The sequence below is a fragment of the Maribacter thermophilus genome (assembly GCF_001020565.1).
GTDB lineage: Bacteria > Bacteroidota > Bacteroidia > Flavobacteriales > Flavobacteriaceae > Maribacter > Maribacter thermophilus.
The window spans coordinates 2,301,206-2,531,891 of record NZ_LDAS01000001.1 but is presented as its reverse complement, the minus strand read 5'-3'; the positions used below and the strand labels follow the sequence as shown (position 1 = coordinate 2,531,891).

Genomic DNA, 230,686 nt, shown 5'->3' with positions numbered 1-230,686 from the left:
TTGCAGATGCCCTGATAAAAGCGAATAAAGATTTTGAACTGGTTACCGTACCGGGAATGTCGCATTCCTCGGGAGGCGAATATGGAGAGCGTAAAAGAAAAGATTTTTTCGTAAAACACTTGCTGAACGTAACTCCCCCTTCATGGGATAAAATTTATAAATAAAAGAACCACCAAATAAGAGATAAGAATTTAATTATGAGAGTATATAAGTTGTTTGTTTATGGTTTGCTATTTTTTTGTGCCATAGGAACTTTTACGTCAAGGGCACAAAGTGGCAATCAAATATTGGATGGTATAGGTGAGACAGGGCTGATAGCAAGATATGTTTTTGATGGGGACTTAAAAGATTGGTCCCGTAACAACCTACATGGAAAAATGGTAGGTTCTAAGGTAGATTTTATAAAGGATGACCAGTTTGGCAACGTGCTTTCATTGCCTATCGATAGTAAATCGTTTATTTCGATTCCAGCGGAGTCCATGATAGGGGAAGAGTCGATAAGTATCACGGGATGGGTCTACCTGTATTCTGAACAACCTGGTCAAATACTTTTTGATTTCGGAAAAAAAGAGAGTTCACATTTTTTTGTGACTCCCGTCGGAACTAAGACCGGAGAAGGTTATTTTGCAGGGGTTTCTTTAGAAAAAGAAGAACACAATAGCACGGTTTCGCCGGCCATAGAAATTGGCGGTTGGAATCATTTGGCCATAGTGTTGAACGCTCCTTCCAGATCTATTAGCACCTATCTTAACGGAAAAATGGTAGGTGAGACAAAGAACGTAGCGCTGGTTTTGTCAAAATTGTTTGATGCCGGTGCGGTTAAGAACAATATCTTCTCTATTGGCCGACCACTGTCAGAAACAGGTGTATATCTGAATGCAAAGTTGTACGATTTTAGAATTTATAGAATACCATTGGCTGAAAAGCAGGTTGCAAGAATTTATAATAATGCCCTTAAAGGAGGTGAAACCTCGGAATCGGAAAAAAAACCTAAAGTTGATGATCTACCCAAATTTGAAAGTGGAACCCCGCAACTGTATAACGAATATCTGGTTGAGGTACCCGACATTGAGGTAGAGACCATTGTCGGAAATCTTCCTCGTTTGCCCCGTTATGTAGATGGGGCCTATAAAGAAGGAATACAAGGCCCCAAGGTACGGGTGCTCTGGCCTGCTCCTAAAGACAATGCTGCCGTATTAACAACGGGAAGATATATCATAGAAGGTAGTATCGCAGGAACCGACATAAAGCCGAAGGCCATTGTAATAGTAAAAGAAACCCAAAATGTTTCAGCACCAATAAGAAAGTTGGAAACATTTAGCCTAGATGAGGTTTTTTTAAAAACCGATGTTCAGGGTTATAATACAAAATTCATAGAAAATAGGGATAAGTTTATAACAACACTGGCAGAAACCAATCCCGATTCTTTTCTATATATGTTTCGAAATGCCTTTGGTCAACAACAACCCAAGGGAGCGGAACCATTAGGGGTTTGGGACAGTCAAGAGACCAAATTGCGCGGGCATGCCACGGGCCACTACCTTACGGCCATCGTACAGGCCTATGCAAGTACCGGTTATGATAAAGAGTTACAGGCCAATTTTGCCCAGAAGATGGAGTATATGGTCAATACCCTTTATGACTTGTCACAAATGTCGGGTAGACCCAAAGAAGCCGGGGGAACCTTTGTCTCCGATCCAACGAAAGTGCCACCAGGACCGGGCAAATCGGAATACGATTCACAACTGAGTGCAGACAGTATAAGAACCGATTATTGGAATTGGGGCAAAGGGTTCATAAGTGCTTATCCTCCTGATCAGTTTATTATGTTGGAAAATGGAGCTACCTATGGTACTAAGAAAAGCCAAATATGGGCTCCTTACTATACTTTACATAAGATTCTTGCCGGTTTAATGGATGTGTATGAGATCAGTGGTAATGAAAAAGCGCTTCATATAACCAAAGGGATGGGAGACTGGGTGTATGCACGTTTACGAGAGTTGCCAAAAGACAACCTTATCAGTATGTGGAATAGGTATATTGCGGGCGAATATGGTGGTATGAACGAAGCTATGGCCCGCCTATATCGGCTGACGAACGAGGATAAATACCTAGAAACGGCAAAATTATTCGACAATATCGAGGTATTTTATGGAGACGCGGATCACTCACATGGTTTGGCCAAGAATGTAGATACCTTTCGTGGGTTGCACGCTAACCAACATATACCCCAAATAATGGGGGCGTTAGAAATGTACCGTGGTTCTAATACTCCTGAATACTATCATGTGGCCGATAATTTTTGGTATAAGGCCACCAATGATTACATGTATAGCATTGGAGGTGTTGCCGGAGCCCGTAACCCTACCAATGCAGAATGTTTTATAGGGCAACCGGCCACTCTCTACGAAAATGGTTTGTCATCGGGCGGGCAAAATGAGACCTGTGCTACCTATAACATGCTTAAGCTATCTAGAAATATTTTTCTTTATGATCAACGAGCCGAATTAATGGACTACTACGAGCGTAGTCTTTATAACCATATTTTGGCATCTGTAGCAGAGGATAGCCCCGCCAATACATATCATGTACCCTTACGACCTGGTTCTGTAAAGCATTTTGGAAATCCGCACATGAAGGGTTTTACCTGTTGTAACGGTACGGCGATTGAGAGTAGTACCAAACTTCAGAATACCATTTATTTTAAAAGTGTTGATAACCAAGCGTTGTACGTAAATCTTTATGTGCCTTCTACATTAAACTGGACGGAAAAGAATGTTGTCATAGAACAGAATACTGCTTTTCCTAAGGATGATCATACCAAGTTGACGATCAAGGGCAAGGGTAAGTTTGATTTAAATGTTCGTGTCCCCCATTGGGCGTCCAAAGGATTTTTTGTAAAAATAAACGGTAAGGAAAAAAAGGTAGATGCAACACCCGGAAGTTACCTTACCATAAGTAGAAAATGGAAAAATGGCGATACCATTGAGCTATATATGCCATTTCAGTTTCATTTAGAACCGATCATGGACCAGCAAAATATTGCCAGCTTGTTTTATGGCCCTATTTTATTGGCGGCCCAAGAAACAGCACCTAGAACAGAATGGCGTAAGGTAACTTTAGATAAAGATGATTTGGGTAGAACGATCAAGGGGAATCCTGGAGCACTCGAATTTATGATAGACGGAATAGTCTTTAAACCTTTTTATGAAACCTATAATCGCCATTCGGTGTATTTGGATGTTACCTTAAAGTAGGCCTAAAAAGTCGGACAAAAACACAATAGGATATCCTAAACACCAAAATAAATTCACAGGTTGAAATAGTCGGCTTGTATGGTCTTATATAAAAATAATAGAGTTAAGAATAATATGAAGAAAACGAATATAAAGTATTGGGTAATGTTTGCCGTAGCTATAACTGCCATGTCCGAGCTAACGGCACAAAGAAGTTATTGGGACAAAATAGAGAATAGGGAATCTACGTTGGGCGTTGCAGAGGTATACCAAAAAATAACCACTCCAGATTTTCAGTTAAAACTCGTTAAGGCCTCCCAAACGGTAGCCGCATTAAGGCCGAACAACGAATTAGGTTTCGATTATACCCCAGGGGAACGATTGGAAATAAGGGATAAGGACAGTCTTTATCACTTGGGGGACATTAATCTGAGAATAAAGGGTGCTTCGGGAGAATGGAAAAATTATTCCACGGCAAGTAACCGTGCACCGGTTACGCCCCTTTCAATTCGTGATAGCATATTGGCAGCGGCAGACTTGGCCAATACATTGCCTAAAGATATACCTGTAACCATAAAGCGGTTTTATGAAATAGACAATGGCCAACTCGTAATGCGTTTTGAAATTACCAATAAGCAAAATACTCCTGTAGAAATAGGGGCTTTGGGGGTGCCTATGATCTTCAATAATATATTGGAAGGCAAGTCATTGACAGAGACGCATAAGCACAATGTGTTTTTTGACCCCTATATAGGAAAAGATGCAGGGTATTTAGAGGTTAAACGTCTAAGTGGCAAGGGACCCGCTTTGTTGGTCTTGCCAAAAGAAAATATGTCGTTCGAGGCCTATCGGCCATTATTGGAGGATCCTACACCGAAGAGTATCGTGTTTGAGGGTTTTCATGAATGGATGGTGTATAGTAAGGCCTATGCGGAAAATGAATGGAAAGGTGTAGAGCAATGGAACCAACCTACTTCATATGTTCTTAGTCCCAATGAAACTAAAAATTACGCTCTAAGATTTGTGCTTTCAGAAGGGGTGAAGAACATTCAAGAAACATTGGTGAAAGAAGACCATCCCTTGGTAATAGGTGTGCCCGGTTATGTAGTTCCGCAAGATGTAAAGGCGGGGCTGTTCGTAAATTATAAAAGTGAGGTAAGTTCAATAGAGGTATATCCAAAAGGGGCTTTACAGGTGAAAGAAAACGGAACGACACCATCTGGTCTACAGAAATACATGGTACAGGGAAAAAAATGGGGAAGAGCAAGGCTTACCATTATTTACGGCGATGGTGTGGAGCAGACCGTTAATTATAAGGTCATTAAACCCGAGGCGGAAGTTATAAAGGATTTTGGACATTTTTTAACGACGGAACAATGGTACGAAAACCCGAATGATCCTTTTGGAAGAAGTCCCTCTCCCATTAGTTATGATTATGAAAAAAAGGAACAGGTAACCCAAGACAGTAGGGTATGGATCAGTGGTTTGAGCGATGAAGGTGGTGCAGGTAGTTGGTTGGGCGCTATCATGAAACAACTTGTGCAGCCTGATAGGGGAGAAATAAAAAAACTACAACAATTCATAGATGAAACACTATGGGGAAATATACAGCATAGCGAAGGCGAAAAAAAATACGGTGTTAAAAAAAGTGTTTTTTATTACGAACCCGATTCTTTGCCCAAAGGCACCTATGATGAAAATATAAACTATACGACCTGGGCCGCATGGGACCATAAGCACGCCAATGATACTGGTAGGTCTTTTAATTATCCACATGTGGCCGCTGCCTATTGGGTTATGTACCGTTTGGCGAGGTATCATAATGGTTTGGTCGATAATAGGGAATGGGACTGGTATTTAAAAAATGCTTACCACACTATTATTGCAATGATGGACCAAGCACCATATTATGCCGAGTTTGGTCAAATGGAAGGTTCTGTGTTCTTATTTATTTTAAAGGACCTCAAGAATGAAAATTATAGTGAAATGGCTTCGGTCTTAGAGGAAAGAATGAAACAACGTGCGGATCATTGGAAAGCGTTGGACTATCCTTTTGGTAGTGAAATGCCATGGGATTCTACGGGGCAAGAAGAAGTATATACCTGGACAGACTATTTTGGGTACGAGTATAAGGCCAATATTACATTGAACGCTATATTGGCCTACATGCCAACTATGCCACATTGGGCCTATAACGGAAACGCCAGAAGGTATTGGGATTTTTTATATGGAGGTAAAGCAGGGGAAACATCAAGGGTAGAGCGCCAGATACACCATTATGGTTCCGGTATCAATGCAATACCTGTGCTTAAACAGTATAGAAAAACACCAGACCTATATTTGCTTAAAGTTGGTTATGGGGGGCTTTTGGGCAGTATTTCCAATATTACCCAAGATGGCTTCGGCCCTGCAGCCTTTCATTCATATCCCTCATCATTAAAAATAGATGGTATCTCTGGCGATTATGGTTCCGGTTTTTATGGCTATGCCGTAAATTCTGCAACCTACATTACACAAGATGAAGAATTGGGTTGGTTGGCGTTTGGGGGCAATCTTACCCAAAAAGGCGATGTGGTTGAAGTAGAGATTACAACGGCCGCAAAATCAAAAGTGTACGTCGGGCCTAAAAAACTTTGGTTGACACTAGATGCCGGTTCGTTTAAAAAAGTGGCATACAATACCCATACAAAAGAAGTGACCGTTACCTTGAACGGCAAAACGACGTATACGCCCAATGCATATTTGAGAACGGAAAATACCATCGATTTGCCTTATAAAAAGGTCAGGGGTGCCAATGAAATACCCTTGCAAAATAAACCTTTACAAATAAGTATAAAATAGGATATACTGACTATTTTTAGGTAATTAAAGACTATGTAAAAAGGAATCACCATTAATGATTAGTGTTTTTTTAACCCCGGGAGAAATTATACTCTTGGGGTTTTGTGCACAAAAAAAGCAAATGTAATGACTACAGAAATTTCATATATACCAGATTGTTTTATTGATGAGAATTACAATTTTAAGTCTCTCATTGCTGTACTTAAAGAGGCTTTTTCCAATCCAAGTATACAAGTGCCAATGCGTCATCACCACGATTTCACCAACCCCAAAGAGAACATAGATTCTACTTTATTGCTCATGCCCGCTTTTAATCCGGGGAAAGAGCTTGGGGTAAAAATAGCAACTGTAAGTCCTAATAATGGCAAATATGATCTACCTGCTATACAAGGCATGTATGTTTACATAGATGGTCATAAGGGTTCTATAAAGGCCATTTTGGAAGCAAAATCTTTAACGGCCAAAAGAACGGCGGCGGCATCTGCATTGGCTAGTAGTTTTCTTTCTAGAACAGATGCATCTTCCATGTTAATGTTGGGCACTGGAGCCTTATCTATAAATTTGATCAAAGCCCATAGTAGTGTTAGGCCTATAAAGAAGGTTTATGTGTGGGGACGTAATTTTGAAAAGGCCCAGAAAATATGTAATACCCTTATAGATGAGGCATTTGCTTGCGAAGCGATTAAAAATATAGAAGATATAATATCGGAAGTGGATATTGTTTCATCCGCAACTTTGTCTCCGGTACCGTTGGTCTATGGTAAATGGTTAAAGAAAGGGCAACATGTAGATTTGGTAGGGGCATATAAAAAAGATACCCGTGAAGCGGATGATGAGGCCATAAAAAGGTCGAGTGTTTTTCTGGACACTTATCAGGGTGGGTTAAAAGAAAGCGGCGATATTGTAATTCCGTTGGCAAAGGGCATTCTTTCTAAAGGGGATATCAAAGCCGATTTGTTCGAATTGTGCAATAAAACGAAAGCGGGTAGGGTTGCCAATAATGAGATTACACTGTTTAAATCTGTGGGCCATGCTTTGGAAGATTTGGCGGCCGCCTCCTATTTTTATGAATTATATCGAAACCAAGAGCATTAGTGTTCATGTTCTAAATTATATAAGAACCCCAGGAGCTTCTGTTTATCGAAGGTTTTTATGACCTATAGGTTTATTGCAAAAACGAATCTTTCTGATACCTATGAATAGGAACGTATTTCTGAATAATATGTGGGGTTATTTTTCGTAATGTTTCGCCGGTAACAGGGTGTAGTCCCGGGGCCGTAAAATATTCGATCGCGCCATCCTTGTTCTTTGCATACCAAACCAATGGTTTGCCATCTTCCGAAAAAAACCGATATGCCTGGGTAACCTTTACCTTTTTTAAATTCTTGAACCTAACCTCGTCCATTGGCTCTATTTGAGTGCCATAATCGGAATATGGGGCAATATTGCACGAAATTTTAATGTAGGTCGAATCTGCCCAGGTCATACAGGTTTGAAGGTTGTCGTTAAAAGAAATACGGTCTTTAAAAAACAAGGAGGCCCAGATCAATGCGATAAGGCCCATGCCTGTAAAGATCAAGATGATTCTTTTGCGCTTGCCATTTGCTTTTTTATCTAAAGTGGTATTGTCTGGTACAGAGTCATTTTCTAGCGCTTTGGGCGAAATAATTTCAGGGTTCTTTCGTATAAAATCGGCATAATCTTTATATCCCAAATATTGACATAGACAAGAAATGAGTTTTGGCTTTAGGTCTTCTTTTGGGCTTACGTCATTTTTATAATTGGTGTAGTAATCCCGTAAGGTACGCTCACTGATCTGATATTTATAGTCCTCTAGCAAAACATCTGAAAGATGCTGTGAAAGATGCGTTTTGGTGGTAGATCCAATCTCTTCTTTAGCCTTTTCGAATGCAAGCATTAAAATTTTGACTGACATATAACAGGTTGATTTTTAAGCTTAAAGCTACTATTAAAATGGAAATTCAATGGAATTTTTTTTCTGGAAATTCTTTTCCGCCCTTTCTCCATAAGGTGTGGTTTTATCTGTATTACTTTGATCACAAGAATGATGGTCACTATGCGTAGCTAACATAGTGTTTCTAGAACATCATTTTTACGGAAATCTATAATGCGGCCTGTATTCGGCCAAATGGAAAGTAGCCGAACGCTACCGCATTTGATTTCCACTTTCCACAAAAATAAGGGGTACTCCAAACTCTTTAGGGATTGGTAAAAATGAATCCGAGAGAATCTCGGACGGCCATCCCTGTATCAATTTTTAAGATAAAAATCATGAAAAAGGTAATATGGGCCGTAATGGCAATTGTTTTTAATTCTTTGTTGTTTTCTTGTTCTACAGATCCGATAGCCGCAACCGATAGTTTATATAATGTTAGGGCTACAGAAGGTGATGATCATGATCCACCAATACCACCACCAGAAGATATACCCGATGCATAGGGGTATTAATCATTAATTATTCATTAATTTGAGCCATACTATTAAGTATGGCTCATTTTTGGTTTTGGTTTAAATTTTGTGCTTTGAAAAATATTTTTGTTTTACTTTTTTTACTCTCGTTAACCGCATGTCATTTAAATAAAAAAAATAAAGAACCTAACAGTGCGGTGCAAGACAGCCTGCTGTTTCATTATAAAAATTCATTGTCGCGAGATTTGGAGCTTTCCAAAAGAAAACAGGAAATAGACAAAGCCTTTGTTTTGGTAAAAAAAATACCTGCAGATAGTCTATATGCCCAAATTCTATATAGAAAAAGTAACATTCACTTTGCTTTGGGGCAGTACGATAGTCTTCGTTTCTATAACAAGCTTTCTTTGGAACATTCATTAAGTACCAACAATTATAGAACGCTGTCGTATCAGTATTATCTAATGGGGTATTACTATTCCGAGGTTCTTCATATGAGCGACAGTGCCTTTTGTAATTATAACCTCTCCAAGAATTATTTTCTTAAAGTACAGGACAGTAGTAGGGTAGGTAAAAACCTTGTTATTCTCGGAACCATTCAAAAAAATCAGAACGACTATTTTGGCAGTAAGGAAACATTGACCGAGGCACTTCAATATTTAAACCCAGAAAACGACCAAGAGTTTATTGCCCGTTGTTATAATACCTTGGCCACAGATCATCGAAAGTTGTTTAATTACGAAGATGCGATCTCTTATTATACAAAGGCCATAGAAAATAGTGGCTCTAGCAATAATAAGTTTGCCTTTCAGAATAATTTGGCCACGGCGTATATGGATAACAGAGAATATGAAAAGGCCATTTCATTATTGGGTAAAATATCATCAGATTCTTTATTGGTAAAAGACCAAAAACTATATGCTAGGGTTTTAGATAACCTGGCTTATGCCAAATGGTTGTCGGGCGGTAGTATTACAGAGAGGGTGTTTGAAAAGCCTTTAAGAATACGGTCCGAAAACAAGGACAGTAGGGGTTTAATTGCCAGCTACACCCATTTAATGGAATACTATGGAGAAGGAAACCCCCAAAAATCAAAAGCCTATTACGACTCTGTGGTACGTTTGTCAAAAAAACTAAAAATACCAAGGGCCGAAAGAGATGTTTTAAAACATCTAATGGCTTTGGAACCGAACAATGTAAAGGTGCGCGACCGTTACGTGTTTTTACAAGACAGTCTTTACGAGCAAGAGTTACGGGTAAAGACACAATTTGCAAAGTATAAGTATGATGATAAGCTTAACCAAGAAGCAATACTGCGGTTGGAAAAAGAGAACACCGAAAGAAAATTGGAAGTTGCCCAGCAACGCAACCAAAAACTACTCTCTTATGGGGTGGCCGGTTTTTTAACAATGATATCCGGGTTTGGGATCTACTATTTTGTACAGCGATCCAGGCGGTTTAAACAGCAAAGCAAAACAGCAAAGTTAGAGGCCACTTATGAGACGGAGGCGGAACTGTCCAGAAAATTACACGACGATTTTGGCGGAAAACTCAACCATGCAATGTTGTTGCTACAGAATGGCGGAGCTACGGAGGAGGTGTTGAATTTGATGGATGTACTCTACAACCAAAGCCGTAATTTCTCTAGAAAGATCAACGATGTGGATACCGGCGCAAACTATAAACAAGTATTGTTGGGCATGATGGGTAACTACTGTAGCAATACAAAGTTGATCGTAACCGGAAGTACAGAGGTAGATTGGGCAAAAATATCGGCCTTAACAAAGAAAACATTGTACCGGGTGCTTCAAGAGTTAATGATCAATATGCAAAAACATAGTGGGGCAACTTTGGTCTCTATTTCTTTTGAGCAGGGGGCAAAAACATTAAAAGTAGACTATATGGATAACGGTGTAGGTGCTACAAAAGAAGAACTAAATGTAAAAAATGGTCTATGGAATACAGAAAAGCGTATTCTTGCCATTGGAGGAACTGTTATTTTTGATTCGAAGAAGGGCCATGGCTTTGAAGCCCAGATTGAAATATCGAATTAAATACTATCCATTATGTTCAAAAAAGTACTCATAGCCGAAGATTTTCAAGATACGAACAAAGGCATTGTAGATGCCTTGGAAACAAGGCTGCAAATTGAAACCATACAAGAAGAGCTTTATTGCGATACGGCCTTTAATAGGTTTAAATTGGCCTACGATAAAGGCGAACCGTTCGAGTTGTTGATTACCGATCTTTCTTTCAAGGAAACACATGTAAAAAGAAGGCTTACCTCTGGTAAAGAATTAATAGATGCCGTTAGGGGCGTAGATGAAAACTGTAAGGTGATCGTAAATTCTATGATAGATGACCCAGGTGAAATTAACCCGCTTTTTACCGACCAAAAAATAAACGGTTATGTGTGTAAGGGGCGCTACAGTCTAAACGAGCTGGTGAACGCCATTCATGAAGTATATCAAAATAGAACCTACGTGTCTCCTAATTTAAATTTAAACGCGGCCAATGCGGTACATGAAATGGACAAGTACGATCTTATGATTCTAAAAGATCTGGCCGAAGGGTATACAAAAAAGGAAATATCCGCAAGACTCAAAAAACAGAACATTTCGCCCAATAGCGAGAGTACCATAGATAAAAAAGTGAGTCGGTTGTTCGATGAATTTGGTGCCAAAAATACCCACCACCTTATCGCAAAACTTATTAAGCAGGGGAAACTATAGGTCGGTACCCCATCAGATTTATTTTACGATATATAAATTTCAATCCCTTACGGAAATCTGTAAGGGATTGTCGGTTAATGCCTTTAGGTTTGTGTAATAGTCAACATTAAAATTAACAATATGGCAGTTGAGCATTTACCGACAAAAGAAGTTCATTTGGGCATTAAGGGTGGCAACACGGGATGCGGTTTCGACACCACAAAAAATGCCGACCACTGGACCAACACGAATAGCCGGGTTACCTGTAAAAAGAATGGGTGTAGGAATTGATAGTTAACAATAAAAATAGATGTGTATGCAACTCCAGAGTCAATTAAAAGTTCTTGCGGAAAAAATTGAAAAGCTAAAAGAGAAAATAGATACGGAAGAATCAACTAAACATGCTTTTGTACTACCCTTTATAAATATATTGGGGTATGATACATTTGACCCTACAGAAGTGGTGCCAGAGTTTACGGCGGATCTTGGTTTAAAAAAAGGGGAAAAGGTAGATTATGCAATTTTTCAAAACGAGCAGCCGATTATTATTATCGAATGTAAAAACTGGAAAGAGAAACTAAATGCGCATAACTCACAATTGTTCCGTTATTTTCACACGACCAAAACCCGATTTGCTTTATTGACCAATGGAATAGAATATCGTTTTTATACAGATTTGGAAGCGACCAATAAAATGGATGAAAAACCTTTTCTGGAATTTGATATAACACAATTAAAAGAAAGTACAGTACATGAAATAGCTAAGTTTCATAAATCAAATTTTGATGTAAATAAAATAGTGAACACGGCTAGTTCATTAAAGTATACCAAAGAGATCAAAAAATTGATAGCTGAAGAATTGCAATCACCCTCTCATAATTTTGTAAAACTATTTGCCAATGAGGTTTATACGGGGCGTCTTACAGAAAAAGTAATGGCGGAATTTACAGATCTTGTTGGCAAGGCTTTTAACCAAACAATTAGCGAAAAGGTAAATGACCGTTTAAATGCGGCATTGAACAAAGAGTCCGAAAATCAGCAGGAAGAACTCCAAGAACCGGAGGAAATAAGCAAAATACAAACAACGGAAGAAGAGATGGAGGGTTTTCGGATTGTAGTTGCCATTTTAAGGCGGAAGTTGCCGGTAGAAAGAATCGCACATAGAGATACTCAATCCTATTTCGGAATTTTATTGGACGATAACAACAGAAAGCCTTTGTGCAGACTTCACTTTAATGGAGGGACTAAATATTTAGGATTGATAAAAGAAGATAAAACAGAGGACAGGAGACCCCTAAAAGTTCTGGAAGATTTGTATCAATTTGAGAAGGAGTTATTGAAAACTGTGGATTACTATGAAAAATAGTAGATAATAAATGGTTTTTTACAGGAGTAATTGTCGTTTGAATTCGGAATGATTTTGAATCGTTTAATTTATTCAAATAGAGTTTTTTAAGTATTATCAATTTTTTTATTTTGACATTACGGATATCTGTAAGGAATTGTTTTTTGTTCATTTTAATTTTGGAACAAATTACAGTAAAGCACTATATAACCATTAATTGTATTAGTTCTTAGGGCCAACTTATTGAAGAGGTGTTCGGGGGAAGGCTAATTTGATAAGCTTGGCCCATTTTTTATGACTTCGCGATTCAGATAATCCTAATCTTATAATAAATGAAACAATTAAAACTTTTTGTACTTGTATTAATCTTATTCTTTCCTAAGAAAAATAATGCTCAAGATAATGGAGCCGCAGTTGCCGGGGCCGTGGGTGCTTTGGTAGGTGTTGGAGCGGGTATTGCAGCGGTGGAGCAAATGAAAGAACGAGCAGAATTAACAGCCACAGAATGGTTATTGGCAAATAACCCTGAGATGACCAGTTTTTCATTAAAAACCTTAGATTTTGATGGTAAAAAGCTAAAGGATATGTCGTCCACTTCTGTAATAACGTTTAAGATACAAGAGTTTGTGCCTATGGACAATCCGATCTTGGATGGTAAAAAACAGGTGTTACTCGGTTTTACCAGTTATGGGTGGATCAATGAATATGGTATTGATTTTTCTAAAATAAAATGGTTTTTGGTAGATCAACAAGAATGGACCAAAATGATGGTTGCTTATGTTGGTGCCGCTTCGGGAAAAGAAGATAGATCTACTGTGCAGGCCACTCTTGAAAAAGGAAAAATAGTAAACAAAGGAGTGAAGGTTAAAAGTAAAATGACAATACCATTTTACAAGCTTTCCGGAGATATGTATGTAGTAAAGGACTACTCTGACGAAATGAAATTTATATATAACGAAAGGTCTTTGGGGATTTTCTTAAAAGAAACCAATGATTTGGTCCAGATAAAACGTGGTAGCTTAATTGATATACACGAGTTCTTCTTTGAAGATTAGACGGTGTATGAAGTAAATAGGGATGCAGTTTAAATCTATATCGGTTATAAACGGTTCATTGTAAATAATCTTAGGTTTTTATTGCACCTTTATTTACTTCCACCCAAAATTTAGATATACCGGTAAATGATCCGATAGGTCTCTCGCCATTTGCAGGTTGCCACAGTCTCTAATAAAATCGATGACATTGCTTTCTTTTTTTAAGATCTCTTTAGGGTAAAAAATATTATCAATGGCATGGTTGCGATAATCTTGTCCGTCGCAAGATTTTTTTAAAGTCGTTTTTTGATCGGCAATGGCAGCAGTGTATCCATTTTTCTTAAAAGTGTCGAATATGGGGTCGGCCTCGTTTACATTAAAATCACCGGCCAGTATCATCGGGGTTGTACTATTGGTTATCAGATAATCGGTTAGGGCTGTAATTTCTGGCCTAGGTTCTTTGCTATGTGGTCTTGAGTGAAAATTGACTATGGTAAATCTTTTGTTTTCAACAAAAAAGTCCAGTAAAAAAGGTTCCCTGTCTATTACCGTTTTTAGTTCCGATAGCAATCGCCCCCTGTTCTTTATTTTTATATGTTTGGTTTTCCAGATAAACGCATAACGTTCGGTAGCATATTTAGGACTTTCGGTGGGGTCGCTGATCACATAATCCCATTTGGCTCCCTTTCTGTTCAATAGATCCGATAACTTGGCAACGGCCTGTGCGCCCCCATAACCGGCTACCACTTCTTGTATGGCCACAATATCGGCATCCCTTACCAGTTCGGCAATTTGCTCTAACTCTGCGTTATTTTTTGTCTTTCCAAAATCTTGAATGTTCCATGATATAAGACGAATGTCTTTTTGCTGTGAATAAGAGCTAAAGGAGAATAGCAGAAGTATTAATAAAACTACTTTTTTAAGCATGTGGTTGTTTTTGGTAAAATGCAAATCTATATAAAGTTGTGCGTACGGTCTTACGTAAAACCGTAAGGTCAAATAGGCTATGGGTATATTAAGAGGTTCGGCCCATTAAGCTTTCCATGACTTTCATTACCAATAACCCTTCTTCGGCCGAACAGGGGTTTTCGGCCTTTCCCACAAAGTAATCTACGGTGGCCCGTATCATGGGTTCTTGTATATGTTTCGGATTTTTGAACGAGAATGTTTCGTTGCCTTTTTGGCTAGTAAGATGTACCTGGTCCCCAAAAAAGGAAAAAGCAATAGAGCCCTTGGTACCGTAAATGGTACATTGTTCTGTATTGTTAAAGGGTGGTGAGTTAAAATTCCAGAGTCCCCTAAACTGTACCCCATTCTTAAATTGCACAATACCGTTTACGATATCCTCTACCTTTGTATGGTGTCCGGAGGGTTGCGAAAACCCAACACTTTCTTGTACAGGACCAAAATAGTGGTACATCAGGTCTATTTGATGCGGGGCCAAGTCATAAAAATAGCCGCCTCCGGAAATTTCCGGGTTCAAGCGCCAATTAGCTTCAGATGCTGCGACAATGTCCGTTTTTCTTGATTGTAACAGCTGTATGTCCACATGGGTGACGGTACCTATTTTCTTTTGTTCTAAAAGGGTCTTTACTTTTAGAAAGGCCGGTAATTTTCTTCGGTAATGGGCTACTGTGAGCTTTCCCTTGTTTGCCGCCACGGCATTACGGATTTTTTTGGCCTGCATGGCATCCAAGGCCATGGGTTTTTCTAAATACACATGTTTCCCTTGGTTCAAGGCCCGTAATGCATAGTCTAAGTGGGTAGATGGCGGGGTAGCGATATAAACAGCATTGATGTCCTCGTTTAGCAATATATCATCGGCATTGTCCGTCCAATGGGGTACGTTGTGGCGTTGGGCAAAATCCCTTGCTTTTTCGCCGTTCCGTCTCATGACCGATTGTAGGGAGGAATGCTCTATACGCTGAAAAGCCGGGCCACTTTTTATTTCGGCCACATCACCACAACCAATAATACCCCAGTTGATTTTGTCCATAACCTTTGTTGAAATAGGGAATATTGGAATTAGCTATTCTTTATTCGCTTTCCTTTTTTCTATAATGGATTCGAGCTTTTTCTTGTTGACGCCAAAAATGCCATTTTTCTCTACATCGTCCATAAACGTGTTAATGTATTTTTGGTCGAGCGCATCGCTATCCCCATATTTTTTTCTCATGGCCTCCAACTCTTTGTGCAATTTTTCCCGAACGTCGGCATATGCGGGATCGTCATACACGTTCTTAAGTTCTTTGGGGTCTTTTTTGCGGTCGATCAACTCCCAATAATCTTGGTCAAAATAGTAATGGATCAGTTTGTATTCTTTGCTTAGGATCGCGTAGTGCCTGTTGACCATATGCTCTGCAGGATATTCGTAGTAGTGGTAGTACACCGCCTCACGGTTCCAATCTTCCATTTTTCCCGTTAAAATGGGAAGCAGGCTTTCTCCTTGCATATCGGCGGGTTGCTCTACACCGGCCGCTTCCAAAAATGTTTGGGCAAAATCTAAATTTTGCACCATCTCATCGGAGGTTGATCCGGGAGCGACTTTTTGGGGCCATGCCACCAATAGAGGAGTCTTAAAAGATTCGTCGTATACAAAGCGTTTGTCGAACCACCCATGCTCGCCTAAATAAAAACCTTGGTCAGAGGTATATACGATAATAGTGTTTTCCATTAAATCGTTTTCCTCTAAATAATCTAGTACCCTACCCACATTTTCATCTACAGATTTAATGGTGCCCAAATAATCTTGCATGTAACGTTGATAACGCCACCGCATCTTGTCCTCTTCACTTAAAGAAGGGTAGTTGTTTTTAAAATCCGCATTGACTTTATCGTAAGACGATTTAAAATTGGCAAACTGCACGGAATCCATCCTCCCTACTGAATATTCAAAACGTAATTTATCGATACCTATTTCCGGTTCGTTCATGGCATCTATCGTTTCGGGGTAGATCTTGTTATCGCCTGTCCAGCTGAGGTGTTTTAAAATGCTCATTTCGGCTTCTTCCGCAGCCGGTCTGGTGGCATAATCGTCAAAAAGTGTGGCGGGTTCGCGAAAGGTTCTGTTGGTAAACTCTTCCATATGGCGTTCTGCCATCAACCAAGATCGGTGCGGCGCTTTGTGCAGGTACATTAACAGAAAGGGATCTTCGGGGTTTCGTTCTTTCTCTAACCAATCCAAGGTCATATCGGTAATGATATCGGTTACGTATCCCTTAACGTTTATTTTGCCTTCGTTCTTGGTAATAAAGTCCGGATTGTAATAAGCGCCCTGTCCGGGTAAGATCTTGAACTGGTCAAATCCTTTGGGGTTGTTTCCAAAATGCAGTTTTCCGAACATGGCCGTTTGGTAGCCTGCTTTTTTAAGTATTTGGGGGAAGGTAACATTGGTCGTATCAAAGGGGAAATGGTTGTCTATTTTTCCGTTGATATGGGAGTGTTTTCCAGTGAGGATCACCGCTCTGGATGGTGCGCAGATCGAGTTGGTAACACTGGCATTGGTGAAGAGCATCCCCATTTTTGCGATTCGGTCAATATTGGGAGTTTCTATCAAACTGGTATCATATGCCGAAATAGCTTGGTACGCATGGTCGTCCGACATAATAAAGACAATATTGGGTCTTTTTGAGGCGACTGCTTCTTTTTCTTTTTTAGGGTTGCAGCTAACTAGAAGACAAGCGGTTATTGCTAAAACACAGATGATGTTTTTCATAAATGGTAAAAGGTTGGTTATTTAAGTGAATCAAGATACATAAAATAGGGCAATTTTGCCAAGTAGGGTAGAGATCAATACTAATAGATCGGTGTGTTTTGGTCTCCTCTATTTTTACACAATATTTTTGATGCGGATTCTTCTTTATAAAGGGAAACCATCTCTTAAAAGTGCAATTATCTGAGGGTCGATATTTCTATTTTGTGTCTATAAATGGAATGAGATTTGGTATTTATGTTCATGGAATTCGAAAATATGGATATCTTAAATTATTTTTGATCAAAAATTATACGGATGGCTTCAGGATTTTTTGCAATTCTAGACGATATAGCAACACTGTTGGACGATGTTGCGACCATGAGTAAAGTAGCGACCAAAAAAACAGCGGGCATCCTGGGGGATGATTTGGCCGTTAACGCAGAAAAGGCATCCGGTTTTGTATCGCAACGAGAGCTACCCGTATTGTGGGCGATCACCAAAGGGTCTCTTTTGAATAAATTGATAATTCTTCCCATCGCTTTTTTGCTAAGTGCCTTTTTGCCTTGGGCGGTGACCGTAATATTGGTTCTTGGGGGGCTCTATCTTGCTTTTGAAGGGGCAGAAAAAATATATGAGTTCTTTGTGCCGCACGAGCATGCGCATACAATCTCTGCGGAAAAACCGATGACCAAGGCCGAGATTTTAGAAATGGAAAAGGTAAAAGTGAAATCGGCCATCGTTACCGATTTTATTTTGTCTATAGAAATTGTGATTATAGCCTTGGGCACTGTGCTAGAGCAACCATTGGTTAATCAGATCATAGTGGTAAGTATAATAGCTCTATTGGCAACAGTGGGGGTATATGGTATTGTGGCACTAATTGTACGGATGGATGAATTTGGACTTCGGTTGATCAATCTTAACGACGAGGACGACAGCATCTCCGATAAAATCGGAAAGTTCTTTGTAAGCGCCCTGCCAAAGGTAATAAAGGCACTGTCGGTTATTGGAACCATAGCCTTGTTATTGGTCTCTGGCGGAATTTTTGTCCATAACATCCATTTTATACATGATCTGTTTCCCCAGGTACCAAGTATATTATTGGAGTTTGGGGTAGGTTTGATCGTAGGTTTCTTGGTGCTTTTGGTATACAAGGGAATTAAAAAATTGTTTTAGTTCCGGTAGTCATCCTTTAATAGCACTATGTTTCTATAAAATGATAGGAAAGGAGTTTGCCATCCCACAACTTTGACAGTGTAGGTCTGACCAATATTTAATTTGTCTTGATATTCGGCACTGTTGAATTTGAGATACAATAAACTATTTCTGTTTTCTAAAATTTCTTCTTCTGAATAAACCAAAAACTTACTATTTATATTATCTCCGTCACCTTTAATGACTCTTTCTTTGTCTAGAATAGTTATTTCAATGGTTTCTTCACTCATTTTGTAGACTACTATATTAATTGTAGTAAGTAATAAAAGAATGATTAGAAAAGATTTATAAGGATTTCTCCTTTTTGTAAATAATTGTCTCATTGAGTATAATGTTTAAATTCTATGGGACAATTTAAAATGGACAATTGTGATTTAATTACAGAATTCTGTAACGGTCATATTTAAAAATTAAAATTCAACTTTATTAAGTTTTTGTAAATAACTTATGATATTGTTGAGTTTTTTATACTTTGATTTGGAAAAATAGTGAATCACATGAAGAACTTTTGGGACAAAAGATACGGATCGGAATCATATGCCTATGGGTTGCTCCCCAATGCCTTTTTTAAGTCGGAATTGGATAAGCTACCAGGCGATGCGGTATTGTTTGCGGCAGAAGGGGAAGGTAGAAATGCCGTTTATGCCCTGCAACAGGGCTGGCATGTAGAAGCTTTTGATTATAGTGTTTCGGCAAAGAATAAAGCCGAGAAGTATGCTCAAAGCCTAGGGTTCGATATTAATTTTAAGGTCGCCGATGTTTTGGAGTTTCATACAGAAACAAAATTTGATGTCCTAGTCTTGTGTTATGCCCATTTTCCGATAGAAATCAGGGAAAGGGCACATCGGCATTTACTTACCTTTTTAAAGCCCAATGGCACCGTAATTTTCGAGGCCTTCTCAAAGGCGCAGCTCGGTAGGTCGTCTGGCGGACCAAAGAGCGAAGAAATGCTTTTTTCGATATCTGAAGTACGTAGCGAGTTTAAAGGCCTGCGATTTGATTTTTTGGAAGAGACCGAAATCCATTTGGAAGAAGGTGAGTTTCATCAGGGGGAAGCTTCCGTAATTCGGTTCGTGGGTACAAAGGCTTCGATTACCGGTTAGTATGTGCTTTATGGATACTGGCGGTAGATTACCGTAGGTAATCTGCAGGCCAACGCCTTTCATTTCTCATCGATGGCGCTATTTGTAGGGCCTACAACTTTGGGTGTGTTCGTACCTCTTTTCATTGTAAATACCAATTTCAAAAAATAACATCTTTGTCGTTGTCCCATACGAAAAGAGAGGATAGTGCATATGGGTTTATTGTAAAGTTCAATACCTTTATAAGGTGTGGTAAAGGGGGTAAATAATTGAAAAACATGACCTTTATCACATACCTTGTTTTTTTTGAAATATTTCCTCGGTATGTAACCTGGGTTACTTTTAAGAAGTATCTGATGCCTACTTTTGTAGACATAATTGAACATTGAAAAGAATTTAGATTATGGAAGACATGCTTTTCTACGACCGAATGCAGTTTGCGTTCACCATAACGTTCCATTATTTGTTTCCCCAGTTGACGATGGGGCTTTCGTTAATGATCGTCTATTTTAAATGGAAGTTTCTTCGAACCCAGGTAGAAAGTTACAATAATGCGGCAAAGTTTTGGATGAAGATATTTGCCTTAAACTTTGCTATGGGCGTGGTAACGGGTATTCCCATGGAATTTCAGTTTGGGACCAACTGGGCCAAATTTTCAGAATTAACAGGGGGTATCATTGGTCAGACCCTCGCCATGGAAGGTATGTTTTCGTTCTTTTTAGAGTCCTCGTTTTTAGGACTCTTTCTTTTTGGTGAAAAATTGATGGGTCAAAAACTCCATTTTCTAACAGGCTTTTTGGTCTTTTTAGGTTCGTGGGCCAGTGGTTTCTTGATCATTGCTACACACTCGTGGATGCAAAACCCCGTTGGTTATGAAATACTGGAAAACGGAAAGTTCGTACTCAATAATTTTTCGGCCCTTTTTGGTAACCCATGGTTATGGCCTTCATACCTGCACAACCAATTGGCCTCTGTAGTCACCTCCTCGTTTGTGGTTGCCGGTATCGGGGCTTTTTATCTTTTGAACAATAAGCATAGCGAATACGGAAAGCTCTTTGTAAAAACGGGTGTTGTTTTTGGGTTGGTATCGTCGGTTCTGGTCGCTTTCCCAACAGGGGACTGGACCGCCAAGAACGTTGTAAAACACCAACCGGTCACATTTGCGGCCATGGAAGGTATTTTTGAAACAGAGGACGGTGGATCTGAAATTGTATTGATCGGTCAGCCCGATATGGAAAATAAAAAACTGGACAACAAAATAGCGGTGCCCAATATTCTTAGCTTTTTAACCTATCAAAAATGGGATGCACAGATAAAAGGCCTTAACGAGTTCGATGAAGAGAATTACCCTACCAATATACCCGGCCTATATTATGGGTATCATATTATGGTAGGGCTCGGTACTATTTTTATAGCCCTAATGATATTGGCGGGCGTTCTGTTATGGCGTAAAAAATTATATAAGACCAAATGGGTGCTGTGGGCCATTATGTTTATGTTGCCCTTTCCGTATATCGCCAATACCACGGGCTGGTACACGGCAGAGCTGGGGCGCCAACCTTGGTTGGTCTATAACCTATTGAGAACATCGGAAGGGGCATCCCCGACCGTTTCTTCCGGTAATACCCTGTTTACCCTGTTAGGTTTTGTGGGGCTGTATCTTTTGCTGGGGATGCTGTTTTTAATATTGGTAGGAAAAATTATCAAAAAAGGACCTGAAATAGTAAAACTATAAATTATGGAGTTGTTCTGGTACGTAGTATTAATGGGAATGTTGGCCATGTATGTTATTTTAGATGGCTATGACTTTGGTGCAGGTATTATACATTTGTTTTTTGCGAAGTCTGAGAAGGACAAAAAAGCGATTACCAATGCCATTGGTCCTTTTTGGGACGCCAATGAGGTGTGGCTAATTGCCGCAGGGGGAGTGTTGTTTTTTGCTTTCCCCACCTTGTATGCCTCCTCTTTTAGCGGTTTTTACCTGCCGTTGATCATGATATTGTGGCTTTTGATATTCAGGGCCATTGGCCTAGAGCTAAGGGGTCAGTACCACAATGCCATGTGGCAATCTATATGGGACAAGGCCTTTGGCATCGCCAGCCTACTTTTGGCACTGTTCTTTGGTGTGGCCCTGGGTAACGTAGTACGCGGTGTAAATTTAGGAATGGTAGAAAATGGAGTGTCGGCACACGAGGCCCACTATTTCTTCTTGCCCTTATGGAACCCTACTTTTAGTCCCACGGCAGAGCACTTGGGTATTATAGATTGGTTTACGTTGTTATTGGGGATAATAAGCGTATTGGCATTGATTATTCATGGAGCCAACTGGATTATCTACAAAACAAATTCCGGTCTAAACCAAAAGCTGAAAGACGTTATTTTTAAATTGAACTTTGCGCTGTTGGCCCTTGTGATAATATCACTTTTGGTGTGGCATGTTATTGAGCCCAAACCGTTTCATAATTTTATAGAAACACCTTGGTTATGGATATTTCCGGTAATAACCTTTACAGGGCTGTTTGGATTGTTCAATGTAAAAAGATGGAAAAAGGACGGATACGGATTTTTGTTTTCTTCCCTCTTTTTGGCAGGAGGCTTTGCCTCAACGGCGGCATCTATATTTCCGAACGTATTGCCTTCTACGAACAATGTAAATCCGTCTTTAACGATCTATAATGTAGCTGCGCACGAGTATGGCCTTTCGGTGGGGATGAACTGGTTTTTTATCGCCCTGTTCTTGGTCGCCGTGTATATGGTGGTACAGTACAGAATATTCAAAGGAAAAATGGACGATGTTGGCTACGGTGAACATTAAAAAATTAAAAGCCCCCATAGCAGTACTGCTATAGGGGCTTTGGCTAGAGTTGATATCGCCTTTTAAAATCTATATCCTACACCGAATCCGATCAGTAAAGGATTTATATCTACATCGGCACCCACGGTTGCACCCAAGGCAGAGGTAGCATCTACGGTAGCATCGGTACTCAAGAAAATTTTCTTAAGGTCTACGTTCAAGAACCATTTGTCGTTTAGGTTGTAATCCAATCCGGCCTGTAACGCAAAACCTACGCTGTTATCGTAATCCACGTCATCGGCAACGGGGCCTTCTTTGGCACTGTAAAAAATAGTGTAGTTGACACCGGCACCTACATAAGGCTTAAAGTCGCCACCGGTAAAATGGTATTGTAAGGTTAGGGTAGGAGGCAATAGCCATACAGAACCCAGGTCTATATCACCGGCCGCGGTATCGGTCGCCTCTACATCGTGTTTGGTAGTACCTAAAATTAACTCTGCGGCAATGTTTTTGGTAAAGAAATAGGTGATATCCAGCTCAGGGATTACAGAGGTAGAAATATCCACGTCTCCACCAATTGCTTCGATCGTTGCACTCTCGTCAGGTGCCACCACAACCCCTCTTAATCTAACCTGCCACTTGCTATAGCTGTCATAGTCCATTTTTTGGTCGTCTTGCGCATTCATGCAAAAAGGAACGGCTAGGGCCACAAGAAAGCCCGCTACTATTTTTTTCATTGTAATCATGTTTAAGTATAATAATGCTCAAAAGTATTTCTTAGGGGGAAGCATTTTTATGAAATAAATCATGTTTTATGGGTTAATTTTTTGGTTATAAGAGAAATGAAAGTACAAGGTGTTTTATGGGAAAGAAAGGGGGAATTAACTGTCCCCCTGAGGACGCCATAGCGTAAGCTATGGGTGAGATGGCGCGCTGGCAAAGCACCTCAAGAGGTGCTTTTCAGGGGTGTTTTTTAAGGGAAGAATGAAAGGCTTGTGAGAGTGGGATAGCCAGTTATTTCTTTTTATCTTCTAATGTATTCATTTTTGAATCTGTACTGTATGGAACTTTTCCGGACGGAACAACTTTTCTGGTTGCATCCAAATGTGTTTCTTGATCATCAAAGAAGATATGTGCGCCAAATGCTTTTAGAATTTTGTCTTTAGAAAGCCCCCCTAAAAAATGAGCTTCATCAACATAAACTCCCCATTTTCTCAAAGTTTTTATAACTCTCATATGGGACGGTGCATTTCTAGCAGTCACAATAGATAATCTCAAAGGTGTAAGTTCAATTGTTGTTGGTAAATGCTCTTGGATTTTTGAAAGTTTTATTAACAATTTAGCGAACGGACCCTCTTTTAATGGTTCGTCTTCGTGTTCAGATTCGTATTTATGAAAGGCTTCCATACCTTCTGTCTTGTATCTATATTCAGAATCTTCGGAAAATAAAACGGCATCTGCATCAAAAGCTATTTTTACTCTGTTATCATTTGGGTCAAATTCAGTTGGAGGATCATAAATTGTAGCTGCAGCTGACGCTCTTGAATCGATAACTGTTTGTACATCTGTATCGTCTTTTGAAAGAAACAAATCTATGTCATAAGCTTCAATATATGGGGCAAGAGGTTCACCTCCAGATAAAGCAACTCTAGTAATGTCTAAACTATGTTTATTAATCGAGTTCAACATTCTAACTCCGGTTTCGGGGCTATTTCTAGACATTACGACAACTTCTACAATTCTTTTGTCCGCTTGATTGTTTAATTCAAGTAAACTTTTTACTAATACGAAAGCAGTTCCAGGCTTGAGAGGTTCGTTCTCTCTTTCTTGTTGGTATTTTCTATATCCTTTGATTCCTTCTTTTTCGAATACAGCATTTTCGTCTTCTAAGTCAAAAAGTGCTCTTGAGGAAACTCCTATCACCAATATATTTGAAAAATCTACAGGCATTTCGTTTGGTTTAAATTATTTAAAAGCATTAATGTTATTAACAGTAGAAACATGCCGTTGTTTGTTTAAAACTTATACACAACCAATCTTATATAATCTATTATGGAACATGTTTTAGGGCTTTTTGATCGACTCTAAAGATTACTTAATGCGCCGATTTCAGTTTTAAAAATCCATCTCAATGAATTGTAACCTTTGTTACCATAATATGTTTTAGTTTTAGAATTACCAGGCGTAAATCACAAGTAAAATTACTGACACAAAAAAGGATAATAAGCAAGTTATAAAAGTCGATAAGATAAGTACATAATAAATTTTGCCGGTATGGAATTCATCCTGTCCTTTGTCTAATTTTTTCTTGCCTTTTGCTTTGTTTTGAATTTTCTTTCCAAGAATGTAATAGTCAATTGTCAATAAGGAAATGCAAATTACTCCACTTAAAATAGATAATAATAAAATACAAAGGAGGGTGCGGTATAGGCAAATATTGTAGGGTTGTGGGTCGGATAAGGTTGCAAGAACCATAATAAAAGAAGAACCTAGTAGAATAATATGATTTATAGTCTGGGGTAAGGTTCTATTTGTTACCTCGTTTTGAATTCTAAATCCTTTTTTGAGAAGCTCTCTTCGTCTTTTTTTACTCATAATATGATCAATAAGATGCAGGTGTTTTAAATATATATGACAACAATCCCATGACTCTATAAACTCTTTCGCTTCTTTATATTTAGGTTTAAAAAGCTTTAGCTGCAAAAAGCCACTTACAATATAAAAGTTCTCATCCATATTTTCTTATGGAAAGACGTAAACGGAACCTAGTTTAAGGCACGAGCGTGACGCTCGCCTAGAGGGGAGATATTTTATTCGACATATTGATTGTATCTTTCTGCAAATTCCTCAGAGTACTTTTCATTACTGGATAAAAAAACTTCAAAAACTCCAGAGTTGCTTTTGAAGGTCAATTCTCCATAGCGTGCTATTGGAATTTTGTAATTGTTTTTAAACCTTCTATCCGGTGTTCCGTCTTTATTTACTTTTGCCCAAGTTTCTCCAACGATTTTACTGTCATTTGGTATTTTCTCAGTTTCTAGAAAGTTCATTGGGCCATAAGTTATATCCAATTCATCAAGTTCAATGAGTCCAAAATTATCCTTGTTGTCAAATAGTGCGGCAAAACCGGGATAAATATAAATATTACTTCCATTTTGATTTTGAAAACACATTGCCTCGTAAACAGAATTTAGAAAAGGTATTTTCTGGTAGCTAATTTTTGTTGGCTTACGTTCTATACTTCTATTGGCTGAAGACCTATTGTCCTCGTTTGGGACCGCGCTAGTCATATCCCAAATGATTGATGACTTTAATAAATTATCAAATGCAAGTTTTAGTTTTAGATACTTTTCGTCGAGAACTCTATCCATGTGAATTTCTATATCGATATGGCATTCTGCAACTTGCTTTTTTAAATTAGCTAGGTATTCCTTTTTCTCTGAATAGTCGTTGTCGAACCATTTTATTAAAAACCCAATTAAAAATACTTTTGAGAATATTCTTAAAATATTTGAATTTTGAACTTTTTTTTCAAGTTGTGAAATTTCTTTTTTAATTGCAGCCATTTCTTTGTTTGCAGCAACCAATGTTTCTTTTAACTCTACTAAACCTTGCGTAGTAACTTCTGAAGCATTTTTGCTTTTAATTTCACCTCTTAAGTTTTCGGGTAGAAAATAATTTTCATTTTTGAAGGATTCATTAAAGGATTTTTCAGGAGTTGATTTGTTTGAGTTCCAATCGGATATTTTTTTTCTGTCATAAATTCCTGTTCCAGGTATTCCTGTGTTTAAATATGCGCCATCTTTATTTATGTTAACGTTAAACCCTTTAATTCCCATTGTTGTGCTTATTCCTTTGGCGCTAAAGTTCACATAGAACCCAGGAAATATTTTTTGTCTTCGTCTAAATTTTAATCCCATAATTTCTATCATTTTTAATGATAATTATCTATAGGTATATAAATGCCTATATCTCTTTAGTCGGTTGTAAAACAATAGTTTAGGCTACCCAAATACTCCCCCAAGATAAAAATCCCTGCCATTATTTTCTTACAGAAAAGCGTAATACAGATAAAAGAATTTATGTTAAGTACCTGTTTTTAGGTCTTGTGTAGGTTGCCATGTATAAGCCCCTGCCTTATGTAACAAAAGTTGCTGTACGGGTGGGCTAGAATAATGAATTTTACAGTATTAGAACAGGTGTCTCTAAATGGCAAACACTGTTGTAGAGGTGCTGTTGTCACAAACAAACTCCAATCAAAATGACAAAAATAGTTATACTCGGTGCAGGGATCGCTGGTCACGTAGCGGCTGCACATTTACGAAGAAAATTACCGAAAAAACATGAGGTCTTGGTGGTTTCCCCCAATAGCAACTACCAATGGATTCCATCTAATATTTGGGTGGGGATCGGAAGAATGAAATCTGAACAGATCTTGTTTCCCTTGCCCCCGCTCTATAAAAAGAAGGGCATTGGTTATAAACAGGCCAAGGTGACTACCTTTCACCCCGAGGGCGATGCCGAAACCCCAAAACCCTACGTAAACGTGGAGTATGTGGTGGGCGAGCATAAGGGCCAAACCGAAAAGGTGACCTACGACTACCTTATAAATGCCACCGGACCCAAACTGGCCTTTGATATGACCGAGGGGTTGAACCCCGGCACCAACAAAGCCTATTCGGTCTGTACCTATACCCATGCCGAGCATGCATGGCACGCCCTTAACACCTTGATCCAAGAAATGAAACAGGGCAAAAAAGCCAAAATATTAATAGGCACGGGCCACGCAAAATCTACCTGCCAAGGTGCCGCCTTCGAATATATCTTAAATGTAGAGAAAGAGCTTCGCAGACATGGGGTACGCGATATGGCCGAGGTTACGTGGATCGCCAACGAACACCAATTGGGCGATTTTGGTATGGATGGTATGCTCATGAGCTACGGCAACAACATCATGAAATCTAGCGAGATGGTAGAGATGGTGTTCGAAGACCGCGGCATTAAATGGATTTTAGGTGCCGGGGTGAACAAGATAGAGGACGGCGTGGCACATTACGAGACCCTTGATGGCGAGTTCCATACCAAGACCTACGATTTTGCCATGTTGATTCCCGCTTTCTCTGGGCATGGCTTTAAGGCGTATGACAAGGACAATAACGATATTACCAAAAAACTGTTTAAGGGCTTTATGATCGTAGATGCCGATTACACCCCCAAACCCTATGAGGAATGGAGCGTGCAAGATTGGCCAGAAACCTATCAGAACCCTACGTACGAGAATATATTTGCGCCGGGTATTGCCTTTGCACCCCCACATGCGATTTCTAAACCCCGGACCAGCAAAAACGGAACGCCCATATCACCGACACCGCCACGTACGGGAATGCCCTCGGGTATTACCGCCAAATTGGTGGCCGATAATATCATAGATATGATCAATGGCAAAAAAGACCTGCACCACAAAGGCTCTATGGGGAATATGGGCGCTGCCTGTATTGCCTCTGCCGGTTATGGTATGACCCAAGGCAGCGGGGTGAGCATTACCACCTTTCCCATTGTGCCCGACTACAACAAGTATCCCGATACCCAAGGCCGAAAATTGGGCAAGACCTTTGGTTCTATTGGTTTGGCAGGCCACTGGTTAAAACTGGCCCTGCACTACGCCTTTATTTACAAAGCGAAGATGAAACCCTTCTGGTGGTTGATACCGGAATAATTAGGACTACAGTATAGGAGCGAAAGGATAAACCCAAAAATCTAAAGAAATGACACGTAGAATATCAAAAACAAAGCGGTTTTTTATGCAGAACCCCATCATACAATTTTTTAAGTTCATTTGGTTGAGCATTAAAATTTTGGTAATCGTGGCCGGTGGCCATGGGGGCACCAGAAACGTAAACGGACAATGACGGTAAAAACAATAGTGATCATAGTGATCGGTGTGCTGCTCGGTGGGGCGGTAGGCTATCTATACTATGCTGAAATAGGTTGTTTGAGCGGTACCTGCCCCATTACATCCAAACCTCTTAACAGTACATTGTACGGTGGGGTCGTAGGTGGATTGCTGTTTCATACGTTCGTGAAACAAAAGAAAAAATAAACGCTTTGTAGTTCCATTTTAATAGTTGGTTTGTGAAAGGCACTTCTGTGATGGGAAGTGCCTTTTTTGTGCTTTGTTTCTCTGTAACATTGGTTACTGTGTAGGCCGTTTTATGAATCTAACTTTGTGGCAAATAAATGAATGCGATGAAGTATAAGTTAATAGGTCTATTGTTTTTCATCTTTTATGCGGGATTCGCCCAAGTGGTGAAACCGATCAGTAAAGAAGAAGTGTTGTCTAAAGTGACAGAAAACAACAATACGCTAAAAATTGCCCAACAAGAGGTGTTGGCGGCAAAAGGCGATTATAACCAGACGAATGCGGTGCTATTGCCCAATATTAGTGTTTCACATACGGGTATCGCCACGACCAACCCCCTAATGGCCTTTGGTTCTAAATTGAACCAAGAAATTTTAACGGCGGCCGATTTTAACCCCGACCTGTTGAACGATCCCCGTCAGATCGAGGATTATGCCACCCGTGTAGAGGTGCAACAACCCTTATTGAATTTTGACGGTATTTTTCAGCGTAAGGCGGCCAAGGCCAAATGGACGGCCACCGAGCTACAGTCCGAACGGATGCAAGAGTACCTGGTCTTGGAGGTAGAGAAAGCCTACATGCAATTGCAGCTCGCCTATAAAACGGTAGAGGTGTTGGAGAAGGCCCTGGAAACCGCCCAGGAGAACAAACGTATTGCCGATAACAGCTTTGCACAGGGCTACCTGCAAAAATCGGACGTGTTGGCGGTGCAGGTACGGGTTACCGAGATAGAGAACCAATTGCAATATGCCAAAAGTAATGTGTTGAACGCCAGTAATTACTTGTCGGTATTGATGAACGACGATACCGATGGGGTGTTGCAACCTACCGATTCCCTGGTTGTTTTTCAGGAAGCCATACAGCAAACGGACCTATCGGAAAACAGAAAGGATATTAGGGCGATGAACGCCGCTACCGAAGCCTACCGGCAAATGCACAAAGCGGACCAAATGGCTTTTTTGCCTAGGTTGAATGCCTTTGGTACCTACGAACTTCACGACGATGAGGTTTTTCAGGGCGATGCCAACGGATACCTCTTTGGTGCGGAACTTAAATGGAACCTTTTTGAGGGTAGCAAGCGTTTTGGAAAATCGCAAAAGAGCAAGGCGGAATACAACAAGTCGAAACTGGAACTGGAACAATACAAATCGGAAAGCGAGCTGGAGCTGAACAAAGCGAAGCGGGGCTTGCAAGATGCGAAGAACAAACTGGAACTTACCAAATTGGCCTTGGAGCAATCGGAGGAGTCGTTGCGCATACGCACCAACAGGTTTGAACAAGGTTTGGAGAAAACGACCGACCTGTTGATGGCCGAGACACAGTTTTCACAAAAACAACTGGAATATTACGCCACAATTTTTCAGTACAACTACGCCCTGGCCTATGTTCAATTTTTAACGAAAGAATAAAGGGTTAAGGCAACAGAAAAAAGGTTCAATTAAACATAACAATCAGCTTTTCGTACGAACGGAAGGGACAAATAAAAAACGTTACACATGAAAAACAGAAAATACATACTCGCGGCGACCCTTGGGGCAACCTTGTTATTGGCCAGTTGTGGTAGTGAAGATAAAAAACCGATGGCCGACAATTCACCGGCCGTGAAGGTGGTGGTGCAAACCGTTTCGGAGGACAATGACAATGGATTCTTAACGGCCAGCGGAAAGGTAGAGGCGGCCAAGAGTGCCAATATTAGTACCCGTATGATGGGGTATGTGGACAAGATCTATGTAAATGTGGGCGATAAGGTCCGCAAGGGGCAGTTGTTGCTCAGCGTGAATAACGCCGATGTATCGGCAAAACTGGGGCAGGTAAATGCAGGTATCGCAGAAGCGGAGGCCGCCTTTGCCAATGCCGAGAAAGACTACAACCGGTTTACGGCCCTGTTTAATGAAAACAGTGCCTCGCAAAAAGAGCTGGACGATATTACGGCCAATTACAACATGGCCAAGGCACGATTGGAAAGTGCCAAGCAAATGAAGAACGAGGTAAACGCCCAAATGGGCTACGCCAATATGCGCGCTCCCTTTAACGGGGTGGTGACCAATAAATTTATAAGTGCCGGTGATATGGCCAACCCGGGCATGCCCCTATTGGAAGTGGAATCGCCGGGACAATACCAAGTACTGGCCATGGTGCCCGAATCGGAGATCATGCAGATCAAGCCAAATACAGAGGTAAGCGTGCAGATAAAGGCCTTGGACAGGCAAGTAAAGGGTACCGTTACGGAGGTAAGTACTTCTTCTAAAAATACGGGAGGACAGTACTTGGCGAAAGTGGTCTTGAACAAGACCGATGCCCCCATATTGTCAGGTATGTATGCCACGGTGCAGTTTCCCGTTGCGCCACAGCCCCAAAGTGCCGCGGTAATGATACCGGTAGAGGCCGTTGTGCACAATGGGCAGCTGACCGGGGTTTATACGGTAAGCCAAAACAATACGGCCCTATTGCGCTGGTTGCGTTTGGGGAGAACCATCGGTGATAAGGTAGAGGTATTGTCGGGACTTTCGGCAGATGAGCAATATATCGTCTCTGCCGAGGGGAAATTGTTCAACGGAGTAAAAATAGCGAACCAATAAACAAGTTGCGTTAGGGATTGCAACGGATACCCCACAGTGTTTTTGATTGCATTTAAGATCAAAGAACACGAGGAGTAGCAGTGAAAAGCCCGCCCGAACGCCCAAACAAAATACTAGAAAGAATGAAGGAAGGTTTAGCTGGCAAGATTGCCAAAATGTTTATAGGGAGCAAGTTGACGGTGCTGCTGATGATCGTATTTATGGTCATTGGGGTGTACAGCTCGTTTTTGATCCCGAGGGAGGAAGAGCCCCAGATAGACGTGCCGATGGCCGATATTTTTGTGGGCTACCCAGGTGCGAGTCCCACCGAGGTGGAGTCGCGGGTGATCAAACCCTTGGAGAAACTGATATCGAACATCAAAGGGGTGGAGTACGTGTATTCGACCTCGATGAAAGAACAGGGTATGGTGATCGTACAGTTTTACGTGGGCGAGGATATTGAGCGCTCGTTCGTAAAACTCTACAACGAGATCAACAAGCATATGGATATTATGCCCCAGGGCGTAACCTTCCCCTTGGTAAAAACGCGTGCCATTGACGATGTGCCCATGTTGGGGCTTACCCTGTGGAGCGAAAATTACGACGGCTACCAGTTGTGCCAAATGGCGCAGGAACTGGAGAGCGAGATCAAGAAGGTGAACGATGTGGCCATTACCCATAAGATCGGAAACCAAGACCGACAGTTGCGGGTGGTTTTGGACAAGGATAAACTGGCGGCCAGTGGATTGGATTTTTTAACGGTCTCTGAAATGATCAAGGCGAACAACGCCCAGTTGAGCTCCGGTAGTTTTGATAAGAACGATACCGAGTTTTTGGTGAATACCGGTAATTTTTTGGCATCGGTGGACGATGTGGAAAACTTGGTGGTGGGCGTGCAACAGAACCGCCCCATTTACCTAAAACAGATTGCCAGCATTATTGACGGGCCAGAGGTGCCACAGAGTTACGTGTCCCTCGGTTTTGGACAGGGGAGCGAAAAAGTGTCCGACTATAGGTCGGAATACCCCGCGGTAACGATTTCGGTGGCGAAAAGGAAGGGTGCCGATGCGATGAAGATCGCCGATATCGTAATCGATAAGGTAGACCATTTACGCACTACCTTGATTCCCGATGACGTACATGTGGAAATTACCAGAAACTACGGGGAAACGGCTTCCCATAAGGTGTCGGAACTGTTGTTGCACCTTATAGGTTCTATCATTGCCGTTACCATTGTGGTAATGCTCGCCATGGGCTGGCGCGGTGGTCTGGTCGTGTTTTTATCGGTTCCGATAACCTTTGCCCTGACGCTGTTGAGCTATTACATGCTGGACTATACCCTGAACCGGATCACCCTTTTTGCCCTGGTCTTTGTTACGGGTATCGTGGTGGACGATTCCATCATCATCGCCGAGAACATGCACCGGCATTTTAAGATGAAGCGCCTGCCCTTTAAACAGGCGGCACTATACGCCATTAACGAAGTGGGGAACCCCACCATTTTGGCAACCTTTACCGTAATAGCCTCCGTATTGCCCATGGCCTTCGTGTCGGGATTAATGGGGCCTTATATGGCACCGATGCCCATTGGGGCTTCCATTGCCATGATTCTATCGTTGTTCGTGGCCTTGACCATTACCCCCTACTTGGGCTATGTGTTCTTACGTGAAAAGGACAAGAAAAAAGGCGTGGAAGAGAAAAAGGAGAAGCCCTTGGAGGATACGGTCATATACAGGGTGTACCAAAAATTTGAACGCCCCTTGATCGAGAGCAAGGCAAAACGTTGGTTGTTCTTGGGCTTGACCTTCTTATTGCTCATGGGATCCATGGTCTTGTTCTTTACCAAATCGGTAGCCGTAAAAATGTTACCCTTTGATAACAAGAACGAATTTCAGGTAGTGATCGACATGCCCGAGGGTACCACCCTGGAGCGTACGGGAGTGGTGGCACGTGAGATCGGGCAGTACCTGGCCACCCGCCCCGAAGTGGTGAGCTACCAGAATTATATAGGTACCTCGGCACCGATAACCTTTAACGGCCTGGTTCGCCATTACGACCTTCGCGGAGGTAGCAATATGGCCGATATTCAGGTGAACCTGATCGACAAGGGCGAACGTTCGGCACAGAGTCACGATATTGCCAAACTGCTCCGCCCCGATATTCAAAAGATAGCGGCCAAGTACAATGCGAACGTAAAATTGGTGGAAGTACCACCCGGACCTCCAGTGCTTTCTACGATCGTGGCCGAGGTCTACGGACCCGATTACGAGGAGCAGATGCGGATCGCCAACAACGTACAGGATATCTTGAAAAATACACAGGATGTGGTGGATGTGGATTGGATGGTAGAAGCGGACCAGACCGAATACCGATTTAATATCGATAAGGAAAAAGCGATGCTCTACGGCGTGGCACCGCAACAGATCGCCTATACCATGAACATGGCATTGTCGAACAGGGCCATTACGAATTTGTACGACGAGGATGCCAGCGATCAGGTTGGCGTGGTCTTGGCCTTGGACGAAAAGGAAAAATCGACCATTACCGATATCGCGCAATTAAAGATTGCCTCCAAACACGGGAACATGGTGCCTATTGCCGATTTGGTGGATATTGAGAAAACGACCAGTGATAAGAGCATCTACCGTAAGAACCAGAAACGCGTGGTGTACGTGATGGCCGACATGGCCGGGGAATTGGAGAGTCCTGCCTACGCGATTCTGGGGATGGAGGAAAAGCTGAAGGAAATTCCCTTACCACAGGGATACTCGATTAGCGAGACCTATTTGAACCAGCCCGAATTTGAGGACGACTACACCGTGAAGTGGGACGGCGAATGGCAAATTACCTTGGAGGTGTTCCGCGATTTGGGAATCGCCTTTATGGGCGCCATTATCTTGATCTACATTTTGATCGTAGGATGGTTCCAGAACTTTAAGGCCCCCGTGGTCATGATGGTGGCCATACCGCTGTCGTTGATCGGTATTGTATTGGGGCACTGGATCATGGGTGCATTCTTTACCGCTACCTCCTTTATAGGTATGATCGCCTTGGCGGGTATTATGGTACGGAACTCGGTATTGCTTATCGACTTTATCAACCTGCGTTTGGCGGAGGGCATTCCCTTAAAGCAAGCGGCCATTGAGGCCGGTGCCGTACGTACCACCCCCATTTTGTTGACCGCCGGAACGGTGGTGATCGGTGCCTTCGTGATCTTGTTCGACCCCATTTTTCAGGGGCTGGCCATCTCCTTGATGGGCGGTACCATCGTATCCACCGTACTCACCTTGTTGGTGGTGCCCTTGGTGTACTTTATGATAGAGCGCAAGAACTATCCCGAAAAGGGAAGTGAAGAAACAGTAAGTAAGATCGAAGACTAAAAAAGAAAAAAATGAAACTACTGATAGTAACCGTCGTAGAGGAATACGAAAAGGAGATCCTACGGCTCTTTAAAAAGGCTGATATCAAGAACTATAGCGGCTCCGATATCGATGGGTATAAAAATGGGGCCTCCATGTTGCGTACCGCAAGCTGGTTCCCCAGTGAAAAAGGGGGCGTGGAGTCGAGCATGTTCTTCTCCTTTACCGAGGAGGACAAGATCGATGCCCTGTTCGAACTGATCAAGAAATTTAACGAAGAACTGGAAACCAACAACCCCATAAAGGCGGTGGTGGTGCCTATAGAAAAATCGATTTAATCATAAAAAAAAGAATCAAATGCTAAACACATATTTTAGAGTAATCGTAGGTACATTCATCTTGTTGAGTGTGGTATTGGCCGTATACGTAAACATCAACTGGCTATGGTTTACCGTTTTTATAGGGGTGAACATGATACAATCGGCCTTTACGAAATGGTGCCTGTTAGAGGTTATACTCATGAAATTGGGAATCAAAAAAGAAGGAAAGGGTTGTTCGTTATAACCATATAAGAAAACCCGATACATTACACAAAGGCCTCATGTATGAGGCCTTTTGTTTTATATTTGAGTCATTTTAAAAACATTCGTAGAATTGTTGTTCGCGTAAGGTTTCTACTGTTTTCGATACATGGATCACTCCAGTTTTACGACCCAGTAATCCCACTGGCCTTTACCCGATCCACTAATATCCCCACCAGGACCTGAAACATAACCCGATACGATGTATCCGTCATTCGTTTGCTGAATAGTGGTCGCATAATCGTTTTCCGGACCTCCCATACTTATTTCCCAAGACAGTACCCCCTCTGGAGTCAATTTAACGACCCAATAATCGAGAAACCCTCCGTTAACAGAACCGCTTACATCAAAATCGGTTTCTCCCGCATTTCCTGCAACAATATACCCTCCGTCTGTTGTTTGTTGAATAGAACGCGCACCGTCTACCGATGAACTGCCAAGGTTGACTTCCCAAGTAATCGCTCCGGTCGTATTCAGTTTAACGACCCAATAATCCCTATTCCCGTAATTGTCACTTACATCAAAATCTGAAGATTCTGAATACCCAGCCACAATATACCCTAAGTCCGAGGTTTGGTGAATGTCATAGGCGTAGTCATCCAATGAACCTCCAAGATGGGTTTCCCATGCTAAATTTCCTGTGGCATCTAACTTTACCGCCCAATAGTCCCTCTCGCCATAATTACCTCCCACATCACCATCGGGAGATTCTGAATATCCTGCAGCAATATAGCCTCCGTCCGATGTTTGCTCTATCGATTTTGCAATGTCGAACCCGCTGCCTCCGAGGGTTGTTTCCCACACCAAGGTTCCGTTAGCGTCCAGCTTAAGTATCCAATAATCCAATCCCCCATTATTATCTTCTACATCACCATCTGAAGAGCCTGTGAAACCGGCAACGATGTATCCGCCATCTACAGTTTGCTCAACGGCATTGGCTTCGTCACCGGATCCGCCACCGTAATTGGTTTCCCAAACCAAATTTCCAGATCCATCAAGTTTAACGATCCAAACATCGGCAGAAGAGGTGTCTCCACTAATATCCTGATCATTGGAATCGGTCATTCCTACTACGATATATCCGCCATCTGCGGTTTGTTGTATGTCATTTCCGGCCTCGTCACTCGAGCCCCCTAGGTTGTTTTCCCACATTAAATCTCCTGAATGGTTCAATTTAATGATCCAAAAATCACCTCCTAGATATCCTTCAGCGTCATTGTTGCCGCCTACATCGCCATCATCGGAGTCGGAAGTGCCTGCTATGATATACCCGCCATCGACCGTTAGTTGTAGGGAATTGGCGATGTCAATTTTAGAACCCCCGAAGGATTTTTCCCAGGCTATGGAGACGCCATCGGTAATCTCTTCTTCATCTTCTTCCGTTGTAAAATCAAATGTGCTCGTAGAGGTATTCCCATTACCGTCGGAAGCTGTTACCGTACCGTTATAATCGGTTTGGGCGGTTAGGTTTTCCAAAAGAAATTCGGTGGTCTCCAGATTTACCTGCATTTCGTTGTCTCCCAGAAATACGGTATAGGTTACTTTGTCCTTGTCTGGGTCTACGGCTGCATTCCAGGTCAGTACTGCACTATTAGCGGTAATTTGAGTGACTTGCACCGTGAAATTCCCGGGCTTTTCATTTTTTGGTTCTGTAGTTCTATTGTCATCATCATTGTTACACCCAATAACGAGAATGCCAATAAGGGTTAAAGCGGATAAAAAAAGTGTCTTTTTCATAGTCGATATTTTTTACCCGCAGGTATTTGTTCGGGGTGTTATAAAAATAGAAGTGGGGAATCGTTTTAGTGTCCTGAAAGTTTGGGTTTCAAAGAATCTGGACTTGCTTGGGCGGTTTTCTTTAGAGCTTTATTTCCGGTATGTAAGGTGTCAAAATTTAGTCTTGGTGAACAATGGTTGATGCCGTGGCATAATCTATTGTTGTATGAGAACATTAAGTTCAAATGTAACGGTTAGGAATTCGGCAGAATATTGTCCTGTGAGTTTTCCTTGTTGGTCTAGGTCCGCGTCAAAAGGGGTGGTAGATTCACCATCCTCGTATTCGAACGTGCCCTCCATTTTAGTTTCCAAAAGCACATAATTGCCACTAAAATAATTAGGTCCCAATAGGGTGCCATCGTCCAATTCTGATTGGGTATAGCCGCTTAAGGTACCATCAATATTAAAATTTATTTCCATAGTTCTATTAAGTACATTGATAATAGAAACACTTGGTGAATAAGTGCCCTTGAAAGTTCCTTGAAATGGGTTGTTGATGGTGAGCGATGCCAAATCTTTACCAGCCTCGTTATATGCAAATAATATTACGGTATGTACACCAATGGGCAATGAAGTGTCCCACAATAATTGTCCGGTTTCTGAATCAATTGAAAGTCCTTGGATTGTATTTTCCAATCCAAACTTGCCCCGATCACCATTCCATTGTACTTCTGGTAAAGGGCTTTCGCCTTGTTGGAAATAACTGGCAGTGAGATTTGGTGTAACACTAAGTACGGGCGCTTCAACAACGGGGGCATCATCTTTGTTACAAGATTGTAGCGAAGCTATAAGGATAAAAAAAACAAAATAGGCCTTTGGTATGTGGTGGGTTTTTATCGTTTTCATTTGAGTTATGTAATAACGTTTGTATTTACTCTTTAAAAGGGGTGTTTGCTCAATATTCCTTGTAGCTAATGGTATAGCTGATGGTGCCAGCCAGAGGGTCGTCGGGAATCATTTTGAAAGCGATCAGGTTTCCGTCGCCATCACGTACCTTCTCCCTATAATCGTAATAGAAGTCGATGGCCTCAAAACGGTCCAGGTCTTTTTGGTGGAAAAAATAAAGCTCATAGGGGGCCAAATAGAAAAGCAATCCATGCCATATCGTCAATGCCGGTTGTGGGTCTAGATTATGGAAAACGCCTTTTTCGTTTCCTGAAGAGGTCAATTGGAAATAATTGTCACTGATAACCATTTCCGTTAGATTGTTGTTGGGGTCAAACCCCCAACCCATTGGAAAGTTACCTAAATCCCCATCAAGTTTATAAATATGGTTGTCGGGGTCAAATTCGTACATGGTGGGTTGTACATCTCCATTTATCATGAATACTATATCGGAGATATCATTATTTGGATCGTAATCAAAAGTGGTTGCAAAATTTAAATCGTTGCTTACATCCGCTACATCTATTGTTGTAATCAAGCCTGTTTCGTTATAGCGTATTTCCGTTTCCAAAATATTTTCCCCATCATCCGTTTTATATGACATGTCCATTGTTGTTAATTGAAGCGAATCATTGTAATCCATTGTATAGACTACTGTGCGACCATCACTATAGACTAATGAAATAACCTCGGGTAGTGGGGTTGTGTCCGCTACCATAGGCTCCGGACTGTCTTTGTCCTTAGAGCAGGCCGCTAGCAATATAGCTGCCAGTAGTATGGTAATGATATGTTTTGACTTCTTTTTCATATGATTTCCTTTACTGGATTTCATAGGTGACTTCCATGTCATAATAAAATTCGCCCGGTGGTCTGTCGTAGTATAGACTCACCTCATAAGGTTTATTAAAAAGGGCGCCATTCTCTTTTAATGCTATAATGCCTCCCAATTTCTTTTTTGCATTTTTTGCCAGTAACGTAGCTTGTTTAAAAGATTTGTCCAGCGCCATTTGAGTAATTATTTCCACTTCTTTATCATCGATTACGATGGCCGAACTCATATCTAAAACTTGAAGAATAGGCAGTTTAATGTTAAGGAACTGTTTCATCTCTTCTACAGATTTTGTTTCGTATAGGTACAGGGCTCCCTCTTTGTTATACCTCATGGTTTCATAGCCAAAAGTGAAGGGGTGTTCCTTTATACTGCTCCATGAAAGACCACTTTCCTCCACTCTTTTTTTAAAACGCTCCTTTAATTCGGCAAGACTCACGTAGTCATAATCATAACTTGAGGGATTGCTTAAAGAAATGGTTGCTTTGTATGTAGGATCGGGGTCTATATAAATTATCCTAGCGGTTACCTTGATCGTATTGGCCAATTGTTGTGCAAATAAAGACGAGCAGACGAATAGGCAGGTACATAAAAGGAGTGCTGTTATCGTTGATGTTTTCATGTTTTTTTATTTTTTCCGTAACCAGTTTTGGTACGGGGATTTAAGATCTGGTTTAATGTTTTTGGTGATTGTTACTTGCGGTATTGTTTAGTATTCAAAAGACCAAACATCGTTATGTTGAGAGCCATTGATCACCCATAGTTTATTTTCAAAGAATACCGATGAATGTTGGGAACGTTTGGGGAATTCTTGCGAAGTTTTTACCTCGAACCAATCTATACCGTTGGTGCTTCGCCAAATATCATTTTGAAGTCCAAAGTAATTTTCATCACCGTATTCTGCTAGGTGTCCTGCGGTGAGCCACATCTGCTCACCATCTGTGGTCAGTCCGTGCAATCCCCTTGTGGAAAAGGGGGCTTCATCTGTTGCCAGTATCCATTGATAACCGTTATGGCTGTACCATACATCACTGTTATAGCTGTTGTCTCCACCTGCTAGGAGCCATATTCTATTGTCATAGACGATGGTGGCATGCCACTTTCGCTTTCCAAAAGGCGCATTGGCTGTTACTAGTGTCCAATTAAGTCCATCGGAACTCCTCCAAATATCGGAGTATGTTTCAAACGTATCCGTTTTTGCATTATGGCCCAATCCTCCGATCAGCCATAAAGAGCCATTGAATGCGGTAAGAGTATGGTCCGCTCTTTTGGCGAATTGCGCCTTTGGCGTAACCAAGTTCCATTCAATACCATCTTCAGATGACCAAACATCGTTTTTTATACTGTTGCTAAACTCCGACCCTTTGACCAATCCGCCTGCAATCCACATTTTATTTTGAAAGACGGTAGCTCCAAAAAGGGTGCGTTGCGGAAAGTTTGCTTTTTCGTTCAGGTTGTTCCATTGCGCTCCATTGGTGCTAAAGAGGACATCATCGCTTATATTGGAAGCATCTTTGATATTTCCGCCCAATATCCACATTTTGTCATCAAAGACCAGCGAGCTATGGTTGTATCTAGGTAGTAAAATGGGGGATGGGTCGTACTTGTATGCTTTTAAGGTCTTTGCCTCTGTGGTAAAGCCCATTTTTAAATCGGTAGACCCAGTGTTTTCCAAGATATCAAAATATTCTTTTTGGCAAGAAGCCAAAGCAAAAAGTAATACACCGAAAAAGGCCAGTACTACACTATTCTTTATTGTCTTCATATGGAATGTTTTATATGTGATCCGTTTTGTTTTTTTAGGTAAAAAGGATTTTTAAAGACACGGAATGTGCTATTTGTAGGTTACCATATTGCTGTGCCTTTTTAGAGCACGTGTTATATGGGTATCCTTTTTCGGTGTATCGGTGCATTTTAATAAGCAGCCGTGAGCTTTGCTGTTTTCTTATTCGGGAATATTAAACTGTGCCACTATTTCTTCGTAGCTCATATTTGAATAGTCCGTTGAGGATTTTCCTGTAATACCTCCGATTCCATTACTAGCTTCAACACCACCAGGAATTAGAATGTACCTGTAATCGGAAAATAGGGTGCTTCCAATTAAACTTGAGTCATCCGTAACAACTCGTATCTGTATTTGTCCCACCCCTTCAAGACGGTGGTAATAACTTTCATGGGTGGTAGGAATGTATATTGGCAGGGGTAGTACATCTGAATCAATACCGGTTGTTCGGCCATATACCAGAACAGCTCCCTCGTCTATGATCTCTTGTGTCAACGAAGGGGCTTCAATATCAAAAGTTGCCGAATCGTCAAGTATATTCGCTTCGAAACCACTGGTTATCCATCCGGAATAAATAACATTGGCGGTACCTGTATCTCCTTTTTCCCCTTGTTCTCCGTCTGCCCCGTCTGCCCCGTCTTCACCGGGAATTCCTTGTTCCCCTTGTGGTCCTTGGGGCCCTATGGCACCGTCTTCACCGTCTTCTTTAGAACAAGCAATGAGCATGCTCGATATGAACAGTAGGCTAAGTAATTGTTTTGTGAATTTAAAAGTTTTCATAATTGTTTATTTGTAAATTATTGGAACAAACCTAACAGATTGGTAAAGTGTCGAAGTCCTAGATGTTTTGATTTTAAAGAATTAGGACAAAGAACAGGGCGAGTAGCCTTGTGTGGTTTTATGGTAATTAAGACATCATGTACAAACTGTTCTTGTACTGTACCGGAGTTAGCCCCGTATGTTTTTTAAAAGCGGAGTAGAAGGCCGATTTAGAATTAAAGCCTGCTTCTAAGCCCAATGAAACTATGGTATAATGGGCAAATGCATTGGAAGTGAGATTTTGTTTCACGTCCGCTACCCTATATTCATTGATAAAATCGATAAAGCTTTTGTTTAAAAGACGGTTGATCATACTAGACAGGTAACAGGCAGAAATGCCCAAAACTTCTGCGACCGATGACAGGCTAAGGCAAGGATTTCTATATAGTTTTTTAAAGCGCATCAGCTCTTCCAGTTTCTTAAAATATTTATGGGCCGTGCTGAACTGTGTTTTCGACTTTGTATGAAGTTCTTTGATCCGTTGGGCGCAAAGCGATGCAATAATGTTCAACAAACACAGGTGTTTCTCGGTAAAAAAGCCCGCTTCGGGGTGCTCGGAGTCGATAATGCCAAAAAGATTGCCGTTGATAACAATAGGTATACATATTTCTGAGAGGCGGGGCTCGTCATCCACAATGTACCTAGGATCTTTGGAAGTGTCGTTAATGATTTCCGCACATTTTGTGATGGCGACACTACCCACGATGCCCTCTCCTAGGTCCAGTCTTATTTGATTATAAATGCGCTCATCGGTCGGGTTTTTGCTGCCGTAGGCCGCATGTTGGCTCAGTTCTAATGTAGTATGGTTGTAGGTGTATATGACACAGTCGACGAACCCTAAACGATGGATTACGTTTTTGGTGATGTCCCAAAGTATCTCGTCAATGGATTCTTTGGTGCTTAACGAAGTAGAAAAAAAACTAACCGCCCTAATTTCCTCTAGGGTGCTTAATGTGTTTAGATCTTGCATAGCCAAAAATTGTATTTATGGGTTTATAAATGAACATTGTTAGGTAAAATGTTAGTTTGGTCTATAGCATATGAATGGTGTTTGCAGTTCGATTATTTTTCTCGGGTATTAAAAATAGGATCGTCCCTTTGTCCTGTATTTCTTAATGGTGATGCGCAGCGAAAAATATTGTGCTGACTGCGGAGATTAATGTATATGTGGGTTGATTCTGTTTTTTTTACCGTAAAAGCCTTCCATACAGTTATAGTACCATCTGTACAGCCATACCTACAATCTATCATGTTGTATAGCCGATATAGCTACAGAAGGCAATAACTTGAAGAATAAAACAGGACACAGGGCATGAGAACAATAATAGTCGATGACGAGCCTGCCGCTATCAAAAATTTAGCTTGGGAACTTCAGAAATTTTCGGACGATATTAAGGTTATAGATACGTTTACCTCTGCAAACGATGCTCTTTCGGGTATAAATTATTTGAAACCCGATTGTGTTTTTTTAGATATAGAAATGCCCGAGATGAACGGCTTTTCGTTGCTGCGGCAATTACAGTTCCGCGACTTTGCCGTGATCATTACCACCGCTTATAGCCAATATGCCATACAGGCCATTAAGGAAAGTGCGCTGGACTATCTTTTAAAACCTATAGATTCGGATGAGATCGGTACGGTGGTGCAAAAACTAAAAAATCTTAGGACCCCAGAGCATCTTCAAGACCAATTTCTTCAGACATTGGCGGCACTTTCAAGAGCCGGTTCCCCTAAGATGATTCAGATTCCCGTAAACGGAAAAGTACTTTTTATTAGGGTAGAGGATATCGTTTATTGCGAATCTGATGGTAATTACTCAAAGGTATTTCTTGAATCGAACAAAGAGCTCTATACATCAAAAAAGTTGAAAGATCTAGGGTTGATCTTACCGAAAGATTATTTTTTTCGCATTCATAATTCCTATATCGTACACACGATTAAAGTGGTCGAATATTTGCGAACAGAAGGGTATGTAGTGCTTTGCAATAATAAAAAGATTCCGGTGTCGAGAAATAAAAAAGAAGAGTTCTTGATCAAAATGTCATATTGAGCGGATGAAGGCAGCTACCATTAGGTCTTTTTTTGAGAATAGCAACCAGAACGGATTTGGTTTTTTAACGGTAGTAGTGCTGTTCTATCTCTTTGTTTTCTTTTTCATTCAATTTTTTCAGCACAAAAAGAGGTATTATTTGCTGTACAGCCTTTATGCTCTTGTAAATGCGGCCAGTCTGTTAAAATATATAGACGGTGTGTTTTTTTCTGATTTTTTCGATACCTCTTTGGGGAGGGTGTACGATCGGGCCATTCATTATCCGTCGCAATTGTTCGGCTCGCTTTTTTTTAGCTATTTTATTATAGAGATCATGCAATTGCGGAAGACCTTTCCGAAGTCAATCAAGGTAATCGATGTTGCATACCTCGTTTCCTCTATCATTTTTTTAGTCTTATGGGGTGTGTACATGAACGATTACTCTTCGTACCTTATAGATTATTTTCATGCCTATGTGTTTTTGATTTTAAGTTATATCGTCTTTTTTGCGGCTTTTTATATGGTGGCGAAAGGCAATATGGCCATTAAAGGGTATATTCTTTCCGGTATGTCGGTTTTGGTCATTTCCTATTTTGCCATCTCGGTAATGTCTATGCGTGCCATGACCGCCAATAGAGAAACATTGTATATCTATTACATAGGCATATTAATAGAGAGTTTGCTTTTTGCCTTGGCCATTGGGCTAGAGCAAAAAATGGTATATAGGGAAAAGGCATTGGTACAGAAAAAGTACATTCAACAATTGGAAGAGAACCAGACTATGAAGGAGAGTATTAATAGAACGCTGTCCGAAGAACTCTTACAGACCAAAACCGAGATCGAGGATCTTTCTGCCGAGGCGCAACGCGAACGTACCGAAAAACTGACCATGAAATTCGAGAACAAGTTTGCTCAATTACGGCTTAATGCCCTGCGGAGCCAAATGAGTCCCCATTTTATCTTTAATGCATTAAATTCCATCAAGTCTTATTTTATAGACAACGATCAAGAAAAGGCCATTTTTTACCTGTCCAAGTTTTCTAAACTGATCCGGTGTATACTGGAGAGTTCGCGAGCAGAGGAAATTTCCTTAAAAGAGGAACTGGATATTCTGGAAATGTATATAGCCATAGAGAACGATCGCTTTAAGAACGATATTCAGTTTAAAATAGCTTCGGATGAAGGTATAGAGCTAGAGAATATTATGATTCCGGCCCTTATTTTACAGCCTTTTATAGAGAATGCCATTTGGCATGGCCTATCGACCAAGAAAGGCGAAAAACTTTTGAATCTGTCTGTCGGATATTCCAAATTACCCAATACCATAGAAATAAGTATCGCCGACAATGGGGTAGGTAGGCGTGTTTCTGAAGATAGAAACCTGACAAACCCGTTAAAGAAAGAATCATTGGGACTTACATTGACCAGGGACAGGCTGGATCTTTTTTCCAAAAAATTTCAAAAACACTATAGCTATCGTATAGAGGATATTATAGATGAGACCATTGGCGATGCTCTGGGCACAAGGGTCGTTGTTCAAATACCCAATGCATAGAGCACCCCTTTTGGTCTTTGGTTCTAGCTCCCGTTTTCTATATAATAACGGGTATCTGGGGAATTCTGTTCAAATTTCTGCTTTGGCAGATAGTTTTTAAACATGAACCAAAATGTACCCTCTTCTGGTTTTTCTGTAGTGATTGCCGTTCCAGAAATAATAACGTTTGCCTTTAACAATGACAACTTTATGATTTCTAGGAGCTTTTTTAACAATGGTGACCTGAGCAGGTTCTGTTGCTACGTGTGTTGCACACGATGACAGGTTGAATAAAAAGAATGCCGAAATTAAAATAACAAAATGCCTCATAGTTATAATAGTTTGGGTTACACGTGTTAGTAAGACTTTTGAAAAAGAAAAAGGTTTAAAAAACAGGTAGGTGGTAGTCTCAATTTTATATGGGTAGGATTATTATATCTCTTGCAGTCGCCGTTTATAGTCTGCGGAGTGCCCTTTGTAAAAGACATCGTGTGAGGCGGAATAAATGATATATACGTAGAAATTTTCCATAAACTAAAAAAGCCTCCGATTTCTCGAAGGCTTCTTGCGGTCTGGACGGGACTCGAACCCGCGACCCCCTGCGTGACAGGCAGGTATTCTAACCAACTGAACTACCAGACCGTGGCGTTTAGCGAGTGCAAATATACATCGCTTATTCAATTGCGCAAACATTTTCTTTTAATTTTTTTTTCAATTATAGAAAATTGTTCCGTTCCACCAGAAAAGTATTCAATACGGTAGAAAAGTCGCTTTTTACATCAATATCAATATATTTTATTCGGTATTGGGCGCATTTTAGCTTTATATCATTGAAATATTGGGTAATACGCTGCTCATAGGCTTCTTTAATGTTGTCGGCGTATAAATCTAAATGTTCGCCTGTTTCAACATCTAAAAAGCGTTTTGGGGTATTGTCAAAATTAAAATGTAGCTCGTGTTCCTTATCCATTAAGTGGAACAGCACTACCTCGTGCTTGTTATATTTTAAATGTCTAAGGGCTTCAAATAGTTCGGTATCCTCCTTTTCTGTTTGAAACATGTCCGTAAACAAAAAGATAAGGCTTCTTCTTTTTATTTTTTCCGCTATCTGGTGTAGATAGGTATAGGTCTTGGTTTCTTTAGCGGCTTCTTTTGAGGTTCCTATTTTACTAAGTTGTGCCAAGAGCATTTGAAAATGGCGTTCACTGCCTTTTTCGGGCGCATAGAAATTATAATGGTCCGAGTATACGCTTAGGCCAACGGCATCGCGCTGTTTTTTGAGTACGTTCATTAAGGCGGCAATGGCCAAGATGCCGAAACCTATTTTGTTGAGGTTACCAATTTCTAGCTGTTTTACCTTGGGGTAATACATAGAGGCAGAGTTGTCCAAGATCATATGGCACCTTAAATTGGTCTCTTCTTCGTACCTTTTGGTGTATAGCTTATCGGTCTTGGCAAAAAGCTTCCAGTCTATATGCTTGGTACTCTCTCCATTGTTGTAAATCTTATGTTCGGCAAATTCCGCAGAAAATCCATGAAACGGACTCTTGTGAATACCGCTGATAAAACCTTCTACCACCTGGTTGGCCAAAAGTTCCAGATTGGGAAAGAGAGCTGCCTTATTTAATTCTGATTGTAGGTTCACAGCAATAAAGATAAAATAAAAAAGGTCTGACTTCTGCCAGACCTTTCTAATAAAATATTAAATTTTAACCTTATAGAAGTGCATCTATAGCGTCTGTGTAAACTTTCTTGGGAGAAACACCTACTTGTCTGCTGGCTATTTCACCATCTTTAAATACCAATACGGTAGGTATGTTTCTTACTCCGTATTTAGCGGCAAACTCTTGATTGGCATCTACATCCACTTTACCTACAACGGCTTTGCCCTCATATTCGTTACTGACTTCGTCAATGATCGGACCCACCATTCTACAAGGTCCGCACCAAGCGGCCCAAAAATCTACTACTACAGGTTTATCACTTTTTAAAACTACTTCATCAAAAGTAGCATCTGTTATTTCTAATGCCATGATTATTGCTTTTAAAGATTATGCAAATTTAGTCAAATATTATACAGTTTCCTTACAGGGTAAGTATTCGTTTTCGTTATTGCCCGATTGTTTTATTCTATTCCTTATTTTTTGGGGGTTCGCTCCCTTTGTCATAAATGGCTATATAGTGTGTTCGTACGCCAACGGGCACCGTGTTTTCTTCTTTATTTAGCTGTACCTGCATAGCCTGTGAGGGTATCACGGGCATGTGGCATTGTATGCAATTATTGTTTTTTTGCCCCATATTATTTTCCGGTATGCTGCATTCTACAGTGGCTTTGCTATGGCATTGCATGCATTTGGCGTTAAAATAGGAGTGGTCGCCGCGTTGGTTTTTATGTGGGTCATGGCAGGTTATGCAATCCATTGAGGTAGACTCGGTAAAGCATTTGCTACTGGTAAGTAGGCCGTATTGGTTTCCATGGACATCTAGCTTGCTGTTAGGCCGGAGCGAATGGTAATTTTTCGAGAAATTTGAAAGGGTGTCTCCGGGCAAGAACTTAAAAGGGTTCTTGATCTGGTTGTTTCTAAGGCCCGAATGGCAAGATGCACAGAGGTCTAACCTTTGCTGCCTGGATAGGGAAGCCATTTGTACCATAGAGGTATCGCGAGATTGTGGGTGGTTTCTTTTGTTTACAACATGCTGTTGGCCTGGCCCATGACACCTTTCGCAGTCTATGCCCATGACCATTTTTGTGATGTCGTACTTGTTGGATACGTCTGTGGGGCCCAAATTTTTGGCAAAGGTGACATGGCATTTGAGGCACTGGTCGTTAACCGCACGTAAAGGGTTTAACCTATTGGTGTAGTTGGGGCTATTTATCCAAGAGTTGGAAGGCACGTAGTACGATGCTTGTAATTGGTACAGTCCTTCTGGTTGCTGGCTCAGGTATGATTGCCCTTTAGACCCCGAGCCTATGATGATATCCATACTCCAATCAAACTCCCTGTGGTCGCCATATTTTAATTTCGCATGTTGAAAAGGGGTGCCGTTCTTGGTGGTCATTAGAAAATTGGCATCCAAAAGCGATAAGGTGTTTTTGCCTTCTTCAAAACTTGCCTTTACCTTATCTAACGTAGCATAGGCAGAGGTGTTGAAATGTGGGGTGAGAATGTGTGATTCATATACTTCTTGATGACATTCCATACAGGTGGTGGAACCTACAAAACCATTGCCATTGAAATGATAGGCGATTACTTTGGGGTCTAGATAATTTTCCTCTGGTCCCGAAAAATGGCGGTACAGTTTTAAGGTCACAAAAGCCGCTATCAGTAACGCGGATAGTACATAGATCGATTTTCTTTTCAATTTCTGTGATTCATTGGCGGCCGTAGTGTTTTCTAGTTCAATTTATAATGAATTTGTTCTTTTTCCAATTTTTTTAGCAGTTCGCTTGAAATTTGGACTTTTTGTTTTCTGCTAGATAGTCGAACTTTTATCTGTTCTTGCATTTCATACACGACAAAGTTAAGCTGGTGATCGCCCTTGTGGGTGACCAAGGTGTCCTTTAATTGCAGCACGTCCTCTTCTTTTAATTCGTCGATGTTTAAGTTTATGGTTAGTTTTTTGGCATAGGTTTCCATCACATCCTGTAGTAACATAAAACTGTTGAACTGCATACGGGGGTCTCCTTTTTTGCCCGTGTCTTTGTTTGTCCACCCTTCTCGAACATATAGTTTTACGTACACAAAAGAGTTTGGCATTAAAAAATGCCTGAATTTGAGGTATTCTTCACCAAAGATCCTAAACTCAAAGGAGTCTGTATAATCTTCCATGGTGAAAGCGGCCCATCCCTTTCCGTTTTTTGATATTCTGTGTTGCACATCGGTAATGACCCCGGCGAAAGTTAGTTCTCGGTTTACGTAACTTGGTAAATCGCTGCAGCAAGAAAGATTGGCATTGCAGAAGGCATTGATCTCAGTTTTAAAATCATCTAAGGGGTGTCCGGAAATATAGATGCCCACCACTTCTTTTTCTCTACGCAGCTTTTCCATGGTTCCCCATTCTTCACAGGGCGGAACGATAGGTTCGGGGATGGTGACTTCACTGGCTTCACCAAAGAGGCTTACCTGAGCGGAATTTTCGTTCTCTTGAAATTTAGCACCGTATTTGATTACTTTTTCCAAAAAGGTGATTCCATCTCCTTCATTATGAAAATATTGGGCCCTATGGGTGTCTCCCAAAGAATCGAATCCACCGGCAAGCGCCAAGTTTTCAAAAGCCTTTTTGTTGGCGGCCCGCAAATCGATGCGCTTGGCCATGTCAAAGACAGATTTAAAGGGGCCGTTTTCTTTTCTTTCCTCTACAATAGTATCAACAGCACCTTTTCCGACACCTTTAATAGCTCCCATTCCGAAACGTACGGCACCGGCATCGTTTACCGCAAACTTGTAGTACGATTCGTTTACATCCGGACCTAAAACATCGAGCCCCATTCGCTTACATTCTTCCATAAAGAAGGTGACCTGTTTTATGTCGTTCATGTTGTTCGACAGCACGGCAGCCATGTATTCGGCAGGGTAGTGGGCCTTACAATAGGCCGTTTGGTAGGCGATCCACGCGTAACAGGTAGAGTGCGACTTGTTAAAGGCGTAGGCGGCAAATGCTTCCCAGTCTTTCCATATTTTCTCCAGCTTATCTACAGGATGTCCTTTTGCGGATGCCTGTTCAATGAACTTGGGCTTCATTTTGTCCAGTACGTGCTTTTGCTTTTTACCCATGGCCTTACGCAAGACGTCGGCTTCACCCTTGGTGAAATCGGCCAGTTTTTGCGAAAGGAGCATCACCTGCTCTTGGTATACCGTAATGCCGTAGGTTTCGGCAAGGTATTCTTCGCAGGCCTCGAGGTCGTACACAATTTCTTCGGTACCGTGTTTACGTGCGATAAAACTGGGTATGTATTCCATCGGTCCCGGACGGTACAGGGCGTTCATGGCAATCAAATCCGCAAAGACCGTGGGCTTTAACGCACGCATGTGCTTTTGCATACCGGGCGATTCGTATTGGAACACCCCAATCGTCTCACCCCGTTGGAAAAGCTCGTATGTTTTTTCGTCGTCCAGCGGAAAATTTTCGGGATCCAGCTCTATACCGTGTTTCGCTTTCACGATCTTTACGGTATCCTTGATCAGGGTCAGGGTCTTTAATCCCAAGAAATCCATTTTTAACAGTCCCGCACTTTCTACCACCGAGTTGTCGAACTGGGTACAGTACATGTCGGAATCCTTGGCCAATGCCACGGGAACGAACTTGGTGATATCGTCCGGGGTAATGATCACCCCACAGGCATGGATACCCGTATTACGAACAGACCCCTCTAAAACGTAAGCTTGGTTCAGGGTTTCCGATTCCAGGCCATCGCCCTCGGAAATGTTCAGGAGTTCGTTTATTTTTTCGAGTTCCTCGCTGTTGAACTTACTACGAAGTACCTTTTCGTCTACCCCGATGATCTTTTTTAGTTTGGACATGTTGGGGATGAGCTTCGCCATACGGTCGGCATCGCTCAGTGGCAGGTCCAGTACACGGGCCGTATCGCGGATAGATGATTTGGCGGCCATGGTACCATAGGTAATGATCTGTGCTACTTGGTTGGCCCCGTATTTCTCGATCACATAGTCCATTACACGGCTACGCCCCTCATCATCAAAATCGATATCGATATCGGGCATACTCACACGATCCGGATTTAGGAAACGCTCAAAAAGGAGGTCGTACTTAATAGGGTCCAAATTGGTGATCCCCAAACAGTAGGCCACGGCAGATCCTGCTGCGGATCCACGGCCGGGTCCCACGGAAACCCCCATGTTTCTGGCTGCCCTGATAAAATCTTCCACGATCAAGAAATAACCCGGATATCCCGTTTTTTCGATCACCTTAAGCTCAAAATCGAGTCGCTCGTCTATTTCGGGCGTAATTTCGCCGTATCTCTTTTTTGCGCCCTCATAGGTAATATGGCGCAAGTATTTGTTTTCTCCACGCTTGCCCCCGTCCAATTTGTCTTCCTCGAACTGAAATTCTTCGGGGATGTCAAAAGCGGGCAAGAGCACGTCGCGGGCCAAGGTAAAGGTCTCTACCTTGTCGATAATTTCCTGTATGTTGATGATGGCCTCCGGTATGTCCTTAAAGAGTTCCTTCATTTCGTCAGAGGACTTAAAGTAGTACTCTTGGTTCGGAAGGCCATAGCGGTAACCGCGACCACGGCCTATGGGGGTCGACTGCTTTTCGCCGTCCTTTACGCACAAAAGGATGTCGTGCGCATGGGCATTTTCTTTGTTGACATAATAGGTGTTGTTGGTGGCTACCAGTTTTATATTGTATTTTTTGGCGAATTGGATCAACACTTGGTTAACGCGGTTTTCGTCTTCCTGTCCGTGGCGCATGATCTCTATATACAGGTCGTCGCCAAACATCTCTTTCCACCAGATAAGGGCTTCCTCGGCCTGTTTCTCTCCTACGTTCAGTATTTTACTGGGCACCTCACCGTACAGGTTTCCGGTAAGTACAATGATGTCTTCCTTATACTGTTCAATAATTTTTTTGTCGATACGGGGCACGTAGTACTTCCCTTCCACAAAGGCGATGGAAGACATTTTGGCCAGGTTAAGGTACCCTTGCTTGTTTTTGGCAAGCATCACGATCTGATAACCATTGTCTTTTTGCGATTTGTTGGAGTGGTCTTCGCACACGTGAAATTCGCAACCTATAATAGGTGTAATCTCGGGAATGGGTTCAGGTAGTTCGTGAAGGGGTTCCTCTCCTTCTTGGAGGGTTCCGTTTTGCGTGGCTTCGTACCTTTTTTTGTTTTCCTCATTTTTGGCGGCCACTCCCTTGTTGTGGTTAATAACCCCGTTCACAAAGTGAAAGGCCCCCATCATATTGGCATGGTCCGTCATGGCCACAGCGGGCATTCTGGCCTCCGCCGTTGCCTTGATCAGGTCGGGGATGCTTATGGTGGACTGTAATATGGAAAACTGGGTATGATTGTGCAGATGGGCAAAACTGGCCGACTCCAAGGTGGCCAGGTTTTCCTGTATCTCTTCTTGCGAAACGCCACCGGTATCCTTTTCCCATAGGGCGTCCGCTATTTTTTTGGAGGCCTGTTTTAAGTTGATGTGCTTAAGACCGATGAGCTCTATCTCTTGCGGGTTGGCCTCCGAGAAATTCTCAAAGTAATCGGGCTGTACATCCAGTTGCTCGGCCGTGTACTGTCTTTTTCTTATCAGCTCTAAAAAACAACGGGTAGTGGCCTCAACATCTGCCGTAGCGTTGTGGGCCTCGGCGAAAGGTTCGCCGAACAAGAACTCGTGAAGCTCGGTCAGGGTAGGAAGCTTGAATTTACCTCCACGCCCACCGGGTATTTGACATAACTGTGCCGTATGTTCCGTACAGGTATCCAAAACGGGGAGTTCCTGTAAAGGGTTTTCAACACCCATTCTATGGAATTCAGCCCCCATGATGTTCACGTCAAAACCCACATTTTGCCCCACGATAAACTTCGTTTTGGCCATGGCGGCATTGAACTTCTCCAAGACCTCTGCCAAGGGAATACCATCCTTTTCGGCCAGCTCGGTAGATATACCATGGATCTTTTCCGCATCGTAGGGAATATTGAACCCTTCGGGCTTTACCAAGTAGTCTTGGTGCTCTATAAGTCTACCCATGTCGTCGTGCAACTGCCATGCTATCTGTATACAGCGGGGCCAGTTGTCCGTGTCGGTAATGGGGGCGTCCCAACGTTTTGGTAATCCGGTGGTTTCAGTATCAAAAATGAGGTACATACTACGTGTGTTTTTATGCTGTTTTCCGAAAAAAATGGAAAATATATAATTCGGGAACTAGTTTTGTAAGGAACAGATAAAATTACAGAAAACCTATGGGTTGGTAAAACCGATTTGCTACGAGTTATTAACGGTTTTTATTTTTAGGGATAGCTTTTATGGATCTGATTAAATTTGATTTTTTTTATGGGCATAGATTAAACAGATTATATAAAGGTATTATTGAGAAAAGAGAAGAGGTTATTGTGTTCTATTACAATTTTTAAAAGATAATAAAGTTTTGTTGCTGATTGTTATGAATGTTTTCAATACTCGGTTTAAACAGCAAAGTTCTTTCTCCGATTTCTTGATCAGTGATCGGCGAACGTTCATATTGCCTAGAATAGCAATGCTCAAGGTTTCTTATAAACTGTAAAAAAGATATTGTGTATTCGTGAAATTCAATTATATTTGCACCCGCTTTCAGCTGGGCCCAGCTCTCTGACGGCGAAAGAGTTAAAAAACTAGAATTAATAACCGAGGGTCGGGCACCCTACATAATTAATGTGATATGCCAGTTAAAATTAGATTACAGAGACACGGTAAAAAAGGAAAACCATTTTACTGGGTCGTTGCCGCAGATGCAAGAGCAAAGAGAGATGGTAAATTTTTGGAAAAATTAGGAATCTACAATCCTAATACCAACCCAGCTACTATTGAGCTAGATGTTGACAGTTCCGTGAAGTGGTTACAGAACGGTGCACAACCAACAGATACTGCCAGAGCAATACTATCTTACAGAGGAGTTTTATTAAAACATCACTTATTGGGCGGTGTTGCCAAAGGAGCTTTGACAGAAGAGCAAGCGGAAGAAAAATTCAATGCTTGGGTTGCTGAAAAAGAAGCTGCTATCGATGCCAAAAAAGGCGGATTGAACAAAGCCAAGGAAGAAGCGAAAGCACAAGCATTGGCCGCTGAAAAAGTAATAAACGAAAAGAGAGCTGCCGAAGCCGCTGCTGCCGAACTTCCAGAAACTCCAGAAGGTGAGAGTGCCGAAGCAGAAGTAGAAGCTGTTGCCGAAGCTGCCGCTGAAGCACCTGCAGAAGAAGCACCTGCTGCAGAAGCAAAGGAAGAAGAAGCTCCTAAAGAAGGGGAATAATTGTAACGATGCGAAAGGAAGATTGTTTCTACCTAGGCAAAATCGTTTCAAAATATAGTTTTAAGGGAGAAGTTCTTGTCAAACTAGATACGGACGACCCCGAGATATACGAAAATATGGAATCAGTATTTGTTTCTTTGGGAAACAATCTGGTTCCATTTTTTATTGATAAATGCCGCCTTCATAAATCGAACCTGCTCCGCATAGATTTTGAAGAGGTGAAGTCAGAGGCCGATGCGGATAGGATCATGCGTTCAGACTTGTATTTGCCGTTGACCATGTTGCCCAAGCTTACGGGTAACAAATTTTACTACCACGAGGTGATCGGTTTTGCCGTCATGGACGATGTTCATGGTAATATAGGTACTATTCAAAGTGTGAACGATAGCACGGCACAGGCATTGTTCGAGGTTCAAAAAGAGGACAAACAACTTTTGATACCTATTAATGATGAAATCATTAAAAAGGTAGATCGCCAAAACAGTACCATAGAGGTTACTACGCCCGAAGGTTTGGTGGCCCTATACTTGGACCTCTAAAATTAGAGCGTCACAATTTTGGTAATTTAAGTTTTTCCATAGAATTACTTCCTATCTTTCTTGTACGTCTATAAGGGCTGCGGCCTTGCTAAATCATGAAATAGAAATAATGAAACCTTTTGTTTTTAAACAGTTTAACGTAGCACAAGACCGTTGTGCCATGAAAATAGGCACCGATGGTGTTCTCTTGGGGGCTTGGGCGCCTGTAAACAATGAGCCTGTCACTATTCTAGATATTGGTTCCGGTACCGGTGTTATAGCTTTAATGCTGGCGCAACGCAGTAATGCCGAGATTATAGATGCTATTGAGGTAGATGGGGACGCCTATGAGCAGAGCGTAGAGAATTTTGAGGCTTCACCATGGGGAGACCGTCTTTATTGCTATCATGCCGGTTTGGATGAGTTTGTAGACGAGATAGATGATCGTTATGAGCTAATAGTGAGTAATCCTCCTTTTTATGTTGAAAATGTGGCCAGTGGTGATGTGTCGCGTGATTTGGCAAGGCAAAATAGCTCATTGCCCTTTGATGAATTATTGGAGGGAGTGGCTAAATTATTGTCGGACGAAGGTCGTTTTGCAACGATCGTTCCCTATAAAGAGGAAGCGCAATTTGTAAATATGGCCTCCGATTTGGGCTTGTACGCAAATAGGATTACAAGGGTGAGGGGAAATGAAGAGGCACCTATAAAAAGAAGCTTATTGGAATTTTCCAGGGAATCGGCGGAGTTGTTGTACGATGAATTGACCATAGAAAAAGCCAGACATGTATATACTGCCGAATATGTACATTTGACAAAGGATTTTTATTTAAAAATGTAACTTTTTATCTGTATAATGTTATATTTTTACTTTGGATACATTAAATATATATTGCTATGAAGCCCGATTTATTTGAAGCGCCCGATTATTATCATTTAGACGATTTATTTTCAGAAGAACATTTGCTGGTAAGGGATGCCGCAAGGCAATGGGTAAAGAGAGATATTTCTCCTATCATTGAAACCTATGCCCAAAACGCGGAATTTCCAAAACAAATAATAGGGGGGTTGGCAGAAATAGGAGCTTTTGGCCCCTATATTCCCGAAGAATATGGAGGTGCTGGCTTGGATCAGATAAGCTACGGACTCATTATGCAAGAGATAGAAAGGGGAGACAGTGGTGTGCGTTCTACAGCTTCGGTACAGTCTTCTTTGGTGATGTATCCGATTTATACCTATGGTACCGAAGAACAGCGAAAAAAATACCTTCCTAAATTGGCAACAGGGGAGCTAATGGGATGTTTTGGTTTAACAGAGCCGAATCATGGGTCCAATCCGAGCGGTATGGAAACAAAGTACAGGGATATGGGAGACCATTACCTTTTGAACGGAGCCAAATTATGGATTTCTAACGCCCCTTTTGCAGATATAGCCGTTGTGTGGGCCAAGAACGAAGAAGGTAGAATACACGGTTTGATCGTAGAGCGCGGTATGGAAGGATTTACCACTCCCGAAACGCATAACAAATGGTCGCTAAGGGCATCGGCCACCGGAGAACTTATTTTTGATAATGTAAAAGTGCCCAAAGAAAATCTTTTGCCTAAAAAAAGTGGATTGGGAGCACCTTTAGGATGTTTAGATTCTGCTAGGTACGGTATTTCATGGGGTGCCATTGGGGCCGCCATGGATTGTTACGATACGGCATTGCGCTATGCCAAAGAACGTATTCAGTTCGGTAAACCGATCGCCGCCACCCAATTGCAACAAAAGAAATTGGCCGAGATGATCACGGAAATAACCAAGGCCCAGTTGCTTGCATTTAGATTGGGGCAACTTAAGAACGAAGGCAAAGCCACGACGGCACAAATTTCGATGGCCAAAAGAAATAATGTGGAAATGGCGATTAACATAGCTCGGGAGGCCAGACAGGTTTTAGGGGGAATGGGCATTACGGGAGAATACAGTATTATGCGCCATATGATGAATTTGGAAAGTGTTATTACCTATGAAGGTACCCACGATATTCACTTACTGATTACTGGCGCGGATATAACCGGATACCAAGCTTTTAAATAAAATAACTTATACTTAACATTGTCCGAAAAAAGACATAGTACCTTTGCAGAGCGCATTTTGTTATGCATGTTTAGTTTGAGTTAGTTAGCATAAGCCGATGGGAGCATCGGCTTTTTTTGTGCCCCAAGATCATCGCATAAAGCTTAGGTCTTGGCCAAGAATTTTTTATACCACTTGCCCGAGTGTTTGACCGTGCGTTTTTGTGTTTCAAAATCTACATGTACCAGGCCAAAACTGGGTTGGTAACCTTCTGCCCACTCAAAATTGTCGGTAAAGGTCCAAACAAAGTAACCATGAATGTTCTTGCCCTCTTTTTTTGCCTTAAGAATTTGTTCTATATGGGTAATCAGGTATTTTTTTCTTTTTTTATCCTTTACTTTTCCTGATTTAAACTTGTCTTTAAAAGCGGCACCGTTTTCTGTAACGATCAACTTTGGTATGTTTTCGTAGTTGTTGTACTTGCCGATCATTTCGTAAATACTGGGTGGGTATACTTCCCAATCCATTAAAGTGGTAGTTACATTTCTTTTGGGCGCTTTTACAATTTTCACCTGAAGATAGGGCACAAAATAACTGTGTTGTACTACCTCTCGGGTATAGTTTTGAATGCCGATAAAATCAAATTGAAACTTACTGTTCTCCATATCGCCCGGTAAAATGTATTTATCCAACCGCTTTAGCATTGGTAAGTCTTTTTTGGGGTACCCTAGACCCAAGACGGGTTCTATAAACAGTCGGTTCAGCAGTGCGTCCGCCTTTTGTGCTGCCTTTATATTTCTTGGTTTGTGGTTTTTGGGCACGATATAGGAACATGAATAGGTTGTGCCTATTTCACTATCTGGAAGTAGCTTTCTTAATATTCGGCCACCGGTAGCCTGGGCCAATTGTGCATGGTGAAGTGCCGGAAGAAAATTTTTTAATCTCTTTTTTCCAGGGGCATGCACTCCTAAAAAATAGCCTCCTCCGGTAAATACCATAGGTTCGTTCAAAACCATCCAACGTTTTACCCGATCGCCAAAACAAGTAGCGCTCAGGGTAACGAACTCACTGAACCATTTAAGTACTTCCCTATTGGTCCATCCTCCTTTTAGTTCTAGGGCATGGGGTAGATCCCAGTGGTAAAGGGTGATCCAAGGTTCAATATTGCATGCTAGACAAAAGTCGATGACCTTGTTGTAGAAATCAATGCCTTTTTGGTTTATTTTTCCCGTTCCGTCAGGGAGTATTCGGCTCCATGAAATAGAAAACCTAAAGTTTTTGATGTTCATGGATTTCATTAAAAGAATGTCCTCTTTGTATCTGTGGTAGAAATCGCAAGATACTTTGGCGGTCTGGTTTTTGCGTATGTTTCCTTTTGTTAAAGAAAATACGTCCCAAATAGAAAGTCCTTTTCCATCTTTGTTATAAGCACCTTCTGTCTGAAAGGCGGCTGTAGAAACACCCCAAACAAAATTTTCTCCAAACTCTTTAGAATGAATTTCTTTTTTCATTTCAAGGAAAATATAGGTTGTTTCAGGATTGCAGTGCGATACTTTTGCTCAATAGACTTTGTACTATTATAGAAGTAATATCCGGATAATCTACTGCGACAATTTTATCCGAATCTATCCAATGGCTTATTTTTTCCAAGTGTTTTTCCTTTAGTGATTTTATGACGGGCACGTTCATGGCTTTTAGGGCGGCCGCATTGCACTGCTGTTCGTACTGGCCTTTCATGGGTATTACCATTAATTTTTTTCTCATGAACAATGCTTCTGCAGGTGTTTCAAAACCGGCCCCACAGAAAACACCTTTACTGCTCGCCATACTTTGAACAAAAGCTTCGTTGGTAATGGGGCGTATGCTCAGATTTTTGGTAACTACCTCTTTGGTATTGTGTTTTGAGAATACATCCCATTTCACGTGGGGCAATTGCGATAAAAAATGAATTATTTTTCCATCGCTATAAGAAGGTAGGTATACGGTAATATGGTCGCCTAAAGATGTGGCGATATTGCGTATGTCGTTTCTAATGATAGGGGTGAATATACCTGGTTCGTAGGGTTTAAAATGTAGTCCGAATTGATGGCTGCAGGGAGCATATTTTTGTAAAATCCACCTGCCGAATGCATCGGTTTTTTTTGGTTTTGGCGCTTTTTTCGATAAAACGGCCGCTTGGTGGCTAAAGCTAAAGCATGGTTTGTTCTGTAATTTACAGGCCCATGCGGTTATAGGTTCAAAATCGTTTATGACCAGGTCGTAATCTTGGACCGGTACGCTTTTAATTTCTTTTTGCAGCCTTAAGGTGTTCGATTTTATGTAGGTTTTCCACATATCTACACCACCCTTTTTTCCGAATATGAAACTAAGCCCCTTGAATCTATATTTTACGGGGTATGGTATCTGAATATCTGCCTGGGTACCACTTATGAGGAGATCTAAGGTAACGCCCTCTTTTAGTAACGCGGGTATAACGTCCCTTGCCCTACTTAAATGGCCGTTTCCCGTACCCTGAATTGCATACAGTACTTTCATGGTGTGGGTTAAGGTTATTTGACTTTTAAAAGGCCACTGGTCTGAAATTCGTCCATGAGGCTTTGAAACAATTCTTCTTTTTCTAAAACAGGAAGCTCATCATGGGAGTCCTCTAATTGGTTTACGGTATTAAAATCCTCGTAGTAGCTGTATAGTTGCCACTCCCCATTATTGTACTCCAAAGCGGTTAGGTTTTCTATCCAATCCCCGGAGTTAAGATAGGTAACCTGCCCTTTGTCCGTTTTAATTTGCCTTATTTCAGGTTGGTGAATGTGGCCGCAAACCACATAGTCGTATTGGTTTTCTATGGCGATGTCGGCAGCGGTACGTTCAAAATTGTTAATGAACTTGACAGCTGATTTTACGCCGTTCTTTATTTTTTTTGACATGGAAATAGGGCCTTTGCCAAGTTTTTTGCTGATAAAGTTAATGGCCCTGTTCAATAAGATTAAAAGGTCGTACCCCTTGGCGCCCAATTTGGCTACCCATTTAGAATGTTGCATGGTAACATCAAAGACATCTCCATGAAAAAACCATGCTTTTTTACCGTTTAAAGGAAGCACTACTTTGTTTACAATATGTAGTGACCCCATTTGAAAACCGGTAAATTTTCTCATCATTTCATCATGGTTGCCAGTAACATAATAGACTTTTACACCTTTGGCGATCCAATCCATGAACAATTTGATCACCTTCATATGTGATTTTGGCCAATACCTCTTGTTAAACTGCCATATATCTATAATATCGCCATTAAGTATTACTTGTTTTGGAGCAATGCTCTTTAGGTATTTTAAAAGTTCTTTGGAGTGACATCCATAAGTGCCCAAATGCACGTCGGATACAACTAGAATATCTACAGGACGCTTTTTCATTTTTGATGAAGAATTATTGTTTGGTCGGTTCGTAACGTAGTTGGGTAGAAAGGTAGGCTTACGGTAAAACCGGTTGTTTGTTTCGAAAAGCCCTTCAGTTTAATTTTCATGTATGGAAAACCTCTGATTGCAAAAGTGGTCAATTTATAGAACGGGGCGGTTACGGCTAACTTATGTTTTGGTTAGCGGATCGTTAAGGTTTTTGCGAATGGGGACAAAAGACAAGGGTTTAACAGGGGCTTACAATAGGTCAACAACAAAAAGAGTATGTTTCACCACATTATAGTCTTGTCTTACAACAATAAGTTCGCGCTCTGTAGATTAGAAAGTACATTTACCATGTAATAAAAAAGAAAAATAATTTTTCATTTTCATATAGTGTTCTCGTAAAAGAGTCCGATTTGTTTAAATCGGACTCTTTTTGGTTTTAATAGGTTTTGCATAAAAAAAGTAAGGCCTATAATTTAGGCCTTACTTTATAAATGGTAACGGTTTTCTACCATAGTGGTGTAGGGTAGAAGCCTTCTTCGGTTTTGTTTTTTAGGCTTGCTACGGCCTTTTCTTTGTCGCTTGCATAGGTGACCCCGAACCATTCCCCTCCAGAAGGAATACATTTTACCTTGACTTCATTGGCCTGTAACATTTCTTGGATCATAAAAGGCAGATATAGCTCGCTATTGGCTATTTTGTCCTGGTCTTTTATGAATACCTTTAATTCGTTGGTTATCTTATCAAAGATACTTGGTCTGCATACCCAAAAATTCATACTTGCCTGTTCTTCACCGGTAAACTCCAGCCCTGTATCCTCGTCTACAATCTTATCGCCTTTTTGTACAAGCTTCAATCTTTCGTTAACGGAAACCAAATCGTCTTGGTCTACCTTGCATATTCCTCTAGAAACAGAACCGTGTTCAGATAGTGTATCTTTTAAAGTGTAGCCCATTAATGCATAGGCTTCGTTGTTGGATTGTATAAAATCGGCCGCTTTTTTGTAAACAGATTGCCCATAGTAATCATCGGCATTGATAACTACAAAAGGTCCGTTGATGACATTTCTTGCGGTCCATACGGCGTGGGCGGTTCCCCATGGTTTCTTACGTTCTCCCTCAAAGGCAGTGCCTTCTGGAAGATCGGTAAGTTCTTGTGCAAGAACATTTAATGTTATGTTTTTTGGCAAACGCTCTTTTAGGTGCTCTTCTAAAAAAGACACGTTCTCTTTTTTTGTGATGACAACAATTTGGTCAAAGTTGTTTTGAATGGCATCATATATGGCAAATTCCATAAGAAACTCGCCTTTGGGGCCTAAATCGTCAAATTGTTTAAGTTTTCCATATCTGCTGCCACTGCCGGCAGCCATTAATAATAATGTCATTGTTTTTATTTTATGGATCAAAAATAAGGATTGTCTATAAAAGAGTTGTACTTAAAAGGGTGTTAGGTAGGCATATTCGCCAAACTTAACAATTAAATGATATTCTGTGGATTGCACTTTGCTACTGTAGCAAGAGATCGTTCGAAACTGACAATTATCATATTTTTTGCGATCGGTTGGTGTTAGGTTTGTTTGCATTTAAACTATACTATGTGCAGTCTAATAGACAAATATAACATTCCGGGTCCCAGATATACCAGTTACCCTACCGTCCCTTTTTGGGATACCGCTTCTTTTTCAGGTAAAAAGTGGCAGGTAACCGTAGAGAAAAGCTTTTCCGAATCAAATGAAAGAGAGGGTATAAGTCTTTATATACACCTTCCATTTTGTGAAAACATGTGCACTTTTTGCGGCTGCCACAAACGCATTACCAAAAGACACGATGTAGAGGTACCGTATATTGAATCTGTTTTAAAAGAATGGTCTTTGTACTTGGACCTTTTTGATGAAAGGCCCGTTGTAAAAGAGTTGCATTTGGGAGGGGGAACCCCCACCTTCTTTAGTCCCGAAAATCTAAAAATGCTGATTAACGGTATTTTTAGAAAAGCAGATAGGGCAGAGAATTATGAATTTAGCTTCGAAGGCCATCCTAACAATACAACAAAAGAGCATTTACAGGCTTTGTACGATGTAGGATTCAGAAGAGTGAGTTTTGGGGTGCAGGACTATAATGAAACAGTGCAAAGAGCTATCAACAGGATCCAGCCGTTTGAAAATGTAAAGAACGTTACGCAATGGGCCAGGGAGATAGGATATACCTCTATAGGGCATGATATTATTTTCGGGTTGCCGCATCAAACCTTGGCGCATGTACTGGAAACGATTTCAAAAACAAAGTCTTTGGAACCTGATCGCCTGGCTTTTTATAGTTACGCACACGTACCTTGGTTAAAGGGCAATGGGCAAAGGGGGTACAAAGATGAGGATCTGCCCTCTGCAGAAGAGAAACGGTTGCAATACGAAACAGGCAAAATAGAGCTAGGTAAAGTAGGGTATGAGGAAATAGGAATGGATCATTTTGCCTTAAAGTCAGATAGCCTATATGAATCGATGGCGGAAGGTAAACTGCATCGAAATTTTATGGGTTATACAGCCTCAAAAACTCAGCTGATGGTTGGTTTGGGGGCTTCCAGTATAAGTGATAGTTGGTATGGTTTTGCCCAGAACGTAAAGAGTTTGGAAGAGTACCAGCATTTGGTAGATAACAACATTATTCCAATTTTCAGGGGGCATATTCTAAGCGAAGAAGATACCGTTGTCAGAAAACATATTCTTAATTTAATGTGCCAAATGGAGACTTCTTGGTTTAATGATGCCATGCAGTTTGAGGCATTGCCGGCCGTAATGGAAAGACTCAAGGAGATGAAGGAGGATGGTTTGCTGGAAATGAATACGTATCAATTAAGGATTACCGAAAAAGGAAGGCCGTTCGTTCGAAATATATGCATGGCATTTGACTTAAAATTGCATGAGAAAACACCCGAGACCCGATTGTTTTCAATGACTATTTAATTGTTTAACCTAAATCTTGTTTACTATGAAAAACATTATTGTTCCTATAGATTTTTCTAACACATCTGCCTATGCATTAGAGGTTGCGGCCTCTATAGCCAAAGAGAAAAGCGCTACCCTGTATGTATTGCATATGTTAGAGTTGAATAGAGCTATGTTGACCTCTACAGAAGGTTTTCACCCAGAACAGACCGTTTTTCTGATCAAACTTGCGGAGAAGCATTTAAAGGAGTTTTTGGATAAGCCTTATTTGAAGGATGTAAAGGTGGTTCCCATTATTAAACATTATAAGGTTTTTGCCGAAATAGCAAATGTGGCCAAAGAGAAAGATGCCGATTTGATCGTAATGGGCAGTGAAGGTGCCGACGGGTTAAAGGAGATGTTTGTAGGGTCCAATACCGAAAAAGTAGTGCGCAATTCAGATATTCCTGTGTTGGTGATCAAATCTAGAATTTCTGATTTTAGTCCGAAAGAGATTGTTTTTGCCTGTGATCTGAAAAATGAAAATATACATGCATTTCAAAGAGCAAAGTCCATAGCCGATACTTTTTCTGCAGAACTTAAATTGGTGTATGTGAATACTCCCGGGGATGATTTTTTAAGTACCGCCGAGATTCAGGAAAAAATAAAGTCTTTTAGTGAGTTGGTAGGCTTTGATCTGCTCATTGCCATTTACAACGATTATAATGTAGAGAGGGGCGTTTTAAATTTTGGGATGGAAACAGGTGCCGATATGATCGGTGTTCCTACGCACGGCCGAAAAGGCCTTTCACATTTCTTTATGGGAAGTATAGGGGAAGATATAGCGAATCATGCTTCTATGCCGGTGGTTACGTTTAAAATTTAGTTTGGAGTAGTAAATTTCCAGATTTTTTTAGTTGGTTAAAAGAGGGTGTTTTACACCCTCTTTTTGTGTTTATACCAATTTCATTTTGGTCGGGTCCCAGTCAACGGGTTGCTTTTTAAAATAGCTTTCATTGGCCAAAAGTGCAGCGCCCGCGGCCCTTAGTCCAAAAGTGGGGTCTTGCACCACGTTTCCGTTCTCCCTAATGGCCGTAAAAAAGTTGTTGAAATGATCGTAATGTCCGCCTTTATAATCTCTAGGAGCTTCCCAAGTGGTTTTTCCGGTGTTTAAGGAAGATGCTCTGGTCTCTAGGTTCTTTTCAGCATAACCGGCCCTTATTTTTTCTTGCATGGCTTCTGTAAACGAAACCATGGAATATCCTTGAGGTATCATACTTAATTTGGATCTGGTAAGTGTTACCGAGTTTTGCCCCACTTCCATTTCCCCTTCCGTTCCTATGAGTTTAAAACCTCCTCCACCGCCACTTCCGGCAATAAAATTAATACGGAATGCGGCGTTAAATGCGGCGTGGGTCTCTGTTTTAGGGTAGTCGTAAAGGGTAATGGAAACATCGGGTACGTCACGGCCATCTTTCCAATAGCGCAATCCGCCAGTAGCTAGGGCCCTATTTGGACCGTGAGAACTGATTACATGGTTTAGGGTAGAGAAGGCGTGTACAAAAAGATCCCCTGCAACACCGGTACCATAGTCTTGATAATTTCTCCATCTAAAAAAACGTTTCGGCTCAAAGGGTACTTTGGGGGCTTTGCCCAAAAAGGTGTCAAAGTCGACTGTTTTTGGGTCGGCATCGGGTGGTATGGGATATTGCCAAGCGCCTTCGGCGGAGTACCTATCGTTATACATGTCTAACATAACAATGTCTCCGATCGCACCTTCCTCATAAAGCTGCTTTGCCTTTTCATTGCCAAGGGACGACATTCCCTGACTGCCTATCTGGCAAATTTTTCCACTTTCTTTTTGTGCTTTTATAATGGCTTGGCCCTCTTCGTATTTTTGAACCATTGGTTTTTCACAGTACACGTGTTTTCCCGCTTTTAGGGCATCTATGGCAATCTTTTGGTGCCAATGGTCGGGGGTGGCAATAATTACGGCGTCAACGTCTTTTCTCTCCAGTATTTTTCGGTAATCGCGCGTAGTGAAAATAGAGGCGCCCCATAGTTCTTTTGCGCGATCAAGGCGTCCGGTGTATAGGTCACAAGCGGCCACTAATTTTACGCCATCGACCTTTAGGGCGGATTGGGTGTCGTAAATACCTTGTATACCGGTACCTATAAGCGCTAAGTTAATGTGGTCGTTTGCACTAAAATTGATTGTTGTGTACGCTCTAGATAGAAGTAACTTCTCCTCAAAGCCCGAAGCCCATATAAAAGGAGATGAAGTTAAGGCAGCTGAGGTCAAGGTCGCTTTTTTTAGAAACGACCTTCTTGCGTTTTTTTTGTTCATGAAGAAATTAAGTTGGTTTTGGTATATTTTCTAAGCTATTAAAAATAGGAAATTTTACTTAGATGACCTGTGTTCATATATTTTCATGTACAGCATGGTATTCATTTTTCGGGCCCTATTTTTCGCTATCCAAGCGGTATCTCCGGTAAAAAGCTCGTCAATAGTTGCAAACCAGTGGTTGAGCCAAATACCAAAATGCTCCATGGTAATGGTGTTGTTCATGATGTCATCTGTTTTTTGATGGGCTTTTATAGGGTCACCGGTATACTTTCTTTTTAAGAACAATTGGGTTTCCCAAAAATCGGTCAAAAGTTCTAGGTGGGTTTCCCAGTCTGTTACTATCTTATTAAAGATGGGGCCTAGGGTAACATCTTGCCTGATTTTGGCATAAAATGAGCGTACCAATAAAGATACATCTTCCCTGTTTTCTATGGTTTGTCTGTTTTCCATGGTTATAGCAAATAAATTGTTCTAGGGTCTATTTTTCTGGAGATAGTATTTCCATCATAAAACCATATAATTCACTTATTTGTGGTTTTCCTTTTTTTTTGCCTATCCTGCCAAAAATATATAGCGAAATCCAAACGATTACCAATAAAACCATGAATGCGATCTGCAGCCCATATGGTTTGTTCAAGGAGTTGTTTACATAGGCCCATATGCCAAAAATAATGAACAGGGTGGCTACTATTAAATGTAAGAACATGAATAGTGTCCACAGTGTGGGGTTTGGACCAAAAAAACCATAGATTTTTACGCTGTTGGTGCCCGTTTCGTCAATTTCTAGATGTAATTGTGGAGACCAAAAGTGCGTTTTTTCCTTTTTGTATTTGATGAATACGTGATTATCAAGGCAATTAATGATAAAAGGTTCTTTGGTAGAAGTTAAAAACCTTTTCAATAATACTGTTTTCTTCTCCAAGATTTCTAGTTGAAACCTTGGTCTAAGAACAATATCATTGGGTAGTTTTTTCATGGTAGTTTCATGGGTGGCATTCTATTTCGGAAGAAATGACTTCTGTTACCGGCCTGGGCGATACATAGGGTATTCCAAGGCCAAGGCCCCTTAAAATAAACAAAAATCCCATAAGGAACACGAAAACAGGTATTAAACGTTGTATGCGTTGTTTTATGTTTGCCTTTAACAGACCACTAAAATATACGGCTGAGGTCATTAAGGGGATGGTTCCCAATCCAAATAAAACCATGTAGAGACTGCCTTGGGCTACGTTGCCCATGGCAATGGCTCCAAATAGAGCCATATATACCAGGCCACATGGTAGAAAACCATTTAAAAAGCCAATGGTTAAAAAGGTGTCCGCCGATTTTTTTTTGAATTCTTTGCCAAGTCTGGTCTTTACTTTAGAAATGAGTTTATATACCGGTTTGGAAATATGATACTTGTTGAGGGTCTTTGCGGGAATCAGTACCAAGAGAATCATAATGGCCCCAATGGCAATGGACAATTTTTGCTGCATGCCAAAAACATACAGGCCTTTGCCCAATAAACCAAAGACAAGGCCTATAAGGCCATATGCCAATAACCTTCCTATATGATAAAGGGTTATCTGTCCAAATTTCTTAAAGTTGTTCTTTCTGTCTACCGGGAGCATAAAGGCAATGGGGCCACACATGCCAATGCAGTGAAGGCTACCCATAAAACCTAATATGAGGGCAGAAAGAACCATAATCTAATAGGTAATGTTTTCTTTGTGTAAATAATCTTTGTCTTGGTAGGTCCAAGCAATTTTAATGTCCCAGCGACCATCCAACAAACGTTTGTCAGGTATGAGCAAATGGTTATCGGACAAACTTATAGGTAAGTTAAAATCCAACTGCTTATTAGATGGTCTGTATAGGGACACTGTTCCTTTTATTTTTTCGGGGGACAGGTTTTCTGGGAATTCGATTCGTAGCCCGTCCGATTGTTTTTTTACCTGTAATTGGGCAACATCCTTGGTAGAATTGTTTTGGGCATCTATTTCTTTTTGGTACTCTAGTTCTGCCTTGTAGTAATCTTCTGTGACCAAATCGTGGTTTGCACGATTATCGGTACTCATTCTTACGATAAAGAAAAGAATAAACCCTATAAATCCTATAAAGGCCAATACAATTGCTGTTCCCCAATTTATTTTCATAATATGATATTTTTACTATTTGTAGCTTCTTGGAGCCATAAAAGAGCATGTAGTGGTTTCAATTAGTTCATCTCCACTATATATGCCGACCTTCAGTTTTTCCTTATCGCTTTTAACTGCTGCATTGTTTATCTCTATAAACAAAGTACCTTCTGCCAAATCTTGGGCCGGAACTACGAAATTTTCATTCCTTACCAGCTTCACGGTGCCTTTGTGAGATAGTAGTTTAAAGTGTACGTCCGGCACGTCTTTGGTTGTTTTGTTTACGAGTTTATACGTATAGACATTACTGATGATATTGTTCTCTTTGTGCTCGTACAACTGGCCTGGCAACCTTAATATGTTGGCTTCAAGTTCATTTCGTAAAAACAACATGCCAACCAATACACCTATAAGAATAACAAGTACGGCGGTGTAGCCTTTTAGACGTGGTGTAAATTTGAATTTTTCCTTTTTTGTGATCTCGTCCTCACTGGCATATCTGATCAGGCCTTTTGGAAGGTTCACTTTTTCCATAATGGTATCGCACTCATCAATGCAGGCGGTACAGTTTACACATTCCAACTGAGTTCCATTTCTAATGTCGATACCTGTTGGGCAAACGTTTACACACTGTTTGCAATCAATACAGTCGCCATAGCCCAATTCTTTTCTGTCTTCGTTCTTACGCCATTTTTTTCTTCCTTTTTCACCCTCGCCACGTTTATGGTCATAGGCAACAACAATAGACTTATTGTCTAACAATACCCCTTGCATTCTTCCGTAAGGGCAGGCGATGATACATACTTGTTCGCGAAACCAGGCAAAGATAAAATAGAAGACTGCGGTGAACACTAGAAGAGAGATCAGGGTGCTTAAATGTTCCCCGGGCCCATCGGTGATGTAACGAATAAGTCTATCGCTTCCGATAAGATAAGCCAAAAAGATATTTGCTATTAAAAACGAAATGATAAAAAAGATACTCCATTTAAGGGCTCTTTTTCTTATTTTTTCGGCATTCCAAGGTTGTCTGTCCAGTTTTATCTGAGCTCCACGATCGCCATCTATCCAGTACTCTATCCTACGGAAAACCATTTCCATGAATATCGTCTGTGGACACATCCACCCGCAAAAAATACGTCCGAAGGCAACAGTGAAGAGTGCTATAAAAATAACACCGATAATCATTGATATAACGAACAAATGAAAATCTTGGGGCCAAAATGGAAATCCGAAGATATTGAACCTGCGTTCAAGTACATTGAACATCAAGAACTGGTTGCCATTAATTTTGACAAACGGGGCAGCAAAAAGAAAGGTAAGTAGCAGATAACTTACGTATTTACGATACTTATAGTATTTTCCACTCGGTTTTTTAGGAAAGACCCATGCACGTTTGCCTTCCTCGTTAATAGTTCCTATGGAATCCCTAAAATTTTCTTGGTCCTGTGACATTACTTTTTCTTTTTGCTGGTGTCGACCATTTGTTCGGCAATCAGTTAACTAATGTTTTAAATGTTTATCTTAATTAATAGCAACTTCGTCTTCTGCTACCGTAGCCGTAGAATCTATGGCTTGTTCTATTTTTTCATCAGATTGTGGAGCATCGGGATCCACCCAAATGTCACCTTCCGGATCTTTTGGATTGGCCGGTGTACTTCCATTAATCTCTGTTAGTATATAGCTGGCTACTTGGGCTATTTGTGCAGGTTTTAAGGTAGATTTCCATGAAATCATACCTTTACCATCTCTACCACCTTCAGATATGGTGTTGAAAACATTTTTAATGCCCCCGCCAAGAATCCAATATTGATCTGTTAGGTTTGGACCAATACCACCGCCACCATCGGCCATGTGACAAGCTACACAATTGGACTCGAAAATTGTTTTACCGGCAGAAATATCGGAGGCTTCCGTTAGCAAGGTAACGCTGTTGGCGTCTACCAAATCTTTGGCTGTTTTTTTATAGGCTTCTATTTCTATTTGAGCTTGGGCAACCTCTTGCTCGTACTCCAATTCTTGGTCGTATGCATTAAACACATGAAAACGAACCAAATAGATAATACAGAAAAGAATAGTGGCATAGAACATATATACCCACCATGGCGGTAGCTTGTTGTCCAGCTCGCGAATACCATCGTAATTGTGGTCCAGTATAATTTCTTCCTCGGCTTCTATAGGTTTTGATCCAAGGAGTTTTTTGTACATCTTTTTGCCCCAACTCCATTCAAATCCTTTGTTTTTGGAGGCTAGGTAACGTTCTTTGGCCTCTTCTGACAATGTTTGGAACATGACATTTTCAATGGCCGCCAAGATCAGTTCTATACCTATAAGTAATAGCAGTATAAAAACTAAAAACATTAATGCCATTGGGTACGCTATAAATGCAGGCTGATCACCGGAGTCTATGAAATACTCCATCAGGCCAAAAGAGATAAAAAAGAGTAGTGGCAGTCTAATCCACCAAGGTCCTAAGTTTTTCATAATTCATTATTTTGTTGGTTAGTGTTTTCTAAAGGAATCTCGCTAACCTCTTTGATGTATGATTTTGATGCGGTAAATACCCACCAGAACAATACGACAAAGAAGACGAAGAAAATTAATAGTGATATCATTGGATAGGTGGCTACACCTTCAATGTTTTCCATATATCCTTTTACGAATTTTAACATGGCTTCTTAGTTTTTAGAGGTTGTTACGTTTGTTTCCTTTATTTTGATATCTGTTCCGAGACGTTGTAAATAGGCTATCAGGGCCACGATTTCGCGATCTCGCATTTCTACGAAATCTTCACCGTTTTCTGCCGCGTATTTTTTGTCGGCCTCATAGGTAGATGCAAAATCTGGGTCACTGTACAGGTTCTTCTCTATTTTTATGGCTTGTTCCGTCATACTGGCTTCGGCATTCTCGATATCCTCTTCGGTATAAGGAACCCCCAACTTGGCCAAACCTCTCATTTTTGCCTTTATATCGCTACGGTCATGCTTGTTTCTGACCAGCCATGAGTACGATGGCATTATAGAACCGGAAGAAGTGGTTTGTGGGTCGTACATATGGTTCAAATGCCAGTTATCTGTATATTTTCCACCTACCCTTAACAAGTCTGGCCCGGTTCTTTTACTTCCCCATAAGAACGGACGGTCATACACAAACTCACCTGCTTTTGCATATTCGCCATAACGTTCTACCTCACTTCTAAAAGGTCTTATCATTTGCGAGTGGCAGCCAACACAGCCTTCTCGTATATACAGGTCTCTACCTTCCAATTCTAAGGGAGTGTAAGGGGTTACACTTGTAATGGTAGGTATGTTCGATTTTACCAGAAGAGTAGGTATAATCTGTACCATACCGCCAATTAGGATGGCAACGGTAGCCAAAATGGTCAATTGTATAGGTTTACGCTCTAACCAAGTATGGAAAGTTTCTCCAGAGGTTCTGCTTTTTGATACTCTGGTAAGTGCAGGCGCTTCGGCCAATTCGTCTTCTACCTTCTGTCCGGACCTGATAGTTACAATAACATTGTAAACCATTGTAAGAGCACCGATAATATATAAACTACCACCTATGGCACGCATCCAGTACATGGGCATTATCTCGTGTACGGTTTCTAAGAAGTTACCGTATACCAATGTTCCATCGGGGTTAAAATCTTTCCACATCAGGGCTTGTGTAAACCCGGCAACATACATGGGTAATGTATAGAGTATAATTCCTAAGGTTCCTATCCAGAAGTGGAAATTGGCCAAACCAACGGAAGCTAACCTGGTCTTGAACATTTTTGGAACCAACCAATAGATCATACCAAAGGTCAAGAATCCGTTCCATGCAAGTGCGCCTACGTGAACGTGGGCAATGATCCAGTCGCTAAAGTGCGCAATGGCATTTACGTTTTTTAATGATAGCATAGGGCCTTCGAACGTTGCCATACCATAACCTGTAATGGCCACTACCATAAATTTTAAGGTTGGGTCGGTACGTACTTTGTCCCAAGCGCCCCTTAAAGTCAATAATCCATTGATCATACCTCCCCATGAAGGAGCTATCAACATTACAGAAAAGGCAACACCCAAATTCTGTGCCCAATCAGGTAGGGCCGAATATAATAAGTGGTGAGGACCTGCCCAGATGTAAATAAATATCAATGACCAGAAGTGAACTATGGAAAGTTTATAGGAGTATACAGGTCTGTTGGCCGCTTTAGGCACAAAATAGTACATAAGGCCCAAGAACGGAGTGGTCAAGAAGAAAGCCACCGCATTATGACCGTACCACCATTGTACCAAGGCATCTTGTACACCGGCATATACAGAATAACTTTTCATGGCCGTAACGGGCAATGCCAAACTATTGAATATATGAAGTACCGCAACCGTTACGAACGTGGCCAAATAAAACCAAATGGCAACATATAAATGTCGTTGTCTTCTTTTTATCATGGTGCCGATAAGGTTGGCGCCAAAGGCTACCCAAACAATGGCGATGCCTATATCTATGGGCCACTCTAACTCCGCATATTCTTTAGAAGTACTAAAACCTAAAGGGAGCGAAATTGCCGCGGCGACAATAACCAATTGCCAGCCCCAAAAATTAATGTTGCTTAAAATGTCGCTGAACATTCTGGCCTTTAAAAGGCGTTGGGTAGAATAATAGACCCCTGCGAAAATGGCATTACCGACAAAGGCAAAAATTACCGCATTGGTGTGTAAAGGCCTAAGACGACCAAAACTTAACCAGGATATACCATCCGTTAGGTTAGGGAACATAAACATATAAGCGAGCAAAAGACCAACTGACATGCCTACTATACCCCAGAACATTGTAGCGTAGATAAACTTTTTTACGATTTTATTATCGTAATAGAACTGCTGTACTTCCATAGTTGATTAGTTATTGATTTCTATTGATGTATCTATTTTGGTTTTCTTTGAATTCTTTTTTTTCTTGACAAGTTCGTCTTCAAAAAGTATCCTTACCGATGGAGTATAGGAATCATCGTATTGTCCGTTTTTTACCGATATAATAAAGGCGACAAAAAAAATGATGGCAACAGTTATACTGATGGCCAATAGAATATAAATGACACTCATACCTTTTTGAATTATGGGGTAAAATTACCGTTGACGATTAGTTTTAAATATGATATTTATCAGGTTTGTGATAAAATAACGCACCTATAAATTCGTGGGTTTTGCTATTTTGTAAAAAGGGATTGTTTAGTATATTGAACATAATTTTTTAATGCTTTAGTTAAGTTTTCTTCCAATAAGATTGGTCATGATTGTTGTGAAACCTACTACGCTAATGGAGCTTAGTGGCATTAGTATGGCGGCGATTACGGGTTCTAGTTGTCCTGTAACGGCGAAGTAGAGTCCAATTACATTATACAACAGTGACAATATGAAGCTTAATTTTATAATCTTCATGGCCTTTTTAGAAGCCATAATGTAGTTGTACAGTTGTTTAAGTTTGGAGGCATCCATGATCCCATCGCACGCGGGGGAGAAAACATTGATGTTCTCCGAGACGGCGATGCCTACCTCTGCCTGTGCCAAGGCTCCTGCATCGTTGAGGCCGTCACCTACCATTAATACTTTTTTATGCTGCTTTTGAAGTGATTTTATGAACTCTAATTTGTCTTCCGGTTTTTGATTGAAAAAGAGGGGGGTTAGTTTAGGTAACAATTTTTCCAGATTGGCTTTTTCTCCTTCATTGTCACCAGATAAAATGGCTATTTGAAAGGTTTCGGACATATTTTTAAAAAGCTCTGAAACCCCTTCTCTATATTCGTTATGGAATATATATTTTCCTTTGTAAAGGTCATTACTTGCAATATGCACAGCCGTATTTGCACTGTCACCGGCCTGGTGGTTTCCCACAAAATTAGAGGATCCTATCTTTATATGTTCATTGCCTTTACTGCCTTCCACGCCTTTTCCCAAATGTTCTTCGTACTCATCTAGGGTCACAATGTTCTGCTCTTCCAAGAGGTCGTATAAAGCCCTGCTGAGCGGGTGGTTAGAGGCACGTAACGTATTTTTTAAAAGCGATTCCTCTTTTGGGGTCAAAGGCATGCCCTCGTATGTGGCAGTGCTTTTCCGGGTGGTGGTAATAGTTCCTGTTTTGTCGAATATGGCCGTATCTACTTGGGCTAATTGTTCAATGGTAGCCGTATCTCTGAGATAGAATTTTTTCTGTCCAAAGATCCGTAACATGTTGCCCAAGGTAAAAGGGGATGCCAAGGCAATAGCACATGGGCATGCTATGATCAAGACCGCCGTAAATACGTTCATGGCCTTGCTTGGATCATGATAAAGCCAGAAAGCGGTGGCCAAAAAGGCGATGGAAAGTACACCGATGGTGAATCTTTTTCCAATACTATCCGTAAGCGTTTGAAACCTTGTAGATTTATCGGTCTTGAATACCGAGTTGCTCCATAATTGGGTGAGGTAACTTTGAGAAACGGATTTTAAGGCCTCCATTTCTATCGGGCCATTCATTTGCCTTCCTCCCGCAAATACTTTATCTCCAAATTCCCTCTCCACGGGTACTGATTCACCAGTGACAAAACTGTAATCTATTTTTGCCTTTCCCTTTAATAAAATACCGTCTACGGGAATCAATTCTTCGTTTCTAATTAATAGCCTGTCCCCTTGTTTTATTTCATGTACTTGGGTGCTTTCTTCTTTTCCGTTTTCAAAAATCTTGGTTACCGCAATAGGGAAATAAGATTTGTAATCCCGTTCGAAAGACAAAAACGAATATGTTTTTTGTTGAAAGAACTTGCCTAGCAGCAAAAAGAAAACCAAGCCTGTAAGCGAGTCAAAAAAACCACTTCCCCAATCAAATATAATTTCAAGGGTACTTCGTAAGAACAATACCAAAATACCTAAGGAAATAGGTACATCTATGTTCAATATTTTACTGCGCAATCCTTTGTAAGCGGATATAAAATAATCTGCTCCGGCATAAAAGACCACGGGCAACGAAAATGCGAACATCAACCATCTGAACACATCTTCGTATTGGTTCAGCCAATACTCTCCACCAGATGCCTCGCTGGTACTAAGGTCAAAATATTCAGGGAACGATAAAAACATGACATTGCCAAAGGCAAAGCCGGCAACCCCTAATTTATAGATAAGACTTCTGTCGGTACTTTTTTTCTTGTTGTCAAAATCATCTAAAGAGATATATGGCTCGTATCCTATTTTTGTTAATAATACGGCCAGTTGCTTCAATGATATTCCTTTACTATTATAGGTGATTCGAACGGTCTTTTTGGGAAAATCTACTTGAGATTGGGTAATGAACGGATTTAATTTGTTCATGTTTTCCAGTACCCAAATACAAGAACTGCAATGTATAAGGGGAATATACAGGTTTACTATTTGTAGACTACCATCATTGAATTCGGTTAGCCGGTCAACGATGGTTTCGTTGTCCAAAAAATCGTACTTGCCTTCTATGGCCGTTGGAGTGCTACCCGCACCAGACTGAAGATCGTAATAATAAGAGAGGTCGTTTTCTGAAAAAATTTCATAAACCGTTTTGCATCCATTACAACAAAAATACTTTTCGTCATATTCGATTACATTTGAACCACACTCGTCACCACAGTGATAACAATTTTGTTTGTCCATAATCCATTTGCTAATACCCTTTTGCAAAGATGCTGTTTGAGAGTACTAAAAAACATGATATTTATCAATTTTTAATTTTCCCGAAATAATTACTTTCACCGCTTATAATTTTTTTCAAATGGAAAGCAGGTGTGAAAGTTGCATAATTCGCCAATTCAATTCTTTACGTGCAATGAGTAAAGAGGAGTTAAAGAAGGTGTCCGATTCAAAAGTTACCAAATGCATTAAAAAAGGTGAACCCATTTTCGAGGAGGGTGAAAAACTAGATGGTGTTTACTGTATAAGGAACGGTATATCCAAACTTTCAAAATTAAGTGCCAATGGTAAGGATCAGATCGTAAAATTGGCCAGTAAAGGAGAGGTAATTGGGCAACGATCCGTAGTTGCGGAAGAAAATGTAAACCTAAGTGCAGTAGCCGTTAGCGATATGGAGGTGTGCTTCATACCAAAAGAACATATTGTTTCTACCCTACGTACCAATCCTAATTTTACTTTAGAGGTTTTGCGCCATATGGCCCATGATTTAAAGGAAGCCGACGACGTTTTGGTAAACATGAGCCAAAAAAGTGTTAAGCAACGTGTTGCAGAGGCTTTTCTTTATCTGAAAAATAACTATGGTGAGGATGAAGATGGCTTTTTGAACCTTACTCTTTCTCGTGAAGATATTTCCAATGTTGTAGGTACGGCTGTTGAGTCGTGTATCCGAATTATATCCGAATTTAAAAAGAAAGGATTTCTTAAGACTTCAGGAAAAAAAATATGCATCGCAGATGAACGTGCGCTAAAGGAATTGGCCGAAGGGTTTTGATATACAGGTACAGTATGTTTAGGGTTACCGGGTGCTTATGAAAACCTGATAGATGTCATAGTTTTACTTTTTTTGAAGAGATACTTTTACCCATGTTTATATGTAATATGGTATCTATGAAGCATGTATTGATTCCTACTGATTTTTCTGAATGTGCATGGAACGCTGTGAAGTATGCTTTAACAATGTTCCGTAACCAAGAGTGTACTTTTTATTTGTTGAATACGTACACGCCTGCCATATCTAGCAGTAGGTTTATGGCTACATCTTTAGAAGAGGGGCGTATGAGCAATAGTGCCGAGGAATACTCAAAAATGGGCCTTGCCAAGGTGTTGGAAAGAATTCGAAACGAATACGGTAATAAAAAACACCAGTTTAAAACAATATCATCTTTTAGCTTGTTGGTGGATGAAATTGTCGAGACTGTCGCCTTGTATAAAATAGAAATGGTAATTATGGGCACCAAAGGTGCCAGTAGCATCGAGGATGTGTTTATGGGCAGCAATACGGTCGGGGTCATAAAAACAATAAAAGACTGCCCGGTATTGGCCATACCGTACAACCACGATTTTAAAAGACCTTCAGAAATAGCCTTTGCTACGGATTTTACGCGTTTTTATACAAAGTCGGAGTTAAGGCCGCTGATAGAGTTGGCCAATTTTTTTGAGGCTACCATAAGAGTGGTACATGTGCAATATGAGATTAAAAATTTAACAGAGCTGCAACAGTTTAACCTAGAGATGTTACGTAAATATTTGGGTGATGTTGAGCACTACATACATACAATTTCCGAATTAAATTCTGTTTCAAAAACACTGGAGGTTTTTTCAAGGGAAATGGGCATTCATTTATTGGCCATGTTAAATTATCAGCATAGCTATATGGAACAGTTGACCAGGGAGCCGATCGTAAAAAGGGTTGCGTTTCATACGCAAATACCCCTGTTCGTTATACCCGAGCTTGGTATGACCTCGAACGCCAGGGTCAAAAACCATGATGAGATGTCGCTTTCTAAATAACTCTTTCATCAATGGGAGCATCTTCGTAAAAATCATCGAAGATTTTATGGGTGCTATAGTTTTCGGTAAGTACTTTGTATACCATCCATATAACCAATGCCTGCCCTAGTACGGTGCAATAAAAAATCCAGTTGAACGGAAAGTCCATGACTGACATAATCGTAACGGTGACCAAGGCCATTGTGGCCATTAGTACCCAAACATGAGATGAGGCTTTCATTTTTTATTATAAGTTAGGCTTTATTCCGCAAAAAGGGGGTTAATTTTTTTTTAAAATTTGATAAAGTTTGTTGATCTCCAGTGCTATATGTGTTGGTGTGCCATGTGGGTATGGTTGAACCGGTATCTTTCAAAAGGTATTTTAGGTATGTATATTTCGCAACTATTTGCCAAAAGTTGAAAACCTTTGTTATCTTTGTCTTGTTGTGTTGTGCCTCAAGCAACATTTGAGGCAGTTATGGTTATCGATTTTATAAATCGGTAGTAACCAATGAAAGGCTTTCCATTAAAGGGAGGCTTTTTTTGTTTATGACAGTTCCTTTCTAATGGGCATGTATAATACCATGTATTAACGAAGCGGCCAGCCTTGCCGTTTGATGGTCTACGTCGTAAGTAGGATTCATTTCGGCAATATCCACAGCTGCCAACTTACCCGAAAGCGTAATGGTCTTTAAACTTTCCAAGACCACATCTGGGGTAAAACCCATAGGTGACGGGGCACTTACCCCTGGGGCGTATGCAGAGGAAAAACCATCTAGATCTATGGTAACATAAACGAGATCCACATTTTTAATGAAAGCATTTATCCAAGCATTTATCTCATTGTGGAACTCTATTCTAAAAGTATCGCGCTGTATATAGATCACATCTAGTTCCTTGGCGGTCTTAAATAGGGAAGCGTCGTTCGCATCTTGTCTAATCCCCATACATAGGTAATGAAAGGGAAGGTTTTTTGCCTGACAATCTTTTGCTATTTGGAAAAAGGGAGTGCCGGAATTGGAACCGGTTTTATCGGATCGTAAATCAAAATGGGCATCAAAATTTATAATGCCGATAGTGGCATCGTCCTTGGCTATTTTAATTCCGTTATACGTGCCATAGGCCATATCATGACCACCTCCCAGGATAATGGGGAAAGCTCCAGCTTTTAATAGATCGCTTACTTTTTTAGAAAGTAAGGCTTGGGTATCCTTAAGTTCACCATCGCCGTGCCTTACATTGCCTACGTCATAAAAAGATGTTTTCTTGTTAAGATGGTTGGGCAGCTTTGCCAATTGTTTTCTAATGGCATCGGGTCCGTTTACGGCCCCTGTGCGACCTTGGTTCAATTTAACGCCTTCATCACATTCATAGCCCAAAAGTGCTATGGTCTTGTTGGTATTGCTTTTTAGTTCGGAAATATCGGTACATAAGATCTTCTCATGTAAATACAATTCTTGGTCGGAGGTTCTTCCGGTATATATATTAGCTTTAGTAGGTTTGTATTTTGGCATAAATTATTCGTTTAAAACAAATCTTGTAATAGGTGATCGTCGACTAAGTTAGGTAAAGTTACCTTGAGTTTGGGTGTGCGTTCCATTTCTCTTTTTATGGCAAACATGGCTTCTTTGTTCCGTGCCCAGCTTCTACGTGAAATGCCGTTGTTTACGTCATAAAAAAGCATGTTTTTTAATTTTTCGGAAGCTTCTTTGGATCCATCCAAAACCATTCCGAAACCTCCGTTGATGACTTCTCCCCATCCAACGCCGCCACCGTTATGTATAGACACCCACGTAGCCCCCCTAAAACTATCGCCAATAACGTTGTGGATGGCCATATCTGCCGTAAATTTACTGCCATCATAAATATTACTGGTCTCTCGGTACGGAGAATCTGTTCCGCTAACATCGTGATGGTCTCTACCTAAAACCACGGGTGCAGAAATTTCACCTGATGCAACGGCATGGTTAAAAGCTTCGGCAATTTTTGCCCTTCCTTCTGCATCGGTATATAAAATTCTGGCCTGGGATCCCACGACCAGCTGGTTCTTTTCCGCTTCGGCTATCCATTTAATATTGTCTTGCATCTGTTGCTGGATCTCTTTTGGGGCACTTAGTTTTATCTGTTCCATTATTTTCAGTGCGATGGCATCGGTGATTTTTAAATCTTTTGGGTCACCAGAGGTACACACCCAACGAAAAGGGCCAAAGCCATAATCGAAACACATGGGTCCCAAAATATCTTGAACATAAGAGGGGTATTTAAAATCAATGTTGTTTTCTGCCATTACATCGGCACCTGCCCGGGAGGCTTCTAACAAAAAGGCGTTTCCGTAGTCGAAAAAATAAGTGCCTTTTTTGGTGTGTTCGTTAATGGCGGCAGCGTGTCTTCGTAAAGATGCTCTTACTTTCTCCTGAAATAGCGAAGGTTCTGAACTCAAAAGCTGATTGGCTTCTTCAAAGCTTAGGTCTACGGGGTAATATCCTCCTGCCCACGGGTTATGTAATGATGTTTGGTCCGATCCCAGATGCACAAATATTTTTTCTTTGTAAAAACGCTCCCAGACAATAACGACGTTCCCTATAAACGCAAGGGACACCGTCTCTTTCTTTACAATGGCCTTTTTGGTTCTATCCACCAAAATATCTATATCCTCTATTAATTCATCTACCCAACCTTGTCGATATCTTTTTTTGGCGGCTTCGGGGTTTACCTCGGCACATACCGTAATGCATTCGGCAATATTTCCGGCCTTGGGCTGGGCCCCGCTCATACCACCAAGTCCGGCCGTTAAAAACACCTTTCCTTTCGTGCTTTCGGTAGGTTTTAAAACTTTTCTAAAGGCATTCATAATGGTAATGGTAGTGCCGTGCACAATGCCTTGAGGTCCAATGTACATATAAGACCCGGCTGTCATTTGACCGTATTGCGTTACGCCAAGGGCATTGTATTTTTCCCAATCATCGGGGCTCGAGTAGTTAGGGATCATCATACCATTGGTAACGATGACCCTTGGTGCATTTTTAGAGGAAGGGAAAAGTCCCATGGGATGCCCAGAGTAGATATGTAGTGTTTGTTCATCTGTTATTGTCGCCAAATACTGCATGGTCAATAGGTATTGAGCCCAGTTCTGAAACACGGCTCCGTTGCCGCCATAGGTAATCAACTCTTCGGGGTGCTGTGCAACGGCAGGATTCAAATTGTTCTGTATCATGAGCATTATGGCCGCAGCATGGGGTGTTTTCGAAGGGTATTCTGAAATGGGCCTGGCGTACATTTCATAATCGGGCATAAAACGATACATATAAATGCGCCCATAATTTTTTAGTTCTTGGGCAAATTCTTTGGAAAGTTCCCCATGCCATTCTTCCGGAAAATAACGCAGGGCGTTTCTGATCGCCAGTTTTTTTTCTTCAACAGAAAGTATATCCTTTCTTGCAGGGGCATGACTGACCTTGTTCGAACGATGTTTTTTTGGGGGCAATTCAGAAGGAATTCCCTGTAGTATTTGAGATTTAAAATCCATGATCAAGCTTTGTGTTTATTAAAGACCAATTCACCTTTTTTCCATACCATACAAGGTTTTAGGTTGCCTTGGTTGTATAATATTTCTTGGTAATTATCGGTATGAAATAAATTAAAGTCAGCTAACTGACCTTCGGTCAATTTTCCTCTGTCGTTAAGGTTAAGGGCGGCGGCGGCACGAACGGTTATACCGGCCAATACCTCGGCATTGGTCAATTTTTCAAAGGTGCCAAGAATCGTAGCTTGGGTAAGCAGGTCTCCCATTGGTGCAGAACCGGGGTTGTGGTCACTGGCAATGGCAAGGGTGGCACCGGCATCTAAAAGTTTACGGGCGGGGGTAAAATTGCAGCCCAGGCCAATAGATGCCCCTGGCAAGGCCGTAGCTATGGTGTTACTCTTGGCCAAGAGCTCAATTTCCTTTTCGGTACTGGCCTCTAGATGATCGGCACTGATCGCGTTAAAATCTACGGCCACTTGGCTTCCCCCGGTCGTAAATTGATCGGCGTGTACGGTAATGTTAAAACCCATTTCTTTTGCTTTTGAGAAATATGGGGTTATCTGTGCTACGGAGAATGCGCTTTCTTCTACAAAAGCATCTATTCTGTTGGTTAATTGTTGCTCTTTTAACTTAGGGAACAACAAAGTGCTTATTTCCTCTAAATAGGCAACTTCGTTACCATCATAATCCTTGGGGAGCATATGGGCCGCAAGGCATGTTGGTACCAAATCTGTTTTAAGTAATGCATTGGCATCTTGTATGGCCTGTAGCATTTTTAGTTCTTCGGCAACGGTTAATCCATAACCACTTTTAACCTCTAAAGTGGTAGTTCCGTTTTTAAGATGGCGATTGGCCAATTTTATAGTGCTTATAGTTAGTTGCTCTTTGGAGGCCAATCTAGTTTGGGTCACCGTATCCCAGATACCGCCTCCGGCTTTGGCAATCTCTAAATAACTTTTACCCGAATTTCGCAAGGCATAATCGTTGGCTCTAGAACCTCCAAAACATATATGTGTATGGGCATCTATGAAACCCGGAAGGCAGACATGATCGCCCTTTAATTCGAACATTTCTGCTTTGGGATGGTCTTTTTTTAAAGATTCGTACAGGCCGGTAGCTACAATCTTTTCTTCGGAAACCAGTAGCCCCCCGTTTTCTATGATCTGTAATTGACTATCCGATAGAGCGCCTTTTAAGGGCAACACGTTCATTGTCAACAGTTGCTTAAATGGGCCTATTAGTTTTTGTTTGTTCATGAAGCTATTTTAATAGTTTTCAAATTCTTCCGAATACTTGGTTTTTAGCGAGATGCCTTTTTCTTTTTCTATTGTTCCAATAAGGGATATAATGGTCTTGTCCTGTATCATTTTAATTCCCTTTTCAATATCATGGGCAAAAACGCGGTCCTTGTCAGCAAAAGGCACTTGTTTTCTAACCTCCTTGTGTACTTCCTCTAAAAAGATACCGGACTTTAAAGGTTTTCTGTATTCAAAGGCCTGTGCGGCCGTCAGTAATTCTATGGCCAATATTTTTTCGACGTTTTCAATGACTTGTAAAGCCTTTCGACCTCCGATAGACCCCATACTTACATGATCTTCCTGCCCTAAAGATGTGGGTATGCTATCTGCACTGGACGGAAAACACAATCCTTTGTTTTCGCTCGCCAAGGCGGCAGAGGTATATTGTAGGATCATGTAACCAGAATTGATACCAGTGTCTTTCATTAATAATTTAGGAACACCCGGACTGTTGCCCTCCAGTGCCAAATAAATGCGACGGTCGGAGATGTTTCCGATTTCCGAAGCGGCCAAACAGGCGTAATCCAGTGCCATGGCTAAGGGTTGCCCATGAAAGTTACCTCCGCTAATGGTAAGGTCTTCATTGATAATGACGGGGTTGTCGGTAACCGAATTTAATTCTACTTCCAATAGTTCTTTTAAATGAAGCCATGCATTTCTAGATGCCCCATGTACTTGAGGTATACAACGAAGGGAGTATGGGTCTTGAACACGGTCACAATCTACATGGTCTTCCATAATTTCAGAACCTTTGAGCAAACGTTTTACCCTTCTGGCCACATGAATGTTTCCTTTAAAAGGACGTAGGTCGTGCAGTTCTTTATAGAAGGGTTTTACAGAACCCTGTAGACCTTCTATCATCATGGCCCCAATAATATCTGCTTGGGACAAAACGGCATGTAGTCTATCTACCACTTTTACGGCATGGGCCGCAATGAATTGTGTGCCGTTTATAAGGGCCAGGCCTTCTTTAGGCCCTAGGTCCAATGGTTTTAGTCCTGTTTTATCGAATAAATCAGATGTGGAAATTTCATGTCCTTCATAATGTACCTTGCCCAAACCTATTAATGGTAGAAATAAATGGGATAGTGGTGCCAGGTCTCCCGATGCCCCTACAGAACCCTGAGAGGGAACAACCGGAATGGCATTATTTTCTATATGCCATATAATACGTTCCAATGTATCTATGGATATGCCGGAATAACCTTTTGCCAATGAATGGGCTTTTAATACCAACATTATCTTGGCAATTTCACTTCCAATGGGCTTGCCAACACCAACGCTATGGCTTTTTAAGATGTTGGTTTGTAATATATCGGTTTCTGTCTTGGATATTTTAGTGGTGCACAAGGGACCGAAACCTGTATTTATTCCATATACAGGATGTCCTTTTTCGACTATTTTCTGGACAATATTCCAGCTCTTTTCAATCTTTTTTCGAGTTGCTTCCGATAATACAATAGAGGTGGTTCCGTTGCAGATGTTCAATGCGATCCCTGCAGTTAGCCAGTCTTCGCCGAGTTTAAAGGTTTTTGGTGCCACTGTGTTACTTTTTATTTTTCCACATAAATATATTTGTTAAGTTTGATAATTACCAATACTATTTTAGTGAACAATCAATAACTATGGGTTCTCAAATTGAATTAAGGCATCTTACTTATTTTTTGGCCGTGGCAGAAGAGTTGCACTTTAGAAAAGCTGCGGAAAAACTCTTTATCTCGCAACCCGGCCTTAGTCGGCAGATCAAACAGATGGAAACCATTTTACAGGCGAAACTTTTTGAGAGAAACAAGAAAAAGGTATCGCTTACCCCTGCAGGACATTATTTAAAAGAACAGGCCGAAGATATTTTTAAACAGTTAAAGGAAACCCGTAGGCAATTGCAGTTGATCGGGGAAGGGGATACAGGTGAGGTGCGAATCGGCTTTTTGGGTTCTGCGATGCAAAATGTAATACCTGAACTTTTGGTGAAGCTAAGGGATAAGTTTCCGAAAATTAAGACATCGTTGGAGGAACGTTCTAATCTGGAACAAGTAGAAGCAGTATTGAAAGATGAATTGGATTTGGGGTTTGTAAGATTGTCCAGGGTACCTGCGGAACTACATATGCAAACGGTATTTAAGGATACGTTCTCTTTGGTACTACCAGAAAGTTACCCTATGTTGACACGGGAGTATAACGGAATGGAGCGGTTTGCCAACGATAATTTTATCATGTTCGGGCAAGAGGACAGTCCTTTCTATTATGAAACCATAATGAGTATTTGTTCAGATGCGGGCTTTATACCCAAGGTATCCCATAAATCGGTGCACGCACAGACGATTTTTAAATTGGTAGAGAACAATCTAGGTATAGCGATAGTACCTACTGCTTTGCAAAACGGTTTTCAAATGGGGATTAAATTTATAGAGTTGAAGAATGTGAGTCAAAGAGCTTTGCTATCCGTTATATGGAAAAAAGAAAATAGCAATCCGGTATTAAAAAACTGTATAGATCTTTTGTTGAAATAAGGCAGAACGGTTTAAGACTTAAAATTATGTTAGATAAATTTTTCTAAAAAGACTTTCTGCTATTTTTACCTTAATTAAAAAGTGAGATATGATTTTTGATTTGATACAAAAAAGGCGTTCGATTTTTCCTGCACAGTACAACACTGATCCTATAGATAAGCAGGATATAGAAAAGATTTTGGAGGCTGCCAATTGGGCGCCTAGCCACAAGAAGACAGAGCCTTGGCGGTTTAAGGTGGTACAAGGGGAGGCTAAAGACCGTTTGGGAGAATTTCTTTCTGCCAAGTATCAAGAATTGGACCCGAACCCAAAACAGGTAAAAATTAAAAAACTGATGGAGAATCCGAAGAAGTCGGGTGCGGTTATAGCCATTTGTATGCAGCGCGACCCTAATGAAAGTGTGCCGGAGTGGGAAGAGATCTCGGCAGTGGCTATGGCTGTTCAGAATATGTGGCTATGCTGTACCGAAATGGGCATTGGGGCTTATTGGAGTTCTCCGGGTCTAATAAAACATATGGGCGAATTCTTTGAGATGGCCGAAGGTGAAAAATGCCTAGGTTTCTTTTATATGGGGCATTTTGATGGAGAGTGGCCCGAGCAGCCCCGTGGTCCTATTTCCGATAAAACCGTTTGGTTGGACTAATTAAAATAGGGAAAAAGTGCCGATTTGTACTCCCATGCCGTTGCTATAAACAATCCTAAGTAGATAATAGCGACCATAAACTTTAAAAAAGTTCCCGTTAAAAATCCAAGAAAAGATCCAAAAGCAGCCTTTGTGGCTGTTTTTTTATCGGCTTTATTTAATAGCTCTCCGACCAAGGCACCTACAAATGGCCATACAATAATGCCAAAAGGTCCTAGAACCGGAAAAACCAGGGCTACAAGTAAGCCAATGGTCGTGCCTATTACCCCTGCTTTTGTGCCGCCGAACTTTTTAGTGCCCATGGCGGGTATTACATAGTCCAATGCAAAAACGATCAATGCTATGGCAAAGGTAACACCTAATACCCACCAGTTGTTCGGAATAGCTTTGGTAAGATATAATAGAAGCAAACCAAGCCAACTGATCGGAGGGCCGGGTAATACCGGTAAGAAACTGCCCAATATCCCTATTAACATACAAATAAAACCCAGAAGTAATAATACAATATCCATAGTACAAATGTTAGACAAAAATAGATCGGATTTGTTACAATCGTTGAAAAAAATGTACAGTTTCTATTTATTTTTGCGAATCATAAAAAAATAAACAATTAAAATTTAGCAATTTATGAAAAGGGCATTGTTTGCTTTTAGTTTACTATTGTCAATAGCCGCACAAGGCCAAAATTTAGAAGGTGTAATCAACGATAGCGAAGGCAATGCTTTGCAAGATGTTGGCGTTTTTAATAAGAATAGCGGACAGCACAGCCATTCTGATGTTTCGGGTAATTTTTTATTGCTGAATACCAGCGTTAACGATTCTATTTATTTCTCAAGTTTAGGGTATGCAACCAAATTATGGGTGGTAAAAAAAGAAGATATGGCGAAGCCTATTTCCATTGTTATGGAAAGTGCTTCCATTTCTTTGGATCAGGTGGTATTGACATCAAAGGTAGATGTATTGAGCCAGTTGGTAGATATAGACGTTGAGGCGAGTCCGGTGAAGTCTTCCCAAGAAATTTTAAGAAAGGTGCCGGGCCTTATTATCGGTCAGCATGCCGGCGGAGGAAAAGCGGAGCAAATTTTCTTGCGCGGTTTCGATATTGATCATGGTACCGATATTTCAATTAGTGTCGATGGTTTGCCGGTAAATATGGTTTCCCATGCGCATGGGCAAGGCTATGCGGATCTACATTTTGTAATACCGGAGACCATTGAGAACATCAATTTTGGTAAGGGCCCTTTTTATGCGGAACAAGGGAATTTTAACACGGCCGGTTATGTAGATCTACACCTTCGAAAAAGTATCGATAATAATATGGCCTCTGTAGAGATCGGACAGTTCAACACCCAAAGGTTTTTGGGTATGTTCAATGTAATGGATACAGGTAATAGCGATGCCTATATTGCTTCTGAACTTTATTTGACGGATGGCCCGGTAGAATCGCCACAAAATTTTAACCGAGTAAACATTATGGGTAGGTATAGGTATAAGCTGCCCGGGCATCAAGAATTATTGTTGACTGCGTCTCACTTTACAAGCAAGTGGGATGCAAGCGGACAAATACCACAGCGTGCCGTGGATCAGGGATTGATCAGTAGATTTGGGTCTATAGATGATACCGATGGGGGAGAGACCTCCAGAACCAATATTTTGTTAAATCACCATAAAACATTACAGGATGGAGGGGCTATTCGTTCAAAGGCCTACGTTTCTCAGTATGATTTTGAACTGTATTCGAACTTTACTTTTTTTTTGGACGACCCCATAAATGGAGATCAGATAAAGCAAAAAGAAAGTAGGATGACCGTAGGTGCCGAAACCATTTATGAAAATTACAAGAAGAACTGGGGAAGTGAAGGTTTGGCCTATAGGGGAGGAATCGGTTTTAGATACGATAATAGTGATGATAACGAATTGTCACATACCTTGAACAGGCAGACGGTACTGAACAGCATTTCTTATGGGGATATCGATGAGGTAAATACCTATGGTTTTTTTGATGCCAAATTAAAATGGGGCGATTTTATGTTTAATCCATCGGTACGATTAGATTATTTCAAGTTCGATTATGTGAACAAGCTAAGTGAGCTTTACGATAATCAAAGTCAAGATAAACTAGCGTTCAGCCCTAAATTCAATACCACCTTTACCCCTAATTTAAACACCCAGTTTTTTCTAAAGGCGGGTATGGGGTTCCATTCCAACGACACTAGGGTGGTGGTCGCAAACAATGGGGAAGACGTATTGCCGGCCGCATATGGAATAGATTTAGGGACCATTGTTAAACCTGCAGATAAGTTGGTGCTCAATGCTACTTTGTGGAGTTTGTTCATGGATCAAGAGTTTGTGTATGTCGGTGATGCCGGTATTGTGGAGCCAAGTGGAAAAACCAGAAGGTTGGGATTAGAGGTAGGGGCCAGGTACCAAGCTGCTGACTGGCTGTACCTTTATGTAGATGGTAACTATACCCATGCAAGAAGTACCGATGAGCCCGATGGGGAAGATTATATTCCGTTGGCACCCGATTTTACGACATCAGGCGGTTTTACGGTCGATGCTCCCAATGGTATTTCTGGCGGAATTAATTATAGATATGTGGATGATCGTGCGGCGAACGAAGACAACTCCATCGTTGCGGACGGCTATTTTGTAACAGATGCCAATATTAATTATAGTCTTAAAAATTGGACTTTTGGTATCATTGTAGAAAACCTCTTCGATACCGATTGGAACGAAACCCAATTTGCTACAGAAAGCCGCCTTTTTAACGAAGCCGATCCTGTTGAAGAAATTCACTTTACACCCGGAACCCCTTTCTATTTAAGAGGAAAGGTATCCGTAACTTTTTAAGTAGATACTATTTATTTACTTGAAACCTAAGTAATAACCGTTGCTTAGGTTTTTTTATAAAGTTTTTAACTAAAATTTTAGTTTGAACTAATTTTTTAGTTATATTTGATTCGAACTAAAGAATTAGTTGAAAAGAAATGAAGCAATTAACAAAAGCGGAAGAGGAGGTAATGCAAGTGTTGTGGCAGTTAGAAAAATCTAATGTTGCCGGTATAATAGAAAAATTTCCAGAGCCGAAACCTGCATATAATACGGTTTCTACCATAGTGAGGATATTGGAAAGCAAAGGTTTTGTGAATCACGAACAAGAGGGAAAAGGGTATTTATATTACCCTTTGGTGAAAAAGTCGGACTACAGCAATCAGAGTATTAACAAGTTGGTAGACGGTTATTTTCAAGGCTCGTTTAAAAGTATGGTTTCTTTTTTTATGAAAAAGAACGATATGAGTCTTTCTGAATTGGAATCCATTTTAAAGGACATTAAAAAAGAGGAATCATGATACAGTATGTTCTAGAATGCATGGCATTTCAACTTTTGTTCTTGGTCATTTATGATTTCTTTCTAAAAAAGGAAACATTCTTTCAATGGAACAGGGCATATTTAATAGTTACCTATACATTGTCGTTGTTGCTTCCATGGGTGAAAATAGAGGCGTTTAGTACAGAGTTGCCTGCCACCTTTCAAGGCTACTCAGATTTCTTGTGGGGTTTAGAACAATCTCCAGTTGCCGTAGGTACGACTATGGATAGCGACTTGCATGTTTCTTGGCAACAAGTGTTTTTTTTAACGGGAATAGTAATAGCTACTCTCTGGTTTTTACTAAAACTATGGCGTCTATATCAATTAAGAAGAAAGGGAGAGGTCACGCATTTTAAACATTTTACCCAAGTTGTATTGCCCCATAGTAATGAAGCTTTCTCTTTTTTTAGGTCTATTTTCTTGGGCGATGAGGTATTAAAAAAGGAATATAACGTAATTGTTTCCCACGAGTTGGTGCATATAAGACAACGGCATTCGTTAGATCTGTTGTTCTTCGAATTAATGCGCATTGTAGGCTGGTTTAATCCGTTGGTCTACATATATCAACACAGAATAACCGAGTTGCATGAGTTTATTGCAGATGCCCATGTGCCAAAAACCGAACGTAAGGCGCATTATAATTTGTTATTGTCACAAGTATTCGAATCCGGAAACATCTCCTTTGTCAATCATTTTTTTAAAAAATCATTAATCAAAAAACGAATAGTCATGTTACAAAAATCAAAATCAAAAAAAGTATGGCAGTTAAAGTACTTACTTCTTGTGCCGTTGGTATTGGGTATGTTATTTTATACTTCATGTGAACAAAATGAAAAGGAAGGTCTTGGGGGTGTAGAAGAGACCACGGCATTAAAAACAGTAATGAACGCGGTATCTTTTGCCGAAATAGACGAAGCACCTGTTTTTCCCAATTGTGAGGATGCCGATGATAAAAAGGCCTGTTTCTCCACCATGTTACACCAACATATTTCTAAAAATTTCAAATATCCCGAGGATGCACAAGAATTAGGACTGCAAGGAAGGGTACATATTATGTTTACCATAGATGAGAATGGATCGGTAGGCGATATTAAAAAAAGAGGGCCACATTTTTTGTTGGAAGATGAGGCAGAGCGCATTATTGGTAAATTGCCTCAGATGCAACCGGGCATAAACGATGGAGCGCCCGTGAAAACGGTTTATTCTATCCCTATTTCCTTTAGGTTGGGGGATGGCGTAGCTTCAGAGGTTGGCAAGAAAAATTATTGGATAGACAAGGAAGAGGTGCCTTTTTCGTATGTAGAAAATGTACCTGTCTTCCCCGGTTGTGAAGATAACAGCAACGCTAGGGCGTGTTTTAATATGATGATGCAAAGGCATATCAGTAAAAATTTCAACTATCCTAAAGAGGCCATGGAAAAAGGCATACAGGGCAGGGTAAGTGTGATGTTTACGATTTCGGCAGACGGCAGTATTATTAATATCAGAAAAAGAGGGCCTCATGAGTTGTTGGAGAACGAGGTAGAGCGCATTATCAAAAAACTACCTAAAATGACCCCGGGCAATTACGACGGAAAGAATGTGGACGTACCCTATTCCATACCTGTAACATTCAAATTGTCATAGTCGTATATGATGAAGGTTGTTAAAGGGATAATTGTGTTATTATGCTTTTTTAAGGGCGAAGCCCAATCCTCAGGTATCATGGCCGCAGATAGTCTTTATGCTACGGGTAACTATACCTTGGCGATCAACGAATATTCCAAGATAGGTAGTACACGGGCACTATTACAAATAGCAAGGTCGTATAGTGCCATTGGTAATTATGACAAGGCCATTGCCCAGTATGAAAGTGTTGTGGGCATGGATCCCACGTTGCACATTGCAAGTTTTGAGTTGGGCAAATTGTATATGAAGTCACGGCTATTTGACGAGGCACGCAAGCTTTTTACCAAACTTGTAAGCAATGGTAATGGCAACCCTGAGTTTTATTATTACTTGGGGGAGGCGTATACGGAATCTGGGCAACCCGCCAGTAGTTTGGTCGCCTACAAAAACGCGGTGCAACTAGATAGCACCCACTTGCGAAGCTTATTTCGATTGGGAAAGTACTTTTTGGTCAAAAAACAACCAGATCAAGCGCTTTTGTACATTAACAAAGGATTGGAGTTTTATAGTAACGATGTGGGGTTTGTGAACTTAAAGGCTTTGGTCTATTTTAATGATAATAAGTACGAAGAGGCTATACCGTGGTTAGAAAAAGTGTTGGAGTTGGGGGCGTACAAAGAATACGTTTATGAAAAACTGGCCTATAGCTATTATAAGAACTGGGAGTTCGGCAAGGCCAAGAAGACCTACAAAGAACTACTAAAATTAAACGACCAAAATTCGGATACTTATTTTGGTTTGGCGGAAGTGTATAGAAAAAATAAGGAATTGGATAGTGCCGAAGTTTTTATAAACAAGGCCATGATCGTTAAAAGACCCATATTTGCCAAAGGCTATAGCCTATTGGCAAGTCTTTACAGAGAAAGAAAAGATCTACGGTCGGCATTTAAGTATTATCGAATGGCCCATGAAGAAAACCCCGAAGAACCATTGTTGTACTACAATATTTGTACGGTGTACGATCAATTGGCTACAGAACCCGAAAAAAAATTGGAATACTATCAAAGTTTTAAAGCCCAATATGGCACAAGACAGCCGTATCTTTCCGAAATAGTGGCCAAACGTATTTCTGAATTGAAGACAGAAATACATTTCACAGAAGAGTAAACTCCTTAAAAAGTTGTAATTTCAACCATAGTTTTGGTGTAATGCAACGCATTTTATTTGTACTTGTTTGTTTAATATTGTCCTCTTGTAATCTCTTTGAATCTAGAGAGCAAAGGACCCAAGAACTTGTGAATGAGGAGCTACGGCAGATGGATTGGAACTCGGTAGATTCTTATCCACTGTTTTTAGATTGCGATGAAACAGCTTCTAAGGAAAATCAAAAAAAGTGTTTTGAACAAAAATTGACCGGTCATTTCGAGGCTACCTTGAGCGAATTTGAATTTACCGTTGATGCTGATGAAAACGCTATAGTAGATGTTATCTTTGTTATTAATGCGGAAGGAAAAATCAGTGTGGTCGACATCCGTAAAGATGCTTCAATCATGAAACAGATGCCAGAGCTTGACGGTATTATTGTACAAAGCTTAAAAAATATTCCACAAATCGCCCCTGCATTAAAGAGGGGTGTGCCGGTAAGCACAAAGTTCAAGTTGCCGGTTCAATTAAATACAAAATAGAAATTTGAGTACCGAAAAGATTATATTGGGAATAGACCCCGGAACTACTATAATGGGGTTCGGATTGATAAAAGTAGTCGGTAAAAAGATGGAGTTTGTTCAAATGAACGAGCTTTTATTGCAAAAATATAACGACCCCTATACCAAATTAAAGCTCATTTTTGAACGGACCATAGAGTTGATAGATACGTATCACCCAGATGAGATAGCTATAGAGGCCCCTTTCTTTGGTAAAAACGTGCAGTCGATGCTCAAGTTGGGGCGTGCGCAAGGGGTCGCAATGGCCGCAGGGCTTTCTAGACAAATACCCATCACCGAGTATTTGCCGAAAAAAATAAAGATGGCCATTACCGGCAATGGTAATGCCAGTAAAGAACAAGTAGCAAAAATGTTGCAAAGCGTCTTGGGTCTAAAAACACTGCCAAAAAATTTGGATAGTACCGATGGGTTGGCTGCTGCCGTATGTCATTTTTATAACGAAGGTAGAATAGAGGTTGGCAAATCATATTCGGGTTGGGCTTCTTTCGTAAAACAGAACGAGGGAAGGGTCAAAAAGTAAACAAGACTTAAATGAGCGGTATCTACATCCATATTCCGTTTTGTAAACAGGCATGTCATTATTGTGATTTTCATTTTTCTACCTCCATGGGTAAAAAAGAAGCCATGGTCGACGCCTTGTGCTGTGAAATGGTACTTCGAAAAATGGAATTTAAGGACGAGGTGGTCGAAACCATTTATTTTGGTGGGGGTACCCCATCCGTTTTAGAGCCGCAAGAGATACAACGTTTAATAGCAACGGTATATGAACATTACCAAGTATCCGAAAACCCCGAAATTACCTTAGAGGCCAACCCCGATGATCTATCCGAAGAAAAATTGAATCAATTGGCGAATAGCCCTATAAACAGGTTGAGCATAGGTATCCAGTCTTTTTTTGAAGAAGACTTACGGCTTATGAACAGGTCACATACGGCCGATCAGGCAGAAAAAGTATTGGAAATGGCCACAAAAAAGTTCGATAATATCTCTATAGACCTGATCTATGGTATGCCGAACATGACCCAAGACCGTTGGCGACACAATATAAAAAAAGCGCTGTCCTTTAATGTGGGTCATATATCTAGCTATGCCCTAACGGTAGAACCAAAAACGGCCTTGGCCACCTTTGTAAAAAAAGGATTGGTAAAGCCGGCCGATGATGAGGTCGCTCAAGCGCATTTTAACGAGCTCTACGATCGTCTTACCAAAGAAGGATATGTGTGTTACGAAATTTCAAATTTTGGTAGGCCTGGCTATTTTTCAAAGAACAATTCGGCGTATTGGCAACAAAAAAAGTATATGGGAATAGGGCCTTCGGCACATTCTTTTGATGGTCAACGTAGAGGGTGGAACATTAATAATAACCCAAAATATATAAAGGCCCTTGAAAAGGGCGAATTGCCCATGGAAACCGAGGAGCTCTCTGATAGGGATAAATATAATGAGTATGTTATGACAGGCCTTAGAACTATTTGGGGCGTGTCTATAAACAGGGTCATTTCAGATTTTGGACCACAGTACGAGACCTATCTGCTTTCTCGGTCAAAAAAGTATATAGCGGAAAAGTTACTAACTTTAGAGGATAATGTGTTGTTGACCACTAAAAAAGGGAAGTTTCTAGCAGATGGAATTGCAGCTGATTTGTTTATGGTTAACTTGTCATGAAAAAGTATCCGGATTTAAAACGTATATGTTACAGATATCATTTTATTAATATTTAAAAGAATTTGAAGGCAACAATAAAACATAAGCAAAAAGAATATAAAATAGATTTAAACAAACCTTTGGATATTTCTATACCTCTAAAGGGAGATGTGTCCAACGTTAATGCCTGGTATATTGATCACCCCAAAATCGCCCCACATACCGAGCACGATTTTGTGGGAAGTGTAAAGGCTGGTGCATCGACGAATTTTAACGATATCTGGTTTAATCCGCATGCGCATGGTACCCATACCGAGTGTGTAGGTCACATTACACAAGAGTTTTATTCAGTGAACCAAAACTTGGATAAATATTTCTTTTTGGCAGAAGTGATTACCATAGCCCCTGGAAAAGTACAGGATGATTTTGTTATTTCAAAACATCAATTAGACAATGCCATAAAAGCTACTGGAGCGGAAGCCTTGGTTATAAGAACGTTGCCGAACACGACAGCAAAGTTTTCTAAACAATATTCGAATAGCAACCCGCCTTATTTATTAGAGGAGGCTGCTCAATATTTGGTGGATATTGGTATAAAACACCTGTTAATAGACTTGCCTTCGGTAGACAAAGAAAACGATAACGGGGCACTTTTGGCCCATAGGGCATTTTGGAATACGGCCGGAGCCATTAGAATGGATGCGACCATAACCGAGTTTATTTATGTAGCCAACGATATCCCCGACGGTAGGTATATTTTAAACCTGCAGATGGCATCTTTTGAGAACGATGCCAGCCCTAGTAGACCTGTTCTCTATCAAATAAAATAAAAATGAAGAATTTATTAAGGCTCGAAGAGCTGGCCATGTTCGTACTGGGTATTTTTATGTTTGGCCTTCTGGGGTATCAATGGTGGTTGTTATTGGTGTTGTTGCTTACACCCGATATAGGCATGCTAGGGTATTTGGTGAATAATAAATTAGGGGCAGGGCTCTATAACTTGTTCCACCATAAAGGTGTTGCCATCCTTTTGTACTTTTTTGGAATGTATTTTTCAATGCCAATTGTTCAGTTAGCGGGGGTTATCTTATTTTCGCATTCCGCAATGGATAGAATGTTCGGATATGGCCTTAAATATGAAAAAGGTTTTAAATTCACACATTTAGGAGAAATAGGTAAAAACAATGGATAACGTTCTAGACGTTCTTTTAGGTCTTATTCTGGGGGGTATTATAGTGTACTGGCTATTTTCATTCTTTAGAAAAAAGCAAAACAAAGAAATTACGACTCACCAATCTACGGTACTTCTCGAAAAAATAAAAAGTGTTTGCAAACTGATTTCGGTAGAAGGTGATTTTGCTGAAATTTATAAATACGAAAATACCAAAGAAAGATTTTTAAGCTTGGTCATTAGCAAAAAGAAGGCATTGGTGGTCATTAAGGCAAAGGCCCAAATAGGATATGACCTTAATAAGATTCTTATGCACGCCGATGATGGAAAGAAAAAAATAGTTCTTACCAATTTTCCGGAGCCCGAAGTACTCTCCATAGAACCTGAACTGGAATTTTACGATGTAAAGAACGGTTTTTTCAATAGCTTTACACCAGATGACCTTACAAGTCTTAACCAAGAGGCAAAAAAGCATATCAGGGAAAAAATACCTGAAAGTGGCCTTATGGACACGGCAAGAAAGGAAGCTCTGCAGACCGTATTGCTCATAGAAAAAATAGTGGAAACCATAGGTTGGAAATTGGACTATACGGCGCTTAAGATTACCGATGAACAAAAGAAATTATTGGAAAATTAAATTATTGAAAATGAAAACTATTACAACTTTACTATTTTTAACACTTACAATAACGGCCTTTGGGCAAACTACAGATACAATGAAAGAATTTGATTCTAATTTTTCACATACCGTGTTTTTTTGGTTAAAAAATCCAGATAGTCAAGCGGACCGCACTGCATTTGTCACATCCCTAAAAAAGTTTTTGGACAATTCTGCATATGCCAAAACAAAATTCATAGGCACCCCGCCTAAAGCCACTAGAGATGTGGTAGATGGTTCTTTTACGTATTCTTTGATACTGTCCTTTGATTCGGCAGAGGCACAAAAGGCGTACCAAGATGAAGCTCCGCACAAGGTTTTTATAAAGGAATCGGAGGCATTGTGGGAGAAGGTAATCGTCTATGACTCTCAAGGAATTTAGGTTCTATAATGAATATTGAGACTTTCCGTGAGTATTGTTTGCAAAAAAAAGGGGTGACCGAAGAATTTCCTTTCGATGAGCAGACCCTTGTCTTTAAGGTGATGGGCAAAATGTTTGCCTTGTCGGGTCTGGAGAGAATGCCGTCGCAAGTGAACCTTAAATGTAATCCGGAAAGGGGAATTGCTCTTAGGGAAGAATATGACGGATTCATTATTCCAGGTTACCATATGAGTAAAACCCATTGGAATACCCTTTTTATAGAAAGTCTACCTGAAAAGCTGATATTAGAGCTAACGGACCATTCGTATGATCTGGTAGTGGCCAAGCTTACCAAAAAATTAAAGACGGCACTGGATAATCTCTAGTGCCGTTTTATTCACACTTCTTAAGTTCATGTTTAATTCGTCCGTGCAGTATGCAAGACCCAAATAATTTTTATAGAGAACAAATTGCAAAACATAAAGAAAGCTTTGTAAAAGTAAAGGGGCAATTGTTCGCTTCTAGCATGGTAAGGTTATCTGTGTTTGTATTGGCAATTGTGGTACTCTACTTTTTTAGTTCCAATACTAAAATAATGGTTGCTATTATTGTAGGTGCGATAGCCCTGTTTCTATACCTTGTTTCCAGACATTCGGATCTACAGTACAAAAGGGACAAGCTAAAGCAACTAATGCTAATTAATGAGACCGAGCTAAAGGTGTTGAATAGAGATTTTCATCATTTGCCAAAAGGCGAGGCATTTAAAGATGATCAGCATTTTTATAGTCAAGATATAGACCTTTTTGGACAGGGGTCTTTTTATCAGTATATAAATAGAACGACCCTGCCACAAGGTAGTGAAGTATTGTCCGGTCTATTAAAGGAGAATTCCATTACAGATATAGTAAAAAAACAGGATGGCATTAGAGAATTGGGGGGCATGCCCCAATGGATACAAGATTTTTCTGCGACTGCATCGTTGGCAGCTACCGAAACAACCACCGATACTATAACCGACTGGTTAAAATCATATAAGCCTTTTGTTCCCAAGGTTATGAATGTTGTTCCCTGGCTATTTTCAGGCATTAGTGTAGCTCTTTTTGCGGCCTTTTTTTTAGGTTTTGTAAAAGAGTCCATATTAATTTACTGGTTGATGTTCGGTTTGTTGGTTACCGGTTTTTTCACGAAAAAAATAACCAAATTAGCTTCCGATGCAGGTAAGGTTCAATCTACATTTCAACAATACAATCAGTTGTTAAGAATGATAGAGGACAAAGAATTTACCTCTGAACTTCTAAAGGAAAAAAAATCGCAGATCTTAAGTGATGGCAAAAAAACATCACAGGCCTTAAAAGAGTTTTCGAAGCTGTTAGGGAGTTTGGACCAAAATAATAATATTGTTTATCTCATATTCGGTAACGGCCTTTTTTTAAGGGGACTCTACACATGTCTAAAAATTGAAAATTGGATAGCCAAGCACGGGGCTTTTGTAGAGAATTGGTTCGAGGTTATTGCGTTTTTTGATGCTTATGGCAGTCTAGGCAACTTTGTTTTTAACCATCCGGAGTATTCGTTTCCGGAGATTACGAAAGAAAAAATCACCATTAAATCTGTCGGAGCGGGGCATCCGTTACTGGACCCAAAAAAAAGTGTTCTAAACGATTTTGAAATTGATAATGAAGAGTTTTTAATTATTACCGGGGCTAATATGGCCGGAAAAAGCACTTTTTTAAGAACGGTATCCTTGCAGATAGTTATGGCCAATATGGGGTTGCCGATCTGTGCAAAACAAATGGTATACAACCCCATTAAATTAATTACCAGTATGCGCACCACAGACTCTTTAACTGATGATGAGTCTTACTTTTTTTCTGAGTTGAAGCGGTTAAAGTTTGTAGTGGAACAGATACAGCACGATCGATATTTTATTGTTCTCGATGAAATTTTAAAAGGTACCAATAGTATCGACAAGGCAAAAGGCTCCAGAAAGTTTGTAGAACGTTTGGTAGGGTCTAGGTCTACGGGTATTATTGCCACTCACGACCTTAGTCTTTGTGAAGTGTCCAAAGAGTTTCCACAGGTTAAAAACCATTATTTTGATGCCGAGATCATTGATGATGAGCTACACTTCGACTATAAGTTCAAAGAAGGTGTTTGTCAAAATATGAACGCATCCTTTTTATTGAAGAAAATGGGGATTATTGAATAACGCCCCTATTTATATCTACACATGGATTCGTTAACACAAATAGTTCTTGGAGCTGCAGTCGGTGAAGTTGCCCTTGGTAAAAAGGTAGGCAACAAGGCTATGCTGTACGGTGCCATTGCCGGAACCATTCCTGATCTAGATGTGTTGTCGAAGTACTTTTTAGATACGGTGAGTGCCACCGAGTGGCACAGGGGGCTGACCCACTCTATTTTCTTTTCGGTATTGTTCGCTCCCGTTTTTGGTTGGCTCGTTTGGAAATTGAATCCGAAAGAAAAGGCCTCTTGGCAAGATTGGTCCTTACTTATGTTTATGGGGCTCTTTACCCATCCGTTATTAGATGCCTTTACCACTTGGGGCACCCAGCTATTTTGGCCTTTTAAGACAAGGCTCGCTTTTCAAAGTATTTTTGTGGTCGATCCCCTGTACACGATCCCTTTTATCATTTTCTTGGTTTTGGCAATGATGCAAGAACGAACGGCGATAAAACGTAGCAGATATGTATATCTCGGACTTGTAATTAGTAGTGCGTACCTAGTGCTAACATTGGTTTTAAAAGGAGTCGTTTACCAAAAATTTGAAAACGAACTTCAAGAACAAGGTATAGCCTTTAATCAGATAAATACAAGGCCAGCTCCTTTTAATACTATTCTTTGGATGGCCAATATCGAAAAGGAAGATGCCTATCTCATGGGCAACTATTCCTTTTTTGATTCGCAACCGGTCGTATTTAGAGAGTATCCCAAAAATCATGAATTATTGGGAGATTGGGCCACCAACGATAAAATTAAAAGACTGATTCAGATTACAGGCGGTTGGTATACCATTTCTGAAAAGGATGGAGACCTTTATTTTAACGATCTGCGATTTGGATTGATAAGTCTGGATGATGACGAAAACCAATTTGCGTTCAGTTACCGTCTTACGCCCAAGGGAGACGATCTTCATGTTCATGAAACCCCTCGGTTAAAAAGAGACGCAAAGCGCTTAATGGCCTCTCTTTGGAAACGTATATGGGGCAACTGATCTTTAGATGATCTTGCTACTTTAACCCTTTTACCTGTATCTCATGAAAAGTGTCGGCTTGCAGGCGTAACAATTCTTCTGCCTTTTTCTTTTTGTACCCGTATAGTTCTTCTTCTCCCTTTAGGTCTTCATATATTTTTTGGTTGATCTCGCCATCGGTGGTAACGATTAGCTTGCGCTGTGCCACCTTTTGTGCCACCCAGGAAGATAGGATGCTTTCTTGCTCTTCCAGTTTTACATCATATTCACCTTTTGGAGCCAAGAGCTTGGCTATAATGGGCGATGTTTCTATGGCCAAGAACAATAGGAATATAAAAAAAGAGGGAAGCCATGGCAGCTCTTCCAATGCTGTAATTCTGGCCATAAGGCCATCAAAACCATCAATAATGGGTTGTGAATTTTTTACGACTTCTGCATATTCGGTATTCAGTACCGCAATTTGACTTTCGATAACCCCAATTTTTTCTGCATTGGCTGTTTTTAAGGCCAGTAATTCAGAAAGTGCGGCATCGTGTTTTTCACGTTTTTCTTTATAAACGGGGCCTTTGCCCAAGAGTTTTGTTCCAGCGGTTCCTTCTGCTTCATTGATGTAAATGTCGTATAAAGCATTGGTTTCTTTTTCTTTACTCGCAACTTCTGATTTTAAGGCGACAATTTCTTGATTCAGTTTTTCTATTTGTGGCGTGTATTGCTGCGCCAATTGCTCTTTATTGGCCAAAGTGAGTTCATTTTTTTGTTCCAGCAAGACCTGATTTATCTCTTTTTCAAATATTTTCATTTCCAAAGGTTTGGAAATTACGATGGCTATAATGATCGCTAAAACAATACGTGGCGTGGCCTGTAAAAACTCTTGTTTAAAATTGTTTCTTTTTTTAATAGTGGAGACGATAAACCTATCCAGGTTAAAAATCAACAATCCCCAAATGGCTCCAAAGAAAACGGCTATGTAGACGTTGTCAAATACCGTGAACAAGGCATAACTGCTAGCAATAAAAGCCATTATTGCCGTAAAAAATACGGTAGCGCCAATACCGGCATATTTGTTTTGTTCTCCTTTAGAACACGTTTTTAGTATTTCGGAATCGGCACCTGAACAAAGGATAAAAAAGTTTTGTAACATGTTGATTTGTTTTTTGATTGATGATGCTATGTAAAGGGTGAACGTAACTATTTGATTTTTGGTACGCAAAAAGCCCTCGAAAAGAGGGCTTTAACATTAGTTTGACGTTCTTTTTATTTGATTGTTACAGGGGTTTTTGTGATTTTTACCACAGTATTGCCGTTTTTGCCCCTAGATTCTATGTTCAACTCCTTGTTGTTTTTTATAAGGTCGATGGCCTTGTCAGATGAAACTTCTTTGCCTTCGTATAAAAATGTGGCTCCTTTTTTTGCTGCATCTATTACAAAGTCTAAAGGTGAAATGGGGGTAGGTGGAGACGGAGGAGGTGGAATTTTTACATCATCCTGGTCCTTATAGATTCGTACTTCTGGCTGTTTGTTGGAATAGGGCAATGTTTCTATGGTAATGTCTTTCTCGTTGCTTACGACGCTAAAGCCTTCTTCTGCAGATATTTTTTCGCCATCTAGATAGAATTGGGCATCCTGTTTGGCAAGTGTCTTTAAGCTTTCCATTAGACCGGAAGATCTGTTAGATTCGATAAAGTTAGAATTATGAATATAAACTTGTGTGTTTTCTACAGCAATAATGTCTTTGTTGTTTATGATCTTTTCTATTTCTGCATCGGCATAATCAGTGGAGTTTGGGGCCTCTGGCGCTTTTAGGGCAGGTGGTGGTTCGGGAAAATCGGGAAATGGGGCGGCGTCTTTTTTCTGTTTATCCGACATTAGGTTGTATATATACCTTAACTGGTCTACATCCGATTTTAGAATACGAATATCGCCACCTTTGGCGATCATGCTATTGTACTTTTTTGCCAGGTCATTGTATTCTTTGATTTGTTTTGTGGTGGGTGATTCTTGAAACCCGATCTCTTTGCCATAGATATTTACTGTGGCAGCACCAAATTCAGATACAATTTGGTCTAATTTCCGTAAAACATCTTTTGGGGCATCAATGTCGGTAGTAATAAGTACCCTTAGCGATTTTTGTCTTTCTTCGTAGGTTTTTGGGGTGTTCATACTTTTTAGATGTTCTTTTAATTCATCTACTTGCAATAACTGCGAATCAATTAGGAGAAGCCCATCTTTATTTACCTTAATGTCAATTTCTTTGACGGTGCCTTGAATGTTACATTCAGGAAAAGGTTGGGCATTCTTTTTTTGGCTTGCCGACATTTTACGATAAATCTTTTCCAGTATTTTTAAATCCTTTAATGGAATAATGCGTTTTTCAATAGCAACGGCATTGTATTTTTTTGCCAGTCTGTTATAGGTTTTTACAGCTTGTTCATCTAATTGCACATAATTTATACCCCCTTTATTGTACACATTAGAATCGATAATGTTAATTACATAATCTATTGTTTCTTTTGGGGAGTTTTGACCAAAATTGATAATAAAAGGTATGTCAGAGCGATTTATGTCAATATTGTTCAATGTTTTGATAAGGGTTGTCTCAAAATCTTCCAAATCGACTCTAAGATCGTTTAATAGAATATTGCCTTCGTCGTTTATATTTATATAAATTTCATTTTCTTTATTAGTATTAGAGTAGCCTTCAGAGGTGTACAAAGATACCTGGTAGGGTTGTGGAAATTTTTTACTCCTTGCGTTTTCATAAACAAAACTACTTTCATAGTGCACAATTTGTTGGTGATCATATGAGTTAAGAGAGCTATTTGTAATGTGCTTACCATCTAACCATAGAGCATATGTTTCGGGGTCTTTCCATTTTTTAAACAGTTCTATTGATGGGGTGCCAGAGGTGGCATTGTTATGTGCGATTGTCTGCACGTCATAAGAGATATTAAAATCTCCATTTTTTGATTCTTTTATTGGTTTTTTCTTAGCAATCTGTTTGTATTTTTTTTCAGCTTCTGTAAGAGACAAGCCGGCTAAAGGATTTTTGTAATGTGTTGGTTTTATATTTTTTAATTCGCTTATGGAAAGGTTGGCGGCGGAAACCTTTACAATGTTATTTTGAATTAATATGATACTGATTTGATCTACCAGTTCAATTTGAGAATCCTTACTATATAATATACTTGCAAATAGATATTTTTTCTTCTCTTCTATGGACAATGTCGGATTTATTTTTCTAATTGCATTTGGTAGTTCGGTAAGTTGAATGTCTTCATTGTTTAATTTTATGTTGGAGTTAGGGTCAATATCTAAGAATACATCTGCAATTTTTACATTGTCTATATATTTATAGGATATATTTTTATTGCTGAAGGCAACCACCAAAAAGAAGGTGATAGGTAATAGAAAAATAAACCTTAGTACAACTGCTTTTTTTGATGTTCTTTTTTTCATGATGATAAATCGTTTTTTGATTGATGAATAATTAATGGCACTGGAAATGCCGGTCGACTGATGTTTTGTATAGCTATCGTGTGATAAGTACGATAGTAAGGTATTCTGGTACTGTAAGAGATTTTTGTTTTTGTTGAGAACGGCCAGATCTGCCAAAAACTCATGGTTTAGTTTAGCGGCATGTTTGTATAGATATATGAACGGGTTAAACCAAAGTAGCACCTGTAATAATTCCAGAACCAATACATCTATACTATGCTTTTGTTTTGCGTGGGTTTCTTCGTGAAGCAAAACAGTTTCCGGAATTTCGTTGTTGTCAAATTTCTTCTTGTTCAAGAAGATATAGTTAAAAAAGGTATGTGGTGGCAATTGCTCTTGTAAGAGCACTTGAATAATGAAATTTTTCCTCAATTTGGGATTCTTGCGTATACGGTGCCATATTTGGGAAAGATGACGGGCAAAACGAAGTCCAAATCCGAATACACCTAGGCCGTACAATACCCATAGTAGTATCTGATAATTAAATGTTGCTGGTTCGGGGGCAACAGGTAGATCGGTGGCAGTATTGTCAAAAGAACCGTCTACGGGTAACTGAGGGGATATTTCAACGGGTGCAATTTCTATATATTCCGTAAAAACAAGCGAAGGTATTATAAACGACGCGGCCAATGCTCCCAGAAGATAGAACCTCTTAAAAACGTGCATGGCTTCCTTTTCCAACAAGAGTTTATAGAAAATCCAAAAAATGGCCATGCAGGCCGTAGATTTTAAAAGAAGGAGTACCATGTTATCGTTTTTTTAGTTCGGTGTCTATAAGCCTTTTTAGCTCTTCGAGCTCTTGTTTGCTCAGGTCGGTCTCCTGTGTAAAAAAAGAGGCGAATTGCCCAGGACTATTATTGAAAAAGTTTTTTATGAGTCCGTTTACGTGTTTAGAAAAATAATCTTTCTTTTTTACCAAAGGGTAATATTCCCTGCTTCTACCATAACTTTTGTATGCTACAAAACCCTTGTCGGCCATCCGTTTTAAAAGGGTGGCAACCGTTGTGGTGGCAGGTTTTGGGTCTGGGTAAGCTTCCAAAAGGTCTTTCATGAAAGCCTTTTTAAGTTTCCAGACAATATTCATTAATTCCTCTTCCGATTTTGATAGTTGCATCTTCTACATTTTTAGAATGTCTTCTACAAACATAGAATAAATATTTTAATTCTACAAATGTAGAGTAGTAATAAGTGAAATTAACAAGGTGTATTTATGCAGAAATGCCGTATAAAAGTAAAGCCGTAAACCGTCTTTTCTTATTGAAAATTTTAAATTTGAGCCTTATTTAAGAATTATGAGTGTACTTGAAGAATTAAAAAGTAGAAGTAACGGAGTTTGTGAACTATGTGGTGCCACAGATAATTTAAGCGTATATGAAGTGCCACCTGTTTCTACCGGAGGTGTGGACGGGAGCGTATTGGCCTGTAATACATGCATTGGTCAAGTCGAGGACCCGCAAACTACCGATGCCAACCATTGGCGTTGTCTTAACGATAGTATGTGGAGCGAGCACGATGCGGTAAAGGTCGTTGCGTGGCGTATGCTGTCTCGTCTAAAAGCGGAAGGTTGGCCACAAGATTTGTTGGATATGATGTATATGGAGCCCGAGACATTGGAGTGGGCGCAAGCAACGGGAGAAGGTGTTGCCGAAGCCGATAAAATAATCCATAGGGATGTGAACGGTGTTGTTTTGGAAAATGGTGATAGTGTGGTTCTTATAAAAGATTTAAAAGTGAAGGGTTCCAGTATGGTGGCCAAGCAGGGTACCGCGGTACGAAGAATATCGCTAGATCATGAAAATGCCGAGTATATAGAAGGGAAAGTAGATGGTCAGCAAATTGTGATCATTACCAAATATGTAAAGAAGATATAATACTTCTTTCTAAATATGTAAATAAAAAGCGAACTCTTTTGTCTTGAACAAAAAGTTCGCTTTTCTCTGTTTGGTGAAAAAAAAGTATTTGGTTTTTACGCTTTCTTCATCTCGGTAAAATATTTGTAAAAATAAGGTATGGTCTCTATGCCCTTTAAGTAGTTCCATACTCCAAAATGTTCGTTCGGAGAATGTATGGCGTCGCTATCCAGGCCAAAGCCCATAAGAATAGTTTTACTGTCCAGTTCTTTTTCGAACAATGAAACAATTGGGATGCTTCCTCCGCTTCGTTGTGGAATCGGTTTTTTGCCAAAAGTGGTTTCATAGGCCTTGGAAGCGGCCTGGTAGGCAACGGTATCTATCGGGGTAACATAGCCCTGTCCGCCATGGTGGGGAGTTACCTTTACCTTTACGCCTTTTGGCGCTATGGCCTCAAAATGTTTTTGAAACAGCTCTGTGATCTCTTGCCAATCTTGGTGCGGTACCAAACGCATCGATATTTTTGCATAGGCCTTACTGGCAATGACCGTTTTGGCACCTTCGCCGGTATAACCTCCCCAAATGCCGTTTACATCCAACGTGGGGCGTATAGAGTTGCGTTCGTTGGTACTATAACCTTTTTCGCCATATACGGTTTCTATATCCAAGGCTTTTTGATAATTTTCCAATGAAAATGGAGCTTTGGCCATTTCTGCCCGCTCTTCTTGTGACAGTTCCTCTACCTTGTCGTAAAATCCGGGTATGGTAATATGATTGTCTTCATCATGTAGACTGGCAATCATTTTAGCGAGAATGTTGATAGGGTTTGCCACCGCACCACCATACAATCCGGAATGTAGGTCGCGATTGGGCCCCGTTACTTCAACTTCTACATAACTCAAACCTCGCAATCCGGTAGTGATAGACGGTACGTCGTTTGCGATCATGCCCGTATCGGAGATCAGTATAATATCGTTTTTTAGTTTTTCCTTGTTCAAAGAAACATATGTGGCAAGATTGTTACTGCCCACTTCTTCTTCGCCCTCTATCATAAATTTAACGTTACAAGGCAATTGGTTCGTCTTTACCATAAACTCCAAGGCCTTTACGTGCATGTACATTTGGCCTTTGTCATCACAGGCCCCACGGGCGAATATGGCCCCTTGAGGATGTAGTGTTGTTTCTTTGATGACCGGCTCAAAAGGAGGTGACTCCCATAACTCTACGGGATCTGGCGGTTGTACATCGTAATGGCCATATACCAATACCGTAGGTAGGTCGGGGTCGATAATTTTTTCTCCATACACAATGGGGTAACCATCGGTATCATGAATTTCTGCCAAATCGCAACCGGCATCTTCCAACGCGGTTTTTACCGCATCGGCAGTATCTAGCACATCTTGTGAAAAAGCGGAGTCGGCACTAACGGACGGAATTTTCAGTAATTCAATTAGTTCTTTTAGAAATCGTTCCCTGTTATCAGAGATATAATCCTCTATGTTTTGCATGTATATTAATTCAAATAAGTACCTAAAAATACAAAAAGCGTGAATTTAAAGTTCGAAAATTTAGAGAATTGATTTTTTGCTTTATATTTGCATCCCGTTTTGAACGGATTATGCAGGCGTGGTGGAATTGGTAGACACGCTAGACTTAGGATCTAGTGCCGCAAGGTGTGAGAGTTCGAGTCTCTCCGCCTGTACAAAATGAAGGTCGACTTTTTAAAGTCGGCCTTTTTTTATGGGTATTACCTAGGTAGGCCGTACTGGTTTTTTAGAATACCGTTTTCAATAATTTTATTGAGAGGTAGGGAATTTTATTATCAAGATTGTCCTTACAAAGAATTTAACCATTACACTGAAGTAATTTACTTTATTGATACAACATATACATTGAATCAATAAAAAAGACCGCCTACTAGAGTTAGACGGTCTCTTTTTGTATATAAGCTATGCTTTGTAAAGAAATTTTTCTTTCTTTTTAAAAAACAAACCTCAAGAACAGTTCATTGGTGTTTTTGGCACTGGCCAATTCGTTTCTGGTACTTACCTCATAGGCAAAACCTAAGGTAAGTCGCTTTTGAAGGCTTAGATTTACCAGGCCGGCGAAGGCAGAATCGGTTCTGTAGCTGGCTCCCAGTTCAAAACTGTTGTTAAAGGAGAGCATGGTGTTAAAGTCTATGGATATTGGTGCCCCGCTCACTTGACGCATCATGGCAGAGGGTTTCAATATCAAGTTACTGTTGCCCATAAGCAGATCATAGCCTATTGTAGCGTAAAGATGGGGCTCGGCCACAGTGGCTGTTGCCGTACCGTTCTGGTTCTCTGTCCTGTCCGTTTTCAGTATTCTGGGCATAGCCAAAGAAAGGAACAGCCTCCCGCTTTTTAAAAGTAGACCCGCCCCGATATTAGGGTTAAAGTCGGAGAGAGACGATATACTGGGGTCCGATTGAATGTTGTAGGTCTCCAGTCCGGCAGTATTTATCGAATAGGTATTACCACCTGCCTTAAGGCCAAGATAGAGTTCGGACTTTTCGGATAACGTAAGCTTGTAGGAGTAATCGACACCTATAAAGGTCTGGCTCTCTATAAAGGTTTTGTTGTTCATTATAGAAACCCCTAGGCCCATTTTCTCGTTCAGGCGGGTACCAAAGGAGACCACCATGGTTCTTGGAGCCTCTTCCACTCCCGTCCATTGCTGGCGGAAGCTGGAAGTAATGGCCGTCTGCCCTTCTGGCGACACATAGGCCGGGTTATAGGCATTCATATGATAACGATAATTTGTTAACAGCCCTTCTTGCTGGGCGCTTAGCGTTCCAAAGATGAGGAAGAGGGCTAAGGTTGCTATATTTTTTATTTTCTGCATTGTATTTTATTTCTTAGGTGTTTTGTAATTATTGTTTAGCCAAGAACAGCCATCCATCCATATCCACGCGGCCGTCTCCTTCAAGGTCTACTTGGTAGAAGTAGGATCCACCATCAGGAAGTTTGTTACTAAGATTTTTGTAATGTCCGTCCCAATCGTTTCTATAATTCTTGGCAGAGAACACCTCTTTTCCCCAACTGTTGAAGACCCGTACTATAGAGTTGGGATAGTTTTCTATACCATAAATAGTCCAGGTGTCGTTTATTCCATCTCCATTAGGTGTAAAAGCCTGGGACACCTTTATAGTATCGGTATCATCTATACTTTCTTCCGAACCATCGCTATCTCCATCTTTTTGGCTATCGGCACATCCGTTGGCATCTACAGCTTCATCTTCGGGGGAATCGGGACATTGGTCGTCGGCATCGCTTACTCCGTCAAAATCAGAATCTTTTTGACTATCTGAACAGCCTTCGGCATCTACAGTTTCGCTTACCGGTGTATTGGCACAGATATCGTTTTCATCTAAAACACCATCATCATCGTCATCGGTATCGGCATTGTCGCCCATACCGTCACCATCGGTATCGGTATCCTCATTTGCATCCAATGGAAAAGCATCTTCAGTATCCAACGTGCCGTCATCGTCATCATCGGTGTCGGCATTGTCTCCGGTGCCATCATTATCGGTATCAACATTCTCGTTTTCGTCTAATGGGAAAGCATCTTCCGAATCCGGGGTGCCATCATTATCGGTATCTTTTTGGCTATCGGAACAACCATTGGCATCTACGGTTTCACCTACAGGGGTATCGGGACACAAGTCTGTATCGTCCGACACACCGTCTTCATCTGAATCGACAATGTCGCAATTTAGACCGGCATCGGTAATGGTCCATCTATATCTATCGATTAAATCTTGCCTTGCCGTCTCTCCGGCGCAATAAACACTATTACCGCCATTGAAGGTAATACCTGCTGGTATTTTTGTTTCCCCGGCATCTGTATCCAAAGTGTTCCAACCTATTAAGGTGTTGTCATAATTTTTTAAGGATAGTGCCGCACCTTCAAACATTATTATCATGTCCCTTACCTTACTTATATCCCAATTACCTAAATCTTGGTCAAAAGCTGTTGCATCTAGAAACATACCTGTCATAACGTTAACGCTACTAACATTCCAAGTGCCGATAGGCTGGTTAAAAGCGGTTGCTCCTTGGAACATATATATCATAGAGGTTACATTGCCCACATCCCAATTGTCTATATTTTGGTCAAAAGCTGTTGCTTTGTAAAACATACCCTCCATAGTGGTAACATTGCTTACATTCCAACTACTAAGATCTTGGTTAAAAGCAGTTGCCCGCGCAAACATAGAATGCATTGTTGTTACTTTGCTTACATCCCATTTTCCGATATCTTGTTTAAAAGCTATCGCGTCAGCGAACATACCTGACATACTGGTGACATTGCTTACATCCCAATCAGTGATATCTTGGTTAAAAGCGTCAGCATGATAGAACATGAAATCCATATTGGTGACATTGCTTACATCCCAATCACCGATGTCTCCATTAAATTTTGTTGCAAAGGAGAACATACTAGACATATCGGTTACCGACGAAAGGTCGGGCATATCGGTAGCATTATATTCCATATTTGAACATCGCCAAAAACTAGATTCCATGCTGGCCCATTGTTGGTCTCCCCATTGATCAATAGTTAGAAGTTGCTCCTTATTTTGAAAATAAATATGTGGAAACACACCAGAAATCGTTATGGTATAAATACCTTCATCATCATAGCGGTGGGTTGCCTCACTCTCATGAACCCTAGTATCCGTAGAACCATCACCCCAATCTACGGTATAGGCGTAGGTGTATTCTGATGTATTGGCCGGGATGGTAATCCATTCATTTGCACTTTCCGTTTTCCAAGTAGTTATAAAAGGCAAGAAGGGGCAATCCTCTCCGCCATCGGTAATCGTCCAACCATAGTTGTCGATTAAAGATTGTCTTGCTGTTGCTCCAGTACAATAGGTGCTATTACCGCCGTTGAATGTAATATCCGATGGTATTTGTGTTTCCCCTGCGGCGGTATCCAAAGTGTTCCAACCTATTAAGGTGCTGTCGTAACTTGTTGAGGAAAGTCCTGCACCATTGAACATATCATACATTCCAGTAACATTGCTTATATTCCAACCGCCAAGATTTTGATCAAATGCTGTTGCACCTTGAAACATTCCTTGGCCTGTTCGAGATCCAGGTCGTATAGATTCCTCTACTGAGCCCATATTTTGAACATTACTAACATCCCAGCCACTTATGTCTTGGTTAAAGGCTGTTGCATCCGCAAACATTCCACCCATACCTAATACATTACTAACATTCCAATTGCCAATATTTTGGTTAAAAGCAGTGGCTCCTTCAAACATTCCGCTATAGGTCATTGCTATCCCAATGTTTGGATCTAGATAGGTCCCCATATAAATTACATTGCCTACATCCCAATTACCGATATCCTGATTAAAGGAAATAGCATCTGCGAACATACCGGACATATCTTGTACAAGACTTACATCCCAACTACCTATGTCTTGGTTAAAATTGGTAGCACTTTCGAACATACTACGCATAACCATTACTTTTGAAACATCCCAAGTTCCAATATCTTGATTAAAACTGTTTGCACCATTAAACATATCTTCCATATCTTCAACATTGCCTACATCCCAATTACCGATATCTTGGTTAAATTCATAAGCATGTGTAAACATGTCTGACATGTTGGTAACATTACTGACGTTCCAGTTGCTAATATTTCCATCAAAAACGCTGGCAGAGTGAAACATATTTTGCATATTAGTCACCTTGGATACATCCCAATCATTAAGGTCCTGATTAAAAGCAGAGGCCCCAGTAAACATCCTGTACATATTGGTGACATTGCTCACATTCCAATTATTTATATCCCCATTAAAGGCTTCAGCCTGACTAAACATACTGCTCATATCGGTTACCTGAGAAAGATCAGGGGCATCGATCGCATTGATCTGAACATTGGCGCAGTAATAAAAACTCTGTACCATAGATTGCCAAATTTGGTCTCCCCATTGTTCTACCGAAAGTATCTTGTCATGATCTGCGAAATAAATGAATTTTAAATGTGGAAAATCTCCGCTGATGCTTACCGTATAGGTGCCTGCTGTTGCATAGGTATGGGTGGCATTACCCGTGTATACAGAAGTGTCGGTCGTGCCATCGCCCCAATCTACCGTATAGGCAAAAGTGCCGTCACCGGTGGGTATGGTAATTTGATTATCGTTAGATTCTCCATCATTATCCGTTTTCCAGGTCGTAATAAATGGGTCTTGCGCCTGCAGAAAGCCAAAGCCTAACATGGCTATTAGTAAAAGCAGGGGATTTTGAAAATGCTTTTTCATAAATAATTTAAATGTTTGTTTTGTTATTGGTGTATGGCGCTCATAATTTAGGTAGGAAAACGCTGACACTTTTTTTGGTGTGTAAAGAACGGAGCATAAAAAAGAATAATATATATGGGAGTTGGCGAATATGTGCCTACTTATGATTTGGACACCGTTTTCTACTTAGAAAAAGAAAGAAAAGAAAGAAGTTTCTTACAATACAAAACATTGTAAACAAGTGATTTAAACATCAATAAAAGCACATGAACAAAAGGAACATTTTGATAAGCACCTAGCATTAAAAAATTGTCTATAAATATGTGTCCAAATCGTATTTGGACACATAAAAAGGAAAATGAGCGGCAAATATGAGTAGGTTAACGTGTTTATAGTGCGCTCAAGGATCCGAAGGTAGGGGTGGATTTTATTGTTTGGTCAACGAGGTCTCGACTGCGCTCGACCAGACATACCTCGACTGTATTCATGCCTAAAAAAATGTTTTCCTAACTATTAGCGCTAAATTCGGTAACGTTCACAGAGGTTATCTTTTTAAACGTTTTACTGAAAGAACTTCTATTGGCAAAACCACATTGCTGTGCAAGGGCCTCCATCGTATTCCTCTCCAAATAACCAAGGGTAATAAGTTTTTTTCCTTTTTCTATTCGCACATTGTTTCTATACGCCGAAAAACTGAGCCCTAATTGTTGATTTAGAAAATAGGATAAATGATGTGTGGGAATTTCCAATGCCTTGGCACAACTGCTCAGATCAAAATCCTGTTCATAGAACGAACCACTTTCTTTTATACCGTTTAACCGACGTAACAATACATCGACATCCAAACCAAATTTCAACTCTACCTGGTCTTTATGGCGTGTCTTTTCTGTTAATTTAGATTTTTTTGACCTAGGGTAGCCATATAAAATTGTGGGAAAATAAATGGGTATTATGCCTATGGCAAATAGTATCACATAAAATACTAGGTTAACGGTTCTTAAAATTGGTCCCGTAGAACGTAAGAAATCGACCTTCAGCAATTTTTCAAATGCGAATATGGTGGCCAATATGGACATTAAAAGAAATAGTACGTATAAGGAAATTGCCCAAATAAGCAACTTACGGTCTTTTTCCTTAAATAGATTACGAATAAAAGGCAACAATAAAGGCAATAGGCTGATCAATGCCAAAAACTGCCATAGAAAGCGCATTACATAATGTTGGTTTATATTTAAAAAACCATATTGCACGGTAAGTCTTTCCCCAGGTTTTGCATATGCATTATTAATGATGTTGTCATATACCTCTTGGGGCTGTACATAAACATTTAACACATCTACCAAACCGATTATAAAAGGTGCAAATACCCACAAATACTGCCAGCGCCAAACAAATTCATCTTTAATCAAAGTTAAAAAATAAAAGAATATAGGTGCGGCAATTAAATTATAAAGGGGCAAGGGCCACACATAAAACCAGCGGAACTTTAATAGTAGACCAGATTCAATAATATAGGTTTGAAATGCGTAAATAGAGAATATTGTATAAAATGCCCCTAAGAAAAAGACAGAAACTCTATTAACAGACTTTCTGGCAAACAACGAGATTGCCAATACCATTCCGAAAACTGCAATAATTAAGAAAAGGTTTTGCAAATTGTAGGATATTACATAGTTGTGGAAATATTGGTAAAATTATATCTTTTACAATACATATAAACTACGAATTTAACTTTCTTGCGTTTTTATGCAGTATTGCCAGATTTGTATTAACATATTGCCAATCATACAAAATATATACCTTTTGCATACGGATGAAAGAAACCATATCCTATTTATTTTCATTGAACCTGAAAAGGCATCTAACCGGTCTCAAGTTTCAACTTTGATGAAACTACCTTCTGTTCGGTTTTTATTTTAAAAATCCCTTTATAGAGAATAATGGGTTTTATTTATGGTCGCATTAGATGTGGGCTGTAAGAAAAATAAATATTAATTTAACGCTTAACTGACAGTTGCAAGACCTGTAAGCATTGTTCAATAGCCAATACATTTTGGGACAACACCGTTAACTTATAATCGGATAAAATGAAAAATAGAAGAAAATTTTTAAAAGAATTGGGCTTTGGTGCTTTAGGTGTCGGTCTGTTAAGCGCATTGCCAGAATCTTTATACGCCAAAAACATATCGGCGCTCAAGTATGATATTTCGTTGGCACAGTTTTCTTTGGCTTCCGAATTTTTTACCGGCAAACATAACACATTGGAGTTTCCGGCCCGTGCCAAAAATGAATTTGGAATTGATATTGTTGAGTACGTTTCCATGTTCTTTGCCGATAAAATAACCAACGCTGCTTTTTTAAAAGAGCTTAAGATGCGTACCGACGACCTTGGGGTAACAAATAATCTGATCATGGTAGATGATGAGAACATTGCCGATCTGGACAAGGCCAAAAGAGATCATGCTGTAGAAAGCCATTACAAATTTGTGGATGCCGCCAAAGTACTGGGGTGTACATCTATTCGGGTGAACTTAGGTAGTTTAGAACAAACGGGTACGGCGGAAGAAGTAAGGGATGCCGCTTTGGAAGGGTATAGTAAACTACTTGAATTCGGAGACCAGAATGATATGGATATTGTTGTAGAGAATCATGTGGGGCATTCTTGTAATGGTAAGTGGTTGGCAAATATTATGAAAGAAGTAAACCATAAACGTGCAGGGGTACTCCCCGATTTTGGTAATTTTTGTGTGAACCGAACAAAGCCGGAGACAATGGATATAGCAGGTTTTATGAACACCAAATGCTTAGAAAAATATGATATGTATCTGGGTATAGAGGAGTTAATGCCCTATGCAAAAGGTGTTAGTGCCAAAACACATAAGTTTGATGCCAACGGCAATGAAACGGAAATAGATTTTAAGAGGGTTTTCGATATTATAGAAAAATCTGGTTTTAATGGCATTGTGGGTATAGAGTACGAAGGTGGTCTTATGCATTTGCAAGGCATGGAAGGCTATTTGAGTAACGAAGAAGGTATTAGGGCCACAAAGAAACTGATAGAGAAATCGGCGTAGTTAGTTGGATTTGTGAAAATGAACAAAGAACACTAGGGTATAGCCTTACAATATGCGATAAATTGTATATTCAAAGCGTATCTTTGGTTTTATAGGTGATTGGGTTATAAATAACGGGCCACGCAATTAAATAAAAGAAGATGACAATTAGAACTGTATTACATGTGCTGTTGATAGGTATACTATTCAGTAGCAATGCTTTTTCACAAGATAGGATAACGGAACTGAACGCATATTGGGATGTGGTGAAGGAAAAAGTGGAAGCCGGCGATGTTGATGGCTATGCGGCTACCTATCACGAAGATGGTATTTTGGTCTCCGATAAGAACAAAACGTGTTTTTCCGTAAAGGAAGCATTGGAAAATTGGAGAGATGGATTGGAAAAAACTAAAAAGGGAATTACAAAAGTAAACTTGGACTTTAGGTTTTCGGATCGTAGGGGAGATAATATTACCGCTTTTGAAAGAGGTATCTTTAGATATGAATTGTTGGATGAAAAAGGCCAGCAGTCAGTCAGGTTTGTTCATTTTGAAGGGCTTTTGACCAAAAAGAACGGAAAATGGCTTCTTATGCTAGAACATCAAAAACTACCCGCCACCAAAGAAGAATGGGGCAGCTTGGGCAAACTATAGCAGTGGTGCGCGTTGATAAATCAAATATTCTAGGTATAAGTTTTGCCTAAGTGATAGAAAAGGACACGATAAATTATACTGTCCATAATTGGTACTGCAATTTTGGATTATATTAACATGGTATTTGGTTTATTTTAGTAAGTTTGTTTTCGATGAAAGATGGTCGTTTAAAAAATAGTATTACCTACCTGTTCATTGCCCTCTTACTTTCATTGAAAATAGCAGGGCTGCATGTTTTGTCGCATTCCGATGATAACGAACATGCCCTACATTGTGCCATTTGTGATCATGCCTTGGCGCATGATATGACCCCGGCACTAGCTCCCGACACCCAAGATTTTAAAATTGAAAATACCGAACCTGTCGTTGAGGTAGAGTTGACGGATAACTACAGCTTTGTTATCTCTAATACAATAGCCTCCGATCAGCTCTTTTCGCGGCCCCCTCCTTTTGTACTATAAGTTTTCCCGTAAATTTTATTGTTAAAGAATACCGTCTGTTTGGTAGTATGGATCAAAGACTCATCTGTGTTTGTTCTATATGTCCAATAATGGATCGATGATATTTGGCGCATCCTACTGCTACCATGTGAGGACCGATTTGGTGCTCGGTACAATTTGGTTCTAACCCACGTATGTAACTACCATCAATCTATAGGTTTTAACAATAATACTATGTACGGGGTTTGATCAAAGTTCTGATAGTGAACAGTTTTCGAATTCTTATAGTATCTCTTTATGTTTTACAAAATACTGGGTGCATGGCTATGTTTTGGCCTGTGCTCCATAGCTTTTGCGCAAGATTCTTTTCAGGTAAAAGGATCTGTGTTTAATGCCAATACTTTACAACCTATTGAAGGTGCCAATATTGTTGGCAAAGGTTTTTATTCCGTTTCATCGTCAACTGGTGTGTTTACCATGAATAATGTGCCTAGGGGTACATATTCTATTACGGTGTCACATATAAGTTATAGTCCCGTAACGGTAGAGGTCGAGGTTGGGCCAAATATGGAAGAGGTTCAAATTTTGTTGAGCGAGACCACTACTGCACTAGAGGAAGTGGAGGTATATGGAGATTATGAGCAAGAGAAGGCCAAACAGCTTTCTACAGTGTCGCAATCTGTTTCTAAAGAGTTTCTTGATCAAAACAGGGAAAACAGTCTTATGCAGACCCTTAAGAAAATACCTGGGGTAAGTACAATAAGTATTGGTTCAGGGCAATCGAAACCGGTTATTCGCGGCTTGGGTTTCAACAGGGTAGCCGTTGTCCAAAATGGAATAAAACACGAGGCCCAACAATGGGGAAATGACCATGGTCTTGAAATAGACCAATACGGAATCGAAAAAATAGAGATCATAAAAGGGCCGGCCTCTTTGTTGTATGGCTCGGATGCTATTGCCGGGGTGGTAGATATACAGCCCTCGAAAATACCTTTCCAAAATTCCTTTGGTGGGGAAGTGAACGTATTGGCCGAAAGCAACAACGACCTGGTGGGTGTTTCGGCGGGCGTTCAGGGAAGAAAGGAAAAATGGTATTACCGTGGACGTGTGACGTATAGGGATTATGGCGACTATAAGGTGCCTACCGATAAGATCAACTATGAAAATTACATTTTTGAACTCCATGATAACCATTTGAGAAATACCGCGGGCGAGGAGGCCAATGCAAGTTTTAGTGTCGGCTATGTTTCCGACCATATAAAATCGGAAACCTTTTTCAGTAATGTAAACGCAAAAAATGGCTTTTTTGCCAATGCCCATGGTTTAGAGGTGAGGTCCTCCGACATTGATTATGACAGCTCCAGCAGAGACGTAGACCTTCCGTTTCATAAGGTGAACCATTTTAAGGTCACCAACAATACCATTGTAAATGGGGAGAACCACACGTTGCACTTTGATCTGGGCTATCAAAATAACCTTAGGGAGGAACATTCAGAACCTGTTCCCCATGGTTACATGCCCAAACCATCGGACAGTAAAGAGCGGGTATTTAGCAAGAATACCTATTCCCTTAATGTAAAGGACTCTTTTGAACCTCATAAGAAGCACGATGTCGTGGTAGGCTTAAACCTGGAATTTCAAAACAATAACATAGGCGGGTGGGGCTTCTTGATTCCGGCATACAACCGTTTTGCGGTCGGAGCCTTTGCCTATGATCAATTTGACGTAAATCCGGACTTGCATTTTATGGCCGGCATACGGTATGATTACGGATTTATAGATACCAAGGCCTATTTCGACTGGTATCCGTCCACCGTAAACAATGCCGATGGGTCTACGTCATATATTTACTTACAAAGGGCCCAGGACAAGACCTCGACTTTTGCAAACGTAAGTGCTTCTGCAGGGCTAAGTTATATACATAAAAACACCACCTACAAGGTAAATATGGGAAAGAGCTTTAGAATGCCCTTGCCCAACGAGTTGGCTTCCGATGGGGTCAATTATCACATGTACCGATACGAGCAGGGAAATCTGGACCTAGACCCTGAAGAATCGTACCAATTGGATGTGGATATAGACCATACGACCCCATCCATAAGTGTAGGTGTTAGTCCGTTTGTGAATCTTTTTGACAACTATATCTATCTGAACCCTACTTCCAACTACTATGAAACCTTGCAGATCTATGAGTATACACAAAGCAAGGTGTTTAGGGTAGGAGGTGAAGTCAGGGCCAGTATCACCCTGTTTAAAAATCTGGGATTGGACGCCTCGGCGGAATATGTGTACTCTAGACAGACCAGTGGCCCCAAAAAGGATTTTACGATTCCGTTTACGCCGCCTTTGTCCGGACTGGTTTCTGCCAATTATCAATTCAATGACTTTTTCTTTTTGAGCAGCCCCCGGTTAATCGCCGACTTGAGGGTGACGGCCGCCCAGAACGAAATTGTTCCACCGGAAGAAAAGACAGAGGGGTACCAGGTGTTGAATATGTCCCTATTGGCGGATATGAACATTTTTAAGAATAGTGCGCCCGTTGCACTGCGTGTAAAACTTAACAATGTATTCGATACCAAATACTTTGACCATACCAGTTTTTATCGGCTGATCGATGTGCCGGAAGCCGGTAGAAACCTGTCCATATCGCTCACCATGCCTTTTTAACAAATAACAACTATTACTAATGATTAAAACAGAACAAATGAAAACAAACCTTTTTAAAACAAACATTATGAGAACAAATTTTAAATTTTTGGCGGCCATTACCTTGCTTGGTCTTTTTCTACACTCCTGTAGTAGCGATGATGACGGTTCTTCCGCATTGGATGCCCCTGTAATCTCCAACTTTGAATATGGTGAAGGAGATGATCACTCAACAGAACAGTATGCCTATAAAGGCTCTGACATTCATCTAGAAGCAGAGATTACTGCAGAAGCGGTGGTAAGCAGCATTACCCTAGAAATTCATGCCCATGACCTAACTCCAGGGGATGGTGAAGTGGATTGGGAATTTGAACAAGTATATACAGATGCCGATTACTTGGTAATCAACCCGACGTTTCACGAGCACGTAGATGTACCTACGGATATACCGGCCGGGGAATATCATATAGAATTGGTCGTTACCGATGAATTGGGGAATAGTACCGAGGTAGAGGGGTATATCCAAATTTTGGATCCTATTACCCTAAGTGAAATTTCTGTTGATGAAACAGCTGTTAGGGGAAGTGATTTTCATGCAGAGTTTATGATAGATGCCGTTAATGGTATCCATAGCATTACCGTTGATGTGCATACACATGAGGTTACCCCGGGTGAAGGAGAAGAGGAATGGGATTATGAGGAAGAATTCTTGGGAGATTACCATGAGCAAACCTCTGCAGAATTTCATGAGCATATAGATATTCCCGCTACGGCACCTGCTGGAGAATATCATGTAATTTTTACCGTTGAGGATGAGGATGGCAATACGGTCGAGTACGAGACACACATAGATGTTACGGCCGAATAAAAATAATCTTACCGTATGGCACTTTAGGGTGCCATGCGGTTTTTAAATAGTTTTAAATGAAATTTATACCAAAATATTTTTACTTATTATTCCTTGCGTTAACGATATTTTCGTGTTCTAGCGATGACGGTATCGGAAAGGATGAAGAAAAGCCCACTATCAGTATTGATTACGAAGAAGGCTTTCCACAGGCTTGTGAGCAATTGGTAAGAGGGGAAACCTATAATTTTAGGGCACAAGTGACCGATAATATGGCGTTGGCCTCCTATAGTTTGGACATACATCACAATTTTGACCATCATACACACGATGATCAAGCAGAAGATTGTGACTTGGAGGAAAAGAAAGATGCTATGAACCCTATGATATTCATAGAAAACTATACTATAGAAGAAGGGGTTGCCAGCTATGAAATAAACATAAGTCTTACCATTCCCGATGATGTGGATACGGGAGACTACCATTGCTCTTATTCCGTAACCGATGAGACCGGCTGGCAGTCAAGGACATCAGTAGATATCAAAATTGTAGAGTAAATAAATTTATAGTTATAGATTGTTTTTATTAGAAGGTATTAGTAGTTATGCACAATGAATGTGACCTGTATGATACGGATGTATTTTTGGGTGTGTTCATGATTGAAAAAACCGAAGGGAAACCTTCGGCTTTTTCAATTTTGCAAATTGTAGAAGGTTTATTTTTAGTAGGTTATATCTATTAGTTTTAAAATAATTATTTTTTCGAATACTTATTTCTTTAATTTAGAACGAAGACTTTCTGCTCTTAAAGAAGTAGGTTATTGTTATATGCCTCGTTTGTGTAGGGTTATATTATAAGTCATGAATAGTTTATGGTGTAGAGCTGTAATGGGGCAATAATAAAAGGAGCTGTTTTTTTTATGTAAATTCCTTTAAATCAGCTAGGAGAGAAATGTGATTTTTAAAATACCTTATTTTTGAAAATCTAAAATAGATTTTTCGGTAGTCTTCCCCCTATAAATTTAATAAGCTTTACATATGGAACAATATGTTTTACGGGGTAAGGTGAAAACAGCTTTATTGTCTGTGTTATGCCCATTGTTCCTGTATTGTCAAATTGTAGATGTAGAAACAGAAGTAGGTGATTGGCAAATATTGACCCAAAATGATTTGTTGCATTTTGAAGACGGTACCAGGTCATTAACTTTTAATGAGGTTCTTAAGAAAGAATTCGTGGTAGCACCACGGGAAAACGTGAACAAGCAAGCAGTGCACTGGTACCGGTTTTCTTTGGTGGGTCAGAAAAATAAAAGCCTGTTGTTTATGAGCTTTCGTTTGGCTGATTTTAGTGATGTATATGTACCTGTAAAGGGTAAAGAAAAATATAGGCACCATACGGTGGGTATTTTTGCCAAAAAACAGGAAAAGATTATTGGGGTCCAACATCTTCAGATACTAAGGTTGCCGACCGATGAAGTCGATTTTTCGCGCCCTTTCTATTTTAATAGAAGGGTAATAACGCACTGGGCCAAAAATAATTGGGAGCATTTGCCGGCATTCTTCTTTGCTAATGACAATGTTGCGCTAAGTCGCGATTTATTATGGGTCAATTATAAGGGAAGTGATGTCCCTTTTTATATAGGTGTTGTTTTTATTTCGTTTTTTCTTTTTTTGGTCAATTTTCTGATCAGTAAGAATAAAAGCTATTTAATATACGGGCTCTACTTATTAGGAGTTGCTATATATTACGCCAACCGCTTACCAATGTTCTTGAATTTTTATCAAAAAACGATTCCAGAGCTTTACTTTTATGTTAATCAGATAACGCATATTGCCAATATTGGGTGCTATACATGGTTTGTTTTTTATTTTCTTGACTTTAAGAACGTTTTTCCAAAGGCATATATATTCACCAAAAGATTACTGTTCGGGGTGTTGGTCTTTGGTGTTCTCTATAGCTTGCAAATAATAGTGTTTCCGTATTTTCCGTGGAGATTCTTTTTAATAGATGCATTTCGAGTGGTTGTAATGCTGTTGTCCATGGCCCTGTTTGTATATCTAATGTTCCAAAATCCAGATACCATAGCCAAAATTGTGCTTATCGGTAGTTTGGTCCTTATTGCGGGCAATGTTTTGTCACTTGTTATGGGTGATTATATCATGTTCTTGAAATTGATGGTGTTAGAAATTATCCTCTTCTCATTGGTGGTGGCCCTCCGTAATAAGGAAATAGATGATGGGCGCCTTAAGTATAGGTATGATTTGGAAGTAGAGAAAATGAAACTAAAAACCTTGAAGGAACTAGATTCCGTCAAAACACGTTTTTATGAAAATATAACCCATGAGTTCCGCACACCTTTAACACTCATAATTTCTCCTGTCGTTGAGAAATTGTCCAATCCTGAATTATCAAACGAAGAAAGGGAAGAACTGGATCTTATAAATCGCAATGCCCATAAATTGTTGGATTTGGTGAATCAGATACTGGATTTGTCAAAATTGGAAGAGGGTAACGTAAAGCTCATTGTAAGAAAAGGCGATTTAAAAAGTGTAATACAACTATTGATAGACCCGTTTCGCCACGAGGCCTTAAGAAAGAAAATTAATTTTTTATACAGTGTACGAGATGTAGAAACAGCATGGTTTGATAAGGACATAATTGAAAAAGTGGTTGTAAACCTACTTTCCAACGCCTTGAAATACACACCGAAAAATGGCAGTATACATGTTGAATCTTATGCTAAGAACGGCTGTTGGATATTTATAATTACCAATACGGTGGATGTTAATATATCTATAGATGTATCTAAGCTTTTTACCCGTTACTATAGGGCCAGTAAAAATATTCAGGGAACGGGTATTGGTCTCAACATAACCAAAGAACTAGTGGAGTTGGCCAAAGGAAACATAGTGGCTAATACTTTGCAAAACAATAAAATTCAATTTACCGTATCGTTGCCTATAAAAAAATCAATGTTTACAGAGGTTGTTAATGATTATGATGGTGAAAATAACGCGGAGAGCAATCTTTTTATAGAGCCTAAAAGTGACGTTGAAGCTCTGTTGAAACAGGGGGGCGAAACCTCTTTGGTGAAAAAAAAGACAGAAGATGCCGGATTGCCTAAAATATTGGTTGTAGAGGACAATTCTGAAATGAGGGCTTTTATCGTTTCAAATTTTAAAGGGGAATATAATATAAAGGAAGCTGAAAATGGCCTTGAGGGCATAGCTTTGGCGAAAGAATTTTTGCCGGATATTATTGTTAGTGATATTATGATGCCTCTTAAAAATGGGTTCGAACTTTGTGATGCCGTTAAACAAGACGTGCATACAAGCCACATTCCCGTAATATTGCTTACTGCCAAAGTAGGGGAAGAAAATGAACTACAGGGTTTTAAGACCGGGGCAGATGATTATATTACAAAACCATTTAGTGTTAAAAAACTAAAAGTACGGGTAAGGCAGTTGATTCAAAATCAAAAATACTTAGGTGACTATTATAGAACTACTTTTAGTACAGGTCCCGACATGGTGATTTCGGATACCGATTCGGAATTTTTGAAATTACTCAAACAGGTAATGGACAAACATATAACCAATCCTGATTTTAATGTTGATACTTTCGTTGGGGCCATGAAAATGAGCCGTAGACAATTACAGCGTAAACTAAAAACTATTATAGGAATGTCCCCTACAGAATTTATCCGCAACGAAAGGGTGAAATTGGCGGCCAAGCTTTTAGGGCAGTCCGATGCTACCATCTCCGAAATTTCTTATCAAGTAGGCTTTAAGACACCTTCGTATTTTATAAAGTGTTTTAAAGAAGTCTATGGTTGTACTCCCAGCGAGTTTTCTGATAACCCGTAAGCGCCTGTTTTATGTGTGAATGATAATAGGTGTTTCCGGCGGTTTTTTACTTTCAATATAAAGTATTTGTTATAGGTGCTTTTGGAAGTCTTCTAAATACAGGTGTTTTTATGTGATGTCCAATTTGTGGCATCATTGGTTACATCTGTGGTATTGCCTCATTCTTACTCCCGTTAGTTTTACATCGGCTTGCAGATCATATAGGTTGTCGTGTAAACATATAACTGAACTATCATGGACCCAAAATCGAATGATTTATTAAATGAAAAGAAAATTTATATGAGCATTGATCACTTAAAAAAAGGGGTGTACATCTTGAATGTTTTAGAAAACGGGAAAGTGATAAAATCAATAAAGATTAAGAAACAATAAGCGAAGTTTAATCATAATCAAAACCTTAATTAGTATGAAAACCACAAAAATTATTTTATGTATGACCCTATTGTTCATGGGGGTTCAATATAACAACGCGCAAGATGAAATGCGAATAGGAGGTATGCTTGCCTATGGTACTGAGATAGAGAACATAGGTTTAGGGGTTACCGCTGCTTTTCCTATTATGGACAAAATGACGATTGCACCTTCGTTCATCTTCTATTTGCCAAAAGACGAGTTTGGTGTAAAAATCAATTGGTTTGAGCTTAATGCCAATGCAAACTATTATTTTCTTGATGAGGGCAACTTGGATGTATATGGATTGGGTGGGCTTAACTACAGTAGTGTGAGCGTGAAGTACGACAATAGCTCAATTTATGGAAGTGGACTCTCGGCCAGTGATGGTCGTGTGGGACTGAATCTTGGGGGAGGGGCAAATTTTGATATTGGAACAAGCTTTTTGCTCTTTTCTGAATTAAAGTATGTGATCATAGACCAAGGGCAATTAGTAATTGCCGCTGGTGTAAAGTTTAGTCTTTAATCAAAAAAACTATAGAAAATGAAAGCAAAAGCATTTGTGCTAGTAGTTGTAATGTTCTGTTTTGCGCTGCCCATAAATGCGCAGTTTTTTGAGAAACTTGCAAAAAAGGCAGAAAAGGCAGCGGAACGTACAGTGCTGAACCGGACGGATAAGGAGGTTTCAAAAAAGACCAACAAGGCCATAGATGGGGTCGTTAAAGAGGGGGATAAGAAAAACAAGTCTACCGATAAAGAAAATGCAGTCACCAATGGAACTCTAGAGAATGGTTCTGGATTGCCTACAAGTATATTTAGTGGTGCAAATATGGATGTCGTACCGGATGAGTATACATTTTCCTATACGGTAAAGATGCTGATGACCACCGGTAAGGACAAGATGGATTTAACCTACTATTTAGAACCCGGGCAAACTTATTTTGGTAGTGAGTTTGGTAACATGGATAATATAACGGTCATGGATTTTACCGCCAATATGATACTGGTATTTGGTAATAGAGGTGGTCAAAAAACAGTTATGGGAATTAGCAACAACAATAAGTTGTATGAAAAATACCGCAGCAAAATGGTAAATGATACCAATTATGACCAAGCCAAGATAAAAGAGATAGGAAGTAAAAAACTCTTAGGGTACAACTGTTCGGGATATGAAGTTGTTACTAAAGAAGGAGTTTCCAGAATTTGGGTTACTAATGAGGTACCTATAGGAAACATATATAGTACATTTTATGATAATGAAGTGCCGGATGGTCTGCCATTTGATAAAGATGCCATGATTATGGAAATGGACTACAAATCAAATAAAGGAGATAAGAACAATTTTCATATGATTTGTACAAACGTTGTCAAGAACGGTTTTTCAATTTATAAAAAAGACTATACCTCATTGGGCTACTAGGGCCTTTTTGTAAGGTACAATATCATCAATTTCATTTCCCCCCTAAAAAACAATACTAAAAACTATTACGGACCTGAACGATGTTCGTGGTAATAGAGAGGTGATGTAAACGGTCGCTCGCATACAGCACTTTTAAGGTTAATCATTAAAAATAACATTATGAAAACAAAACAAAACAAATTTGCTTCAAGGGGAAAACCAATCTATTTTCTAGGTATGGTGCTATTGACCTTACTATTTATGACGGGCTGTAGCGAAGATGATTCGGATGATGCTCAGACGGATGATCAGGTGAGTGGAGAGTATCCGGAATCATATGCGAAATTTGCTATTTCGGGGTCAACGCTGAATGGAGATTATGAATTCTCCGATTTAAGTGAAGATGATGAATTTACAACATCGGGGCGCTTGTATACAAAAGAGTCCGATCCAGATCTTTCCGAAGATCAAATACAGGTATCCGTACGTAAGTCGTATACCGAATCTAATTTTTTGTTGGTAGCATCCCCTGAAACTGGCAGTCGCAATATTGTCTATACGGGAGGGGCCAATGACTTTGATATTAGGGTATTGTTGTCTACGGATGAAGATTATTATGCGAAGGATGTATCCGTAAATATTACGGAACTTGAGATTACGGATAGCAATAGGGTAACACATTGCAAGGGAACTTTTTCGGGCGATTTCTATAGAAATAACTTAGTGGAAACAGATGTGCATAAAATAGAAGGTACATTCGAAATCAGACAATAGTAGGCGCATCTTTGTTATAATGTTCCTATATAAACAATTGATCAAATAATTAACAATGAAACAAACAGAACAGGAAAATACGGCAACAACTATAGAGGAAGAGGGAAAGAAAATAGCTGTAATAGCGTATCTTACATTTATTGGGCTGATTATTGCCTTTGTAATGAACAATGATAAGAAATTACCTTTTGCCCAATATCATATTGCCCAATCCTTGGGCTTGGTAGTAACCGGAATTGGATTGGGAGTAATAGGCATGGTGCCCATTTTAGGGTGGTTTATTTCGATATTCGGAAGTTTTGTTGTTGTTTATATGTGGTTTATGGGGTTGCTAAATGCCATTAACGGAAAAGAAAAACCGATTCCTATTTTAGGTAGGCAATATGAAAAATGGTTTGCGAACCTCTAATTCGGTTAGTATAGGGTTTTACTTAAACAATGAGTAAGGGGTAGGCCCCAAATCTTTTTTTGTGTCATCATTTTTGAGTGCTTTTATGATGAGATGAAAGGCTTCTTTTTTAATTATTTCAGTGCGGGTATCGTATATACGGTGCCCGCACTTATATTTTTCTTCCTTTTGGCGGATATTTCGATGGTTGGGCTATAAATGATGTTTGTTGCCAAATAATGAGAATTACCTGATAAACAATTTATGAACTAGGGCCATTTAGGGGGAAATTTTTGTAGAATAAAGGAAATCATTATATCCTTTTTTGTTTAAGGGATTATAGATATTTTTAAAAGCCATTATAAAATTGGAAAGAGAACCCTATAAAGAAAGGAAGAGATACTAGTCCGTATAAAGTTTAGTTGGCTTGTTTGTGAAAAATTTGATTATTGATTTATGAAAGCGGAACCAATATTTGAGATAAGACCAGTCCATGGAGAAGGCCCGGTTTGGTGCCCAATAGAGAAAAAATTCTATTGCGTAGATTTACTAAAGGGAACTTATTATAAGATTGATTATCTAACAGGGTGTTTTTCTGAGTTTAGTGTTGGGCAAGAATTAGGTGTATTGGCACTTTGTACAAGTGGTAGAATAATAACGGGGGTGCGTGACGGGTTTGGTTTTTATGATGAGGGGAAAAAACAGTTGCGGTTAGTTGAAAATTCTCCTGAAATCAATGTTAAGAAAAGGCGAATGAATGATGGAGCCGTTGATCCTAAAGGCCGTTTTTTTGCAGGAACTATGGAATATGATGGGAAAAATGCTACTGGTAGTTTGTATCGGCTCAATACAGACCAAACTGTAACTTGTCTTGAGCGGAACATATTTATAACCAATGGTATGGGGTGGAGTCCGGATTGTAAAACATATTATATGATAGATACAATGCGCAATGTTATGTATGCTTATGATTATAATATAGAAACAGGTGATATTTCAAATAGAAGAAGACATATTCAATGGAACAAAAATGAATTCCCTGATGGCATGACGGTTGATTCGGAAGGAGGTTTTTGGGTTGCCATGTGGAATGGTAAAAAAATCAGCCATTTTGATAGGGAAGGTATCTGGATAGAAGATATCAGTATTCCTGTGAGTTTTGTGACAAGTTGTTGTTTTGGAGGTGAAGAAAATAATACTTTGTTCATTACAACATCACGTTTGAACTTGACAGAAGAAGAGCAGAAAAAGAATCCTTTGGAGGGTAGATGCTTTGCGGTCAATACTAATACCAAGGGGCAAATAGAGCCTAGGTACAATGGGTAGTTTTATTTATATAAACATATTTCATAGTGAATATATAGGGGGCCATAAGAGGAATAAGTAATCATTGTCTAGGTCTTGTAAGAGGGTAGTGAACGGATGATATTATTTTTTAATTTCTTTATTTCTTTTTGTGTTTTTTAACTTTGTAGAAAGACAGCTCTATTAAATATGGAGTTTCATTGGTCCTCATATGGATTGAGTGCCCATATTTTTTTAAAATTTGAATTACTGTTGGATTCTCCGCGGTATGACTGTTATCAGTACTCAAGATTTTAGAATAACAACGCTAATTTCAACCATTTTTTTAGGGAATTGAAATTTCTGATATTTCCTAGCGTGCATTAATAAAGCATTTGTGTTTTCTTAAATATTTAACCAGTAATGAAATGGATTTCTGGCGATATTTTATTGAAAACCGTATAGAGTGCAGTGATATTCTACGTAATCACATTTCCTTTTTAAAATTAATTTGTAGTCAGGTATTTGTTCTGTTGGGGTGCTTCAATCTCAGATAGCCGTATAGGTATGAGGTGTTTAAATCATATGTTTTAGGTGTTAAGGACATGGTTTAATAAGGGGTATTTTTAAGAGGTCTCCATAGAATTATAGATGCCGGGATAGCTATGTCCTAATAGCTTGTAGAAGGCGTTTTCTAATCTTTAAAGTAATGGGATTTTTAGTGGATTTCAGCGCTTACCCTTGAACACTTGATAATTATTTACCTTAAATTAACATAAAATATAAAGTATTTTGCTTAATTTTTTGCTAATATTTGAATAATTGGTAATTTGAAGTTGAATTCGCTTAGGATTTGTGAAAATACGGGGGTATGTCACTTAAAATTCATGAATTTTATAGTTTTTAAATCATTAATTCGTCGATAATTCATTTTTGATAATTTAATTTTAGCAATTATGAAATAATTAACATAAAATATTAATTATGGGTGTTTCGCTCAATTCAAATATCACCTATGGTTGATTTCTTTAATAACTAACAACAATCAATATTAACTTAAACTTTAATTATTTATGAAGAGTACTTTGTTGAAGGGGTTATTACTGGTCGGGGCATTTTTATGCGTCGGATTAGTAAAAGCCCAGACGGTAACGGGAACCGTTGCGGATGGAACTGGACCATTACCTGGGGCCAGTGTTCTTATTAAGGGTACAACGAACGGAACCCAAACCGATTTTGATGGAAACTACACGTTGGACAATGTAGATGGTAATGCCGTGTTGGTATTCAGTTACATTGGATTTAAAACTGTAGAGATTCCCGTAAATGGTCAATCGACCATTAATGTAACTATGGAAGAGGATGCTGCCGCTTTGGATGAGGTAGTGGTAACTGGTTATGGCTCACAATCTAAACGAGATGTAACAGGTTCCGTGTCCACGGTTGATGTGGAAGAACTTACAGCTGTGCCAGCGACTACTTTTGCCCAGCAATTGCAAGGTAGGGCAGCTGGTATCGGAATCGTTAGTGATGCCACACCTGGTGGGGAGGCAAAAGTTCGTATCCGTGGGTACGGTACTATTGGTAATAACGACCCACTATATATTATAGACGGGGTTCCTTCCAAGTCACAGGCTAATTTGAATCCTGGGGATATAGAGTCGTTGCAGGTATTAAAAGATGCATCTGCGGCTTCCATATATGGTTCGCGTGCTGCGAATGGTGTAATTATCATTACTACCAAAAAAGGTAAAATGGGGAAACCGGTTATCAGCTATGAAACATACTATGGTATGCAAACGGCTGCTAACGACGTTGAGGCCTTAAATGCGGAAGAATTGGGTCAATATTTATATTTGGCCGATTTATATGCGGGCAAGACCCCTAGCCATGGCCAATATACCTTTGGTCCTAATGGAGAGGTGACTATACCCGATTATGTATTCCCAAGTGGGGCCATGGAAGGTGATCCCGGTACCGATCCAAGTCTTTATGCTTTAGAGCCTGGTAATATATACGCCATTACACGTTCTGCCGATACCAATTGGTGGGAAGAGTCTATTCGATCGGCTCCGATCTTGAACCACCAGATAAGCGCATCTGGAGCAACGGAAAATGCTAGATATGCGTTTACCTTAAGTTACTTTGAGCAAAAAGCGATTACCAAATTTGTAGGTTATAATAGAACCTCTATTAGGGCCAATACAGAATTTAAGGCTTTGAACCAGAAACTGACCATAGGGGAGAACCTAACCGTAAACTTGGATAATAGAAAAGGTGGTTTTTCAAATGACGACGAGCAAAATACAGTTTCAGGAGCTTTTAAGCACCATCCATTATTGCCGGTTTATGATATTGCCGGTAATTTTGCCGGTAGTAGAGGAGCAAATCTAGGTAATAACTTTAACCCTGTGGCGGTACTAACTAGGGACAAAGATGATAGAAGATACCGGGCAAGAGTCTTGGGTAATGTTTTTGCCACTTTAGATATTACCGATAATCTGGAACTTAAGACAAGTTTTGGTGTTGATGCCGAAAACGAAAGGGGAATAGACCTTCGTAGGCCTCAACCGGAATATGTAGAAGGTAATTTTATTAATGGTTCTACCTCCTCTAACGCCTATGAATATCAATGGCAATGGAATACGGTTCTTACCTATACCAAAACATTCAATGAAAATCATAATGTAACCGCTTTTGTTGGTGTAGAAGGTATTCAGGCTTATGGCGAATTCTTTAACGCCAGTAGAAATCAGTTTGCCTTTGAAACCACGGATATCTTAAGGTATTTAAGGTTGGGTGATGCTACAACCGCTTCCAATGACGGAGCTTCTTATCTTGATTATACCTTGTTTTCTCAATTCGGGAAATTCAATTACGACTATAATGGTAAATACTTGGCACAGGTCATATTAAGAAATGACTCCTCTTCTAGATTCCAATCCGCTTCCAGAAGTGCCTTTTTCCCTGCTTTTAGTTTAGGATGGAGGGTGTCTGATGAGAGTTTTATGGATAACATAGAATGGATAGACGAATTAAAGTTAAGATATGGATGGGGTAAAACCGGTAACCAAGAAATTGGGGATTACAATGCCTATACCACGTATCGTTCAAATATCTTTAATGCCGGTTATCCTATAGACGGTTCTACAAGTGCGCCTACCATTGGTTTTGATGCTTCTGGTTTTGGTAACCCTGATGCAAAATGGGAGACTACCACATCAAACAACTTTGGTATTGATCTATCGATGTTCGATAGTAGGTTGAATATGAACGTTGATATCTGGGACAGGGTAACATCAGATATGTTGTTTCAATCTCCAATTACCTATAGTGCCGGTGATGCCAGTGCACCTTATTTTAATGTAGGGAAAATGACCAATAAAGGGGTTGATCTTTCTCTTAATTGGAATGAGAATAAAGGCGATTGGGGCTATGGAATCGGAGTTAACTTCTCACAATACAAAAATGAAGTAAACCAGTTAAGTGAAAGTGCCGATACAAGGTTATTTGGTGATGCATCTCGTGTACCATCCTTAACGGTAACACAGGCCGGTAGTCCAATATCCTCATTTTATGGTTTTGTGACCGAAGGTATTTTTCAAAGCCAGGCCGAGGCAGATGCTTGGCCAACCTATGGAGATTATAACGCTCCGGGTAAATTGAAGGTCAAGGATATTAATGGGGACGGTGAAATTACAGATGATGACCGTACCATAATCGGAAATCCACATCCTGATTTCACGTATGGTATCAATTTGGATTTTAATTATAAGAATTTGGCCTTGAATATTTTCGGTAACGGTTTTCAAGGAAATGACATCTATAATTATGTTCGTTATTTTGCTGATTTTAACACGTTTCAAGGTAATAGGTCCAAAAGAGCATTGTATAATGCTTGGCAACCAGCAAACCCTACAGCTCCTCAAAGCGAGTGGGTAGCGGCCAACCCAAATGCCACGGTTCCTATTATGGATGCCAATGATCAGGTAAGTAGTAGGCCTTCTTCATATTTTATTGAAGATGGTAGTTATTTCCGATTAAAGAACGTTCAGTTAACGTATAGTTTTCCAGAGGATATTTTGGAAGGTATAGGATTGTCTAGAGCACAAATTTATGTTCAAGGGCAAAATTTAGCTACTTGGACTAAATATTCCGGTCTTAACCCTGAAATTAATTCTAGTAGAAGTGATGCGACCTTAGGGTTTGATGGTGGATTTATGCCCGTTTCAAGAACCTATACTTTAGGGTTAAGGGTAAGCTTTGATTAAATATTTAATGATATGATCGTGAAGAATTTGAAAATAAATAAATTATAGACAATGAAAAAGATTAGAATAATTTTCGCAGCACTAACAGGCCTTTTGGTCTTGGTTACGGGCTGTAGCGATGAATTTTTGACCCGAGAGCCGGAAGGGCAGTTTGGGCAGCCAAGTTTGCAGACAGCGGATGGGGTAGAAGGTATACTCTTGGGGGCTTATGCAATGATCGATGGGGCGGGCCTAGATGGCACGGCCGATTGGAACGTAACTGTAGAGAACTGGGCCTTTAATATAGCATCCGATGATGCTTTAAAGGGTACCGATGCAGGTGACCAACCAGAACAGTCCTTTATAGAGGCTTATGATTTTCAGGCTTTTAATGGGCATATTACGAACCGATGGAGATCTTTGTACAAAGGTGTTGCAAGAACCAATGATGCCATTGTTTCTGCAAGGGCCGTAGAAGATATCGATGAAGCCAGAAGAGAGCAAATAATAGCGGAAGCTAGATTTCTGAGAGGTATTTTTCATATGGAGGCACGTAAAATGTGGAGAATGCCACCTTATATTAGCGATGAAGTATATGATATCAATGATGTAAACAGTACGTTGGTGCCGAACGATCGTGAAATTTGGCCGCTTATTGAGGAGGATTTTAAGGCAGCAGCAGCTGTGCTGCCAGAAACTCAATCTCAGGTGGGTAGACCTACAAGTTGGGCAGCTAAGGCCTTTTTGGCAAAATCTCTGGTATATCAAGGATGGAATGAGGATGGCTCTGCCAATATTGCCAAATTGGAAGAGGCCAAGCCTATTTTAGAAAATATACTTTACGACGGACCTTTTAGTTTGGCAGAAAAGTTTCAAGATAATTTCTTGGTAGCTACCCGTAATAATTCTGAATCTATTTTTGAAATTCAGTATGCTGTAAGTAGTGCTGCCGACCAAGCTTCTTCTAGAGGTATGGGATTGGCACACCCGTATATTGATCCATGGGGTTGTTGTGGTTTTTATCAGGTTTCACAAAACTTGGTAAATGCATACCAAACAGAGGATGGTTTGCCATTGTTGGATAACTTTGATGATACCGATGTGCCAGCAGATATTAACGCAGAAGACTATACTTCTCCTGTAACTACACCTTTAGATCCAAGAATAGACCATACCGTAGGTAGACCTGGTATTCTGTACAAAGGATTTAAAATTTATGATACGGATTTTGTACGTGATTTATCGTACGCCGGACCATTTTTCTCTAAAAAACACGTAGCTGAGCCAGAAGGTTTCGGTATTGGTGGATGGGGAAATTTAACCGCAAATAACTACCGTTACATGAGGTTGGATATGATTATTCTATGGTTGGCCGAGGTAGAAGTGGAATTGGGTAACCTTGAACCGGCTAGACTATTGGTAAATAGAATTAGGGAAAGGGCTGCAAACCCTGCAGATTTTGTGCCTAAAGCTACGAAACCGGAAGACGGAGGAAGAAATGACTTTGTTATAGAAGAAGGTGTTCCCGCTGCAAATTATCAAATTTCCACCTATGATGATGCTTGGACAGATCAAGATTTTGCCCGTAAGGCGGTTCGGTTTGAAACAAGGTTGGAGTTTGCTATGGAAGGACATCGTTTCTGGGACCTAGTAAGATGGGGTATTGCCGCAGAAACTTTGAATGCATATATCGCGAGCGAATCAGAGCATAGGAGTTACCTTAGCGGAAGGTCTTTTGTTGAAGGGAAAAATGAATACTTCCCAATACCTTCACAGGCTATAGATAGATCTTTTAAAGAGGGTACTGCAACGTTAACACAAGATCCAGCTTATTAATTAATAGGCTCTTGAGCCTATGAGTTAAAGGCTTTGTAATAATTATAATTTAAAAGGCCATGGTGTATTTACACCATGGCTTTTTTTGTTATTGTAATCATCTTACCCAATTGTTGGTAATTGTTTTTACGAAAAAAAAAGGACCTTTTATAGTAGGTTGTGTTGTTCTAAAGATGTTTGGAATAGACACAAGAATAATTACAATCGTTGTTTTGTACTCTGATTATATGTAAAGGAGAAAATTCAATATTTTTTGATTGTCCAGTTCATGTAAAATTCATGAATTTTACCTAAAATGCATCTGTTTTCTTATGTAAAGTGCTGATTATTAGTGTATCTTGTAGGAAAGATATAGAGGGTAACTATATCTAAAGTTGAGAGTTAGTTTTATTTTTAATTTTCAGAAAAGGTAATATTTTAAAAGGTATTACCTTTTTTTTATGGATATTAAATACTTGTGATATTGCTTGTGGACGATTAAGATTCTTCGTTCAATTGTTTTATAAAGAAAGAGGGTAAAATACCTTGCCTTTTTTTGAAGGCGGCATTAAAAGTATTTAGATTGTTGTAGCCTACAGATGAGGCAATATAGCTGAGTTTGCTGTTTCTGAATTCTTTGTCCTGAACCAGTTTGGTCAACAAGAAATTAATGCGTAGTTCGTTTATGTAATTGTTGAAATTAGAACCTTTTTCAATATTTATTACTTGTGATAAATACTTCGGATTGGTTTTAAGTTTCTCGGCTAATTGGTGCAAATTACAATCGGAATCTATAAAGAAATTTTCGTCTTCAAGTTTTTCGAGCCTATTTAAAATAATCGTTTTTACATTGTCATCAATGGTAGGATTGCTTTTTTCCTTCTTGCTTTTAGGTTTGGTTTTAAGGGGGTGTTTTTTGTCTTCGATTTTTAATTGGGTTTCAAGGTTTTCAATGGTTCTTCTGTATAAAACCTTATTTTTTTCTTTAATCTTTACATAAGAAAGAACAAAGAAGAATCCAATAACAAGAATAGACCCAAGAATAGCGATGATGGTAGTCAACTTAGATCGCTGGGCTAAATTTTCTAATTCAAGGGCCTGTTGTTTCTGTGTAGCCTCCTTTATTTTACGCCTTGTTTCCAAGATTATTATTTGTTGTTCTTTTTCATTATTGAAAAGAGAGTCTCGTATGGCTTCGTGTAGGGCTCTATATTCTTTAACTTTAGATGGCTGATTCGATTTTTCGTACAGATCCATTAGAATTTGGCTGTTCGTCTTAATAACATCGAATGCATTTATATTTTCAGCGGCCTCAATGCTTTTTTCATATGTGCTTATGGCATTTGAAGTATCCTTCGTTTTTAAATAAAGTTCAGATTGTAGGGTAAGAGCTCTTGGAATCCTAAACCTGTAATTGTTTTCGTGGTTTAATGTTAAGGCCTGGGTTAAATATTTTTGAGATTTTTCATATTCTCCAATGGTCGTGTAAAGGTCGGCCATGTTCATATAGACTATACTTTGAATATAACTGCCTGGAGAATACAGTTCTTTTTCTATTCTAAGATAAAACTCATAGGTGTTCAAGGCCGTTTTGGTGTCCCCTAATTTAGCTGTCATGCGGGCTATTTCGTCCACTTTTTGAAAAATATAGTGCACATTTTTTTGGTCGATGATGAAATCAAGTTCCAATAGGCAATGTTCAAGTGCCTTTTTATAGTTTTGCGTACGTAAATAGTAATGGGAAAGAGCGGCATGCGATTTCATGAGTATATACTCGTTTTGGGTGTTTTCCCCAATGTCCAAAAGTTGAAGGCCGGTTTCCAAAGCCTTGTCGTACTCCCCTTTTTCTGTATGTATATCAGATTTTAAGGTTTGAAAATCCGCATAGTTTTTGGGGAATTTTGTATAGTTTATTCTTTTTTCCAAGCTTTTTGTCACCGCCATGGCCCTATTAAAATCACCTTGTATGAATTGAAGGTAGGCATGGTTGTATGTGGCACTGTATATACCTTTTACATAATTTAGGTCGTTAGATAGCTCAAAAGCCTCTTTGTTGTAATTTTCTGCGACCTCGATACTTTTGTATTTGTTAAGGTGGCAAAGCTGTAATAGGATGTCTACCTTGTCCGTACCATAGGTGTTTTTCTTTCTTTTTAATAAAATGTCCTGTTTTGGGTAGTCATTCCTAGACTTGGTGTCCAGAACTAATTTCTCTATCCTCTTAAAGTAACCGTTTATACTGTCGCCGTTGTTCTCTTGCGAAAAAACGGTCGAATGAAATATGGTTGATAAGGCGAAGAATAATGTTAAGAATCTTTTTGTCAAACCGGTATGCTCAATTTTAGTAGGTATCTAAATTAGGAAATATACTTGGTTATAACTATGAATAAGAAAGGGTTGTACCTTATGTTTGCGGTAAAACAATTTAACATTTTTAAAATCAGGTAATTGAAGGGAGTGACTTTTTGGTTTCACTAGAAGATTTTAACTTTATTATGATTGTAAGTAAAGTAACGGACCTTAGCTTTGTTGTATATTAGATGTAAATTATACCCGTCCAAATGAGCAAAATAGTAAAGGCATTTGAACTTTTTGATGAGCAGAACGCTCATGATCCCAATAAGGAACATTTTAAGGGGAAAGTGTATCCAAAGGAATTGTTGTATTCGATGAGAATGACCGATAGACTGAACGAATATGCGCCTAACGCCAATGATTCTCTTCAATTGGCGGCTCGGTGCCAACATATTTGTAGATGGAAAATTCCAAGGGAATCATACGACATGGATCGTACAGGCTATTTAAGATGGCGGAACGATCTTAAAAAATTTCATGTAGAAGTGGCATCAGAAATTCTCAAAAAAGTGGGCTACGGTGACGAAACGATTTCACAGGTAAGGTTTCTTTTGGAAAAAAAACAATTAAAAAAGAACGAGGACACCCAGACACTGGAAGATGTAATCTGTTTGGTCTTTTTAGAGCATTACTTGGAACCTTTTGCCGAAAGGCATCCTGAGGAAAAGGTTATTCAAATACTTCAAAAAACTTGGAGTAAAATGTCAGGAAAAGGTCAAAAGGCGGCTCTTGGGTTGGCGATGTCCAAAAAATCGTTTTCCATTATAAACAAGGCACTGGGGTCATAGCCGGTTGTACAAGCTGTATTGTTGATGAGAGAAATATTTAAATAGCAGCCTTGTTGGTCCTGCATTAATTATAAAGAACGTTCCTAAATGAAGCAAAACGAACTATACCCCGTTTTTTTAAAAGTATCCGAATTAAACATTTTAATTGTGGGAGGGGGAAATGTGGCATTGGAAAAGCTTACTTTTTTGTTGAAATCGAGTCCGGGCGCAAAAGTAGAAATGGTCTCTCCTGATTTTAATGAAGAGATTAATGGGTTGGCTAAAAGATATTCCATAAAAATGCATACGGCACTATATGACCCCGAATTTTTAACAGGAAAACATATGGTAGTGGCAACTACCGATGATATTGCCGTAAACGAGCAGGTGTATAGAGATTGTAAAGAACGTTTTATACTGGTGAATGTTGCGGACAATCCGCCATTTTGCGATTTTTATATGGGCGGAATCGTAACAAAGGGCAATGTAAAAGTGGCTATATCAACTAATGGGAAATCGCCTACTACGGCTAAGAGATTGCGCCAGTTCTTTGAAGATGTGATACCTGACAATATAGATGATTTGGTACAAAACCTTAATGAGTATAGAAAAACCATTAAAGGTGATTTTGAAGAGAAAGTTCAAACTTTGAACGAGTTTACCAAAGGATTGGTGAATAACAAACAGATAGATGAAAATTAGAATTAGGGGCAACTCCATCCGTTATAGGTTAACACAGACAGAGGTGAAAACCTTATCCGAAATAGGGTATTATGAAGACAGTACTGATTTTGGAGACCGAAAATTTATATATGCCGTAAAGGCCATAGATGATGTGAAGGTACTCGATGTCGATTTTGCAGGTAATGCAATTACCTTGTATATGAATAGGGACAAAAGCATAACATGGCCAAAAAGTAAAAAGGTTGGATTTAGTAATGTTGTTAAGACTAAAAAGGGAACAAGCCTCTCTTTACTGTTAGAAAAAGACTTTGTTTGTATGGACGAAAGCGTAGAGGACCAATCGGACAATTACCCAAATCCAAAATCGTTGATAAACAGATAAAAAGTAAAAGCCCCTTTTAAAGGGGCCTTTTCAAAGTAAATTTTAATCGATAATCTAGAGTTTAAATTAATCCCAGTAGGGATAATAAAGATCCTGTTGCAACCACGGCCAAAAAGGCGTTCATTGCAATGATTAGTACTGATAGATAAGAATCTACCCCCGTTTTAAATGATAAATTGTTCATAACATTACCTACTTTAAAGTTATACACAATAAATTACGGAATCTTAAAGCAGGAACAATATTAATTGTTGTATAGTCTTACAAAATGGGCGCGAACTATCCTGTTTTTGTGGTGTAAAATTTTGAAAATGTGTATTTTAACGATAAAAAATAGCAATTGGTCGGGTATGGGTAAAAAAGAAAGGGCCTACATTTTTAGTAAGCCCTTATGATGCATATCAACTTGTTTATTTGAATATTCCCAGCCAATCAAGAATAAGGGCTATTGGGATCGCAATTAAAATACCTATTAAACAGGTAATCATTAATCTTAAAAAGCCATTAAGGATTTTGGTCCCTAGCGTAAGTTCTTGTTTCATAATCATATAGTGTTGTTTACTACAATATATGTATTATAAAATAAAGTGGTTGAAAAACAACTATTTAGATCGATTAAAGGCCCGAAAACTCTATCAAAGCTTTAAAAGAACTTGAAGGTGCTGTAAGTGGTAAATGAAAAAAAATCATTCGGCGGGCATTTCTTTCGAACCAAGAATTTCGATCGAATCCAAATGCCCTGCCATTTTTGGTTTTAAGGTATCTATGGGGTCGTGTTTGGTGGGGCGCTTTGGCTTCTCTGGTTTTAATAAGGTATCCTTCCTTTCCGGAGAATGGTTTTTCTGGGTTTCCGAAGGGTGTAACTCTTTGTTTTTCTTATCTGAACCAGAACAAGAAGCAAACAAAAGAACTATAACAAGAACAAATACAAATGTGAGGGAGCGTGTCATTATAATGCCTTTGGATTATAATAATGTACGTATATCCTTTATGATTTGGATGCTGGCGCCTTTGTTATCTATAATGTATTTTGTGTTTATTTGCCCTATTTCTTTACGCATAGTTTCCTCGGCAATGAGTTTGTCGGTGATTTTAAAAAACTCGTTTTTATTGGAAATAGATAGTAGTCCGCCCAATTCGATCAAATCTTCTGCTTCTAAAAAACCTTTATATCTAGGGCCTATGATTACTGGAATACCATATACGGCCGGCTCTAGGGTATTGTGCAAGCCGGTAGCGAATCCTCCTCCTACGTATGCAATGTCTCCATAACTATAAATTTTGGTTAAAAGGCCGATGGTGTCGACTATGATGACCTGAGTCTCCGATGCGATACTTTTTGGTAGTTCTGAGTACAAAAGGGTGCTTTTCTCGATAGCGGCTTTTAGTGATGTAATATGGTCGGGCTTTATGTTATGTGGGGCGATTACGTACTTTATTTTTGATGTTGATTCATTTATGTAGTCTACCAGAACTTTTTCATCTTCGGGCCAAGTGCTTCCTGCTATAAAACAAAGGGTGTCTTGGCAGAACTGATCCATAAAGTTTAAGGTGTTATCTTGTTTCAATATTTCAGAAACTCTATCTAAACGGGTATCACCGGCAATTTTTACACTATTGATGTTAATGGAGTTCAAAAGCCTTTTTGAGTGGTTGTCCTGCACGTATATAAATGAAAAATTTGAAAGTGCTTTACGCATAAACCCACCGTAACTCTTAAAGAATATTTTATCTTTCTTAAATCTGGCTGAGATCAATATGGCCGGAATATCCCTTTTGCCTATTTCGGTCAGGTAATTTGGCCAAATTTCATACTTTATAAAAATCACCAATTTAGGCTGAACCATGTCAAGAAACCGAATAACATTTTTCTTAACATCAAAAGGTAAATAGGTGGTTATATCGGCCGGCGAAGAATTTTTTTTCACTTCATATCCAGATGGGGAAAAGAATGTTAATAAGGTTTTATGGTTTGGGTATTCCCTTTTTAGTTTTTCCAACACCGGTAGTCCTTGTTCATATTCTCCTAAAGATGCGGCATGGATCCAGATGATTTTATCGTTTGGCGAAATGTGCTCTCTTAGTGTGTCAAAGGTGTTTTTTCTACCCTCTACAAAGAGAGATATTTTGGGGTTTAATAAGCCGATCAGTTTTAAAAACTGCCAAGCTATGGAAACGATTATATTGTAGAAACTGTGCAATTTGTTTTATTTGGGACTAAAATACATTTCTTTCACTAAAATCATTGTGGCGCGTTTCGTATTTTTGCATTACTTCAAATAATCCAAAAAAGATGAAAAAAATTCAAATGGTAGACCTTGGCGGTCAATACCAGGATATTAAGGAGCAAGTAAATGCTTCGATCTCTCAAATAATGGAAACGTCCGCTTTTGTCAATGGACCCGAAGTACATGCGTTTCAAAAAGAATTAGAGGATTATTTGGGGGTAAAACATGTAATACCTTGTGCCAATGGTACAGATGCACTTCAGATTGCCATGATGGGGTTGGGATTAAAACCAGGCGATGAGGTTATAACGGCCGATTTTACTTTTGCCGCAACTGTCGAGGTTATTGCACTTCTGCAACTTACACCGGTTTTGGTCGATGTAGACATGGATACCTTCAATATAAATGTGGATGCTGTCAAAAATGCCATTACGCCTAAAACAAAGGCAATAGTGCCGGTGCATTTATTTGGTCAGTGTGCGAATATGGACGCCATTTTAGAGTTGGCGAAAGAACATAATTTGTTTGTAATAGAGGATAATGCCCAAGCTATTGGGGCCCAATATTTGTCCAAAACGGGAGAAAAGTACATGGCCGGATCCATGGGGCATGTAGGGGCAACTTCTTTTTTTCCTTCTAAAAATTTAGGCTGCTATGGTGATGGTGGCGCTATTTTTACAAACGATGATGCCTTGGCACATACCATTAGGGGTATTGTAAACCATGGTATGTACGAGCGTTATCATCATGATGTGGTCGGGGTAAATTCTAGGTTAGATTCTATCCAAGCCGCAGTTTTAAGGGCAAAGCTTCCAAGATTGGACGCTTATTGCGAAGCAAGAAGAACCGCGGCCCGCAAATATTCCGAGGCATTAAAGGATCAAAAGCATGTTATCGTTCCGGTTACCGTGAACGATTGTGAAGATATATGTGACACTTGCGATTGTCATGTCTTTCATCAATATACACTGCGTATTACCAATGGTAAGCGAGATGGCCTTGTGAAATACCTGAACGAAAATGATATTCCTTGTGGTGTATATTATCCTATTCCGCTGCACCGTCAAAAGGCATATTTGGACGATAGGTACAACGAAGCGGATTTTCCGGTTACCAACCAATTGGTACAGGAAGTGATTTCCCTTCCTATGCATACCGAGTTAGATGATGAGCAAATTGCCTTTATTACGGATAAGGTTATCGAGTTTGTTAACGCTTAACTTTTTATAATACTACTTTTAGATACCAATTAGATTTTTATGAAGATATTAGTTACAGGTGGATTGGGCTTTATCGGTTCGCATACCGTTGTAGAACTTCAGAACAAAGGTTTTGAAGTCGTTATTATTGATGATTGTTCAAATTCCAATGAAGATGTGCTGGACGGTATTGAGCGCATAACTGGCATTAGACCACTTTTTGTAAAGTTGGATCTAAAAGAAAGGGATAAAGTTGAGGAGTTTTTTAAAGACTATTCAGACGTAGAGGGTGTTATTCACTTTGCAGCATCAAAGGCCGTAGGTGAAAGCGTTGAAAAGCCATTGCTGTATTATGAAAATAATATAGGAACATTGGTGTATATCTTAAAGGAATTGAGCCGTAAGAACAATGCCAGTTTTATTTTTAGTTCTTCTTGCACTGTTTATGGCCAAGCCGATAAAATGCCGATTACAGAGAATGCGCCTGTAAAAGAAGCGGAGTCTCCTTACGGAAACACCAAGCAAATGGGAGAGGAAATCATTAGGGATACTTGTAAGGTTACCCCTAATTTGAATGCCATTGCACTAAGGTATTTTAACCCTATGGGGGCCCACCCAAGTGCCGAGATTGGTGAACTGCCAATTGGGGTGCCCCAAAATTTGGTTCCTTTTATTACTCAAACTGGGGTTGGCTTAAGAGAAGAATTGTCAGTGTTTGGAGATGACTATCCGACACCGGACGGTACCTGCATCAGGGACTATATATATGTAGTGGATTTGGCCAAGGCCCACGTAGTGGCGTTGGAACGTTTGTTGGAAGGTAAGAACAAAGAAAATTACGAAGTGTTCAACGTGGGTACGGGCAAAGGAAGCTCTGTGTTGGAAGTGATCAAAAGTTTTGAGAAGGTGTCTGGAAAAAAATTAAACTATAAAATAGTAGGCAGAAGGCCCGGGGATATTACCGAGGCTTATGCGGATACGACCAAGGCAAACGAAGTGTTGGGGTGGAAATCCCAATATTCTTTGGATGAGGCCATGAAGTCTGCATGGGTTTGGGAACAAAAAATCAGAAGTTGATATTGTATACATAAGACATTGAAAATAAAGGGAAATATGGTTATATTTCCCTTTATTTAATTTAGCCTGGATTATCTTATGAAAAATCATGTATTGTTTTTATTGTTTTTGGTCGTTGGTATTGTTAATGCACAGGACACCTATATTCAATGTGGTAAAATTTTGGATGTAGAATCCGGAAAATTCTTGTCGGAAAAAACCGTTGTTGTTTCGGGAGATAAGATTAAAAGTATTTTGAACGGTTATGTTTCAGGAAAGGGAGATGATAAGGTAATCGATCTAAGGACGAAAACTATTTTGCCTGGTTTTATAGATATGCACGTTCATATAGAAAGTGAATCCAGTCCGTCTAGGTATTTGGAAAAGTTTACCAAGAATGAGGCGGATGTTGCATTTCAATCCACCATATATGCAAAAAGGACTTTGATGGCCGGTTTTACTACCGTTAGGGACTTAGGTGGTTCTGGGGTGAATATTTCTTTAAGGGATGCCATTAATAAAGGAACTATAGTCGGACCCAGAATCTTTACGGCTGGTAAATCATTGGCTTCTACCGGTGGCCACGCAGATCCTACCAACGGAACAAGAAAGGATCTAATGGGAGATCCTGGGCCTAAAGAGGGAGTTGTGAACTCTCCAGAAGATGGTAGAAAGGCGGTCCGCCAACGATACAAAGAGGGGGCAGATGTTATTAAGATAACCGCTACCGGAGGTGTTTTAAGTGTAGCGAAAAGTGGACAGAATCCGCAATTTACCATTGAAGAGATAAAGGCAATTACAGAAACCGCCGATGATTATGGGATGCTTACCGCTGCGCACGCCCATGGCGACGAGGGTATGAGAAGAGCTATACTAGGGGGAATCAAAACTATTGAGCACGGAACGTTGATGTCGGAAGAAACGATGGATTTGATGATAGAGCATGATGCATTTATGGTGCCTACGATCTCTGCAGGGCAAGAAGCGGCAAGGTTGGCCAAAATACCTAATTATTTGCCAGCTGTTGTAGCAAAGAAAGCATTGGAAATTGGGCCTAGGTTAAAAGCCACGTTCGCTAAGGCCTACAAGAAAGGTGTAAACATTGCTTTTGGAACCGATTCTGGGGTGTCTCCACATGGCGACAACGGAAAAGAATTTGTATATATGCATGAAGCCGGCATGCCCGTTATAGATGCTATACGGTCGGCGACCATAACCAACGCAAAATTATTGGGTCAAGATAAATTGGGACAATTGAAAGAAGGGTATATAGCCGATATAGTTGCGGTAAACGACAACCCTTTAAAAAAGGTAGAAACCTTGACGGATGTGGCTTTTGTAATGAAGGAAGGTGTGGTTTATAAGCAATAGTTATTTTTAAAGGTAGTCTCGAAGGGGTGTGTAGTTTTTGTTAAATTTTAAGTGGTGCTATGGAGGCCGAAATTGTTGATACCAGCGGATTGTTGCTTGTTGCCAAAGAAAAGGAACTTATTGATAAACTTACTGCACAGGTAGAAAAAGACTTTGCTATGGCCAATGTTTCCTTGAATCTTCCTGTGGTATTTAATGCAAAGGATTTTGTTTCCAATATTCGTGAGCGTGTGTACCGTTTAATGGTCGAACAATTTTCGGAGTACCTGAACCTTTTATATGTAGTGGATGTTCCTGAAAAAGAATTTAAGCACATACAGGTAACCGAAGCCGCTGAGGTAGCGGATCGGGTAACTTTTTTGATTTTAAAAAGAGAATTTCAAAAAGTATTGTTCAAGACCATGTATCGTTAAACGGTGCTTTATAATTTTTCCATGGGTTAAGAAATTGGTTTTGGTCATACCTTTACGTATATACCTCTTTTGTCCATAAAGTATCCTACGGACCAGCAAGTTAACATAATCCAAAGGGCAAATAGAAAAGATCCGTTATAATCGCCCGCAAATGCTATGAATATATTATCGGCGATCCAAGTATAGGCACTGGTTTCCTTTATAGGGATTTCTGCCAAGGTGATGATGAATAGCTCCGATAGTAAATAGATGAAAAGGGTGTTTTTGCCGAAAACTTCGAAAAAATAGGTCCATTTGAAAGATTTGGACATGTCCAACAGGTATACCAAAATAGCAATGATAAACAAGTCTATTCCCGAGGTCAACAATACGAACGAGCTGGTCCAAAGCTTTTTGTTAATGGGTAATAATAGGTCCCAGGCCAATCCGGCAAAAACTAAAAGGCAGCCTGCCATCATTAGTTTGGCGATTGTCTCGTAGTTTTGGCCATTTTTTTGAATAAACTTTCCTGTAAAATACCCGGCAATCACATTTACAATGGCCGGTAGTGTACTTAGCAGGCCTTCGGGGTCAAATGCCACTCCTCCGTTACCGTGGTACATATGGTCGGCCCCAATGAGCCATTTGTCCAATTTTAGTACTGCATTGCCGGTCAGGGTTAGGTCGCCGAATACCATTAGTATTATATGGTATCCGACCAAGGCTATTGCGCTGAATATTAAAACGCTTTTGGCCTTGAAATAGTGGATCAGTAAAGATGCAAAAAGATAGCATAGGGCTATACGCTGGAGTACTCCAAATATCCGGGTTTCGGCAATAGGTTTTAGGTGTCCGTCCTCAAAAAAAGGAAACCAATACATTAAAAAACCTAAAAGAAAAATAATGGCGAACCTTTTAAATACTTTTTTTAAAAAAACCGCTTCTCCCACAGTCTCGTATTTTTTCATGCTAAAGCTCATAGCATTGCCAACTACAAACAAAAAAGTTGGAAAAACCAGATCGGTCAATGTAAAACCGTTCCATGCGGCATGTTTTAAAGGTCCGTAACTCATAACTTCGTTGCCAGGGGAGTTTACGATGATCATAAGGGCAACATCCATGCCCCTGAATACATCAAGAGAGAGGTATCTGTTTTTTAATTTGTTCATAAAGAAAGGTTGGTTTGGTTGTGGTCAATTTAAAAATAAACGCGGACAAAAGGCATCAATGCATCACCATATATGCTTTTGTCGTTATTGTAAAGTAGGTCGTATCGTACTCCAAAGGTAACGTTGTAGGTGCTATAGCCCAACCCTACAAACAATGCCGGAGACCAATAATTGTCTTCCCAGTAAGTTGTTGGGGTATCTATTGTTCTGTTGATCCTGAGTTGTTCGAACTCTGCTGAAATTTGTAATTGGGGTATGGGGTTAAAAAGTGAAAGTATACTGCCCCCGTATGCTACCAATTTTTGATCATCATATTTGGCGTAATTGAAACTTAAGCTGGTTCCGGCAGCAAATTGTTCGTTGAACTGATAGAGGGCACTTGGTGAAATAGAGGCGTTAAAGCCTCCATTGCTAAAACCAAGCCCAAAATTTCCACCGTAACGAACATTGCTCCAAAAATTCTCATTTGTAGCTCTGTTCTGTGAAAAAATAGAAATGGAAAGTAAGGCCAAAAAGGATATTAGAATAGTTTTTTTTAACAGCATTTGGGCAAATTTGTTTTAAACGTTATTTTTTTTCAATAATACGGGTGAACTTTCCGTTAGATATTGTAAATGTTGTATTTTTGTTCAAATTTCTTCTTAAAGATACAGAAAGTTATCCATGGATAAATATTCCTTTTTGAACGCTGTTCATACCTCTTATTTTTCCGAGTTATATGACAGATATTTAATAAACCCAGACAGTATTGAACCAAGTTGGAGAGCCTTTTTTCAAGGATTCGATTTTGGGGTAGAGAGTTCGTTGGACGGGCTCGATATTGATTCTGACAACCGTACGACCGTTACAGTTAATGGTAATACGATAGAAATGCCTGAATCGTTACAGAAAGAATTTCAGGTTGTAAGACTTATTGATGGCTACAGGAGTAGAGGACACCTGTTTACAAAAACCAATCCGGTAAGGGACAGAAGGCAGTACGAGCCTAGTTTGTCTCTTGAGAATTTTGGCTTAAGTGATTCCGATTTGGACACGGTGTTCAATGCCGGCGAAATTATTGGTATCGGGCCCTGTTCGTTAAGAGAGATCATTAGACATCTGACGAGCATTTATTGTGATGCTATAGGGGTCGAGTACATGTATATTAGGAAGCCGGAAAGGATTAAGTGGATTCAAGATTGGATCAATGTAAACGACAACCATCCCAATTTTACTCCAGAAAGAAAAAAGCACATTCTTAAGAAATTGAACCAAGCAGTTTCGTTCGAGGCCTTTTTACATACAAAATATGTTGGGCAAAAACGATTTTCGCTGGAAGGTAACGAATCTCTGATACCTGCGTTGGACGTTATTGTGGAACGTGCGGCCGAAATGGGAGTGGAGCAATTTGTGATGGGAATGGCCCATAGGGGTAGATTGAATGTGCTTACCAATATATTTGGTAAATCTGCCAAGGATATCTTTAGCGAATTTGACGGTAAGGATTATGAACAAGAAATATTCGATGGTGATGTAAAATATCACTTGGGTTGGACTTCCGACAGAATGTCCGATAATGGAAATAAAATACGAATGAACATAGCCCCCAATCCATCTCACCTAGAAACCGTAGGTGCGGTGGTAGAGGGTATAGCCAGGGCAAAACAAGATGCGCATTATGAGGATGATTTCTCTAAGGTGCTGCCTATCGTAGTTCATGGTGATGCCGCGATTGCGGGTCAGGGACTCGTCTATGAGGTTATTCAAATGGCTACCTTGGATGGTTATAAGACCGGAGGAACCATACATATAGTAGTGAACAACCAAATAGGGTTTACCACCAATTACTTGGATGCAAGGTCTTCTACCTACTGTACAGATGTAAGTAAGGTAACTTTGAGCCCTGTGTTACATGTAAATGCCGATGATGCCGAGGCTGTAGTACACGCTTCCTTGTTCGCATTGGAATATAGAATGCGATTTGACAGAGATGTATTCATCGATTTGCTGGGGTATAGAAAATACGGGCATAACGAGGGAGATGAACCTCGCTTTACCCAGCCAAAACTATACAAGGCCATATCAAAGCATAAAAATGCACGGGATATATATGCGGAAAGGTTAATAAAAGAGGGTATTATCAACGAAGGTTATGTAGCCCAACTGGAAAAGGAATATAAAGATTCGCTCGAAGAGAAGTTGGAAGATTCCAGAAAAGAGGACAAGACCGTGATTACCCCTTTCATGGCGGATGAATGGAAAGGTTTTGAGAATGTTCGCGAGTGGGAAATGATGGAACCTGTCGATACCACGTACGATAGGGAGAAATTGACCGAGATTGCCAAAGCGATCACTGAACTACCAGCTGGTAAAAAATTCTTGAGGAAGATAGAAAAATTGATAAAGGACCGTAAAAAGATGTTCTTTGAGACCAATTCTTTGGATTGGGCCATGGGCGAGTTGCTGGCTTATGGAACATTATTGCAAGAAGGTTACGGTGTTCGTATGTCCGGTCAAGATGTAGAACGTGGTACTTTTTCTCACAGACATGCGGTAATGAAAGTAGAGGAAAGTGAAGAGGAGGTATTGTTGCTTAACAATATTTCTGAGAATCAAGGGAAGTTTCAGATTTACAATTCGCTTTTATCGGAATACGGAGTGGTAGGTTTTGATTATGGTTATGCCATGGCAAGTCCTAATACGTTGACTATATGGGAGGCCCAGTTCGGGGATTTCAGCAATGGTGCCCAGATTATGATCGATCAGTATATTTCGTCTGCCGAGGACAAATGGAAATTGCAGAATGGTTTGGTGATGTTGTTGCCCCACGGTTATGAAGGTCAGGGGGCGGAGCATTCCTCGGCAAGAATGGAACGTTATCTTCAGCTTTGTGCAAGAGACAATATGTATATAGCAGATGTGACCACACCGGCACAAATGTTTCATATACTTAGACGCCAAATGAAGGTGAACTTTAGAAAACCCCTCATAATATTTACGCCCAAGAGTTTATTAAGGCACCCAAAGGCCGTATCCAGTATAGAGGATTTGGTTTCAGGTAGCTTTCAAGAAGTGATAGACGATGCTACGGCCAAAGTGAGCAAGGTTAAAAGTTTAGTGTTCTGTACTGGTAAGTTCTATTACGATTTGTTGGCGGAGAAAGAGGCATTGAAGCGTGAAGACGTGGCCTTGGTAAGGGTAGAGCAACTTTTTCCCTTGCCGGATCAGCAAATGAAAGACATTATTGCTAAATATAGTAATGCGGATGATATTGTTTGGGCACAAGAAGAACCCAGAAATATGGGGGCTTGGAGTCACTTATTGATGCATTTTAGCGAAGTGGATAAATTTAGGGTGGCCTCGAGAAGATATTATGCCGCACCGGCAGCAGGTAGTTCGGTCAGGTCTAAAGCAAGGCACCAACAGGTTATCGATTATGTCTTCGATAAGACAAAGGACAACATGACAAGACCAAAAAATAAGAAGTAAAATATCAAATTATAGAAAGAATGATTCTAGAAATGAAAGTTCCCTCTCCGGGGGAGTCTATAACAGAAGTCGAGATTGCCGAGTGGTTGGTTGAAGATGGTGATTATGTAGAAAAAGACCAGGCCATTGCGGAAGTTGATTCTGACAAGGCAACGTTGGAATTGCCTGCGGAAGCAAGTGGAACAATAACCCTAAAGGCAGAGGTAGGCGATGCCGTAGAGGTGGGTGCCGTGGTATGCCTTATAGATACGGGTGCTGCAAAACCTGAAGGAGCTTCTTCGGATGCGGAAAAAGCTACCGATAGTGCTAAAAAGGAAGAGGTGAAAGAAGAAGTGAAAACTGAAAAAGCGCCTCAGGCTCCTCAGACAAAAGAAACATATGCAACAGGTGCCGCGTCACCAGCCGCAAAGAAAATATTGGCAGAAAAAGGTATTGATGCATCCAGTATATCGGGTACGGGAAGAGATGGTAGAATTACCAAGTCAGATGCCATGAATGCCAAACCGTCTATGGGGTCCCCTGTAACCGGTGGTAATAGAGGAGAAAGAAGGTCCAAGCTTTCTATGCTAAGAAGAAAAGTAGCGGAGCGATTGGTCTCTGCGAAAAATGAAACTGCCATGTTGACCACTTTTAACGAAGTGGATATGAGTGCTATATTCGAATTAAGAAATCAATATAAAGAAGATTTTAAATCGAGACACGGGGTTAGTCTTGGTTTTATGTCTTTCTTTACCCGTGCGGTTGTGCGTGCTTTGGAAATGTATCCAGCGGTAAACTCGATGATAGACGGTAAAGAAATGATATCATATGATTTCTGTGATATTAGTATTGCCGTTTCCGGACCTAAAGGTCTTATGGTTCCTGTAATTAGAAATGCTGAGAACCTAAGTTTCAGGGGAATCGAGGCAGAGGTGAAAAGATTGGCGATAAGAGCGCGTGAAGGTGAGATTACGGTAGATGAGATGACCGGAGGAACTTTTACCATTACCAATGGTGGTGTGTTCGGGTCTATGTTGTCCACACCTATCATAAATCCTCCGCAAAGTGCCATATTGGGTATGCACAATATAGTAGAAAGACCGGTTGCCAGAGATGGAGCCATTGCAATAGCACCTATTATGTATGTTGCCTTGTCTTATGACCACAGAATTATTGATGGTAAAGAATCTGTTGGCTTTTTGGTAGCTGTAAAAGAGGCATTGGAAAATCCTGTAGAGCTGTTAATGAACAACGACGTAAAAAGAGCGTTGGAGATGTAGCCTATAGGTTGTTTTAATGTATAAAAAAAAGAAGCGCCGGATTTTCCGGTGCTTCTTTTTTTGAATAGGTTTTATTTGGCCTTTAGATATAGTTTTTTCTTATTATAATCTATAATGGCCTTTGCTTTTTTAAGAATGTCGGCACCGATAATGCCATCTACGGGGTGTGCGTTGTGGGCAGTGAGGGCCGTGTTTACATGAATTAGGTCAAAGAGTACTATTTTAAGTTTTTTGTGGTTCCATTTTCCTATTTCAATGTGGTTTTTACTAGAGGTAGAGGTTTCCATGTCCGTGGCTCCCGCTCCTGCGGCTTTAATATCGGAGGTTTTTGAGGTTAATTTAAATGGGTCTATTTTATCTAACCCTACACATGTGTTCGATGCTCCCGTGTCTAAAATGAACCTACCCTTGACCCCGTTAATTTTGGCGGTAAGTTCAAAGTGATTGGTAGATGTATATACCAAATCAACGCTGTAATAATTTTTATTCTTTAAAAATTTCTTTAGTGATGACATATATAAGTGTTAATCGATAATCCCTTTTTGGTAAGATTAAATTTGAATTAGTGGTTATGGTAATAAAAATCAAAGATAAGCCTATTTTTGTCCTATGAACATTACAGATACCCATACACATTTATATAGTGAGGCTTTTGACGAGGATAGAAGCCAGGTTGTAGAAAGGGCGATTGCGCAAGGTGTAAAAAGATTCTTTATTCCTGCCATAGATTCAACTTATACCGATAGTATGTTGAAGTTGGAAAGTGCTTATCCGGAAAATATTTTTTTGATGACCGGTTTGCATCCGACGCATGTAAAGGCAGATTATGAGCAAGAATTGGAGCATGTCAGGGATTTATTGGGCCAGCGTAAATTTTATGCCATAGGGGAAATAGGTATAGATTTATATTGGGACAAAACCTTTTTGCGACAACAACAAGAAGCTTTTAAAAAGCAGATTCATTTGGCAAAGGAATATCAATTGCCCATAGTCATACATTGTAGAGAAGCCTTTAATGAGGTTTTTGAAATTCTTGAAGAAGAGAAAGGGGAGGACCTAAGAGGTATTTTTCATTGCTTTACGGGTACTTTGGAACAGGCGAAACAAGCAATTTCTTATAATATGAAACTGGGTATTGGTGGGGTGGTTACTTTTAAGAACGGAAAAATCGATACCTTTTTAAATCAAATATCCCTTAACGATATAGTTTTGGAGACAGATTCACCTTATTTGGCTCCGGTGCCGTACCGGGGCAAGCGCAATGAAAGTTCTTACATTGTAAATGTTTTGGACAAGGTGGCCGCGATTTATGAAAGGGAGGCAAAAGAAGTAGCTCAAATTACTACCAGAAATTCGGAAGAAGTTTTTGGTGTATGATTTTTTGGTAAAATTAGAACTGTGGAAAGAAGAATACTGTTAGTATATACCGGAGGCACCATTGGTATGGTAAAAGACTACGGGTCTGGGGCCCTTAAGGCTTTTGATTTTAAAAAGCTCTTAAAACATATTCCAGAATTAAATCAGTTGGATTGTTCCATTGATACCGTCTCTTTTGATGAACCTATAGATTCGTCCGATATGACACCGGCACAATGGGTTAAAATAGCTACTATTATAGAGGATAATTATGAGGTTTATGATGGTTTTGTGGTGTTGCATGGTAGTGATACAATGAGTTACACGGCCTCAGCGCTTAGTTTTTTACTGGAAAATCTTGGTAAACCTGTTATTTTGACCGGTTCTCAGTTGCCTATCGGAGATTTACGTACAGATGCCAAAGAAAATCTGATAACATCGATCCAGATAGCTGCCCTTCATAAAAAAGGGATTCCGGTCGTTAGGGAAGTAGGACTGTATTTTGAATATAAGTTGTATCGGGGCAATAGAACTACCAAGATCAATGCGGAGAATTTTCAGGCATTTGCCTCTTTGAACTATCCCTTTTTGATCGAATCTGGGGTGCATCTTAATGTTTATGAAGAATATTTACTCCCTTATAAAAAGAATAAAAAATTAATTGTCCATAAAAAAATGGATGAGAACGTAGCCGTTTTAAAACTTTTTCCAGGAATAACCCAGTCTTTGTTGGAGAGTGTGTTGCATAGTAAGGGCTTGAAGGCTTTGATTCTTGAAACATATGGTTCTGGAAACGCTTCTACCCAGGCATGGTTTTTAAAAAGTCTTAAAAAAATTATAAATGAAGGTTTGCATGTAATTAATGTAACCCAGTGTTCTGGTGGTAGCGTAATGATGGGGCAGTACGAGACTAGCTCCGCTTTAAAGAGTATGCAAGTCATTAACGGTAAGGATATTACCACTGAGGCGGCTATTTCAAAAGCAATGTATATGTTGGGGAGCGGGGTGTCACAGAAACACTTTAAAACGGTTTTTGAAACTTCTTTGCGCGGGGAAATGCGCTAAAATTAACCACTATAATTTTATTGTGTAATATTTTTTTTGTTATTTGGTCCACCCTAAAAAGGTTCAACTAGAGAGGTGGCCGAGTGGTCGAAGGCGCACGCCTGGAAAGTGTGTATACACCAAAAGTGTATCGAGGGTTCGAATCCCTTCCTCTCTGCAAGTAAGTTTTACTTTTTTTATATTGTTTTTTTTTTATCTTTAACCCTATTAACTAACTAATTTAAGTTTGAAAAAATGAAAAAATTATTTCCAAGCCTAGCGGTTGCTGGGGCATTTGTAGCAGGTACAAATATGGTAAGTGCGAAAGTAGCGGCAGTAGCTTTGCTAGTGCAAGATGCAGCTCCTGAGGCGGAGAAAGGTTTTACACAAGTATTAAAAGAAATGTTTATTACAGGGGGTGCCGGTTTTATGGGTATCGTTCTTTTGTGTTTAATTCTTGGTCTTGCCGTAGCTATTGAAAGAATCATATTCCTTAATATGGCTAGCACTAACAGTACAAAATTAAAGCAAAAAGTAGAAGATGCATTGGCTTCCGGTGGTGTTGAGGCTGCAAAAGAAGTTTGTAGAAACACAAAAGGTCCTGTTGCTTCTATCTACTATCAAGGTTTGGATAGAGCTGGAGAGAGCATAGAGTCCGCTGAGAAGGCAGTAGTTGCTTATGGTGGTGTTCAAATGGGACAGTTAGAGAAAAATGTTTCTTGGTTGTCTTTGTTTATCGCTATTGCACCAATGCTTGGTTTCATGGGTACGGTAATCGGTATGATTCAGGCCTTCCAAAAGATTGCGGCTGTTGGTAACTTGAGTGCTTCTCTTATTGCAGGTGATATTCAGGTGGCGTTATTAACAACGGTATTCGGTCTTATTACTGCGATTATCCTTCAGATTTTCTATAACTATATTATTGCTAAAATCGATAGTATCGTAAACGATATGGAAGATTCTTCGATTACTTTAATCGATATGTTGGTAGACCACAAAAAATAAGTATCACCTAAATACCTAAAAATTATGCAAAAAATTATAAAAATAGCATTAATTGCTATAGGTGTGCTAAGTGCTATACTATGGTATATGCTACCAAGTTCCGATATGCCAGTTGACGAGGCTGCACAAAGTGGGGCGATGAATACCATGTTTATGATAACTTATTTACTATTGGGAATTGCGGTAGTGGCAAGTTTAATCTTTACATTAAAGAATTTATTTTCTAACCCTCAAGGGCTTAAAAAGACCTTGTTCGTTGTTGGTGGATTTTTATTGGTAGTAGTTATTTCTTACGTGTTGGCCAGTGGAACGGATGTAGATCCGGAGTATTTGGCAATGTCGGATGAAAGTACTGTGAAGAAAATCGGTATGGGGTTGAACGTATTTTTTATCCTTACGATTATAGCTGTGGCGGCCTTGGTTGTACCAGCAGTTAAAAATATGTTTAGTAAATAAAAAAAATAAATAATTATGGCTAGAAGAGCAGGAGCACCAGAAGTAAGCGCTGGTTCCATGGCGGATATAGCTTTCCTACTGCTTATCTTTTTCTTGGTAACTACTACTATTGAAACTGATGCGGGATTGGATCGTATGCTACCGCCAATTGAGCCGCCCGATACAGATGTTGTTATTAAGCAGAAAAACATCTTTCAGGTAAATATTAACAAGAATGGTCAGTTGTTGGCCGATGAGGAGTTGATCGATCTAAAGGATTTGAGATCAAAGGCTATGGCTTTTTTGGATAATGGTGGGGATGGTACATGTTCTTATTGTCAAGGAACAAAGAATCCGGAATCATCAGATAATCCTTCAAAGGCGATTATATCCTTAAAAAACGATAGGGAGACCAAATATAGTACCTATATTACCGTTCAGAATGAATTGGTAGGGGCCTATAACGATTTGAGGAATAGAGAGGCTCAGAGGTTGTACGGTAGAAAATTCGTGGATATGGAAGCGGAGTATCTTAATCCTGAAACCCCTGATGATGTTAAAGAGGAATTAAAGGAAAAGGTTAAGAAGATTCAAGAATTGTTTCCTCAAAAACTATCTGAAGCAGAAACCTCTTCCAATTAATAATAAAACATAAATAAAACACTATGTCTAAATTTGCAAAGAAAAAAGATGGAGAGGTGCCAGCGGTGTCAACTGCGTCACTTCCTGACATTGTATTTATGCTTTTATTTTTCTTTATGACGGTTACTGTTATGAAGGATAGTTCCTTAAAAGTAGAGAACATACTTCCTAATGCTAGTGAAATTAAGAAGCTAGAAAAAAAGGATAGGGTTATCTATATTTATGTCGGTACGCCTACCAAAGAATATCAAAAAGTATTTGGTACGGAGCCTAAGATTCAATTAAATGATAAATTTGCCAGTCCGTCCGAGGTTGGGGATTATATATTAATGGAAAGGGCTAAGAAACCTCAAGAACTTCAGAACGTTCTTACCACAGCGTTAAAAGTGGATAAGAATGCGAAAATGGGGTTGATTTCCGATATTAAGGAAGAACTTAGAAAAGTAAATGCATTAAAAGTTAATTATACAACTTACGAAGGAGACGCTTTTAGGAATCTTCAGTAGTTGAAATTTTTTCAAACTTTTTAAAACGCTTCAAATTTATTTGAAGCGTTTTTTATTTCATTAACTTTACCTCAATATGAAGGGTCGTTTTTTAATTTTGGTTCTTTTGTTTTCCTTTAGTGCCTATACGCAATCGGAAACTCCTACGGATAGTGTTGGTAGCGATAAATATTTTGAGGACCAATTCTATATTGGTGTCTCGTATAACTTTGTTGGAAATAAGCCCGATGATTTTAAGCAAAGAAATTTATCGTATGGTCTACAGGCTGGGTTGATCAAGGATATTCCGTTGAACAAAAAGAGTACGAGGGCAATAGGCATCGGTTTGGGGTTGGCGTTAAATACCTACTATTCTAATTTAAAAGTTGAGGAGCTCTCAGACGGCTTTTCTTATAGTATAGATAGTGGTAGTTCGGATTTTAAAAGAAGTAAGCTAGAAACGCATTTGGTGGAGTTTCCGATAGAGTTTAGGTGGCGTAACTCAACGCGGGAGGAGTATAAGTTCTGGAGAGTGTATGCAGGAGTAAAAGGCGCTTATGTAATCGGAGCACGGTCCAAGTTGGTTACGACCGAGTATCGAAATGGTTTTTTTAATACCGATGTGGTTAAATTTCAATATGGTTTAACCTTAAATTTTGGTTACAATACTTTTAACGTGCATGCGTATTATGCCTTAAGCAATCTGTTCGATGATACTGCCCAAATAGATGGAGATTCAATTGGTTTTAGGCCATTGAGGGTGGGTATTATATTCTATATACTATAGCCAAAACCTAACTGTTAATAGTTGTGATAGTAAACCGATCAACAGCCCTATGACCAGTTCGGGCCTTGTATGTGCCTTTAGGTATATTCTTGATGATGCGACCAAGCCCAATATCAAGGCAAAAAGGCAAATTCCCATTAGTAGGTTTATTTCAAAGTGAATACTTAAGGTTATTAGGTACATAAACAGGCTGCTTACCCCTATTAGGTGCAAACTTGTCTTGAAATTGAAAAAAAGTAAAATTAAGCATGCAAAGGCGGCACCGGTGAGACCAACAAAGAAGAAATATAATTCAGCAATATAATTATTGGGAATTACCTTTAGCAAAACCAGTAATAATAAGGTAATATAGATGTATATCGGATATTTTCTTTCTTGTATCGAGGATAAAAATATTGATTTGACCACTCCCAAATTTCTCAATATCAAATAAGATACTATGGGTATTATTATCGTTAGGATAAAAATAGGTAGTATGTTGCCGCTTTGGGCCTCTAACGGAGTGTACTTCGGTGTAGATAGGAAATAGGCAACTGTGCCGTATATCGGGATAAAAATAGGGTGGAAGATGTACGAGATGGCATTGAAAAAAAGTTTCATCAAATCTGTTTTCTCAATCTTGCGACCGGTATACCTAATTGTTCCCTATACTTGGCTACCGTGCGGCGAGCGATCGGGTAGCCTTTTTCTTTTAATATGGCGGCTAGTTTATCGTCTGTGAGAGGTTTTCGTTTTTCTTCCTCAGTGATAACCGTTTCCAGTATTTTCTTTATCTCTTTGGTGGAAACATCTTCACCTTGTTCATTTTTCATGGATTCGGAAAAGTAATCCTTGATCAGTTTGGTGCCATAGGGGGTATCTACATATTTGCTATTGGCCACCCTTGATACGGTAGAAACGTCCATATTAATTTGGTCTGCGATATCCTTAAGAATCATAGGTCTGAGATTGCGTTCATCACCGGTTAAAAAATATTCTTTTTGATATTGCATTATGGCGTTCATGGTAATATAAAGTGTTTGCTGTCTTTGTCTAATGGCATCTATGAACCATTTTGCGGCATCTAGCTTTTGCTTTATAAATAGTACCGTGTCTTTCTGCGATTTTGATTTGTCTTTCGACTCTTTGTAACCTTTCAGCATATTGCTATACTCTTTGGATACATGAAGTTCAGGGGCATTTCTTCCGTTGAGGCTCAGTTCTAGTTCTCCTTCTACGATTCTGATCGAGAAGTCGGGTACTACATGTTCTATAATTCTATTATTGCCCGAGTAAGAGCCTCCAGGTTTCGGATTTAATTTTTCTATCTCTGAAATAGCCTCTTTAAGCTCCTCTTCCGTAACATTGTGTTTTTGGATGAGTTTTTTATAATGCTTTTTTGTAAACTGGTCAAAAGATTTTTTTAAAATGGAAATGGCCAGTTCCACACTGGGTGTCAGCTCTTTTCTCTCTAATTGAATAATCAGGCATTCCTCTAATGATCTAGCCGCTACCCCTGGTGGATCAAGGCTTTGTACGATAGAAAGTACTTTTTTAATAGTCTCTTCATCCGTATACACGTTTTGGGTGAACGCAAGGTCGTCCAGTATATCGGTGATCGGCCTTCTTATGTATCCGCTTTCATCCACACTTCCCACAAGAAATTCGGCTATGGCCCATTCGTCATCGTTAAGGTAAACCGTATTTAACTGATTTAGTAAATATTGGTTAAATGTGGTGCCTGCTGCATACGGAACACTTTTTTCATCATCGTCCGAACTATAATTATTGGCTTGTGTTCTGTAGTCGGGTACTTCGTCGTCGCTCAGATAATCATCAATGTTTATGTCTTCGGCAGCTATAGTTTCACTATCCGACTCGTTCTCGTAAAGATCGTCGAACTCATCGTTTGCGTTATCCAAATCCTCTTTTCCGCTTTCTAGCGCAGGGTTCTCTTCCAATTCTTGCTTAAGACGTTGCTCAAATGCCTGTGTGGGCAATTGAATCAACTTCATCAACTGAATTTGTTGAGGCGAGAGTTTTTGTGATAACTTAAACTGTAGATGCTGTTTTAACATTGTTTTCTGTTGCTATTTATAAAAATAACGAAATACGATTAAAACTCCGCATTTTGAGGTGTTCTAGGGAAAGGTATAACATCCCTGATGTTTCCCATGCCCGTGGCAAATAGAACCAAACGTTCAAAACCGAGTCCAAAACCACTGTGCACGGCCGTACCAAATTTTCTTAAGTCCAGGTACCACCATAGTTCCTCTTCTGGTATTTGTAATGCGGCCATTTTTTCCTTTAAAACATCTAAACGTTCTTCTCTCTGAGATCCACCGACAATTTCGCCAATACCGGGAAATAGTATGTCCATAGCCCTAACTGTTTTTCCGTCTTCGTTCAGCCTCATGTAAAAGGCTTTTATTTTGGCAGGGTAATCAAATAAGATGACCGGGCATTTAAAATGCTTCTCAACTAAGTAACGTTCGTGTTCACTTTGTAGGTCCGCACCCCATTCATTGATCGGGTATTGAAATTTTTTCTTCTTGTTAGGTTTGCTATTTCTTAATATCTCTATAGCTTCGGTATAGGTGACTCGTTTAAAATTGTTTTCGGTTATAAACTTTAGCTTTTCTATCAAAGGCATATCGCTGCGTTCTGCTTGTGGTTTTGTCTTTTCCTCGTCAAGCAGGCGCTTTTCTAAGAATACAAGGTCTTCTTTACAGTTTTCCAATACATAGCTTAGTACGCTTTTTATGAAATCTTCGGCTAAATCCATATTGGCGTCCAGATCATAAAAGGCCATTTCTGGTTCTATCATCCAAAATTCGGCCAAGTGTCTAGACGTGTTGGAATTTTCCGCCCTAAAAGTAGGTCCGAAAGTATATACCTTGCCAAGGGCCATGGCGTAAGCTTCGGCCTCTAATTGTCCGGAAACCGTAAGGTTGGTCTCTTTTCCGAAAAAATCTTCTTTATGGTCCACTTCTCCATCCGCTGTTAATGGAGGGTTCTTGGCGTCTAAAGTAGTTACCCTGAACATTTCGCCGGCCCCTTCTGCGTCCGAACCGGTTATAATGGGTGAATGAAAATAATAGAATCCGTTATTTCTAAAATATTCGTGTATGGCAAACGACAAGGCGGCACGTACGCGCATAACCGCCGAGAAAGTATTTGTTCTTACTCGTAAATGAGCTTTTTCCCGTAAAAATTCCAAAGAGTGCTTTTTGGGTTGTATGGGGTAGGTCTCAGGGTCGGCACCGCCATGAACGAATATCTCGCTTACTTGTATTTCTACATTTTGTCCCTTGCCTTGGCTTTCTACCAAGGTCCCGGAAATTTTTAATGCCGCTCCGGTATTTATTTGTTTTAAAATGTTTTCGTCAAATTTCTCAAAGTCTACCACACATTGAATGTTGCTTAAGCACGATCCATCGTTTAGTGCAATAAAACGGTTGCTTCTAAAGGTTCTTACCCATCCGTTTACCGTTACTTCCTGAAGTAGTTTTTTTCCTGTAAGTAGTTCTTTTATGCTTACTGAGCGCATTTTAAATCTATTGAAAATTAGAAAGCCAAAGATAGCTTTTTGGCTAAAAAGAATGAATGAATACCTCGCTTAAAACAATATAAACGCTAAAAAAGTGCTTAGTCGTTTTCTTCTTCTTTGGGTAATATGTCTATCTGTGGTTCTTTTAACGTTTTTTTGTTGGCGATACTCTTCTCTAACGATAGTAAAAGGGAGGGTAGTAATATAAGATTCGCGAGCATGGCAAAGAGCAATGTTGCCGATACGAGTGCCCCAAGGGCCACGGTACCTCCAAAATTGGATATGATAAAAACTGAAAAGCCAAAAAACAATACAATGGAGGTATAGAACATACTGACGCCCGTTTCTCTTAGGGCAGCATAGACCGATCTCTTTATATGCCATTTTTTGGAAGCAAGCTCCTGTCTGTATTTTGCCAAGAAATGAATGGTGTCATCTACAGATATACCAAATGCAATGCTAAATACCAAGATGGTAGACGGCTTTATAGGTACCCCTACAAAACCCATGATGCCCGCCGTTATAATTAGAGGTAACAGGTTTGGTATCAGTGATATTACGATCATTCTAAACGACCGGAACAAATAGGCCATAAACAAAGCAATAAGGCCAATGGCCAAGGCCAATGATGAGATTAGGTTGTTTACTAGATATTTGGTTCCTTTTAAAAATATGAGTGCACTGCCGGTCATGTAAACATTGTAGCGTTCTGCCGGAAAAATTTTGGCAATGTTCTCCTTAAGACGTGCTTCGATGTCTTCCATGCGGTTTGTTTTAACATCTTGCATGTACGTCGTAATCCTTGCTATTTGCCCGGTGCTGTCCACAAAACTTTTAAGAAGGTTGTTGTCGTCCGTAGATTTACGGGCAACATCCATGATAAAGGTGTTTTCTTGGCTTGTGGGTAGTTGGTAATATTTGGGTATTCCGTTGTAGAACGCCTGTTTCGAATATTTTACCAAGTTTACGACGGACAGGGGTGGAGACAGTTCGGGTATTTCTTCGATAACTTCTCCAAGTCGGTCCATTCTTTTTAAGGTCGCCGGCTTTAATACCCCTTTTGGGCTTTTGGTGTCCACTACGATTTCTACGGGCATAATACCGTCGAACTCTTTTTCGAAAAAACGGATGTCCTTAAAGAACTCAGCCTTTTTGGGCATATCCTCTATAGGGCTTCCAGATATTTCAATTTGGTAAATACCTATAATGCTTATGACCAATAGGCAAATAGAGACCGTGTACACGGTTATTCTTTTATGGCGCACAATGTTTTCCATCCAACTTACAAAAGCATCGATCCACCTTTTGTTCAAATGTTTTAAATGTCTTGTTTTTGGTAAGGAAAGGAAGCTGTATACAATGGGGATGATCAGTAGTGATAAGACGAATATGCCAATGATGTTGATAGAGGCTACAATACCAAATTCTTTTAACAGCTTGCTGTCCGTAATTATGAATGTTGCGAAACCAGAGGCGGTGGTAATATTGGTCATTAAGGTAGCATTTCCGATTTTGGAAATTACCCGTTGTAGCGAAAGTGCTTGGTTACCATGTTTTTTAACCTCTTGTTGGTATTTATTAATGAGAAAAATACAATTTGGAATTCCGATTACAATAATCAATGGTGGTATCAATGCAGTTAGTACCGTTATTTCGTATTGCAATAATCCTAGGACGCCAAATGCCCACATAACTCCAATTATTACTACGCACATAGAAATGAAGGTGGCTCTGAAGCTTCTAAAGAAAAAGAAGAATATTAAAGAGGTGACACCCAGGGCCGCTAGTATAAATTTGCCGATTTCATCGATAATGTTCTGTGAGTTCATCGTCCGTACATAGGGCATGCCAGAAATATGGACATTAAGATTTGTTTCGTTCTCAAACCTTTTTATCAAATGGCTAAGGTCTTGTAAGATAAAATCTTTTCTAACGCTGGTGTTAACGATGTCCTTGTCCAGGTACATCACGGTCCTGACCGTCTTGCTTTCTTTGTTGTAGATAAGATTTTCGTAAAAAGGCATGTTGTTGAACAGGTGTTGGGTGACGCTGTCAACTTCTTTAATGGTCTTTAATTCCCCCGTGATAAGGGGTTTCATTACAAATTGTTGTTTTTCGTTATCTTTTACGAGTTCTTGAAGGTTATCGGTAGAGAGAACAAAATCGACTTCTGGGAAAGCGCTAAGTTGCTTGCTTAATTTGTTCCATCTGTTAAAAATAACAGGATTAAAGAGTGCGCTATCCCTTATGGCGAACACTACGGCATTGCCCTCTTCGCCAAACTGGTTTAAGAAGTGTTGGTATTCTATATTTACCGGATGGTCGTCTGGAAGTAAATTTGCCTGTGAGCTAGAGAAACGCATGTTCTTCCACTGCATGGCAAGAAATACTGTCATGGCGGCCACTAGCAGCAAAATCAGTATTCTGTTCCTTAGTATTATTCTGGCCGTTATAGCCCAAAATCCTGTGGTGAGTTTAGCAACCATACTTATTTTTAGAAGAATGCAAAGTTAACCAATGTGGATAACTGTACCTAAAAATGGAGTTTAAAAAGAATAAGGGGCTGCATAAAAAAAGCAGCTGGTGAAAGCTGCTTGTTTTTTTGTACAATAATTAGGTGTAATTTTCTTAGACTTTCATGATTTCGGCTTCTTTGGCCGCTAAGAAATCATCTATTTTTTTTACGTATTTGTCTGTGAGTTCTTGTACATCCACCAAAGCCTTTTTTTCCAGATCTTCGGATACTTCCAAGTCTTTGATGTCTTTATTGGCGTCTTGCCTTGCGCTTCTTACCCCAACCTTGGCGTGTTCTGCTTCTGCCTTTGCTTGTTTGGTCAATTGTATTCTACGTTCTTCGGTCAATGGGGGAACGTTGATAATAATCAGGTCGCCATTGTTCATGGGGTTAAATCCGAGATTCGAGTTCATGATAGCTTTTTCAATTTCAGAGAGCATACCTTTCTCCCATGGTTGAACGGAAATGGTTCTTCCGTCTGGGGTATTTATATTGGCCACTTGCGATAAGGGTGTCTGTGACCCATAGTATTCGACCAAAACCGAGGAAAGCATGGCCGGGCTTGCTTTTCCTGCCCTAATTTTAACGAACGCTCTTTCTAAATGTGCAATGGCGGCATTCATACTTTCTTGTGCGGCGTCTAAAACAAATTGTATTTCTTCGTTCATAGTAAAATTTTCTTTAGGGAAACATTAATTGTGCCAAAGAAACTACATGTTTACCGTAGTTCCGATGGTTTCACCTTCGATGATTTTTAAAAGATTTCCTTTTCTGTTCATGTCAAAAACAACTATAGGCAGTTCGTTTTCTTGACTAAGGGTAAAAGCAGTGGTGTCCATCACTTTAAGCCCTTTTTGTAATACGTCTTGAAAAGAAATAGTATCGAACTTTGTTGCATTTTTGTCTTTTTCTGGATCTGAGGTGTAAATCCCATCTACCCTTGTTCCTTTTAAGATAACATCGGCCTCAATTTCGATCGCTCTTAAAACTGCAGCTGAATCTGTCGTGAAATACGGGTTGCCGGTGCCACCGCCAAATATGACCACCCTACCTTTTTCTAGATGTCTTAATGCCCTTCTTCGAATAAAGGGCTCCGCAACTTCATTGATGTGAATGGCAGATTGTAATCTGGTTTGTACATCTTTCATCTCTAAAGCACTTTGTAGTGCCAAACCATTTATTACCGTGGCCAACATTCCCATATGGTCTCCTTGTACACGGTCCATACCAGTAGCGGCTCCTGCCAAGCCCCTGAAAATATTTCCTCCACCTATTACGATAGCTACCTGGATTCCTTTTTCAACTACTTGTTTAATTTCTTCCGCATACTCGGCGAGCCTTTTTGGGTCTATTCCATATTGATTTTCGCCCATTAATGCTTCGCCACTGAGTTTTAGGAGTATCCTTTTATATTGCATTGTTGATATATTTCGAAGCAAAAATAATGAAAAAAATCTATGGGTTACAAAGTCATATTGTGGACTTCAAAAGATAATTATTTGCTAATAATTGAGATTGGGTCTTTTATTTTTGATATCCTTGCAGATTATTGTCTCTTTTAAAGAATTCTTCAATTTATAATTAATACTTATTAGATGAAAAAGGTTATAGGGTACATGATCGTACTATTTGTTGTTTATAGTTGTGGTAGCGCTAAATCGTTGGTCGCGATAGATAAGTCGCCGATTATGGTGAGTATGGATTTGGTGGATGTTACCGATGATAAAGTAGCTGTAACAATAGATCCTGGTGCTTTTGGTCAAGATGAGATTTCTTTTAGGATACCTAAGACGGTTCCTGGTACCTATAGTTCTGATGATTATGGGAAATATGTAGAGGATTTTGTGGCATATGATTATAAGGGTAAAGAGATGGTGGTCTCTAAATTGGATGCAAACACCTGGAAAATTGCGAATGCCAGAAACTTGGATAAGGTCAATTATTTTGTAAACGATACCTATGACACTGAAAACAAAGTTGCGGATGTCGTTTTTTCCCCTGCGGGCACCAATATTTTGAAGGGAGAGAATTATATGCTCAACCTACATGGTTTTGTTGGTTATTTTGATGGTTATAAAGAAGTGCCTTATTTAATAAATATTAAAAAACCGGAAGATTTGATTGCGACCACCACGCTTGCCAATGAGCCGGATAGAAAGCCGGACCCCCTTTGGGATAGCTTTGTGGCCAGCAGATATTTTGAGGTTATCGACAATCCGATTATGTATGCCAAACCTAATACCGAAACTTTTAATGCAGGTGATATAGAAGTGACCATTAGTGTGTATTCACCGAACGGTGTTTATAAAGCTTCTGATCTAAAGGATAGGATGTATAAGATGATGAATGCCCAAAATGCCTTTCTTGGGGAAATGGACACAACAAGTGAATATAATATTCTTTTGTATCTATCTACCATGGAGGAAGATGACGCCATGGGGTTTGGGGCATTGGAGCATCATACTTCTACAGTAGTGGTATTGCCCGAGGCCTTACCAATAGATAGGTTGGAACAAGCTATGGTAGATGTTGTTTCACATGAATTTTTTCATATAGTTACTCCCTTATCGGTACATTCCAGGGAGATTCAGTTTTTTGATTTTAATGATCCTAAAATGTCTCAGCATCTGTGGATGTATGAAGGTACTACAGAGTATTTTGCCAATCTCTTTCAAATTCAACAGGGTCTTATTACCGAAGAGGAATTTTATAAGCGCATTATGGGTAAAATAAATAATGCCAAGACTTATGACGATACGATGTCTTTTACGACTATGAGCCGACATATATTGGAGGAGCCCTACGAGTCCAATTATGCCAATGTATATGAAAAAGGTACTTTGATAAATATGTCCTTGGATATTTTGTTGCGAGAAAAAAGTAATGGAGGGAAAAGTGTTCTATGGTTAATGAGAGAGTTGTCTAAAAAATACGGAAAAGAAACTCCGTTCGATGATGAGGAGCTCATTGATGAGATAGTGGATCTAACATATCCTGAGGTGAGAACATTTTTTGATGCTCATGTAATCGGAAATACTCCTATAGATTACAAATTATATTTATCTAAGGTTGGGTTGACTATGGGGGAAGTAACAGAGAATACAGGTTATTTTTTACAGGGAGATGAGCCCTATATTGATATAGATCAAGAGGACGGTAAAACTATATTTGTACGAAGGGGAATTGCCTTAAATAGTTTTTTTACAGATTTAAATATACAGGGAGGTGATATTATAAAAAGTATCAATGGTACGCCTATTGATCTGGATGCTATGCGCCAAGTTATTGGGCAAAGTTTTAGCTGGAATGCTGATACCCAAATAAAGATGGTGTTGGTAAGGGATGGGGAGGAGTATACTGTCGAAGGGCCAGTTGGTACTCCCGTTGTTAAGGTCAATAAAATAACCTCTGAAGCGGAGGCTTCAGAAAAGCAATTAAGTCTAAGAAAAAAATGGTTGGGAATAGAATAGAAAGAAATAGAAAGGAAATCAAGTAAATAAAAAAAACGCCAGGCATAGCCTGGCGTTTTTTTTATTGTTAAGGGTTAATTTATAAATTAACCCAAAGCAACTCTTTTAAAACCGGTTACTTCTAAATCGGCGTTTACAGATTTTACGTAGTCGGCAACGCTCTGCTTGTTATCTTTAATAAAAGCTTGGTTTACCAATGTGTTGTCTTTAAAGAAACGCTTCAATTTACCTTTAGCGATATTGTCTAACATAGCTTCTGGTTTCCCTTCTTGGCGAAGTTGGTCTTTGGCTATCTCGATTTCTTTGTCGATTACAGATTGGTCTACGCCATCTTCGTTCAAAGCAACAGGGTTCATTGCCGCAGCTTGCATTGCAACATCTTTAGCGGCAGCTTCGGCACCATCAACGGCAGCTGACAATCCTGTAAGAACGGCTATTTTGTTTCCTGCATGTATGTAAGAACCAACAAAAGGAGCGCTTAATTTTTCAAAACCGCCAATCTCTATTTTCTCACCTATAACACCAGTTTGCTCGGTTAACTTGTCCTGCACGGTCATACCGTTGAAGTCTGCGGCTAAAAAAGCTTCTTTGTTGTCGTATTTAAGTGCCAAATCGGCTAAATCGTTCGCCAATGTAACGAAAGTATCGTTCTTGGCAACGAAATCGGTTTCGCAATTTAACGAGATGATTACACCTTCGGTTTTGTCTGCGTTCACCTTGGCTATGGCAGCGCCTTCAGATGAATCTCTGTCGGCTCTTTTGGCTGCAACTTTTTGTCCTTTCTTACGAAGAATTTCGATTGCTTTATCGAAATCGCCTTCAGCTTCGACCAAAGCTTTTTTGCAATCCATCATACCGGCACCGGTAGTCTTTCTTAATTTATTTACTTCTGCAGCAGTTATTTTTGCCATTTTATTATTTTTTTGTCCTCCTTTGAAAAGGAATTATTTTTAATTCTTAAAAGTATATAAAGTATTTTATTCTACTCCTCCCTTAACGTTATCTTGCCATTCCTTTAACTCGTCCCATTTGCCATCTGCCGCCATTTGGGCTTGTTTTGGCCAAGAAGTTGGGTCTAAATGAGCCATTCTTGAACTAGCTTCCGTTAAGATTTCTTTCATTTTTTCAGCATCGGCTTTAGCAACTTTTTCATAAGTGTCTATACCGGCGTTAACAAGTGCTTCTGCTGCTTTGGGGCCAACACCTTCGATTTTAGTTAAATCGTCGGCTTCAACTTTTACTTCGGTTTTTTCTGCTTTTGGTGCAGCTTCCGGAGTTTCTTTTGTTTCTTGTTTTTTAGGAGCTTTTTCCTTTTTGCTTTCGGCGGCTTCCGCTTTTTCAGATTTACGCTCTGCAAGTCCTTGTGCAACAGCATCGGTAACCTGGGTCATGATGATGTCTATCGATTTTGAAGCGTCATCGTTTGAAGGGATCAAGTAATCTACATCTCTTGGGTCAGAGTTTGTATCGACCATGGCAAAAATAGGAATGTTCAATTTTTGGGCCTCTTTTACTGCGATGTGCTCTCTCATCGTGTCTACGATGAACAAAGCGCCCGGCAAACGGGTCATTTCGGAAATAGAGCCTAAGTTCTTTTCCAATTTAGCTCTTAAACGATCTACCTGTAAACGTTCCTTTTTTGATAAGGTAAGGAAGGTTCCATCTTTTTTCATTCTATCGATAGAGGCCATTTTTTTAACGGCTTTACGGATAGTTACAAAGTTGGTCAACATTCCACCTGGCCACCTTTCTGTGATGTAAGGCATGTTTACTTTTGCTGCTTTTTCGGCAACAATATCCTTTGCTTGTTTTTTTGTTGCTACAAAAAGAATTTTTCTTCCAGATGCTGCAATTTTGCTCAACGCTTCATTTGCCTCATCTAATTTTGCAACTGTTTTGTAAAGATTGATAACGTGAATACCGTTACGCTCCATGTAGATGTAAGGAGCCATGTTTGGGTTCCACTTTCTGGTAAGGTGGCCAAAATGCACACCTGCTTCTAATAATTGTTTTACTTCGACTTTCGCCATTTTAAATTTAGTTTACGTTCTTTTGAATTAGCAATAACAAAGTGGTATTCCGAAATAACGAAAAGCCTTTGCTATTTAGATGCTAAACTAATTTACCTTTATTCGTAAGTGTACGATGTAAAGGGTTTTTAAGTGTCCTGAAAAAAGGACTTTCAATGAACTTGTTAAATACCGAACTCGTTTCGGTACGAAAAAAAATATAAAGAAGCATCCGCCAATGGACGGATGCTTTAAAAACTCTTGATTAACGTTTGGAGAACTGGAATTTCTTACGGGCTTTCTTCTGACCGAATTTCTTACGTTCTACCATTCTTGGATCCCTGGTCAATAAACCTTCGGGCTTAAGAATTGTTCTGTTTTCAGCATCAACTTCGCACATTGCACGAGAAATGGCCAACCTGATAGCTTCAGCTTGCCCAGTGATACCTCCACCATATACGTTTACCTTAACGTCGTAATTGTCCGCTGTATCGGTAAGTGTAAATGGTTGCTTTACTTTATATTGTAAAGTCGCTGTTGGAAAATAATCGTTTAAATCTTTATTGTTTATAGTGATCGTTCCATTTCCTTGAGAAAGATAAACTCTGGCAACAGCCGTTTTTCTTCTACCTATTTTGTGAATTATTTCCATTACTTAAGGTCTTTTATATTTACTGCAGTAGGTTTTTGAGCTTCTTGTCCGTGCTCAGGACCAACATAAACTTTTAAGTTTCTAAAAAGATCTGCTCCCAATCTGTTTTTTGGCAACATTCCTTTTACGGCTCTCTCGACAATAGATGCAGGATTTTTTTCCAACAACTCTTTTGCTGAAGTATAACGCTGGCCGCCTGGGTAGCCCGTGTACCTTTGATACGTTTTGTCTGACCATTTGTTACCGCTCAAAGTAACTTTCTCAGCATTGATGACAATTACGTTGTCACCGCAATCAACATGTGGGGTAAAACTTGGTTTGTGTTTTCCTCTCAACAAATTAGCCACTTTAGAGGATAAACGACCTAGCGTTTCTCCTTCGGCATCAACCAACAACCACTCTTTGCTTACGGTCGATTTATTGGCAGATATGGTTTTATAACTTAATGTATCCACTGCTACTATATTTTAACTATTATTCTTTTCAATTCCGTGAAATGGGCTGCAAATGTACAACTATAAACTTGAATTGCAAATAGTTGTTTCTTATTATTTCCAGTTTTTTTTAAAGCCGGTCAATTCTATAAATTCTTTCTGCCTATTTTTTTACTTATGACCGCTAAAAACCGAATAAAATACATTATTGTTGTAACAACCCTCCGTTTTTCTAGTCATTGAATTAAATCAAAACTACGATCAATCATGATAGACCGTCTTTGTATGGTGTTTATTTTAATGGCATCCTTCAGTATTATTGGACAAAATGATTCTGCAAACATAGTCAAAAGAACGTATACAACTGCGGTATTGCCCCATGATATACATATTGTTATAGATGGGAATCTAAGTGATGATGGGTGGAATATTGTGGAATGGGATGGTGGTTTTACGGTTTTTGATCCTAACAATGGCGAACCGCCAAGTCAGCGCACCAAATTTAAAATAACCTATGATGATAGATTTTTATATGTAGGGGTCCGCTGTTACGATAGTGTTCCTTCCAATATAGAGAAAAGATTGGCCCGTAGAGATAATTTTGCAGGGGATTGGATAGAGATTAATATAGATAGTTATAATGATAAAAGAACAGGGTTTTCTTTTAATGTTTCCGCCGCCGGGGTAAAGGGAGATGAGTTTATTTCTCAAAACGGAGATAATTGGGACGATAGTTGGAACCCTATTTGGTATACTGCCGCTAATATAGATGATGAGGGCTGGACCGCAGAAATGAAAATTCCCTTTAGTCAATTGAAATTCGGTAAAAAGCAAGAACAGGTATGGGGGCTTCAATTGAACAGAAGATATTTTAGGGGTGAAGAGCGTTCGTTATGGCAGCCTATGCAAAGGGACGCCCCTGGTTGGGTAAGTGAATTTGGAATTTTGAAGGGCTTGATCAATATACAGCCACAAAAACAATTGGAGATTCAGCCTTTTGTGGTAAATCAGTTTGATACCTATCCGGCCGAAGTAAACAATCCTTTTAGGGACGGTAATGATTTTCGATTAAACGGAGGTTTGGATGCCAAGATCGGTATTACCAATGACCTCACCTTGGATCTTACGGTGAACCCTGATTTTGGACAAGTAGATGCCGACCCGGGAGCTATTGCGTTAGACGGATTTCAAATCTTTTTTGAAGAAAGGCGTCCTTTTTTTATTGAAAACAAAAATATTTTCGATTATGAGTTTGCCGATGGTAACGATAATCTTTTTTATAGTAGACGTATTGGTAGAGATCCACAAGGTTTTGTAGTCGGTGATGATGTTGGTTTTGTGGATCAACCCAAGAACTCCACCATTTTAGGAGCGGCAAAGTTTTCGGGGAAAACAAAGAATGGTTGGTCGTTAGGTCTGCTAGAGAGTGTAACGGGTAATATGTATGCCGAGATACAAGATACCCAAGGTGGTAGAAGAAAGGAATTGGTAGAGCCATTGACCAACTATTTGGTGGGCAGGGTGCAGAAAGACTTTAATGACCGCAATTCGTTCATTGGGGGCATTTTTACCGCGACTAACAGGAATTTGCCTGAAAATCTGAACTTCTTGAGGAAGGAGGCCTATTCCGGGGGATTCGATTTTAGACATAGTTGGAAAGAAAGAAATTATTATCTGGAGGGCAATTTTGTAGGTAGCCATATTGTGGGCAGCGAGGAAGCCATCGAAAGAACACAAAGAAGCATAACACATTTATTTCAAAGAGTAGATGCTGGGCATGTGCAAGTTGATCCGGATAGAACATCACTGTCCGGTACCGGAGGCAAAATGGAGCTAGGGAAGGCCGGAGGGGGAAGCTGGCGCTACAACGGGGGTGTTATTTGGCGTTCTCCCGAATTAGAACTAAACGATGTTGGTTTTTTGAGACAGGCCGATGAAATTAAACAATATGCCAGTCTTAGACGATTGTTTTTAAGGCCTACCAATTTCTATAGAACGGCACAATTGGAACTGGAACAGTATACGACTTATGATTTTGAAGGAAACTATAATAGGATACAATACGAATTTCAAGGTTTTATCAATTACAAGAACAATTGGTGGACAGAGGCCGGTGCCGCCCATAAACCCAGAATATATTCTAATACGGTGCTAAGGGGAGGTCCTAGATGGCGGTGGTCCGAAGAAAATTTTTGGTATTTGTTTTTTGGTTCCGATGCAAGAAAAAAGTTCAATTTTACCCTAGGTTATGTTAACAGTCAAGCGGGGGAAAATAACTTTTCGTTGGTCCGTTATGTATTGCGTTTTAATTATCAACCTTTTGATGCTTTTAGCCTTTCCGTTTCTTCGGAGTACGAAGAAAATCCAAATAAGACCCAATACGTGACGGAGCGCAGTTTCAATAATGCCCCAAGGTACATTACGGCCAATATTGATCAGCGGACCTTCAATACCTCTATACGATTCAATTATAGCCTAAACTCCAATCTTTCCATTCAATATTATGGAGAGCCATTTATATCAAGGGGTATCTACACCGGTTTTAATTATGTGGTGGATCCCATTGCCAAAAAACTTAATGAACGGGTTACGCTTTATTCCGAGGGTCAAATTTCAAGACCAAATGGGGAAAGTGCTTATTTAATAGATGAAAATTTGGATGGTGTTACAGATTATCAAATAGAGGATCCAGATTTTTCGTTCGTTCAATTTAGGTCTAATTTGGTTTTAAGATGGGAATATATTCCCGGGTCTGAAATTTTCTTGGTCTGGTCACAAGGTGTGGTCGGTTTAGGAGATACAAGAGAGACTTTAGGAAGAAATCTGGACAATCAGATTCTTGGGCAAAAAAAGGATAATACCTTTCTTTTAAAAGCTACCTATCGTTTTATACTTTAAATACATTACAGCGGTAATGGAAGCATTTTTGTGGTGTAGTACTAATTTCATATCGCGGTTACAGAAAATATAACGGCTCTTTTTTCGTTCTGTTTTTTCATAACCAAAACTAACGATTATGAAATTCAATATATTTTTGTTTCTAACGACAGCGCTTTTTTTGTTTTCCTGTAGTTCGGATAAAGATGAAACTCCCGAGATAGATTCTTCTACTCAAATTGAAGGAACTTGGGATGCTATAGAACTAAGAATAGATGAAGATACCGCTAGTGATGATGCAAAGTTTGGTCAGCAGATTCTTGAATTTTTGACCAATAAAGATTGTTATATCATTACGCTTACATTCAATGGGGATATGAGTCTTACAGCTGCCAATTCTTCTAATTATTTAGAAATAAGCGCTACCAATACTGGTCTGGATGTACCTTGCCCAACTGAATCGGACACAGAGTCTAGCACTTACACTTATGACGGTAGAATTTTGACTCTTGTAAATGAGGATGGGGAAACTGTAGAGGTGAGCGTTGTTGTAGAAGGTGATGTTATGTTCGTTGATGCCACTGATCTTGATATACCTAATTTTGACGATAGCGGAGAACTAATATTTAAGAGAAGGTAAGTGGTCTGAGCCTTTTTCGGTGCACTTTTAAAGGGAAGTCCTTTATTTATTTTTTTATGAACTTCTTACGGACAGATTGTTCCTCAGAATGGATGGTAAGCATATAAACGCCCTCTTCTATATGTGCTACAGGTATATTTAGGGCATTGTTTTTTATTTCCCAATGATAGTTTGAAACAGGATTGCCATAAACATCTGAAATTAAAATGTTGGCATTGGTGGCATTTTTAAGCCCTAGAACATTAATGACCGTAGTAGCAGGATTCGGAAAGAGTTTTACGTTTTCTGTATGGGTAGAATTGGAAGGGTCCCCGTTAGATTGTGAATTGGCAAGCGTTATAATACCAATCATAAAAACCACTAAGACCATTATCTTTTTCATTGTATCTCGCTTAACCGTAAAGGCTTGTTAATACAACGTTGAGTTTTTTGGTTTTAGTCTGGCTTTGTGAACGATTTAACATTTTTCTGAAAAAATTGAGAAAAAATTTGGTTTCCGGCAAAAACAAAAAGACACCTTAGAAAAGGTGCCTTTTTTTGGTTATAAAATATTTGAAGTGTGTCTAATATTCAAATGTCTTAAGACTTGAAGAGGTGTTGTTATTGTTGTCACGAGAAATTACCTTTACGGTGTATTCGGTTCCGCTGGTAATAGCGTAGCTGTTAATGGAAGTGTCTTCCGTGCTTTCTAACAAAAGCTCCATGTTGTTACTTTCCCCGACATATACATCGTAGTTTTTTAGATCGTTGTCGAGGTCTTCGGCCGTCCATGAAATTTTAACGGTGTTATCGTTGTTATCTTCAACAGTAATATTGGCCGGAAAAGGAGCATAGTTCTCAACTGCAATACCTTCTGAGTAAAAATTCCATTGCTCGCTCTTTTTGCTCTGGTCTCCAAAAATAGCTGTCACTGTCCATGAAAACTGTGTGTTCTTTGGCAGGGTTACCGTTTTTTCGGTAGTTGTACTAGAAGTGTTTATAACATTTCCTGAATCCTGATTTGTAATCTGAATCTCGTAAGAGGTGGCATTTTCCGCTGTTGACCATAAAAACTCGATAGCGGTTTCACTGGTGCCTACGTCGGTGCCTTCCGTACAAACTAAGTTGTTATCGGGAAAAATAAGGTTAAAGTCGCCTAACTCGTTTGTTCCATTGTTGGGTTCTGGAGAATCGCTATCGCTACCGCCACATGAACTTAACAAGATGAGGCCTATAAATAGTTTTATCGCTGTTTTCATTTTTTGATGAGTTTTGTTTGAACGTCCTGTTCTTTAGATTTGATGTTGATGTAATAAAGGCCTGTGGGCAAATAGGTAACGGGTACTTTAAGACTTCCGTTTTCTATTGGAAGTGTAAGGGACTTCAATAGATTGCCGCCTGTATTGGTTATAGAAATAGTTGCTTTGTCAGAATTCTTCAGTCCGATAATATTGGCCTCGTCCGCCGTTACCGGATTTGGCGATACCATTGCATGGTTTAGAACGTACGTTTCTTCATATTCGCCTTGACAACTTTTATCGGTTTTGGCAAGAATGGTATTTACTCCTTTTTCTAGTTCAAAGGTTAATTCATGAATGCCCGTATCGTTAAAAGAATAATTAAGTTCTTTGTTGTTTATACTAACGGTATAATTTTTGCTTCCAGATACAACAAGCTTTGCCGTCTTGTTCTTTTCGTTTACGACTGCCTTGCCAGAGGTAAAAGCTTCTGGGCTATTTATATTTACCGAAGAGCAACGTTCAAAATTAGGAGTATTGGGCATGTAGACACATACGTTATAGGTGCCTTGGGCCAAGCCTGATATTTTAAGGCCTTCGGTGGTGTCAATGTCGGAGAAGGTCTCGTTAAAAGAATCTCCTTCGACTACAACTTGGTAATCATACGCTTTATCAAAAGAGATGGTTATTTCCCCGTTGTCGGTGTCTTCACATGAGGTACTGGTAGTCAAAATCTGAATATCGTCGTTCTGTGAAACTAGAATGCTGACGGGGTTGGTTTCAAGGGTAAGCCCAGGCACATTAGGGTTGGTGATTGTGCATATGTACGATCCAGAATCATCTTCTGAAATATCACTTAGATTTAATGTGTTTGAATCTTGTCCGCTTAAAATGACTCCGTCTTTTTTCCATTGGTATATGTTATTTTCACTTTCGGTATTGGTAACCTGAAGTTGAAAATTTGACCCTTTGTCTACAATAAAAGATTCTCCTAGGTCTATATTTCTTTGTGGGTCATAATCTAAATCTACACTGTTTGTGTCGTAAGTGGCAATTACATTTTCAATGTTCTTAAAGTTGAAATTGTTACCATAGATATTTACGTCCGCCCCGGTGACGTTGATTACGGGTATGTCTCCTGATAGATAGTTGTAGCTTAGACCTAGAACAAGCAGGTTTGTTAGGCTTTCGAAAGATGCGGGTATCTGTCCGCTAATTTTATTGTCATGGACCTGGAATATGGTAAGTTCTGTAAGAGCGTCAAAAACATCCGGAAGCGCCCCCGTAATATTCCCGTTTCTTGCCTCGAAAACCTTTAATTTGGTCAGGTTTTGAATTTCTGTTGGTATAGGCCAAGGATCGAGTAATGTTAGTTTTTCTACTTTCAGGGTAGTTAAATTAGTAAGATTCCATATTTCGGAAGGAAACGAGCCACTGAAATCGTTAGAATCTAGATAAAGGGTTTTAAGATTCGTTAGATTTCCTATTTGCGATGAAATCTGTCCCGAAAATTCATTGTGGGATAGGGTTAAATTTTCCAAAGAGGTGATATCCCATAATACATCTGGCAGTTCTCCCGAAAAATTGTTGTAACCCAAACTTAAGGTTTTTAGATTGGTGAGTCCGCTGAAAGAACTGGGTAATGAGCCAGTAATATCATTGGATGATACGTTTAGTTCGTTCAACGTAAAAAGGTTTCCCAGCTCTTGGGGAATTTCGCCTGAAATGCTATTATTTGACAAGTTTATTGATTGGATAGATGCTAGATCGCCCAGTTCTTTTGGAATACTGCCACTAAGCTGATTGTCTCTAAGATTAACGGTTTCCAGGGTGTTCAAATTGCTTATCGAAGACGGAATGGATCCTGTAAACTGATTGCCGTCAAGGAATATTTCTCTTATCGAGGTTAACTGATCTATGTTGTTGGAAATTTCTCCTGATAAATCGTTCTGTTTTAGATTGATGACCTCTAGGTTAGTCAATTCAAAAAGCGCTTCTGGAATCTCCCCCTCAATAGCGTTTGCAGGAAGGTTAAAGTCTTCTAAATAAGTAAGGTCGCCTATTTCCGATGGTATTGTTCCAGTAAGGTTATTGTCTGGTAATACCAAATAGCGGACCCTATTTTCTGAGTTTAGCGTTACACCGTACCAAGTGCTTATATCGGCGCTTAGGTCCCAAGGGGTAGTCCAATTGTCGCCGTTCGTAGCATTGTAAAATGCCACCAAGGCGTCTCTGTCCGTATTGGTACTGGTAGTTTTTTCGGTAATAACGGCATTGTCCAAAATAATCTCCGCACTTGCAGAAGCGCCTGTTATGGTAATGTCAAAATTGTGGGTAGCGTCATAAGAGGATGTAAATTCATAGCTTAAAGTCAGCCATTCACCCGAATTTAAGTTCGATGCAAACTCTTCGTCTTCAAGGTAAAAGTCATCTCTTAGAAGGGTTGCCTTAATTTCTGTGATCGATCCTGTTACAATCTTGTAATCAAATGAAATGGAGTAGGTTTTGTCCTTTTCAAAAGTAAGGTCGTTCGATGGTGTTGCAGCGCTCAATTGAGCAAAGTACCCACTACTACCACTTCTGTTGGTCTGTAGTTTTACCGCATAGTCGCCATCAGTGGCGTCTGTAACCTTGGCTCTGGTTGTTTGGTAATGAATATACCAATCATCAAAATTTTCTGAAGCAACCGTAAATGAGCTTTCAAAACTAGGATTCTTTAAAAGATTGGTCTGTGCGTAACCGAATAAAGAAAACAGTAAGAAAATTAGGGGAACTAAGTAAATTTTCTTCATAAATAGTATGTTGTTGATTAAATTATGTGGGATAAATATAATTGGTCAAATAATTTTTTTAACAAAATTTTCGATGAAATTTAAAAAATAAAAGAACCTTATTACTAATTTTTTAAATAGACAAATCTGTCTTTAAAAAAGTTTTAGTACATGTTTTTTACTCCTTAGGATTAAAAGCAAAAGGATGAATAATAGATTCCAAAAGGTGGTGACTACCCGTAACACCGACTTTTTGTTGATTTTCTTCGCACTTGTTGAAAATGAGGCAGGCGGTCAGGTCTCCGGCTACGTTTACCGGAGTTCTGAACACATATAAATACGGGCTAAGTCAAGACAGATTAGTGCGCCTCGAGCCAATTTTGGCCTATGCCTACCTCTACGTCCAAGGGAACCGGTAGTTCAAAGGCATTTTGCATTTCGGACTGTATCATTGTCTTAAGTTTGTCCAGTTCGGGCTTATAGATGTCAAAGACCAATTCATCGTGTACCTGCAAGAGCATTTTAGATTTAAAATTGCCCTCCGCAAGCTTTTTGTGGATGTTGATCATGGCTATTTTTATAATATCGGCGGCACTTCCTTGAATAGGGGCGTTGACGGCATTTCGTTCGGCCGCCCCGCGTACAATTGCATTGCTGCCGTTGATATCCTTTAAATACCTGCGTCTGCCTAAAACGGTTTGCACATAGCCGTGTTCACGGGCAAAATCGATTTGCTCGCTGATGTAGTTTCTCAGTTTCGGGTAGGTTTTGTAATAGGTATCTATGAGTTCCTTGGCTTCCGAACGCGAAAGGTCCGTTTGGTTGCTGAGTCCAAAGGCCGAAACGCCATAAATGATACCGAAATTGACGGTTTTGGCGTTGCTACGCTGTTCGCGGGTCACTTCTTCAAGAGGTACGTTGAATACTTTTGAAGCGGTGGAGGCGTGGATGTCCTCACCGTTTTTAAAGGCTTCGATCATCGTGGTCTCCTTACTTAGGGCGGCAATGATCCTCAATTCGATCTGCGAGTAATCCGCAGCCAATAGAACGTAGTTTTCATTTCTGGGTACAAAGGCCTTGCGCACCTGTCTACCGCGTTCGGTTCGTATCGGAATGTTTTGAAGGTTGGGGTTGTTACTGCTTAAGCGGCCCGTTGCGGCCACGGTCTGCATGTAGTCGGTGTGTATGCGCCCGGTGGCGGGCTGTACTTGCTCGGGCAATGCGTCAACATAGGTGCTTTTAAGTTTTGCCAGCCCACGGTATTCCAATACGTCTCTAATGATCTGGTGGTCTTTGGCCAAATAGGAAAGTACGTCCTCCGAGGTGGAATATTGTCCTGTCTTGGTCTTCTTGGGCTTGTCCACCAATTTCATTTTGTTGAAGAGGATCTCTCCCAATTGCTTTGGTGATCCGATGTTGAACTCCTCGCCGGCGGCTTCGTAAATTTTTCTTTCAAGGTCTTTAATATCGTTGTTTAGGTCTTCGGACAGGGAGTTCAGGAATTTTTCGTCGAGCCTGATTCCTTCCAGTTCCATATCGGCTAGAACCCTTAGTAGTGGAATCTCTATATTGTTAAAAAGGTCTTCCGTTTTGGCTTCGGCCAGTTCGGGCCTAAAATGAGCTGCCAACTGAAGCGTAATGTCGGCATCCTCTACCGCATATTCCGTTTGCTGCTCCAAGGGAACATCGCGCATGTTCAACTGGTTCTTGCCCTTTTTGCCTATCAGCTCGGTGATGGATACAGGCGTGTAGTTGAGGTAGGTTTCCGATAACACATCCATATTATGGCGCATATCGGGGTTGATCAAGTAGTGGGCCAACATGGTATCGAAAAGTTTTCCCTTGACCTGTATGTTGTATTTGTGGAGTACCTTGATGTCGTATTTCAGGTTCTGTCCGACTTTTTCGATACCTTCCGATTCAAAGAAGGGCCGTAGTTGTTCTATAAGCTGTTGGGCTTCCTCTTTGTCTTCAGGAAAAGGGATGTAAAAACCTTTGGTAGCTTCCCATGAGAAGGCGATACCGACCAAGTGGGCTTCCAAGGGGTTGATCGAGGTGGTTTCCGTATCAAAACATACCGAGGTCTGCTTCATCAAATTTTGGAGAAAGAGTTTCATGGCCATCCCCGGGGTCACACTTTGATAGGCGTGCGCCACGTCTTTAATGGTTTTTCGGCTCGAGCTGTCTTTGATGGTGGCCGGTGAGGCCCCATCGCCGCCGAACAGGGAAAACTGGCCGCTCCCTGCCGAGGAGGTCACTTTTTTTGGGGTGCCTGTGTTGTTTTCTTCGGATGTGTCGGCCGCTTCTTCCTTTGAGAACAATTTTATGAACTGGTCTTTGAGCCTTCTAAACTCGAGTTCCTCAAAAATTTCCTGTACTTTTTCGGCGTCGGGTACAGACATTTCATAGTCCTTGGCATCAAAGGTAACGTCGCATTCGGTACAGATGGTGGCCAGTTTTTTGGAAAGCAGGCCGAGCTCTTTGTGCTCTTCCACTTTTTCCTTCATTTTGCCCTTTAGCTGGTCGGTATTTTCAAGAAGTCCTTCCATGGAGCCAAACTGGGCAATGAATTTTTTGGCGGTCTTGTCGCCCACACCGGGTAACCCGGGAATGTTGTCACTGGCGTCTCCCATCATGCCCAAGTAATCGATCACCTGTTCGGGGCGTTCGACGCCAAAACGTTTCTGGACTTCGGGAATGCCCCAAATTTCAATGCCATTGCCCATTCTGGCAGGGCGGTACATGAAAATATTCTCGGAGACCAACTGGCCAAAATCCTTATCGGGGGTTACCATATATACTTTATAATCTTCTTTCTCGGCCTGTTTGGCCAAAGTGCCTATGATGTCATCTGCTTCCCAGCCTTCCAGAACGACCGAGGGAATATGCATGGCCTTAAGAATGTCTTGAATATAGGGCACCGCAATGCGGATGGCATCGGGGGTTTCGTCCCTGTTGGCCTTGTATTCGGGAAAAAGTTCGGTGCGCTCGGCACTGCCACCCTTGTCGAAACAAACGGCGAGGTGATCGGGTTTTTCACGTCTGATCACATCAAAAAGGGAATTCATAAAACCCATAATGGCACTGGTGTCCATCCCTTTGGAATTGATTCTGGGGTTCTTTATAAGGGCATAATATCCACGGAAAATCAGCGCATATGCGTCTAATAGAAAAAGTCTTTTTTGTTCTGCCATTTTTGATGATTAAAAGTGCGACGATAAAAGTACGAAGTTTGATTCGAAAGCGAGGCGTAATGCTCCAATTGTACTACGATCATCTAGGTGTTTTTTCTTTTTAAGCTTTTAAATAACTGTTCGCCGTATTGTTTGCGTGTCCGTCATTGGTGTAAGTGCGGTAAGAGAACCCGGGGTGAATGCAATAGGCTCCTGTTTCGCCTTTTTTGTTTACCGCGATAAAACCGATTTGAAAATCTTGTTTGTCCTTGTTCTTGGCAATGATTCTTTTTACACCTTCTTCACATGCTTCTTGTGGTGACTTGCCCTGTCTCATTAACTCTACGATCAAAAAACTGCCCACGGTCCGTACTACTTCTTCACCAACGCCGGTAGCGGTAGCGCCGCCTACTTCATTGTCTACAAATAAACCGGCACCTATTATTGGTGAGTCACCAACCCTGCCGGCCATTTTGTAGGCCATACCACTGGTAGTACAGGCACCAGAAATATCCCCATTTTTATCTATGGCCAACATGCCTATGGTATCATGGTTTTCTATATTTATTATGGGTTTGTATTTTGATGTCTTTTTCCATTCTAACCACTCTTCTTTAGACTTTTCTGTCAGTAGGTTTGTCTTTTTAAATCCTTGTTCATAAGCAAACTGTTCGGCACCTTTTCCTACCAACATCACATGCGGTGTTTCTTCCATGACCTTTCTTGCTACCGATATGGGGTTGGCAATATTTTCAATGGCCAATACCGCACCGCAGTTGGCATCTTTGTCCATAATACAGGCGTCTAAGGTTACCTTGCCGTCCCTATCCGGCCTGCCCCCGTTACCCACGGTTTGGTTGTCCAAGTTGTTTTCTTCTACCATGACCCCTTGGTGTACGGCATCTAAAGAACTTCCTCCTTTTTTTAGCACTTCCCAGGCCTTGGCCGTAGCATTCCCAAAATCCCATGTACAAATGGCTATCGGAATATTTTTTTTGCCGGCCTCTGGTTTTGCTATTTTGGTGGAAGTGGCTTCGTTGCAAGAAGCTAATATGGGGGCAGATAATATTCCTGCGGTTATGGTACTCGAATTTTTAAGAAATTTTCTTCTTTTCATAGACATGGTTCTTTACTTTTAATGAAATCTAAATATAACAATATGCTTGTAGAAGTATGTGCCAATTCTTTGGAATCCGCATTGAACGCGCAAAAGGCTGGGGCAGATAGAATTGAACTTTGTTCAGAGCTGGCAGTGGGCGGTATAACCCCCTCTTACGGATTGTTAAAATTGATAAGAGAGCAAATTTCTATACCCGTTCATGTTTTGATAAGGCCAAGAAGTGGTGATTTTACATATTCGGACCTTGAGTTCGAAATTATGATGAGAGATATTTCTTTGTGTGTAGAAATGGGGTTTGATGGTGTTGTTTCTGGAGTTTTAGATAAAGATTTTAGCTTGGACAGGAAAAGGACCGAGGATTTAGTGAAGGCTTCGAAAGAACTGAATTTTACTTTTCATAGAGCTTTTGATTGGGTGGGTCAACCATTGCATACACTTGGCTTACTAGAGGATGTGGGGGTGAATTATGTGCTTACCTCGGGGCAAAAGAAATCGGCATTGGCAGGTATCGAATTGTTACAAGAGCTTAAGGGATGTGCTTCTACTATTGTGGTCATGCCCGGAAGTGGAATTAATGATAATAATGTGGCAGTTTTTAAGGAAAAGGGCTTTAAGGCCGTTCATTTATCGGGAACCAAATTACAACAAACGTTGTTTGAGGATCCTTTGGTTTCAATGAATTCCTCTTCGTTTATGAACGATGATAAAATAGCGGTAACCAGTACGGAAACTATTAAGGCTGTTGTAGATAAGGTTAAATAAACCCCAAAAGGAACGTATGGTAGCATTTCAAAAAATATCTTTGTAAAAAAAAGAAGTATGCTTCGTTGGATCATCTTTGTAATAGTATATCTGGGATTAAGTTTTTATATCGTTCAAGCGCTTAGGTCTCTCTTTAGGCAGCCTTGGGTATATCTTTTATATATAGTGGTGTCACTTGCTATATTGATAAATTTCATATATCAATTTACAGCAGGCGAAGAGGCAGGTCGGGTATTAAGTAGACCCAAGAGTTATGCCTTTGGTCTATTATTGACGATGTTGTCCTTTAAAGTGGTAATTATCCTTTTTCTTTTTTCCGAAGACATTTTTAGAATTTTTACAGGAGCATATCATAAAATATTTGGAGCGGACAAGGAGTTCAGCCTACCGGAACGAAGACGTTTTTTAAGTATGATAGGTCTGGGCATAGCGGCTCTTCCCTTTGGTGCTTTATTGTATGGTATGTACAAGGGTAAGTACAATTATAAAGTATTGAAGTATACGTTGGAATTTGATGATTTGCCAGAGAGTTTTGACGGGTATCGTATAACCCAGATTTCGGATATACATAGTGGAAGTTTTGATAACCGTAAAAAGATAGAATACGGAGTAAAACTTATAAATAGACAAAATAGCGATTTGCTACTTTTTACCGGGGACATGGTGAACAATAAGACGGAAGAAATGTTGCCTTGGGCTGAGCTCTTTAGTACATTAAAAGCAAAGGACGGTAAATTCTCCATTTTGGGGAATCATGACTATGGGGATTATATAGATTGGGAAACCGAAGAATTAAAGAGGCAGAATCTAGAAGACCTAAAAAAACTACAAAAAGATATGGGGTTCGACCTTTTGTTGAACGAGCATAGGTACCTTAAAAAGGGAACGGATAAAATTGCCTTGGTGGGAGTCGAGAACTGGGGTAGGGGCGGTTTTAAAAAAGCTGGAGACCTTAAGAAGGCCACTTCGAATATTGCCAAGGACGATTTTACGATTTTAATGAGCCATGACCCGTCGCATTGGGAAGATGAAGTGTTACATGATGATAAGCATTTTCATTTGACCTTGAGTGGTCATACCCATGGGATGCAGTTTGGTATAGAAATACCGGGATGGGTCAAATGGAGTCCGATAAAGTGGCGTTACAAGTATTGGGCGGGAGTATATAAAGAGTTGGGGCAGTTTATTAATGTGAACAGGGGCTTTGGTTTTTTAGGCTACCCCGGTAGGGTTGGTATTTGGCCCGAAATAACGGTGATTACTTTAAAAAAGAAGTCGTTAACATGATTTTAACTCGTGTTGAACGCCACAATAATAAGCCCTTAGATTGTATTTTAACATTTTTTACTACATTTGGCGAATAACGTAAAGCCGATTATATGTCTAAATTTGGTGAACTTATAGATTTGAATGTGCCAGTACTCTTGGATTTTTATGCGGAGTGGAACGAGCAATCTACCGCTATGCATCCTGTTTTAAGGGAGGTGGCTGCTGCTATTGGTGACAAGGGCAAGGTGATTAAAATAGATGTGGACAAGAACAAAGAACTTTCACAGGCATTACGTGTCAAAGGTTTGCCCACACTAATGATCTACAAAAAAGGTGAAATGGTATGGCGCCAAAGTGGTGAGCAAGATGCCAATACGCTTATAGGTATTCTGAACGAATATATATAAGCGCCTTAACTTCTTTTTACTTATTTAATCTATAATGGTCTATGACCTGGCCAATTTATGGTCGAACACTATCATTGTTGTTTTCGATAGTGTCCGACATTGATACGGTGTCTACCATGTCCGGGTTGTTTTCCAATTCGGTTTCCGGCATTTCTAAACTGGCATCGTCTTTATAGAAGTGTTGAAACTTGTCTATATATTCGTTGAATATTAGGGTTTCTTTCTCAGCAATGTCTTTCTCGTCATTGGCTATAACCATATCTATATTTCTTCTATAGGCTTCCATATCGGCAATAATATCATCAATATGGCCATACTGCTCATCTATGCTCGTAAGGGAGTAGTACTCTAATCTCTCTTGATACTTTTTCTTAAGAAGGCTAAAAAGCTCTCTTGCTTTTTGGGTTTCCCCCACCTTATAATACCCATCTATAAATGGTTCTACCAATGAGTAATATCCAAATTTCTCTACAGGCATATTCTTCAGTGAAATCTCGATAATGTCTTTTGCCTTGTCCATCTTGTTTTCTTTGATGAGAGCTTCCATCAATCGGGCCAAATTACCTCTAAAAGATACACTCTGTATTCTTGTTTGTGTATCGTGATAGATGTCTCCGCCAGCATTTCCCCAATCCCAGTTGGTGACAATATCGTACATCAAGTCGGTATCTATTCTTCCCATTTCAAAAGAATTGGGTCTTTCTGTTCTTATAGGTACCAGTTTGTAGGCAAGACCGTCCAATTGTAGGTAATCTTTCATCCAAATGTATTCAGCATCGTCGAAACTTCCTCCGGAAAAATATAAAGGCCTTTTCCAGTCATTATTGGCCAAAATATCCAACATCATCATACTTTTTTTGGTGATTGCACCAGGTAGGTCTATGTCTATATAATCTACGATAAGCGCAGAATCTTTTGGTTTTACCAAACCACTTTCCAAAACATTTTTTTTGTTTACCGGTACCCTTATTTTGTTGGTAGGGTAGTACACTATGTTCTGGGTGTTTTCAGAATAGGCACTTAGGTCAGCCCCTTGCTGTTCAAAAAGGTACTTTAGTTTGGTTCTGGGCTTGTCGCTGTCGATCCAGTTGATAAAATCTTTTATGTTCCATCTGTTTTCTGTAATACCTTGGTGGTATAGCACGTCGCGATTTCCCCAGCGGTATTTCTCGTGTTCTATTTGAGAAGGTATAGGGTCGCTCTCGTAGGCTTTTTTCTTCATTTGGTCTACATACCAGTCGGTCTCGAACAAACTGGTGCAAACTATTCTTACATCGGTACGATAGCCTTCTATTTCTTGGGCGTACCAAAGAGGGAAAGTATCGTTGTCGCCGATGGTAAACAAAATAGCTCCTGCATCTTCTTGGCAAGAATCCAAATATGCTTTGGCAGATGAATTTGCCGTAAAGCGGTTAGATCGGTCGTGGTCGTCCCAATTTTGTACCGCCATAACCGTAGGCACGGCTAAAAGGCAGATGACAACCACTACGGGTGCCAAGACTTTAGGGGTGAGCCAATCTTTAAATCCGTCATATAGACCGTAAACCCCAATGCCGATCCAAATGGCAAAAATGTAAAATGATCCTACCAAAGAATAATCTCTTTCCCTAGGCTGAAAAATACCGGGGTTGGTGTAAAACTGTATAGCCAGTCCCGTAAAAAGGAAGAACACCAGTAAGACCCAGAATTGTTTCGGGTTTTTTGATACTTGGAAAACAATACCGATAATACCCAATATTAAAGGTAAGAAGAAATAGGTGTTACGGCCCGGGTTGTTTTTAATGTCGCTTGGTAGGTTGTCTTGGCTTCCCAACCTTGCACTATCGATAAAATTAATACCGCTTAACCAGTTTCCGTTATCGTTGTACCTTCCTTGTACGTCATTTTGCTTGCCGACAAAATTCCACATAAAATAACGTAGGTACATATAGTTGAACTGGAACTCCACCATGTATTTGATATTGTCCCATACAGATGGTGGCTCTACCTCTATGTAATCACTAAAGCGTTTTAGAAAACTAATGTATTGTTCCGCATCTATCTCTCCGTTGGCGAAACCTGTTTTTACTTGATTGGCAGCTTCCCTGAGCTCGGCATTGGATTCTGTCAACCTAAAATCCAATGGACCAAAATAACGCATATAATTTGCGGCATTTTGCGAACTCCACATTCTTGGAAGAAAACCTTGGTGCTTAGGGTTGGGACCCTGTTCCGATTTTTCGTATTTGTTTACGATGATGTATTTGCCCAATGTATAGTCTTTTTCGTACTTGGGCTTGCCGTCCCGGTCCTCTCCCGGAGGGGCGAACATGTCAGAGTAATAGGTTCCGTATATGGGGCTGTCTACCCCAGGGTATTGTTCCCTGTTGTAATAGGCCAATAGGGCACGGGCGTCTTCTGGATTGTTTTCGTTGATGACTACTTTGGCGTTCGCACGTATAGGTAACATTAACCATGAAGAAAATCCTAAAAACAAGAACATTAAACAAAGAACTATAGTGTTTCCTGTTTTGTAATTGTTTTTTCGGGTGTAGTTTAACCCGAAGTAAAAAGCCGCTATAAATAAAATACCTATAATAATGGATCCAGAATTAAAGGGAAGTCCGATGCTATTGACAAAGAATACTTCTCCCCATCCGAATAATTTTAATACGTAGGTCAATGAGAATTTATAGACCAACATTAAAATGGCTATTACAGCGATATTTGCCAATAAAAAGTTCTTTATGGTCGTTTTTTTATACGTTTTAAAGTAATAAAGTAGACCTACCGATGGGATGGCCAAAAAGCCCATAAATTGAACCCCGAAAGTTAAGCCTATTACAAAAGATATAAGTATGAGCCATCTGTTTCCTCTAGGGTCGTCTAGGTTATCCGTCCATTTTAATCCAAGCCACAGTAATAATGCCATTATAAAACTTGCCATGGCGTATACCTCTGTTTCTACGGCATTGAACCAAAAGCTGTCAGAATAGGTAAACGCCAAAGAACCTATTAAGCCACTTCCTAGAACGGCAATAGCTTTGCTGTTGGTCAATTCACCTTCTTGGTCTATTAATTTTCGGGTAATATTGGTAATGGTCCAAAACATAAACAAGATGGTAAATGCACTGGAGACACCAGAAACAAGGTTTACCATCATGGCAACCTGACTGGGGTCGAAAGCGAACATGGCAAAAAAGGCCCCGATCATTTGTAGCAAAGGAGCTCCCGGTGGGTGGCCTACCTGAAGTTTGGCTGCCGTGGCAATGTATTCACCGGCATCCCAAAAACTGTTGGTAGGTTCAACGGTTATGAAATATGTAACAAGTGCTATAAAAAATACGGCCCACCCAAGAAGGGTATTCCATTTGTTGAAGTTCTTTGAAAACATGTAACCTAGGTTAAAGCTATCTGGCGAATTTAATAATTTAAATATAGATCGCCCCATTATTTTTATAAACCTTTAACAGGTGATTTTGATCAATTTTAATTTTTGCTCAAAAAAATATTTGTGCAAACCAAACTTTGTTTTAAATTTGCACGCTCTTAGAGGTATTGGCCCATGGTGTAATGGTAACACTCCGGTTTTTGGTACCGTCATTCTAGGTTCGAGTCCTAGTGGGCCAACTAAGAAGTTTTAAAAGCCCGATCATCATCAGATGGTCGGGCTTTTTGTTTGGTTTTATTAAGTGTCAGCTATTGTTTTTATGGTTGTGACAGTTCCTTTTTAATGTGTTATTTGTCGGTAGAATATCAATTTAAACGGAGATTTATCACTCTAAAAACCGATATTTTGTACATTGCTGGTCGAATGAGTTAAGGATTTAGTGAAAATAGTGCTTAGTTCATTTGAGTCTCTGTTAGTTTTGTCCCCACTCTATAAACTAATTTAATATGAAGTTGACCGAAAAAAAATTAAAGATAATCTTAGTGGTTGTGCTGTTAGGTTTTGGAGTTGGATTTTATCTTCAGGATCTACAACATCAAAAGAGCACGCAACATGCTTGGAAGGCCAACAGATACAATCTTTCTAGGTTTGATAAGATTACGAAATACAGTAAGCAAATGAATTCTGGTAACTGGAGGGTTATGAGGGACAGTATTCAAGATCAGTTGGATACCTTGATGATCTTAAGGTTTAGAAAAGAGGTTGACAGTATTAACTCTATAACACAGGAAGAAGGCAGTGTTAACAAAGCTGGCTTTTTTAGCGATGAAATTTTAAATGGGCGCTAGTATGTCGTTCTTTATGGAATAGTATCCTCGTTGTCCGGGATCTTATCTTCCGTTGATTCGATACCGTTCGAATTTATTTTTTCTTGTAGGATGTCTTCGGCGGTGTTTCTTTCTTCGTATTGCTCATCTATTTCATCTAATAAAGAACCTATTTTATGTTTATCCTTTATCATGGCCCAAGTCATAATTAAACTGGTTGCTATGATTACGAATAATAGTATGCCCGATTCAAATTCTGCTACCTGAGCTTCTGTAGGTATTGCATAAAACAGTAAAATGGTGATGAGTCCTCTTGGTGCAATAAATAGCTGGGGAAAAATATCTCTGCCAATAAACACTCTTAATATTAAAAAACGAATCAGGTATATAGATATAATGATAAGAAGGCTTATTAGGGCAACTTTAAAGCTTAACAGTGAGCTAAGTACAATGGTGATGCCGAATATGACGAAGAAAAATGTGCGAATTACAAAAGCCGTCTCCAAAGTTATTATGTGGAGCTCGTGGTAGATCTGTTTTATTTTATCGGTATCTAGAAAAACTTTTGCCTTGCCAGGGAAAAACAAATGGGCATTTTTAACAATAAGTCCAAAGACGAGGATAATTATGAGCGACGATAAATGTAATTTTTTTCCAATGGCGTACAGTAATAACAATACCGCTATGAGTAAAAATAATTTGGCTTGGCTTTTTATTTTTTGAAATATTAAAATTATGGCATAACTGGCCACAATAGCAATTGCTATGGTTAGAGCTATGTTTCCGATGAAGCCAGCGGCGCCTGCATCTTCGCTCGGATTCAGTCCTTCGATAAGAAAATAGAACATCATTATGCCCATTATATCGGAGAAGGTACTTTCGTATATGTGGAACTCTTTCTTTTTTTCTGATAGCCCTCCAACACTCGGTATAATTATGGCGCTCGACAGTATGGATAGTGGTGTAGCGTAAATCAATGCCGATTGCATGCTCATTTCAGGGATAAAAAGCTGAAGAATAAAGGCAGCCGTATAGGCCGATGCCAGTAACCCGATCAGGGCAATGGACATAGATTTTAATATAGGTATTATTTTGTCTTTCTTAAGCTCTAGTTCTAAGGCTGCCTCTAGAACGATCATGATGAGCCCTACCGTGCCCAGTATCTTTAGGCTCTCGAGAAAATCGGGTACGCTGCCAAAAAAGTAGCTGAGAATCAGATTTAGAAAAACGCCTAGGACTATGAGCATAAGAACAGAAGGAATGTTGGTTTTTTTGCTTATGACATTGAACCAAAAGGAAATGATAACGATAATTGAGGCGGTGATGATAAAGTCGTACGTGGTTAATGCTTCCATAAATTAAAATTCCAAATCGATAAAGGTAAAAAAAGAAGTGAACTTACTCTGTGGTGTTAAGAGGTTTGGATCAAAACGGTAACCCGATACATGTCGAAAAAACGATTGAGGTTGTTGAATGATTCTCTTTGGAAATTAGGAGATTAATCTTAAAAAAGATATATTTGCATCACTGAAAGGATAGAAAGTATTCATGAGGGGACAATTTGTCCCCTCTTTTATTACTTAGTTTTTATGCTAAAGGATAAGGTTAGAGAGCTTCTGGAAAAAGGATTGGCCGAGGATAAGACTCTTTTTTTAATAGATTTTACTGTTTCTACAGATAATAAGATCAAGGTGATCATAGATGGTGACAATGGCGTTGCAGTAAGTGATTGTATTAAAATTAGTAGGGCCATTGAGCATAATTTAGATAGGGAAGAGCAAGATTTTTCCCTTGAGGTGGCCTCTGCCGGCGCTACCGAGCCTTTGGTGATGCCAAGACAGTACAAGAAAAATATTGGTAGAAAATTGGAGGTGGAAACCACCGACGGTGTTTATGAAGGTACACTTGTTGAGGCAGATGAAAACAAAGTAGCTATAGAGTGGAAGGCTAGGGAGCCTAAACCTGTTGGTAAAGGAAAGGTGACGGTGCAGAAAAGAAAGGAAATTGATTTTTCTGATATAAAAAAAGCAAAAGTTGTATTAAAATTTTAATAGTAGGTATAGATGGAAAATATTGCGTTAATAGAATCTTTCTCGGAATTTAAGGATGATAAATTCATTGACCGGGTAACGCTTATGGCAATTTTGGAAGATGTTTTCAGAAATGCTTTGAAAAAGAAGTTTGGGTCTGATGATAATTTTGATATTATTATTAACCCGGACAAAGGCGATTTGGAGATTTGGCGTAATCGAGTAGTGGTGGAAGATGGGCAAGTCGAAGAACCGAATGAAGAGATTTCTTTGTCCGAAGCTCGTAAGATCGAACCTGATTTTGAAGTAGGTGAAGATGTTTCCGAAGAGGTTAAGCTGGTGGATTTGGGTAGAAGGGCCATTTTAGCATTGCGCCAGAACTTGATCTCAAAAATACATGAACACGACAATACCACTATTTATAAGCAGTTTAAAGACTTGGAAGGGGAAATTTATACTGCCGAGGTACATCATATTCGCCATAAGGCGGTTATTTTGTTAGATGATGAGGGTAATGAGATCATACTTCCAAAAGACAGGCAGATACCATCCGATTTCTTTAGAAAAGGTGATAATGTCAGGGGAATCATAGAGAGTGTTGAATTGAAAGGAGCAAAACCAACGATTATCATGTCAAGAACCTCTCCTAAATTTTTAGAGCAGTTGTTTTTTCAAGAGATTCCTGAGGTTTTCGATGGTTTGATCACTATTAAAAAGGCGGTAAGAATACCTGGGGAAAAAGCAAAAGTTGCTGTTGATTCTTATGATGATAGAATAGATCCTGTTGGGGCCTGTGTGGGTATGAAAGGCTCTCGTATTCATGGTATCGTAAGAGAGTTGGGCAATGAGAATATAGATGTTATTAACTGGACGTCAAATCCTCAATTGTTGGTGACCAGGGCTTTAAGTCCGGCAAGAGTTTCTTCTGTGAAATTGAACGACGAGAAAATGACCGCTCAGGTATATCTGAAGCCAGAAGAGGTTTCTAAAGCGATCGGTCGTGGAGGACATAATATTCGTCTTGCAGGGCAATTAACGGGGTATGAGATAGATGTTTTCCGTGAAGGTGTAGAGGAAGATGTGGAGTTGACGGAATTTTCCGATGAAATAGACGGCTGGATCATCGAGGAATTTAAGAAGATAGGTATGGATACGGCCAGAAGTGTATTGGAGCAAGATGTGAACGATCTAGTGAAACGTACGGATTTGGAAGAAGAAACAATTTTAGAAGTTGTGCGTATCCTAAAAGAAGAATTAGAAGATTAGCTATATATTAGCACTTAAATAATAGAACGGGAATCAGTATTTATGGCAGATAATGCAAAAATAAGACTTAACAAAGTTCTTCGTGAGCTTAATATTTCCTTGGATAGGGCGGTAGATTACCTTAATAGTAAGGGGCATAATGTGGAGGCCAGGCCGACCACAAAAATTTCTGATGAGGTTTATCAGGTTTTGTTAGATGAATTTCAGACAGATAAGAGTAAGAAAGTTGCGTCTAAGGAAGTCGGTGAGGAAAAACGTAAGGAGAAGGAGGCCATAAGGGTTCAGCTAGAGCGAGAGCAAGAGGAGCGCCGTATTGCGCGCGAGAAAAGAAATGCCGCGATAGAGGAAACCAAATTTGTGGGTAAGGTGGAGTTGGCAGGTCCGAAAACTGTCGGTAAAATAGACCTTAATCCAAAGAAAAAGGCAGAGCCCGCTCCGAAAAAAGAAGAGGTAGAGGAGAAAAAGCCAGAGGTTGTAGAGGAGAAAAAAGAGGTGGTTAAGCCGCCTAAGGTGGATCTACCCGTAAAGGAGGAGAAAAAACCTGAAGAGAAGGAACCTGTTAAGGAAAAGGAAGAGCAGAAACCTGTCAAAGAAGAAAAACCCGTTGAAGTAAAAGAGGAGAAACCTGAAGAACCGGCGACTATAGAGACCAAGTATAAAAAGTTAACGGGTCCTAAAATTACCGGAGATAAAATAGATCTTTCTAAGTTTCAAAAACCCAAGAAAAAGGATAAAAAACCTGCGGACAATACAGATCGTAAAAAACGCAGAAAGCGTATAGTTAGCAAGAATACTTCTGGCCATGGTCAAAACTCTAGAGGAGGCAATTCATCTGACCGTAAAGGAAACAGGCGATTTGCCGCTCCTAAGGTAGAGCCAACCGAAGAGGATGTTCAAAAGCAGGTAAGGGAGACCTTAGAGAAATTACAAGGTAAATCCAAAAAAGGCAAAGGAGCCAAATATAGAAGGGATAAAAGAGATCAGCACCGTCAGCAAACAGAAAAAGATCTTGAGCAACAACAACTTGAAAGTAAAATACTTAAAGTTACCGAGTTTGTTACTGCCAGTGAGGTGGCAACGATGATGGAGGTGTCCACGACAGAGATTATATCGGCCTGTATGTCTTTGGGTATCATGGTAACCATGAACCAAAGGTTGGATGCGGAAACATTGTCTATTGTTGCGGAGGAGTTTGGTTATGAGGTAGAGTTCGTTACCGCTGATATCGAGGAGAGTATAGTTGAGCAAGAAGATGCTCCGGAAGATTTGAAGCCAAGAGCTCCGATCGTAACGGTAATGGGGCATGTGGATCACGGTAAAACTTCTTTGCTGGATTATATTAGGGAAGAAAATGTAATAGCCGGTGAGAGTGGTGGTATTACCCAGCATATCGGTGCATATGCCGTTACATTGGATAATGGTCAAAAGATATCCTTTTTGGATACTCCAGGTCACGAAGCATTTACGGCAATGCGTGCCAGGGGTGCTCAAGTTACCGATATCGCAATAATTGTAATTGCGGCCGATGATGATATTATGCCACAGACCAAAGAGGCGATTAGTCATGCACAGGCGGCAGGTGTTCCAATAGTTTTTGCTATCAACAAAATAGATAGGCCAACCGCTAACCCGGATAAGATTAAAGAAGGTTTGGCCCAGATGAACTTGCTTGTAGAAGATTGGGGAGGTAAGATTCAGTCTCATGATATTTCTGCAAAAACAGGTGAAGGGGTAAAAGAGTTGTTGGAAAAAGTGCTTTTGGAAGCGGAATTGCTCGAGTTGAAAGCGAATCCGAACAAATTGGCCTCAGGTACTGTTGTAGAAGCTTTCTTGGACAAGGGAAAAGGATATGTTTCCACAATTCTTGTTCAGGCCGGTACATTGTCAATTGGTGATTATGTACTTGCGGGTACCACTAGTGGTAAGGTAAAGGCGATGCACGATGAGCGAGGTAATAATGTTGATAAGGTAGGTCCTTCCCAACCTATATCCATTTTAGGTTTGGATGGGGCTCCGCAGGCCGGTGACAAGTTTCATGTGTTAGAGGATGAGAGAGAGGCGAAGCAGATAGCGGCAAGAAGAGCTCAATTGCAAAGAGAGCAATCTGTGAGAACGCAACGTCATATTACCTTAGATGAGATAGGTAGGCGTATAGCCCTAGGGGAGTTTAAAGAATTGAACATTGTTTTGAAAGGGGATGTGGATGGATCTGTAGAGGCATTGACCGATTCTTTCCAGAAACTTTCTACCGACGAAATTCAAGTAAATATTATCTATAAGGCGGTAGGTCCTATTACAGAGTCTGATGTGTTGCTTGCCTCAGCTTCCGATGCGGTTATAATAGGATTTAATGTTAGGCCAATGGGTAACGCCAAGGCTATGGCAGAGAATGAGGAGATCGATATAAGAATGTACTCTATCATCTACGATGCCATAAACGACCTTAAAGATGCAATGGAGGGAATGCTTTCTCCGGAAATGAAAGAGGAGATTACCGGTACTGCGGAAATCAGAGAGACCTTCAAGATTTCTAAAATCGGTACAATTGCCGGTTGTATGGTAACCAGTGGTAAGATTTATAGAAACTCAAATATTCGCTTAATTAGGGATGGTGTAGTAATCTATACTGGTGAATTGGCTTCTTTAAAGAGGTTTAAAGACGACGTAAAAGAAGTGTCAAAAGGATATGATTGTGGTCTTCAGATAAAGAACTACAATGATATTCATGTGAATGATATTGTAGAGGCTTTCCAAGAGGTTGCCGTTAAGAAGAAACTGAAATAATATGTAACGTATTAGTAGCGGAGCAAAAAAAATCGACCTTATCAGGTCGATTTTTTTGGTTTTAAAAGCATTGCATTTGGGTACTTCTTTCGTACCTCGTTGAATTTTCTTTCGGCCTCTAATTTAGATTTAAAACGCCCGACCCGTATCCTATAGGTTGGTGAGTCGAAATCTATCCTCGAAGGTAGGTCCGGAAAGTCTATCTCAACATTGTTTTTAATTTCGCGAGCTTTTCTATCGTCGCTAACAAAACCTACTTGTATTCTGTAATATTCGGTGTTGCTCAAGGCTTTTTTGTATAGATCCAGCAGTTGGGTTATTTGCTGATCCTGTGAAATGGTGATTTTTCCTTCCTGCGCAACTATATAATTGGTGCTATATACTATAAAAAGGACGTAAAATATTTTTTTCATTTGAAAATAATAAGGTGAATATTTTTGTTCTGCAAATGTAAATTTTTAAGGTATAATCGATTAGGTATTTTACTTATTTAGAACAGATATAAATTATAAGTTATAAATACATTAACGTTTTTTCAAATAAAGTCTATGTCGTATTTTTGGCATCGATTTAAGGCATTGTTGTTGTTTTCTGTTTGTTTACAGGCCAAAATCATGCCAAGATTCCGATTGAAATATTCTATTATATGAAAAAGGTTCTATACCGCAATCAGTTTTCTAAAGTCTTTGTTTTTAGTTTAGTTTTAACGCTACTCTTTTCAGTTTCGCTTATGGCTCAAGATGCTGTTGCGGAATCTGGTGATGGTGCTGCTTCGGGTGGAGACGCCGCTGCAGGTAAAGCGTTGTTTAATCAGAATTGTGCTGCGTGTCACTCATTGGACCGTAAGATGACGGGTCCTGCCTTGGCGAATGTAGAAAGTCGTTTGGCGGAAGATGAGGGTCTTGACAGGGAGTGGTTGTATGCTTGGATTAAGAATAGCCCTGGGGTGATTAAGTCTGGCGACGCATATGCTAATAAGGTGTATGCGGAGTACAATCAAGCGGCAATGACTCCGTTTCCTACCTTGACGAACGCGGACATCGATAATATTTTGGCGTATACTGCTGCACCGCCACCGGCGCCAGCGGCTACGGCGGCAACCGATGCTTCGGCGTCTGATGCTTCTTCAGGTGGCTCTTCAGGTATATCCAACGAGGTTATTTTGGGTGCATTGGTTTTGATTTTCGCGTTGTTGGTGGTTATGTTGTTCTTGGTGAACACTACGCTTCGCCGAATTGCGGAAGCGAATGGGATTTCCATTGAAAAAGAAAATGCTGAGAAAAGGGTTCCTGTTTGGAAGGCTTTTGCTCAAAATCAATTCTTGGTTTTGGTGACGGTTGTTTTATTGTTGTTGGGGAGTGCGTATTTCGCTTACGGTTGGATGATGCAGGTAGGTGTTGATCAGGGGTATGCTCCGATACAGCCAATACATTATTCACATAAAATACATGCGGGTGATAATAAAATTGAATGTAAGTATTGTCACTCTTCTGCAAGGGTTTCCAAAACTTCAGGTATTCCATCGTTGAATGTTTGTATGAATTGTCATAAATCTATTTATGAATATAAAGGTAATCCAGAAGGTCCTTCTAAAGAGGATTTGGCTAATGGGTATACCAATGAGTTTTATACCAACGAAATAAAGAAATTGTATAAGGCAGTCGGTTGGGACGAGGAGAACCAGAAGTATACTGGTGAGACTCAGCCTGTAGAATGGGTAAGGGTTCATAATCTTCCTGATTTTGCTTACTTCAATCACTCTCAGCATGTTTCTGTGGCTGGTGTCGAATGTCAGACATGTCACGGACCTGTGGAGGAGATGGAGGTTATGTATCAGTATTCTCCTCTAACAATGGGGTGGTGTGTGAATTGTCACCGTGAGACCAATGTTAAGGTAGAGGGTAATGAGTATTATGAAAAAATCCATGCAGAGCTTTCCAAAAAATATGGTGTGGAGAATTTGACAGCTGCTCAAATGGGCGGACTGGAGTGTGGAAAGTGTCACTATTAATAATAATAAGAAGCTAATTACAGATAATACGTATGGCATCAAACAAGAAATATTGGAAAAGCGAGGCGGAGTTAAATCCTAACGATTCCATTGTTGAGGCGCTAAAACAGAACGAATTTGTAGAGGAGATTCCCGTGGATGATTTTTTGGGTGATAAGGAGACCTTATCCTCGACTAATACTAACAGAAGGGATTTTCTGAAATATGTTGGTTTTAGTACGGCGGCGGCTTCTTTGGCGGCCTGTGAGGGACCTGTTGTTAAATCAATTCCTTATGTGGTTCAGCCTGAAAATATTGTTCCGGGGGTGGCGAATTACTATGCCACTTCTATAGCAAATGGCTTTGATTTTGCAAGTATTCTTATAAAGACCCGTGAGGGTCGCCCTATAAAGGTCGAGAATAATAACTTGGCCAAGGTTGGAGGAAGTGCGAATGCAAGAGTTCAGGCTTCTGTATTGTCTTTGTACGATAGTACAAGGTTGCAAGGGCCAATGGCGAATGGTGAGCCGATCGAGTGGGATGTTCTTAATGCTGCTGTAAAGGCTAAAATGGGAAGTTTGGCCGGTTCTTCAAAGAAAATTGTTTTGTTGACCCAGACGTATGCCAGTCCTTCTACCAATAGATTGATCTCTGAGCTTAAAGCTGTCAACCAAAATGTAGAGCATGTTACCTATGATGCTATTTCGGAAGACGCTGCATTGACGGCCTATGAGAATACATATGGTGAGCGTGCCTTGGCTGATTATGATTTTGAAAAAGCCGATTTGATCGTTTCTTTCAGTGCTGATTTCTTGTCAGATTGGCAAGGTGGCGGTTATGATAGTGGTTATGCAAAGGGAAGAGTGCCTAAGAACGGTAAAATGTCTAGGCATGTTCAGTTAGAGGCCAATATGTCTTTGACCGGAGCTAATGCGGATAAAAGATTTCCGTTAACTCCAAGTGCTCAAAAAGTGGTGCTTGCTAAATTGTATGGTAAGCTTAATGGTACTTCTGTAGGTGGTAACACTTCTGAGTACGATGCTATTGTGGATAAGGTAGCTGCCGAAATCAAGAAAGCTGGTTCAAAGGCCGTAGTGGTTACCGGGCTTGATGATTTGGATGCTCAAATGGTAGTTTTGGCTATTAATAAAATGTTGGGAAGTAAGGCTTTTGATGTTGCTTCTCCTAGATATATAAGACAAGGGAACGTAAAGGCGTTAAAGGCCTTGATCTCGGATATGAATTCTGGAAGGGTCGGTGCCTTGATTATGGATGGTGTTAATCCTTTGTATTCGTTGCCCAATGCTGCCGAGTTTAAAGAAGGACTTGGTAAGGTGGACTTGTCAGTTGCTTTTACGACTAATTGGAATGAGACTGCAGAGGCGGTTCAGTATGTAGCTGCTGCAAATCATTACTTGGAGTCTTGGGGCGATGTGGAATTCAAAAAAGGGCATTATAGCTTAATGCAGCCCACTATTAAAGAATTATTTGATACCAAACAATTTCAAGATGCTGTTCTGGATTGGATGGGTAGTGATAGTTCATATTATGATTATATCAGAGAGACTTGGGCTGGTGGTATCTTAAACGGTGCAAGTTGGAACCAGGCGTTGCAAGATGGTGTGTTCGTTGTAAATAATATTGGTGAAGAAGAAATAGCTGATGTTAAGGTCGGTGAAGAGGAGGGTGGAGAAGATACTGTAGGGGTATCGATAGCTTCCGCTGTTCGTAATCTTGCCAATGTCACTGCCGGTGGAATGGAACTTACTCTTTATTCTAAGGTAGGAATGGGCGACGGGCAACAAGCCAGTAACCCTTGGTTGCAAGAGTTTCCTGATCCTATTACAAGGGTTTCTTGGGATAATTATGTAACTGTTTCCAGAGCTGATGCCGAGGCGTTGGGTGTTGAGAATGTGAACGTGGCCAATGGTGGTATGGATGGTAATTATGTAAACGTTACCGTTGATGGTGTTACTATAGAAAAAGTACCTGTTGTTGTTCAGCCAGGTCAGGCAAAAGGTTCTATCGGGCTTTCTTTTGGTTATGGAAAGAAAGTGGGTATGAAAGAAGCTATGCAGACAGGTGTTAATGCATTTGTTCTGTATAAGGATTTTAATGCCAATCAAACCGTAAGTATAGAAAAGGCCCCAGGTAATCATGAGTTTGCATGTGTGCAATTGCACAAGACCTTAATGGGTAGGGGTGATATTATAAAAGAAACTACATTAGAGATATTCAATACTAAAGATCATGCGGAATGGAACCATGTTCCTCAGGTTTCGCTAAACCACCAAGAGGTTCCTGCAACTTCTGTGGATCTTTGGGACAGTTTTGATCGTTCTATAGGTCATCACTTTAACCTGTCTATCGATTTAAATGCCTGTACCGGTTGTGGGGCATGTGTGATAGCTTGTCATGCGGAAAATAATGTTCCTGTAGTAGGTAAGGCGGAAGTTAGAAAATCTAGGGATATGCACTGGTTGCGTATCGATAGATATTACTCTTCTGAAGATACTTTTGAAGGGGATAATATCAAAAAAGATGAGTTTGACGGTCTTTGGGGAGAAAAAGGTTCTTTAGGAGGTTTTGGAGAAATGGAGCATCCGGCCGATAACCCTCAAGTAGCTTTTCAGCCTGTAATGTGTCAGCACTGTAACCATGCTCCGTGTGAGACTGTTTGTCCGGTTGCTGCAACATCCCATGGTAGACAAGGACAAAATCAAATGGCTTACAATAGGTGTGTAGGTACAAGATATTGTGCTAACAACTGTCCTTATAAAGTAAGAAGATTTAACTGGTTCTTATATAACAACAACGATGAGTTTGATTTCCATATGAACAATGATTTGGGCAAAATGGTATTAAACCCAGATGTTAATGTCCGATCAAGAGGTGTGATAGAAAAATGTTCTATGTGTATTCAAAAAACGCAGAAAACTATTCTTGACGCTAAGAGGGATGGAAGAGTTATCGAAGATGGAGAGTTCCAGACAGCTTGTTCTTCTGCATGTAGTTCAGGTGCCATGGTTTTTGGTGATGTGAACGATGAGAAGAGTAAAGTTTCAGAATTAAAAGAAAGTAACCGTATGTACCACCTGTTGGAGCATATAGGTACTCAACCAAATGTATTCTACCATGTAAAGGTTAGGAATACCAACGAAGCATAACAATACAAGAAAGTAATTATAACAGAAGTCTATGGCGTCGCATTACGAAGCACCTATACGAAAACCTCTAGTTGTTGGAGATAAAGGTTACCACGATGTAACTGTTGATATTGCCGCTCCTGTAGAAGGAAGGGCCAATAAGCATTGGTGGATTGTTTTCTCTATTGCCTTAGTGGCATTTCTTTGGGGATTAGGTTGTATAATTTATACGGTATCTACTGGTATCGGAACATGGGGATTGAACAAGTCTGTTAACTGGGCATGGGATATTACCAACTTTGTTTGGTGGGTTGGTATCGGACACGCAGGAACCCTTATTTCTGCGGTTCTATTGCTGTTCCGTCAAAAATGGAGAATGGCTATCAACCGTTCCGCAGAAGCAATGACCATCTTCTCGGTTGTGCAAGCGGGATTATTCCCGATCATACACATGGGGAGACCTTGGTTGGCCTATTGGGTGTTGCCTATACCTAACCAATTTGGTTCTTTGTGGGTAAACTTTAACTCACCGTTACTTTGGGACGTATTTGCAATATCTACCTACTTGTCCGTATCATTGGTTTTCTGGTGGACGGGATTGTTGCCAGATTTTGCTATGATTCGAGATAGGGCAGTTCTTCCTTTTCAAAAGAAAATATACAGTCTATTAAGCTTTGGATGGAGTGGTCGTGCTAAAGATTGGCAGCGATTTGAAGAGGTGTCTTTGGTATTGGCCGGTTTGGCAACTCCATTGGTACTTTCTGTACATACCATCGTATCTTTTGACTTTGCCACTTCGGTAATACCAGGATGGCATACTACAATATTTCCACCTTATTTTGTGGCGGGGGCTATTTTCTCTGGTTTTGCCATGGTGAACACCCTGTTGATTATTATGAGGAAGGTGTGTAACTTGGAAGCTTACATTACAGTACAACATATAGAATTGATGAACATTGTAATTATGCTTACAGGGTCTATTGTGGGCTGTGCATATATTACCGAGTTGTTTATGGCATGGTATTCTGGTGTAGAATACGAACAGTATGCTTTCTTGAACAGGGCAACAGGTCCTTATTGGTGGGCATATTGGTCAATGATGACCTGTAACGTGTTCTCGCCACAGTTTATGTGGTTCAAGAAATTGCGTACAAGTATTATGTTCTCTTTCTTTATTTCTATAGTGGTGAACATAGGTATGTGGTTTGAGCGTTTTGTAATTATAGTTACGTCGTTGCACAGAGATTATTTACCATCTTCATGGACTATGTTCTCTCCAACATTTGTGGATATAGGAATATTCATAGGTACCATTGGGTTCTTCTTCGTACTCTTCTTATTGTATTCAAGAACGTTCCCTGTAATTGCACAGGCAGAGGTTAAGTCTATATTGAAATCTTCTGGTGAGCGTTATAAAAAACTTAGGGATGCCGGTCAGCCTTTGTATCAGATTTCATCTGAAAAACCAGTAGTAAAAGAACAAGTTTCCGATAACACTGTGGTGGAAGAAACGAAGCCGATTAAAGATGATGCCGGTGTAAACGAATTGTTAAGTTCTATCGGTACTTTTGATGCTGCAAAAGAAACACCGGACGATTTAAAGCAAGTTAAGGGTATAGGTCCGCAAATGGAGGCAACCTTAAATGAAATAGGTATATACACTTTTGCCCAAGTAGCTCGAATGACTAAAAAGGAATATGATTTATTGGACTCGATCACCGGTTCTTTTCCTGGAAGAGCACAACGTGATGATTGGGCTGGTCAAGCAAAAGTATTAAACAACAAAAAGTAGATTATGGCATCTAAAGTTATACAAGCGTTTTATAATGATGATGACGTGCTGATGCATGCTGTAAAGAAGGTAAAGGCAGCCAAACATCATATAGAGGAGGTTTATTGTCCTTTTCCGGTTCACGGTTTGGATAAAGCTATGGGCTTGGCCCCTACAAGAATTGCAATTACATCTTTCTTGTATGGTTGCGTAGGGTTGACCGTGGCAGTGGTGATGATGAATTTTATCATGATAGAGGATTGGCCTCAGGATATTGGTGGTAAACCAAGTTTTAGTTACTTGGAGAATATGCCGGCATTTGTTCCAATTATGTTTGAGCTTACCGTGTTTTTTGCGGCTCACTTAATGGTGATTACCTTTTATCTAAGAAGTAGGTTGTGGCCTTTTAAAAAAGCTGAAAATCCAGATGTAAGAACAACCGATGATCACTTTTTAATGGAAATAGAAATCCATGACAACGAGCAAGAGTTGAAGGATTTGTTGGCCGATACTGGAGCTGTGGAGATTAATATATCAGAAAAAAACAGTCATTGAATATGAACAGTTTTATTAAAATAGGAGTTGTAATATGTTTATTGGTAGTCGCTAGTGCTTGTCAAGATACAAACAAGCCTAATTACCAATATATGCCAAACATGTATGAGCCGGTAGGCTATGAGGCTTATAGCGAGGTAGATTTTTTACCTACTGGTCAAGAAGCTATGGTGCCACCTGCCAATACCGTTAATAGAGGGTGGTTGCCTTATGAGTTCGAGAATACTCCAGAAGGTAAAGAATTAGCGAGGTTGAATACGAGTCCGTTAGATTCAATGGCACGTGATGAAAACTTGGCAAAAGGTGCAGAGTTATACAATATATATTGTGCTATTTGTCATGGTTCTAAAGGTGATGGTCAAGGTACTTTGGTGAAAAGGGAAAAAATATTGGGTGTACCTAGTTATGCCGACGCTGCTCGTAATATAACTGTTGGAACTGCTTATCATACTCAAATATATGGATTGAACTCTATGGGGTCTTATGCATCTCAGATGAACAATACAGAGATGTGGCAAGTAGCCGAATATGTAATGAAGCTCAAACAAGATTTAACCAAATAATTTAGGTAAACAATACTATGTATACGTTTTCAAATAGACTTAAGATAGGTTCCATTATTCTAATGGCAGTTGGGCTGTTGGGTATAATAGGTGGTTTTGTCATGGCGCCCGGAACTGTAGATGAAGCAAAAGCTATGGTAGCTAGTCATGATGGTGGTCACGGCGAATCTGTAGATACACATGCTGCTGTTGCCGAGCATGGCGATGGACACGATGCTGCACATGATGAGCATTTATTACATCAATTGCAAAACAAACCATGGGCGGCACTTTACGTGGCAGCGTTCTTTTTTATGATGATAGCTTTGGGCGTACTTGCGTTCTACGCTATACAGCGCGCGGCACAGGCCGGTTGGTCTCCTTTGTTGTTTAGGGTGATGGAAGGTATTACGGCCTATTTGGTGCCTGGAGGTATAATAGTATTTGTTATCCTGCTTCTTTCGGTGTTGCATATGAACCATCTTTTTGTATGGATGGATCCTGAAGTAGTGGCCCATGATGAATTATTACAGGGTAAATCTGGGTATTTGAATCCAACGTTTTTCTTAATTAGGGCAGCAGTGTTCTTAGGGGGGTGGATTGCATATCGTGAATATTCCAGAAAATTGTCACTACAACAAGATGAGTCTTCTGACAACTCTAAGTTTGTTCTTAATTTTAGAATATCGGCGGCTTTCTTGGTATTTTACCTTATATCCGAATCTATTATGTCTTGGGATTGGATTATGAGCGTAGACCCACATTGGTTCAGTACCTTGTTCGGATGGTATATTTTTGCCAGTATGTTCGTGTCGGGTATAACCGTTATAGCAATGGTGACCATTTATTTGAAATCTAAGGGATTGTTACCAGATGTTAATGATAGCCATATACATGATTTGGCTAAGTTTATGTTCGGTATAAGTATATTTTGGACATACCTATGGTTTTCACAGTTCATGTTGATCTGGTATTCGGATATACCTGAAGAGGTTACTTATTATGTAACTAGAATAGAGGATTATAAACTACCGTTCTTTGGTATGATAGCCATGAATTTTGTGTTCCCGCTATTGTTGTTGATGAATAGTGATTTTAAACGGGTTAATTGGTTCGTAGTATTGGCCGGTATAGTTATTTTGGCAGGTCATTATTTAGATATATTTAATGCCATAATGCCTGCAACGGTTGGCGACCAATGGTATATTGGATTATCAGAGATAAGTTCTGTATTGTTTTTCGCAGGTTTATTTATTTTCTGGGTCTTTAGGGCTCTTGCTACGGCACCGTTACAGCCTAAAAGAAATCCTTTTATTGAGGAAAGTAGACACTTCCATTATTAGTGAGTTTTAAAGTATAATTTCAAATCATACAATGACTACATTATTGACTTTAGCTGTTTTAGTTCTCGTGGCAATTGCTATTTGGCAAATGACCAAGATATTTGAATTGTCACAGCTTAAAACAGATGTTTCTGAAATAGCAACGGATAAGGATAACAAATATAACGGTTATCTATTGTTCGCATTTCTGATCTTTATTTACGGTATAACTATATTTAGTTTTTATAATTACGGTAAGACATTATTGCCCGAAGCGGCTTCCGAACACGGTGGTCAATATGATAAACTAATGTTGGTTTCCATGGCCATCATCTTTTTTGTACAGACCATTACGCAGGCTCTATTGCATTATTTTGGTTTTAAATATAGAGGTGAAAAAGGAAAAAGGGCTTTGTTTTATGCAGACAATGATAGATTGGAGTTTATATGGACCATTATTCCTGTAATCGTTTTGGCAGGTTTAATTTTATGGGGACTTTATTCTTGGACCAATATTATGGATGTTAATGACGAGGATGATCCATTGGTTGTTGAGCTTTATGCACAACAATTTAATTGGACAGCCAGGTATGCCGGAGCCGATAACACCTTGGGTAATGCCAATGTTAGGATGATAGATATCGATAAAGCAAATGTTTTAGGTTTGGATGAATCCGATACCTATGCCCATGACGATGTTATTGTTAAAGAGCTGCACTTGCCTGTTGGAAGAAAAGTGAATTTTAAGATGCGAAGCCAAGATGTTTTGCATTCTGCGTACATGCCTCATTTTAGAGCACAGATGAATTGTGTGCCAGGTATGATTACTGAGTTTTCATTTACTCCGATCTATACTACGGAGGAAATGAGACAAAATCCGGACGTGGCCGAAAAAGTAAAGCGTACTAATAAACTTAGAGCGGAGAAAGCTGCCGAAAGTGGAGAAACAATTGATCCTTGGGAGTTTGATTATATTTTGTTGTGTAACAAAATTTGTGGTAAGTCACATTACAATATGCAGATGAAGATTATTGTAGAGACCGAAGAGGAATTTAATGAATGGATGGCTAGCCAACAGACATTCAAGAGTACGGTGATGGCAAGCGCTCAGTAATAAGCAGAAAAAGAAATTAAAATAAACGAAATTCGATTATGTCATTAGCAACAGCACATGCACAGGTAGATGATCACTCACATGATGATCATGGACATCATCATAAAGAAACCTTTGTAACAAAATATATCTTTAGCCAAGATCATAAAATGATATCAAAGCAGTATTTGATTACTGGTTTGATCATGGGGGTCATTGGTATTGCCATGTCATTATTGTTTAGAATGCAATTGGCTTGGCCAGGTGAGTCCAATGCCATTTTTGGGGCTTTGTTAGGTAAATGGGCGCCAGACGGGGTCATGGACGCTGATGTGTATCTTGCATTGGTTACCATTCATGGAACCTTGATGGTTTTCTTTGTACTTACCCAAGGATTGAGCGGTACTTTTAGTAACCTTTTGATTCCATTACAAATAGGTGCTAGGGATATGGCTTCCGGTTTTATGAACATGGTTTCTTACTGGATGTTCTTTGTGTCTAGTGTAATAATGATTATATCCCTGTTCGTTGAGGCAGGTCCTGCAGCTGCGGGATGGACGGTGTATCCACCGTTAAGTGCTTTGCCAATGGCTCAACCCGGTTCAGGAATGGGAATGACGTTGTGGTTGGTGTCAATGGCGATATTTATTGCTTCATCGCTTTTGGGTTCATTGAACTATATCACTACAGTAATAAACCTTAGAACAAAAGGAATGTCTATGACTAGACTTCCACTGACTATTTGGGCATTTTTTGTAACGGCAATTATCGGTGTTGTTTCTTTCCCTGTATTATTATCTGCAGCGCTGTTGTTGATAATGGATAGAAGTTTTGGTACATCGTTCTTCTTGTCAGATATATTTATCCAAGGTGAAGTACTGCACTATCAAGGTGGTTCACCTGTATTATATGAGCATTTGTTCTGGTTCTTGGGTCACCCAGAGGTTTATATCGTAATTCTACCGGCAATGGGTATTGTATCGGAAGTGATGGCGGTAAATGCCAGAAAGCCAATTTTTGGTTACAGGGCAATGATAGCATCCATTTTGGCAATTGCATTTTTATCTACGATAGTTTGGGGGCACCATATGTTCGTATCCGGTATGAATCCATTTTTGGGATCTGTGTTTACGTTTACAACTTTGTTGATCGCGATACCCTCAGCGGTAAAAGCCTTTAACTGGATAACTACATTATGGAAGGGTAATCTGCAAATGAACCCTGGTATGCTATTTTCTATTGGTATGGTATCTACCTTTATAACAGGTGGTCTTACCGGGATTATTCTTGGTGATAGTACTTTGGATATTAACGTTCATGATACGTATTTTGTAGTAGCTCACTTCCATTTGGTAATGGGTATATCGGCACTCTACGGAATGTTCGCTGGAATTTACCATTGGTTCCCTAAAATGTTCCATGGTAGAATGATGAACAAGAACTTGGGTTACGTACATTTTTGGATTACTGCTATAGGTTCTTATGGAATTTTCTTCCCAATGCATTTTGTTGGTATGGCAGGTGTTCCAAGAAGATATTACGAGAACACGGCATTTCCAATGTTCGATGAGCTTACCGATGTTCAGGTGTTAATGACTGTTTTTGCCATTATCACTGCGTGTGCACAATTGTTCTTTGCTTTCAACTTTATAAGAAGTATATTTTACGGAAAAAAAGGAGGACAAAACCCATGGAAGGCTACAACATTGGAGTGGACAACTCCAGAAGAGCATATTCACGGAAACTGGCCTGGTGCTATTCCTGAAGTACACAGATGGGCTTATGATTACAGTAAAGTTGATGAAAACAACGAATATATTATTCCAGGACAAGATTATATACAACAGCATACGCCCTTGTTCGATGGAGAAGAAGAACTTCAGCACTAGTTTATAATAATATTTATAGGAAAATGCCCAACTTACATAAGTTGGGCATTTTTTTTGTGTCTATGTTTAAAATCACGTTGTTCTAATTTATAATATCTTTGATTAATTGTTTAGAACACTACACTTTAATGAAATGAGAATGAAAAATATATTGATCTTAGGTCTTACCTTGATTGTTGGAATGCAAAGTTTTGCCCAAAGAAAACCCAAAATAAAAGGAAATAAGAATGTAGTGGAGGTAAAGGAAGAGCTACCTCCTTTTTACGCCATTGATCTTGCCGATGATTTAGAAGTGGTATTGGAAAAGGCTAACAAAGAGGGCTATGCTTTGGAAATAGACGATAATTTAATAGATGTACTAAAGTTTAAAGTGGAGGACAATACTTTAAAAATATCCTCATTTTATAATATAACCTCTAAGAAGAAGTTGAATATAACCGTTTTTTATACCGAGCTGAAAGCTTTATCAATGAGCAATGGAGAAATTAGTATGAAAGATGTCATATCTGGTGAACAACTAGATGTAAATACCTCAGGGCCTTCGAGATTAGAGCTTAATGCCACGGCCGATATCATAAATATTAATATGGAAGGCATTAGCTCTGGTGATTTCAACGTGGCGAGTGACTCACTGGTAATGACCTTAAAGGACCGCATAGATGTAAAAGTCTATACTACCGGAGCAAATAGTTCGGTTTATATGTATAAGAACGCCTCGGCCAAAATGGAAGGGGCTACCGACTTTTTGATGGCCAAGTTATATGGTAATACCAACTTTAAGGCAGAAATGCTAGAGGCCAAGTCGACAATGCTTATTATGGAGGATTCTCCGCAAGCCAAGGTGAATGTTCTAGAAGACTTTCAATTGTCTTCCAGGGGCTCCTCCAAAACCAGTTTGTACGGTAACCCAAAGATTAATATTATCGACTTTTTAGATACATCTCAATTGGATAAGGAAAAGAATTAAGAGGCAATGGGGGCGGTCATACAATGTTCAGGTATGCCGAAACCGTCTACCAAAACATTCATATGTGGCCTAATTTCTGTGCATAGCCTTTCTACGCGTTGTCTAATGGCTTTCGATTTAGTACTGCCTATATATCCTTGTTCAAGGTACCATGAGGAATCTTTCCTTATTTCCGATAGTGCATATAGGTTTCCCAACTTTTGAAATAAGAATTTGTTTTTTTCATTGGCAATGGTCTCGGTAAAATCTACATAAGTGGTATAGGCAAGCTGTATGCTGTACGCTTTGCCCAGTGCTAGCAAATGGGTCTGTACTTTTAAGAACGCTTGGTAAGAGGGTATCCCTTTTTTTATGTAATCCCTGATTCTCATCGCTAATGTGTACGTTAGGCGACGTGTTCTATATTCAAAAGCATGTTTGTGAAATCTAGGGTCGTAAAGATGCTCGGGGTCAATTTTGTTTGAATATAAAGGGTTTACAGTAGCTAGCTTATCACTTAATTGCTGGCTGAGGAGTTTGAGTACAGAAGAAAATCCGGCACTGTTGAACTCTGATTTAAAATCGGACAAAACTCCTTTGGCGGCCAATTGCAGCAATACGTTATTATCTCCTTCAAAGGTGGTAAATATATCTACGTCGCCTTTAAGGTCGGCAATACGGTTTTCTAGTAAGTAGCCCTTTCCTCCACAGGCTTCGCGACATTCTTGAATTGTGTTATTGGCGTACCAGGTTATTACAGATTTTAAACCTGCAACCTCTGTTTCTACCTTACGTTTGTCAGGTTGGCTTTCATCGCAATAAACCGCCATCATTTTTTCTAATGTAGCGTGGTAAACGTAAGCACTGGCCACTAAAGGGGTAAGACGTAGCTGATGTGTTGGGTAATCCATTAACAGGTCTTCCTGTATTTTTATACTGTCATTGAACTGTCTTCTCTTTAAAGCATGCTTTATGGCAATGGTCAATGCCATTTTGGCGCCACCAAGTCCTGCCCTTGCCACGCAGATGCGTCCACCTACCAATGTGCCCAACATCGTAAAAAAACGTTTATTGGGATTTTTGATATCTGAAATATAACTGCCATCGTCCGTAATGGTTCCGTACTTGTTCAATAGGTTGGTACGGGGAACTTTTACTTGGTTGAACCATATTTTTCCATTGTCTACACCATTTAATCCTAATTTATATCCGTTGTCCTCAATTCTTATACCTTCTAATACTTCGTGCTTCTCATTTCTTAGAGGGACTAATATTGCATGTACCCCTTCGTTTTTTCCGTTTACTATGAGCTGGGCAAAAACTGTGGCGATTGTTGAATGCAGGGCATTGCCTATATATTCTTTATTGTCGTTCTTGCCCGGAGTGTGAATGGTGATAGTGTCGCTTTTTTTATCATAGGTGGCGGTTGTTTTTATTCCCCTGACATTAGACCCATGTCCGGTTTCCGTCATGGCAAAACATCCCAATAGGTCAGCTTGGCCTGTTTTAGTAAGATATTTGTCATGATGTGGTTTTGTTCCCAATTTTTGAACACTACCACCGAAAAGACCAAATTGTACCCCGAATTTTATGGCAAGGCTTCCATCAACAAACATCAAGTTTTCAAAAATTGAAGCATAGCCTCTCATGTTGTTCGTGCCCCCATATGTCTTTGGGTATGCCATGGCGCCATAGCCCTGTTCAGCTAAAAACACAACCTGTTTTAAAACGCTTTGTCGGTAATCCTCTTTGTTTCTATGAATATCCCATTTAAAAATAGGATCTTTTATAAGTTCTTGAAAATTGTCTAGTACTTCTGCGTGTTCACCTTTTAGAAGGGTCGATATTTCTTCTGAGCTATATAGGTCAGAAGAAGGGTTATGGTCTACTTCTACCTCGAACAAGTGGTTGTAATGATTTGGCTGTATGCCAAGATTAATCTCGATATGTTTTAAATGGTCGTTAAAATCGGAGTTGCCGTAGTAATGTGCGATCACTCTTTGGCTAAAAGTGGATAATGGGTATGTTTCGCTTTCCACTAATTTTGTATGCGAACCGGATATGGTTTGTTTCCATTTTTTAAACTCGTCGTTTGTGGGGGGATTGTCTGTGGCCAACCATGATTTTAGTAGTTGTTTTTCTTTATTGTTTAGGCTATTGTCCAGGTCAATGGCCTTTTCTACAACGTTCACTTCCGAGGTAGAAACCAAATCATCTGACCATATGACATAAAAAAAAGGAATGTATTGTAGAATTCCGACGGTATATAGTTGCTTTTTCATTATTTGAAAATACGAATTTATATCAGAAGAATTATAGGATAAACCAAGGGGGGCGTGAAAATAAATTACGAGTGTTTACCTATCTTTGTTAGTATATGAATGAGTATCTAGATCCATCTACAGAAGGTTTTTCCGATGCGGAGCTTGACATTGAGAAAGCACTAAGGCCCGTTAGCTTTGACGATTTCACGGGGCAAGAACAGGTTTTGGAAAATTTAAAGGTGTTTGTTGAAGCGGCCAACCAAAGAGGTGAGGCGTTGGACCATACGCTGTTTCATGGGCCTCCAGGTCTTGGAAAAACCACTTTGGCGAATATTTTAGCCAATGAGTTGGGGGTGGGAATCAAAATTACCTCTGGCCCCGTTTTGGATAAACCTGGGGATTTGGCCGGACTATTGACCAATTTGGAAGAACGGGATGTTTTGTTCATCGATGAGATACATAGGCTTAGCCCCATAGTGGAGGAATATCTCTATTCGGCCATGGAGGATTATAAGATTGATATAATGATAGAAACCGGTCCGAATGCCAGAACGGTTCAAATTAACCTTAATCCGTTTACCTTGATAGGGGCAACAACAAGGTCTGGTCTATTGACCGCCCCTATGCGTGCTCGATTCGGAATACAGAGCCGATTGCAATATTATGATACAGAATTGCTTTCTACCATTGTGCAGCGTAGTGCCGATATTTTAAAAGTTCCTATTACCAATGAGGCGTCTATAGAAATTGCCGGCAGAAGTAGGGGAACCCCTAGAATCTGTAATGCCTTGTTAAGAAGGGTTCGAGATTTTGCACAGATAAAAGGGAATGGGTCTATAGATATAGAAATTTCAAAATTTGCCCTTAAGGCGTTGAACGTAGATGCGCATGGCCTTGATGAGATGGACAATAAAATACTTTCTACGATAATAGATAAGTTTAAAGGAGGTCCTGTAGGTATAACAACCTTGGCTACTGCGGTTTCAGAAAGTGCCGAGACCATAGAAGAGGTATACGAACCGTTCTTGATCCAACAAGGTTTTATTATGCGTACCCCCAGGGGACGAGAAGTGACAGAACTGGCCTATAAACATTTAGGTAGGGTAAAAGGAGGTATACAACCAGGACTGTTTTGAGTATTTCCAAAAAAGCAACATGGACAAATCTTGTTAAAACCGAAGCAGAACGCCTCGGTTTTTTATCATGCGGTATATCTAAAGCAGAGTTTTTGGAAGAAGAAGCTCCAAGACTCGAGAAATGGCTCAAGAAAGATATGCATGGGGAGATGGGGTATATGGAGAACCATTTCGATAAACGTTTAGATCCCCGTTTGTTGGTGGATGGAGCTAAATCGGTGATTTCACTTTTGTTAAACTATTATCCGGAAAAAAAACAGGTAGAGAAGAGCTATAAAATCTCTAAATATGCATACGGGCAAGATTATCACCATGTAATAAAATCGAAATTAAGACAACTGCAAGAGTTTATCTCAAACGAGATCGGAGAGGTAAATGGTAGGGCCTTTGTAGATTCTGCTCCTGTTTTAGATAAAGCGTGGGCGGCAAAAAGTGGACTCGGCTGGATAGGTAAAAACAGTAATTTGTTGACTCAGAAAGTGGGTTCTTTTTATTTTATCGCAGAGTTGATAGTCGATATCGAATTTGAATATGACCATGCGGTAACAGATCACTGCGGTACTTGTACCGCATGTTTGGATGCCTGCCCAACACAGGCCATTGTGGAACCTTATGTTGTAGATGGCAGTAAATGTATTTCGTATTTTACCATAGAGTTGAAGAACGAGATTCCGAACGAGTTTCAAGGTAAATTTGAGGATTGGATGTTCGGTTGCGATATATGTCAAGATGTTTGTCCATGGAACAGGTTTTCACAACCACATCAAGAACCGTTGCTTATGCCAGCTCCAGATTTGCTCTCGATGACAAAAAGTGACTGGGATGAAATTTCCGAAGAGGTGTTTAGAAAAGTGTTTAAAAAATCTGCTGTAAAAAGAACTAAATTTTCTGGTCTTACCCGTAATATCAAATTCTTGAAAAAATAATAGGCCGTAATTCTGTGTCTCAAAACTTTGTCCTGTTTGCCTAGGGTTTGGTGTTTTTGGTGTAACTCGTAATTTCTTTGGATAAAACTTTGATCTTTTAATTGTGTTTTCAGGAATACGGTTAAATTTGTTTCTTTTAAACTTGAGAATATGAGCAATGAAAAGCAAAGAAGAGAAGCCCTTGTATACCATGCAAAACCACAGCCGGGAAAAATAAAGATCGTTCCCACCAAACCTTATAGTACTCAGAGAGATCTTGGTTTGGCGTATTCGCCTGGTGTTGCTGAGCCTTGCTTGGAAATTGCCAAGAATAAAGATAATGTATACAAATATACCTCTAAGGGAAACATGGTGGCCATTATATCTAATGGTACTGCGGTGTTAGGTCTTGGTAATATTGGGCCAGAAGCTTCTAAGCCTGTGATGGAAGGCAAGGGTCTGTTGTTTAAGATCTTTGCAGATATAGATGGTATCGATATTGAGGTGGATACCGAAGATGTGGACAAGTTTATAGAAACCGTGAAAATGATAGCTCCTACATTCGGGGGAATTAATCTTGAGGATATAAAGGCTCCGGAAGCTTTTGAGATAGAAAGAAGATTAAAGGAAGAGCTTGATATTCCAGTGATGCATGATGATCAGCACGGAACTGCCATCATCTCGGCTGCGGCATTTTTGAATGCACTCGAACTGGCCGGTAAAAAAATAGAAGATGTGAAAATCGTGGTCAGTGGAGCTGGTGCTGCCGCTGTTTCCTGTACAAAGTTGTACAAAGCATTTGGGGCAAAGGCGGAAAATATTGTAATGCTCGATAGTAAGGGGGTTATAAGAAAGGATGCTGAGAATTTATCGGCTTCCAAACTTGAATTTGCCACAGACAGAAAAATAGATACGTTAGAAGAGGCCTTGGCCGGTGCAGATGTTTTTATAGGTCTTTCCGTAGCCAATATCGTTACCCCGGAGATGTTAAAATCGATGGCCGATAACCCTATTGTGTTCGCCATGGCGAATCCGGATCCCGAGATTAGTTATGAAACCGCTATAGCTACCAGAAAAGATATTATAATGGCTACCGGTAGGTCCGATCATCCTAACCAAGTAAATAATGTACTTGGATTCCCATTTATTTTTAGGGGAGCTTTGGATGTACGGGCTACATCTATCAATGAAGAGATGAAAATGGCGGCAGTTAAGGCACTTGCAGACCTAACAAAGCAACCTGTACCCGAACAAGTAAATATCGCCTATGGGGAAACAAGGCTTACTTTTGGTAGGGATTACATTATTCCTAAACCTTTTGATCAGCGTTTGATCTATGAAATTCCGCCTGCAGTTGCCAAAGCTGCAATGGATAGTGGTGTGGCAAAACTTCCAATAGAGGATTGGGACAAGTATAGAGAGGAATTAATGCTGCGTTCAGGTAACGACAATAAAGTCGTAAGATTGTTGCATAGTAGGGCGCGTTCCAATACCAAGCGAATCGTATTTGCCGAAGCCGACCACCTAGATGTTCTTAAGGCTGCCCAAATTGTGTATGAGGAAGGAATTGCGGAGCCTATTTTGTTGGGAAGAAAGGATGTTATATTGGAACTTAAGAAAGAATTGGAGTTCGATGCCGATATCCCTATTGTAGATCCATTGTCTGGCGATTTTGATGAAAGGCACATTAGATATGCAACCAAATATTGGGAAAGTAGAAAACGTAAGGGTACCACCTTGTACAGTGCTAAAATAAAAATGCGCGAACGTAATTATTTTGGTGCCATGATGGTTATGGAAGGTGATGCGGATGGTATGATATCTGGCTACTCAAGAGCTTATCCAACGGTTGTAAAACCCATCTTGGAGGTAATTGGAAGGGCGAATGGAGTTAAAAAGGTCGCAACGGTGAATATAATGATTACCGAAAGAGGGCCCTTGTTCTTGGCAGACACCTCTATAAATATAGATCCCAATGCCGAAGAAATAGCTGAGATAGCCCAAATGACGGCCAATGTTGCCTCTACTTTTGGCTTTGATCCCGTGATAGCCCTTTTGAGCTACGCTAATTTTGGGTCGTCATCCCATCCAAATGCGGTGAAAGTTAGAAAAGCAGTTGAAATTTTACATGAGGTTAATCCAGAATTGGTAGTGGATGGGGAAATTCAAACCGATTTTGCATTGAATAGAGAACTGCACGAAAGTAACTTCCCTTTTTCTAGATTGGCAGGGAGAAAAGTGAATACACTGGTGTTTCCGAATCTGGAATCCGCTAATATTACCTATAAATTATTAAAAGAATTAAATAAAGCCGATTCTATTGGCCCTATTATGATGGGGCTAAGAAAAGCGGTTCATATTATGCAATTGGGGGCGAGTGTAGATGAAATAGTGAACATGACGGCCGTTGCGGTTATCGATGCCCAAGAGAGAGAAAAACGTAAAAAGGCAAAAGGAGGAGCTTAAATTCCATAAAGGAGTTTGTTCTCTCTTCCCATTGTTGTTATAACTAACCCAAATTAATTGTATGATCCACCACCTTAAAGGTAAACTGATAGAGAAAAACCCCACCCATATTATCGTGGAATGCAATGGGGTGGGTTATTTCGTTAATATATCGTTGCATACATTTTCGAAACTTGCGGAAAGTGAATTAATACAAGTCTATACACATCTTCAGATAAAAGAAGATTCACATACACTTTTTGGGTTTGCCGAAAAATCGGAACGCGAAATATTTCGCCTTTTGTTGTCGGTTTCGGGTATAGGATCGAGTACGGCAAGAACAATGCTTTCTTCGATGTCCCCCATGCAGATTAGGGACGCTATAGCAAATGGTGATGTTGCGGCCATACAAGCTATAAAGGGTATAGGTGCCAAAACCGCTCAAAGAGTTATTTTAGATCTAAGGGACAAGGTTCTTAAAATTTATGATATTGACGAAGTTTCGACCCCTCCAAACAATACAAATAAAGATGAAGCGTTATCTGCTTTAGAGGTTCTGGGGTTTGCCAGAAAACAGGCTGAAAAAGTAGTTGATAAGGTTATTTCCCAAGACACCTCTTTAAGCGTAGAGAACATTATAAAACTAGCGCTCAAAAATTTGTAGCAAGTTTGAAACAAGGGGCATTTAGATTTCTTAAAAATTCTTTTAAGTACAACATTCTATTCATTGTTTTTTTAGGCTTTATGGATTATTCCATTGCCCAAGAAACAGATGAGCAGGAAGTTGACTCGGTAAAGACAGGTTTTGATCTAGGACGGATTGTCTTGGAGAACCCAGATAGTATCGTGTCTAAATATATCTATGATCCGGGTCTAGATCGGTATGTTTATAATGAAAGTGTAGGTGATTTTAATATAGGGTATCCTATCATTCTTACCCCTGAGCAGTATTACGACCTTATCAAAAAAGAAGGTATTAAATCTTACTTTAAAGAGAAGTCGGATGCGTACTCGGGAAAAAAGGAAGGTAGTGAAGAGGCAAGAAAAAATTTGTTGCCCAACTTTTATGTCAATAACGACTTCTTCCAGTCCATATTTGGGGGTAATACTATAGAGGTAATACCTCAAGGTTCGGTTGCCATGGATCTTGGCGTTATTTGGCAGAAGAACGATAACCCTTCTTTGTCCCCAAGAAACAGAACCAATCTGTCTTTCGATTTTGATCAGCGTATCAGCCTAAGTATGTTGGGTAAAATAGGTGAAAGACTGCAGGTTACCGCCAATTATGATACTGAGGCCACTTTCGATTTTCAAAATATCGTTAAGTTGGACTATACGCCCACCGAGGATGATATAATTCAAAATATTGAAGTGGGTAACGTAAGTATGCCCTTGAACAGTTCTTTAATACAAGGGGCGCAAAGCCTGTTTGGTGTAAAGACACAGTTACAGTTCGGGAAAACAAAGGTAACCGCCGTTTTTTCCGAACAGCGTTCACAAAGTAACACAGTAGTGGCGCAAGGTGGAGGTACGGTAAATGAGTTCAATATTACCGCATTGGATTATGATGAGGACAGGCATTTCTTTTTATCACAATATTTTAGGGATAATTATGACCAGGCATTATCTAGCTATCCGTATATACAAAGCCAAGTTCAAATCACTAGATTGGAAGTTTGGATAACCAACAGAACACAACAGACCCTCAATGTCAGAAATGTGGTAGCGTTGCAAGATTTGGGTGAGGCCGATGCCTCTAAGACCAGAATAGGGCAAAATGGAGGTAATGCCGCTGGTTTTTTTAATAATCCCGGTGATTTAAGACCGCGTAACAATGCCAATGATCTTGATCCAACGTTGATAGGTAACGGAGGAGCTTTGACCGATAATATTCGAGAAATTGCAACCGTAGAAAGTGGGTTTGATCAATCGAGGTTTACCCCTGGTTATACGCTTAATCAAGGTTTTGATTACGCTATTTTAGAGAATGCAAGAAAGTTGGTGGAGGGTACCGACTATACATATAATTCTCAATTGGGTTATATCTCTTTAAATCAAAGTCTAAGCAACGACGAAGTGTTGGCCGTGGCCTACCAATATACATATCAAGGAGAGGTTTTTCAGGTAGGGGAGTTTGCCAATGGAGGAATTGATGCTACTACGGTGTCGCAGGATGTTAATCCTGTTATAGAGAATAATACATTGGTGTTAAAACTCTTAAAGAGTAACATAACCAATATCAATGATCCTATTTGGGACTTGATGATGAAAAATATTTACTCGACCGGGGCCTATAATTTAAGTGAGGACGACTTTAAGATGAATATACTCTATTCGGATCCAACTTCACGAAACTATATAACACCCGTTGTCGATGGTCCCGGTAGTGGGTGGCCAGATGGTTTAGAGGAAAGAATTCTTTTAGATGTGTTCAATTTAGATAGGTTGAATATATATAATGATGTTCAGCCCGGTGGTGACGGTTTTTTTGATTTTTATTCGGGAATAACGGTAGACACCCAGTCTGGAAGGATAATCTTTACCACGGTAGAACCTTTTGGTGAGTATCTATACGAGATTTTAGAAAACGGAAACCCTGGTGGGTACGACAACGAATCGGTCTATAACGAAAATCAAAAGAAATATGTTTTTAGGGATATGTATGCCCTTACCAAAGCTGCCGCCTTGCAAGAGTCCGAAAAGAACAAGTTTCTTTTAAAGGGTAGTTATAAATCTGAAAGTAGCAATGGTATTTCAATAGGTGCCTTTAATGTGCCACAAGGTTCTGTGGTTGTTACGGCCGGAGGAAGGCAATTACAAGAAGGTATCGATTACACTGTGAATTATCAGGCAGGAACGGTACAGATATTGGATCCAAGTCTGGAAGCTTCCAATACCCCCATCAATATTTCTGTAGAAAACAATGCCGTGTTCGGGCAACAAACAAAACGTTTTGCGGGTGTTAATGTTGAACATCAATTGAACAAGAACTTTGTTTTAGGAGGTACTTTCCTGAATCTTAATGAGCGTCCATTGACCCAAAAATCAAATTATGGGGTAGAGCCCGTGAACAATACAATTTTTGGTTTAAACGGTAATTTCTCTACAGAAGTGCCATGGTTGACCAGAATGGTGAACAAACTACCAAACATTGATACGGATGTGCCTTCAAACTTATCGCTTAGGGCCGAGGTGGCATGGTTGAAGCCGAATTCTCCTAAAAATGCGGATTTTGAAGGGGAGACAACAACATATTTAGATGATTTTGAAGGGGCGCAGGCATTGATAGATATCAGTGGCTATTTAGGTTGGTCGTTGGCGAGTACTCCTTTAGAGTTTGTATCAGGGGGGCAATTGGCCGGCGGTTCCCCAGATGATCCCACCAATCTAGAAAATGGTTATGGAAGGGCAAAGGTGGCATGGTATACTATAGATCCTATTTTCTATACCAATCAAAGACCATCGGGTATTAGTGATAATGATGTATCTACCAATGCCACACGTAGGGTTTATGTAGACGAGGTTTTTCCTCAGACCGATATTGCGCAAGGCCAAACAACCGTGCAGTCAACGTTGGATTTAGCGTACTATCCCAATTTAAAAGGACCTTATAACAACAATCCGAATTTTGAGACCGAACAGCCCGAAGAAAAATGGGCAGGTATCATGAGGTCATTGAGTAGTACCGATTTTGAGCAGTCGAATGTTGAGTTTGTTCAGTTTTGGGTATTGGATCCATATGTAGACGGGGAAGCAACAACATCGGGAGAACTGGTACTTAACCTTGGTAATATATCGGAGGATATATTAAAGGATGGTAAAAAGCAATATGAGAATGGTTTGCCAGGTGTGGATAGCAATGATTTTGTTTCTGAAACTTCTTGGGGACAAGTACCCGCCACTCAATCTTTAGTATATGCTTTTGATGCAAGTGAAGAGAACAGAACTTTGCAGGATCTTGGGTTTGATGGGTTGACGGATGAGGCCGAGGCGGCTATTTACGATGCCAATCCAAGTGATGACCCGGCTTTGGATAACTATCAATATTATTTGAACAGGGATGGTGGAATTTTAGAGCGTTATTTAGATTTTAATAACCCACAAGGCAACTCGCCCGTAGAGGTGACAAATACCAACAGGGGGTCTACCACTTTACCCGATGTAGAGGATATAGATCGTGATCTTACCATGAATACGGTAAATAGTTATTATGAGTACCGTATTCCTATCAAGCCCAATACAACAATAGACGATAAGTATGTAACCGATATACAAGAAGGGGTAACGCCAGAATTGCCAAATGGCGATCAGTTGAACAGAAGGTGGATCCAGTATAAGATTCCTTTAAGTGATTTCTCGGATGCCGTGGGTGGTATTACAGATTTTAGGTCCATTAGTTTTATGCGTATGTACATGACCGGTTTTTCTTCTCCTACGGTATTGCGCTTTGCAACTTTAGATCTTGTAAGGGGAGACTGGCGAACGTATACCAAGAATTTGCAAGATGAGGATCTAGACAGTGATCCTTCGGATGATGGAACAACGGTAGATGTGAATACCGTTAATATAGAAGAAAATAGTAGTAGGCTTCCGATTCCGTATGTGTTGCCTCCAGGAGTTGTAAGAGAGCAGTTGAACAATAACAATACTATTATTAGGCAAAACGAGCAATCCCTCTCTTTATTGATCGAAGGTCTAGAGTCTAGAGATTCTAGGGGCGTTTATAAAAATTTGAATATTGACATTAGACAATACGAAAAAATAAAAATGTTCATGCATGCCGAAAAGATTGCCGATGGTGATTACAGTGACAATGAAACGCCTTTGGTCGGTTTCTTAAGGATCGGAACAGATTTTACGCAGAATTACTATCAGCTAGAACTTCCTTTACAGTTTACGCCATTTTCAGCAGTATCGGATACCGAAATTTGGCCAGATGATAATCAGTTGGAAGTTGCTCTTAGTGATTTGAACAAAGTAAAATCTTCATGGATCCAAGGGGATGATTTGAGCGAGATGCGCTTTTTTGAAGTAGTAAACGATGAAGTGGTTGCAGTTAATGAGTTTGATGAAAGAACACCTGGCAGGGTGCGTATAGGTATAAAAGGTAACCCTTCGTTAGGAAGCATAAGAAGTATGATGGTCGGAGTAAAGAATCAAGATGATTTGCCTGCAAGGGGAGAGGTTTGGTTCAATGAACTTCGTTTGGCCGGACTGGAAAACAACGGAGGTTGGGCCGCCACCGGGGCGTTAGATGCCAATATTGCGGATTTTGCCAACATAAGCGCCACGGGTAGTACCAGTACATCCGGATTTGGTACTATAGATCAAACACCTACCGAAAGGTCTATGGAAGATGCTATATCCTATGATGTGGTAACCAACGTAAATGCCGGACAGTTACTTCCAAAACAATGGAACATACAATTGCCTTTTAACTATAGTGTGTCGGAAGAACTTATAACACCGGAGTTTGACCCTGTTTACGATGATTTAAGATTAGACGACCTAATTGCGGCGGCCCCGACCAAAGAAGCAGCGGACAATATAAAGGAGCAAGCGGAAGATTATACAAAAAGAACGAGTATAAACTTGATCGGTGTTCGAAAAAATAGAGGAGAGGAAGCAGATGCCAATTTCTACGACATAGAGAATTTTACATTTAACTATTCTTATAACGAAACAGAACATCGAGATTTTGAAATTGCCGAGCTAAGAGATCAAACTGTAAATACGGGTTTTGTCTATAACCATAGTTTTGATCCAGTGGAGGTAGCACCTTTTGCCAAAAAAGACTCGCTTTTCAATGGTGCATACTGGAAATGGTTAAAAGACCTGAACTTAAATCTATTGCCGGCAAGTGTGTCTTTGAACTCCAATATCAACAGGCAATTTAACACACAGCGATTTAGGGATGTGTACGAAGAGGGTGAAGATCGTCTGGAACTTCCCGAATTGCAGCAGCGTAATTATTTATTTAATTGGCAATACGCCATTAATTATAATTTGACCAAATCGTTACGATTGAACTTTACGGGTTCTAACAATAATATTGTGCGTAATTATTATAATGAGGATGAGCCTGTGAATTCTGCCGATGCCATAAACAAGGCTCTTGATGTTTGGGATGGTTTCTTTGATATTGGTGAGCCCAATAGGCATTCGCAGCAAATGCAATTAAATTATGAGCTGCCTTTTAATAAGATTCCCGCACTCGATTTTATAAATGCACAGTATAGTTACACCAGCAACTTTGATTGGCAGCGTGGTGGAGATGCCTTGGCTGAGGTTGCCCAAGTGGCTTTAAACGATCCCAACGCGCAAATAAATACCATTCAAAATGCCAATACGCATGCCATTACCGCTTCGTTGACCATGCAGAAGTTCTATGATTTGATAGGGTTAAAGAAACGAGAGTCGGCCGGTAAGGCAAGTAGTTCTCCTATACGTAGGGATAAGGCAGGGGTAGCTGCGGGTAAAGAAGAGAGAGTGAAACCCAAGACAAGTGGCCTGTTCAACACTTTTGTGGATGTGGTCACAATGGTAAAAAGGGTAAACGTAAATTACAATGAGAACAATGGTACGGTATTGCCAGGTTATACACAATCTGTCGGGTTTATTGGTACCACCAGACCATCCGTAGGGTTTGTTTTTGGTAGCCAGTCAGATGTGAGGTACGAAGCGGCGAAAAATGGTTGGTTAACGCCTTACTCGGATTTTAACGATCAGTTTATAAAAAGAAATAATAAGCAGCTCAGCATTACGGCAACTGCCCAACCAACAAAAGATTTCACCATAGATTTGACCGCAGATAGGCAGTACTCTAGCAGTATGCAAGAGAATTATGACCTAGAAGCTTTGTTGGATAATAGAAATGGTCTTCAAAACGAGTATGGTAGTTTTAGTATTTCTACGGTAATGATCGGTACTGCTTTTGGTAAAAGTGACGAGTTCGATTCCGAAGCTTTTGCCAAGTTCAAAGAAAATAGGATTACTATTGCCAATAGGTTGGAAGCCGATAGGGGGTATCAATCTTTAGGGGAAGTGGACGAAGATGGCTTTCCACAACGATATAGCAAAACGCAACCAGAAGTGTTGTTGCCCGCTTTTTTTGCGGCATATACGGGCCAAGATGTCAACCGTGTAAATCTAGATGCTTTTAGAAAGATTCCTATTCCGAATTGGAATATTAAGTACACTGGGTTAATGAAGAACAAATGGTTTAAAAAGAAATTTAAGCGCTTTTCTTTAAGTCATGGTTATAGGGCTTCCTACAGTATCAATTCATTTCAGACCAATCTGGAAAAGGAAAATGGGCAGTTTGATGAAAACGGCGATATATTGCCCGATTTAATATTGAACAATGTGGTGCTTACGGATCAATTTAATCCACTGTTGAGGGTAGATTTTGAAATGAAAAATTCATTGAGCGTCTTAGCCGAAGTTAGAACAGATAGGGCCTTGTCTTTGAGTTTTGACAACAATTTGTTGACAGAGATCAATGGAAAGGAGTATACCGTTGGTCTGGGCTACCGTATTAAAGATGTTAAGTTCGTTACCAATATTGGCGGAAACAAAACTAGGTTAAAAGGTGACTTGAACCTTAAAGCGGACGTAAGTTTAAGGGATAATATTACAATTATCAGATATTTGGATTTGGATAACAATCAGGTTACCTCGGGTCAAAACCTTTTATCTATAAAGTTTACTGCAGATTATGCGTTGAGCAAGCAATTGAACGCATTGTTTTTCTATGATCACTCGTTCTCAAAATTTGCCGTTTCCACCGCCTATCCACAGACTACTATAAATGCAGGGTTTACCTTGCGTTACAACTTTGGTAATTAATAAAGTCCATTTTTATATAAGTTGAAGATATTTTTTTGAATTCCGTTCAAGAATAATTTACATTTGCCTCTATCAAAAACAATGAAATGAATATACCATCAGAATTAAAGTATACTAAAGACCACGAGTGGGTTAAGATCGAAGGAGATGTAGCTACCGTTGGTATTACCGATTTTGCTCAGGGCGAGTTGGGAGATATTGTCTATGTAGAGGTAGATACCCTAGATGAAACCTTGGAAAAGGAAGAGGTTTTTGGAACTGTGGAAGCCGTAAAGACCGTTTCCGATTTATTTTTACCGTTGTCAGGTGAGATCATAGAGTTCAACGAATCGTTGGAGGATGAGCCAGAAAAGGTGAATACGGATCCCTATGGTGAAGGTTGGATGGTAAAGGTGAAGTTGAGCAACTTAGATGAAATAGCCGAGTTGTTGAGCGATGCGGATTACAAAGAATTGGTGGGTGCTTAAATCCATTTTTTTTAGAATATCTTTTATAAGCTGGATGGTGCTGGTCACTTTTTCCAGCTTATTTTCTTTTTCAGGGGTAGATACAGAAGGGATCGATATTCCCCATTTTGATAAAATTGTTCATTTTGCATTCTACTTTGGGATGGTGGTTTTGGGCGTACTTGCCTCTAGAGAACACTTAAAAGAACATTTTGTGCTAAAAAAGGTGCTTTTAGTTGTTTTTGTGTTCGCTGTAATATATGGTATGGTTATTGAGGTGTTACAGTATAGTATGACGGTCGATAGAGAAGGTGATATTTTAGATGTTTTGGCGAATACATTCGGTGCTTTTGTTGGAATGTATTTGGTTAGATGGCTTGTTTATCGCATTTGGCCGTTAAAATGAAAATTTTAATTGCGTATTTAAGTATTTATTATTTAAATTAGCAAACAACTAAATTGAATAGATATGGAACCGAAAAAGAATCCAAAGGCGGATTTAACCAAAAACAGTAGCCTCTATTTTGTTATAGGGTTGTTTGCTGTGATGCTGCTCACGTATTTTGCATTTGAATGGAAAACGTATGACGAGGTAAATGATTATGACATCTCCATGAATGTGGATGATTTGTTGGATGAAGAAGTTCCTATGACGGAGCAAATAAAAACGCCACCACCACCACCGCCACCAGCTGCACCTGAAATCATCGAGGTTGTAGAGGATGAGGTAGAGGTAGAGGAAACGGTAATCGAGTCTACTGAAACTAGCCAAGAAGAAGAAATCATCGAGGTAGAGGATGTTGTTGTGGAAGAAGAAGTAGAAGATGTTGACGTTCCTTTTGCGGTAATTGAAGATGTTCCGGTTTTTCCAGGTTGTGAGAACGAAAGTGATAAGAGGGCATGTTTTAACAAAATGATGCAAAAGCATATTAGTAAGAACTTCCGTTACCCGGAAATTGCCCAAGAAATGGGAGTACAAGGTAGGGTAAGTGTAATGTTCGTGATCCAAAAAGATGGTAGCATAGGTAACGTTAGAATGCGTGGTCCGGATAAGAACTTGGAAAAAGAGGCTGCAAGAATTATCAGTAAACTTCCTAAAATGACACCAGGGAAGCAAAGAGGTAGAGCGGTACGTGTTCCTTTTAGTATTCCAATTACATTTAAATTGCAATAAGATATATTCCAATTATATTATAATAAGCCCGGATAGTAATATTCGGGCTTTTTTGTACCATTATTTTAACTTATGTAACATTATTAAGAGCGTCTTAATTGTACCCGTTATTCATTATGACTATAAATAAAACCGTTTTGGTTGCAGAAATATGGGCTGAGGGTTATCTTTGCATCCCAATTTTGAGTAAAGATGAAGACCGCGGTTGGTATGGCAAAAGACAACATAGTAGCATTGATTTTTGCTGATTTTAAGGAAATTACCAAAGCAAGACTTGCGGTCAGTGTTGTTTTTTCTTCTATTGCGGGTTATTTTCTAGGAGCTTACGAGATTAATCCTTCTTCCATTTTATTATTGGCTTTTGGCGGTTACTGTATGGTAGGGGCCAGTAATGCATATAATCAGGTAATAGAAAGAGATTTGGACGCGTTGATGAAACGTACCCAGAACAGGCCTATACCCTCCGGTAGGATGACGGTACGTACCGCTATGTCCATAGCAATAGTCTTAACGATTTTAGGGGTGGTTGCCTTGTATTTGTTGAATCCTAAGACGGCCATGTTCGGTGCTATCTCAATTTTTTTATACACCAGTGTGTATACGCCGCTAAAAACGAAAACACCATTGTCGGTGTTCGTTGGGGCTTTTCCGGGTGCCATTCCGTTTATGCTTGGTTGGGTTGCCGCTACCAATGAATTTGGTATAGAACCGGGTACTTTGTTTATGATACAGTTTTTTTGGCAATTCCCCCATTTTTGGGCCTTGGGGTGGATGTTGGACGATGACTATAAAAAGGGAGGTTTTAAAATGTTGCCTACCGGAAAAAAAGATAAGGGCACGGCCCTACAAATAATAATGTATACCATTTGGATGATGGTAGTTTCGATAATACCTGTTTTTGGTATAACGGGCAGGTTGGAACTTTCTGTTTTTGCAGCTGTAATAATCTTGTTGATGGGGAGCGTTATGTTGTTTTTTGCTTTTAGGTTGTACACGGAAAGAAGCAATGTTACGGCCAGAAAATTAATGTTGGCAAGTGTGAGTTATATCACATTAATGCAAGTTGTTTATGTCGTTGACAAATTTATTTAAAGAAGAATGGATTTAACACAAGGTACTGAAAAAGAAAAAATAGACAGGTCAAAGAAGATGATTCTTTGGTTTGGTATTGTCAGTTTGTTAATGGGCTTTGCCGGGTGGACAAGTGCATATATCGTAAGTAGTACTAGAGAGGATTGGGTAAGCGATATTAACTTGCCAAACTCTTTTTACATAAGTACCGTGGTTATCATAATTAGTAGTATAACCTACATTTTGGCCAAAAAGGCCATAAAGGAAGGTAATCATAAACTTTGTACTACTTGGTTGTGGACAACCATGGGCCTAGGACTACTTTTTGTTGTGTTACAGTTCAACGGTTTTTCACAAATGGTGAACGAAGGCTTCTATTTTACAGGGCCCACCAGTAATATTAAAACATCTTATGTGTTTTTAATAGCAATGGTGCACATAATACATGTTGTGGCCGGTTTGCTATCGTTATCATTGGTGGTCTTTAACCATAGTAGGGGAAAATATACGAAAGAAGATTATTTAGGGGTAACGTTAGGAGCCACTTTTTGGCACTTTTTGGATCTTTTGTGGGTCTATTTGTTATTGTTTATGACCTTTGTTAAATAATATTTTCGAACAAAAATAGTTTTGAATAAATTCAGCTTTCATATAGTTGAAAAAAATGTAAATTTGCTAAAGTTTTATTAAAGAGATAAATTAATCTATGGATACGACGGTTACAACGGGAGTAAAAGAAAACGTTTGGGGAGGTGGAAACAGACCTTTAGGCGCTAGCTACGGTAAATTAATGATGTGGTTTTTCCTTGTTTCGGATGCCCTTACTTTTTCAGGTTTTTTAGCTGCCTATGGTTTTTCTAGGTTTAAGTTTATGGATATATGGCCTATTGCGGATGAGGTTTTTACTCACGTGCCTTTTTTCCATGGAAACTATCCGATGATATATGTGGCCTTTATGACCTTTATTTTGATTATGTCTTCGGTAACTATGGTGTTGGCGGTTGATGCCGGCCATAAAATGAAACAGAAAGCTGTTATTTGGTATATGTTCGCTACCATTATTGGTGGTGCTATATTCCTTGGTTCTCAAGCATGGGAATGGGCTACTTTTATAAAGGGCGATCATGGTGCTATCGAAACAAAGGGTGGAAGAATATTGCAGTTTGTTAATGCGGAGACAGGAGAAAGAGTTGCATTGGCCGATTTTGCCAAAACAATACCTAGCGAAAGAGTCGACCATGAAAGAAAAAATGGAATCTGGTTCTACGGGGAAACGGCTTTGCCAAGTTTCTCGGTTAATGAAGTAGTTGCTGGCTTTAAGGCCAATCCAAACATACTTGTTAGAACGGAAACCATAGGTGAGGACGGTCATAAAACCTTACTTACAAGGCAAGAGTCTTTAGATAAGCTTGCAAATGCAAGTCAGGTTGTCGAAGGGGCGAACCTTATACATAATGAATACGGAAGCCGTCTTTTTGCTGACTTCTTCTTCTTTATTACCGGATTTCACGGTTTTCACGTGTTTTCTGGTGTGGTGATCAACTTAATTATTTTCTTCAATGTTGTATTGGGAACTTATGAAAAAAGAGGTCACTACGAGATGGTAGAAAAGGTGGGGTTATATTGGCACTTCGTAGATTTAGTGTGGGTATTCGTATTTACATTCTTCTATTTGGTATAAGGTTAATCAAGTTTCAATTTCTTTAAGATTAGATAAAACATATTATGGCACACGGACATAAATTAGAGATTTTTAGAGGGCTAGTAAAGTTTAAATCCAATACCCAAAAGATATGGGGTGTTTTGGCCTTTCTAACATTTGTAACAGCAATAGAGGTAGTTTTGGGTATCTATAAACCTGCAGGGCTTGTAGAAACGCATGTACTAGGTATGAAATTGTTAAATTGGATTTTTATCATATTAACACTGGTAAAGGCCTATTATATTGCTTGGGACTTTATGCACCTTCGTGACGAAAAAAGTTCATTGAGAAGAGCTATTGTATGGACACCTGTATTTTTGGTAATATACCTTTCTTTTATACTTCTTGTAGAGGGCGACTATATTTATAATGTCTATAAAGATGGGTTTGTAACCTGGAATTTCTAATCGCTTTATAAGTAGAATTAACAGAATTAAGAGACGGTTTAAAGACCGTCTTTTTTATTTTTGCAAAGTACGGTCAAGTACGGTGTATAGGCTTTTCCTGTTTTTTTGGATAACCTATGTTCTATAAGTAGAAAATTTTAAAATGAAAAAGACTTTTGTACTGGTGGTTTTGTTTGTATTGCCCATTGTGGCATACCTGTTCTTTGCGTCTGGAGTAAATAATTTTGGTAAGTTGCCGGTACTTACAGAAGGGGTGAACGAGTTAAATGTAGAGGGTAATAATGTGCAGTTTCATAACAATATTACGATTTTGGGTTTTCTTGGCAATGAGGTGGAACATAAGAAAGGGAACACCTTTAATTTGAACCAGAAAATATACAAGCGATTTTATCAATTCAAAGACTTTCAGTGTGTAATGGTCTTACCGATCGGTACCGAGCAAAAGGTAGATGAACTTAAAAAAGAACTTGCGAACCTTGCGGATACCAGCAAATGGAAGTTTCTTTTTATGGAGGAAACAGATATCAAAAACCTGTTTGAGAATCTTAAAACCGATATAAAATTGGGGGCCGACCTAGGTACTCCCTATGTTTTTATAATCGATAAAGATGGAAACCTCAGAGGAAGGGATAATGATGAGGATGAGGGTACTAAATATGGTTTTGATACCAATTCTGTGGCGGAGCTCAACAATAAGATGGTAGACGATGTTAAGATTATATTGGCGGAATATAGATTGGCACTAAAAAAGAACAACAATAGAAATACCGATTAATGAACAAAAAATACACATATGTATGGGTGTCGCTGATCGTACTGATATTCGGTATCATCGTAATACCTATGATAGTAGAAAAAATTACTAAGGGAGAAGTTGTCGATAAAGATAGGATGGTTCCTTATTCCGAAAGGGACAGCTTGGCCTACATCACCATAAACGGAAACAGAAGGAAAGTACCTTCTTTTGAATTTGTAGATCAAGATAGTTTGGTTGTTACCGATAAGGATTATCTAGGAAAAGTTTTTGTGGTGGAATTTTTCTTTACTTCATGCCCAAGTATATGTCCGATCATGACAGAAAATTTGGTCGAATTGCAAAATGAATTTGCCGATGAGGATTTTGGTATTGCCTCTTTTACCATAACACCACAATACGATACACCATCCGTTTTAAAGGAATACGCCGAGAAAAAAGGGGTCACCGATATGGATTGGCATTTAATGACCGGAGATAGGGACGTAATATACGAGTTGGCAAATGCCGGTTTTAATATTTTTGCCGCAGAAGTACCGGATGCACCGGGAGGATTTGAACATTCAGGTTTGTTTGCCTTGGTAGACAAACAAGGATATATCCGTTCAAGAAAAGATGAATTCGGAAACCCTATTGTATACTATCGAGGGGCCATTACAGAAAAGATGGGAGTAAACAGCGAAGGGGAAAAAGAACAGATAAGTATACTAAAAGAGGATATCAGAAAATTATTGGAAGAATAGTATGGAAGAAAGTACACTGACAAAGGAAAAGCGTTTTAATAAGATAATTACGGTTGTTTCTGTGATTATACCCGTTGTAGTGGCCTTATTGTTCGGTGTTAAAATTCCGAACGTGGCGCCGTTGTCTTTTTTGCCCCCGATTTATGCGACCATAAATGGGGTTACGGCAGTTTTGTTGTTAGTGGCAGTATGGGCCATTAAGAACGGAAATGAATCGTTGCATAAAAAGCTTATGACAACCAATATTGTTTTGTCCTTGATGTTTTTGGTAATGTATATTGCCTATCATATGACATCCGATTCGACGCCGTTCGGGGGAGATGGAACTATACGATATGTTTATTATTTTATATTGATAACCCACATTATCTTGTCCATAGCATTGATACCCTTGGTTCTTAGAACCTATGCAAGGGCTTATTTAAAAGATTATGTAGGCCATAGGGCCTTGGCAAAGTATACTTTTCCTATTTGGCTCTATGTGGCCGTAACGGGAGTTGTAGTTTATATAATGATAGCACCCTATTATGCGCACTAAAATAAAATTAAAAAGGAACCTGAATAGTTTAATTGGTTTTGAAGGTTCAAAAAGGATGAACCCAAAATACTTGATAGGTTTATTGGTCGTGGGTTTAATTTTAGTGCCATCTTTATCAAATGCGCAGTGCGCCATGTGTAGGGCGGTTTTAGAGAGTGAGGCATCTGGTAATGCGGCAGAGGGTATAAATAATGGTATTGTTTACCTTATGTCCATACCGTACATTTTAGTGGCCGGCCTTTTCTATTTTATATATAGAAGAATGCGTTCTTAACACAATTTTATAGATTTAACACTTTTTTTCTGTTGATTTTGTAACATTATAGATAATGCATAGTCTTATTTACAAGTAATACTTGTATTGCATTCATCAATCAAAATCAATCAACATGTTCGACTTAGAACGATGGCAAGAAATTTTCGATACCATTCGAAAAAATAAATTGCGAACTTTCCTTACCGGGCTTTCCGTGGCTTCGGGCATTTTTATTTTGGTAATCTTATTGGGTTTTGGTCAGGGAATGCAGAATGGTATAGCCAATGAATTTGAAGAAGATGCGGCCACCAGTGTTTGGGTCTGGCCAGGGGTTACCACCAAAGAATATAAAGGGTTAAATCCTGGAAGGCGTATCCAATTAAGAAACGAAAACTATGAATTTTCGGCAAATCTGTTAGGGGATAGAATAGAGAACAAGTCTCCGAGATACTTTGTGCGTAATGTGCAGGTAAATTATGGTAAAGAATCGTTGGCCTATGGTATACAAGGTGTGTCTTCACAGTTTCAGTTCATTGAGAACGAGTATATATCCAAGGGGCGTTTTCTAAACTATTCGGATGAAAGGGAAAAAGCCAAAGTGGCTGTAATAGGTAACAAAATCAAAAGAGACATCTTTAAAGATACATCTGAACCAGTAGGTCAATTTATAGATATTTCCGGCATTCCTTTTAAAATTATTGGGGTATATGGTGATGTGGGAGGTGAGAGGGAAGAAGAAAGAATCTTTATTCCCATTTCTACGGCGCAGCAGGTGTTCAATGGTGCCGACCATATAAACAATATGGCCTATACGCTTCCTCCTGCCGATGATTTTGAGACTGCGGTAGCCCAATCCATTCAATTTACAAATGAACTACGTGCTTATTTGCTACAGGCCCATACGGTGGCTCCCGATGATACCAGCGCTATACAAATTTGGAATCCTATGGAAGAGGCAAAACGTTTTTATACCCTAATGTCGGGTATAAAGTTTTTCTTTTGGTTTGTAGGCATATGCACCATTATAGCCGGTGTAGTGGGGGTGAGCAATATTATGTTGATTGTCGTAAAGGAGCGCACCAGGGAAATAGGTATTAGAAAAGCCTTGGGCGCCAAACCATGGTCCATTGTGGGAATGGTGTTGCACGAATCCATTTTTGTTACGGCCATTGCTGGGTTTGCAGGACTTATATTCAGTATGGGGCTGTTGGAATTGGTGGGGCCACATATAGAGGTGGATTATATAATGAATCCGTCGGTAGATTTTAATGTTGCCGTTACCACCGTATTCGTGCTCATTTTTGCAGGGGCGGTTGCTGGTTTTTTTCCGGCTTGGCGGGCTGCTAGGGTTCATGTAATTAAAGCCTTGAAAGATGAATAGGGATATAATAACTTTCTTAATTGCGAAGTATGCTTAATAAGGATCGTTGGAAAGAGATTATCGAGGTGTTGTCTCGCAATGTATTTAGAACATTGGCTACGGCGTTCGGGGTAGGTTGGGGTATTTTTATTCTGATTATTCTTTTGGCTGCTGGAAAAGGACTCGAAAATGGTATCCGTGCAGATTTCGGCGATATTGCCACCAATACCATGTTCATGTGGTCCAGAAGCACTACCAAGTCGTACAAGGGCTTGCCCAAGGGCAGGCGCTATAATTTTAAACTAGAAGATGTTAAGGCTATAAACGACAAGGTACCCAATCTAAGGTTTATATCGCCTAGAAACCAACTCGGGGGCTTTGGTGGGGGCAACAATGTCGTTAGGGGGCTTAAAACGGGAGCTTTTAATGTATATGGTGATTACCCCGAAATAATTAAGCAAGAGCCGATGACGATCACGCAGGGCAGGTTTATAAACCATAACGATATTGAGGCCAAAAGAAAAGTGGCGATAATAGGAGAAGGGGTAAAAAATGAACTCTATGATAAAGGGGAACCTATATTAGGAACCTATATTAAAATTCAAGGAGTAAATTTTATGGTGGTAGGTAGCTATAAAAAGAAGAATAATGATGGGGATGGGGAAGAAGGACAAAAAGAAATATTTATTCCCTTTACTTCTTTTTCTCAGGCATTTAATATGGGGGACAATGTTGGCTGGATGGCGATTACCGCCAAAGACGGAAGCTCTATATCCAATTTAAAGGAACGAATAGTAAATGTTGTAAAGGAAAATAGAAAGATACACCCCGAAGATAAAAGAGCCGTTGGTTACTTTGATCTATACGAACAGTTCAATAGGGTAGAGAGCTTGTTCGGGGCTTTGCGTTGGGTCGCCTATTTTGTTGGTGTTTTGGTGTTGCTCTCGGGTATAATAGGAGTCAGCAATATTATGCTGATCGTTATTAAAGAAAGAACAAAGGAAATTGGTATCCGTAGAGCCTTGGGGGAAGACCCTTGGTCCATAAAAAAACAAATTTTAATGGAATCTATTTTTTTGACCATAATTTCCGGCATGACAGGAATAATTTTTGGAGCGGCCTTTATCTATGGCATCAATGCAGTTCTGGACTCTGTAGGGCCGGTAGATATGTTCGTTAACCCGAGTGTGGGCATAGGGGTGGTAGCGGTCGCTTTAATGATATTGATAGTATCCGGATTATTGGCAGGATTCATTCCGGCACAAAGTGCTATAAAGGTAAGGCCAATAGAAGCATTAAGAACAGAATAAGATTCATCGATTATAAAAATTAAATCAATCAAAAAAATGAAAAAGTCAGGAACCGTCATCATCTTACTGGTCATAGTTTTAGCCTTTGGGGGGTCTATGTATTACTTGTATCAAAAAAACGCGGAAGACCCAGTGGTCTATCAGACGGAACAGCCGTCAAAGCAAACGATCATAAAAAAAACCATGGCAACGGGTAGTATTCTTCCTTTGGAAGAAGTATTGATAAAGCCCAATATTTCGGGGGTTATAGAGGAAATTTATGTGGAAGGAGGCGATTTTGTAAAGTCGGGAGATTTAATCTGTAAGATAAAAGTGGTGCCGAACCTAAGTGCTTTAAACGATGCCAGAAATAATATAGAAGAAGCAAAAATTGGCTTGGACGATCAAATGAGAAACCTACAACGACAGAAATCACTTTTTGAAAAAGGAGTCATTTCACAAGTAGATTTAGAGAGGGCACAAGTGAGCTATGATCAGGCTAAGCAGTCGTATGCTGCAGCCAATAAAAGGTACGATATTGTACGTACAGGTACCACGAAGGGATATGGTAATGCGGCCAATACCCAAATTCGAGCTACGGTAAGCGGAATGGTGTTGGAAGTGCCTGTAGAAGTGGGTAATCAGGTAATAGAAAGCAATAACTTTAATGAAGGTACGACCATAGCCGCCATTGCAGATGTGGAAAAAATGATATTCGAAGGAAAGGTAGACGAGTCGGAAGTAGGTAAGATCAAAGAGAATCTTCCTTTAGAGATTACGGTAGGTGCTATAGAAGATCAGGTTTTTGATGCTGTTCTAGATTATATAGCCCCAAAGGGCAAAGAGGAAAACGGTGCTATTCAGTTCGAGATCAAGGGCACCTTGAAAAAACAGGACAGTGTGTTTATAAGGGCGGGGCTAAGTGCCAATGCCTCCATTATCTTGGCCAAGGCCGACAGTGTTCTTGCGGTTAAGGAGGCATTGGTGCAGTTCGATGATGAGACTAAAAAGCCATATGTTGAAATCGAAACGGCAGACCAAGAGTTTGAACGTAGGGATATTGAACTCGGTATTAGTGACGGAATTTATGTGGAAGTTAAATCGGGAATCACCGAGAGCGAAAGAATTAAAGTCTGGAACGAAGTGAAACCGGACGAATTGGCGCAGAACTAAAAAATATCTGCCATTGGATGTAACAATTTAAAAAGATCATAGTCTAACACATAGGCATTACAAGTTAATTGTCTAAAACAACAACCAACATGATTGAAATTAAGAATCTTCATAAGTCCTATCAAATGGGCAAAAATTCCTTACATGTGCTAAAGGGAATTAATTTTTCTGTAGAGGAAGGGGAATTGGTAGCTATAATGGGGTCTTCTGGATCCGGGAAATCTACATTGCTTAACATTCTGGGAATGTTGGACGAATTGGATGAAGGAAGCTATACTCTGGATGGTGTGCCAATTAAAAATTTAAACGAAACAAAAGCGGCGCAATACCGTAATAAGTTCTTAGGTTTTATTTTTCAGTCGTTTAATCTAATCAATTACAAGACCGCCGCAGAAAATGTTGCTTTGCCTTTGTACTACCAAAGGGTAGGTAGAAAAGAACGCCAAGAAAAGGCCTTAAAATATTTAGAGCAAGTGGGACTTAAGGAATGGGCCACCCATTTACCCAGTGAGCTTTCAGGGGGGCAGAAGCAAAGAGTTGCCATTGCACGGGCAATGGCTGCGGAGCCTAAGGTATTGTTGGCCGATGAGCCAACCGGAGCCTTGGATAGTAAAACATCGTACGAGGTAATGGATCTGATCCAAAAGATCAATGATGAGGGGAATACCATTTTATTGGTAACCCATGAAGAGGACATTGCACACATGTGTAAACGAATAGTGCACCTTAAAGATGGGGTGATCGTAGAGGATAAAAAAGTGGATCAAGTAAGGGCAGAACAATATGTTTAGTAGAGATAGTTGGAAAGAAATATTCGAAACTATTCAGAAAAATAAGCTAAGAACTTTTCTTTCTGGTTTTACGGTAGCGCTCGGTATTTTGATCTTTGTTGTGTTGTATGGTTTTGGCAATGGCCTGATCAATACTTTCAGCGAGTTTTTTGAGGATGATGCCACCAATACGTTCTTTGTTTTTCCAGGTAGAACCTCAAAACCGTTCAAAGGCTATAAGTCCAACAGGCAAATAGAGTTCGATAATTCCGATTTGGCCGATATAGAAGAGAGCTTCCCTTTGTTCTTGGAATATATTTCCCCAAGGGTAGATAGAAGCGGATTG

The 230,686-nt window shown here is 39.8% G+C and carries 194 protein-coding genes and 4 tRNA genes (2 of these 198 cut by a window edge); 122 read left to right on the top strand and 76 right to left on the bottom strand.

Going from position 1 to position 230,686, the window contains the following annotated elements; all coding sequences use genetic code 11:
• From AB657_RS10950 to AB657_RS10935, 4 genes are all read left to right on the top strand, one after another.
• A protein-coding gene (locus AB657_RS10950) for a S9 family peptidase (protein WP_047246522.1) crosses the window boundary here: on the top strand, window positions 1-164 show its 3' portion. 2,089 nt of this gene lie to the left of the window's left edge; only the last 164 of its 2,253 coding nucleotides appear in the window; its start codon lies beyond the left edge, outside the window; its stop codon occupies window positions 162-164.
• Between the two features lie 33 nt (window positions 165-197).
• The gene (locus AB657_RS10945) at window positions 198-3,257 is read left to right on the top strand and encodes a beta-L-arabinofuranosidase domain-containing protein (RefSeq protein ID WP_047246521.1); all 3,060 of its coding nucleotides are present in this window, start codon (window positions 198-200) and stop codon (window positions 3,255-3,257) included.
• A 114-nt stretch (window positions 3,258-3,371) separates the two neighbouring features.
• A complete protein-coding gene (locus AB657_RS10940; RefSeq protein ID WP_052958684.1) occupies window positions 3,372-6,077 on the top strand; it encodes a DUF5695 domain-containing protein in 2,706 nt (901 codons plus the stop codon).
• A gap of 126 nt (window positions 6,078-6,203) precedes the next feature.
• Window positions 6,204-7,172: an ornithine cyclodeaminase family protein gene (locus AB657_RS10935; RefSeq protein ID WP_047246520.1), complete on the top strand. Its 969-nt coding sequence runs from the start codon at window positions 6,204-6,206 to the stop codon at window positions 7,170-7,172.
• Window positions 7,173-7,242: 70 nt separating this feature from the next.
• Here the strand turns inward: AB657_RS10935 and AB657_RS10930 are convergent, their stop codons facing one another.
• Window positions 7,243-8,013, bottom strand: coding sequence for a hypothetical protein (locus AB657_RS10930; protein ID WP_047246519.1), 771 nt, complete (start codon window positions 8,011-8,013; stop codon window positions 7,243-7,245).
• Window positions 8,014-8,369: 356 nt separating this feature from the next.
• Here AB657_RS10930 and AB657_RS17985 point away from each other — a divergent pair, with 356 nt between their 5' ends.
• The 6 genes from AB657_RS17985 (at window position 8,370) to AB657_RS10910 (ending at window position 13,615) form a co-directional block, all read left to right on the top strand.
• Window positions 8,370-8,537 carry a hypothetical protein gene (locus AB657_RS17985; protein ID WP_157491686.1) on the top strand — a complete coding sequence of 56 codons (168 nt, stop codon included), beginning with the start codon at window positions 8,370-8,372 and terminating at the stop codon, window positions 8,535-8,537.
• 83 nt (window positions 8,538-8,620) lie between these two features.
• Window positions 8,621-10,558, top strand: coding sequence for a tetratricopeptide repeat-containing sensor histidine kinase (locus AB657_RS10925; protein WP_198146901.1), 1,938 nt, complete (start codon window positions 8,621-8,623; stop codon window positions 10,556-10,558).
• Between the two features lie 12 nt (window positions 10,559-10,570).
• Window positions 10,571-11,236 carry a DNA-binding response regulator gene (locus tag AB657_RS10920; protein WP_047246517.1) on the top strand — a complete coding sequence of 222 codons (666 nt, stop codon included), beginning with the start codon at window positions 10,571-10,573 and terminating at the stop codon, window positions 11,234-11,236.
• Between the two features lie 120 nt (window positions 11,237-11,356).
• Window positions 11,357-11,506 carry a hypothetical protein gene (locus tag AB657_RS18075; protein WP_198146900.1) on the top strand — a complete coding sequence of 50 codons (150 nt, stop codon included), beginning with the start codon at window positions 11,357-11,359 and terminating at the stop codon, window positions 11,504-11,506.
• A gap of 25 nt (window positions 11,507-11,531) precedes the next feature.
• The gene (locus AB657_RS10915; RefSeq protein WP_047246516.1) at window positions 11,532-12,581 is read left to right on the top strand and encodes a type I restriction endonuclease; all 1,050 of its coding nucleotides are present in this window, start codon (window positions 11,532-11,534) and stop codon (window positions 12,579-12,581) included.
• A gap of 311 nt (window positions 12,582-12,892) precedes the next feature.
• On the top strand, window positions 12,893-13,615 hold the full coding sequence (locus AB657_RS10910; RefSeq protein ID WP_047246515.1) for a hypothetical protein: 723 nt from the start codon (window positions 12,893-12,895) through the stop codon (window positions 13,613-13,615).
• A gap of 93 nt (window positions 13,616-13,708) precedes the next feature.
• On the opposite strand, the gene AB657_RS10905 is transcribed toward AB657_RS10910, so the two are convergent.
• The 3 genes from AB657_RS10905 to AB657_RS10895 all read right to left on the bottom strand — a co-directional run bounded on the left by AB657_RS10905 (window position 13,709) and on the right by AB657_RS10895 (window position 17,309).
• Window positions 13,709-14,521: an endonuclease/exonuclease/phosphatase family protein gene (locus tag AB657_RS10905; protein WP_047246514.1), complete on the bottom strand. Its 813-nt coding sequence runs from the start codon at window positions 14,519-14,521 to the stop codon at window positions 13,709-13,711.
• Between the two features lie 88 nt (window positions 14,522-14,609).
• Complete coding sequence (locus AB657_RS10900; RefSeq protein WP_047246513.1) at window positions 14,610-15,590, bottom strand: Gfo/Idh/MocA family protein; 981 nt, start codon at window positions 15,588-15,590, stop codon at window positions 14,610-14,612.
• A 33-nt stretch (window positions 15,591-15,623) separates the two neighbouring features.
• Entirely contained in the window at window positions 15,624-17,309 is a 1,686-nt protein-coding gene (locus tag AB657_RS10895; protein ID WP_047246512.1) for a sulfatase family protein, read from the bottom strand.
• Between the two features lie 294 nt (window positions 17,310-17,603).
• Between AB657_RS10895 and AB657_RS10890 the strand changes: the two genes are divergently transcribed.
• Complete coding sequence (locus tag AB657_RS10890) at window positions 17,604-18,464, top strand: DUF808 domain-containing protein (protein WP_047246511.1); 861 nt, start codon at window positions 17,604-17,606, stop codon at window positions 18,462-18,464.
• Here AB657_RS10890 and AB657_RS10885 read toward each other — a convergent pair.
• Window positions 18,461-18,826: a hypothetical protein gene (locus tag AB657_RS10885; protein WP_157491684.1), complete on the bottom strand. Its 366-nt coding sequence runs from the start codon at window positions 18,824-18,826 to the stop codon at window positions 18,461-18,463. The genes AB657_RS10890 and AB657_RS10885 overlap by 4 nt on opposite strands.
• A gap of 174 nt (window positions 18,827-19,000) precedes the next feature.
• On the opposite strand from AB657_RS10885, the gene AB657_RS10880 reads away from it, so the two are divergent.
• From AB657_RS10880 to cydB, 3 genes are all read left to right on the top strand, one after another.
• Window positions 19,001-19,606, top strand: a complete 606-nt coding sequence (locus AB657_RS10880; RefSeq protein ID WP_047246509.1) for a class I SAM-dependent methyltransferase — start codon at window positions 19,001-19,003, stop codon at window positions 19,604-19,606.
• 382 nt (window positions 19,607-19,988) lie between these two features.
• Window positions 19,989-21,320 carry a cytochrome ubiquinol oxidase subunit I gene (locus AB657_RS10870; RefSeq protein ID WP_047246507.1) on the top strand — a complete coding sequence of 444 codons (1,332 nt, stop codon included), beginning with the start codon at window positions 19,989-19,991 and terminating at the stop codon, window positions 21,318-21,320.
• Window positions 21,321-21,323: 3 nt separating this feature from the next.
• Window positions 21,324-22,400, top strand: coding sequence for a cytochrome d ubiquinol oxidase subunit II (gene cydB, locus AB657_RS10865; RefSeq protein WP_047246506.1), 1,077 nt, complete (start codon window positions 21,324-21,326; stop codon window positions 22,398-22,400).
• Between the two features lie 62 nt (window positions 22,401-22,462).
• Here cydB and AB657_RS10860 read toward each other — a convergent pair whose 3' ends face one another.
• The 4 genes from AB657_RS10860 to AB657_RS10845 form a co-directional block, all read right to left on the bottom strand.
• Window positions 22,463-23,116, bottom strand: a complete 654-nt coding sequence (locus tag AB657_RS10860; protein WP_084696418.1) for an OmpW/AlkL family protein — start codon at window positions 23,114-23,116, stop codon at window positions 22,463-22,465.
• Between the two features lie 277 nt (window positions 23,117-23,393).
• Window positions 23,394-24,329, bottom strand: coding sequence for a 5'-nucleotidase (locus tag AB657_RS10855; RefSeq protein ID WP_047246505.1), 936 nt, complete (start codon window positions 24,327-24,329; stop codon window positions 23,394-23,396).
• A 225-nt stretch (window positions 24,330-24,554) separates the two neighbouring features.
• The gene (locus AB657_RS10850) at window positions 24,555-25,115 is read right to left on the bottom strand and encodes a hypothetical protein (protein WP_047246504.1); all 561 of its coding nucleotides are present in this window, start codon (window positions 25,113-25,115) and stop codon (window positions 24,555-24,557) included.
• A 74-nt stretch (window positions 25,116-25,189) separates the two neighbouring features.
• Window positions 25,190-26,311, bottom strand: coding sequence for a DUF4236 domain-containing protein (locus AB657_RS10845; protein WP_047246503.1), 1,122 nt, complete (start codon window positions 26,309-26,311; stop codon window positions 25,190-25,192).
• A 329-nt stretch (window positions 26,312-26,640) separates the two neighbouring features.
• On the opposite strand from AB657_RS10845, the gene AB657_RS10840 reads away from it, so the two are divergent.
• The 8 genes from AB657_RS10840 to AB657_RS10815 all read left to right on the top strand — a co-directional run bounded on the left by AB657_RS10840 (window position 26,641) and on the right by AB657_RS10815 (window position 34,999).
• Complete coding sequence (locus AB657_RS10840) at window positions 26,641-28,095, top strand: NAD(P)/FAD-dependent oxidoreductase (RefSeq protein WP_047246502.1); 1,455 nt, start codon at window positions 26,641-26,643, stop codon at window positions 28,093-28,095.
• 49 nt (window positions 28,096-28,144) lie between these two features.
• Window positions 28,145-28,288, top strand: a complete 144-nt coding sequence (locus tag AB657_RS17980; protein ID WP_157491682.1) for a hypothetical protein — start codon at window positions 28,145-28,147, stop codon at window positions 28,286-28,288.
• Window positions 28,285-28,479, top strand: coding sequence for a DUF6132 family protein (locus AB657_RS17865; protein WP_084696417.1), 195 nt, complete (start codon window positions 28,285-28,287; stop codon window positions 28,477-28,479). Before AB657_RS17980 ends, AB657_RS17865 begins: the two co-directional genes overlap by 4 nt.
• Before the next feature lie 146 nt (window positions 28,480-28,625).
• A complete protein-coding gene (locus AB657_RS10835) occupies window positions 28,626-29,927 on the top strand; it encodes a TolC family protein (protein ID WP_047246501.1) in 1,302 nt (433 codons plus the stop codon).
• Between the two features lie 87 nt (window positions 29,928-30,014).
• The gene (locus tag AB657_RS10830) at window positions 30,015-31,097 is read left to right on the top strand and encodes an efflux RND transporter periplasmic adaptor subunit (protein WP_047246500.1); all 1,083 of its coding nucleotides are present in this window, start codon (window positions 30,015-30,017) and stop codon (window positions 31,095-31,097) included.
• Window positions 31,098-31,219: 122 nt separating this feature from the next.
• Window positions 31,220-34,456 carry an efflux RND transporter permease subunit gene (locus AB657_RS10825; protein WP_047247940.1) on the top strand — a complete coding sequence of 1,079 codons (3,237 nt, stop codon included), beginning with the start codon at window positions 31,220-31,222 and terminating at the stop codon, window positions 34,454-34,456.
• Between the two features lie 11 nt (window positions 34,457-34,467).
• Window positions 34,468-34,773 carry a hypothetical protein gene (locus tag AB657_RS10820; RefSeq protein WP_047246499.1) on the top strand — a complete coding sequence of 102 codons (306 nt, stop codon included), beginning with the start codon at window positions 34,468-34,470 and terminating at the stop codon, window positions 34,771-34,773.
• Window positions 34,774-34,792: 19 nt separating this feature from the next.
• Window positions 34,793-34,999 carry a YgaP family membrane protein gene (locus tag AB657_RS10815; RefSeq protein WP_047246498.1) on the top strand — a complete coding sequence of 69 codons (207 nt, stop codon included), beginning with the start codon at window positions 34,793-34,795 and terminating at the stop codon, window positions 34,997-34,999.
• Window positions 35,000-35,130: 131 nt separating this feature from the next.
• Here AB657_RS10815 and AB657_RS10810 read toward each other — a convergent pair whose 3' ends face one another.
• The 7 genes from AB657_RS10810 to AB657_RS17695 form a co-directional block, all read right to left on the bottom strand.
• Entirely contained in the window at window positions 35,131-36,753 is a 1,623-nt protein-coding gene (locus tag AB657_RS10810) for a fibronectin type III domain-containing protein (protein WP_052958683.1), read from the bottom strand.
• A 195-nt stretch (window positions 36,754-36,948) separates the two neighbouring features.
• Window positions 36,949-37,638, bottom strand: a complete 690-nt coding sequence (locus AB657_RS10805) for a hypothetical protein (protein ID WP_047246497.1) — start codon at window positions 37,636-37,638, stop codon at window positions 36,949-36,951.
• A 49-nt stretch (window positions 37,639-37,687) separates the two neighbouring features.
• Window positions 37,688-38,485 carry a hypothetical protein gene (locus AB657_RS10800; RefSeq protein WP_157491680.1) on the bottom strand — a complete coding sequence of 266 codons (798 nt, stop codon included), beginning with the start codon at window positions 38,483-38,485 and terminating at the stop codon, window positions 37,688-37,690.
• Between the two features lie 10 nt (window positions 38,486-38,495).
• Window positions 38,496-39,128 (bottom strand): P-loop NTPase family protein, encoded by a 633-nt coding sequence (locus tag AB657_RS10795; protein WP_157491678.1) that lies wholly within the window; start codon window positions 39,126-39,128, stop codon window positions 38,496-38,498.
• A gap of 87 nt (window positions 39,129-39,215) precedes the next feature.
• On the bottom strand, window positions 39,216-40,271 hold the full coding sequence (locus tag AB657_RS10790) for a Kelch repeat-containing protein (RefSeq protein WP_157491676.1): 1,056 nt from the start codon (window positions 40,269-40,271) through the stop codon (window positions 39,216-39,218).
• Between the two features lie 180 nt (window positions 40,272-40,451).
• The gene (locus AB657_RS17700; protein WP_157491673.1) at window positions 40,452-41,069 is read right to left on the bottom strand and encodes a collagen-like triple helix repeat-containing protein; all 618 of its coding nucleotides are present in this window, start codon (window positions 41,067-41,069) and stop codon (window positions 40,452-40,454) included.
• Window positions 41,070-41,196: 127 nt separating this feature from the next.
• Window positions 41,197-42,078, bottom strand: coding sequence for a helix-turn-helix domain-containing protein (locus AB657_RS17695; RefSeq protein WP_052958681.1), 882 nt, complete (start codon window positions 42,076-42,078; stop codon window positions 41,197-41,199).
• A gap of 342 nt (window positions 42,079-42,420) precedes the next feature.
• On the opposite strand from AB657_RS17695, the gene AB657_RS10765 reads away from it, so the two are divergent.
• The gene (locus AB657_RS10765; RefSeq protein WP_047246491.1) at window positions 42,421-43,158 is read left to right on the top strand and encodes a LytR/AlgR family response regulator transcription factor; all 738 of its coding nucleotides are present in this window, start codon (window positions 42,421-42,423) and stop codon (window positions 43,156-43,158) included.
• A 4-nt stretch (window positions 43,159-43,162) separates the two neighbouring features.
• Entirely contained in the window at window positions 43,163-44,692 is a 1,530-nt protein-coding gene (locus AB657_RS17690; RefSeq protein ID WP_052958680.1) for a sensor histidine kinase, read from the top strand.
• Between the two features lie 96 nt (window positions 44,693-44,788).
• On the opposite strand, the gene AB657_RS17860 is transcribed toward AB657_RS17690, so the two are convergent.
• The 6 genes from AB657_RS17860 to dnaE form a co-directional block, all read right to left on the bottom strand.
• Window positions 44,789-45,001 (bottom strand): DUF6515 family protein, encoded by a 213-nt coding sequence (locus AB657_RS17860; RefSeq protein WP_084696416.1) that lies wholly within the window; start codon window positions 44,999-45,001, stop codon window positions 44,789-44,791.
• A 238-nt stretch (window positions 45,002-45,239) separates the two neighbouring features.
• A tRNA-Asp gene (locus AB657_RS10755) sits at window positions 45,240-45,313 on the bottom strand.
• Window positions 45,314-45,386: 73 nt separating this feature from the next.
• Window positions 45,387-46,316, bottom strand: coding sequence for a DUF58 domain-containing protein (locus tag AB657_RS10750; RefSeq protein ID WP_047246490.1), 930 nt, complete (start codon window positions 46,314-46,316; stop codon window positions 45,387-45,389).
• A 70-nt stretch (window positions 46,317-46,386) separates the two neighbouring features.
• Entirely contained in the window at window positions 46,387-46,704 is a 318-nt protein-coding gene (gene trxA, locus AB657_RS10745; RefSeq protein WP_047246489.1) for a thioredoxin, read from the bottom strand.
• Window positions 46,705-46,801: 97 nt separating this feature from the next.
• Complete coding sequence (locus AB657_RS10740) at window positions 46,802-48,034, bottom strand: multiheme c-type cytochrome (protein ID WP_157491671.1); 1,233 nt, start codon at window positions 48,032-48,034, stop codon at window positions 46,802-46,804.
• Window positions 48,035-48,066: 32 nt separating this feature from the next.
• The gene (gene dnaE, locus AB657_RS10735; RefSeq protein ID WP_047246487.1) at window positions 48,067-52,503 is read right to left on the bottom strand and encodes a DNA polymerase III subunit alpha; all 4,437 of its coding nucleotides are present in this window, start codon (window positions 52,501-52,503) and stop codon (window positions 48,067-48,069) included.
• A gap of 550 nt (window positions 52,504-53,053) precedes the next feature.
• On the opposite strand from dnaE, the gene AB657_RS10730 reads away from it, so the two are divergent.
• From AB657_RS10730 to AB657_RS10715, 4 genes are all read left to right on the top strand, one after another.
• Window positions 53,054-53,641, top strand: coding sequence for a 30S ribosomal protein S16 (locus AB657_RS10730; protein WP_047246486.1), 588 nt, complete (start codon window positions 53,054-53,056; stop codon window positions 53,639-53,641).
• Window positions 53,642-53,649: 8 nt separating this feature from the next.
• Window positions 53,650-54,180: a ribosome maturation factor RimM gene (rimM, locus tag AB657_RS10725; RefSeq protein ID WP_047246485.1), complete on the top strand. Its 531-nt coding sequence runs from the start codon at window positions 53,650-53,652 to the stop codon at window positions 54,178-54,180.
• 109 nt (window positions 54,181-54,289) lie between these two features.
• Window positions 54,290-55,000: a tRNA1(Val) (adenine(37)-N6)-methyltransferase gene (locus AB657_RS10720; protein WP_047246484.1), complete on the top strand. Its 711-nt coding sequence runs from the start codon at window positions 54,290-54,292 to the stop codon at window positions 54,998-55,000.
• Window positions 55,001-55,056: 56 nt separating this feature from the next.
• On the top strand, window positions 55,057-56,235 hold the full coding sequence (locus tag AB657_RS10715) for an acyl-CoA dehydrogenase family protein (RefSeq protein WP_047246483.1): 1,179 nt from the start codon (window positions 55,057-55,059) through the stop codon (window positions 56,233-56,235).
• A gap of 143 nt (window positions 56,236-56,378) precedes the next feature.
• Here the strand turns inward: AB657_RS10715 and AB657_RS10710 are convergent, their stop codons facing one another.
• The 4 genes from AB657_RS10710 to AB657_RS10695 all read right to left on the bottom strand — a co-directional run bounded on the left by AB657_RS10710 (window position 56,379) and on the right by AB657_RS10695 (window position 60,996).
• Complete coding sequence (locus AB657_RS10710; protein WP_047246482.1) at window positions 56,379-57,725, bottom strand: GH1 family beta-glucosidase; 1,347 nt, start codon at window positions 57,723-57,725, stop codon at window positions 56,379-56,381.
• 22 nt (window positions 57,726-57,747) lie between these two features.
• Entirely contained in the window at window positions 57,748-58,749 is a 1,002-nt protein-coding gene (locus tag AB657_RS10705) for a glycosyltransferase family protein (protein ID WP_047246481.1), read from the bottom strand.
• Window positions 58,750-58,763: 14 nt separating this feature from the next.
• The gene (locus tag AB657_RS10700; RefSeq protein ID WP_047246480.1) at window positions 58,764-59,624 is read right to left on the bottom strand and encodes a UDP-2,3-diacylglucosamine diphosphatase; all 861 of its coding nucleotides are present in this window, start codon (window positions 59,622-59,624) and stop codon (window positions 58,764-58,766) included.
• A 496-nt stretch (window positions 59,625-60,120) separates the two neighbouring features.
• Window positions 60,121-60,996 (bottom strand): nucleotidyltransferase family protein, encoded by an 876-nt coding sequence (locus tag AB657_RS10695; RefSeq protein WP_047246479.1) that lies wholly within the window; start codon window positions 60,994-60,996, stop codon window positions 60,121-60,123.
• A gap of 210 nt (window positions 60,997-61,206) precedes the next feature.
• Between AB657_RS10695 and hemN the strand changes: the two genes are divergently transcribed.
• Window positions 61,207-62,568, top strand: coding sequence for an oxygen-independent coproporphyrinogen III oxidase (gene hemN / locus AB657_RS10690; protein WP_047246478.1), 1,362 nt, complete (start codon window positions 61,207-61,209; stop codon window positions 62,566-62,568).
• Between the two features lie 25 nt (window positions 62,569-62,593).
• On the top strand, window positions 62,594-63,415 hold the full coding sequence (locus AB657_RS10685) for a universal stress protein (protein WP_047246477.1): 822 nt from the start codon (window positions 62,594-62,596) through the stop codon (window positions 63,413-63,415).
• Window positions 63,416-63,484: 69 nt separating this feature from the next.
• Here the strand turns inward: AB657_RS10685 and AB657_RS10680 are convergent, their stop codons facing one another.
• The 11 genes from AB657_RS10680 to AB657_RS10630 form a co-directional block, all read right to left on the bottom strand.
• A complete protein-coding gene (locus AB657_RS10680; RefSeq protein WP_047246476.1) occupies window positions 63,485-64,876 on the bottom strand; it encodes a Gfo/Idh/MocA family protein in 1,392 nt (463 codons plus the stop codon).
• A gap of 54 nt (window positions 64,877-64,930) precedes the next feature.
• Entirely contained in the window at window positions 64,931-65,326 is a 396-nt protein-coding gene (locus tag AB657_RS10675) for a group III truncated hemoglobin (protein WP_047246475.1), read from the bottom strand.
• 28 nt (window positions 65,327-65,354) lie between these two features.
• Window positions 65,355-65,852 carry a hypothetical protein gene (locus AB657_RS10670; protein ID WP_047246474.1) on the bottom strand — a complete coding sequence of 166 codons (498 nt, stop codon included), beginning with the start codon at window positions 65,850-65,852 and terminating at the stop codon, window positions 65,355-65,357.
• Between the two features lie 7 nt (window positions 65,853-65,859).
• Entirely contained in the window at window positions 65,860-66,564 is a 705-nt protein-coding gene (locus AB657_RS10665; RefSeq protein ID WP_047246473.1) for a sulfite exporter TauE/SafE family protein, read from the bottom strand.
• A gap of 3 nt (window positions 66,565-66,567) precedes the next feature.
• Complete coding sequence (locus AB657_RS10660) at window positions 66,568-67,014, bottom strand: FixH family protein (protein ID WP_047246472.1); 447 nt, start codon at window positions 67,012-67,014, stop codon at window positions 66,568-66,570.
• A 15-nt stretch (window positions 67,015-67,029) separates the two neighbouring features.
• Window positions 67,030-68,448: a cytochrome c oxidase accessory protein CcoG gene (gene ccoG / locus AB657_RS10655; protein ID WP_047246471.1), complete on the bottom strand. Its 1,419-nt coding sequence runs from the start codon at window positions 68,446-68,448 to the stop codon at window positions 67,030-67,032.
• Window positions 68,449-68,517: 69 nt separating this feature from the next.
• A complete protein-coding gene (locus AB657_RS10650; protein WP_047246470.1) occupies window positions 68,518-69,477 on the bottom strand; it encodes a cbb3-type cytochrome c oxidase N-terminal domain-containing protein in 960 nt (319 codons plus the stop codon).
• Entirely contained in the window at window positions 69,474-69,665 is a 192-nt protein-coding gene (locus AB657_RS10645) for a cytochrome c oxidase subunit IV (RefSeq protein ID WP_047246469.1), read from the bottom strand. Before AB657_RS10645 ends, AB657_RS10650 begins: the two co-directional genes overlap by 4 nt.
• A gap of 6 nt (window positions 69,666-69,671) precedes the next feature.
• On the bottom strand, window positions 69,672-71,870 hold the full coding sequence (gene ccoN / locus AB657_RS10640) for a cytochrome-c oxidase, cbb3-type subunit I (RefSeq protein ID WP_047246468.1): 2,199 nt from the start codon (window positions 71,868-71,870) through the stop codon (window positions 69,672-69,674).
• 6 nt (window positions 71,871-71,876) lie between these two features.
• Window positions 71,877-72,080, bottom strand: coding sequence for a cbb3-type cytochrome oxidase assembly protein CcoS (gene ccoS, locus AB657_RS10635; protein ID WP_047246467.1), 204 nt, complete (start codon window positions 72,078-72,080; stop codon window positions 71,877-71,879).
• Window positions 72,081-72,236: 156 nt separating this feature from the next.
• Complete coding sequence (locus AB657_RS10630; RefSeq protein WP_047246466.1) at window positions 72,237-74,633, bottom strand: heavy metal translocating P-type ATPase; 2,397 nt, start codon at window positions 74,631-74,633, stop codon at window positions 72,237-72,239.
• A 172-nt stretch (window positions 74,634-74,805) separates the two neighbouring features.
• Here AB657_RS10630 and AB657_RS10625 point away from each other — a divergent pair, with 172 nt between their 5' ends.
• Entirely contained in the window at window positions 74,806-75,441 is a 636-nt protein-coding gene (locus AB657_RS10625; protein ID WP_232304872.1) for a Crp/Fnr family transcriptional regulator, read from the top strand.
• A 116-nt stretch (window positions 75,442-75,557) separates the two neighbouring features.
• Window positions 75,558-76,460: a universal stress protein gene (locus AB657_RS10620; RefSeq protein WP_047247935.1), complete on the top strand. Its 903-nt coding sequence runs from the start codon at window positions 75,558-75,560 to the stop codon at window positions 76,458-76,460.
• On the opposite strand, the gene AB657_RS10615 is transcribed toward AB657_RS10620, so the two are convergent.
• From AB657_RS10615 to hutH, 5 genes are all read right to left on the bottom strand, one after another.
• The gene (locus AB657_RS10615; RefSeq protein WP_047246464.1) at window positions 76,453-76,680 is read right to left on the bottom strand and encodes a hypothetical protein; all 228 of its coding nucleotides are present in this window, start codon (window positions 76,678-76,680) and stop codon (window positions 76,453-76,455) included. The genes AB657_RS10620 and AB657_RS10615 overlap by 8 nt on opposite strands.
• 322 nt (window positions 76,681-77,002) lie before the next feature.
• Window positions 77,003-77,953, bottom strand: coding sequence for a formimidoylglutamase (hutG, locus tag AB657_RS10605; protein WP_047246462.1), 951 nt, complete (start codon window positions 77,951-77,953; stop codon window positions 77,003-77,005).
• Window positions 77,954-77,964: 11 nt separating this feature from the next.
• Window positions 77,965-79,965: a urocanate hydratase gene (locus AB657_RS10600; protein WP_047246461.1), complete on the bottom strand. Its 2,001-nt coding sequence runs from the start codon at window positions 79,963-79,965 to the stop codon at window positions 77,965-77,967.
• Between the two features lie 2 nt (window positions 79,966-79,967).
• Window positions 79,968-81,218, bottom strand: a complete 1,251-nt coding sequence (hutI, locus tag AB657_RS10595) for an imidazolonepropionase (RefSeq protein ID WP_047246460.1) — start codon at window positions 81,216-81,218, stop codon at window positions 79,968-79,970.
• A 9-nt stretch (window positions 81,219-81,227) separates the two neighbouring features.
• Window positions 81,228-82,802, bottom strand: a complete 1,575-nt coding sequence (gene hutH / locus AB657_RS10590; protein ID WP_047246459.1) for a histidine ammonia-lyase — start codon at window positions 82,800-82,802, stop codon at window positions 81,228-81,230.
• 83 nt (window positions 82,803-82,885) lie between these two features.
• Between hutH and AB657_RS10585 the strand changes: the two genes are divergently transcribed.
• Window positions 82,886-83,770: a LysR substrate-binding domain-containing protein gene (locus AB657_RS10585; RefSeq protein WP_047246458.1), complete on the top strand. Its 885-nt coding sequence runs from the start codon at window positions 82,886-82,888 to the stop codon at window positions 83,768-83,770.
• Window positions 83,771-83,858: 88 nt separating this feature from the next.
• A complete protein-coding gene (locus AB657_RS10580) occupies window positions 83,859-84,413 on the top strand; it encodes a nitroreductase family protein (protein ID WP_047246457.1) in 555 nt (184 codons plus the stop codon).
• Here the strand turns inward: AB657_RS10580 and AB657_RS10575 are convergent.
• Window positions 84,410-84,925 carry a DUF456 domain-containing protein gene (locus tag AB657_RS10575; protein WP_047246456.1) on the bottom strand — a complete coding sequence of 172 codons (516 nt, stop codon included), beginning with the start codon at window positions 84,923-84,925 and terminating at the stop codon, window positions 84,410-84,412. The two genes, AB657_RS10580 and AB657_RS10575, sit on opposite strands and share 4 nt — an antisense overlap.
• Window positions 84,926-85,040: 115 nt before the next feature.
• Between AB657_RS10575 and AB657_RS10570 the strand changes: the two genes are divergently transcribed.
• From AB657_RS10570 to AB657_RS10505, 14 genes are all read left to right on the top strand, one after another.
• Complete coding sequence (locus AB657_RS10570; RefSeq protein WP_047246455.1) at window positions 85,041-87,266, top strand: TonB-dependent receptor; 2,226 nt, start codon at window positions 85,041-85,043, stop codon at window positions 87,264-87,266.
• Between the two features lie 137 nt (window positions 87,267-87,403).
• Window positions 87,404-87,766 carry a BlaI/MecI/CopY family transcriptional regulator gene (locus AB657_RS10565; protein WP_047246454.1) on the top strand — a complete coding sequence of 121 codons (363 nt, stop codon included), beginning with the start codon at window positions 87,404-87,406 and terminating at the stop codon, window positions 87,764-87,766.
• Window positions 87,763-89,412, top strand: coding sequence for a M56 family metallopeptidase (locus AB657_RS10560; RefSeq protein ID WP_047246453.1), 1,650 nt, complete (start codon window positions 87,763-87,765; stop codon window positions 89,410-89,412). The genes AB657_RS10565 and AB657_RS10560 overlap by 4 nt, the downstream gene beginning before the upstream one ends.
• A 6-nt stretch (window positions 89,413-89,418) precedes the next feature.
• A complete protein-coding gene (locus AB657_RS10555; RefSeq protein ID WP_084696414.1) occupies window positions 89,419-90,561 on the top strand; it encodes a tetratricopeptide repeat protein in 1,143 nt (380 codons plus the stop codon).
• A 41-nt stretch (window positions 90,562-90,602) separates the two neighbouring features.
• Window positions 90,603-91,079, top strand: coding sequence for a hypothetical protein (locus tag AB657_RS10550; RefSeq protein ID WP_047246451.1), 477 nt, complete (start codon window positions 90,603-90,605; stop codon window positions 91,077-91,079).
• 4 nt (window positions 91,080-91,083) lie between these two features.
• The gene (ruvC, locus tag AB657_RS10545; RefSeq protein ID WP_047246450.1) at window positions 91,084-91,638 is read left to right on the top strand and encodes a crossover junction endodeoxyribonuclease RuvC; all 555 of its coding nucleotides are present in this window, start codon (window positions 91,084-91,086) and stop codon (window positions 91,636-91,638) included.
• Between the two features lie 11 nt (window positions 91,639-91,649).
• Window positions 91,650-92,783: a radical SAM family heme chaperone HemW gene (gene hemW / locus AB657_RS10540; protein ID WP_047246449.1), complete on the top strand. Its 1,134-nt coding sequence runs from the start codon at window positions 91,650-91,652 to the stop codon at window positions 92,781-92,783.
• Between the two features lie 62 nt (window positions 92,784-92,845).
• A complete protein-coding gene (locus tag AB657_RS10535) occupies window positions 92,846-93,592 on the top strand; it encodes a cyclase family protein (protein WP_047246448.1) in 747 nt (248 codons plus the stop codon).
• A gap of 2 nt (window positions 93,593-93,594) precedes the next feature.
• Window positions 93,595-93,954 carry a DUF4260 domain-containing protein gene (locus AB657_RS10530; RefSeq protein WP_047246447.1) on the top strand — a complete coding sequence of 120 codons (360 nt, stop codon included), beginning with the start codon at window positions 93,595-93,597 and terminating at the stop codon, window positions 93,952-93,954.
• Window positions 93,947-94,570: a DUF4230 domain-containing protein gene (locus AB657_RS10525; RefSeq protein ID WP_047246446.1), complete on the top strand. Its 624-nt coding sequence runs from the start codon at window positions 93,947-93,949 to the stop codon at window positions 94,568-94,570. Before AB657_RS10530 ends, AB657_RS10525 begins: the two co-directional genes overlap by 8 nt.
• Before the next feature lie 10 nt (window positions 94,571-94,580).
• Window positions 94,581-94,973 (top strand): Dabb family protein, encoded by a 393-nt coding sequence (locus AB657_RS10520; RefSeq protein ID WP_047247934.1) that lies wholly within the window; start codon window positions 94,581-94,583, stop codon window positions 94,971-94,973.
• Between the two features lie 8 nt (window positions 94,974-94,981).
• Complete coding sequence (locus AB657_RS10515) at window positions 94,982-95,338, top strand: MmcQ/YjbR family DNA-binding protein (RefSeq protein WP_047246445.1); 357 nt, start codon at window positions 94,982-94,984, stop codon at window positions 95,336-95,338.
• 50 nt (window positions 95,339-95,388) lie between these two features.
• Window positions 95,389-97,161, top strand: a complete 1,773-nt coding sequence (locus AB657_RS10510) for a MutS-related protein (protein WP_047246444.1) — start codon at window positions 95,389-95,391, stop codon at window positions 97,159-97,161.
• Window positions 97,162-97,182: 21 nt separating this feature from the next.
• Window positions 97,183-98,184, top strand: a complete 1,002-nt coding sequence (locus tag AB657_RS10505) for a metal-dependent hydrolase (protein WP_047246443.1) — start codon at window positions 97,183-97,185, stop codon at window positions 98,182-98,184.
• 16 nt (window positions 98,185-98,200) lie between these two features.
• Here the strand turns inward: AB657_RS10505 and AB657_RS10500 are convergent, their stop codons facing one another.
• From AB657_RS10500 to AB657_RS10490, 3 genes are all read right to left on the bottom strand, one after another.
• Window positions 98,201-99,304, bottom strand: coding sequence for a DUF4407 domain-containing protein (locus AB657_RS10500; protein ID WP_047246442.1), 1,104 nt, complete (start codon window positions 99,302-99,304; stop codon window positions 98,201-98,203).
• Between the two features lie 113 nt (window positions 99,305-99,417).
• Window positions 99,418-102,405 (bottom strand): M56 family metallopeptidase, encoded by a 2,988-nt coding sequence (locus AB657_RS17685; protein WP_084696413.1) that lies wholly within the window; start codon window positions 102,403-102,405, stop codon window positions 99,418-99,420.
• A 1-nt stretch (window position 102,406) separates the two neighbouring features.
• The gene (locus AB657_RS10490) at window positions 102,407-102,772 is read right to left on the bottom strand and encodes a BlaI/MecI/CopY family transcriptional regulator (RefSeq protein WP_047246441.1); all 366 of its coding nucleotides are present in this window, start codon (window positions 102,770-102,772) and stop codon (window positions 102,407-102,409) included.
• 178 nt (window positions 102,773-102,950) lie between these two features.
• Here AB657_RS10490 and AB657_RS10485 point away from each other — a divergent pair, with 178 nt between their 5' ends.
• Window positions 102,951-103,529, top strand: a complete 579-nt coding sequence (locus AB657_RS10485) for a PhnA domain-containing protein (RefSeq protein WP_047246440.1) — start codon at window positions 102,951-102,953, stop codon at window positions 103,527-103,529.
• A 95-nt stretch (window positions 103,530-103,624) separates the two neighbouring features.
• Here AB657_RS10485 and AB657_RS10480 read toward each other — a convergent pair whose 3' ends face one another.
• Window positions 103,625-105,016, bottom strand: coding sequence for a dipeptidase (locus tag AB657_RS10480; RefSeq protein WP_047246439.1), 1,392 nt, complete (start codon window positions 105,014-105,016; stop codon window positions 103,625-103,627).
• Between the two features lie 112 nt (window positions 105,017-105,128).
• On the opposite strand from AB657_RS10480, the gene AB657_RS10475 reads away from it, so the two are divergent.
• A tRNA-Leu gene (locus AB657_RS10475) sits at window positions 105,129-105,210 on the top strand.
• A gap of 278 nt (window positions 105,211-105,488) precedes the next feature.
• On the opposite strand, the gene AB657_RS10470 is transcribed toward AB657_RS10475, so the two are convergent.
• The 3 genes from AB657_RS10470 to AB657_RS10460 all read right to left on the bottom strand — a co-directional run bounded on the left by AB657_RS10470 (window position 105,489) and on the right by AB657_RS10460 (window position 111,203).
• The gene (locus AB657_RS10470) at window positions 105,489-106,373 is read right to left on the bottom strand and encodes a PorP/SprF family type IX secretion system membrane protein (RefSeq protein ID WP_047246438.1); all 885 of its coding nucleotides are present in this window, start codon (window positions 106,371-106,373) and stop codon (window positions 105,489-105,491) included.
• 28 nt (window positions 106,374-106,401) lie between these two features.
• A complete protein-coding gene (locus AB657_RS17680) occupies window positions 106,402-109,815 on the bottom strand; it encodes a BspA family leucine-rich repeat surface protein (RefSeq protein WP_052958678.1) in 3,414 nt (1,137 codons plus the stop codon).
• A gap of 485 nt (window positions 109,816-110,300) precedes the next feature.
• On the bottom strand, window positions 110,301-111,203 hold the full coding sequence (locus AB657_RS10460; protein WP_198146899.1) for a helix-turn-helix domain-containing protein: 903 nt from the start codon (window positions 111,201-111,203) through the stop codon (window positions 110,301-110,303).
• Window positions 111,204-111,881: 678 nt separating this feature from the next.
• On the opposite strand from AB657_RS10460, the gene AB657_RS10455 reads away from it, so the two are divergent.
• The 14 genes from AB657_RS10455 to AB657_RS10390 all read left to right on the top strand — a co-directional run bounded on the left by AB657_RS10455 (window position 111,882) and on the right by AB657_RS10390 (window position 131,620).
• The gene (locus AB657_RS10455) at window positions 111,882-112,868 is read left to right on the top strand and encodes a sugar phosphate isomerase/epimerase family protein (protein ID WP_047246436.1); all 987 of its coding nucleotides are present in this window, start codon (window positions 111,882-111,884) and stop codon (window positions 112,866-112,868) included.
• A gap of 140 nt (window positions 112,869-113,008) precedes the next feature.
• Window positions 113,009-113,500, top strand: a complete 492-nt coding sequence (locus AB657_RS10450; RefSeq protein WP_047246435.1) for a YybH family protein — start codon at window positions 113,009-113,011, stop codon at window positions 113,498-113,500.
• 152 nt (window positions 113,501-113,652) lie between these two features.
• The gene (locus AB657_RS10445) at window positions 113,653-113,961 is read left to right on the top strand and encodes a hypothetical protein (RefSeq protein ID WP_047246434.1); all 309 of its coding nucleotides are present in this window, start codon (window positions 113,653-113,655) and stop codon (window positions 113,959-113,961) included.
• 276 nt (window positions 113,962-114,237) lie between these two features.
• Window positions 114,238-116,607 carry a TonB-dependent receptor gene (locus AB657_RS10440; protein ID WP_047246433.1) on the top strand — a complete coding sequence of 790 codons (2,370 nt, stop codon included), beginning with the start codon at window positions 114,238-114,240 and terminating at the stop codon, window positions 116,605-116,607.
• A gap of 67 nt (window positions 116,608-116,674) precedes the next feature.
• Window positions 116,675-117,454 carry a DUF4625 domain-containing protein gene (locus AB657_RS10435; RefSeq protein WP_047247931.1) on the top strand — a complete coding sequence of 260 codons (780 nt, stop codon included), beginning with the start codon at window positions 116,675-116,677 and terminating at the stop codon, window positions 117,452-117,454.
• A gap of 56 nt (window positions 117,455-117,510) precedes the next feature.
• The gene (locus AB657_RS10430; RefSeq protein WP_047246432.1) at window positions 117,511-117,990 is read left to right on the top strand and encodes a DUF4625 domain-containing protein; all 480 of its coding nucleotides are present in this window, start codon (window positions 117,511-117,513) and stop codon (window positions 117,988-117,990) included.
• A 480-nt stretch (window positions 117,991-118,470) separates the two neighbouring features.
• Window positions 118,471-121,299 carry a response regulator gene (locus tag AB657_RS17675; RefSeq protein WP_052958677.1) on the top strand — a complete coding sequence of 943 codons (2,829 nt, stop codon included), beginning with the start codon at window positions 118,471-118,473 and terminating at the stop codon, window positions 121,297-121,299.
• A 406-nt stretch (window positions 121,300-121,705) separates the two neighbouring features.
• Window positions 121,706-122,215, top strand: coding sequence for an outer membrane protein (locus tag AB657_RS10420; RefSeq protein ID WP_047246431.1), 510 nt, complete (start codon window positions 121,706-121,708; stop codon window positions 122,213-122,215).
• A gap of 18 nt (window positions 122,216-122,233) precedes the next feature.
• The gene (locus tag AB657_RS10415) at window positions 122,234-123,109 is read left to right on the top strand and encodes a DUF4412 domain-containing protein (RefSeq protein ID WP_047246430.1); all 876 of its coding nucleotides are present in this window, start codon (window positions 122,234-122,236) and stop codon (window positions 123,107-123,109) included.
• A 159-nt stretch (window positions 123,110-123,268) separates the two neighbouring features.
• Complete coding sequence (locus AB657_RS10410; protein WP_047246429.1) at window positions 123,269-123,862, top strand: hypothetical protein; 594 nt, start codon at window positions 123,269-123,271, stop codon at window positions 123,860-123,862.
• Window positions 123,863-123,917: 55 nt separating this feature from the next.
• Complete coding sequence (locus AB657_RS10405; protein ID WP_047246428.1) at window positions 123,918-124,271, top strand: DUF4870 domain-containing protein; 354 nt, start codon at window positions 123,918-123,920, stop codon at window positions 124,269-124,271.
• Window positions 124,272-124,706: 435 nt separating this feature from the next.
• Window positions 124,707-125,576, top strand: a complete 870-nt coding sequence (locus AB657_RS10400) for an SMP-30/gluconolactonase/LRE family protein (protein ID WP_052958676.1) — start codon at window positions 124,707-124,709, stop codon at window positions 125,574-125,576.
• A 1,031-nt stretch (window positions 125,577-126,607) separates the two neighbouring features.
• The gene (locus AB657_RS10395) at window positions 126,608-129,805 is read left to right on the top strand and encodes a SusC/RagA family TonB-linked outer membrane protein (protein WP_047246427.1); all 3,198 of its coding nucleotides are present in this window, start codon (window positions 126,608-126,610) and stop codon (window positions 129,803-129,805) included.
• A 51-nt stretch (window positions 129,806-129,856) separates the two neighbouring features.
• Window positions 129,857-131,620, top strand: a complete 1,764-nt coding sequence (locus AB657_RS10390) for a RagB/SusD family nutrient uptake outer membrane protein (protein ID WP_047246426.1) — start codon at window positions 129,857-129,859, stop codon at window positions 131,618-131,620.
• 477 nt (window positions 131,621-132,097) lie between these two features.
• On the opposite strand, the gene AB657_RS10385 is transcribed toward AB657_RS10390, so the two are convergent.
• Complete coding sequence (locus AB657_RS10385; RefSeq protein WP_047246425.1) at window positions 132,098-133,924, bottom strand: helix-turn-helix domain-containing protein; 1,827 nt, start codon at window positions 133,922-133,924, stop codon at window positions 132,098-132,100.
• A 236-nt stretch (window positions 133,925-134,160) separates the two neighbouring features.
• Between AB657_RS10385 and AB657_RS10380 the strand changes: the two genes are divergently transcribed.
• The 3 genes from AB657_RS10380 to AB657_RS10370 all read left to right on the top strand — a co-directional run bounded on the left by AB657_RS10380 (window position 134,161) and on the right by AB657_RS10370 (window position 135,787).
• The gene (locus AB657_RS10380; RefSeq protein ID WP_047246424.1) at window positions 134,161-134,742 is read left to right on the top strand and encodes a DUF4202 domain-containing protein; all 582 of its coding nucleotides are present in this window, start codon (window positions 134,161-134,163) and stop codon (window positions 134,740-134,742) included.
• Window positions 134,743-134,829: 87 nt separating this feature from the next.
• Entirely contained in the window at window positions 134,830-135,423 is a 594-nt protein-coding gene (locus AB657_RS10375) for a precorrin-2 dehydrogenase/sirohydrochlorin ferrochelatase family protein (RefSeq protein WP_047246423.1), read from the top strand.
• Complete coding sequence (locus AB657_RS10370) at window positions 135,413-135,787, top strand: DUF7009 family protein (protein ID WP_047246422.1); 375 nt, start codon at window positions 135,413-135,415, stop codon at window positions 135,785-135,787. Before AB657_RS10375 ends, AB657_RS10370 begins: the two co-directional genes overlap by 11 nt.
• Window positions 135,788-135,848: 61 nt before the next feature.
• Here AB657_RS10370 and AB657_RS18220 read toward each other — a convergent pair whose 3' ends face one another.
• From AB657_RS18220 to AB657_RS10360, 3 genes are all read right to left on the bottom strand, one after another.
• Window positions 135,849-135,971: a hypothetical protein gene (locus AB657_RS18220; RefSeq protein WP_262493342.1), complete on the bottom strand. Its 123-nt coding sequence runs from the start codon at window positions 135,969-135,971 to the stop codon at window positions 135,849-135,851.
• Window positions 135,972-136,473: 502 nt separating this feature from the next.
• Entirely contained in the window at window positions 136,474-136,737 is a 264-nt protein-coding gene (locus AB657_RS10365) for a hypothetical protein (protein WP_047246421.1), read from the bottom strand.
• Between the two features lie 15 nt (window positions 136,738-136,752).
• The gene (locus AB657_RS10360) at window positions 136,753-137,988 is read right to left on the bottom strand and encodes a 3-deoxy-D-manno-octulosonic acid transferase (RefSeq protein WP_047246420.1); all 1,236 of its coding nucleotides are present in this window, start codon (window positions 137,986-137,988) and stop codon (window positions 136,753-136,755) included.
• A 92-nt stretch (window positions 137,989-138,080) separates the two neighbouring features.
• Here AB657_RS10360 and AB657_RS10355 point away from each other — a divergent pair, with 92 nt between their 5' ends.
• The 4 genes from AB657_RS10355 (at window position 138,081) to AB657_RS10340 (ending at window position 142,054) form a co-directional block, all read left to right on the top strand.
• Window positions 138,081-139,235 (top strand): DegT/DnrJ/EryC1/StrS family aminotransferase, encoded by a 1,155-nt coding sequence (locus AB657_RS10355; RefSeq protein WP_047246419.1) that lies wholly within the window; start codon window positions 138,081-138,083, stop codon window positions 139,233-139,235.
• 39 nt (window positions 139,236-139,274) lie between these two features.
• Window positions 139,275-140,291 carry a UDP-glucose 4-epimerase GalE gene (gene galE / locus AB657_RS10350; RefSeq protein WP_047246418.1) on the top strand — a complete coding sequence of 339 codons (1,017 nt, stop codon included), beginning with the start codon at window positions 139,275-139,277 and terminating at the stop codon, window positions 140,289-140,291.
• A gap of 78 nt (window positions 140,292-140,369) precedes the next feature.
• Entirely contained in the window at window positions 140,370-141,641 is a 1,272-nt protein-coding gene (locus AB657_RS10345; RefSeq protein WP_047246417.1) for a metal-dependent hydrolase family protein, read from the top strand.
• 59 nt (window positions 141,642-141,700) lie between these two features.
• Window positions 141,701-142,054 (top strand): hypothetical protein, encoded by a 354-nt coding sequence (locus AB657_RS10340; RefSeq protein WP_047246416.1) that lies wholly within the window; start codon window positions 141,701-141,703, stop codon window positions 142,052-142,054.
• 44 nt (window positions 142,055-142,098) lie between these two features.
• Here the strand turns inward: AB657_RS10340 and AB657_RS10335 are convergent, their stop codons facing one another.
• Window positions 142,099-143,202, bottom strand: a complete 1,104-nt coding sequence (locus AB657_RS10335) for an acyltransferase family protein (protein WP_047246415.1) — start codon at window positions 143,200-143,202, stop codon at window positions 142,099-142,101.
• Between the two features lie 29 nt (window positions 143,203-143,231).
• Window positions 143,232-143,747, bottom strand: coding sequence for a hypothetical protein (locus tag AB657_RS10330; RefSeq protein WP_047246414.1), 516 nt, complete (start codon window positions 143,745-143,747; stop codon window positions 143,232-143,234).
• 118 nt (window positions 143,748-143,865) lie between these two features.
• Between AB657_RS10330 and AB657_RS10325 the strand changes: the two genes are divergently transcribed.
• Window positions 143,866-146,670, top strand: coding sequence for a 2-oxoglutarate dehydrogenase E1 component (locus AB657_RS10325; RefSeq protein ID WP_047246413.1), 2,805 nt, complete (start codon window positions 143,866-143,868; stop codon window positions 146,668-146,670).
• A 20-nt stretch (window positions 146,671-146,690) separates the two neighbouring features.
• Window positions 146,691-147,929, top strand: coding sequence for a 2-oxoglutarate dehydrogenase complex dihydrolipoyllysine-residue succinyltransferase (gene odhB, locus AB657_RS10320; RefSeq protein WP_047246412.1), 1,239 nt, complete (start codon window positions 146,691-146,693; stop codon window positions 147,927-147,929).
• A 71-nt stretch (window positions 147,930-148,000) separates the two neighbouring features.
• Here the strand turns inward: odhB and AB657_RS10315 are convergent, their stop codons facing one another.
• The gene (locus tag AB657_RS10315) at window positions 148,001-148,444 is read right to left on the bottom strand and encodes a retropepsin-like aspartic protease family protein (protein WP_047246411.1); all 444 of its coding nucleotides are present in this window, start codon (window positions 148,442-148,444) and stop codon (window positions 148,001-148,003) included.
• A gap of 94 nt (window positions 148,445-148,538) precedes the next feature.
• Here AB657_RS10315 and AB657_RS10310 point away from each other — a divergent pair, with 94 nt between their 5' ends.
• The 8 genes from AB657_RS10310 (at window position 148,539) to AB657_RS10275 (ending at window position 153,683) form a co-directional block, all read left to right on the top strand.
• Complete coding sequence (locus AB657_RS10310) at window positions 148,539-149,306, top strand: TatD family hydrolase (protein WP_047246410.1); 768 nt, start codon at window positions 148,539-148,541, stop codon at window positions 149,304-149,306.
• Window positions 149,307-149,327: 21 nt separating this feature from the next.
• A complete protein-coding gene (locus tag AB657_RS10305) occupies window positions 149,328-150,350 on the top strand; it encodes an asparaginase (protein ID WP_198146898.1) in 1,023 nt (340 codons plus the stop codon).
• Window positions 150,351-150,419: 69 nt separating this feature from the next.
• Window positions 150,420-150,507: transfer RNA gene (locus tag AB657_RS10300), tRNA-Ser, on the top strand.
• Between the two features lie 77 nt (window positions 150,508-150,584).
• Entirely contained in the window at window positions 150,585-151,334 is a 750-nt protein-coding gene (locus AB657_RS10295; protein WP_047246409.1) for a MotA/TolQ/ExbB proton channel family protein, read from the top strand.
• Between the two features lie 24 nt (window positions 151,335-151,358).
• On the top strand, window positions 151,359-151,790 hold the full coding sequence (locus AB657_RS10290; RefSeq protein ID WP_047246408.1) for a hypothetical protein: 432 nt from the start codon (window positions 151,359-151,361) through the stop codon (window positions 151,788-151,790).
• Window positions 151,791-151,805: 15 nt separating this feature from the next.
• Window positions 151,806-152,411 carry an ExbD/TolR family protein gene (locus tag AB657_RS10285; protein WP_047246407.1) on the top strand — a complete coding sequence of 202 codons (606 nt, stop codon included), beginning with the start codon at window positions 151,806-151,808 and terminating at the stop codon, window positions 152,409-152,411.
• Between the two features lie 23 nt (window positions 152,412-152,434).
• On the top strand, window positions 152,435-152,917 hold the full coding sequence (locus AB657_RS10280; protein WP_047246406.1) for an ExbD/TolR family protein: 483 nt from the start codon (window positions 152,435-152,437) through the stop codon (window positions 152,915-152,917).
• Between the two features lie 76 nt (window positions 152,918-152,993).
• Window positions 152,994-153,683 (top strand): porin family protein, encoded by a 690-nt coding sequence (locus AB657_RS10275; RefSeq protein WP_047246405.1) that lies wholly within the window; start codon window positions 152,994-152,996, stop codon window positions 153,681-153,683.
• Here the strand turns inward: AB657_RS10275 and AB657_RS10270 are convergent.
• The 6 genes from AB657_RS10270 to pyrH form a co-directional block, all read right to left on the bottom strand.
• Complete coding sequence (locus AB657_RS10270) at window positions 153,678-154,283, bottom strand: hypothetical protein (protein ID WP_047246404.1); 606 nt, start codon at window positions 154,281-154,283, stop codon at window positions 153,678-153,680. The two genes, AB657_RS10275 and AB657_RS10270, sit on opposite strands and share 6 nt — an antisense overlap.
• A complete protein-coding gene (rpoN, locus tag AB657_RS10265; protein ID WP_047246403.1) occupies window positions 154,283-155,740 on the bottom strand; it encodes an RNA polymerase factor sigma-54 in 1,458 nt (485 codons plus the stop codon). The genes AB657_RS10270 and rpoN overlap by 1 nt, the downstream gene beginning before the upstream one ends.
• A 38-nt stretch (window positions 155,741-155,778) precedes the next feature.
• Window positions 155,779-157,212, bottom strand: a complete 1,434-nt coding sequence (asnS, locus tag AB657_RS10260; protein WP_047246402.1) for an asparagine--tRNA ligase — start codon at window positions 157,210-157,212, stop codon at window positions 155,779-155,781.
• 98 nt (window positions 157,213-157,310) lie between these two features.
• Window positions 157,311-159,698, bottom strand: coding sequence for an efflux RND transporter permease subunit (locus AB657_RS10255; protein WP_047246401.1), 2,388 nt, complete (start codon window positions 159,696-159,698; stop codon window positions 157,311-157,313).
• 142 nt (window positions 159,699-159,840) lie between these two features.
• A complete protein-coding gene (gene frr, locus AB657_RS10250; RefSeq protein WP_047246400.1) occupies window positions 159,841-160,395 on the bottom strand; it encodes a ribosome recycling factor in 555 nt (184 codons plus the stop codon).
• A gap of 42 nt (window positions 160,396-160,437) precedes the next feature.
• The gene (pyrH, locus tag AB657_RS10245; RefSeq protein WP_047246399.1) at window positions 160,438-161,145 is read right to left on the bottom strand and encodes a UMP kinase; all 708 of its coding nucleotides are present in this window, start codon (window positions 161,143-161,145) and stop codon (window positions 160,438-160,440) included.
• A 177-nt stretch (window positions 161,146-161,322) separates the two neighbouring features.
• Between pyrH and AB657_RS10240 the strand changes: the two genes are divergently transcribed.
• Entirely contained in the window at window positions 161,323-163,197 is a 1,875-nt protein-coding gene (locus AB657_RS10240) for a M61 family metallopeptidase (RefSeq protein ID WP_047246398.1), read from the top strand.
• Window positions 163,198-163,283: 86 nt separating this feature from the next.
• Here the strand turns inward: AB657_RS10240 and tsf are convergent, their stop codons facing one another.
• From tsf to rplM, 4 genes are all read right to left on the bottom strand, one after another.
• The gene (tsf, locus tag AB657_RS10235; protein WP_047246397.1) at window positions 163,284-164,108 is read right to left on the bottom strand and encodes a translation elongation factor Ts; all 825 of its coding nucleotides are present in this window, start codon (window positions 164,106-164,108) and stop codon (window positions 163,284-163,286) included.
• Window positions 164,109-164,174: 66 nt separating this feature from the next.
• Window positions 164,175-165,227 (bottom strand): 30S ribosomal protein S2, encoded by a 1,053-nt coding sequence (gene rpsB, locus AB657_RS10230; protein ID WP_047246396.1) that lies wholly within the window; start codon window positions 165,225-165,227, stop codon window positions 164,175-164,177.
• A 244-nt stretch (window positions 165,228-165,471) separates the two neighbouring features.
• Complete coding sequence (gene rpsI / locus AB657_RS10225) at window positions 165,472-165,858, bottom strand: 30S ribosomal protein S9 (RefSeq protein ID WP_047246395.1); 387 nt, start codon at window positions 165,856-165,858, stop codon at window positions 165,472-165,474.
• Window positions 165,858-166,313, bottom strand: coding sequence for a 50S ribosomal protein L13 (gene rplM, locus AB657_RS10220; protein ID WP_047246394.1), 456 nt, complete (start codon window positions 166,311-166,313; stop codon window positions 165,858-165,860). The genes rpsI and rplM overlap by 1 nt, the downstream gene beginning before the upstream one ends.
• Window positions 166,314-166,559: 246 nt before the next feature.
• On the opposite strand from rplM, the gene AB657_RS10215 reads away from it, so the two are divergent.
• A complete protein-coding gene (locus tag AB657_RS10215; protein WP_052958675.1) occupies window positions 166,560-169,190 on the top strand; it encodes a DUF5916 domain-containing protein in 2,631 nt (876 codons plus the stop codon).
• Window positions 169,191-169,308: 118 nt separating this feature from the next.
• On the top strand, window positions 169,309-169,809 hold the full coding sequence (locus tag AB657_RS10210) for a lipocalin family protein (RefSeq protein ID WP_047246392.1): 501 nt from the start codon (window positions 169,309-169,311) through the stop codon (window positions 169,807-169,809).
• A 46-nt stretch (window positions 169,810-169,855) separates the two neighbouring features.
• Here AB657_RS10210 and AB657_RS10205 read toward each other — a convergent pair whose 3' ends face one another.
• The 5 genes from AB657_RS10205 to AB657_RS10185 all read right to left on the bottom strand — a co-directional run bounded on the left by AB657_RS10205 (window position 169,856) and on the right by AB657_RS10185 (window position 178,087).
• Window positions 169,856-170,191 (bottom strand): T9SS type A sorting domain-containing protein, encoded by a 336-nt coding sequence (locus AB657_RS10205; protein ID WP_047246391.1) that lies wholly within the window; start codon window positions 170,189-170,191, stop codon window positions 169,856-169,858.
• A 181-nt stretch (window positions 170,192-170,372) separates the two neighbouring features.
• Complete coding sequence (locus tag AB657_RS10200; RefSeq protein WP_047246390.1) at window positions 170,373-171,047, bottom strand: fibronectin type III domain-containing protein; 675 nt, start codon at window positions 171,045-171,047, stop codon at window positions 170,373-170,375.
• Window positions 171,044-173,818 (bottom strand): leucine-rich repeat domain-containing protein, encoded by a 2,775-nt coding sequence (locus AB657_RS17670; RefSeq protein ID WP_052958674.1) that lies wholly within the window; start codon window positions 173,816-173,818, stop codon window positions 171,044-171,046. The genes AB657_RS10200 and AB657_RS17670 overlap by 4 nt, the downstream gene beginning before the upstream one ends.
• Window positions 173,819-174,156: 338 nt before the next feature.
• Window positions 174,157-176,991, bottom strand: coding sequence for a DNA polymerase I (gene polA / locus AB657_RS10190; protein ID WP_047246389.1), 2,835 nt, complete (start codon window positions 176,989-176,991; stop codon window positions 174,157-174,159).
• Window positions 176,992-177,091: 100 nt separating this feature from the next.
• Window positions 177,092-178,087, bottom strand: coding sequence for an isoaspartyl peptidase/L-asparaginase family protein (locus tag AB657_RS10185; RefSeq protein WP_047246388.1), 996 nt, complete (start codon window positions 178,085-178,087; stop codon window positions 177,092-177,094).
• 42 nt (window positions 178,088-178,129) lie between these two features.
• Here AB657_RS10185 and AB657_RS10180 point away from each other — a divergent pair, with 42 nt between their 5' ends.
• From AB657_RS10180 to AB657_RS10170, 3 genes are all read left to right on the top strand, one after another.
• Complete coding sequence (locus AB657_RS10180; protein WP_047247926.1) at window positions 178,130-178,852, top strand: copper homeostasis protein CutC; 723 nt, start codon at window positions 178,130-178,132, stop codon at window positions 178,850-178,852.
• Between the two features lie 57 nt (window positions 178,853-178,909).
• Window positions 178,910-180,139, top strand: coding sequence for a metallophosphoesterase (locus tag AB657_RS10175; protein WP_047246387.1), 1,230 nt, complete (start codon window positions 178,910-178,912; stop codon window positions 180,137-180,139).
• A 92-nt stretch (window positions 180,140-180,231) separates the two neighbouring features.
• Window positions 180,232-180,528 (top strand): thioredoxin family protein, encoded by a 297-nt coding sequence (locus AB657_RS10170; protein WP_047246386.1) that lies wholly within the window; start codon window positions 180,232-180,234, stop codon window positions 180,526-180,528.
• 55 nt (window positions 180,529-180,583) lie between these two features.
• Here the strand turns inward: AB657_RS10170 and AB657_RS10165 are convergent, their stop codons facing one another.
• On the bottom strand, window positions 180,584-183,901 hold the full coding sequence (locus AB657_RS10165) for a glycosyltransferase family 117 protein (protein WP_047246385.1): 3,318 nt from the start codon (window positions 183,899-183,901) through the stop codon (window positions 180,584-180,586).
• A 165-nt stretch (window positions 183,902-184,066) separates the two neighbouring features.
• Between AB657_RS10165 and AB657_RS10160 the strand changes: the two genes are divergently transcribed.
• Window positions 184,067-184,137: transfer RNA gene (locus AB657_RS10160), tRNA-Gln, on the top strand.
• 267 nt (window positions 184,138-184,404) lie between these two features.
• Window positions 184,405-184,746, top strand: coding sequence for a hypothetical protein (locus tag AB657_RS10155; RefSeq protein ID WP_198146897.1), 342 nt, complete (start codon window positions 184,405-184,407; stop codon window positions 184,744-184,746).
• Window positions 184,747-184,757: 11 nt separating this feature from the next.
• On the opposite strand, the gene AB657_RS10150 is transcribed toward AB657_RS10155, so the two are convergent.
• Window positions 184,758-186,080, bottom strand: coding sequence for a cation:proton antiporter domain-containing protein (locus AB657_RS10150; RefSeq protein WP_047246384.1), 1,323 nt, complete (start codon window positions 186,078-186,080; stop codon window positions 184,758-184,760).
• Between the two features lie 234 nt (window positions 186,081-186,314).
• Between AB657_RS10150 and rimP the strand changes: the two genes are divergently transcribed.
• Genes rimP through infB form a run of 3 tightly spaced genes read left to right on the top strand, consistent with a single transcriptional unit; the run spans window position 186,315 to window position 190,805 of the window.
• Window positions 186,315-186,776, top strand: a complete 462-nt coding sequence (gene rimP / locus AB657_RS10145; protein WP_047246383.1) for a ribosome assembly cofactor RimP — start codon at window positions 186,315-186,317, stop codon at window positions 186,774-186,776.
• 12 nt (window positions 186,777-186,788) lie between these two features.
• Entirely contained in the window at window positions 186,789-188,021 is a 1,233-nt protein-coding gene (gene nusA, locus AB657_RS10140) for a transcription termination factor NusA (protein ID WP_047246382.1), read from the top strand.
• 42 nt (window positions 188,022-188,063) lie between these two features.
• On the top strand, window positions 188,064-190,805 hold the full coding sequence (infB, locus tag AB657_RS10135; RefSeq protein ID WP_047246381.1) for a translation initiation factor IF-2: 2,742 nt from the start codon (window positions 188,064-188,066) through the stop codon (window positions 190,803-190,805).
• Window positions 190,806-190,846: 41 nt separating this feature from the next.
• On the opposite strand, the gene AB657_RS10130 is transcribed toward infB, so the two are convergent.
• Window positions 190,847-191,218, bottom strand: a complete 372-nt coding sequence (locus tag AB657_RS10130) for an SPOR domain-containing protein (protein ID WP_047246380.1) — start codon at window positions 191,216-191,218, stop codon at window positions 190,847-190,849.
• 233 nt (window positions 191,219-191,451) lie between these two features.
• On the opposite strand from AB657_RS10130, the gene AB657_RS10125 reads away from it, so the two are divergent.
• The 9 genes from AB657_RS10125 (at window position 191,452) to AB657_RS10085 (ending at window position 204,080) form a co-directional block, all read left to right on the top strand.
• A complete protein-coding gene (locus AB657_RS10125; protein ID WP_047247924.1) occupies window positions 191,452-192,816 on the top strand; it encodes a c-type cytochrome in 1,365 nt (454 codons plus the stop codon).
• Between the two features lie 32 nt (window positions 192,817-192,848).
• On the top strand, window positions 192,849-195,962 hold the full coding sequence (locus tag AB657_RS10120) for a TAT-variant-translocated molybdopterin oxidoreductase (RefSeq protein ID WP_047246379.1): 3,114 nt from the start codon (window positions 192,849-192,851) through the stop codon (window positions 195,960-195,962).
• 31 nt (window positions 195,963-195,993) lie between these two features.
• Window positions 195,994-197,733 (top strand): NrfD/PsrC family molybdoenzyme membrane anchor subunit, encoded by a 1,740-nt coding sequence (gene nrfD / locus AB657_RS10115; RefSeq protein WP_084696412.1) that lies wholly within the window; start codon window positions 195,994-195,996, stop codon window positions 197,731-197,733.
• A 3-nt stretch (window positions 197,734-197,736) separates the two neighbouring features.
• Window positions 197,737-198,267, top strand: a complete 531-nt coding sequence (locus tag AB657_RS10110) for a DUF3341 domain-containing protein (RefSeq protein WP_047246378.1) — start codon at window positions 197,737-197,739, stop codon at window positions 198,265-198,267.
• A gap of 2 nt (window positions 198,268-198,269) precedes the next feature.
• On the top strand, window positions 198,270-198,830 hold the full coding sequence (locus AB657_RS10105) for a c-type cytochrome (RefSeq protein ID WP_047246377.1): 561 nt from the start codon (window positions 198,270-198,272) through the stop codon (window positions 198,828-198,830).
• A 17-nt stretch (window positions 198,831-198,847) separates the two neighbouring features.
• Window positions 198,848-200,152 (top strand): hypothetical protein, encoded by a 1,305-nt coding sequence (locus AB657_RS10100; RefSeq protein ID WP_047246376.1) that lies wholly within the window; start codon window positions 198,848-198,850, stop codon window positions 200,150-200,152.
• Window positions 200,153-200,183: 31 nt separating this feature from the next.
• Window positions 200,184-201,245, top strand: coding sequence for a cytochrome c oxidase subunit II (locus AB657_RS10095; RefSeq protein ID WP_047246375.1), 1,062 nt, complete (start codon window positions 200,184-200,186; stop codon window positions 201,243-201,245).
• Window positions 201,246-201,283: 38 nt separating this feature from the next.
• Entirely contained in the window at window positions 201,284-203,113 is a 1,830-nt protein-coding gene (locus tag AB657_RS10090) for a cytochrome c oxidase subunit I (protein WP_047246374.1), read from the top strand.
• A gap of 139 nt (window positions 203,114-203,252) precedes the next feature.
• Complete coding sequence (locus tag AB657_RS10085; protein WP_047247922.1) at window positions 203,253-204,080, top strand: GIN domain-containing protein; 828 nt, start codon at window positions 203,253-203,255, stop codon at window positions 204,078-204,080.
• On the opposite strand, the gene AB657_RS10080 is transcribed toward AB657_RS10085, so the two are convergent.
• Window positions 204,077-206,341, bottom strand: coding sequence for an acyl-CoA dehydrogenase family protein (locus AB657_RS10080; RefSeq protein WP_047246373.1), 2,265 nt, complete (start codon window positions 206,339-206,341; stop codon window positions 204,077-204,079). The genes AB657_RS10085 and AB657_RS10080 overlap by 4 nt on opposite strands.
• 95 nt (window positions 206,342-206,436) lie before the next feature.
• On the opposite strand from AB657_RS10080, the gene ruvB reads away from it, so the two are divergent.
• From ruvB to AB657_RS09975, 21 genes are all read left to right on the top strand, one after another.
• Window positions 206,437-207,459, top strand: coding sequence for a Holliday junction branch migration DNA helicase RuvB (ruvB, locus tag AB657_RS10075; RefSeq protein WP_047246372.1), 1,023 nt, complete (start codon window positions 206,437-206,439; stop codon window positions 207,457-207,459).
• A 2-nt stretch (window positions 207,460-207,461) separates the two neighbouring features.
• On the top strand, window positions 207,462-208,385 hold the full coding sequence (queG, locus tag AB657_RS10070) for a tRNA epoxyqueuosine(34) reductase QueG (protein ID WP_047247921.1): 924 nt from the start codon (window positions 207,462-207,464) through the stop codon (window positions 208,383-208,385).
• Window positions 208,386-208,535: 150 nt separating this feature from the next.
• Window positions 208,536-210,830, top strand: coding sequence for an NADP-dependent malic enzyme (locus AB657_RS10065; RefSeq protein ID WP_047246371.1), 2,295 nt, complete (start codon window positions 208,536-208,538; stop codon window positions 210,828-210,830).
• 61 nt (window positions 210,831-210,891) lie between these two features.
• Window positions 210,892-211,473 (top strand): Holliday junction branch migration protein RuvA, encoded by a 582-nt coding sequence (gene ruvA / locus AB657_RS10060; protein WP_047246370.1) that lies wholly within the window; start codon window positions 210,892-210,894, stop codon window positions 211,471-211,473.
• 5 nt (window positions 211,474-211,478) lie between these two features.
• On the top strand, window positions 211,479-218,657 hold the full coding sequence (gene sov, locus AB657_RS10055) for a T9SS outer membrane translocon Sov/SprA (protein WP_047246369.1): 7,179 nt from the start codon (window positions 211,479-211,481) through the stop codon (window positions 218,655-218,657).
• 86 nt (window positions 218,658-218,743) lie between these two features.
• Window positions 218,744-219,124, top strand: a complete 381-nt coding sequence (gcvH, locus tag AB657_RS10050) for a glycine cleavage system protein GcvH (protein WP_047246368.1) — start codon at window positions 218,744-218,746, stop codon at window positions 219,122-219,124.
• Window positions 219,117-219,509 carry a VanZ family protein gene (locus AB657_RS10045; protein WP_198146896.1) on the top strand — a complete coding sequence of 131 codons (393 nt, stop codon included), beginning with the start codon at window positions 219,117-219,119 and terminating at the stop codon, window positions 219,507-219,509. The genes gcvH and AB657_RS10045 overlap by 8 nt, the downstream gene beginning before the upstream one ends.
• Before the next feature lie 63 nt (window positions 219,510-219,572).
• On the top strand, window positions 219,573-220,277 hold the full coding sequence (locus AB657_RS10040; RefSeq protein ID WP_047246366.1) for an energy transducer TonB: 705 nt from the start codon (window positions 219,573-219,575) through the stop codon (window positions 220,275-220,277).
• A 192-nt stretch (window positions 220,278-220,469) separates the two neighbouring features.
• On the top strand, window positions 220,470-221,369 hold the full coding sequence (gene cyoE, locus AB657_RS10035) for a heme o synthase (RefSeq protein WP_047246365.1): 900 nt from the start codon (window positions 220,470-220,472) through the stop codon (window positions 221,367-221,369).
• Between the two features lie 6 nt (window positions 221,370-221,375).
• Window positions 221,376-221,957: a cytochrome c oxidase subunit 3 gene (locus AB657_RS10030; RefSeq protein ID WP_047246364.1), complete on the top strand. Its 582-nt coding sequence runs from the start codon at window positions 221,376-221,378 to the stop codon at window positions 221,955-221,957.
• 97 nt (window positions 221,958-222,054) lie between these two features.
• Window positions 222,055-223,029 (top strand): cytochrome c oxidase subunit 3, encoded by a 975-nt coding sequence (locus AB657_RS10025; protein WP_047246363.1) that lies wholly within the window; start codon window positions 222,055-222,057, stop codon window positions 223,027-223,029.
• A 44-nt stretch (window positions 223,030-223,073) separates the two neighbouring features.
• Entirely contained in the window at window positions 223,074-223,457 is a 384-nt protein-coding gene (locus AB657_RS10020; protein WP_047246362.1) for a cytochrome C oxidase subunit IV family protein, read from the top strand.
• A gap of 142 nt (window positions 223,458-223,599) precedes the next feature.
• Window positions 223,600-224,232, top strand: a complete 633-nt coding sequence (locus AB657_RS10015; protein WP_047246361.1) for a hypothetical protein — start codon at window positions 223,600-223,602, stop codon at window positions 224,230-224,232.
• A complete protein-coding gene (locus AB657_RS10010) occupies window positions 224,232-224,954 on the top strand; it encodes an SCO family protein (RefSeq protein WP_047246360.1) in 723 nt (240 codons plus the stop codon). The genes AB657_RS10015 and AB657_RS10010 overlap by 1 nt, the downstream gene beginning before the upstream one ends.
• A gap of 1 nt (window position 224,955) precedes the next feature.
• Entirely contained in the window at window positions 224,956-225,492 is a 537-nt protein-coding gene (locus AB657_RS10005; protein WP_047246359.1) for a DUF420 domain-containing protein, read from the top strand.
• The gene (locus AB657_RS10000; RefSeq protein WP_316933219.1) at window positions 225,482-225,766 is read left to right on the top strand and encodes a hypothetical protein; all 285 of its coding nucleotides are present in this window, start codon (window positions 225,482-225,484) and stop codon (window positions 225,764-225,766) included. Before AB657_RS10005 ends, AB657_RS10000 begins: the two co-directional genes overlap by 11 nt.
• Window positions 225,767-225,881: 115 nt before the next feature.
• The gene (locus tag AB657_RS09995) at window positions 225,882-227,129 is read left to right on the top strand and encodes an ABC transporter permease (RefSeq protein WP_047246358.1); all 1,248 of its coding nucleotides are present in this window, start codon (window positions 225,882-225,884) and stop codon (window positions 227,127-227,129) included.
• A gap of 29 nt (window positions 227,130-227,158) precedes the next feature.
• Window positions 227,159-228,418, top strand: a complete 1,260-nt coding sequence (locus AB657_RS09990) for an ABC transporter permease (RefSeq protein ID WP_047246357.1) — start codon at window positions 227,159-227,161, stop codon at window positions 228,416-228,418.
• Window positions 228,419-228,454: 36 nt separating this feature from the next.
• On the top strand, window positions 228,455-229,570 hold the full coding sequence (locus tag AB657_RS09985) for an efflux RND transporter periplasmic adaptor subunit (protein WP_047246356.1): 1,116 nt from the start codon (window positions 228,455-228,457) through the stop codon (window positions 229,568-229,570).
• Between the two features lie 89 nt (window positions 229,571-229,659).
• Complete coding sequence (locus AB657_RS09980; protein WP_047246355.1) at window positions 229,660-230,361, top strand: ABC transporter ATP-binding protein; 702 nt, start codon at window positions 229,660-229,662, stop codon at window positions 230,359-230,361.
• On the top strand, window positions 230,354-230,686 hold the 5' portion of the coding sequence (locus AB657_RS09975; protein ID WP_047246354.1) for an ABC transporter permease. 897 nt of this gene lie beyond the right edge of the window; the window shows 333 of its 1,230 coding nt (coding positions 1-333); it begins with the start codon at window positions 230,354-230,356; the stop codon falls past the right edge of the window. The genes AB657_RS09980 and AB657_RS09975 overlap by 8 nt, the downstream gene beginning before the upstream one ends.

Coding starts and splice junctions, on each gene's coding strand:
- AB657_RS10945 (WP_047246521.1), top strand. CDS start 198: ATGAGAGTATATAAGTTGTTTGTTTATGGTTTGCTATTTTTTTGTGCC.
- AB657_RS10940 (WP_052958684.1), top strand. CDS start 3,372: ATGAAGAAAACGAATATAAAGTATTGGGTAATGTTTGCCGTAGCTATA.
- AB657_RS10935 (WP_047246520.1), top strand. CDS start 6,204: ATGACTACAGAAATTTCATATATACCAGATTGTTTTATTGATGAGAAT.
- AB657_RS10930 (WP_047246519.1), bottom strand. CDS start 8,013: ATGTCAGTCAAAATTTTAATGCTTGCATTCGAAAAGGCTAAAGAAGAG.
- AB657_RS17985 (WP_157491686.1), top strand. CDS start 8,370: ATGAAAAAGGTAATATGGGCCGTAATGGCAATTGTTTTTAATTCTTTG.
- AB657_RS10920 (WP_047246517.1), top strand. CDS start 10,571: ATGTTCAAAAAAGTACTCATAGCCGAAGATTTTCAAGATACGAACAAA.
- AB657_RS18075 (WP_198146900.1), top strand. CDS start 11,357: ATGGCAGTTGAGCATTTACCGACAAAAGAAGTTCATTTGGGCATTAAG.
- AB657_RS10915 (WP_047246516.1), top strand. CDS start 11,532: ATGCAACTCCAGAGTCAATTAAAAGTTCTTGCGGAAAAAATTGAAAAG.
- AB657_RS10910 (WP_047246515.1), top strand. CDS start 12,893: ATGAAACAATTAAAACTTTTTGTACTTGTATTAATCTTATTCTTTCCT.
- AB657_RS10905 (WP_047246514.1), bottom strand. CDS start 14,521: ATGCTTAAAAAAGTAGTTTTATTAATACTTCTGCTATTCTCCTTTAGC.
- AB657_RS10900 (WP_047246513.1), bottom strand. CDS start 15,590: ATGGACAAAATCAACTGGGGTATTATTGGTTGTGGTGATGTGGCCGAA.
- AB657_RS10895 (WP_047246512.1), bottom strand. CDS start 17,309: ATGAAAAACATCATCTGTGTTTTAGCAATAACCGCTTGTCTTCTAGTT.
- AB657_RS10890 (WP_047246511.1), top strand. CDS start 17,604: ATGGCTTCAGGATTTTTTGCAATTCTAGACGATATAGCAACACTGTTG.
- AB657_RS10885 (WP_157491684.1), bottom strand. CDS start 18,826: ATGAGACAATTATTTACAAAAAGGAGAAATCCTTATAAATCTTTTCTA.
- AB657_RS10880 (WP_047246509.1), top strand. CDS start 19,001: ATGAAGAACTTTTGGGACAAAAGATACGGATCGGAATCATATGCCTAT.
- AB657_RS10870 (WP_047246507.1), top strand. CDS start 19,989: ATGGAAGACATGCTTTTCTACGACCGAATGCAGTTTGCGTTCACCATA.
- cydB (WP_047246506.1), top strand. CDS start 21,324: ATGGAGTTGTTCTGGTACGTAGTATTAATGGGAATGTTGGCCATGTAT.
- AB657_RS10860 (WP_084696418.1), bottom strand. CDS start 23,116: ATGAAAAAAATAGTAGCGGGCTTTCTTGTGGCCCTAGCCGTTCCTTTT.
- AB657_RS10855 (WP_047246505.1), bottom strand. CDS start 24,329: ATGCCTGTAGATTTTTCAAATATATTGGTGATAGGAGTTTCCTCAAGA.
- AB657_RS10850 (WP_047246504.1), bottom strand. CDS start 25,115: ATGGATGAGAACTTTTATATTGTAAGTGGCTTTTTGCAGCTAAAGCTT.
- AB657_RS10845 (WP_047246503.1), bottom strand. CDS start 26,311: ATGATAGAAATTATGGGATTAAAATTTAGACGAAGACAAAAAATATTT.
- AB657_RS10840 (WP_047246502.1), top strand. CDS start 26,641: ATGACAAAAATAGTTATACTCGGTGCAGGGATCGCTGGTCACGTAGCG.
- AB657_RS17980 (WP_157491682.1), top strand. CDS start 28,145: ATGACACGTAGAATATCAAAAACAAAGCGGTTTTTTATGCAGAACCCC.
- AB657_RS17865 (WP_084696417.1), top strand. CDS start 28,285: ATGACGGTAAAAACAATAGTGATCATAGTGATCGGTGTGCTGCTCGGT.
- AB657_RS10835 (WP_047246501.1), top strand. CDS start 28,626: ATGAAGTATAAGTTAATAGGTCTATTGTTTTTCATCTTTTATGCGGGA.
- AB657_RS10830 (WP_047246500.1), top strand. CDS start 30,015: ATGAAAAACAGAAAATACATACTCGCGGCGACCCTTGGGGCAACCTTG.
- AB657_RS10825 (WP_047247940.1), top strand. CDS start 31,220: ATGAAGGAAGGTTTAGCTGGCAAGATTGCCAAAATGTTTATAGGGAGC.
- AB657_RS10820 (WP_047246499.1), top strand. CDS start 34,468: ATGAAACTACTGATAGTAACCGTCGTAGAGGAATACGAAAAGGAGATC.
- AB657_RS10815 (WP_047246498.1), top strand. CDS start 34,793: ATGCTAAACACATATTTTAGAGTAATCGTAGGTACATTCATCTTGTTG.
- AB657_RS10810 (WP_052958683.1), bottom strand. CDS start 36,753: ATGAAAAAGACACTTTTTTTATCCGCTTTAACCCTTATTGGCATTCTC.
- AB657_RS10805 (WP_047246497.1), bottom strand. CDS start 37,638: ATGAAAACGATAAAAACCCACCACATACCAAAGGCCTATTTTGTTTTT.
- AB657_RS10800 (WP_157491680.1), bottom strand. CDS start 38,485: ATGAAAAAGAAGTCAAAACATATCATTACCATACTACTGGCAGCTATA.
- AB657_RS10795 (WP_157491678.1), bottom strand. CDS start 39,128: ATGAAAACATCAACGATAACAGCACTCCTTTTATGTACCTGCCTATTC.
- AB657_RS10790 (WP_157491676.1), bottom strand. CDS start 40,271: ATGAAGACAATAAAGAATAGTGTAGTACTGGCCTTTTTCGGTGTATTA.
- AB657_RS17700 (WP_157491673.1), bottom strand. CDS start 41,069: ATGAAAACTTTTAAATTCACAAAACAATTACTTAGCCTACTGTTCATA.
- AB657_RS17695 (WP_052958681.1), bottom strand. CDS start 42,078: ATGCAAGATCTAAACACATTAAGCACCCTAGAGGAAATTAGGGCGGTT.
- AB657_RS10765 (WP_047246491.1), top strand. CDS start 42,421: ATGAGAACAATAATAGTCGATGACGAGCCTGCCGCTATCAAAAATTTA.
- AB657_RS17690 (WP_052958680.1), top strand. CDS start 43,163: ATGAAGGCAGCTACCATTAGGTCTTTTTTTGAGAATAGCAACCAGAAC.
- AB657_RS17860 (WP_084696416.1), bottom strand. CDS start 45,001: ATGAGGCATTTTGTTATTTTAATTTCGGCATTCTTTTTATTCAACCTG.
- trxA (WP_047246489.1), bottom strand. CDS start 46,704: ATGGCATTAGAAATAACAGATGCTACTTTTGATGAAGTAGTTTTAAAA.
- dnaE (WP_047246487.1), bottom strand. CDS start 52,503: ATGTACCTCATTTTTGATACTGAAACCACCGGATTACCAAAACGTTGG.
- AB657_RS10730 (WP_047246486.1), top strand. CDS start 53,054: ATGCCAGTTAAAATTAGATTACAGAGACACGGTAAAAAAGGAAAACCA.
- rimM (WP_047246485.1), top strand. CDS start 53,650: ATGCGAAAGGAAGATTGTTTCTACCTAGGCAAAATCGTTTCAAAATAT.
- AB657_RS10720 (WP_047246484.1), top strand. CDS start 54,290: ATGAAACCTTTTGTTTTTAAACAGTTTAACGTAGCACAAGACCGTTGT.
- AB657_RS10715 (WP_047246483.1), top strand. CDS start 55,057: ATGAAGCCCGATTTATTTGAAGCGCCCGATTATTATCATTTAGACGAT.
- AB657_RS10710 (WP_047246482.1), bottom strand. CDS start 57,725: ATGAAAAAAGAAATTCATTCTAAAGAGTTTGGAGAAAATTTTGTTTGG.
- AB657_RS10705 (WP_047246481.1), bottom strand. CDS start 58,749: ATGAAAGTACTGTATGCAATTCAGGGTACGGGAAACGGCCATTTAAGT.
- AB657_RS10700 (WP_047246480.1), bottom strand. CDS start 59,624: ATGAAAAAGCGTCCTGTAGATATTCTAGTTGTATCCGACGTGCATTTG.
- AB657_RS10695 (WP_047246479.1), bottom strand. CDS start 60,996: ATGACATTATTATTAATGGCTGCCGGCAGTGGCAGCAGATATGGAAAA.
- hemN (WP_047246478.1), top strand. CDS start 61,207: ATGTGCAGTCTAATAGACAAATATAACATTCCGGGTCCCAGATATACC.
- AB657_RS10685 (WP_047246477.1), top strand. CDS start 62,594: ATGAAAAACATTATTGTTCCTATAGATTTTTCTAACACATCTGCCTAT.
- AB657_RS10680 (WP_047246476.1), bottom strand. CDS start 64,876: ATGAACAAAAAAAACGCAAGAAGGTCGTTTCTAAAAAAAGCGACCTTG.
- AB657_RS10675 (WP_047246475.1), bottom strand. CDS start 65,326: ATGGAAAACAGACAAACCATAGAAAACAGGGAAGATGTATCTTTATTG.
- AB657_RS10670 (WP_047246474.1), bottom strand. CDS start 65,852: ATGAAAAAACTACCCAATGATATTGTTCTTAGACCAAGGTTTCAACTA.
- AB657_RS10665 (WP_047246473.1), bottom strand. CDS start 66,564: ATGGTTCTTTCTGCCCTCATATTAGGTTTTATGGGTAGCCTTCACTGC.
- AB657_RS10660 (WP_047246472.1), bottom strand. CDS start 67,014: ATGAAAATAAATTGGGGAACAGCAATTGTATTGGCCTTTATAGGATTT.
- ccoG (WP_047246471.1), bottom strand. CDS start 68,448: ATGTCACAGGACCAAGAAAATTTTAGGGATTCCATAGGAACTATTAAC.
- AB657_RS10650 (WP_047246470.1), bottom strand. CDS start 69,477: ATGAAAAACTTAGGACCTTGGTGGATTAGACTGCCACTACTCTTTTTT.
- AB657_RS10645 (WP_047246469.1), bottom strand. CDS start 69,665: ATGTTAAAATTCGTAAAAGGATATATGGAAAACATTGAAGGTGTAGCC.
- ccoN (WP_047246468.1), bottom strand. CDS start 71,870: ATGGAAGTACAGCAGTTCTATTACGATAATAAAATCGTAAAAAAGTTT.
- ccoS (WP_047246467.1), bottom strand. CDS start 72,080: ATGAGTGTCATTTATATTCTATTGGCCATCAGTATAACTGTTGCCATC.
- AB657_RS10630 (WP_047246466.1), bottom strand. CDS start 74,633: ATGGACAAACAAAATTGTTATCACTGTGGTGACGAGTGTGGTTCAAAT.
- AB657_RS10625 (WP_232304872.1), top strand. CDS start 74,806: ATGAGTAAAGAGGAGTTAAAGAAGGTGTCCGATTCAAAAGTTACCAAA.
- AB657_RS10620 (WP_047247935.1), top strand. CDS start 75,558: ATGAAGCATGTATTGATTCCTACTGATTTTTCTGAATGTGCATGGAAC.
- AB657_RS10615 (WP_047246464.1), bottom strand. CDS start 76,680: ATGAAAGCCTCATCTCATGTTTGGGTACTAATGGCCACAATGGCCTTG.
- hutG (WP_047246462.1), bottom strand. CDS start 77,953: ATGCCAAAATACAAACCTACTAAAGCTAATATATATACCGGAAGAACC.
- AB657_RS10600 (WP_047246461.1), bottom strand. CDS start 79,965: ATGGATTTTAAATCTCAAATACTACAGGGAATTCCTTCTGAATTGCCC.
- hutI (WP_047246460.1), bottom strand. CDS start 81,218: ATGAACAAACAAAAACTAATAGGCCCATTTAAGCAACTGTTGACAATG.
- AB657_RS10585 (WP_047246458.1), top strand. CDS start 82,886: ATGGGTTCTCAAATTGAATTAAGGCATCTTACTTATTTTTTGGCCGTG.
- AB657_RS10580 (WP_047246457.1), top strand. CDS start 83,859: ATGATTTTTGATTTGATACAAAAAAGGCGTTCGATTTTTCCTGCACAG.
- AB657_RS10575 (WP_047246456.1), bottom strand. CDS start 84,925: ATGGATATTGTATTATTACTTCTGGGTTTTATTTGTATGTTAATAGGG.
- AB657_RS10570 (WP_047246455.1), top strand. CDS start 85,041: ATGAAAAGGGCATTGTTTGCTTTTAGTTTACTATTGTCAATAGCCGCA.
- AB657_RS10565 (WP_047246454.1), top strand. CDS start 87,404: ATGAAGCAATTAACAAAAGCGGAAGAGGAGGTAATGCAAGTGTTGTGG.
- AB657_RS10560 (WP_047246453.1), top strand. CDS start 87,763: ATGATACAGTATGTTCTAGAATGCATGGCATTTCAACTTTTGTTCTTG.
- AB657_RS10555 (WP_084696414.1), top strand. CDS start 89,419: ATGATGAAGGTTGTTAAAGGGATAATTGTGTTATTATGCTTTTTTAAG.
- AB657_RS10550 (WP_047246451.1), top strand. CDS start 90,603: ATGCAACGCATTTTATTTGTACTTGTTTGTTTAATATTGTCCTCTTGT.
- hemW (WP_047246449.1), top strand. CDS start 91,650: ATGAGCGGTATCTACATCCATATTCCGTTTTGTAAACAGGCATGTCAT.
- AB657_RS10530 (WP_047246447.1), top strand. CDS start 93,595: ATGAAGAATTTATTAAGGCTCGAAGAGCTGGCCATGTTCGTACTGGGT.
- AB657_RS10525 (WP_047246446.1), top strand. CDS start 93,947: ATGGATAACGTTCTAGACGTTCTTTTAGGTCTTATTCTGGGGGGTATT.
- AB657_RS10520 (WP_047247934.1), top strand. CDS start 94,581: ATGAAAACTATTACAACTTTACTATTTTTAACACTTACAATAACGGCC.
- AB657_RS10515 (WP_047246445.1), top strand. CDS start 94,982: ATGAATATTGAGACTTTCCGTGAGTATTGTTTGCAAAAAAAAGGGGTG.
- AB657_RS10510 (WP_047246444.1), top strand. CDS start 95,389: ATGCAAGACCCAAATAATTTTTATAGAGAACAAATTGCAAAACATAAA.
- AB657_RS10505 (WP_047246443.1), top strand. CDS start 97,183: ATGGATTCGTTAACACAAATAGTTCTTGGAGCTGCAGTCGGTGAAGTT.
- AB657_RS10500 (WP_047246442.1), bottom strand. CDS start 99,304: ATGTTACAAAACTTTTTTATCCTTTGTTCAGGTGCCGATTCCGAAATA.
- AB657_RS17685 (WP_084696413.1), bottom strand. CDS start 102,405: ATGGTACTCCTTCTTTTAAAATCTACGGCCTGCATGGCCATTTTTTGG.
- AB657_RS10490 (WP_047246441.1), bottom strand. CDS start 102,772: ATGCAACTATCAAAATCGGAAGAGGAATTAATGAATATTGTCTGGAAA.
- AB657_RS10485 (WP_047246440.1), top strand. CDS start 102,951: ATGAGTGTACTTGAAGAATTAAAAAGTAGAAGTAACGGAGTTTGTGAA.
- AB657_RS10480 (WP_047246439.1), bottom strand. CDS start 105,016: ATGCAAAACATAGAGGATTATATCTCTGATAACAGGGAACGATTTCTA.
- AB657_RS10470 (WP_047246438.1), bottom strand. CDS start 106,373: ATGCAGAAAATAAAAAATATAGCAACCTTAGCCCTCTTCCTCATCTTT.
- AB657_RS17680 (WP_052958678.1), bottom strand. CDS start 109,815: ATGAAAAAGCATTTTCAAAATCCCCTGCTTTTACTAATAGCCATGTTA.
- AB657_RS10455 (WP_047246436.1), top strand. CDS start 111,882: ATGAAAAATAGAAGAAAATTTTTAAAAGAATTGGGCTTTGGTGCTTTA.
- AB657_RS10450 (WP_047246435.1), top strand. CDS start 113,009: ATGACAATTAGAACTGTATTACATGTGCTGTTGATAGGTATACTATTC.
- AB657_RS10445 (WP_047246434.1), top strand. CDS start 113,653: ATGAAAGATGGTCGTTTAAAAAATAGTATTACCTACCTGTTCATTGCC.
- AB657_RS10440 (WP_047246433.1), top strand. CDS start 114,238: ATGTTTTACAAAATACTGGGTGCATGGCTATGTTTTGGCCTGTGCTCC.
- AB657_RS10435 (WP_047247931.1), top strand. CDS start 116,675: ATGAGAACAAATTTTAAATTTTTGGCGGCCATTACCTTGCTTGGTCTT.
- AB657_RS10430 (WP_047246432.1), top strand. CDS start 117,511: ATGAAATTTATACCAAAATATTTTTACTTATTATTCCTTGCGTTAACG.
- AB657_RS17675 (WP_052958677.1), top strand. CDS start 118,471: ATGGAACAATATGTTTTACGGGGTAAGGTGAAAACAGCTTTATTGTCT.
- AB657_RS10420 (WP_047246431.1), top strand. CDS start 121,706: ATGAAAACCACAAAAATTATTTTATGTATGACCCTATTGTTCATGGGG.
- AB657_RS10415 (WP_047246430.1), top strand. CDS start 122,234: ATGAAAGCAAAAGCATTTGTGCTAGTAGTTGTAATGTTCTGTTTTGCG.
- AB657_RS10410 (WP_047246429.1), top strand. CDS start 123,269: ATGAAAACAAAACAAAACAAATTTGCTTCAAGGGGAAAACCAATCTAT.
- AB657_RS10405 (WP_047246428.1), top strand. CDS start 123,918: ATGAAACAAACAGAACAGGAAAATACGGCAACAACTATAGAGGAAGAG.
- AB657_RS10400 (WP_052958676.1), top strand. CDS start 124,707: ATGAAAGCGGAACCAATATTTGAGATAAGACCAGTCCATGGAGAAGGC.
- AB657_RS10395 (WP_047246427.1), top strand. CDS start 126,608: ATGAAGAGTACTTTGTTGAAGGGGTTATTACTGGTCGGGGCATTTTTA.
- AB657_RS10390 (WP_047246426.1), top strand. CDS start 129,857: ATGAAAAAGATTAGAATAATTTTCGCAGCACTAACAGGCCTTTTGGTC.
- AB657_RS10380 (WP_047246424.1), top strand. CDS start 134,161: ATGAGCAAAATAGTAAAGGCATTTGAACTTTTTGATGAGCAGAACGCT.
- AB657_RS10375 (WP_047246423.1), top strand. CDS start 134,830: ATGAAGCAAAACGAACTATACCCCGTTTTTTTAAAAGTATCCGAATTA.
- AB657_RS10370 (WP_047246422.1), top strand. CDS start 135,413: ATGAAAATTAGAATTAGGGGCAACTCCATCCGTTATAGGTTAACACAG.
- AB657_RS18220 (WP_262493342.1), bottom strand. CDS start 135,971: ATGAACAATTTATCATTTAAAACGGGGGTAGATTCTTATCTATCAGTA.
- AB657_RS10365 (WP_047246421.1), bottom strand. CDS start 136,737: ATGACACGCTCCCTCACATTTGTATTTGTTCTTGTTATAGTTCTTTTG.
- AB657_RS10355 (WP_047246419.1), top strand. CDS start 138,081: ATGAAAAAAATTCAAATGGTAGACCTTGGCGGTCAATACCAGGATATT.
- galE (WP_047246418.1), top strand. CDS start 139,275: ATGAAGATATTAGTTACAGGTGGATTGGGCTTTATCGGTTCGCATACC.
- AB657_RS10345 (WP_047246417.1), top strand. CDS start 140,370: ATGAAAAATCATGTATTGTTTTTATTGTTTTTGGTCGTTGGTATTGTT.
- AB657_RS10340 (WP_047246416.1), top strand. CDS start 141,701: ATGGAGGCCGAAATTGTTGATACCAGCGGATTGTTGCTTGTTGCCAAA.
- AB657_RS10335 (WP_047246415.1), bottom strand. CDS start 143,202: ATGAACAAATTAAAAAACAGATACCTCTCTCTTGATGTATTCAGGGGC.
- AB657_RS10330 (WP_047246414.1), bottom strand. CDS start 143,747: ATGCTGTTAAAAAAAACTATTCTAATATCCTTTTTGGCCTTACTTTCC.
- AB657_RS10325 (WP_047246413.1), top strand. CDS start 143,866: ATGGATAAATATTCCTTTTTGAACGCTGTTCATACCTCTTATTTTTCC.
- odhB (WP_047246412.1), top strand. CDS start 146,691: ATGATTCTAGAAATGAAAGTTCCCTCTCCGGGGGAGTCTATAACAGAA.
- AB657_RS10315 (WP_047246411.1), bottom strand. CDS start 148,444: ATGTCATCACTAAAGAAATTTTTAAAGAATAAAAATTATTACAGCGTT.
- AB657_RS10310 (WP_047246410.1), top strand. CDS start 148,539: ATGAACATTACAGATACCCATACACATTTATATAGTGAGGCTTTTGAC.
- AB657_RS10295 (WP_047246409.1), top strand. CDS start 150,585: ATGAAAAAATTATTTCCAAGCCTAGCGGTTGCTGGGGCATTTGTAGCA.
- AB657_RS10290 (WP_047246408.1), top strand. CDS start 151,359: ATGCAAAAAATTATAAAAATAGCATTAATTGCTATAGGTGTGCTAAGT.
- AB657_RS10285 (WP_047246407.1), top strand. CDS start 151,806: ATGGCTAGAAGAGCAGGAGCACCAGAAGTAAGCGCTGGTTCCATGGCG.
- AB657_RS10280 (WP_047246406.1), top strand. CDS start 152,435: ATGTCTAAATTTGCAAAGAAAAAAGATGGAGAGGTGCCAGCGGTGTCA.
- AB657_RS10275 (WP_047246405.1), top strand. CDS start 152,994: ATGAAGGGTCGTTTTTTAATTTTGGTTCTTTTGTTTTCCTTTAGTGCC.
- AB657_RS10270 (WP_047246404.1), bottom strand. CDS start 154,283: ATGAAACTTTTTTTCAATGCCATCTCGTACATCTTCCACCCTATTTTT.
- rpoN (WP_047246403.1), bottom strand. CDS start 155,740: ATGTTAAAACAGCATCTACAGTTTAAGTTATCACAAAAACTCTCGCCT.
- asnS (WP_047246402.1), bottom strand. CDS start 157,212: ATGCGCTCAGTAAGCATAAAAGAACTACTTACAGGAAAAAAACTACTT.
- AB657_RS10255 (WP_047246401.1), bottom strand. CDS start 159,698: ATGGTTGCTAAACTCACCACAGGATTTTGGGCTATAACGGCCAGAATA.
- frr (WP_047246400.1), bottom strand. CDS start 160,395: ATGAACGAAGAAATACAATTTGTTTTAGACGCCGCACAAGAAAGTATG.
- pyrH (WP_047246399.1), bottom strand. CDS start 161,145: ATGCAATATAAAAGGATACTCCTAAAACTCAGTGGCGAAGCATTAATG.
- AB657_RS10240 (WP_047246398.1), top strand. CDS start 161,323: ATGAAAAAGGTTATAGGGTACATGATCGTACTATTTGTTGTTTATAGT.
- tsf (WP_047246397.1), bottom strand. CDS start 164,108: ATGGCAAAAATAACTGCTGCAGAAGTAAATAAATTAAGAAAGACTACC.
- rpsB (WP_047246396.1), bottom strand. CDS start 165,227: ATGGCGAAAGTCGAAGTAAAACAATTATTAGAAGCAGGTGTGCATTTT.
- rpsI (WP_047246395.1), bottom strand. CDS start 165,858: ATGGAAATAATTCACAAAATAGGTAGAAGAAAAACGGCTGTTGCCAGA.
- AB657_RS10215 (WP_052958675.1), top strand. CDS start 166,560: ATGATAGACCGTCTTTGTATGGTGTTTATTTTAATGGCATCCTTCAGT.
- AB657_RS10210 (WP_047246392.1), top strand. CDS start 169,309: ATGAAATTCAATATATTTTTGTTTCTAACGACAGCGCTTTTTTTGTTT.
- AB657_RS10205 (WP_047246391.1), bottom strand. CDS start 170,191: ATGAAAAAGATAATGGTCTTAGTGGTTTTTATGATTGGTATTATAACG.
- AB657_RS10200 (WP_047246390.1), bottom strand. CDS start 171,047: ATGAAAACAGCGATAAAACTATTTATAGGCCTCATCTTGTTAAGTTCA.
- AB657_RS17670 (WP_052958674.1), bottom strand. CDS start 173,818: ATGAAGAAAATTTACTTAGTTCCCCTAATTTTCTTACTGTTTTCTTTA.
- polA (WP_047246389.1), bottom strand. CDS start 176,991: ATGGCAGAACAAAAAAGACTTTTTCTATTAGACGCATATGCGCTGATT.
- AB657_RS10185 (WP_047246388.1), bottom strand. CDS start 178,087: ATGAAAAGAAGAAAATTTCTTAAAAATTCGAGTACCATAACCGCAGGA.
- AB657_RS10180 (WP_047247926.1), top strand. CDS start 178,130: ATGCTTGTAGAAGTATGTGCCAATTCTTTGGAATCCGCATTGAACGCG.
- AB657_RS10175 (WP_047246387.1), top strand. CDS start 178,910: ATGCTTCGTTGGATCATCTTTGTAATAGTATATCTGGGATTAAGTTTT.
- AB657_RS10170 (WP_047246386.1), top strand. CDS start 180,232: ATGTCTAAATTTGGTGAACTTATAGATTTGAATGTGCCAGTACTCTTG.
- AB657_RS10165 (WP_047246385.1), bottom strand. CDS start 183,901: ATGTTTTCAAAGAACTTCAACAAATGGAATACCCTTCTTGGGTGGGCC.
- AB657_RS10155 (WP_198146897.1), top strand. CDS start 184,405: ATGAAGTTGACCGAAAAAAAATTAAAGATAATCTTAGTGGTTGTGCTG.
- AB657_RS10150 (WP_047246384.1), bottom strand. CDS start 186,080: ATGGAAGCATTAACCACGTACGACTTTATCATCACCGCCTCAATTATC.
- rimP (WP_047246383.1), top strand. CDS start 186,315: ATGCTAAAGGATAAGGTTAGAGAGCTTCTGGAAAAAGGATTGGCCGAG.
- nusA (WP_047246382.1), top strand. CDS start 186,789: ATGGAAAATATTGCGTTAATAGAATCTTTCTCGGAATTTAAGGATGAT.
- infB (WP_047246381.1), top strand. CDS start 188,064: ATGGCAGATAATGCAAAAATAAGACTTAACAAAGTTCTTCGTGAGCTT.
- AB657_RS10130 (WP_047246380.1), bottom strand. CDS start 191,218: ATGAAAAAAATATTTTACGTCCTTTTTATAGTATATAGCACCAATTAT.
- AB657_RS10125 (WP_047247924.1), top strand. CDS start 191,452: ATGAAAAAGGTTCTATACCGCAATCAGTTTTCTAAAGTCTTTGTTTTT.
- AB657_RS10120 (WP_047246379.1), top strand. CDS start 192,849: ATGGCATCAAACAAGAAATATTGGAAAAGCGAGGCGGAGTTAAATCCT.
- nrfD (WP_084696412.1), top strand. CDS start 195,994: ATGGCGTCGCATTACGAAGCACCTATACGAAAACCTCTAGTTGTTGGA.
- AB657_RS10110 (WP_047246378.1), top strand. CDS start 197,737: ATGGCATCTAAAGTTATACAAGCGTTTTATAATGATGATGACGTGCTG.
- AB657_RS10105 (WP_047246377.1), top strand. CDS start 198,270: ATGAACAGTTTTATTAAAATAGGAGTTGTAATATGTTTATTGGTAGTC.
- AB657_RS10100 (WP_047246376.1), top strand. CDS start 198,848: ATGTATACGTTTTCAAATAGACTTAAGATAGGTTCCATTATTCTAATG.
- AB657_RS10095 (WP_047246375.1), top strand. CDS start 200,184: ATGACTACATTATTGACTTTAGCTGTTTTAGTTCTCGTGGCAATTGCT.
- AB657_RS10090 (WP_047246374.1), top strand. CDS start 201,284: ATGTCATTAGCAACAGCACATGCACAGGTAGATGATCACTCACATGAT.
- AB657_RS10085 (WP_047247922.1), top strand. CDS start 203,253: ATGAAAAATATATTGATCTTAGGTCTTACCTTGATTGTTGGAATGCAA.
- AB657_RS10080 (WP_047246373.1), bottom strand. CDS start 206,341: ATGAAAAAGCAACTATATACCGTCGGAATTCTACAATACATTCCTTTT.
- ruvB (WP_047246372.1), top strand. CDS start 206,437: ATGAATGAGTATCTAGATCCATCTACAGAAGGTTTTTCCGATGCGGAG.
- AB657_RS10065 (WP_047246371.1), top strand. CDS start 208,536: ATGAGCAATGAAAAGCAAAGAAGAGAAGCCCTTGTATACCATGCAAAA.
- ruvA (WP_047246370.1), top strand. CDS start 210,892: ATGATCCACCACCTTAAAGGTAAACTGATAGAGAAAAACCCCACCCAT.
- gcvH (WP_047246368.1), top strand. CDS start 218,744: ATGAATATACCATCAGAATTAAAGTATACTAAAGACCACGAGTGGGTT.
- AB657_RS10040 (WP_047246366.1), top strand. CDS start 219,573: ATGGAACCGAAAAAGAATCCAAAGGCGGATTTAACCAAAAACAGTAGC.
- cyoE (WP_047246365.1), top strand. CDS start 220,470: ATGAAGACCGCGGTTGGTATGGCAAAAGACAACATAGTAGCATTGATT.
- AB657_RS10030 (WP_047246364.1), top strand. CDS start 221,376: ATGGATTTAACACAAGGTACTGAAAAAGAAAAAATAGACAGGTCAAAG.
- AB657_RS10025 (WP_047246363.1), top strand. CDS start 222,055: ATGGATACGACGGTTACAACGGGAGTAAAAGAAAACGTTTGGGGAGGT.
- AB657_RS10020 (WP_047246362.1), top strand. CDS start 223,074: ATGGCACACGGACATAAATTAGAGATTTTTAGAGGGCTAGTAAAGTTT.
- AB657_RS10015 (WP_047246361.1), top strand. CDS start 223,600: ATGAAAAAGACTTTTGTACTGGTGGTTTTGTTTGTATTGCCCATTGTG.
- AB657_RS10010 (WP_047246360.1), top strand. CDS start 224,232: ATGAACAAAAAATACACATATGTATGGGTGTCGCTGATCGTACTGATA.
- AB657_RS10005 (WP_047246359.1), top strand. CDS start 224,956: ATGGAAGAAAGTACACTGACAAAGGAAAAGCGTTTTAATAAGATAATT.
- AB657_RS10000 (WP_316933219.1), top strand. CDS start 225,482: ATGCGCACTAAAATAAAATTAAAAAGGAACCTGAATAGTTTAATTGGT.
- AB657_RS09995 (WP_047246358.1), top strand. CDS start 225,882: ATGTTCGACTTAGAACGATGGCAAGAAATTTTCGATACCATTCGAAAA.
- AB657_RS09990 (WP_047246357.1), top strand. CDS start 227,159: ATGCTTAATAAGGATCGTTGGAAAGAGATTATCGAGGTGTTGTCTCGC.
- AB657_RS09985 (WP_047246356.1), top strand. CDS start 228,455: ATGAAAAAGTCAGGAACCGTCATCATCTTACTGGTCATAGTTTTAGCC.
- AB657_RS09980 (WP_047246355.1), top strand. CDS start 229,660: ATGATTGAAATTAAGAATCTTCATAAGTCCTATCAAATGGGCAAAAAT.